The organism is Flavobacterium sp., from assembly GCF_031537875.1.
Classification (GTDB): domain Bacteria; phylum Bacteroidota; class Bacteroidia; order Flavobacteriales; family Flavobacteriaceae; genus Flavobacterium.
Genome location: NZ_JAVKNB010000005.1, coordinates 1 through 213055, shown reverse-complemented (window position 1 = coordinate 213055; position 213055 = coordinate 1). Strand labels below are relative to the sequence as shown.

The 213055-nt window shown below is 36.3% G+C and carries 158 protein-coding genes, 2 tRNA genes and 2 pseudogenes; 76 read left to right on the top strand and 86 right to left on the bottom strand.

Going from position 1 to position 213055, the window contains the following annotated elements; translation table 11 throughout:
* Positions 1–477 precede the first annotated feature (477 nt).
* The 4 genes from RMR09_RS02395 to RMR09_RS02380 all read left to right on the top strand — a co-directional run bounded on the left by RMR09_RS02395 (position 478) and on the right by RMR09_RS02380 (position 3227).
* Positions 478–1170 carry a hypothetical protein gene (locus RMR09_RS02395; protein WP_310594243.1) on the top strand — a complete coding sequence of 231 codons (693 nt, stop codon included), beginning with the start codon at positions 478–480 and terminating at the stop codon, positions 1168–1170.
* 4 nt (positions 1171–1174) lie between these two features.
* Entirely contained in the window at positions 1175–1636 is a 462-nt protein-coding gene (locus RMR09_RS02390) for a hypothetical protein (protein WP_310594242.1), read from the top strand.
* Between the two features lie 522 nt (positions 1637–2158).
* Positions 2159–2797 carry a hypothetical protein gene (locus RMR09_RS02385; protein WP_310594241.1) on the top strand — a complete coding sequence of 213 codons (639 nt, stop codon included), beginning with the start codon at positions 2159–2161 and terminating at the stop codon, positions 2795–2797.
* A gap of 22 nt (positions 2798–2819) precedes the next feature.
* Positions 2820–3227, top strand: a complete 408-nt coding sequence (locus RMR09_RS02380; RefSeq protein WP_310594240.1) for a hypothetical protein — start codon at positions 2820–2822, stop codon at positions 3225–3227.
* A 171-nt stretch (positions 3228–3398) separates the two neighbouring features.
* Here the strand turns inward: RMR09_RS02380 and RMR09_RS02375 are convergent, their stop codons facing one another.
* The 10 genes from RMR09_RS02375 to hemA form a co-directional block, all read right to left on the bottom strand.
* Positions 3399–5000, bottom strand: a complete 1602-nt coding sequence (locus RMR09_RS02375; protein ID WP_310594239.1) for a fumarate hydratase — start codon at positions 4998–5000, stop codon at positions 3399–3401.
* Positions 5001–5281: 281 nt separating this feature from the next.
* The gene (locus RMR09_RS02370; protein ID WP_310594238.1) at positions 5282–6721 is read right to left on the bottom strand and encodes a nucleoside recognition domain-containing protein; all 1440 of its coding nucleotides are present in this window, start codon (positions 6719–6721) and stop codon (positions 5282–5284) included.
* Positions 6722–6829: 108 nt separating this feature from the next.
* Complete coding sequence (locus RMR09_RS02365) at positions 6830–7543, bottom strand: 3'-5' exonuclease (RefSeq protein ID WP_310594237.1); 714 nt, start codon at positions 7541–7543, stop codon at positions 6830–6832.
* A 194-nt stretch (positions 7544–7737) separates the two neighbouring features.
* Positions 7738–8208, bottom strand: coding sequence for a methylated-DNA--[protein]-cysteine S-methyltransferase (locus RMR09_RS02360; protein ID WP_310594236.1), 471 nt, complete (start codon positions 8206–8208; stop codon positions 7738–7740).
* 141 nt (positions 8209–8349) lie between these two features.
* Entirely contained in the window at positions 8350–9345 is a 996-nt protein-coding gene (gene hemB / locus RMR09_RS02355) for a porphobilinogen synthase (RefSeq protein WP_310594235.1), read from the bottom strand.
* An 83-nt stretch (positions 9346–9428) separates the two neighbouring features.
* Complete coding sequence (hemF, locus tag RMR09_RS02350) at positions 9429–10331, bottom strand: oxygen-dependent coproporphyrinogen oxidase (RefSeq protein ID WP_310594234.1); 903 nt, start codon at positions 10329–10331, stop codon at positions 9429–9431.
* 38 nt (positions 10332–10369) lie between these two features.
* Positions 10370–11395: a uroporphyrinogen decarboxylase gene (hemE, locus tag RMR09_RS02345; RefSeq protein ID WP_310594233.1), complete on the bottom strand. Its 1026-nt coding sequence runs from the start codon at positions 11393–11395 to the stop codon at positions 10370–10372.
* 31 nt (positions 11396–11426) lie between these two features.
* Positions 11427–12107 (bottom strand): uroporphyrinogen-III synthase, encoded by a 681-nt coding sequence (locus RMR09_RS02340; protein WP_310594232.1) that lies wholly within the window; start codon positions 12105–12107, stop codon positions 11427–11429.
* Positions 12108–12182: 75 nt separating this feature from the next.
* Positions 12183–13106: a hydroxymethylbilane synthase gene (gene hemC, locus RMR09_RS02335; protein WP_310594231.1), complete on the bottom strand. Its 924-nt coding sequence runs from the start codon at positions 13104–13106 to the stop codon at positions 12183–12185.
* Positions 13106–14362: a glutamyl-tRNA reductase gene (gene hemA, locus RMR09_RS02330; RefSeq protein ID WP_310594230.1), complete on the bottom strand. Its 1257-nt coding sequence runs from the start codon at positions 14360–14362 to the stop codon at positions 13106–13108. Before hemA ends, hemC begins: the two co-directional genes overlap by 1 nt.
* Before the next feature lie 230 nt (positions 14363–14592).
* Between hemA and RMR09_RS02325 the strand changes: the two genes are divergently transcribed.
* From RMR09_RS02325 to RMR09_RS02300, 6 genes and pseudogenes are all read left to right on the top strand, one after another.
* Positions 14593–15465, top strand: coding sequence for an AraC family transcriptional regulator (locus tag RMR09_RS02325; RefSeq protein WP_310594229.1), 873 nt, complete (start codon positions 14593–14595; stop codon positions 15463–15465).
* Positions 15466–15476: 11 nt separating this feature from the next.
* Entirely contained in the window at positions 15477–16496 is a 1020-nt protein-coding gene (gene hemH / locus RMR09_RS02320) for a ferrochelatase (protein WP_310594228.1), read from the top strand.
* 21 nt (positions 16497–16517) lie between these two features.
* Entirely contained in the window at positions 16518–17060 is a 543-nt protein-coding gene (locus RMR09_RS02315) for a CopD family protein (protein ID WP_310594227.1), read from the top strand.
* 73 nt (positions 17061–17133) lie between these two features.
* Positions 17134–18548, top strand: a pseudogene (locus RMR09_RS02310) (sensor histidine kinase).
* Between the two features lie 12 nt (positions 18549–18560).
* Positions 18561–19343 (top strand): enoyl-CoA hydratase-related protein, encoded by a 783-nt coding sequence (locus RMR09_RS02305; protein WP_310594226.1) that lies wholly within the window; start codon positions 18561–18563, stop codon positions 19341–19343.
* Positions 19344–19365: 22 nt separating this feature from the next.
* A complete protein-coding gene (locus tag RMR09_RS02300) occupies positions 19366–19770 on the top strand; it encodes a hypothetical protein (protein ID WP_310594225.1) in 405 nt (134 codons plus the stop codon).
* A 102-nt stretch (positions 19771–19872) separates the two neighbouring features.
* Here the strand turns inward: RMR09_RS02300 and RMR09_RS02295 are convergent, their stop codons facing one another.
* The 3 genes from RMR09_RS02295 to RMR09_RS02285 form a co-directional block, all read right to left on the bottom strand.
* Entirely contained in the window at positions 19873–20526 is a 654-nt protein-coding gene (locus tag RMR09_RS02295; RefSeq protein WP_310594224.1) for an HD domain-containing protein, read from the bottom strand.
* A gap of 73 nt (positions 20527–20599) precedes the next feature.
* The gene (locus RMR09_RS02290; protein WP_310594223.1) at positions 20600–21586 is read right to left on the bottom strand and encodes an acyl-ACP desaturase; all 987 of its coding nucleotides are present in this window, start codon (positions 21584–21586) and stop codon (positions 20600–20602) included.
* 11 nt (positions 21587–21597) lie between these two features.
* On the bottom strand, positions 21598–22332 hold the full coding sequence (locus RMR09_RS02285; RefSeq protein WP_310594222.1) for a lysophospholipid acyltransferase family protein: 735 nt from the start codon (positions 22330–22332) through the stop codon (positions 21598–21600).
* A gap of 125 nt (positions 22333–22457) precedes the next feature.
* Here RMR09_RS02285 and rnpA point away from each other — a divergent pair, with 125 nt between their 5' ends.
* The 5 genes from rnpA (at position 22458) to RMR09_RS02260 (ending at position 25931) form a co-directional block, all read left to right on the top strand.
* Positions 22458–22853, top strand: a complete 396-nt coding sequence (gene rnpA, locus RMR09_RS02280) for a ribonuclease P protein component (RefSeq protein WP_310594221.1) — start codon at positions 22458–22460, stop codon at positions 22851–22853.
* A gap of 71 nt (positions 22854–22924) precedes the next feature.
* Positions 22925–24565, top strand: coding sequence for a S41 family peptidase (locus RMR09_RS02275; protein ID WP_310594220.1), 1641 nt, complete (start codon positions 22925–22927; stop codon positions 24563–24565).
* Positions 24562–25383, top strand: a complete 822-nt coding sequence (locus RMR09_RS02270) for an OmpA family protein (RefSeq protein WP_310594219.1) — start codon at positions 24562–24564, stop codon at positions 25381–25383. Before RMR09_RS02275 ends, RMR09_RS02270 begins: the two co-directional genes overlap by 4 nt.
* 33 nt (positions 25384–25416) lie before the next feature.
* On the top strand, positions 25417–25680 hold the full coding sequence (locus RMR09_RS02265; protein WP_310594218.1) for a DUF2683 family protein: 264 nt from the start codon (positions 25417–25419) through the stop codon (positions 25678–25680).
* Positions 25671–25931, top strand: a complete 261-nt coding sequence (locus RMR09_RS02260; RefSeq protein WP_310594217.1) for a Txe/YoeB family addiction module toxin — start codon at positions 25671–25673, stop codon at positions 25929–25931. Before RMR09_RS02265 ends, RMR09_RS02260 begins: the two co-directional genes overlap by 10 nt.
* 21 nt (positions 25932–25952) lie before the next feature.
* Here RMR09_RS02260 and RMR09_RS02255 read toward each other — a convergent pair whose 3' ends face one another.
* The 10 genes from RMR09_RS02255 to RMR09_RS02210 form a co-directional block, all read right to left on the bottom strand.
* Positions 25953–26402 carry a GNAT family N-acetyltransferase gene (locus tag RMR09_RS02255; RefSeq protein WP_310594216.1) on the bottom strand — a complete coding sequence of 150 codons (450 nt, stop codon included), beginning with the start codon at positions 26400–26402 and terminating at the stop codon, positions 25953–25955.
* Between the two features lie 5 nt (positions 26403–26407).
* Positions 26408–27406, bottom strand: coding sequence for a DUF4837 family protein (locus RMR09_RS02250; protein WP_310594215.1), 999 nt, complete (start codon positions 27404–27406; stop codon positions 26408–26410).
* A gap of 48 nt (positions 27407–27454) precedes the next feature.
* Positions 27455–29434, bottom strand: a complete 1980-nt coding sequence (locus tag RMR09_RS02245) for a LysM peptidoglycan-binding domain-containing protein (protein WP_310594214.1) — start codon at positions 29432–29434, stop codon at positions 27455–27457.
* Between the two features lie 300 nt (positions 29435–29734).
* Complete coding sequence (locus tag RMR09_RS02240) at positions 29735–30922, bottom strand: phosphoglycerate kinase (RefSeq protein WP_310594213.1); 1188 nt, start codon at positions 30920–30922, stop codon at positions 29735–29737.
* A gap of 160 nt (positions 30923–31082) precedes the next feature.
* Positions 31083–32057, bottom strand: a complete 975-nt coding sequence (locus RMR09_RS02235; RefSeq protein ID WP_310594212.1) for a type IX secretion system membrane protein PorP/SprF — start codon at positions 32055–32057, stop codon at positions 31083–31085.
* A 16-nt stretch (positions 32058–32073) separates the two neighbouring features.
* The gene (locus RMR09_RS02230) at positions 32074–40836 is read right to left on the bottom strand and encodes a T9SS type B sorting domain-containing protein (protein ID WP_310594211.1); all 8763 of its coding nucleotides are present in this window, start codon (positions 40834–40836) and stop codon (positions 32074–32076) included.
* A gap of 86 nt (positions 40837–40922) precedes the next feature.
* On the bottom strand, positions 40923–42995 hold the full coding sequence (locus RMR09_RS02225) for a PorP/SprF family type IX secretion system membrane protein (protein WP_310594210.1): 2073 nt from the start codon (positions 42993–42995) through the stop codon (positions 40923–40925).
* Position 42996: 1 nt separating this feature from the next.
* Entirely contained in the window at positions 42997–44439 is a 1443-nt protein-coding gene (locus RMR09_RS02220) for a gliding motility-associated C-terminal domain-containing protein (RefSeq protein WP_310594209.1), read from the bottom strand.
* 91 nt (positions 44440–44530) lie between these two features.
* Positions 44531–45820, bottom strand: coding sequence for a hypothetical protein (locus tag RMR09_RS02215; RefSeq protein WP_310594208.1), 1290 nt, complete (start codon positions 45818–45820; stop codon positions 44531–44533).
* A 71-nt stretch (positions 45821–45891) separates the two neighbouring features.
* Positions 45892–46335: a hypothetical protein gene (locus tag RMR09_RS02210; RefSeq protein WP_310594207.1), complete on the bottom strand. Its 444-nt coding sequence runs from the start codon at positions 46333–46335 to the stop codon at positions 45892–45894.
* A gap of 309 nt (positions 46336–46644) precedes the next feature.
* Here RMR09_RS02210 and RMR09_RS02205 point away from each other — a divergent pair, with 309 nt between their 5' ends.
* From RMR09_RS02205 to RMR09_RS02195, 3 genes are read left to right on the top strand one after another with little or no spacing between them, the layout of a single operon-like run.
* Complete coding sequence (locus tag RMR09_RS02205) at positions 46645–47793, top strand: DNA polymerase III subunit delta' (RefSeq protein WP_310594206.1); 1149 nt, start codon at positions 46645–46647, stop codon at positions 47791–47793.
* A 5-nt stretch (positions 47794–47798) separates the two neighbouring features.
* Entirely contained in the window at positions 47799–48182 is a 384-nt protein-coding gene (locus RMR09_RS02200; protein ID WP_310594205.1) for a DoxX family protein, read from the top strand.
* Positions 48183–48191: 9 nt separating this feature from the next.
* A complete protein-coding gene (locus RMR09_RS02195; RefSeq protein ID WP_310594244.1) occupies positions 48192–48704 on the top strand; it encodes an acyl-CoA thioesterase in 513 nt (170 codons plus the stop codon).
* 56 nt (positions 48705–48760) lie between these two features.
* On the opposite strand, the gene RMR09_RS02190 is transcribed toward RMR09_RS02195, so the two are convergent.
* The gene (locus tag RMR09_RS02190; protein ID WP_310594204.1) at positions 48761–49651 is read right to left on the bottom strand and encodes a type IX secretion system membrane protein PorP/SprF; all 891 of its coding nucleotides are present in this window, start codon (positions 49649–49651) and stop codon (positions 48761–48763) included.
* A gap of 26 nt (positions 49652–49677) precedes the next feature.
* A complete protein-coding gene (locus tag RMR09_RS02185) occupies positions 49678–60762 on the bottom strand; it encodes a LamG-like jellyroll fold domain-containing protein (protein ID WP_310594203.1) in 11085 nt (3694 codons plus the stop codon).
* 209 nt (positions 60763–60971) lie between these two features.
* Between RMR09_RS02185 and RMR09_RS02180 the strand changes: the two genes are divergently transcribed.
* Both RMR09_RS02180 and RMR09_RS02175 read left to right on the top strand, forming a co-directional pair.
* A complete protein-coding gene (locus tag RMR09_RS02180; protein WP_310594202.1) occupies positions 60972–62171 on the top strand; it encodes a helix-turn-helix domain-containing protein in 1200 nt (399 codons plus the stop codon).
* A 207-nt stretch (positions 62172–62378) separates the two neighbouring features.
* Positions 62379–63365 (top strand): helix-turn-helix domain-containing protein, encoded by a 987-nt coding sequence (locus tag RMR09_RS02175; protein WP_310594201.1) that lies wholly within the window; start codon positions 62379–62381, stop codon positions 63363–63365.
* A 72-nt stretch (positions 63366–63437) separates the two neighbouring features.
* On the opposite strand, the gene RMR09_RS02170 is transcribed toward RMR09_RS02175, so the two are convergent.
* Positions 63438–64319, bottom strand: a complete 882-nt coding sequence (locus tag RMR09_RS02170; protein WP_310594200.1) for a type IX secretion system membrane protein PorP/SprF — start codon at positions 64317–64319, stop codon at positions 63438–63440.
* 26 nt (positions 64320–64345) lie between these two features.
* Positions 64346–68824: a gliding motility-associated C-terminal domain-containing protein gene (locus RMR09_RS02165; protein ID WP_310594199.1), complete on the bottom strand. Its 4479-nt coding sequence runs from the start codon at positions 68822–68824 to the stop codon at positions 64346–64348.
* A gap of 267 nt (positions 68825–69091) precedes the next feature.
* Between RMR09_RS02165 and RMR09_RS02160 the strand changes: the two genes are divergently transcribed.
* The 3 genes from RMR09_RS02160 (at position 69092) to recA (ending at position 72757) form a co-directional block, all read left to right on the top strand.
* Complete coding sequence (locus tag RMR09_RS02160) at positions 69092–70267, top strand: AraC family transcriptional regulator (protein ID WP_310594198.1); 1176 nt, start codon at positions 69092–69094, stop codon at positions 70265–70267.
* 148 nt (positions 70268–70415) lie between these two features.
* Entirely contained in the window at positions 70416–71564 is a 1149-nt protein-coding gene (locus tag RMR09_RS02155) for a helix-turn-helix domain-containing protein (protein ID WP_310594197.1), read from the top strand.
* A gap of 185 nt (positions 71565–71749) precedes the next feature.
* The gene (gene recA, locus RMR09_RS02150) at positions 71750–72757 is read left to right on the top strand and encodes a recombinase RecA (RefSeq protein WP_310594196.1); all 1008 of its coding nucleotides are present in this window, start codon (positions 71750–71752) and stop codon (positions 72755–72757) included.
* 57 nt (positions 72758–72814) lie between these two features.
* On the opposite strand, the gene RMR09_RS02145 is transcribed toward recA, so the two are convergent.
* Complete coding sequence (locus RMR09_RS02145; RefSeq protein ID WP_310594195.1) at positions 72815–73555, bottom strand: lysophospholipid acyltransferase family protein; 741 nt, start codon at positions 73553–73555, stop codon at positions 72815–72817.
* A gap of 302 nt (positions 73556–73857) precedes the next feature.
* Here RMR09_RS02145 and RMR09_RS02140 point away from each other — a divergent pair, with 302 nt between their 5' ends.
* The 3 genes from RMR09_RS02140 to RMR09_RS02130 are packed head-to-tail and all read left to right on the top strand — an operon-like array spanning position 73858 to position 77236.
* Positions 73858–75294, top strand: a complete 1437-nt coding sequence (locus RMR09_RS02140; protein ID WP_310594194.1) for a circularly permuted type 2 ATP-grasp protein — start codon at positions 73858–73860, stop codon at positions 75292–75294.
* Between the two features lie 22 nt (positions 75295–75316).
* Positions 75317–76270 (top strand): alpha-E domain-containing protein, encoded by a 954-nt coding sequence (locus RMR09_RS02135; RefSeq protein WP_310594193.1) that lies wholly within the window; start codon positions 75317–75319, stop codon positions 76268–76270.
* A 6-nt stretch (positions 76271–76276) separates the two neighbouring features.
* Positions 76277–77236 carry a transglutaminase family protein gene (locus RMR09_RS02130; RefSeq protein ID WP_310594192.1) on the top strand — a complete coding sequence of 320 codons (960 nt, stop codon included), beginning with the start codon at positions 76277–76279 and terminating at the stop codon, positions 77234–77236.
* Positions 77237–77271: 35 nt separating this feature from the next.
* Here RMR09_RS02130 and RMR09_RS02125 read toward each other — a convergent pair whose 3' ends face one another.
* The 19 genes from RMR09_RS02125 to RMR09_RS02035 form a co-directional block, all read right to left on the bottom strand.
* Positions 77272–78654 (bottom strand): peptidoglycan DD-metalloendopeptidase family protein, encoded by a 1383-nt coding sequence (locus RMR09_RS02125; RefSeq protein WP_310594191.1) that lies wholly within the window; start codon positions 78652–78654, stop codon positions 77272–77274.
* 20 nt (positions 78655–78674) lie between these two features.
* Complete coding sequence (locus RMR09_RS02120) at positions 78675–79454, bottom strand: DUF4292 domain-containing protein (RefSeq protein WP_310594190.1); 780 nt, start codon at positions 79452–79454, stop codon at positions 78675–78677.
* Positions 79451–80653, bottom strand: a complete 1203-nt coding sequence (locus tag RMR09_RS02115; protein ID WP_310594189.1) for a tetratricopeptide repeat protein — start codon at positions 80651–80653, stop codon at positions 79451–79453. The genes RMR09_RS02120 and RMR09_RS02115 overlap by 4 nt, the downstream gene beginning before the upstream one ends.
* A 6-nt stretch (positions 80654–80659) precedes the next feature.
* Entirely contained in the window at positions 80660–81670 is a 1011-nt protein-coding gene (locus RMR09_RS02110; RefSeq protein WP_310594188.1) for a sugar phosphate nucleotidyltransferase, read from the bottom strand.
* Between the two features lie 110 nt (positions 81671–81780).
* Complete coding sequence (gene dut, locus RMR09_RS02105; RefSeq protein WP_310594187.1) at positions 81781–82215, bottom strand: dUTP diphosphatase; 435 nt, start codon at positions 82213–82215, stop codon at positions 81781–81783.
* Between the two features lies 1 nt (position 82216).
* Positions 82217–83680, bottom strand: a complete 1464-nt coding sequence (locus tag RMR09_RS02100) for an oligosaccharide flippase family protein (protein ID WP_310594186.1) — start codon at positions 83678–83680, stop codon at positions 82217–82219.
* 100 nt (positions 83681–83780) lie between these two features.
* On the bottom strand, positions 83781–84221 hold the full coding sequence (locus RMR09_RS02095; protein ID WP_310594185.1) for a GNAT family N-acetyltransferase: 441 nt from the start codon (positions 84219–84221) through the stop codon (positions 83781–83783).
* Between the two features lie 77 nt (positions 84222–84298).
* Entirely contained in the window at positions 84299–85159 is an 861-nt protein-coding gene (gene atpG / locus RMR09_RS02090; RefSeq protein WP_310594184.1) for an ATP synthase F1 subunit gamma, read from the bottom strand.
* A gap of 73 nt (positions 85160–85232) precedes the next feature.
* Entirely contained in the window at positions 85233–86810 is a 1578-nt protein-coding gene (gene atpA / locus RMR09_RS02085; protein WP_310594183.1) for a F0F1 ATP synthase subunit alpha, read from the bottom strand.
* 36 nt (positions 86811–86846) lie between these two features.
* Positions 86847–87380 (bottom strand): ATP synthase F1 subunit delta, encoded by a 534-nt coding sequence (gene atpH, locus RMR09_RS02080; RefSeq protein ID WP_310594182.1) that lies wholly within the window; start codon positions 87378–87380, stop codon positions 86847–86849.
* A gap of 2 nt (positions 87381–87382) precedes the next feature.
* The gene (locus tag RMR09_RS02075) at positions 87383–87883 is read right to left on the bottom strand and encodes a F0F1 ATP synthase subunit B (RefSeq protein WP_310594181.1); all 501 of its coding nucleotides are present in this window, start codon (positions 87881–87883) and stop codon (positions 87383–87385) included.
* Positions 87884–87999: 116 nt separating this feature from the next.
* Complete coding sequence (gene atpE, locus RMR09_RS02070; RefSeq protein ID WP_008255642.1) at positions 88000–88191, bottom strand: ATP synthase F0 subunit C; 192 nt, start codon at positions 88189–88191, stop codon at positions 88000–88002.
* Between the two features lie 95 nt (positions 88192–88286).
* A complete protein-coding gene (gene atpB / locus RMR09_RS02065) occupies positions 88287–89390 on the bottom strand; it encodes a F0F1 ATP synthase subunit A (protein ID WP_310594180.1) in 1104 nt (367 codons plus the stop codon).
* 122 nt (positions 89391–89512) lie between these two features.
* On the bottom strand, positions 89513–89926 hold the full coding sequence (locus tag RMR09_RS02060) for a hypothetical protein (RefSeq protein ID WP_310594179.1): 414 nt from the start codon (positions 89924–89926) through the stop codon (positions 89513–89515).
* Complete coding sequence (locus tag RMR09_RS02055; protein ID WP_310594178.1) at positions 89923–90156, bottom strand: AtpZ/AtpI family protein; 234 nt, start codon at positions 90154–90156, stop codon at positions 89923–89925. The genes RMR09_RS02060 and RMR09_RS02055 overlap by 4 nt, the downstream gene beginning before the upstream one ends.
* On the bottom strand, positions 90149–90529 hold the full coding sequence (locus RMR09_RS02050) for a polymer-forming cytoskeletal protein (RefSeq protein ID WP_310594177.1): 381 nt from the start codon (positions 90527–90529) through the stop codon (positions 90149–90151). The genes RMR09_RS02055 and RMR09_RS02050 overlap by 8 nt, the downstream gene beginning before the upstream one ends.
* A gap of 3 nt (positions 90530–90532) precedes the next feature.
* Positions 90533–93121 carry a tetratricopeptide repeat protein gene (locus tag RMR09_RS02045; protein WP_310594176.1) on the bottom strand — a complete coding sequence of 863 codons (2589 nt, stop codon included), beginning with the start codon at positions 93119–93121 and terminating at the stop codon, positions 90533–90535.
* A gap of 87 nt (positions 93122–93208) precedes the next feature.
* A complete protein-coding gene (locus RMR09_RS02040) occupies positions 93209–93904 on the bottom strand; it encodes an ABC transporter ATP-binding protein (protein ID WP_310594175.1) in 696 nt (231 codons plus the stop codon).
* Between the two features lie 50 nt (positions 93905–93954).
* Positions 93955–95445: a DUF5687 family protein gene (locus RMR09_RS02035; protein ID WP_310594174.1), complete on the bottom strand. Its 1491-nt coding sequence runs from the start codon at positions 95443–95445 to the stop codon at positions 93955–93957.
* 239 nt (positions 95446–95684) lie between these two features.
* Between RMR09_RS02035 and RMR09_RS02030 the strand changes: the two genes are divergently transcribed.
* A complete protein-coding gene (locus RMR09_RS02030; protein ID WP_310594173.1) occupies positions 95685–96737 on the top strand; it encodes a ferredoxin--NADP reductase in 1053 nt (350 codons plus the stop codon).
* A 92-nt stretch (positions 96738–96829) separates the two neighbouring features.
* On the opposite strand, the gene RMR09_RS02025 is transcribed toward RMR09_RS02030, so the two are convergent.
* Both RMR09_RS02025 and RMR09_RS02020 read right to left on the bottom strand, forming a co-directional pair.
* On the bottom strand, positions 96830–97849 hold the full coding sequence (locus RMR09_RS02025; RefSeq protein WP_310594172.1) for a glycosyltransferase family 9 protein: 1020 nt from the start codon (positions 97847–97849) through the stop codon (positions 96830–96832).
* Between the two features lie 117 nt (positions 97850–97966).
* Positions 97967–98572: a DUF4254 domain-containing protein gene (locus RMR09_RS02020; RefSeq protein WP_310594171.1), complete on the bottom strand. Its 606-nt coding sequence runs from the start codon at positions 98570–98572 to the stop codon at positions 97967–97969.
* A gap of 93 nt (positions 98573–98665) precedes the next feature.
* On the opposite strand from RMR09_RS02020, the gene upp reads away from it, so the two are divergent.
* On the top strand, positions 98666–99319 hold the full coding sequence (gene upp, locus RMR09_RS02015; protein WP_310594170.1) for a uracil phosphoribosyltransferase: 654 nt from the start codon (positions 98666–98668) through the stop codon (positions 99317–99319).
* Here upp and RMR09_RS02010 read toward each other — a convergent pair.
* The gene (locus RMR09_RS02010) at positions 99314–100243 is read right to left on the bottom strand and encodes a DUF6427 family protein (RefSeq protein ID WP_310594169.1); all 930 of its coding nucleotides are present in this window, start codon (positions 100241–100243) and stop codon (positions 99314–99316) included. The genes upp and RMR09_RS02010 overlap by 6 nt on opposite strands.
* Before the next feature lie 137 nt (positions 100244–100380).
* Here RMR09_RS02010 and RMR09_RS02005 point away from each other — a divergent pair, with 137 nt between their 5' ends.
* On the top strand, positions 100381–100611 hold the full coding sequence (locus tag RMR09_RS02005; protein WP_310594168.1) for a DUF6341 family protein: 231 nt from the start codon (positions 100381–100383) through the stop codon (positions 100609–100611).
* A 25-nt stretch (positions 100612–100636) separates the two neighbouring features.
* Here the strand turns inward: RMR09_RS02005 and purD are convergent, their stop codons facing one another.
* The 5 genes from purD to RMR09_RS01980 all read right to left on the bottom strand — a co-directional run bounded on the left by purD (position 100637) and on the right by RMR09_RS01980 (position 106725).
* Positions 100637–101911, bottom strand: a complete 1275-nt coding sequence (gene purD / locus RMR09_RS02000) for a phosphoribosylamine--glycine ligase (protein ID WP_310594167.1) — start codon at positions 101909–101911, stop codon at positions 100637–100639.
* 99 nt (positions 101912–102010) lie between these two features.
* Entirely contained in the window at positions 102011–102994 is a 984-nt protein-coding gene (locus RMR09_RS01995) for an SDR family oxidoreductase (RefSeq protein WP_310594166.1), read from the bottom strand.
* A 17-nt stretch (positions 102995–103011) separates the two neighbouring features.
* Entirely contained in the window at positions 103012–104688 is a 1677-nt protein-coding gene (locus tag RMR09_RS01990) for a DUF6909 family protein (protein WP_310594165.1), read from the bottom strand.
* A 38-nt stretch (positions 104689–104726) separates the two neighbouring features.
* Positions 104727–106226, bottom strand: a complete 1500-nt coding sequence (locus RMR09_RS01985) for a GH3 auxin-responsive promoter family protein (RefSeq protein ID WP_310594164.1) — start codon at positions 106224–106226, stop codon at positions 104727–104729.
* Between the two features lie 10 nt (positions 106227–106236).
* A complete protein-coding gene (locus RMR09_RS01980; RefSeq protein WP_310594163.1) occupies positions 106237–106725 on the bottom strand; it encodes a peptidase in 489 nt (162 codons plus the stop codon).
* 214 nt (positions 106726–106939) lie between these two features.
* On the opposite strand from RMR09_RS01980, the gene RMR09_RS01975 reads away from it, so the two are divergent.
* Complete coding sequence (locus tag RMR09_RS01975; RefSeq protein ID WP_310594162.1) at positions 106940–107110, top strand: twin-arginine translocase TatA/TatE family subunit; 171 nt, start codon at positions 106940–106942, stop codon at positions 107108–107110.
* Between the two features lie 56 nt (positions 107111–107166).
* Here the strand turns inward: RMR09_RS01975 and RMR09_RS01970 are convergent, their stop codons facing one another.
* Positions 107167–109290, bottom strand: coding sequence for a Tex family protein (locus RMR09_RS01970; RefSeq protein ID WP_310594161.1), 2124 nt, complete (start codon positions 109288–109290; stop codon positions 107167–107169).
* Between the two features lie 124 nt (positions 109291–109414).
* Between RMR09_RS01970 and RMR09_RS01965 the strand changes: the two genes are divergently transcribed.
* The 7 genes from RMR09_RS01965 to RMR09_RS01935 all read left to right on the top strand — a co-directional run bounded on the left by RMR09_RS01965 (position 109415) and on the right by RMR09_RS01935 (position 115827).
* A complete protein-coding gene (locus RMR09_RS01965; protein ID WP_310594160.1) occupies positions 109415–110317 on the top strand; it encodes a WYL domain-containing protein in 903 nt (300 codons plus the stop codon).
* A gap of 35 nt (positions 110318–110352) precedes the next feature.
* Positions 110353–110982, top strand: coding sequence for a metallophosphatase domain-containing protein (locus tag RMR09_RS01960; protein WP_310594159.1), 630 nt, complete (start codon positions 110353–110355; stop codon positions 110980–110982).
* 141 nt (positions 110983–111123) lie between these two features.
* Positions 111124–112032 (top strand): hypothetical protein, encoded by a 909-nt coding sequence (locus RMR09_RS01955; protein ID WP_310594158.1) that lies wholly within the window; start codon positions 111124–111126, stop codon positions 112030–112032.
* A gap of 2 nt (positions 112033–112034) precedes the next feature.
* Positions 112035–114074 carry a DUF262 domain-containing protein gene (locus RMR09_RS01950; protein WP_310594157.1) on the top strand — a complete coding sequence of 680 codons (2040 nt, stop codon included), beginning with the start codon at positions 112035–112037 and terminating at the stop codon, positions 114072–114074.
* Between the two features lie 95 nt (positions 114075–114169).
* Positions 114170–115249 carry an AAA family ATPase gene (locus RMR09_RS01945; protein WP_310594156.1) on the top strand — a complete coding sequence of 360 codons (1080 nt, stop codon included), beginning with the start codon at positions 114170–114172 and terminating at the stop codon, positions 115247–115249.
* A gap of 29 nt (positions 115250–115278) precedes the next feature.
* Positions 115279–115497 (top strand): hypothetical protein, encoded by a 219-nt coding sequence (locus RMR09_RS01940; RefSeq protein ID WP_310594155.1) that lies wholly within the window; start codon positions 115279–115281, stop codon positions 115495–115497.
* A gap of 48 nt (positions 115498–115545) precedes the next feature.
* On the top strand, positions 115546–115827 hold the full coding sequence (locus RMR09_RS01935) for a DUF1294 domain-containing protein (RefSeq protein WP_310594154.1): 282 nt from the start codon (positions 115546–115548) through the stop codon (positions 115825–115827).
* Here RMR09_RS01935 and rpiB read toward each other — a convergent pair.
* Entirely contained in the window at positions 115821–116252 is a 432-nt protein-coding gene (rpiB, locus tag RMR09_RS01930; RefSeq protein WP_310594153.1) for a ribose 5-phosphate isomerase B, read from the bottom strand. The genes RMR09_RS01935 and rpiB overlap by 7 nt on opposite strands.
* An 815-nt stretch (positions 116253–117067) precedes the next feature.
* Here rpiB and rnr point away from each other — a divergent pair.
* Genes rnr through RMR09_RS01915 form a run of 3 tightly spaced genes read left to right on the top strand, consistent with a single transcriptional unit; the run spans position 117068 to position 120641 of the window.
* Positions 117068–119248, top strand: coding sequence for a ribonuclease R (gene rnr / locus RMR09_RS01925; protein ID WP_310594152.1), 2181 nt, complete (start codon positions 117068–117070; stop codon positions 119246–119248).
* A gap of 21 nt (positions 119249–119269) precedes the next feature.
* Positions 119270–119935 carry a head GIN domain-containing protein gene (locus tag RMR09_RS01920; RefSeq protein ID WP_310594151.1) on the top strand — a complete coding sequence of 222 codons (666 nt, stop codon included), beginning with the start codon at positions 119270–119272 and terminating at the stop codon, positions 119933–119935.
* 28 nt (positions 119936–119963) lie between these two features.
* The gene (locus tag RMR09_RS01915; RefSeq protein ID WP_310594150.1) at positions 119964–120641 is read left to right on the top strand and encodes a LysE family transporter; all 678 of its coding nucleotides are present in this window, start codon (positions 119964–119966) and stop codon (positions 120639–120641) included.
* A 214-nt stretch (positions 120642–120855) separates the two neighbouring features.
* Here RMR09_RS01915 and RMR09_RS01910 read toward each other — a convergent pair.
* A tRNA-Cys gene (locus RMR09_RS01910) sits at positions 120856–120926 on the bottom strand.
* Positions 120927–120989: 63 nt separating this feature from the next.
* The gene (folB, locus tag RMR09_RS01905) at positions 120990–121349 is read right to left on the bottom strand and encodes a dihydroneopterin aldolase (RefSeq protein WP_310594149.1); all 360 of its coding nucleotides are present in this window, start codon (positions 121347–121349) and stop codon (positions 120990–120992) included.
* Positions 121350–121498: 149 nt separating this feature from the next.
* Here folB and RMR09_RS01900 point away from each other — a divergent pair, with 149 nt between their 5' ends.
* The 4 genes from RMR09_RS01900 (at position 121499) to RMR09_RS01885 (ending at position 124856) form a co-directional block, all read left to right on the top strand.
* Positions 121499–123595 (top strand): glutamine--tRNA ligase/YqeY domain fusion protein, encoded by a 2097-nt coding sequence (locus RMR09_RS01900; protein ID WP_310594148.1) that lies wholly within the window; start codon positions 121499–121501, stop codon positions 123593–123595.
* A gap of 304 nt (positions 123596–123899) precedes the next feature.
* Positions 123900–124229, top strand: coding sequence for a YtxH domain-containing protein (locus RMR09_RS01895; protein WP_310594147.1), 330 nt, complete (start codon positions 123900–123902; stop codon positions 124227–124229).
* A 22-nt stretch (positions 124230–124251) separates the two neighbouring features.
* Positions 124252–124602 carry a competence protein gene (locus RMR09_RS01890; protein WP_310594146.1) on the top strand — a complete coding sequence of 117 codons (351 nt, stop codon included), beginning with the start codon at positions 124252–124254 and terminating at the stop codon, positions 124600–124602.
* A 2-nt stretch (positions 124603–124604) separates the two neighbouring features.
* Positions 124605–124856: a DUF6327 family protein gene (locus RMR09_RS01885; protein ID WP_310594145.1), complete on the top strand. Its 252-nt coding sequence runs from the start codon at positions 124605–124607 to the stop codon at positions 124854–124856.
* A 30-nt stretch (positions 124857–124886) separates the two neighbouring features.
* Here RMR09_RS01885 and gltX read toward each other — a convergent pair whose 3' ends face one another.
* Positions 124887–126392, bottom strand: coding sequence for a glutamate--tRNA ligase (gene gltX, locus RMR09_RS01880; protein ID WP_310594144.1), 1506 nt, complete (start codon positions 126390–126392; stop codon positions 124887–124889).
* 131 nt (positions 126393–126523) lie between these two features.
* Between gltX and RMR09_RS01875 the strand changes: the two genes are divergently transcribed.
* The 6 genes from RMR09_RS01875 (at position 126524) to RMR09_RS01850 (ending at position 136315) form a co-directional block, all read left to right on the top strand.
* Positions 126524–129799, top strand: a complete 3276-nt coding sequence (locus RMR09_RS01875; protein WP_310594143.1) for a DUF4175 family protein — start codon at positions 126524–126526, stop codon at positions 129797–129799.
* A complete protein-coding gene (ybeY, locus tag RMR09_RS01870; protein ID WP_310594142.1) occupies positions 129796–130215 on the top strand; it encodes an rRNA maturation RNase YbeY in 420 nt (139 codons plus the stop codon). Before RMR09_RS01875 ends, ybeY begins: the two co-directional genes overlap by 4 nt.
* Positions 130216–130321: 106 nt before the next feature.
* Positions 130322–132193 (top strand): tRNA uridine-5-carboxymethylaminomethyl(34) synthesis enzyme MnmG, encoded by a 1872-nt coding sequence (gene mnmG, locus RMR09_RS01865; RefSeq protein WP_310594141.1) that lies wholly within the window; start codon positions 130322–130324, stop codon positions 132191–132193.
* A 72-nt stretch (positions 132194–132265) separates the two neighbouring features.
* The gene (locus RMR09_RS01860) at positions 132266–133114 is read left to right on the top strand and encodes a class I SAM-dependent methyltransferase (protein ID WP_310594140.1); all 849 of its coding nucleotides are present in this window, start codon (positions 132266–132268) and stop codon (positions 133112–133114) included.
* Between the two features lie 245 nt (positions 133115–133359).
* Positions 133360–133923: an OmpH family outer membrane protein gene (locus RMR09_RS01855; protein ID WP_310594139.1), complete on the top strand. Its 564-nt coding sequence runs from the start codon at positions 133360–133362 to the stop codon at positions 133921–133923.
* Positions 133924–134044: 121 nt separating this feature from the next.
* On the top strand, positions 134045–136315 hold the full coding sequence (locus RMR09_RS01850) for a helix-turn-helix domain-containing protein (protein WP_310594138.1): 2271 nt from the start codon (positions 134045–134047) through the stop codon (positions 136313–136315).
* Between the two features lie 35 nt (positions 136316–136350).
* On the opposite strand, the gene RMR09_RS01845 is transcribed toward RMR09_RS01850, so the two are convergent.
* Positions 136351–137286 carry an SPOR domain-containing protein gene (locus RMR09_RS01845; RefSeq protein ID WP_310594137.1) on the bottom strand — a complete coding sequence of 312 codons (936 nt, stop codon included), beginning with the start codon at positions 137284–137286 and terminating at the stop codon, positions 136351–136353.
* A gap of 218 nt (positions 137287–137504) precedes the next feature.
* On the opposite strand from RMR09_RS01845, the gene dprA reads away from it, so the two are divergent.
* On the top strand, positions 137505–138605 hold the full coding sequence (gene dprA / locus RMR09_RS01840) for a DNA-processing protein DprA (protein WP_310594136.1): 1101 nt from the start codon (positions 137505–137507) through the stop codon (positions 138603–138605).
* 94 nt (positions 138606–138699) lie between these two features.
* Here the strand turns inward: dprA and trpS are convergent, their stop codons facing one another.
* The 7 genes from trpS to RMR09_RS01805 all read right to left on the bottom strand — a co-directional run bounded on the left by trpS (position 138700) and on the right by RMR09_RS01805 (position 146523).
* Positions 138700–139680, bottom strand: coding sequence for a tryptophan--tRNA ligase (gene trpS / locus RMR09_RS01835; RefSeq protein WP_310594135.1), 981 nt, complete (start codon positions 139678–139680; stop codon positions 138700–138702).
* An 88-nt stretch (positions 139681–139768) separates the two neighbouring features.
* Positions 139769–140527, bottom strand: a complete 759-nt coding sequence (locus RMR09_RS01830; RefSeq protein ID WP_310594134.1) for a polysaccharide deacetylase family protein — start codon at positions 140525–140527, stop codon at positions 139769–139771.
* A 2-nt stretch (positions 140528–140529) separates the two neighbouring features.
* Positions 140530–141549: a hypothetical protein gene (locus RMR09_RS01825; protein ID WP_310594133.1), complete on the bottom strand. Its 1020-nt coding sequence runs from the start codon at positions 141547–141549 to the stop codon at positions 140530–140532.
* 153 nt (positions 141550–141702) lie between these two features.
* Positions 141703–142074, bottom strand: a complete 372-nt coding sequence (locus RMR09_RS01820; RefSeq protein ID WP_310594132.1) for a DoxX family protein — start codon at positions 142072–142074, stop codon at positions 141703–141705.
* Positions 142075–142085: 11 nt separating this feature from the next.
* Positions 142086–143957 (bottom strand): M1 family metallopeptidase, encoded by a 1872-nt coding sequence (locus RMR09_RS01815; RefSeq protein WP_310594131.1) that lies wholly within the window; start codon positions 143955–143957, stop codon positions 142086–142088.
* A gap of 57 nt (positions 143958–144014) precedes the next feature.
* Positions 144015–145595 carry a S8 family peptidase gene (locus RMR09_RS01810; protein WP_310594130.1) on the bottom strand — a complete coding sequence of 527 codons (1581 nt, stop codon included), beginning with the start codon at positions 145593–145595 and terminating at the stop codon, positions 144015–144017.
* Between the two features lie 67 nt (positions 145596–145662).
* Entirely contained in the window at positions 145663–146523 is an 861-nt protein-coding gene (locus tag RMR09_RS01805; RefSeq protein WP_310594129.1) for an MBL fold metallo-hydrolase, read from the bottom strand.
* A 174-nt stretch (positions 146524–146697) separates the two neighbouring features.
* On the opposite strand from RMR09_RS01805, the gene RMR09_RS01800 reads away from it, so the two are divergent.
* From RMR09_RS01800 to sufD, 4 genes are all read left to right on the top strand, one after another.
* Positions 146698–147027, top strand: a complete 330-nt coding sequence (locus RMR09_RS01800; RefSeq protein ID WP_310594128.1) for an iron-sulfur cluster assembly accessory protein — start codon at positions 146698–146700, stop codon at positions 147025–147027.
* Positions 147028–147144: 117 nt separating this feature from the next.
* The gene (gene sufB / locus RMR09_RS01795; protein WP_310594127.1) at positions 147145–148593 is read left to right on the top strand and encodes a Fe-S cluster assembly protein SufB; all 1449 of its coding nucleotides are present in this window, start codon (positions 147145–147147) and stop codon (positions 148591–148593) included.
* Positions 148594–148639: 46 nt separating this feature from the next.
* Positions 148640–149389 (top strand): Fe-S cluster assembly ATPase SufC, encoded by a 750-nt coding sequence (gene sufC, locus RMR09_RS01790; RefSeq protein WP_310594126.1) that lies wholly within the window; start codon positions 148640–148642, stop codon positions 149387–149389.
* A gap of 77 nt (positions 149390–149466) precedes the next feature.
* Entirely contained in the window at positions 149467–150783 is a 1317-nt protein-coding gene (gene sufD / locus RMR09_RS01785) for a Fe-S cluster assembly protein SufD (RefSeq protein WP_310594125.1), read from the top strand.
* A gap of 62 nt (positions 150784–150845) precedes the next feature.
* Here sufD and RMR09_RS01780 read toward each other — a convergent pair whose 3' ends face one another.
* Both RMR09_RS01780 and RMR09_RS01775 read right to left on the bottom strand, forming a co-directional pair.
* Complete coding sequence (locus tag RMR09_RS01780) at positions 150846–151352, bottom strand: hypothetical protein (RefSeq protein WP_310594124.1); 507 nt, start codon at positions 151350–151352, stop codon at positions 150846–150848.
* 4 nt (positions 151353–151356) lie between these two features.
* On the bottom strand, positions 151357–152703 hold the full coding sequence (locus RMR09_RS01775; RefSeq protein ID WP_310594123.1) for a serine hydrolase: 1347 nt from the start codon (positions 152701–152703) through the stop codon (positions 151357–151359).
* 247 nt (positions 152704–152950) lie between these two features.
* Here RMR09_RS01775 and RMR09_RS01770 point away from each other — a divergent pair, with 247 nt between their 5' ends.
* Genes RMR09_RS01770 through RMR09_RS01745 form a run of 6 tightly spaced genes read left to right on the top strand, consistent with a single transcriptional unit; the run spans position 152951 to position 156779 of the window.
* On the top strand, positions 152951–154165 hold the full coding sequence (locus RMR09_RS01770) for a cysteine desulfurase (RefSeq protein ID WP_310594122.1): 1215 nt from the start codon (positions 152951–152953) through the stop codon (positions 154163–154165).
* 13 nt (positions 154166–154178) lie between these two features.
* Positions 154179–154601 carry a hypothetical protein gene (locus tag RMR09_RS01765; protein ID WP_310594121.1) on the top strand — a complete coding sequence of 141 codons (423 nt, stop codon included), beginning with the start codon at positions 154179–154181 and terminating at the stop codon, positions 154599–154601.
* 16 nt (positions 154602–154617) lie between these two features.
* Positions 154618–155037 carry a SufE family protein gene (locus tag RMR09_RS01760; RefSeq protein WP_310594120.1) on the top strand — a complete coding sequence of 140 codons (420 nt, stop codon included), beginning with the start codon at positions 154618–154620 and terminating at the stop codon, positions 155035–155037.
* Between the two features lie 6 nt (positions 155038–155043).
* Positions 155044–155367 carry an SUF system Fe-S cluster assembly protein gene (locus tag RMR09_RS01755; protein ID WP_229318030.1) on the top strand — a complete coding sequence of 108 codons (324 nt, stop codon included), beginning with the start codon at positions 155044–155046 and terminating at the stop codon, positions 155365–155367.
* A 1-nt stretch (position 155368) separates the two neighbouring features.
* Entirely contained in the window at positions 155369–155884 is a 516-nt protein-coding gene (locus RMR09_RS01750) for a DUF2480 family protein (protein WP_310594119.1), read from the top strand.
* Positions 155885–155930: 46 nt separating this feature from the next.
* The gene (locus RMR09_RS01745; protein WP_310594118.1) at positions 155931–156779 is read left to right on the top strand and encodes a DUF3078 domain-containing protein; all 849 of its coding nucleotides are present in this window, start codon (positions 155931–155933) and stop codon (positions 156777–156779) included.
* A 40-nt stretch (positions 156780–156819) separates the two neighbouring features.
* Here the strand turns inward: RMR09_RS01745 and hflX are convergent, their stop codons facing one another.
* The 7 genes from hflX to RMR09_RS01710 form a co-directional block, all read right to left on the bottom strand.
* Entirely contained in the window at positions 156820–158046 is a 1227-nt protein-coding gene (gene hflX, locus RMR09_RS01740; RefSeq protein WP_310594117.1) for a GTPase HflX, read from the bottom strand.
* A gap of 104 nt (positions 158047–158150) precedes the next feature.
* On the bottom strand, positions 158151–158582 hold the full coding sequence (locus tag RMR09_RS01735) for a VOC family protein (protein ID WP_310594116.1): 432 nt from the start codon (positions 158580–158582) through the stop codon (positions 158151–158153).
* 78 nt (positions 158583–158660) lie between these two features.
* Positions 158661–159077, bottom strand: coding sequence for a hypothetical protein (locus tag RMR09_RS01730; protein ID WP_310594115.1), 417 nt, complete (start codon positions 159075–159077; stop codon positions 158661–158663).
* Positions 159078–159132: 55 nt separating this feature from the next.
* On the bottom strand, positions 159133–160488 hold the full coding sequence (locus RMR09_RS01725) for a DUF5689 domain-containing protein (protein WP_310594114.1): 1356 nt from the start codon (positions 160486–160488) through the stop codon (positions 159133–159135).
* Between the two features lie 13 nt (positions 160489–160501).
* Positions 160502–163264 carry a carboxypeptidase-like regulatory domain-containing protein gene (locus RMR09_RS01720; RefSeq protein WP_310594113.1) on the bottom strand — a complete coding sequence of 921 codons (2763 nt, stop codon included), beginning with the start codon at positions 163262–163264 and terminating at the stop codon, positions 160502–160504.
* A 537-nt stretch (positions 163265–163801) separates the two neighbouring features.
* Positions 163802–165016, bottom strand: coding sequence for an MFS transporter (locus RMR09_RS01715; protein ID WP_409070949.1), 1215 nt, complete (start codon positions 165014–165016; stop codon positions 163802–163804).
* Positions 165017–165281: 265 nt separating this feature from the next.
* The gene (locus RMR09_RS01710; protein WP_310594111.1) at positions 165282–166325 is read right to left on the bottom strand and encodes a Gfo/Idh/MocA family oxidoreductase; all 1044 of its coding nucleotides are present in this window, start codon (positions 166323–166325) and stop codon (positions 165282–165284) included.
* 264 nt (positions 166326–166589) lie between these two features.
* Here RMR09_RS01710 and rseP point away from each other — a divergent pair, with 264 nt between their 5' ends.
* Together rseP and RMR09_RS01700 are read left to right on the top strand one after the other, a co-directional pair.
* Complete coding sequence (gene rseP / locus RMR09_RS01705; RefSeq protein WP_310594110.1) at positions 166590–167933, top strand: RIP metalloprotease RseP; 1344 nt, start codon at positions 166590–166592, stop codon at positions 167931–167933.
* 256 nt (positions 167934–168189) lie between these two features.
* Positions 168190–168263: transfer RNA gene (locus RMR09_RS01700), tRNA-Asn, on the top strand.
* Here RMR09_RS01700 and RMR09_RS01695 read toward each other — a convergent pair.
* Together RMR09_RS01695 and RMR09_RS01690 are read right to left on the bottom strand one after the other, a co-directional pair.
* A complete protein-coding gene (locus RMR09_RS01695) occupies positions 168229–169776 on the bottom strand; it encodes a recombinase family protein (protein WP_310594109.1) in 1548 nt (515 codons plus the stop codon). The two genes, RMR09_RS01700 and RMR09_RS01695, sit on opposite strands and share 35 nt — an antisense overlap.
* A gap of 244 nt (positions 169777–170020) precedes the next feature.
* Positions 170021–170629, bottom strand: a complete 609-nt coding sequence (locus RMR09_RS01690) for a hypothetical protein (RefSeq protein WP_310594108.1) — start codon at positions 170627–170629, stop codon at positions 170021–170023.
* Between the two features lie 420 nt (positions 170630–171049).
* Between RMR09_RS01690 and RMR09_RS01685 the strand changes: the two genes are divergently transcribed.
* From RMR09_RS01685 to RMR09_RS01665, 6 genes and pseudogenes are all read left to right on the top strand, one after another.
* Positions 171050–171940 (top strand): hypothetical protein, encoded by an 891-nt coding sequence (locus tag RMR09_RS01685; RefSeq protein ID WP_310594107.1) that lies wholly within the window; start codon positions 171050–171052, stop codon positions 171938–171940.
* A gap of 103 nt (positions 171941–172043) precedes the next feature.
* The gene (locus RMR09_RS11355) at positions 172044–172238 is read left to right on the top strand and encodes a helix-turn-helix transcriptional regulator (protein WP_409070948.1); all 195 of its coding nucleotides are present in this window, start codon (positions 172044–172046) and stop codon (positions 172236–172238) included.
* 63 nt (positions 172239–172301) lie between these two features.
* A pseudogene (locus RMR09_RS01680) lies at positions 172302–172490 on the top strand (hypothetical protein); the annotation flags it as partial.
* 6 nt (positions 172491–172496) lie between these two features.
* Positions 172497–174362: a site-specific DNA-methyltransferase gene (locus RMR09_RS01675; RefSeq protein WP_310594105.1), complete on the top strand. Its 1866-nt coding sequence runs from the start codon at positions 172497–172499 to the stop codon at positions 174360–174362.
* Positions 174363–174374: 12 nt separating this feature from the next.
* On the top strand, positions 174375–176027 hold the full coding sequence (locus tag RMR09_RS01670; protein WP_310594104.1) for an RNA-binding domain-containing protein: 1653 nt from the start codon (positions 174375–174377) through the stop codon (positions 176025–176027).
* Between the two features lie 154 nt (positions 176028–176181).
* Positions 176182–179202 (top strand): DEAD/DEAH box helicase family protein, encoded by a 3021-nt coding sequence (locus RMR09_RS01665; protein WP_310594103.1) that lies wholly within the window; start codon positions 176182–176184, stop codon positions 179200–179202.
* 168 nt (positions 179203–179370) lie between these two features.
* Here RMR09_RS01665 and RMR09_RS01660 read toward each other — a convergent pair whose 3' ends face one another.
* Positions 179371–179949, bottom strand: a complete 579-nt coding sequence (locus tag RMR09_RS01660; RefSeq protein ID WP_310594102.1) for a hypothetical protein — start codon at positions 179947–179949, stop codon at positions 179371–179373.
* A 5-nt stretch (positions 179950–179954) separates the two neighbouring features.
* Positions 179955–180623: a recombinase family protein gene (locus tag RMR09_RS01655; RefSeq protein ID WP_310594101.1), complete on the bottom strand. Its 669-nt coding sequence runs from the start codon at positions 180621–180623 to the stop codon at positions 179955–179957.
* A gap of 229 nt (positions 180624–180852) precedes the next feature.
* Between RMR09_RS01655 and RMR09_RS01650 the strand changes: the two genes are divergently transcribed.
* A complete protein-coding gene (locus RMR09_RS01650) occupies positions 180853–181227 on the top strand; it encodes a GIY-YIG nuclease family protein (RefSeq protein WP_310594100.1) in 375 nt (124 codons plus the stop codon).
* Between the two features lie 266 nt (positions 181228–181493).
* Positions 181494–183404, top strand: a complete 1911-nt coding sequence (gene gndA, locus RMR09_RS01645; protein ID WP_310594099.1) for an NADP-dependent phosphogluconate dehydrogenase — start codon at positions 181494–181496, stop codon at positions 183402–183404.
* Positions 183405–183408: 4 nt separating this feature from the next.
* On the opposite strand, the gene RMR09_RS01640 is transcribed toward gndA, so the two are convergent.
* Both RMR09_RS01640 and RMR09_RS01635 read right to left on the bottom strand, forming a co-directional pair.
* Entirely contained in the window at positions 183409–184740 is a 1332-nt protein-coding gene (locus RMR09_RS01640) for a gluconate:H+ symporter (protein WP_310594098.1), read from the bottom strand.
* 51 nt (positions 184741–184791) lie between these two features.
* Positions 184792–185316, bottom strand: coding sequence for a GNAT family N-acetyltransferase (locus tag RMR09_RS01635; RefSeq protein ID WP_310594097.1), 525 nt, complete (start codon positions 185314–185316; stop codon positions 184792–184794).
* Positions 185317–185379: 63 nt separating this feature from the next.
* Here RMR09_RS01635 and RMR09_RS01630 point away from each other — a divergent pair, with 63 nt between their 5' ends.
* The 3 genes from RMR09_RS01630 to RMR09_RS01620 all read left to right on the top strand — a co-directional run bounded on the left by RMR09_RS01630 (position 185380) and on the right by RMR09_RS01620 (position 186810).
* A complete protein-coding gene (locus RMR09_RS01630; RefSeq protein ID WP_310594096.1) occupies positions 185380–185664 on the top strand; it encodes a hypothetical protein in 285 nt (94 codons plus the stop codon).
* 64 nt (positions 185665–185728) lie between these two features.
* Positions 185729–186376 carry a GNAT family N-acetyltransferase gene (locus RMR09_RS01625; RefSeq protein ID WP_310594095.1) on the top strand — a complete coding sequence of 216 codons (648 nt, stop codon included), beginning with the start codon at positions 185729–185731 and terminating at the stop codon, positions 186374–186376.
* Positions 186373–186810, top strand: coding sequence for a hypothetical protein (locus RMR09_RS01620; protein ID WP_310594094.1), 438 nt, complete (start codon positions 186373–186375; stop codon positions 186808–186810). Before RMR09_RS01625 ends, RMR09_RS01620 begins: the two co-directional genes overlap by 4 nt.
* A 24-nt stretch (positions 186811–186834) precedes the next feature.
* On the opposite strand, the gene RMR09_RS01615 is transcribed toward RMR09_RS01620, so the two are convergent.
* Together RMR09_RS01615 and mgtA are read right to left on the bottom strand one after the other, a co-directional pair.
* Complete coding sequence (locus RMR09_RS01615; protein WP_310594093.1) at positions 186835–187464, bottom strand: MgtC/SapB family protein; 630 nt, start codon at positions 187462–187464, stop codon at positions 186835–186837.
* Between the two features lie 120 nt (positions 187465–187584).
* Positions 187585–190101, bottom strand: a complete 2517-nt coding sequence (gene mgtA / locus RMR09_RS01610; RefSeq protein WP_310594092.1) for a magnesium-translocating P-type ATPase — start codon at positions 190099–190101, stop codon at positions 187585–187587.
* A 219-nt stretch (positions 190102–190320) separates the two neighbouring features.
* On the opposite strand from mgtA, the gene RMR09_RS01605 reads away from it, so the two are divergent.
* Positions 190321–191439, top strand: coding sequence for an acyltransferase (locus RMR09_RS01605; protein WP_310594091.1), 1119 nt, complete (start codon positions 190321–190323; stop codon positions 191437–191439).
* Positions 191440–191605: 166 nt separating this feature from the next.
* On the opposite strand, the gene RMR09_RS01600 is transcribed toward RMR09_RS01605, so the two are convergent.
* Positions 191606–191842 carry a hypothetical protein gene (locus tag RMR09_RS01600; protein WP_310594090.1) on the bottom strand — a complete coding sequence of 79 codons (237 nt, stop codon included), beginning with the start codon at positions 191840–191842 and terminating at the stop codon, positions 191606–191608.
* Positions 191843–192758: 916 nt separating this feature from the next.
* Between RMR09_RS01600 and RMR09_RS01595 the strand changes: the two genes are divergently transcribed.
* Positions 192759–213055: Ig-like domain-containing protein (locus RMR09_RS01595; protein ID WP_310594089.1), on the top strand; the 20297-nt coding region annotated here is incomplete at its 3' end.

Here is a 213055-nt window from a genome sequence, read left to right as displayed (position 1 = left end):
TTTTCTCCCGACGCTTCGGGAAGAAAATTGTATCGAGAACAAGAAAAATTTCATTAAAAACGGTTCTCGATACATTTTTTGTTCCGTTTTACTACACAAAAAACACTCGAACTGACGTTTTTAATAATTACACCCAACGGGTTCCTTATACTACTAACCTACATACTCTAGTCCTTTAGAGTGTGTAGGTTTTTTTATGATTCCATTTTGAGATTTAGCACTACATTATATTTTTTTATAAATACACACACAATATTTAAAATACCACTTGCGTTAATACAGTAATTTTTCTTACATTTGAAAGGCCCCTGTAACTGCATTTGACCCCAAATCAAATTCCCTTTACAGACAAACGAATAATTAACCACATGGTATTACGAATAAATCGCTTTTGGAGTTGGTTTGACGCAACTTTATTGCGTGAAATTAATTTTAACGGTAATTTAACGGACGACACACAACCAATAACGACAAAAAATGAGCAGAAAAACGGACATCGAAGCACTCTTAAAAAGGGCTGAAACAACACTACAAAAAATTAGTAGCGAATATGACAATTCACTTCACAGCAAAACAGTATCAGCAGACCTGCGTATTGACATTAAAGATTATTTTAGTAATCTGCGTTCAATACTCGACTACCTTGCGCACGACATAGTTGACAAATATTGCCCAAACGCAAATCCTAAAAACAGACTATATTTCCCAATTCGTGCAGACCAAAATGCATTTACAATTGAAATAACGAAATCATATCCTGACTTAATTGGAAATAATAAAACTGTTTACGATATTTTAGAAAATCTACAACCTTTCAAAAAAGACGAAAACAAATGGTTAACATTTTTCAATAAACTTAACAACGAAAATAAACACGAAAGACTTGTTGCACAAACAAGAACAGAAACAAAAAATATTACTGTTACTGGGCAAGGAGGAGGTTCTGTTTCTTGGGGTTCGGGTGTGACATTTGGAAGTGGAGTAAGTGTTATGGGAGTTGCTATTGACCCTAATACCCAATTACCATTTCCAAACAATATTGTAAAAACCGAAATAGTTACTTGGGTTGACTTCCAATTTGAGGATATCAATGTCTCAGCTTTATGGTTGACAAAAGAAAGTTTGATACAAATAACTAAAATATATAATGATTTAAAATCCGAAATTTAAATTAATGAAAAATGACTTAAATAATGAATTAAGTGAAGAAATTTTTAATAAAATTCTATTAGAAGGTAATTTTTGTCTTGAACTTAAGAGATATACAGAATTTAAAAAAACTGCAATAATTTTAAAAAGTTTAGGTTATTTAGAAACTTCTCATGTAAATCCTGATATTTTTTCACCAACAGAATTAGGAAAGTTAGTACTTCAATCTGGTGGATGGAAAGATTACAATAAAAATAAAAAGCAACAAAAAGAAAAAGATGATAAAAAAGAACATTATGAACTTCAAAACATAAAATTTAAATACTATAGTTTTTGGCCAGTACTCGTGTTGTCACTAATAGGAGGGGTCTATAGTATTATTCAAATCGCAAAATCTTTGAAAGAAGAAAACAAAAACAAAACGGAACAAACCAAATCGGATATTTCATCTCAAGTCCAAAAAAAATTGACGATAAGGATAAAATAGAATAATAAATTCATAGTATAACTTTTAATATTTAACTTTCATTCACTTTAAAGTGACGGAATGATTAACTACATAATTTATGAGTAAATCTTGGCTTAAATTCTTTACGCTATCTTATGGCTTTGTTGAACTGATATTTAATTTGTTTCAACTCGTCATTGGAAGAATGGTTTATTTGTTAATTAAGCCAAATTCGCTATTATCAATAATCGTATTTATCGGAGTTTTATTAATGTCTTGTGTGTTGTATTACATAATTGTAAAATTTTTAGTGAAACAAATTCGCATGCAATTCAAATCATTTGATAAATTTTTAATAACTATCGAAAAACACAACGAAGAATATCAACGAAAAAATAAAAACTACTAATAAAACCGTCGACTAACAGCGGTTTCAAGAAATGGCGAAATTTGAGGTGAATTCACATTTAATTTCCGTAAGAAATTTTATCCACAGCTCTCCGAAGTCTCCTGACTTCGACACAACAACATATTTTATATCAATTTTACAACTTAAAAAACATGAAGAAAATTTATTCTATATTAATTACCTTTATATTATCCAATATTTCATCTGCTCAAATTGAGAATAGTGGAAACACTCATATAACATTAGAAACTTCAATAAATTATTCCATAATCAATTATTTGCCACCAAGTACAACTGAAATTAAGAAAATTGCAAAACAAATTTCTCAATTTAGGTCTAAAGAATTTATAATCAATAATATTATTGGGCCAACAAATGGTAAAGAAATTAAATTTGAAACGGAAAGTTTAGCTTCCGACGATAGCGGCGGGTTAATCACTGTTGCTTTCAATTGTGATACTACTGGAAAGAATGGTTTACTTCTTGCTTTTTTTGGAGATAATAGAAATCCATCTGGGCAAATTTCTCAAGCTTTTGCATTTAGAGCAATCCCTTTAAAAGAAGCTCAAGCATTATTAAAAAGAATTGATGATGTTAGAGAAAAAAATGACAAATATCTAAGTGATGATAACAATGTAAACAATGTATATATTGAATTTGAAGATATTAAATTTGTAATTTATAGAGATTTCAATTCCTTAATCAGAGTTTTTTGGAATGGTTTTGAAGTTGTTTGGGAAGATACTGCCTTCAAACGTTCAAAAAGACGATTAGATAAATGGTTTAAATAATTGAACCCAAATCCTTAAAGCTATGTCTTGTCAACTCCTTATCTCAGTGGTTATTGTAAGTTGTCTCTTGTTCTCCTGCAAGTCCAAAACCAACCAAATGGTCAATCACCAACGTGAGGGCAAATGGATTACTGTAGACACCCTAGATGAAATCTATACTATCAAAGGGCGTTATCGTAATGGGAACGAGGTAGGCATTTGGAAACACTACCGCAAGGATAGGTTAGTTAAAAAAGAAAAATACCATAACGATAGTTCCCGTTTGACTTTCTATTATCCTAATGGAAAAATCATGAAAAAAGGACATACTCAAACCGACCGTAATGAGAAAGAAGACCATTGGTATTATGTAGGAGATTGGTATTTTTATAATGAAATGGGACAACTTGATTCTATAAAAACCTATAAAAAAGAGGAGTATAAAAAATAGTGTCATTTGATTTGTCATTCCGTCCCGAATCGTTAGGATGTTAGGAATCTAAATTAGATGCTGAAACGAGTTCAGCATAACAAAGACATAAAAAAACCTGCAAAACAATTATACTTTGCAGGTTTTTTTTATACTTACAAGGTCAAAAAAGACCTTACGGGAAATCTAATTTTACAAATTCTCGAAAAAATCATTTCCTTTATCATCGGTAATAATGAAAGCAGGGAAATCTTTTACGGTAATCTTGCGTACGGCTTCCATGCCTAGTTCTTCAAAATCGACTACTTCTACTTTTAAGATGTTTTCTTGTGCTAGGATAGCGGCTGGACCTCCAATAGAACCTAAATAGAATCCGCCATAGGTTTTACAGGCATCCATTACTTGTTTGGTACGGTTTCCTTTGGCTAGCATAATCATGCTTCCGCCTGCCTTTTGGAATTCTTCTACATATACATCCATACGTCCTGCAGTAGTAGGTCCAAAACTTCCTGACGGCATTCCCTCCGGGGTTTTGGCTGGCCCTGCGTAATAAATAGGGTGGTTTTTAAAATAGTCTGGCATCGGTTTACCCGCATCCAATAACTCTTTGATTTTAGCATGGGCGATGTCGCGTGCTACAATCAAAGTTCCGTTTAATTTTAAACGGGTTTTGATTGGGTATTGCGATAAATCAGCTAAAATATCCTTCATTGGTCGGTTCAAATCTACCTCAACTGGCGCTTCCAAATGCGGTGGCGTAGCCGGTAAAAATTGCTTTGGATTGGTTTCCAATTGCTCTAAAAAAATACCGTCTTTGGTGATTTTCCCTTTGATGTTTCTATCTGCCGAACACGACACTCCTAACCCAACCGGACAAGAAGCGGCATGACGCGGCAAACGAATCACACGCACATCATGTGCAAAATATTTTCCTCCAAATTGGGCTCCAATATGGCTTTCTTGACAAAATTCTAATACTTTTTTCTCCCATTCTAAATCACGGAAAGCTTGACCCGCCATGTTTCCAGAAGTGGGTAAATTATCGAAATAACCTGCTGAGGCTTTTTTCACGGCAGCCAAATTCGCTTCGGCAGAAGTACCTCCAATCACTAACGCCAAATGGTATGGTGGACAAGCCGAAGTACCTAAATCTTTGATTTTTTGACGAATGAAGGTCTCCATCGATTTGTCATTTAGCAGTGATTTTGTTTGTTGGTACAAAAAGGTTTTGTTCGCTGAACCTCCCCCTTTTGCTAAAAATAGAAACTCATACGAAGCGCCTTTTTTAGCATAAATATCGATTTGAGCTGGCAAATTCGATCCTGAATTTTTCTCTTCAAACATCGAAATCGGAACAATCTGTGAGTAACGTAAGTTCTTGTTTTGGTAGGTGTTGAAAATTCCTTTCGACAACCATTCGGCATCATCGGCTCCGGTGTATACATTTTCGCCTTTTTTAGCCATTACAATTGCCGTTCCGGTATCTTGACAAGAAGGCAGTTGCCCTTCTACGGCTACCACGGCATTTTGCAATAAGTTGTATGCCACAAAACGATCGTTATCTGTCGCTTCAGGATCGTTCAATATGTTATTTAGTTTTTGTAAATGTGCTGTGCGCAACATAAACGAAACGTCGTTCATGGCTTCTTGCGCCAACAATTCCAATCCTTTTGGATCAACGGTTAGAATTTCTCTATTGCCTAGTTGTTCTACTTGTACAAAGTCGGAACTGATTTTTTTGTATTGCGTATCGTCTTTTAAAATTGGATACGGGTCTTGATATATAAAGTCCATTGTTGAATTTTTTAGAGAAGTAAATTTACGGAATGTTTGCCATTTACAATCCAATTTATTTGCTAAATTACTATACTTATAATTGTCTTGTGTTTGTTCCTTCGCCAAGGGATTGAAATTAATTGTTTTAATTGGACCATTGCCAACGGATTGAAATCCGTTGCAACAAAAGGGGTCGTTCCTACGGAACTTGTACAAGTAAAAGAGCCATCGGCTCGGCTCATTTTGTAAGACTGGACTTTAGTCCAGTCGAACCAACGAAACGAGTATGTATCATAAAGTTAAAAAAACCAACTTGCTACCAAAATCGCTGTAATCACACAAACTAAATCCACCAAAAGCATGGTGCTTAGCGCATATCGTGTGTTTTTAATGTTGATAGAACCAAAGTACACCGCAATCACATAAAAAGTACTTTCAGCACTACATTGAAAAATACTACTCAATCTGCCGGTTAACGAGTCGGCACCAAAAGTATTCATAGAATCAATTAAAAACCCTCTTGAACCAGCGGAACTAAAAGGTCGTAGCAACGCAACGGGTAAAGCATCTGTAATTTCTTTGCTTACTCCCAAATTAGAGAAACCAAAGGCAATCCAATCACTAATAATTTCAAACAAACCACTATTTCTGAAAAACGAAATAGCCACTAACATTCCAAGAACATAAGGAAAAAGAGAAACACCTGTTTTGATTCCGTTATTGGCTCCCGTTACAAAAGCTTCAAAAACCGTAGTGTTAGCCTCGGTAAATTGCTTTTCTTTAACAAAAGATAAAATCAAAGTAAAGGCAATTATTACCGCCAAAATCAAGGCAGAAAGATTAGAAGTGAAATAATTTTTACCAATTAAATCCAATGAATTTACATACATCAACAACCCAATAATTGCAGCGATCAAGCTCATTAACCCTATAACCAAAGAAGCGCTTTTGAAGTTGATTTTTTGTCTAATGCCAACAATAAGAAAGGCAGCAATAGTCCCAATAAATGATGTGATAATACAAGGCAACATCACATCGGCTGGATTGGTCGCTCCAGCTGCTGCACGATAACCAATAATAGACGTTGCTATTAATGTCAGTCCCGATGCGTGCAAACACATAAACATAATTTGAGCATCGCTGGCTTTGTCTTTTTCAGGGTTTATTTCTTGCAAACTTTCCATGGCTTTCAAACCAAATGGCGTTGCGGCCGAATCCAATCCTAAGAAATTAGCAGCAAAATTTAAGGTCATATAGGAAATGGATGGGTGGTCTTTTGGGATGCTTGGAAATACTTTTACAAAAACTGGGCTCAACAATTTAGCTAGTTTTGCAGATGCTCCCGAAATAATTAATAGTTCCATCAAGCCACAGAAAAAGGCTAAATACGCAATCAACGGAATAATTAAATCCAATAAACTGTTTTTACAGGTTGGTAGTAATCCATCTGATTTTTGGACTCCACTATAGATTTTTATGGTTTTATTTTGGTACACATACGTGGTGTCGGCATTGATAGTATCGCGATTAACAATCATCGTTTGCTCTGGTGCATTTTTAATACTGTCTTTGACAAAAGCTGGAACTTGTTCGATGTAATTTTCTGAAATTAAAATCGGGTCGTCTTTTTTGCCATTCAACACATGGTCAATAGTATAACTCCCCCCAGAAAACAAACTAAAAACTACAAAGGCAATGGAGGAAATAAAAATAGCCAACCAAAATCTACTTAATACCATAATTTATATTTTTTGTAAAAATATAGATTTAAACCCAATGGATTTAAAAAAAATACAACACGAAATACACAAATCAATCTGTGTTAATCTGTGAAATCTGTGTTTCAATTAAACATGAATAATTTCGTCTTCAATCAACAAATCTTCTCTGCGTAAACGAAGGAAAATCTGAGCAACAGCAATTGTGTCTTTTTCACAATAGGTCACGATGCGGTCAATGTCTTTTTCTACATAATACACATGCCCTACCTGACTGCCGTCGATATCACCTTTTGACGAAGGAATTCCCAATACTTTACACATCAGTTTCAACGAAGTAAAATGTTTGTAATCGCCAAATTTCCATAACTCCAAGGTGTCTAAATGCGGGATTTCCCAAGGTTTTTTGCCAAATAAATTCAACTTATTCGGAATCGGAATTTGATTGATAATCATGCGGCGCGCCAAAAACGGAATGTCAAATTCCTTGGCATTGTGTCCGCACAAAATATGTTGGGCTTGATTAAAATGATTGTTCAACAAATTATTAAAATCACGCAGTATTTTCTTTTCGTCGCCAAAAAAAGAAGTCACTCTAAAATTACGTACATCCCCTTTAATGACAAAGTAACCTACAGAAACACAAACTATTTTACCAAATTCGGCCCAAATTCCAGCACGATCGTAAAACTCTTCGGGGCTGAAATCATCTTTGCGTTGGTATTGGGTTTTGTTTTCCCAAAGACCCTTCATTTCGTCGTCTAGCGAATTAAAATGTTCTTCTTCTGGAACGGTTTCAATATCTAAAAAGAGAATATGATTGAGGTTGATTTTTTCGATCATTCGGCAGATGGGATTAGATTGTTAGACAGGTTAGATTTATAGATTTTATGTCTTTAGACTATTCGATTTTAAGAAAATAAATATAGTAAAATACTCGTATTTTAAGATTAAAATCTATCTAAATTTATCTTTCTAAATAAAACCATTCTAAGTTTCTAAAAATCTAACCATCTAAGAAGTCTAGCCTCGTCTCTCTAAAATAGACTTTGTTGTGTACTTGGGTTTTCGTGTTCGAGCAGCCATTTTTTTCGCCACAAACCTCCCGCATAACCCGTAAGCGAACCATCAGTTCCAATGACCCGGTGGCAAGGTACCACAATCCACAAAGGGTTTTTACCATTTGCCGATGCCACGGCACGAATCGCTTTTACATCGCCGAGTTGTTTGGCTAATTCTAAATAACTCATCGTTTTTCCAAAAGGAATTTCGCACAACCCTTTCCATACTTTTTGTTGAAATTCGGTTCCTGAAGGGTTTAATTTAAAACTAAAATGCGTCAGTTGACCTTCAAAATAAGCTTGCAATTGCATTACAGCCTCCTGCAAAACAGGCGGAATAACTTCTGAAACAATGCCTTCGTCAGTAATAGCGATTGCCGAAATACCATTTTCGTCGCCTTTGATAGTGGCTATTCCTAAAGGGGTTTTGATGCAAGCTGTTTCCATTGGATAAAGATACTTGATTTTGGTTCAAAACAAAAAAACCACCCGAGAGTCGAATGGTTTGTCTTTTAGCCCTGATAGAAGCGACATCCTTTACTGCCGGAGTTCGGCAGGAAAGATACAGCGAATAGCAGGATAAGCTCCTTATTTTTGTAATAAAATTGCTGCTTCTTTCGCAAAATAGGTAGAAATCAAACTAGCACCTGCTCTTTTAATACACATTAATTGCTCCATCATGATTTTGTCGTGGTCAAGCCAACCTCTTTCGGCTGCGGCTTTGATCATCGCATATTCACCAGATACATGAAAAACCGTTACGGGAACATTCACGGCATTTTTTACTTCGCGAACGATATCCAAATAGGCGATTCCTGGTTTTACCATCACCATATCGGCCCCTTCTTCAACGTCCCAAAGGGCTTCTTTGATGGCTTCAATACGATTCGCATAATCCATTTGGTAGGTTTTCTTGTCTTTTGGCACTACAACATCGGCTTCTCTTGGCGCACTGTCTAAAGCATCGCGAAACGGACCGTAAAATGCCGAAGCATATTTAGCCGAATAACTCATAATGCCCACATTTTGGAAACCTGCTGCATCTAATCCTTGGCGTAAACGCAATACACGTCCATCCATCATATCACTTGGCGCTACAAAATCGGCACCCGCTTGTGCATGAGAAACTGCCATTTTTACTAAGGCATCGTTAGTGGCATCATTAGCTACATCACCATTTTCAATAATTCCGTCGTGACCATAAATAGAATACGGATCCAAAGCCACATCAGGCATCACAATCATTTCTGGACAAGCCGCTTTGATGGCACGAATAGCTTGTTGCATCAAACCGTTTGGATTCCACGCTTCTTTACCGGTATTGTCTTTTAAATCTTCGCTTACTTTTACATAAATATTCACGGCTCGAATCCCTAAATCGAATAATTCTTGGACTTCTTTCACGGTTAGATCAATCGAACGGCGAAAAATTCCTGGCATCGATGGAATTTCGACTTGGATATTTTCTCCTTCTGCAATAAACATCGGAAACATAAAATCGGCCGGACTTAATGTGGTTTCTCTAACTAATGAACGAATGCTTTCGTTTACTCGTAATCTTCTACCTCTTTGTAATGGGAACATACTATTTTATTTTTTTGAACCATTAAGAGATTCCGTTTATTAAGGGTTTGACTTAATTTTTCTTACTCTCTTAATGGTTTAATTTATACCCAATTTATGGGTTTTTCTAATACTTTCAATACTTTTTCTTCTTCGCTACCTGCCGCAGGATGGTAGTCATAATGCCACTGTACATGAGGTGGTAAGCTCATCAAAATTGACTCAATTCTTCCGTTGGTTTTTAAGCCAAATAAGGTGCCTTTGTCGTGTACCAAATTAAATTCGACATAACGACCACGACGTATTTCCTGCCAAGTTCTTTGCTCGGCTGAATAAGGCAAGTCTTTTCTTTTTGTTACAATTGGCAAATAGGCCTCAAGGAATGAATTCCCGACTTCGGTAACAAAGTTGTACCAATCTTCCATCGATTGTTCCTCGGTTGCTTTTAGATAATCAAAAAACAATCCGCCCACGCCTCTGGCTTCGTTTCTATGCGCGTTCCAAAAATAGTCATCGCATTGTTTTTTGTATTTTGGATAAAACGCTGCATTATGTTTGTCGCAAGCGGTTTTACACGTTTGATGAAAATGAATGGCATCTTCTTCAAACAAATAATACGGCGTTAAATCTTGTCCGCCACCAAACCAACTATTAATTACATTGCCGTTATCGTCATACATTTCAAAATAGCGCCAATTGGCATGAACCGTTGGTACCATTGGATTTTTGGGATGAATCACCAAACTCAATCCGCAAGCAAAAAAATCCGCTTCGCCTACGTTGAATAATTTTTGCATTGAATCAGGTAATTTCCCGTGAACCGCTGAAATGTTTACACCTCCTTTTTCAAAAACTTGGCCGTTTTCAATTACGCGCGTTCTTCCGCCACCGCCTTCAGGTCTGTCCCATAGGTCTTGACGAAATTTCGCAACACCATCTATATCTTCTAATCCTTTACAGATTTGATCTTGTAGGTTTTGTATGTATTGGTAGAATTTATCTTTCATTGTAAATAGCGTTTAGCTAAAAGCTGTCAGCTGTCAGCTTATTTATTGTACTCTTTCACCGCTTCCACAAACGCTTTAGCGTGATCTACAGGAATATTCGGTAAAATACCGTGTCCTAGATTAACGATGTAATTGTCCTTGCCAAATTCGTCAATCATTTCGTGCACCATTTTTTTGATAGTTGGAATAGGCGACAACAAACGACTTGGGTCAAAATTTCCTTGTAAGGTGATGTTTCCACCCGTTAAATAACGAGCGTTTCTTGGTGAACACGTCCAATCTACTCCCAAAGCAGATGCTTTAGATTTCGCCATTTCGCCTAAAGCAAACCAACACCCTTTTCCGAAAACAATCACTTTCGTGTCTTCCGCAAGTGCTTCTACAATTTGGTTGATGTACTGCCAAGAAAATTCTTGATAATCTACCGGAGACAACATGCCTCCCCAAGAATCAAAAATTTGAATGGCATTACAACCTGCTTTTACTTTCTCTTTCAAATACAAAATTGTGGTATCGGTAATTTTTTGCAATAAGGTATGCGCTGCCACTGGATTGGAGAAACAAAATCCTTTTGCAGTATCAAAACTTTTAGACCCTTTCCCTTCCACAGCATAACAAAAAATTGTCCATGGCGAACCTGCGAAACCAATCAATGGCACCTCATCGTTCAGCATTTCTTTGGTCAATTTGATAGCATCAAAAACGTATCCCAAGGTTTCGTTTACATCTGGAACAAATACTTGGTTCACTTGTTCCATCGTGCGAATTGGATTCGGAATTATCGGACCTAAATTGTCTTTTAATTCCACGTGGATTCCCATTGCTCTTGGCACGACCAAAATATCAGAAAACAAAATCGCCGCATCTGGTTTAACAATACGTATCGGTTGCACGGTGATTTCGGCTGCTAACTCTGGAGTTTCGCAACGCGTAAAGAAATCGTATTTGTCACGCAAAGCTCTAAATTCAGGCAAATATCGTCCCGCTTGACGCATCATCCAAACCGGTGGACGTTCTACTTTTTCGTTATTTAAGGCTCTTAAAAAAAGGTCGTTTTTAATCATTTTTATTTGTTTTGCCACAAAGGCACTAAGTTTAATTATAATATTCTTTAACTTCTGTAATTACATTTTCAACCGAAGGATATTCAGCAATTACGATATTTTTTATGTGTTTGTTTTCCAAGGCTTCGGCGGTAGTTTCGCCAATGCAAAAGCACATTTCTTTTTTAATGGTATTCTCTTTCAAATAACTTGCTACTCCTGACGGGCTGAAAAATAAAATCGCATCTACAGCCTCCTTAATCTTATGTGGTTTCAACTGCGTTTCGTACACTTCAATTTCGTTGAACTCAATTCCAGCTTCTTGTAACGCCAACGGCAACGTCTCTTTTCTCAAATTTCCGCTAAAAAAAGTATAGCTTTCATTGGAATATATCAAACAAATAATCTCGGTTAAATCCGACGCATAATCCGCATAAGCTACCACTTCAAAACCCGCATCGGTCAAAATGGTTTTACTTTTAACACCTACGCAAAATGCTTTTTTCGACTGAAGATCTGATTTATTTTCCTCAAATTTTGGATGTGTTAAAAAACTTCGCACCGCATTCTGACTCGTAAAAATCAAATTATTTTTAATTCCTTTCAATTCAAAATTCTTGATTCCAACTTCTATGAAATTGGACTCCAAAACCTCCAAACCAATATCCGTCAACGCTTGTTTTTGATGACCTAAAAGCACTTTTGTCGATAAAATTCGGGTTGGAGTTGCCATTATTTTATTTTTATTAAACCATTAAGGCTGATTAAGTTTTGCTGTTAATTTTCTTAATCTCTTAATGGTTAAAATTTATTTTTTTAATTGTTTTTTAATTTCAGTCATTAATTCAGTACCGCCAGTATTCAAAATTTCTTGTGCAGAATGGAACCCTAATTTCTTCCACTCCGATATATCAACTGATTTTTCAATTTCAATTTTTTGTTTGCCGTCAATAGAAAACAAAACACCTTTAAATTCAATCGTATCTTTTTCTTCGTCGTATCGCGCTAAAGCTCCAATTGGTGCTGTGCAACCGCCCTCTAAAGTTTTCAGAAATTGACGTTCAATATAAGTGCAAATTTCTGTTTCAATATCGTTCAGTTGGCTCACCGCATCTTTGGTAAATTCATCATTTGCCAAGGCTACCACTACCATTGCACCTTGTGCAGGAGCAGGAATCATCCAATCTAAATTGATATAATTTTCAGGTTTGAGATTAATTCGTTCCAAACCTGCTGCGGCAAAAACAGCTCCGTTCCAATCGCTTTCGGCTAATTTTTGCATGCGCGTATTTACATTGCCACGCAAATCCACCACTTGGTGATTCGGGTATTTGTGCCACCATTGCGCTTGACGTCTCAAACTGCCTGTAGCAATCGTTCCTGATGTGGTTAAGAAATCTAGATTGCCTTTATGAACCAAAATATCAAGGGTGTTAGCGCGTTCTAAAACTGCCGCTTGAACTATTCCTTGTGGCAAGGCAGTAGGCACATCTTTCATGGAATGCACCGCAATATCCACCTGCCCATTAATCATGGCAATGTCTAGGGTTTTAGTAAAAATTCCTGTAATACCTAACTCATATAAAGGTTTATCAAGAATAATATCCCCTTGAGATTTTACCGCTACTATTTCGGTGGTATAGCCCAAATCATTCAGTTTTTTCTGAACGGTATGTGCCTGCCAAAGAGCGAGTTCGCTATCCCGAGTTCCTATGCGTATTGTTTTATTCATTATTTTGTGTTGGCGCCAATATTAAATACTTTTTCAATCCACTCAATACTTTCGTCCACCGTAGTCTCTTCGTCTTTGAGATGATTGGCAAAATGATTCGTAATTTTTTGAATGATTCTATTGCTAATAATTTCGGCCTGCTCTTCGTTAAAGTCGGCTAATTTTTTACGCTGAAAATTCAATTCTCCGTCTTTTATCGAATGTAGTTTCTCTTTTAAAGCATGAATGGTTGGTGCAAATTTTCGTCCTTTAGACCAAGTCAAAAACTCGTCTTTGATTTCCTCAATAATAGCCTCAGCTGCTGGAATATGTTTTTTTCTATTCTCTAAAGTCTCATCGGTAATTTGCGACAAATAATCCATGTGAATCAAAGTAACACCTTCAACATCCTCTACATTTTCATTCACATTTTTAGGAATGGATAAATCCAAAATCAACAAGGGTTTTTTCAAATTCAGAATAGTCTTGTCCACCGTTGGATTCTGAGCACCTGTAGCAACTACTAAAACATCTGCTTTTTGAATTTCCAATTGCAAATCAGCATAATCCTTCACCACCACGTCTAATTTTTGTGCCAATTTTTCAGCCTTATCTTTAGTTCGGTTGATTAAAGTGATTTGTTCGTGCTTGGAGTGTTTTACCAAATTTTCACAGGTATTTCTCCCAATTTTTCCGGTGCCAAAAAGCAAAATATTTTTGTTGCTAATATCGTCTACATTATTTAAAATGTACTGCACAGAAGCAAATGAAACCGAAGTGGCTCCCGATGAAATCTCGGTATCTGTTTTGATTTTTTTACTGGCTTGAATCACCGCATTAATTAAACGCTCTTGAAACGCATTCACTAAATCGACCGATTTGGCTTGAAAAAAACTGGTTTTGATTTGTGAAATGATTTCGAAATCCCCCAAAATCTGACTGTCTAAACCGGTTCCCACTCTAAAAAGGTGACCTACCGCTTCTTTATTTTTATATACAAAACCGTATTTTTGAAACGCTTCAACTGATCCATGACTGTTTTCACAAATCAATTTAATCAATTGAAAAGGGTGTTCTGCAAAACCATAAATTTCGGTTCTATTGCAGGTTGAAGTCACAATCAAACTTTCAATTCCTTCGTTTTTTGCTTGTTCAAGCAAGCGGGTTTTTGCAACCGCATCCAAACTAAATTTTCCTCTTATCTCCGCATCGGCTTTCTTATAGCTCAAGCCAACGGCATAAAAAGAATGAGGTTTTGATGTATGATGGTTCTCCATAAAGTATACTTTTCTAAAAAGTGGAACAAAAATATCACTATGCTACTGATAAAAATAACGCTACAAGGTCTATTTGTGTCGCTAAATGTTTTTTTGGATTGAAATCGTACTTTTATAGTAAAAAAATCTATTTTTGTACTAAAATCAAGTTGTTTTAAATTCGGTTTTGAACGTATTTTAAATACTAAACTTGGAATTAAATGGATTTTTATTGCTAAAAAAATATCGCTATGGGTTCTCAAGAAGTTATAAAAATTGAAGACGACTTTACTTTAATACGTTTTCAAAACGATAGTGCCGAACCTTTTCATGCCCAACGCGAAGTGGGCAGTGGACTGATTCAGTTTCATTTTGGCATCAAGGGAAATGCTAAATTCATTTTCAATCAAGGGAATTACGCCTTGGAATTAAAGGAAGAAAAATCGTTGCTTTTGTACAATCCACAAAAAGAATTGCCTTTAAACTTAGAATTGGCTCCTAATTCTTGGGCCATCTCGGTGATTATTTCTATCAAAAAATTTCACGCGTTGTTTTCTACTGAAGCCAATTACATTACGTTTTTGAGTCCTGACAACAAAGACAAAAAATACTATAACGAAGGCAATATCAGTCCGTCTATGGCAATTGTGTTAAGTCAATTGTTTCATTACAGTTTGCACCCTTCTATCAAAAACTTGTATTACAAAGGCAAAGGCTACGAACTATTAAGTTTGTATTTCAATAAAAGCGAAGACCCTAATGCTGAACAATGTCCGTTTTTAATTGACGAAGACAATGTTTTTAAAATCAAAAAAGCCAAAGAAATTATTATTGCCAACATGGCTGAACCGCCAGGTTTGCAAGAATTAGCCGACCAAGTAGGACTCAATTTAAAAAAATTAAAAATGGGTTTCAAACAAATTTATGGCGATACGGTGTATGGCTTCCTTTTTGATTACAAAATGGACTATGCCCGAAAATTGCTCGATAGCGGCTCCTACAATGTCAACGAAGTAGGACTGAAAATTGGGTACAGCACCGGAAGCCATTTTATTGCGGCTTTCAAAAAAAAATTTGCCACTACCCCAAAAAAATATTTAATGTCAATTAACACAACAGTATAAAAACACAAAAAATGAAAGGAGTATTATTAGTAAATCTTGGTTCGCCAGAAAGTCCAACTGCTAAAGATGTAAAGCCGTATTTAGATGAATTTTTAATGGATAAATACGTTATTGACGTTCCGTTTTTATTGCGTGCTTTGTTAGTTCGAGGTATCATTTTGCAAACTAGACCGAAAAAATCAGCTGAAGCATACGCTAGAATTTGGACCAGTGAAGGCTCGCCTTTGATTGTGCTTTCTAAAAAAATGCACGAAAAGGTAAAAGGGTTGGTGGACATTCCCGTAGCATTATCGATGCGTTATGGAACGATGACTATTTTAAAAGGGCTACAAGAATTACACGACAAAGGTGTAACAGAAGTAATGCTTTTTCCTTTATATCCGCAACATGCTATGGCTTCTACTACAACCATTTTGGTGTTGGCAGAAGAGCTTCGCGCCAAGCATTTTCCTAACATGAAATTTACCAATGTTCCGGCTTTTTACAATAAACCGGGATATATTGAAGCCTTATCTAATTCTATTAAAAAACACTTGGAAGGTTTTGAATACGATCACTTATTGTTTTCGTACCACGGAATTCCGAAACGCCATATTCGCAAAACCGATATTACCAAATCACATTGTACTATTGATGGTTCGTGTTGTAACACGCCTTCGCCAGCACACGAATTTTGTTACCGTCACCAATGTTATGAAACTACCAAACAAGTAGTGAAATTACTAGGTATTCCAGAAGGGAAATACAGTCAAACGTTCCAATCTCGTTTAGCGGGTGACAAATGGTTAACTCCTTATACTGATGTCGAAGTGAACAAAATGCCTGAAAAAGGAATTAAAAAATTAGCCGTTGTAACTCCCGCATTTGTTGCTGATTGTTTAGAAACTTTAGAAGAAATTGCAATGGAAGCCAACGAACAATTTTTACATCACGGTGGAGAAGAATTTATGGCTATTCCGTGTATGAATGACGAAGACGAATGGTGTGGTGTAGTGGCACAATGGATTAATGAATTCAAGAATAGTAATTAGTGATTATTTAAAAATGTAATAATGTACGACTATCTAAAATCTTTACACTTAATTTTTGTCATCACTTGGTTTGCGGGATTATTCTATATCGTGCGCCTTTTTGTGTATCAAATTGAAGCTTCGGAAAAACCTTCTCCTGAAAAAGAAATTTTGCAAAATCAATTCAAAATTATGAGTTACCGTTTGTGGTACATCATCACTTGGCCTTCGGCAATTTTGGCGAGTTTCTTTGCTTTTTGGATGTTATTTTTCACCGAAATGGGCAATGCTTGGCTTCAAATGCCTTGGATGCACGTCAAATTAGGATTTGTATTCTTATTGTATTTGTACCATTTGAAATGCCACCAAATATTCAAACAATTACAAAATAACGAAGTAAAACACACAGGGAATTTCATGCGTATCTGGAACGAAGGCGCCACTATCATTTTATTTGCAGTGGTGTTTTTGGTGATTCTAAAAAATGCAATCAATTGGATTTACGGTGTTATTGGCATTGTTTTGTTTTCAGTTTTAATAATGTTAGGATTCAAATTTTATAAACGAATAAGAGAAAAAAAGTAATTAGTAATCATTCAATATGTCCAAAAGCTTTAAAATAGCAATGCTTTCTCTTCGAACTAGGATTTTCCTTTCGATGATTGTATTGATTATTATGGCTTCGATCATTTTAGCTTCGATTTCAATTATTCAGTTTAAAAATGAAGCGCGAGAATACCATCAAGAACGTTTAGAACGAAAAGAAAACGAAGTCAAAGAACATATCAATTACGTGCTTTCGACTACAACCTATCCGTTGACAACGGCCAATTTGCCTTTGATTTTTAAGGATAAAATTCACGAATTGGCACAAATTCACGCCATCGAAATCAACATCTACAGCCTTGACGGAAAATTGCTGAAATCCTCCAAAGAATCATTTTCAGTGGATAAAGTAGCACCTCCTATTCCTAAATATATCCTGAAGTTAGTGCGGTCTTCTATCGAAAAGCGATTTGTTGATATCAAAACAATTGACGGGATAAAAAACCGTTCTTCGTATAGCCAAATCAAAGACGATAAATTCAAACCACTCGGTATTTTAAATTTACCCTATGTCGAGGACGATGGTTTTTACGAAAAAGAATTGAACGGATTCCTGATTCGTCTGGGGCAGGTATATTCGTTTATGCTGCTGGTCGCTTTTGGCTTGGCCTATTTTCTTTCGACCTATATTACCAAGTCCTTAAAAACGATTTCCGATAAATTGAGTGAAACCAGTTTGAATCAGAAAAACGAAAAAATTGGGGTTGAAGCCACTAGCAAGGAAATCAATTTGTTGATTAAATCGTACAATGCTATGGTTGTGAGTTGGAAATTAGCGCCGTGAAACTGGCCCAAAGTGAGCGTGAAGAAGCCTGGCGCGAAATGGCAAAACAGGTCGCCCACGAAATTAAAAATCCGCTGACGCCAATGCGTTTGACTGTACAAAGTTTTCAACGAAAATTTGATCCTAAGGAACAAGACATCCAACAAAAAATGAAGGACTACTCAGATACCTTGATTCAACAAATTGACACAATGAGTGCGGTGGCTTCGGCCTTTTCGAACTTTGCTTCGATGCCTGCTCAACAAAACGAAACGCTGAATGTGGTTGAAGTAGTCGAATTGGCGTTGGATATTTTCAACGAAGACTATTTGGTTTTCGAAAAAGAAGAAGAAGAAATTATTGCTAAAATTGACCGCACACAACTCATTCGAATCATTACGAATTTGGTCAAAAATGCCATTCAAGCCATTCCTGAACAACAAAAATCGAAGTCCATTGTAGTTACCGTGGCCAAAACTTTCGATACAGTTTTAATTGCTGTGAAAGACAATGGAATTGGTATCAAAGAAGACGATCAACATCGAATATTTGAGCCTAAATTCACCACTAAAAATAGCGGAATGGGATTGGGGTTAAGTATCATTAAAAATATCATCGAAAATTACAAAGGAAGCATTACATTTGAAACTCAATTCGGTCAAGGCACTACTTTTACGGTACGTTTACCTATTCTAAATTCTTAAAAAATGGATTCTATGAACTACGAAAATCTTTTGATTGCTATAGAAAATAAAATCGCAGTGGTTACTTTAAACCGTCCTGCCAAGTTGAATGCTTTGAACAAGGACACGCTTGCCGAATTACACTCGGCGTTTACTGATTTAGAAAACAACGAAGCCGTTCAAGTGATCATCTTGACTGGAAGTGGCGAAAAAGCCTTTGTGGCTGGTGCTGATATTGCTGAATTTGCTGATTTCTCAGCTGCCGAAGGAACGCAACTCGCTGCCGACGGACACCAAAAAGTATTCGACCATATAGAAAATCTTAAAAAACCTGTTATTGCTGCGGTTAACGGATTTGCCTTAGGAGGCGGATTGGAATTAGCCATGGCGTGTCATTTTAGAGTAGCCTCAGATAATGCCAAAATGGGTTTGCCGGAAGTGACTTTGGGACTAATTCCGGGTTATGGTGGTACACAACGTTTACCTCAACTGGTAGGCAAAGGACGTGCTATGGAAATGATTCTGACTGCAACCATGATTACTGCTGCTGAAGCCAAAGAATATGGTTTAGTAAATCATGTGGTACCTCAAGCCGAACTTATTGAATTTTGTCAAGGCTTAGCGCAAAAAATAATTAAAAATGCTCCTATTGCTCTTAGTGAAGCTATTCAGGCGATCAACGCTAGTGTTGACAAAACCAAAAACGGCTACGAACAAGAGATACATGCTTTTGGTAGGTTATTTGGCACTGCCGATTTCAAAGAAGGAACAACTGCCTTTTTAGAAAAAAGAAAAGGTAATTTCAGCGGAAAATAATTCGAAAATCTAAATCAAACAAATGTCTTTTCAAACCGAATTTGCCCAGTTTTGGGAAAGTGTAAAAGAAAGTATGACCAACTATACTTTTGCTAAATTAACTTTGGCAAAAACCATTGGCGATACCGAATTAAAAAATATTTATATGCGTCCCGTTTTAGTGAATGACAAAGTGCAAATTTCACTTATTGCCCGTTACAAAACAGAAGAAATAGAAAGTTTTCATACTCTAGACGAAGCGTTCTTTGTACTGTCGTCTTATATGAACAATCCCTTTTTGACCGCTTTATTATTTACAACAGAAAATGACTTGACTTTCAAGTTGAATAAGAAAAGAGTCGGTAGTATTGTGGAACAAGCCCCTACTTTCAAAAGTGCTTCGGATGTAGTTTTAGAAATGCAGGAGAAAAAGATAATTATAAATTAATAATAAAGATGTCATCCCTACGGGACTTCTATATTATTCAGTTGTTATTACCAATATTGTACTCCTAACGGAGTAAAAACAGTATCCGAAAGTTAAACTAATTTATTTTCTTCCCTCCCATTCGGCATAAAATTGTTCCAAAAAGTCTTCCATATAACGGTGGCGTTCTTGGGCAATTTGCTTCCCCGTTTCAGTATTCATTTTGTCTTTCAATAATAATAGTTTTTCGTAAAAATGATTGATGGTGGGTGCTTCATTGTTCTTGTATTCTTCCTTAGTCATGGTTAAGTTCGGAGCAATTTCAGGATGGTAAAGCGCTCTGTTTTTGAATCCTCCATAATTAAATGTTCGAGCAATGCCAATGGCGCCAATAGCGTCTAAACGATCGGCATCTTGAACAATATCCAATTCAATAGACGAAAATTTTCTTTTTACATTGCCGCCTTTGAACGAAATATTTTCAATAATTGCGATTACGTGGTCAATAGTTTCGGGAGTAACATTTTCAGCTTCCAAAAAAATGCGTGCGGTTTTAGGACCAATGGTTTCGTCTCCGTCATGAAATTTACTATCAGCAATATCATGAAGCAAGGCAGCTAACTGAACAATCGCTACGTTACACGTTTCCGTTGCGGCAATTAGCAAGGCATTTTTATGAACGCGTTCAATGTGAAACCAATCGTGGCCACCTTCGGCTTGTGCTAAAGTTGTTTTTACAAAGACAATCGTTTTATCAATCAAGGTTGTAGATTCCATTCTAAGATTTGTTTTATAAAAAAAGCTGAATTAAATAATTCAGCTTTTTATTTTATTTAAAAATACTACTATTTTACAAAGTAGCAGGCTCAACCCATTTAAAAATATACGACTCTTGAGGAATCACTAATCTTTCTGAAATTTTAGCCATTCTGGCTGGTAATTTCATTAAGTAATCTCTTGCTTTCTCAGCCTCATCAGTCAAACCCGAAATTTTATCAATTTGCCATTTGTCGATTAATTTCTGCATAATTTCTACATAATCGTTGGCAGTATACACTCCAATACGTTGTGCTGAATCAGAGAAATTTTCAAACGCAGAACTGATTTGTTGACCTGATTCTCTCAAGAAATGGGCTGGCATTACGATTTTTTGTTTCATCATGTATTGAAACGCTAACATCATTTCGCTTGGATCTACTTGGAAAATTCGATTGACAAATTCGCTATACGCATGATGGTGACGCATCTCATCTCCTGCAATCATTTTACACATTTTAGACAATTTATTATCTCCGTATTTTTTAGCAATTTGAGAAACTCTATTGTGTGAGACATAAGTCGCTAATTCTTGAAAACTAGTGTACACAAAGTTTTTATACGGGTCTCTTCCTGTGCCTATATCGAATCCGTCATTAATCAAATGTTGCGTTGTAATTTCTACTTCACGCATGTTGATTCGACCAGACAAATACAAGTATTTATTCAATACATCACCGTGGCGATTTTCTTCTCCTGTCCATTGACGAATCCAGCTTGACCAACCGTTTCTTTCCAAATTATTTACTCCTTCTACTTCCATTAACCAAGACTCATACGTTGGTAACGCCTCCTCAGTAATGGTATCTCCTACCATGGCTACCCAGAAATCATACGGTAAATCTTTAGCAATTTCTCTTAGTTCTTTTACTTCTTCAAAAAAGTTGTCACTTTGTGAATCTGGTAAAAAATCAGTTGGTTGCCAAATGTTTTCTACTGGAATTAAGTACTGTTCTACGAAGCTATCCACGTTTTTTTCCAAAAACTGCATCACTTCTAAACGAATGTTTTTAATTGACATTTTATCTATTATTAAATTTGTATTCCTTGTACTACTGCGCTTTCCGTTTGTTCAATCAATTCCTCAAACGAATACTCACTTACCTTTAACGGTTTGTGAATTGTAAATTTGAGCGAATTGCCTAAACCCATTGGGAAAGCACCAAATCGAACCATTTTCCATGAATTGTTAATGGTAATTGGGACTACATAAGCAGAAGGGGCGTACTTACATAATATTTTCAATCCGCTTTGTGCGAAAGGTTTTGGTTTTCCAGTTTTACTACGCGTTCCTTCTGGAAAAATAACTGCAGAACGGGTATTTTTTTCGATATATTCAGACAATCCTTTGATCACTGGAATCGCTTGTTTTGGGTCTTTTCTGTCAATTAATACAGAGCCTCCGTGGTTCAAATTGTACGACACACTTGGAATCCCTTTTCCTAATTCTTTTTTACTCACAAACTTGCAGTGAAATTCACGCAAGTACCATATAATTGCCACAATATCATACAAACTTTGATGATTGGCAACAAAAATTACCGGTACATTTTTAGGAATATTTTCTGTGTGTTCAAACTGATAGCTTGTTCCCAAAAGATTGGTACAACGTACTAAAAACAGGTTCAAATAATCGACACTTTTCTTATGGGCTTGGTAACCAAAAACGTTGAAACATACCCATTGAATTGGATGAAAAACAACCAAACAAAGTCCAAAACACAAATAGTAAATGATGGAGATGGGGTACGAAATTAGTTTCTGCATGCGTTAATAATGAACTACAAAAATACGAAATTAATTTTTAGGGCTATTTAAATACTAAAGAATAACACCTATTTAGGGTTTAATTGTACCTTTGGCAACTAAAATTAGCGGTATTTTTCTCTGAAATGAACTTCAATTATCCAAAAAACGAAAAACTAAAAAGCAAAATCACCATCGGATTATTATTTTCCGAAGGAAAATCGGTGTCGAAATACCCTTTGCGTTTAGTGTATCATTCTGGAGCATTGGGAGATGACCAACAACTAAAAGTTGGCGTTTCAGTTTCTAAAAAATATTTCAAAAAAGCAGTAGATCGCAATTATTTTAAACGTGTTTTGCGCGAGACGTACCGTCTGAATCAACATTTGCTAAAAGACCACTTACAACAGCCGTATGCGATAATGCTTTTTTACCAAAGCAAAGACCGACTATCGTTTGAAGAAATCAATACTAAAACCATTCAGTTGTTTGAAAAATTTTTGGCACAAATCAATCCTTCTTTAAAAGAAGAGGAAAAATAAACGATTTAAAGACCGTTCTGAATTGCCAATTTATTCTTATTTTAGACCTTTCAATCTAAGCTTCCATCACTATGATTACCTCATTTAAGAAAAGATATATTATTCCTGTTGTGGCTTGTGCTTTGCTATATGTTGGAGCTAGTTTCAAGGAAGATTTTTTTGAGGTAGCCAAGCAAATTGAAATCTTCACCACACTGTTCAAGGAATTGAATAAGAATTATGTGGATGAGACCAATCCTGGCGAATTAATGGACAAAGCCATCAAAGGAATGTTGGCCAGTCTTGACCCGTATACTGTTTTCTTCAACGAGCAAGATGTTGTAAAATTTAAAATAAACAATACCGGTGAATACACTGGAATTGGGGTTTTAATTACCCGAAAAGAAGATCGATTAATCATCAAAGAACCCTACAAAAATTTCCCTGCCGACAAAGCGGGATTAAAAGCGGGAGATGAGATTATCCAAATTGGCGATGTCCTTTTAGCCGACTTCAAAGACGATGCTTCACAATTATTAAAAGGGGCGAAAAACACCAAAATTGACATCAAATACATTCGTCAAGGGAAAACCAATACTACCCAAATTGTATTGGACGAAGTCGAAATCAAATCGGTGCCATTTTTCGGAAAAATAGACGACAAAACAGGTTATATCGTATTGGCTCACTTCAATAAAAAAGCAGGATTAGAAACTAAAAACGCTTTGGAACAACTCAAAAAAGAAGGGGCTGAACGCATCGTTTTGGACTTGCGCGATAATCCCGGTGGATTGTTGAATGAGGCGGTAACGATTTGCAATTTATTTGTGCCAAAAAACGAAATTATTGTGACCACAAAATCGAAAATCGAGAAACACAATGCGATTTATAAAACGACGAGAGAACCCGTGGATACTGAAATTCCGCTAGCGATTATTGTCAATGGAAGGAGTGCATCAGCTTCCGAAATTGTTTCGGGTGCATTACAGGATTTAGACCGAGCGGTGATTATTGGTAGTCGCAGTTTTGGGAAAGGTTTGGTGCAAAGACCCGTTGATTTGACCTATGGAACACAACTAAAAGTGACTATTTCTCGATACTACACCCCTTCAGGTCGTTGTATTCAAGCCTTGGATTATGCCCATAAAGACAAAAACGGAATTGCCACAAAACGGGACGAGAAAAATTATACTGCGTTCAAAACCAAAAAAGGAAGAACTGTGTATGATGGTGGGGGAATTCAGCCTGACATTGCGCTTGAAGAAACGCATTTGAGTCCTATTGCTGAAGCATTAGAAAAAAATGAGGCTATCTTCAACTTTGCCACTCTGTATTATTTTAAAAATCCAAATCTAGGCAACACCATTCCAACTATTTCAGAATCCGATTTTCAAGATTTTAAACAATTTTTGAAATCGTCTAAATTCTCCTTTGACACCGAAACTGAACTGGCGTTGAAAAATACTTTGGCAGCTGCCAAAAAAGAAAAAATAGACGAAGCAATCACGATAGAATACCAACAATTATTGACTGCTCTTCAAAAAAGTGAAAGTGTTTTGTTAGACAAAAATCAAAAGGAAATCAAGAATTTGATCCAAGAAGAACTAATCAAACGCTACCAATACCAAGAAGGTTTGTACCAATATTACCTCAAAAATAATATTGAAATCAAACGTGCTGTTCAAGTATTGATCTCCCCTTCTGAATACAAAGCGATACTAAAAATGCTATGAGAAGGCTCTTCAAAATAGGATTTTTGCTACTCACCTTGAGTAGTTTTGCTCAAGAAAAAAGTACGCAAAATGTCTATTTTGACTTTGACGTGGACCAACTTAAAGAAAATCAAAAAAATGTGCTTTGTGATTTTTTTCAAAAGTTAGATAGCACACAAATCCAATCCGTTCGTGTTTTTGGTTATTGTGACGACCGCGGTACAGCACCTTACAACTACGATTTGTCGGACAGAAGGGTGAGTGCCGTTGAAAAAATTTTACTTAACCTTGGATTAAATCCTAAAAAATTACTCACTTTAGAAGGCAGGGGAAGAGTTTTAGTCAACAAAGACACGATTCCTGACCTAGACCAAACTCGCTCTACCAATCGGCGCGTGGAAGTCTTGGTAGAGCAATTAGCCCGGCCTAAATTTTTTATGGGGATTCCGCGTTTATTTTCTGATTTTCATTTACCCCATAAAAAAGGCGATCGCATCTATTTAGAGAACGTTCGTTTTGAGGTGGGAAGTAGTTATTTGGACTTAAAATCCAGAGCCATTTTAGACAAAATTGTGGTGTTTTTAAAAAATAACCCCTATATCGAATTTGAAGTTCAAGGTCATGTTTGTTGCACCCCAAAATACTTCTCAGACGCCATTGATAAAGACACTAAAGAACGGAAATTATCCTACAACAGAGCCAAAGCCGTGTACCGCTATTTAGTGATGCGAAAAATCAATCCGGCACGAATGACATTCAAGGGTTACGGTAATCAATTTCCTATTGGCAAAGAACCCGAATTAGACCGAAGAGTGGAATTAGTGATTACAAAATGTTAAAATGTTTTTTGCTATGTACAGAATTATGTACATTTGAAAAAAGAAATTGAAATGAAAACTATTAGCGTTTCTGAATTTAGAGGGAATATAAAAAAATATCTTGATATTGCACAAGATGAAAAAGTGATAATTCATAGAGGAAAAGATAAATCCTATGCGATTGTTCCTATTGATGAAATAGAAGACAGTCCTTACGATCCAAAATTTGTAAAAAAGATTTTGGAAGGAAAAGAGGATTCCAAACAAGGTAAAGGCAGAGTAGTTTCTATTGATGAACTAGACTCACTATGGAAATAGTTTTTTTGCCAAAAGCCGATCAAGATTTAACATTTTGGATAAAGAGCGGAAATAAAACTATTTTAAAGAAAATTGCAGCTCTTATTGCAGATATTTCAAAAAATCCTACGACTGGAATTGGAAAACCAGAACAACTAAAACATGAACTACAGGGGTTTTGGTCGAGAAGAATAAACCAAGAACATCGTATTGTTTATGAAATTAAAAACAATACCACTATTGAAATCTTTTCTCTAAAAGGACATTACTAATCTATCTTTTAACCATAAGAATCAGTAGCTTTTCTCCATTTGAATATGCGGAATATCGTCTTCTAGATACATTTCGCTAGTTTGAACAAATCCATGACTTTCGTAGAATTTTTTCAGATACAATTGCGCTCCAATTGTAATTTCGGTCTCTCCAAAATGAGCCAAAACCCCCGCAATAGCTTGGCGCATTAACTCGTGTCCCCATTTTTTTTCTCTATGTTTCGCATCGACTGTTACCCGACCGATTGAAGCGTGAACAAACGAAATTCCAGGTTTAAAAAGTCGGGCGTGTGCCACAATTTTTCCTTCAAATGTTCCAAAAAGATGCAGTGCTTTTTGGTCTTTATTGTCCATATCAAGATAAACACAATTTTGTTCTACAACAAAGATTTCACTTCTCAAACGAAGAATATCATATAATTCGGTAACGGATAGTGTTTCAAAAGATTTAATTTGCCATTCTAATGCCATTAATTTTATTTTTTATGTGGGGTAAATGTATTGTTTTTCAGTATATGAACCGAATGCATAATGGCTTCTAACTCGTGCATCTCGTCTCTTTTCTCTTTAGATGGCGAATAACAAAATCCTTCTACAACCAGTAATCGATTGTTGAGCTTGTCTACAATGGCATAATTGATAAAAGGACCCGACATATAATCGTTTTGAAGTTGCCAAGTGCCTCTGGTTTCATACGCCAATCTGTGGTCTATTTTTGATTTGAAAAAATAAGGAGTATACCCTGTCTCGCTAATCATATAAGTATGGGGTTCAGTTCCTTGAATGTACTTCCCTATGGAATCTCTCATTTTAAGGATAGTAACCGCAATAGCTGATTGGGTTTTAATCGTATTTAGTGGTACCTGATAAACTAATAAACTACTGCTCCCGCTAATTATTTTTTTCTTTAGCCAAACGAAATTGGGTTTTCGAAGCACATATTCAAAATTCGACGGTACTTGAATTCCAATTTTAAATTGTTTTCCAATTGCCTTTGTATTGAGTAATGATTGTTTGTTTATTCGCTGGCTTTCGGCAATTTCACCTTGTTCAATTAATTGGATTATTTCTGGGGTGTGCTGCTCAAGTTGTTCCAAAACTTCTTCGGCGGTTTTACCTGAAATATGAAACACATTTTGAGGTGTGGCGTATTGATTTTTCTGTATCTCAAACTTATTTTCGTCTTCTTTTTTGATGACAATAATCGCCCGACTATCCGTAGCAAAACCTTCTAATAATTTAACTGGATATTGATTGATGGTAAAAAGAGGTTCTTCTTCAGGGAGACCAATTACTGGTGAGGCAAATTTGTTTCGGATGCTATCGCCAATTTCCCCATTCCATAATTGATCGTCAATAACTACTGCAATCGTATTGATCTTTCCCGTTGTTTTACGAGGCATATCAGACTCTTTCTTAAAGCAAGAAAATAGTACAACTGAAAATAATAGGCATAAAAAATGGGTTTTATTCATGATTCTTACATTATGAAATAAAACCCAAATTTAAATCGATTCATTGAATTATCCGTTAATTTTTAATTTCATTCCCGGTTTTAATTCTTCGTCTTTGATGTTGTTCCATTTCTTTAAATCAGAAATAGTTACACCAGGATATTTTTTTGAAATGCTATATAAAGAATCTCCTTTTTTTACATAATATTCTGCTTCTTTTTTAGCAGGCGTGGTAAAATCGTCTTTCTTTTTAAAACTAGCTACTGTTGCTTTATTGGTAACAATAGCGATCTCATTTTTGGCAACAATCAAAGTGCTTCCCAAAGCAATTGAATTCGACACTAAATTATTCCATTGTTTTAAATCGTCTAATGACGCTCCAAATTTCTTCGCAATATTCCCTAAATTATCCCCTTTTTGAACAACATATTGAATATCTTTTCTTTCAGGAACAACCGCTACTTCTTCTTTATTAGTAGCATTTTTTACCACTTGAAGTGATGCACCTAACTGAACGTTATTATTGGCCAACTTGTTCCACTCTTGGATATCAGCCACTGTAATATTAAACTTTTTGGCAATATTACTTAAGTTATCTCCTTTTTGAACGACATAAAACGATGCCGTTGTAGCTGCAACACTGTCCTTTTGGATTCCTTTTTTGTCAACTTCAACTTTGGCTACAGCAGTCGATTTCTGTTCGGCTTCTGTTCCGTTGATTTTTAAATTCTTTCCGTAAACAACTTCGTTTCCTCTAATGTTATTCCATTTTTTAAGATCCTCAACGGCTACGTCATATTTTTTAGCAATGGTGCTTAAATTATCACCACGCTTGACACGATAGTAGCGCACTTTGGCTTGTGCCAATCTTTGGAATGTATTAACCGAATCCTGAGGAACAATTGGTCGAACAATTTGAAATGGTTTTTCTCTTAAATTTGCCTCTCTATCTACATAGGCATAAATCTTCGATTCATTGGATGTAAAAACCGCCATTTTATCTTGAGGTAATCTTAAATAATGGCTTTGATCTCTATAAGACGGCACCACATTTAATTTATACGACGGATTCAAAATTTGTAACTGAGCCACTGGAATATCAATCAAATCTGAAATCTGTTTGAACGACATTTGTCTTTTAATCATTACCGTATCAGTAGCAAAATGCTTGATTGGTGCGCGCTCAGGTTTAATTCCGTGTTCTTTATGGTATTCATAAATGTACATTGTCGCCAAAAATGCGGGTACATATCCTTGTGTTTCCTGTGGTAAATTTTTACGAATGTTCCAATAGTTTTGTTGTCCTCCAGAACGTCGAATTGCTTTTGCTACGTTTCCTGGCCCTGAGTTATATGACGCTAAAACCAAATCCCAATCGCCAAAAATCGCATACATGTTTTTCATGTACTGAGCGGCAGCCTCACTCGCTTTTAGTGGATCACTTCGTTCATCTACATACGAGTCAATTTTTAATCCGTACTGTTTTCCAGTTTGGTACATGAACTGCCAAAGTCCCGTTGCACCAACTCTCGAAACGGCTTTCGGATTTAATGCCGACTCAACAACCGCTAAATATTTGATTTCAAGTGGTACGTTTTGTTTGTCAAATGCCTCTTCAAATAATGGAAAATAATATTCTGAAACAGCCATTAATCGTTCAAAAGAACGTTTTCTGTTTTTCAAGAATGACTTAATAATGTTTTCTAAACCCTGGTTGTATTCAATATGAAAAGGTGACTTTTCATCCATTTCTTGCAACCTTGTTTTTAGCAATTCAGTAGGCAATTCATAATCGACTTTTTCGTCAATATTAATTGTTTGAATATCTTCTGTAAGGTTATTGTAAATATCCAAGTTCGTTAATTCCTTTAACCACAAACTATCTACGCAAGAAGCTAAATCGTCTTTAACAAAGGTTTTTTTGATAGAATCTAAGTAGGTGAGCTTGATTTCTGGTTTTAGGCTCGCGTTTTTTTCAGTAATTTCCTGAGAAAAAATCGACAAAGACAGTAACAGAAAAAAAGGAAGTATAAGGTGTTTTATATTCATAGTCTAAGTAATCAAGGGGCTAAATTCCAAACGATTATAAAATCATTTTTACAAACTTACTAGGTTCTAACTAAAAAATTACATAAATATTGTTAAAAAATCATTTCTATGGGCTTTTTTAGGCTTTTTCGATTGATTTGACACGAAAATCCTTCTTAAAAACTACATAAGTCTATACAAGTCTATTTTAGAAAATAGTTAAAATAAAGAAAACCTTAGCTCAAAATTATATCGCTAAGGTTTTCCTATTTGTATTCTGTTTCAAGTCCATTTGACTTGATTGAATCGTATTGTAAATGGTTATTCTAAAATCGCAGCGATTCCAGGCAACACTCTTCCTTCTAACATTTCTAGCATCGCTCCTCCTCCAGTTGAAACGTAACTTACTTTGTCTTCAAAACCAAATTGTTTTACAGCAGCCACTGAATCTCCTCCACCTACAAGTGAGAAAGCTCCGTTAGCTGTAGACTCAGCAATAAATTCTCCTAAAGCGATAGTTCCTTTTGCGAAAGTTGGCATTTCAAAAACTCCCAAAGGTCCATTCCAAAGAATAGTTTTAGACTCTAAAATTACTTTTTTGAAGTTTTCTAATGATTTTGGTCCAGCGTCCATTCCTTCCCATCCGTCAGGAATTGCTCTTACATCAACCACTTGAGTATTCGCATCGTTGGAGAATTTATCTCCTGCTACCACATCAACTGGAATATGAATTTGAACTCCTTTTTCTTTTGCTAAACGCAAAATTTCTAATGCCAATTCTTGTTTGTCGTCTTCACAAATAGAATCTCCAATTTTTCCGCCTAAAGCTTTTACGAAAGTAAAAGTCATTCCGCCACCAATAATCATGTGGTCTACTTTGTCTAAAATATTTTCGATAACGGTAATTTTTGAAGATACTTTTGAACCTCCAAGAACTGCAGTTACTGGTTTTACACTATTATTCAAAACTTTATTCAAGCTTTCGATTTCTTTAGCAAGCAAAGTTCCAAAACATTTATCGTTTGGAAAGAATTGCGCAATGATGGTAGTTGAAGCGTGTGCTCTGTGCGCCGTTCCAAAAGCATCGTTTACGTAAATATCACCCAATGAAGCTAATTCTTTAGCGAAAGCCACATCTCCAGCTTCTTCTTCTGCATGAAAACGTAAATTTTCTAATAACAAAACTTCACCTGCTTGCAATTTTTCTGAAGCGGCTTTTGCTTCCGCTCCTATACAATTAGCAGCGAATTGAACTGGAACTCCTAAAATAGCCGAAGCCGTTTTTAAGATATGTTTCAACGAATATTTGTCTTCAGCTCCTTTTGGACGACCTAAATGTGACATTAAAATTACACTTCCGCCATCAGCCAAAATTTTATCAATTGTTGGTTTTGCAGCGTCAATACGTGTAGCATCTGTTACATTAAAATTTTCATCCAAAGGCACGTTAAAATCAACGCGGATGATTGCTTTTTTATTTTTAAAATTAAAATCGTTTACCGTTTTCATTGTATGTGTTTTTTAGTTTTTTCGAAAGAGAAACAAAGATAGAACTTTTAGCGCAGTGACAAATTCAGAAAACAAATAAAAATTCAGATTTTCTTAACGAAATCGTTGTAAATTAATTAATCTGTTATTTTTTGTTCTCTTTTTTTCAAAAAACTGGACTTTAATCGTGAACCGGACTTTGTGTACAAGGACAATCACTTATGCCTTGGAGAAAATCAAACCCTAAAGTAACTACATGTGTTCCTGAATTATACGCTGCTAATTGATTCAAAGTAATTTGGTAGGAATATCCAAAATAAAAATTGGATTTTTTAAATCCCGCCATTGGCCCAATATTCAATGGTTTAAAAACTTGGTCGTTAACACCCCGATACGAAATCCCTGCCCAATAGTAATCGTCATAGCTGTTGTATCGACGGTATTTCAGGTTAATATCGGTAGTCGAACGTTGGTCTCCAGCAAAATATTGATAATACACTGAAGGTTCAATTTCGACATTTCTATTGTAACTATTTTTAATTACATAGCCCGAATACAATTGGTAGTTCAGCACCAAACTCGGTTCGATACCTAAATAATTATCTTTCGTTTTAGGTAAAATATTTGACGCATTGAAACTCATGTAAAACCCTTTATTTCGGTACAAAAGACCTACATCAAAATTGTTGTTAGAAATGGCTCTATTGTTTGTAATACTAGGGTCTAAAATTGGTATTTCATAGGTAGTGTTGAATTTGCTGATGTCTATTTTAAAACTATTGATGTTGTACGAAAGCCCAAATGATAGGTATTGCTTCGAATAATAGTCCAAAATGATATGGTGGGCAAACGAGAATTTGGCACCCGTTTGAAAAGTGTTCCCATTACTATCATTGTATAACGAAAGTCCAATTCCTGATCGATTGGCTAGTCTAAAATCAGCATACAGTGATTGGTTTTGTGGCGCGTCTTTGATGCCCACCCATTGGGTTAATCCGTTGGCTCGTATTCTCAAATTATCGCCAATTCCAGCAAAAGTAGGTGATAAAACAAAATTATTGTCGGCTAAATATTGCGTAAAAACGGGTAGGTGCAATTCTTGGCTAGAGCCAAAAAAACTGCACAATAACAGTATATAGGTGAGTGTATTTTTCATTCCTTTTCTTATTTAATTATCTGTAGAGTGTAAAATGACCTACAAATTCCCGATCGTCTTTTGAATTATTTAGTTTCAACACATACCAATAATCTCCCGAAGGCAATTCAACCCCTTGGTATTTACCATCCCAAGATTCGCCCAAATGATAATTCCCTAATTCTCTTCCATAACGGTCTAAAACTGAGAAAGTCAAATTCTTATAATTAATAGTACAGCCTGGCGCCCAAGTATCGTTGAGTCCATCACCATTAGGAGTGAAATAATTCGGCGTACAAATATCAATGTAATCGAAACGTTGAGTAACCGAAACATTACATCCATTAGCATCTTGAACGGTTACTAAATAATCTTGAGTTTTATAATAAATATAACTCGGATTAGCATCATTCGGCTCTCCATTAAACATGAATGTGTAATTACCAAATCCACCATTAGGTAAAGCAATTATTTCATTTAATCCTTCTTGTTTTAGACTTAGTACCAAGGGGTCTACTTTCTTAATGTTGAAAACGGGACTGTCTTTAACACAACCATTATTATGTTTCACTCTTATAAAATGATCTCCTGGGGTTAGATTAGAAAACACATTCGTCGGCTGGTAAGTTCCACCATCCAAAGCAAATTGTACTAGAGAAAAATCAGAAATGCTAGAATCTAGATTTACTGTAACCAAATTATGTTGCGAATTATTCACACAGTCGTAATTTACAATGGTAGATGGATTCAATTTCACTGCTTCGTTGAGTTGAACTATAAAGTCGATAACACACTTATTAGCATCTTGAACAAACACTTTGTGTGTCCCGCCTTTAAGATTAGTAAAATCAAATTGGGTTTGAGTCGTAGACCCTATTTCAAATGGACCAGCAGGGTTATCTAATGCAACACTATATGGCAAGGTTCCACCTAAAACTGAAATACTAAACTGAGCATTTTTATCATCAAAACAAAGCTCTTGAACAACCGATGAAGTAATTATTTTTGCTTCTAGGAAAGCGGGTTCGTTAACAGCAAGTGTTTTTTTGTCATAACAACCTAAAGCGTCTTGAACGATAATTTCATAGTTTCCAATAGTTAAATTGTCAAAGAGACTTGTCTCTGTAAACTGACTCAGATTAGGAGAAATCGCTTGCTTAATCGTGGTGGTACCTCCTGAAATATCTACTTTAATTTTACCTGTATTGGAACCCGTACACAAAACATCTGTCACCGAATATTTGGCAACTAATCTTTCTAGAGGTTCAACAATTGTGATTGTTGGAGATACCGCAGGAACACAGCTCGTACTTTCTACTTTTACCTTATATTTCCCTGCAGGAAGATTAGAAAACACCCCTGTTGGTTGGGCAGGTCTAACTGTATTTTCTAAATCATCCAGCAAACTGTAATTGTAATTACCTGTCCCACCTTCTGCTTTTGCTGTTAAAATAGCTGTAGCATCTCCTTTGCAATTAATTTTTGCAAGGGTTTCGTCTATACTAACCTTTAATCCTTGTAAAGGAGCAATTACAATATCATTGGATAGGCTCGTACAGCCATTCTTGTCTTTTATATAATAATGAAATGTTCCGGTGGCAACATTCATTAGTTGTGAAATACCAAATGTAGAACTCGAATACACATTCCCGTCCTCACTTAGCGTATACGGTGCTGTTCCTCCCGAAACTACTAATTCTAATTCAGGTTGTACACTACAACTTAATACTGTTTTTAGCATTAAATTAGCCTCTAGAGTGTCAGGTTCGGCAATTGAAATGCCAGTTACAGTACTTGTACATTCCCAGGGATCAGTTACTGTTACAGTGTAATTTCCTGCTCCCAAACCTTCAAATTTCGTAGTTTTTTGTGGACCTATTACTATTGGATCGGTTCCTGTTTTAGTCAAAGTGTATTGGTAGTCTGATCCTTGACCTCCTATTACATTCGTTACTGTAAGGGTGACATCTTGAGTGTTCTTACACTGTGTTCTATTTTTACTCAACTCGTGGGTGAAAGTTATGGGTAATGGGTCATTCAAAACAATTTGTACCGATCTTTGACAATTTTTATAATCGCGAACACGAAGGGTGTAATCTCCTTGGATTAAATTCGAAAAATCAGCGATTTCACTCCACGGAAAAATAACTGTTCCGTTTTTTTCTAATTGGTATTCGTAAGATAGCCAACCTCCTGAAGCGACTGCGCTAATGCTACCATCATTATTTCCTGATTTACAAGAAATAGCAGCATGACTTTCTTTTAAAATCAATTCAGAAGTAGGTTCACTTATGGTGAAATTTTTAGTAGCGCTACAATACGGATTGCTAATTAAGGTTCCCTTGACGGTATAAATTCCTGTGGATAATCCCTGAATCGAAACAGGTCCAGCGTCATTACTATTGGTAACAGCGCCCACAATAGTTCCAGCACTGTTTTTAATTTCGTAACTAAAAGCACCGGCTCTACTTGGGCTGTTTTTGTCAATAAAAGTAATCATTGCAGTACCATCATTTCCTCCATAACAACTCACATCTTCAATAGCATCGATTTTGATATCAAAAGTATTTGGATCATTTACATAATAAACATCTTGAAGACTACAACCTGTTTCGGTATTTTCGACCGTCATAATATAATCGCCAGCTGAAAGTCCTGTAAAAATTCCTGTGTTATTTGATTGCAAAGGATATACGCCTTCTGCTATACCCGTTTCGGGATTAATATCTGTTAAAGTATACCGTAAATCAGTGGGTGTTCCTCCTGAGGTTACTACTGTTATTTGAATATCCTCAGCAGATGTACAACTAATTTTAGCAGTAGGAATAACACTAATTTTTTCCATTGCAACAAATGGTTTAATAGTAGCTACCGTGCTACCCATACAGCCTTTATCATCATAAACATGTATTGCATAGTCTCCTCCCAACAGTTCTGTTTCGATGTACTTTGGGCTAGGCCCTGATTGAATACGGATGCCGTTTTTTATAAATTCATAAACCACATATTTTCCCGAACCTCCAGTTACAGCTGGAACTTCAATGGTAGCATACTGCAAATCATTGGTGGTAGTACAACCAAATTTTTGGACAATTGGTTTTGAAACCTCAATAACTGAAGGTGCTGTAATTTCGATTGAAGATCGATCTGTACAACCCTTATTTGAAATAACTTCAACCGAATAGGTTCCTGCTTTAAGACCCGAAAAAATAGTTGCTTCTTGAGGAGTTTCGCCATTCAAACTATATTTGTATTTAGGGTTGTCATTTACTCCTGTGGCTGGAGTTGCTATACTTGCTTTAATCGTTCCATCCGAGCCATCATTACAACTTACATTGGTGCTCTCCAATTTTAAACCCGTAATGGGTGTTGTTGCGTCAAAGTTTACTGAAATCTCTTTTTTACAAGAAGTCGAAGTATCAGTAATCCCTAATTGATGAGCTCCTGGCGCTATTCCTGAAAAAATGGAATTAGTACTACTTACACCATCTAGTTCGTACTCAAAATTTCCTGAACCACCAATACTTACCAATTCAATACTTCCCGAATTGTTACTACAACTCGGTTGCTTAACTCCTTTTTTAGTCAGTCCGAGAGGAGCATAAATAGTAGTTTCTTTCCTATCAGCACAACCATTCACATCTTGAACGGCAATCGTAATTTTTCCTGAATTTTGATTGGTTAAAACAATAGGAAATCCAACAATTCGTTCAAAAACACTTCCGTTTATACTGCTGTAATGAGGCGAAATTCCTTTAGTGATTGTGTCTATTTTGATTTCGAAAAGACCTTCGTTCACACAAACATCTGAGACATCCAAACTAATTTTTGGAGCTGAATCTTCTATTACGGTTCTTGTTTTATCTTTTTGACAACCGTACTTGTCTTTGACATAAACAGTATATTCGCCAGCATCAACTTGGAACGTGTTGGTTGTAACCCAATTATTTGACACAATTGGAGGTGGAGGTGGTATTCCTCCTGATGAACCCGAGCTACCAGTTGAAGGATTTTTTAATACAACCTGATACAAATAAGGGGCGGCACCATCTTTAGCCTGAACCGTAATAGTACCTTTTTCTTTGCAATTAGCCGTTTTTAAAACTGTAGCATCCATTGTTAGTTCTTTGGCTGCTTCGGTAATCGTAAATGAAGTTGAAGCAATACTACAACCTGAATTTGTAGCACTACTCCCTTCTGTAATCAACACAAAATAATTCCCAAAAGGCAATGCGCCAAAATTAATAACGTTTTGTGTGCTATTTGCGGGAATTGTTGTAGTCCCTGAAGCATTGGGGACAGGAACTAGTGATAACGAATTATATATTTGGTAAGAAATAGGCGTTGGAGTATTATATTTACTCGAAATTTCGAAAGAAACCTTCCCGTTTGCTTCGCCAGTGCAACTGATATTTTGAGAAACTAAATTACCTATTGTTAAAGTAGAATTAGTAGGTATAGCGGTATCTGCGATTTCATAATAAAAACAACCTGTACTTGAATCATACACTACAAATGTGTATTTGACTCCTGGAAGTAAATGGTCTAGAGTTGCTTTTTTGGAACCCCCAGCATCTTCTGATGTCCAATCTCCCGAAGGATACGAAGGAACCATTCCTTTATAAGTCGAAAAATAAAAGGGACCCGCAGTAGTAATCTTACTATTGGGGCCAATAGTCACTATCGCTTGTCCACCCATAGTACAATCGGCTGTGGGGAGAGATACCGAAATGTCTAAATCATCAGGCGGAGAAGCTACCAAAACATCTGAAATGAGGAAAGAACAGCCATTAGCATCAACGACATTAACTTCGTATAAACCAAAATCGATTACATCAAATTTGATTGATTTAGACCCATCTTGATTGTCTTCTTTCTCTTTAAAATCATTTACGCCTTTTACTAAATAATTAAATGGCGCCTTTCCTCCTGTAACTTTATCTATAACAATAGAGCCTTTGGATACTCCAAATCCATTACATGTTATGGGTACCGTATGATAATCCACTTGTATTTTAGCGGGTTCGATTATCGTAATTGGATTGCTTACGGAACAATTCCTACTATCTGTAACAGTCACGGTATAATCTCCTGCTGGCAAACCAGAAAATTGATTGCCATAACTAACCGCTGTTGTGTTGTTTTTGACCTCATAGGTAAAAGGCGCAATTCCTTTGGAAGTATCTACTGTGATTTCGAGAGCAGCGGTTGTATCTCCTTGACACAAAATGGATTGAATCTCATTAAGTTGTATAATAGCCGGAGAAGTTTTAGGTTTAATTTCGATGGTATTAGTCGTTTTGAAGCAACCATTTGCATCGGTAATTATAAAGCTATAGGCGCCTGAATCTGTAGCTGGAATAGTATAATTAAACGAAGAATCTGTAGCTGGAATATTGGTGTCAGCGACAGAAAAAACGCTTCCATCTTTGATTACTTTATATCGCAACGGAAGAATTCCTCCCTCTAAACTAACTTTAATACTTGCATCCGGATGAGTAGAACAATCTTGTGCTTTAATTAAAGTTGCCGTAACTTTAAAAGGATTTCCTATTTGTACTCGTTGGGATTTGACTGTACAATTATTGCTATCTGTAATCGTTATTTCATAATCGCCAGGGCCTACATTGGTGAAAATTGGGCTTTTTTGAGCATCTTCGTCATTTAGACTAAAGGTAAATGGAGCCGTTCCTGAGCTCACCTCAACCACTAAAGTAGCTTGATTAATTGCATCATAACACAAATTAGATTTTGATAATACTACATCTGCTTTTAATTCCAAAGGGGCAAGAATTGAAATTGGTGCCGAATTACCATTCACACACCCATTAGCATCTTTTACGAGAACTGAATATTCTCCCGGTGGGATATTGTCAAATCTTCCTGAATTTTGACTTGATTTAAATGGACTAACGGTGTTGTTTTTCTCCCATAATTCATATACATAAAATGGAGTTCCTCCTGTTGATTGTGCCTCTATGGCAGCACCTTGTCCACACCTAGCTGGTGATAAGATACTAGCTGAAGTTTGTAATGCAATAGGTTCGTTTATCTCAAATGAACCTAGTGATTTTAGACAAGATCCTGAATTATCATAGCGAACTTTTATTGGGTAGGTGCCTTTTTTTAAGCCTGAAATAATTAATGGAGAAGTCTTACTTGAAAGCCAACTTACTCCATTATCTATAGAATATTCATACCCTTTTACAGTGTCATAATTTTGTACTCCGACAGTTATAGTCCCATCTGTCTGACCAAAGCAACTGATGCTTTTCGTGGCTGTTACAGCAGCAGAAAAAGATTTTCCTGTTGGAACAGTAAATGTTATGGATTTAGAAGTTGTACAAAGTTTTGGAATTTGATAGGCTGAAATATCGTCTATGGCAACATCGTTTCCTCCGGTTTGACTACTATTAGATTGTATAATAAAAGTAAGACTCGTTCTATTTCCTGGGTCTAACGTAATATTGTATTTTATCCAGCTATTAGTACTATTAATTGCTCCTGTACTTTTGAAAGAAATTATATTGTTTGGGTTAGTCACATCAACTAATGCAATTTTTAAATCGGGTGGTGATCCAGGTTGTCCAATTTTTAATAGATTGATGGCATACAGCTCCACGTTAATGGTTTGGTTAGGGATTACATCATTTATTGTTTTTTGATACAAAATAGCTTTCGGATCAATCGCTCCTACATTTACTGCTAAAAATCGACCTTGTGACACAGATGAATTAGTATGATCTTTCACATTATACCATGTGCCAAATGGATATTTTATTTGAGACGTAACCGCATACTCTCCGTCATTAATATTAGGTCCCCAACCTTTATTTGCATTACATGTGACAGGATTAACTTGCTTTTCAAAACAATACAAGGAATTCATTCCTGGAGAAGTCGTGTCTGGTCCATACCCAAAATCTTCTTTTAACAAATTACTATAATCCGGAAAAATCAAAGGAGTGTATTCTACTTTTAAAGTATGATTTCCAGAGGGAACATTAGAAAAAGCAACAGTAGTTTGAGCCACACCATCAAGGTAATACTTATAGCTAAATTTAGTGGAGGTGCTATTAGATATTTCAACGGTGCTAGTAGCCGAACCATCACAATTGAAGGTGTTGTTTTTAATGATTATCTCTGGAACCCCTATATTATCAATCACTAGCTTTGGGAGTGCAGAAGTACATCCATTGACATCTTTAATATAAAAAACATAGTCGCCAGGAGTTTTAAAAGCAAAATTTTGATCCACCCAATTCAATTTATTGTCAAAACTGTATTGATACGGGGCTGTCCCCCCTTGTGGATTGGTAATACGTACTTTCGCTTTGTCTTCATTGGGAGAAGGAAGACATCCAATTAGTTCAGATATTCCAGCCACAGCAGACAAACCAAATTGAGGCTGAACAATCGTAACATCCTCTTTTTTGGTACATTTTACCGTTCCAAAAGAATATTCTACCACTGTTTTATAAACTCCTGCTGTTAAATTTTGAAAAAGCGGATTATTAGTGAAAGTTTGTCCGTTATCAATACTATACTTCAATCCATAGCCGTTAGTATTCGTAACATTAAATTTAATTTGCCAAGCATTCGGATAGTAACAATTTTCATTTACTTTTTCAATTGTATATACTGGCGCTGGTTGGCTGGGCACAGCAACAGATATCGTTTCGGATTGATTATTACTATCAACAACTTTTATCGAATAAGTCCCAGCAACAGGCACATTGATGCTATTAGATGATTCAGCGGTGGCATTTCCATTAAAATAATATTTGTACGGTGCCGTTCCGCCAGTAACAAAAACGGTAACACTTCCTGGAACACAACTAACGGGCTGGATGGTTTTGGTGATTTGAAACAGAGCAATAGAGTTGATCGTAACTTGCCCTGATTTCCAATCACAATCAGCCGTCTTTACTGACCAAGTATAGGTTCCTGAATTCAAATTAGGAAATGTATGTTCACTTTCCGTAACTGGTCCAACTTGATTTATAAGTGTAGCACCTTGAGTTATTTTATAAAAATATTGTTCTCTAACATTCGCAGTTGTGAGTTTGATTATGCCTTTGTCACCAGAAACAATCGGTTGGGTAACTGTTGGGGTAACTGCTAAATCATGCTTTGCAATGGTAACTGGAATTTCAAAAACACAGTCTGTGGTGACTGCTCCCACTCTTCTTACATATACCGTATAATTTCCCTCTTGAGTGATTGTAAAAACATTTGAGGTTTGATAATTACTACTTTTTTGCAAACTATATTCATAACCAGTTAATTGTGCAATAGTAATTTCGCCCGTTTTCCCACAATAGATATCCGTTTTAATAATAGGAATATCTAATCCGTTTTGATACACATTAAAATAAAAAGTGTTTTTACTGCTATCTGAGAAAATAACCCTGATTCTATATTGCCCCGCATCGGAAACAGTAAAGCTAGAACCCGTTCCTACTTGACTCCATGAGCAAAGTGTATTGGTGTTAGGACAGTTTGTATTAGTAACCGCTGCACACGAACTTTCATTTAATTTTTCCCAATTTACTGAAGCAACATTAGTGAAACTTATTGATATCTGTCTGCTTGCCAACGCACCACACAAAAATATTTTGGGCATTTGATATCCTGTATCGGGACATTCTGAAACTAAATCGCCTGTTACGGGATTAGAGATTGTAGTTTTTTCCGCTAACGTTACTTTTTTTGTTTGCGAAAAACCCTCATTACAAAATAATATTGCTACAGTTACTAAAAATAAAAAAGTGTTTTTAAATCGGTTTACAAAACTCATTTGGGATTCTATTTATATCAAATTTTATTTAATTTACTGATTTCCTGTAGGGCTTTAAAACAGTTGATACTTATTACCTCTTCTATTTATTCGTTTTCAATTTTAACAATAGACATCTTGCCATTATACGGCAAACTTCCTTTTGAATTTAATGCTTTTTTAGCCGCTTCAATCGTTTCAAATGAATCGTAGTAAATAAAATATTTACTTGAATTCGCATCATAAAAGAAATTCACATTCGGCTGACCCGAAGCTACTGTTTTGGTTAAGAAATCGTCTCTTTTGGTCACTTCGTTATGCACCGCAATCACTACATAATATCCGCCAGGAACATTTTTAACCGCTTTAACAATTTGAACCTCTGGCTGTTCTTCTCCCGAATCAAAATCTTTTGGTTCTAACGGAAGTGTGCTTAAAACAGTTGTTTCCTTAATTCGTTTTAAGGTGGCTCTATCTTGTGCAAAACGATCGTCCACATTCATAAAAGAAGCGCGTTTAATGCGGCGTTTTTTCTCTATTTCGGTGGCCTCTTGAATTTGATTCAATGACTGATTTAAAGTTGTATTTGTCTGAACAGATGTCAAATATTGTTCTTTCAAATTTTGAATGGTTTCAGAATAGGTTTTCAAAAGAGATTCATCTTGTGTATTTGCTTTTTTTACTTTTTCGGCATACGCGTTTTCTAATTCTCTAATTTTATCCTTTTGGGATTTTGTGATTTCAGCAAATTCTGTTTTTAAAAATTCCAATTCGGCATTTTCTGCCGCACTGCTTTTAAATGGTTTGGGTTCTGTATAAATTCCTTTTTCGCTCAAATCATTTTCTTCTTTCATAGCTATAAGGTCTTTTTCCTTTTTAGCAATGGTAACCGTTAAACGACTCAACACCTCTTGTTGTTTTGCTTTAGTCACCTCTACTGCGGCAGCCAAATTATCAATAGCAACAAACTCTCTGTCCTTTGGCTGAGGTGTTTTAACATCAACGGAATCTTTTTTAATTTGGACTTCTGCCAAAGGTTGAACTTTGGCAATAGAATCCATTTTTATCGGAATTTCGACTAAAGGTGGACTTGGAATAATGGAATCTTTAATTGGTTTGGCTTCCGCCAAAGTGGTTGAAGCTGGAATAATCGGTTTTTGTTCCGTTTTGACCTCTTGATTCGCTGGTTTTTGAACCTCTTTTGGTTTTACATACACTACGTCTCTATCTGCTGCCGATGGAATAATAGATCCTTGCTCATCTTCATCGTAATTGTAATTTCTGTTAGTGAATTTATACGCGAACCCTATTTCGTGTGAGGCGCCAAAATTGGTAAAATTTCCCAAGCCTCTTTCATAATTATACTCTAAAGCAATAGACTGACTGATATTAACCCCAAGACCTCCTGAAATTCCATACAAGGTATTGTACCCCAATTGCGCCCAAACTCCGTTTGGAATACTCAAAATAGCCAAGCCAGAAAGTATCGTTTTGTCTTTTCTAAAATCCGATTTTAGTAGCGCCGAAAATTTACTTTTATCAAAAAAACCATCCACCTCTAAATAACCCGTGTGCATCAAATGAGCCGAAATACTTTTTTCAGCATCATTAGTAATAAGTTGGGACGTGCTTAAATTGTAGACCAAAAAATTAGTTAGTGTCACACCAAAATCAAGAAAGGTAGTGCCGTAATTAATTCCTGGATTGAGAACAAAAAAAGAAGTAGAGGGAATGGTTTCAAGAATAGGATCGGGAAAATTAGTTACAATTTTAGAGCGATTTAAACCGCTTTTATAAAAACCAAGATTCATTCCGAAGGTTAGATTACTGTCTGTTTGTAAAACGATGTTGTGCGCAAAATTAGCTACTGCTCCAAAGGTGGTCAATACCCCTTGATTTTGTTGGAACAGTCCTAAAGCCACCCCTTCATTTTCTCTAAATCTACCTGAATAACTTACCAAATAGGTTTGAGGTGGATTATCGACTGAAGTCCATTGGCGTTTATTGTAAAACGTTAAAACTGAACCTTGCTCCCTAACAAAAGAAAAGGTTGGATTAACGAGGTATCTATTGAATTTTAACGAATTCCGAATGGGCAATGCAAAAGAAGTCTCCACTTCCGACTGGGAAAAAAGCGGCTGCCAAATACAAAAGACGAGAAGTAGAACGTAATTTTTCATTTTATCGAATTAGTGTAATTGATCCTCTTTTAACTGTTTCATTTGGGGAACTAATACTATAATAATACACCGAACTTCCCCCTTTTAAACTAGATGGGTTCTCAGGCCAATTATTTAAATACTCCTTCGTTTTTAGCACTTCTTCTCCATTAGAACTCACAATACTAACTTCGACATCATTCCCAGCGGTGTATTGTTGTGGTATTGCCCAAGTGTCATTGATACCATCATTATTCGGGCTAATGAAATTTGGAATATCCGTAATAGCAGGATCTATAGACTGTTTAATTTCAAAGGGGATTTCATAAGAAACGGGACAGCTTGAATGAGTCAATTTTACTTTGTATTTTCCTTCTTCATTTACTTCTAAACTAGTAGTGGTTGCATTCGGTATTAGCACCTCGTTTTTATACCAAGTGTAGACCGGATTTATCGCATCAGTAGTTACTGTTACGGTCTTCGTCACTCCTTGTGAAATGGAAATGGGACTAACTTCATTTAAAGTGCCTTTAATAGTAATGGATTGTAAAGTAATAGCCGCTTTAGATTCGCAACCGCCAAAATTTACTACAACAGCATAATTCCCTGCTTGATTGGTGCTATAGGTCTGATTAGTAGCTCCAGAAATAAGCACATTGTCTTTATACCATTGGTACGAATTTCCTTTTTCGGTGCTTAAAAGAGTACTGCTGTTTGCTGAACAAAAAGGATTGCCTAAACTTGACGAAATAGAAGCTGTTACTGTAGAAGCGGGACTTACCGTAACTCGATTCGAACTAAAATCAGAATCTGAACAAGAGCCGTAATCAAGTTCTGAATAATAAACTCCTGCAGCATTAATCGTTACAGTAGCAGTAGTTGCTCCAGGAATAAGCACATTGTCCTTGTACCATTTGTACTTTAATTCGGGATAATTAACCGGAGAGGAAGTCTTAATATCAGGAGTTGGATTGTCTACTGCCAAAAAAATAGTGCCTCCTGCACACAAACTAACTGTATTTTCTTTTTTATTAATGAAAAAAGAGTTTTCAAACGATTTAAAATAAACCGCAAAAGAAGAGTTGGAAGCAGCATTAATAAAAGGCGCACTAACAATTCCTGTAGCGCTCTTTACTCTCAATTTATAGTTTTCAGAACCGATGAGTGTTGGTGGTACTGCAAATCGAATCTTTTTTTGTCCTACTGAAACATCTGTAGTGGATAGTATTGTAGTTCCAATTGGAGTGGCAAAACTTCCTGAACTATCCGAAAGTTGTACTTCAAAAGTGGTTCCCAAAGGAAATCCTGCGTAATTAAACGTGGCATCAAAACCATTGAAACTACCTGCGCAAATTTTAGAAAAAACTAGTTTTTGAGGTGTTATACTTTGCGCACAAACAGTTGCTGTTAATGGCAAAGCCAAAAACAACAGGTACAAAACATGCTTTTTTAGAATTGAAATCATAGATTGGGGGCTTTACGAATCAATTTATAAAGAAGCGTTTTTGAAAGAAGGGGTGGTATTTATTGTACTTTCAAATGGCATATAAAACTATCTAATCATTTTTCGAGGCGGTTATTTTACCTATGTTAAGTCTATAATCAGGTCTTTTATCATTAAATGGATCGATGAAGGTTTCTATGTTTTCTCCTTGAGAATAGACGTTGAAAAAAGAGGCATTGCCATACCAACTTTCTAAATCCTCATTGTTGGTATTGTTCTCAACAAAAATGTTCCCTTTGCAAAGGTTGAAGTACATTTCTTGAAATTTTAGCTTTTTCAAACTTTCATCATTCACCGAAATTTTCTCGTCTAATACAACTGCCGGATTAAACCCCGAAATTACAGATCGTTTAAAATCAACAGAGGCATTTTCAGCTACATAAACCGCTTCGCGAACCAATCCTTGCTCAATATCTGATTTAAAATTTTGACTGTTGTTGACAAAAGTCAAATTAGTTGCTGTAACCGAAGTGAGTTTCTTAGTAAAATCCACTTCTTCTTTTTTGTCATACGAACGAGCATACAAGCATCGAGAGCCTGAACTACTTAACAAATAAGAGGCTCGAATGGCTAATGAATTTTTAATATTTACTTGGGTCCCATAATTGAATTTGAAATCATTGCTACTCGATTTAAACGAAACCAATTTGTTTAAATTCAATTCGCCCCCAAATGCCGCTACTGAATTTCCTCCAGAGTAGCTAATCATAACATTGTCAATTACAGTTTGGTTACCCACTCCGCCTAAAAACAAGGCGTCAAAATTGCCCATCCCTTTTACTTTGGCTCCAGCAAATTCTATTCTAACATACCTTAAAATTCCTGAATTACTATTGGCATTTACCCCTCCAAAAGAAGCAAACGCAACATCTAAATCCAGATTCACAGAGGAAGTGCTGCCAAATTTATTCGTTGGTGCATCACCTAGTAATAATATCCCTCCCCAATCTCCAGCCTTGCGAACACTTTTGTTAGATGTGAAAATAATCGGATCTGTTTCTGTGCCTTCGGCAATTATAGAAGCGCCTTTGGCTACAATAAGTGCGGCTTTCGATTCAGAATCGCCAATAATTACCGTACCGGGTTCGATAGTTAATTTGGCTTTATTCGTAACATATACGTTACCCAAAAGCAAATACACATTTTTTTTATACAGCTTAGAATCAACGGAGATGGTTCCCGTTATTATTTGATTCGGCTCATTGTATTCGGTTTTATTCGGTTTAAATTCTGTCCAGTTATTGAGCCAACTATTAAATCCGATAATGCCTTTTTCTTGCTGGGCATTAGCACTCAAAAAAGACAATAGGACAAACACTATTGTTAGTACAAATTTTTTCATAGGAATCGATGGTATTTAATGGGACTATTCTATTTCTTGAAGAAAACGAAGGGATAAAAAAGCAGCCTTTTTTAATTCTCTTCAAACTCGTGGAGCGATTTCAAGATATTCTCATAAAACAAAATCGCCGCAATTAATCGATTCTTGTCGGCATAAGGGAGAATTTTTCTTTGAAAATTGGTAGTGAGTTCGAGATAGGTAGTCGTTCCTTCTTCCTGGTCGTCTAGCAGTTTTCGATAATCTGATTCGTCAGGAATTCCAAGGTCGATCATGGTCACTCCAGGTTTGGTTGCTAAAGCAACATAAGGAAGGGTTTTGGTAATTACAGAAGCCCGTTCAATGCACAATTCCAAAAGTTCTTTTTTGGGCATTGACGACAATTCTTTACTGTCATGGTACTTGCTGATTAATGCACTACGTTGGATAATGCTTTTAGGAATTACTTTTTTTTGTCCAATAGCAACTGCTGATAAGAACAAAAAAAGCGTACAGATAAGGGATACTTTTGCTTTCATTATTTAATTTTTATGTTTCAAAATAATCTTGAAATAGGTGGGGTAACTATTTTCAAGGGAATAAAAGTATACTTTTTTTTGAAATTGTGATTGTTATTTTAAAAAAATATTTGTGGTTATAATATAAATATATGGGGATAAAACACTAAAAGAATGACATCTACATAGCATTTATGTGAATTGATTGCGATTTAAGTAGTTCAAAATTAGCCTTAAAGCTTTGTTGTATAAGCAGTCCCTCCTATCGCTTGTACTAAAACTTTACAAGCTAAAATTTTTGACTCCGTCATTTTCTGCTATCTTTGCTTTATGCAATTCTCAGAAATTTTAGGTCAAGAATATATCAAAAGTCATTTGACAAAAAGTGCCGACTCAGGTCGAATTCCGCACGCACAATTGTTTGTGGGGCCTGAAGGAAGCGGTACACTGCCTATGGCTATTGCTTATGCACAATATATTTTGTGTAGCAATGCCAATGGAGAGAATGACGGGCAAAACGAATCCTGCAATATCAAATTTGATAAATTGTCGCATCCCGATTTGCATTTTGTATATCCAACAGTGTCTACAGAGGATGTAAAAACCAAACCTAAAAGTATTGACTTTATTGCGGATTGGAGAGCATTTGTTACCCACAATCCGTACGGAAGTTTGTTTGATTGGTACGCCGTTTTGGGTGTGAACAACAAACAAGGCGAAATCCGAGTGGATGATGCCCAAGAAATACTAAAATCACTCTCATTAAAGTCCTATGAAGGCGGTTATAAAATTATGATTGTTTGGATGGCTGATAAAATGAATACTGCTGCCTCCAATAAATTACTGAAATTATTAGAAGAACCGCCCGAAAAAACCGTTTTCATTCTTATTTCAGAACAAGAAGAAGATATCATTCAAACCATTCGTTCGCGTTGTCAAGTAGTGCATTTTGGGGGATTGCCAGAAAGTTGTATTGCTGAAACTTTGGTAACCAAAAAACAAATCGAACCTCAAATAGCCGCTACTATTGCTCATCAAGCACAAGGCAACTATAACAAAGCCCTGCATTTATTGCAACATGACGAAGACGATTATCCATTTGATGAATGGTTTGTGACTTGGGTGCGCGCTGCTTTCAAGGCCAAAGGAAATGCATCTGCCATTGAGGATTTAATTCAATGGAGCGAAAGAATTGCCAGTTTGGGTCGAGAAACTCAAAAGAAATTCTTGGAGTTTTGCATCGAAATGTTTCGCCAAGCGTTGTTGCTCAACTACGAAAGCCCGAGTTTAGTGTATTTGGAACCAAAGGTCGAAAAATTCCAATTGAAAAATTTTGCTCCTTTTGTCAATGGCAATAACATTCATGAAATTTTCAAGGAATTATCTGACGCAATGTACCACATCGAACGCAATGGGAATGCTAAAATCATCCTAACCGATTTATCTATAAAATTAACCCGTTTAATCCATAAAAAATAAAGACTATGAATAATGTTGCATCCATCTTGATTTTAGTTTTTTTAGGCATTACTTTTCTTCAATCAGGTTACGACAAACTCTTTTATTGGAAAGACAATGTAGATTGGTTGAAAGGTCATTTTGCCAAGACCCAATTGAAAAACCACGTTCCTTTAGCATTATTGCATGTTTTGATTTTAGAATTAATCTCAACTGTTTTATGTATCGTAGGAGCTATTGAATTGCTATTGAATAGCGGAAGAATATTTGGGTATTACGGAGCCGTATTTTCTTGCATTACCTTATTGATGCTTTTAGTTGGGCAACGTTTGGCTAAAGATTATGATGGCGCAAGAACTATCGTGATTTATTTTATCCCTGCTGTAATGGCGGTATACTGGCTTAATTAAATTGTTATGATGACACCTAAACATCCTTCAGAATCGTTGACGGTTTTGACCGACTTAGTTTTGCCTAGCGAAACCAACCATTTGAATAATCTTTTTGGTGGTGAATTGCTCGCGCGAATGGACAGAGCGGCAAGTATTGCTGCGCAAAGACATTCTAGAAACATTTGCGTAACGGCTTCTGTCAATCATGTGGCATTTACTAAAGCCATTCCCTTAGGGAGTGTGGTAACGGTGGAAGCCAAAGTGTCGCGTTCGTTTAACAGTTCAATGGAAATTTATATTGACGTTTGGATTGAAGATCGCTCCTCTGGCGACAGAACCAAAACAATGGAAGCGATTTATACTTTTGTAGCCGTTAATGCCACAGGAAAACCCGTTGAGGTCCCACCAATAATTCCTCAAACCGAATTGGAACAACAACGTTATGATGCTGCTTTACGCCGAAAACAATTGAGTTTAGTTTTAGCAGGAAAAATGAAACCCAATGAGGCCACTGAATTAAAAGCCTTGTTTACTTCATAAAAAAATCCCCTTTAATGAGGGGATTTTTATTTTTATTTGTACTACACTTGGCAGTTTTAAAACTTAAACTGCAATAGGATTTCATTCGTGTTTCTAGCTGCAGCTAGTGTCGGTTGTGTACTCATCTCATAAGCAAAACCAAACAATAATCGGTTACTGATTAAAACTGTTGCCATAGCTGCATAGGCTTTATCTGTTCGATACATTCCTCCTAGTTCGAAGGTCTTGTCAATTTGTAGCATTGTTGTTAGGTCTAACGATACTGGTGCACCTGCTACATACCGTAACATGGCCGATGGTTTTAAGATTAAAGTAGAGAATTCCCCTTGTAAAGGCACATCATAGCCTCCGCTTAAATAGATATGGGGACTGTCTGTTGCCACACTGGCATAACCTGCTTCGTTAGTAGCTCTCTTAGTGTTAAGTAAGCGTGGTATCGATAAGGAAATATACATTGGACCTTCTTTGTATATTGCTCCTACTCCTACATTAGGATTAAAGGTACTGATGGAAGCTAAAGCTGGGTCGGCTTGAACGTTGTAAGTTTCCAGTCCTGAGGTATTCACACTGTAGGAATTACCTCCCGCTTTGATTCCAAAGTACACATCGGCGGTTTCGCTCATTTTTAACTTGTATGAGAAGTCCACACTAAAATAGGTTTGTTTCTCAACAAAAGTTTTATCGCTAATTACCGTCATTCCAAAACCTACTTTCTTGCCTAAAGTAGTTCCAAAAGATACCGCTTGGGTTTCAGGTGCATTAGCCACTCCTGTCCATTGTTTTCTTAAGGTAGTTGTGGCTACTGTTATGCTATCTATACCTACTGAAGCCGGATTAACTAAGTTCATGTGTTGGCGGTAAAACGAATAGGCGGTCTCTTGTTGTGCCATCACTGCACTACTAACTAATAGTAGTGCGATGGCTAGTATGTTTTTTATATTCTTCATCTTTTATTTTGATTTGTTGATAGGTATTATTTTGTAATGTATAACCAACCTTGTTCGTCAATACTTCCGTCTCCTCCTAAATCAATTTGGTATAAGTAAGAACCTACTGGTAGCATTTCGCTACTGCCTTGGTAATTACCCGTCCAATTGTTTTGATAATTCGCTGAATAGAATACTTGAGTCCCATTGGCATTGAATACACGAACTGTTGAGCCTGGATGATTTGACAAGTTGTAAATTACCCAAGTATCATTGATTCCATCGCCATTTGGAGTAAAAGCTTGTGCGGTATTTAATTCAATCGTATCACAAGCATCTCCTATACCATCGTGGTCTCTATCGGCTTGGTTTGTGTTTGGTGAACTTGGACAGTTGTCATTTACATTAAGAACGCCATCGCCATCTTTATCTTGATCACAATCGTCAGTAATACCATCAGCATCCATATCTGTTCCGTTATCCGGAATTCCATCGCCATTGACATCCACATCACAAGTGTCTAAAATCCCATCATTGTCATCGTCTGTGTCAGCGTTATTACCTGTTCCGTCACGATCAGAGTCGGTCCACTCATTTTTGTCTAGTGGAAAGGCATCATTAGTGTCTAATACACCATCCCCATCATCATCAGTATCAATAGAGTTGAGTATGCCGTCTCTATCGGTATCTTGGTCAATGAACAAATTAAAAGTTACTATTCCTGTTCCGTCTGAATTAGTTCCTGAAATAGTATACGTTCGACTTGCCATTGCTGCCGTTGGTGTCCCAGATATTGCACCGGTTGTTGCGTTAAATATAAGACCTGCTGACAAAGCTGGCGCGATCGCAAACGAAGTTGCTGGACCTCCAGAGTTAGTTACCGTGATTGTTGTTATTGGAACATTTACGATTCCTATAATTGCATTTTGAGACACAGTTAATACCGGAGTCTCATTTACATTGGTTATCGTTATTGTAAATACTTTCTCGTAACTTAATCCGCCTGCATCAGTAGTTTTAACTCGTATGCTATAACTAGATTTAGCCTCGAAGTCAAAAGCAATTCCTGCTTTGATTTGATTTCCTACTATACTGAAACTTGCATTATCTGTAGCGCCTACTCCGCTTACTAAAGCGTAAGTAGGGTCAAAAGTATCGACAAGATCAGTACTTGAAAAACTTCCTATAATTGTACCAATACTATTGTTTTCAGTAATTGTACTAGTAGTTATGCTAATATCTGTTGGTGCGAGGTTGTTAGTTTCATAATAATCTGATAATCCATCACCATCCGTATCTCTTGCATCATCTGATTGGGTTGGATTTGTCCCTTGTTGCACTTCTATATAATCTGGAACACCATCACCATCTGTATCTCTAGCTCCTGGTGTGGTTGGATTCGTTCCTTGTTGTACTTCTATATAATCTGGAACACCATCACCATCTGTATCTCTAGCTCCTGGTGTGGTTGGATTCGTCCCTTGTTGTACTTCGATATAATCTGGTACTCCGTCTCCATCAGTATCTCTAGCTCCTGGTGAAGTTGGATTCGTCCCTTGTTGTACTTCTATATAATCTGGAACACCATCGCCATCAGTATCTTGAGCTCCTGGTGTAGTTGGATTCGTTCCTTGTTGTACTTCTATATAATCTGGAACACCATCACCATCTGTATCTCTAGCTCCTGGTGTAGTTGGGTTCGTTCCTTGTTGTACTTCAATATAATCTGGCACTCCGTCTCCATCAGTATCTCTAGCTCCCGGTGTAGTTGGATTCGTTCCTTGTTGTACTTCAATATAATCTGGCACTCCGTCTCCATCAGTATCTTGAGCTCCTGGTGTAGTTGGGTTCGTTCCCTGTTGTACTTCAATATAATCTGGTACTCCGTCTCCATCAGTATCTCTAGCTCCTGGTGTAGTTGGGTTCGTTCCCTGTTGTACTTCAATATAATCTGGCACTCCGTCTCCATCAGTATCTAAAGCTCCTGGTGTAGTTGGGTTCGTTCCTTGTTGTACTTCAATATAATCTGGTACTCCGTCTCCATCAGTATCTAAAGCATCACCTGATTGATTTGGATTCGTTCCTTGTTGTACTTCAACTGAATCAGGAACTCCATCACCATCAGTATCTGCACCAATTGATAAACTGAACGTTACCGATGAAGTGCCTGCTGGGTTTGTAGCCGTTATAGTAAAGATTGTACTTGCTAAGGCTGCTGTAGGAGTGCCTGAAATGGCTCCTGTTGTTGTATTTAATGATAATCCGGCAGGTAAACTTGGGCTAATTGCAAATGAGCTAACTGCTCCACCTGTACTAGTAACACTAATTGTAGTAAGTGTAGTATTTACAAATCCCGTATAACTGTTATTGGCAATGGTAATACTTGGCGGTGCCAAGGTTTGAATATTTGTAGCTGTGGCTGTTGCAACAGGGCTACTATACACATCTTGATAACTTAAAGTAACATTGTATGTTCCGTAGCTTAAAGCAGCACCAGTTGCAACATAGGTAGCGTTTGGTTGTGCCGTTACAGTATAATTGAAATCAACTATTGTGGCATTGCTCATGGTCCAAATCACTGGACTACCTCCTGAAGTAGGTACAAATGTTAAACGAACTGAACCTGCTCGTGGCGCTTCAGGTAAGGTATAATTAATTCTAAAAGTAGTAGCACCTGTAAGGTTAGATGCAGAATGAGTCAGTACTGGACTTTGAGTAGTTCCTACCGCTACTGTTAGAGTAGTTGAAGTAGAGCCTGCAAGATAATTAGCATCTGTAGCTTGAGTCGCTGTAATTGTTGCTGTTCCAGCACCAACTATAGTAACAGTATTTCCAGAAATTGTAGCAACTGCAGTATTACTAGACGTAAACGTAAAGGCTCCTGTAGCATTTGATGTAGGTGCCGTTAATGTAAACGCTGGATCCTCTGCTGTTTTAGTAATGGCTGTCATTGCTCCTATAGTTGGAGTTGCTTTATTGACCGTTAATGTAGTCGAAATTGTTGCTGAAAGGTAGTTGCCATTAGCAGCTTGACTTGCTGTTATAGTTGCCGTACCTGCCCCAACAATTGTAACCGTATTTCCACTAATTGTGGCTACCGATGTATTACTTGACGTAAATGTTATGGCTCCTACTGAATTACTCGTTGGAGCTGTTAGTGTAAAACTAGCAGCGCCAAAAGTTTTAGTAATTGCAGCCATTGCAGTTAATGTTGGAGTTGTAAGCGGGGCTGAAATTTGTATATTAGTATTGGTAACTAATGCTACAGGGCTCCCATACACATCTTGATAACTCAAAGTCACATCATAGTTACCAAAAGCTAAAGCTGTACCTGAAACAATATTTGAGTTACTAGGAGTGGTTCCTACTGCATATGCAAAGCTTACTGATGTAACATTGGACATGGTCCAAATAATTGGCGTTCCTCCTCCTACAGGAGTAAACATTAATCGAACAGAACCAGCTAATGGTGCCTCTGGTAAAGTATAACTTATTTGCAATGTTGATGCTCCTGAAGTATTTGTTGCAGGAGATGTTAACACTGGAGTCAGAGTAGTTCCTAAGTTCACTGTAACCGTTTTGGTGTCAGTACAGCCATTAGTGTTGGTAAAAGTAATTGTTGCGGTTCCTACTGAAACCCCAGTTACTAGTCCATTAGGTGTAACTGTAGCCACATTGGTATTAGACGATACCCAAGCATTTGAAGTTGCTGCATTAGTAGTTGCTGTAAGCGTAGTAGTTGCTCCTACTTCGACTGTAGTGGTTCCAGAAATTACTGGTAGTACATTAACATTTATAGTATAAGTAGTTGTGAATGAACATCCGTTATACGTATACGCATAACTAATTACCGAAGTTCCTACGGCAACTCCTGTTACTACACCTGTACTTGGGTCAATTGTTGCTACACTTAGGGTCGCTGATGACCAAGTTCCTCCTGTAATTGTGTGAGATAAAGTAGTAGTTGCTCCTATACACACTTTTGAATTACCAGTAATTACAACAGGATCTTGGAAACTTGAAGAAACCCAATTTGAAGTTGAACCAGTAAGTGCAAAATTAGACAATGTACCATTGTTACCATTAGTAGATTTATCATTAACTAATGCTGCCATACCCTCATTAAACTTATAGTATAAAGCTAAATTAGGTGAACCGGTCACATCCAAATTTTTATTATTGTTAAGTTCAGCTGCTGACTTAGCTACATTCCATATTCTAACTTCGTCCATAGATCCATTAAAATAGAAATACCCATTATTTCCAAAGGCTCCTACATTAATTGAGTTAGAATTAGATGGGATTGTAACAGTACCTGTTCCACTAGCCACACCATTAATATAAATAGTAGCCGCACCACCACTTGCCACTGAAACAGCAACATGAGTCCATGTATTATTTGGAATTGATGTAGTAGATATAAATGTTCCACCTGTCGCTTCAAAAACAACTTTTCTATCGCTTGATCCCCAAGAGTTAATATAAAAAGCATATCCCGAAGTACCTCCTCCCGGAGCTTTCTTTCCAACAATGGTGTTAATTGATGATGCTGAAGTATTAATTTTTACCCAAGCTTCTATAGTAAACGCACTTGATGTTGTATAATCATAAGTAGCTGAATTAGGTATAGTAATAATATCATTGCTTCCATCAAAATCCAATCCAAACCCTGGAGCTAATGGAGGAGCAGTTAATGTGATATTGATTGTATTTGAATACGCAACACTACAGCTTCCATTAGTTACTTTGGCTCTAAAAGAAGTTGCGGCTGTTAATGATGGGGTGGTTAAAGTAGCACTAGTTTCTCCTGAAATATCTGTCCAAGTAGATCCAATTAACCGTTGCCATTGAATAGTTCCTGTATTTCCAGACAAAGTCAAACTTGCTGTTGATCCAGAACAAACTGATGCAGTGGCTGCCGTTACTGTACCTCCAACTGATGCTGGAGTAATAATAATAGCTGCTGAAGCATCACTAGTAGTGGAAAGTGAACATGTCCCACTTACCACACAATAGTAATACGTAGTTCCTGCCACAGTTGTAAGTGGCGTGTACGTTGCAGCAGTTGCCCCAGCCAAAATGGTTCCTCCTGTGTTTGCTGCTGTCGTATTTTTATACCATTGATAGGTCAACCCGCTTCCCGAAGCTGTAACTGATAGTGTCGTAGCCGTTCCATTAATACAGATGGTTTGCGATGTTGTTGATGGTTGATTGGTTATAGTTGGCGAACCTGTAATTACCAATGCTTTAGTAACTGAAAATGGACAGCCATTAAGAGTATAACTATAAGTCAATGTAATATTTTCAGCTGTCGAAGCCGTAAGAAGCCCCGAAGTACTGATAGTAGCCGTAGCTCCATTAGAAACAGACCAAGTTCCTCCCACAATTGGATGCGTATACTGTGATGTACCATTAGCACAAATGGTAGCAGCTCCAACAATATCAAGATTAGTAATTGTACTTCCTACAAAATTAGAAGTAGTTCCTGTTCTAGTGAAATTAGTTAAGGTTCCGTTTAACGCACTATTTGCTTTATTGGTTACCGTTGTAATTCCAGTATTTGTACCACCAGCAACCCCTTGATTGAAATCAAAATACGCTAGTAATCCTGTTTCATTTCCAGCTAATTCAGTATTCATAGTAGACTGAATTTGTGATTGCGTTCTGGCTGTTGACCAAAAACGAACTTCGTCTAATGAACCACTAAATTGTTGATCCGATTTTCCTAACCAATAGGCATTATCTGGAAGATCTAAATTAGCCAAACAAGTAACGGTAGTAAGTTGTATTCCATCAACATAAACGCGCATAGTTGTACCCTCTTTCACTAAAGCAACATGCGTCCATTTGTTTGCCGTAAATGTAGTAGGACTACTTGCAGAAACTGCTGAACCAACAAACGAGTATCCTTCAGTCCATGAAACATGTAATACTCCGTTATTAGTTATGTACATTGAAGGGCTTCTTTTTGTTCCCGAATAGCCTAAAAAGGACAACCAAGTATTACCCGGAGTTCCAGCAATAATATCTGAAGTAGCTGGTTTCACCCAGGTTTCAATAGTAAAATTAGTAACGGATTGACTTGGGAAAATTCTAGAATTGATTTGCACATAATCGGCATTGGCTGCCGTAGTTCCAACACCAAAACTCAAAGCATTACTAAAAGGAGCTGCACAATCTCTAACAGCTATTGAAACTGTTGTGGAACAACCTAAATCATTAGTATAGGTAATAGTTGTGGAACCCAACGACACTGGAGTTACAACTCCAGTAGAAGAAATTGTAGCTACCGAAGGAGAAGATGACACCCAAGGATTAGAAGAGGATGGATTACCTGAACCCGTTAATTGTAAATTACTACCCCCGACTGTTAATGGCTGAGTACCTGAAATTGTTGGCAATGCGTTCACATTAACCGTAATTGCTGTACGTGGGCTTTCACAAGGGTTTACATTTAGTGCTGCATCAATTTTAAAAGCAAAATCCTGTGCGATTGCGCTACCACTAACGTATCCAGTTCCTACTCCAGCATAAGCGGATGTATACTGAGGATACATTGTAGACGTAGCAATTATTTCAAAATAATACGTTTGTCCAGTAACCAAACTAACATTCTGATTGGCAAAAGAAAATGAAATATCAGTTGTCCAACCTGAAGCACCATTTACAAAAGGGGCATTTGCAGTGGCTAACAAAGTACCTCCAAATCCATTGTATATTTTTAAAACTGAGCTCGTATTAGCGGAATTGAAATAGGCATATTTTAGAATAATACTGTTAATCTTAACATTATTTGCCACTTGGAAAGTTTGTCCAATGTTAGCAACATTATTAGCATATGATCCGTTTTGAACATTGTCCATAACATAAGAACCAGATAGTGCTTTTTGACTCACATAATAAATTGTAGAACCAGCAGTTGTGGTAATTGGCGTTGGTGATGTTGTACTTGCTGTACCGCCTGTGGCTGCAGAATACCACTGTAATACAGCCCCATTGGTAGGAGTAGCTGTCAATGCGGTTGCGGTTGAGCCCACACAATAGTTAACTGTTTGCGTAGCCGTTGGTGCAGCTGGTGAAGCGTTTACTTGTACAGTAAATTCAGCAGTTGTTGAGCTTGAACAAGCACCATTGGTAACCACAGCTCTATATATTCTATTTTGAGTTAGTGTTTGAGTGGTATACGTAGTGTTTGTTTCTCCATTTAAGTCCGACCAAATAGGACTATCGAAACGTTGCCATTGAATACTACCTGTAGATCCTGCTAGCGTTAAGTTTGCAGTCCCTGAATCACAAATACTAGCTACAGAGGATGAAATAGTTCCTACCACAGAAGGAACGTCTACTTTAATTAAACCAGAAATAGAGCTTGTAGCTACAGGTGAACAAGTTCCACTTACTACACAGTAATAATAGGCATTACCAGCAGTAGTAGTTAATGGTGTATATGTAGCGCTAGTTGCTCCTGCTATTAAAGTACCTCCTGTATTCGCCGCAGTAGTGCTTTTATACCATTGGTATGTCAATCCTGCTCCCGTAGCCGTTACAGACAAAGCCGTAGCCGAACCATTAATACAAATTGTTTGAGCTGTAGAAGCTGGCTGAACAGAAATTGCAGGTAAAGTATTTACCGTAAATAATTTGGTACTTGTGTAAGTACATCCACTTACTGTAAATGTATAAGTAATTGTAGCTGTTCCAACTGCATTAGCAGTTGCCGCTCCAGTGTTAGAGTCTATTGAAATTACTGTAGCATCCGAAGTGGTCCAAATTCCTCCTGAAATAGAATGAGTTGCAGTAAAAGTTGTATTCAAACACACAGACGGATCATTTAATATTAGTGGTCCTCCAGCAATCCAGTTTGAAGTAGCACCAGTTAATGTAAACGTATTTAATGTTCCATTTAATGCATTTGATGTTTTATCAATGGCTGTTGTTATGGTAGTGTTGTTACTACTAGGTGTTCCCTGATTTAAATCATAATAAGCAACCAAACCAGACTCTGAACCATTCAACTCTACATCTTTATATTGAGCAATTTGAGAAGCAGACCTAGTTACATTCCAAACGCGTACTTCGTCTATTTCTCCTTTAAAAAACTTATTCTCAGCTGACCAAGACCCAATCGTAAATGGTTGGGTATTATTTGACACTCCCGTTGCACTAGCCTGTGTATTAACCAATTGTCCATCCACATATAGTCTAAAATTTGAACCATCATATGTTCCTGCTAAGTGAACCCAAGTGTTTGTAGAAATAGTATTAATCGCCGACGTTCCAGACCAGTTGCTATATCCTTGCCCTGAAAATACTCTAGGTTTTCCTCCATCGATGTCTAAACCATATCCCATACCACTAGCTGTCCATTGAACTTTTGTAGCGATTCCCATATAAGATGAAGCTACGGTTACGCTAGGGTCTACTTTTACCCAAGCCTCTATTGTAAATGTATTAGGCAATTGTAATGATGTTGTATTAGCAACTGTAACTTTATCTGATGCTCCGTCAAGATTTAAAGCCTGTTTGAAAGGTCTTGGGGCAACTGGTACAGTAATAGTAACTAGATTACTATTTGCAGCCGTACAAGCGCCACTTGTTACAACCGCTTTGTAATAAGTAGTTTTTGTTAGTGCAGGAGTTGTGTAACTAGCCGTTGTTGCACCTGTTCCTCCTGTTACATTTGCCCAGCCTGTAGTTCCATCGGCAGATTGTTGCCATTGAATACTTCCTGTACTCCCAGACAATGTTAATGTCTGAGTATTTCCCGAACATAGCGTTACACTGCTTGGAGTAGCAGTTCCTGCAACCGGTGTTGTACTAACGGTTCTCAAAGCTGAAATATTTGACGTTACAGTGCCACATGTTCCTGTAACTACACAATAATAATACAAATCCGAAGGCGTTGAATTAACTGGAGTATATGATGCACTTGTAGCGCCGGTAATCAAAGTACTGCCTGATATAGAAGCTGTTGTATTTGAATACCATTGATAAGTTAAGCTAGTTCCGCTTGCAGTTACACTCAAAGCTGTCAAAGCGGTACCTTGACATACCGATTGAGCAGTAGTAGAAGGATGAGCTGAAATTGCTGTTACCGTATTTACAGTACCTGTTACAGCAACTGTTTGAGTAGTAGCGCCAGTTGAAGTAAGTGAAATATTACCTGATTGTGTTCCTGAACTCACTCCTGTTAAACGTACATAAACCGTTGTAGTATTTACTGTTCCCGATATGGGAACAATTGACAATGTTGAAGAAAAAGTAACATCATCTAAAGAATATTGATAACCCGTTAGTGCAGCAATAGAAATGTTAGCTGTTAAATTACTTCCTGAAACCGTAACTGTTTGACTTGCTGATGGTGTTCCAATACACGTTGAGAAATTTGTTAGTGTAGCGTTTCTTGTAATACTCGGCGTGTATGTAAAATTTGAACCACTTGTAGCAGTACCACCTGGTGTAATAACTTGAACCGTACCAGTTGTACCTGCCGGAGCAACTGCCGTTATTGAGGTTGAACTATTAACTGTAAATGATGTTGCTGAAACACCATTAAATTTCACATCGGTTGTGTCAGTAAAATATGTTCCTGTAATTGTAACTGAAGTTCCTCCACTTCCTGAAGTCGGAGTGAATGAAGAAATAGTTGGAACTCCAATAATATTTTGAATAACTGTAAAATTAGTATTATAATATTGTGGAGAAATAATATCCGGCCTACCATCACCATTAATATCAGCAGCTTTTAATCCCATTGGGTTAGATGCTGAATATGCATTTGTAGAATTAGCATAACTTAATGTATTGCTTGAAGTTGTATTATTAAATATAGCAATATATGCACCTGAGTTTGCATTTGAACCAAATACATCAGGATACGAGTCCCCATTAATATTTGCTAATTCAAACCCATTAAAAATACCTGAAGCATTACCTACAGATGCTGTACCGCTTGTAAAAGTACCAGAGCCATTGTTGGTAAAATAATTTATCGCATTAGTTGATGATTTAACAACAAAATCAACATCTCCGTCATTATCTAAATCACCACTAATTAAATCACCGTAGTAAGAAAATGAGGCAGTAGTTGAATTAAATGCTCCAAATGCAAAACCTGTTCCTAAAGAAATAGAATAATTACCAGATGAAGTATAGAAAATATCTAATTTATTATCATTATTAATATCTATTACATCGAAATCTGAAGGAGAATTTGGAGTAGTAACAGATATAACTGTTCCAAAACTAATTGTTCCCGAGCCAATTGTTGAGGAATTCAAAAAATATTTTACTGATGCTCCAGAATAACTAAAAACATCTAATAAACCATCCGAATTAAAATCCACAAATCGCAATCTGTTTGAACAAGGGAAAGTAATTGTTTGTTTTGCTGCAAAACTAATAGTTCCAACAGTAGATGTATTAATAAAAATATCAATTGATGAACCAGTTGGTACAATAATATCCATTTTTCCATCTGCATTTATATCTTCTGAGTAAAGTGCAGAAGGTTGGGCACTTGTAGTTAAAACAGTTGAAGTAGAGGAAAAAGAACTTGTATTAATTAAATCACCTTGATTAACAATATTATTTTTAAAAACATTTATTGTTGTTGATGCATTTGACATTGAAGCATAATCAGGAAATCCATTATTATCATAATCTATAATTTGATTTATTGATTTCCAATCAGCTGTTGTTTGCCAGTTACTAACTCCTGGATAAACTACTGCACTTTTAAATGTATTTGTGCTATAATTATAATCACCATTTCCAAATCCTCCATTAGAAAAGGTTGTTGAAAATGATTTTTTAGAATAGACTATCCCTGAAGTTGTATTTAATACTTTAATTTTTGAGAAACCTGTTGAACCAGAAGGTACAGTAACGGTTAGGCTTGTTGCTGTTGCTGAAGTAACTACTGCTTTAACTCCGTCAAAATAAACAACATTATTACTAGCAGTAGTATTAAATCCAGTACCAGTAATAGTAACAGCGGTTCCTACGGCCCCACTTGTTGGAGAAAAAGAAGTGATTGTAGGTGCTTGCGCATTCGCCAATCCAGCAATTAATAAAAAAACAGCAGCAACGAACTGCTTGAAACGTGTTGAAAAAAGTAGATTTTTCATCATAATAGGTTGTTTTGTGGGGTAAACATAAATAGAACCTAAGGGTTCTTTTTTAAACATTGCGCACAAAATTATTATATAAGAGAAGTCTGATACGGGTGAAATTACTGTATATTTGTCCTAACCAATCCCAAAAAGGACAAATTATATCCCCTCTATTGTGCTTAAAAAACACCTTTTTTATTAGTTTTGCGAAGCAAAAGTCCAAAAACATGTTGTTGTACCTCACACTTTCTACCTTAGCACTTGCTTTGTTATTATTGGCTAATAATTTCAAGAAAAACAAGACCGCCGTGTATGTGGCTTTGTTTTTAATAATTGTTTCGTTGTATGGAATTACCCATTATTTTGTCCTATTTGGACAATCTCCTTTTTGGTTAGCCTTGTTTTACAATCATTTCACACCCTTGTATTTATTGTTAGGCCCCTTACTACTTTTTTATGTGAGAGGCACCTTAGCCGACAGATCGGGCCTCACAAAAGTAGACTGCCTTCATTTTATTCCCGCTTTAATTCAAGCCGTTGGAATTACACCTTATCTATTTACATCTTTTGAACTTAAAGTGCAAAATGCTAAACGTATTATTGATAACATTGACAATTTGCTGAATTTAAACCTTAATTTATTTTATAATGCCGATGTGAGTTTTTTAATCCGAGTGGGGTTGTTTCTAATTTACATTATGTACTGCGGCTATTTGTTAATTTCTTACGCACCAAAAATCCGAAAAGAAAACGCCATTCCGAACAAACAGTTTAAAGTATCGTTGAAGTGGTTGAGTCTTTTAGTAATCTGCTCATTAATAATTACACTCTACTTATTAATTGTTACTATCTTCTCGTTTTATAGTTCGCCAAAAGAGGCTTTTGCTAACAGCTATATACTCCATGTTATTTCTGGCATCTCCTATTTTATTTTATCCTTCTCTTTGCTGCTATTCCCATACATATTGTACGGAATGCCTCGTAAAATTATAGCCAATGACAGAAAATTTAATAAAGAGCCTAAAAACATTCCAGCTGATGTGGTGAATGAAATCATCCCAGAAGAAGATCCGCTATTTGAATTATCAGAAAAAATCACAACTTACTTGCATGACAAGAAACCGTATTTAGATCCTGAGTTTTCGATTTCAACCATCGCTATCAATATGCAAGTTCCACAAAACCATGTGTCCTATTGTATCAATACATTACAAAGCACGACTTTTTATAAATTGCGCTCTGATTTACGTGTGAAACATGCTATATCGTTGTTACAAAGCGAAACTAAAGAACGGCTTACTATTGAGGCCATAGGAGAACAATCCGGCTTTAAAACGCGTTCTAATTTTTATATGGCATTTAAAGAATGTACAGGAATGACTCCTACAGAATACCCGACAAAAAGCAACGAAGAATATGCACTATAATTCTAATCTATGCTATTATACTTATGCCTTTTAACAATACTGCTTTCACTTGTATTATTGTTTTACAATAGAAACTCAAAATCAAATACATTATTTTTAGCATTATTTTTTATAACCTCTTCTGGTTTTGGTTTAGCGCATCATTTTGTGTTTCAAACGAAGTCTTTGTTTTGGATTGCTTTATTTTTTAACCATTGGGTTCCTTTTATGTTTTTAATTGGGCCGTTCTTGTTTTTTTATGTTAGAGGAGCTATAACTGAACGTAGTGGGTTAACAAAGTGGGATTTCGTCCATTTTGCACCTGCAATTCTAAGTGGTATCGGTACTATTCCGTATTATTTAGAATCATTTGAGGTAAAAAAAAACATTGCCAAACAATTAATATATAATGTCAATTCCATTAGAGATATTGAAGTCAATTTTTTTTATGATGCAGGCGAAAGTTTTGTATTGCGATCAGTTTTGTGTTTAGGCTACCTTTTGTATTCTATTTATTTGGTATTTCGGTATTACAAAAACGAAATGAGCTATAGCCTAAAACTGTCTTCGCAAAAACTTCTAGTACTTCGTTGGTTAAGTATTTTATTAGGAGCCATATTGCTTATCGTTACCATTTTTATCGGCTTGGCTTTCAATGCTGCCTATGTTAGAATAAGCGATAGCATAACAGAGGGTTATGTGTATTATATTGGAACGGGAGTAATTTATTTAATCATGGCTTTGGCTCTTTTGCAATTTCCCAATGTATTGTATGGAATTTCACGAAATCCCGACGCAATAGCAACTATAGAAGTAAAAAATAACCCCATAAACAAATCGCAAGATTCATTTATAGAAAATGGATCAGTTACAGAATTAGGAGAAAAAATTAACACCTATTTAAAGGAGAAAAAACCATATTTAGACACCTTTTTCTCTGTTTCTAGTATTGCCATTGCATTAGGCGTTTCTGAAGATCAGATCTCATTTTGTATTAAACACTATTTAAATACTAATTTTATTAAATTACGATCAGAACTACGTGTGGCTCATGCTATTAATCTATTACAAAGTGAAGCTAAAGACCGTCTTACTATTGAAGCTATAGGAGAACAATCTGGTTTTAAAACACGTTCTAATTTTTATATGGCATTTAAAGAATGTACAGGGATGACTCCTACAGAATTTATTTCCTTGAAACCAAGTACATCTTAGCCACAAAAAAACCCACTAGAGTTTAGTGGGTTTTTTGCTAAATCGCTTCCGGTTTATAATGAATTGCATTTTCTAAAACTTAAACTGCAATAGGATTTCGTTTGTGTTTCTTGCAGCAGCTAGTGTTGGTTGTGTACTCATCTCATAGGCAAACCCAAACACAAAACGTTTGCTCAATTGGATAGTACTCATCGCTGCATACGCTTTATCGGTTCTGTACATTCCTCCAATTTCAAAATTGTTCTCTATTTGTAACATCGTAGTTAGATCTATCGATGTAGGCGCACCATTGACATAACGCAACATCACCGATGGTTTCAATACTAACGATGGACTTAAATAAAAGTCATAGCCTCCACTTAAATACACATGAGGCCTATCAGTAGCTGTCATAGCATAGCCTGATTGATTCACCGCTTTGCTTGTGTTGAATAATCTTGGGACAGATAACGATGCGTACCATTTGTCTTGCTTTAGTACTGCACCTACCCCAAAATTGGGATTGAATGTATTAATAGATCCAAGAGCTTGATCTGATCGTACATTATACGTTTCTAACCCTGTGGTGTTGACATCGTAAAAATTACCACCTGCTTTGATTCCCAGATACAAATCGGTTGTTGCATTCATTTGGACCTTATACGAGAAATCAACCCCCAAATAGGTCTCTTTTTCTATAAAGGTTTTATCGTTCACCACCGACACTCCTATGCCCATGTTTTTGCCAACTGGAGTACTGTAGGAGACGGTTTGGGTTTCGGGTGCTTCAGGAACACCTGTCCATTGTTTTCTAAGTGAACTCGTCCACAAAGTCGCATTGTTATATCCCGCATAAGCTGGATTCACCAAAATCATGTGGGATTTATAAAAAGCAAAAACGCTTTCTTGTTGGGCGAATAAAGCACTACTTACTAAAAGTAGTGCTAAAGTTGCCATAAGGTTTATTTTTTTCATTGTCTTGTTTTTTTGATGTGGGGGGTTTAGTTTGTGATGTATAACCAACCTTGAGCGTCGATAGTTCCATCTCCGTTTAAATCAATTTGGTACATATAAGCTCCTGAAGAAGGTAAGCCTTCTTTCAAATTTTTATAATGCCCATCCCAATCATTATGATAGTTATTAGAGTAATATACTTCGTTACCCCATCTGTTAAATACTCTAACGATACTGCCAGGATGATTTTCTATATTATAAATTACCCAAGTATCATTTACACCGTCTCCATTTGGAGTGATGGCTTGTGCAATATTCAATTCTACCAAGTCACAAACATCTCCCCTTCCATCATGATCTCTATCGGCTTGATTCGCATTAGCTGTAATTGGACAGTTGTCATTGGTATCTAAAATCCCGTCGTTATCATCATCTGTATCACAAACATCTCCTTGACCATCATGATCATTGTCGGCTTGATTCGTATTAGCTGTGATTGGGCAGTTGTCTAGATTGTCCGCTATACCGTCGCCGTCGGTGTCTTGAATTAATGGACTAGTTCCCATTGTTAATTCAACCGCATCTGACAAGCCGTCGCCGTCTGTATCGGCTAATAACGGATTTAAACCTAATGTTTTTTCTCTCAAATTAGTCAAGCCATCACCATCACAGTCTGCATTGTTCCATGCTGTACTAGGTGTTAGTGTTTGATGAGACAACACAAATTGACATGCATCTTTACCATCTGTTCTGTCTGTTTTCTCTATTCCGTCTTTTACGCCATCGCCATCAGTATCCGCTTTCAATGGATCTGTGCCGTCAATTTTCTCTTGGGCATTGGTTACACCGTCTGCATCACAATCAGCCGTATTCCAAGCTGTGCTTGGCGTAAGCGTTTGGTGAGCTAGTACAAATTGACATGCGTCTTTTGAATCAGTACCGTCTGTTTTCTCAGTTCCGTCTTTTACTCCGTCGCCATCAGTATCTGCTTTCAATGGATCAGTACCATCAACAACTTCTTGAGCATTGGTTACGCCATCTGCATCACAATCAGCCGTATTCCACGCTGTACTTGGTGTTAGCGTTTGGTGGGCCAACACAAATTGGCAAGAGTTTGTAGCTGAAGTTCCGTCTGTTTTCTCAGTTCCGTCTTTTACTCCGTCGCCATCAGTATCTGCTTTCAATGGGTCAGTACCATCAACAACTTCTTGAGCATTGGTTACACCGTCTGCATCACAATCAGCTGTATTCCAAGCTGTACTTGGCGTAAGCGTTTGGTGAGCTAGTACAAATTGACATGCATCAGTTCGACTAGTTCCATCCAAAAGTTCTTGAGGATCTAATACTCCATCACCATCGGTGTCTCCTACTAGTGGATCTGTATGGTTTAGTATTTCTTGTCTATTTGACGTTCCGTCTCCATCACAATCTGCTGTGTTCCAAGTCGTACTTGTTGTTACTGTTTGGTGAGCTAGTACAAACTTACATCCGTCTTTAGCATCAGTACCATCCACCTTTTCAGTACCATCTATAACTCCATCTCCATCTGAATCTGGATTCAAAGGATTCGTGCCATCTAATAACTCCTGAGCATTGGTTACCCCGTCATTATCACAATCAGCCGTGTTCCATACTGTGATTGTAGTCATCGTTTGGTGTGCTAAAACTAATTGACACAAGTCTTTTTCATCAGTGGCATCTGCTTTTTCAGTGGCATCTAATACTCCATCTCCGTCACTTTCTAAATCCAATCTGTTAGGTATTCCATCGCCATCAGTGTCAATGTCTACACAGGCACTTGCGTCTACTAAACCTGCTATTCCTAGTGAGAAGTTACAATAGAACTCATATTCACGACCTGTAAACGAAATCTCGGAAATATTTCCAGAAAAAGAAATTGTTCCTGTACCTTCATTTCCAACCAAAACCTGAGTGGTAGTTCCTACTGGAGCACCCGTGAAATTTCCATTTGAATTCAATACTTTACCTGGTAAAGAAAGATCTAACGTCTTATTTAAAGAATTGATAAAGAATCGAGGATTATTAACTGGTTGATCAAAAACAAACTTGTGTTCTCCCAAAGTTGAACTTCTGAAAGTACTTAAATTAGGATTTCCACTTGGTTGAGGAGACCAATTTGAAATTCCGCCGTAAGGCGCGTCATTTTGAAGTAAAATAGAATTACTTGTGTTGGTCACCGTCACATTTACAGGATTTCCCGGAACATTGATTACTCCTCTTAAAACACCATTTGTATAGGAATTCCATTGTACAAAATAGAATGTACTTGGAATAAGTGATTGACTCACTGAGGTACTAGCTGAACAATCTTGTTCTTGGTAATCTAACAAACCGTCATTGTCATCATCTGGATCATTTACATCTGTTAAATTATCTCCATCTGAATCTAATCCAGAATCAATAGTTGTTGTAATAGTATTTGATGCAGGGCCTGGTCCTATTGCATTTACTGCTCTTAATTGAAATGGATAACTTATGCCATTTACCAAACCGCTTACGGTCACTGGTGAACTTGTTACAGCTGGTGATAAAGCAGTCCAAGTTGTTCCTCCGTCTGTAGTATATTCATAATTAGTAATTGCAGATCCCCCATTAGAGGTAGGGGCTGTAAAATTAATTGTGGCCGTTCCGCCAGTATTGGTAATTGTAGTAATTGTAGGTGCCGAAGGGGTAGTCGCAGATGCTGCTCCATAACCTGTGCCTGTAGTAATATTATCTACTTCAAAACCTCCTCCTCCGCTACTTTGAGTAAATTCTAAACGAGTGAAAGTAATATTAGGATTGTCTAATTGTAAATTAATGTAGGCAAATGGTTCAGTAGGCCTTTTATAAGCCGACGAATTATACACATTACCATCCACCGCAGTAATAGTTGCGCCACTCAAAAGTGAAGTTACTGTATTTGTGGTAAATTGTGCTAGTTGAATCTCTACACCATTACACATTCCAAATATTGTAACACGATTAGCTGCATCGCCTCCTGCCCACCAAAACCCTAAATAACGTGAAGGGTCAGTTAAGGTAACGTTTACTACTCCTCCCGTAAAAAGCCCTAAATAGTTAGATGAAGTTGTCGAATTAGGTAATGGTGCTCCGTAAGTAGTATTATATACATATTGTGAAGTAGTTGCACTACCCGTCTTGATAAAGGTTCCTATTGCAAATGTCCCACTAGCGGGAACATTCCCAACAGTAAATGAATTAAAATTTTCTGTTTTTGTACCTGCTTGGCCTTGAATGGCAGATGTAGTAACGTTAGGAGGCGATAATTTAAATTGAACATTAGGTAATGAATTAACTGTACCCGTTACAGCAACATTTTGAGAAGCGGCTCCTGAAACTACAGTTACGTCTCCACTTGGAGCTCCTGTTGCCGAGGTTGTCATTCTCACATAAACCGTAGTTGCGCCAAGAGTTCCTGAAGCCGGAATTGTAACACTTGAAGCAAAGCCCGATCCACTTGTTAGAGATACTTCAAAACCTGTTGGTGCGGTAACTACTGCATTTGCTGACAAACTTGTTCCTGAAACTGAAAAACTTTGTTCAGTTGAAACTGATCCTGCACAACTAGTAAAGGCACTCAATTGTGATGATGACAAACCTATAGTTGGTACTCCAGCCTGTGTAATAATTAGTTCATTTGAAGTACTATCACTTAAAGTATATCCCGCTGTATTTGTAATTGTAGCCACAACAGAATAAGTCCCTGTAGCTAAAGTAGGTAAAGGCAACGACCAGTTATTACCACTAACTACTAAACCATTAGTTGTGGTATACAATATCCCATTAACCATTACTGATAATGTCTGGCCGTTTTGTAGCGTTGCTGTTCCAGTAATTGTAGGGGATGTGTTTGAGGTAGTTAAAGCAGTTACTGTTACAGGCCCAGTAGGGCGCAATCCCTGAGTAGTCGTTAAATAAGCATTTAAATCACTTAACAAACCTGAAGTTGCTGCATTTCCAGAAACGCTTGAACCATCTGTTAATGTTAGTGTAGCCCCTATTTTTTTAAACCCTAAATCACTTGTCGTGTTAATTGTATAAGTTGAAGAACCTCCATAAGTGAAATTGATTGGGCTAATGGAAGTGTTTGGAAGTATCCCAAACATATTGACTGTGGACCCATTCGTATTTCTCCAAACAATAGCTCCTGGGAATTCTATAATCTGACCCGAAGTTAATTGCAAACGAATCGTTCCTGGAATATCATTCCCTTGATATCCCGAAGGTATTTGAAAGATCCCTGAGGTAGATTGTTGAACAAAAAAAGCTTTGGCAATTCCTAACGTTGTGAAAGTTTTAATATTAGTAGCGTCTTGTGGATTAGATCCTTTTAGACCGATAAATCCCTCCGAAAAAGGAACGCTAACTTCAATTGTTTGAGCAAACCCTTGAATTCCTATGAACAAAAGAAAAACAACTAATGAATACATCAATTGCTTAAGTTCATTAATCCTTGGCACAAACTGAAAAACCGAAAACTGAAAATTTGTTAGTTTTTTCATAAAATAATAAATATATTTAATAAATTCTTAGGACGTTAATTTGGTCTTGGTGTAGTATATTTACAATTAAAACCGTATAAAAAAGTGAACAAACTTATGTTCAAAAAATAATTAACACACAGCTTTATCTTATAACTTTGTCCTGTAAATCAGCATAGTGGATAACTAGTTGTCCTCGAAAATTAAAAATCGGACAATTTGAAGCAATAGTAATTTAGACCCGAAAGAGGTTAATGCGTACTTTTGTATTATGTAAACCCCACATTAATGTTATTATATCTTTCGATTTTTACCATCTTGATTTCATTTGTGCTTTTATATCACAATTGGGGCTTAAATAAAAATGCAATCTATTTAACATTTGTATTCATACTTACTTCTATATTTGGAATTGCTCACTACTTAATAACTTCAGGAGGGTCGCGTTTTTGGTTAGCCATATTTTACAATAATTTTGCAGCATTAATGTTTTTAATTGGTCCGTTTTTGTATTTTTATATACGAAACACTTTGACCGATCGCTATTCATTATCCAAAAAAGACTGGCTACACTTTATTCCAACTTTGATTGCGTTTATTGGATCTGTACCCTACATTTTTCAATCATTTGATAAAAAATTGGAGATTGCGGATAAAATCATACAAAATCCAGATATAATAGAAGAAATTGATGTGAATATTTTTTATACAATGGGACAGAGTTTCGTATTCCGTTGTAGCATTGCCTTTTTGTATTTAATAGGCTGTATCTATTTACTTTGGAAATTATATCCTTCAGAAACCAAGGAAAAACAAATTCCTAAAAACCAACTTATCATCACATACCGTTGGCTTATTATTTTAATTACAAACCTGTCGTTTATTTTTGTGAGTTTTATACTGCTTGCCATAAGCTCTGAACACTCTGTTCCCAGCAAAACCATAAACGACGGACAGGTTTTATACATCATTGCTGGACTAGCCTATAGCATAATGTCTTTTTCTTTGATTTTATTTCCTGAGATTCTATATGGAATTCCTAGACGAAATGAAGCTGTAACTCCTAAAAAGAAAAAAGTTAAAAATAAAATCGCACCCGAAGAGGACCCTTTCTTCGATATGTATAAAGCCATATTGAAATATCTAGAAGAAGAAAAACCATTTTTAAATCCTGATTTTTCGGTTAGCGATATTGCACTTTACCTTAAAGCGCCTCAAAATCACGTTTCATATTGCATCACCTATTTAATGGAAACTAAATTTTCAAAATTAAAATCGGCGTTGAGAATAAAGCACGCCTTAGAATTACTGAAAAAAGGATCCAATTCTCTTCTAACCATAGAAGCTATCGGAAAACAATCGGGATTTAAAACGCGCTCCAATTTTTATGCTGCGTTTAAAGAAGAAACTGGATTTACTCCAACCGAATATATTAATAATGAAATTTCGGAAACTATACGGTAAAAGTTCTATTGTTACAATAGATTGAATGCTTTTGCGTTTCATTTGTAGTTTTGTACTTGTCTTAAAAAAGAAAAACTGGACAACAATTCGCTTTTTGAATCGCTTTTTTTTGCCTTTTTAATTAACTTTGTCGTTATATCCCCATATCATGTTATTATACATTTCAGTTGCAACAATAATCCTTTCCTGTGTGTTTTTTATCTTCAATTGGAAATCAAATCCTAACGCTTTATATTTAGCGTTGTTTTTTGTCTTGGCTTCTAGTTTTGGTCTAGCACATTATTTTATGCTATATGGCCATTCTGCCTTTTGGTTGGCCGTTTTTTACAATCATTTTGCCCCTTTCATGTTTCTTTTAGGGCCTTTTTTGCTTTTTTATGTAAGAGGTACAATTGAAAACAAACAAAATCTATACAAAAAAGACTGGGTTCATTTCATACCCGCCATCATTGCGCTAATTGGAACAATTCCCTACTTTTTACAACCCTTTGAAAATAAATTAAATATTGCAAACGCTATCCTAAAAAGTGCTAACGCAGTAGCAACTATTGATGTTAATCTATTTTATAATGCTGGTATGAGTTTTGCATTACGTTGTGGACTTTCGTTTGCATATTTACTCTATTGCATTTATTTAGTAATTGGATTATATCAAAAAAAGAAAGAAAAACAATTGATTAACACCCATTTGTGGTTGGTAGTCTTGTTATCCAATTTATTATTTATCAATACTAGTTTCTTATTCCTAGCACTACAATCAGCCTACGAGACCACTCATGAAAATATAGCAGACGGGCATGTGTTTTATGTTTTGGCGGGTGTTGGATATAGTTTTCTATCTATTTCTTTAATTCTTTTTCCCAATATTTTATATGGAGTACCCATGGCCACTGTTGTTACGGTTCCCCTAAAGGAAAAAGGAAAAAAAACCATTGCGCCTGAAGAAGATCCTTTCTTTGAAATGTCTAATGCAATTAAATTGTATTTAGAAAAAGAAAAACCGTTTTTAAATCCGGAATGCAAAAAAAATGATGTTGCTAACGCTTTGAATATTTCACAAACCCACCTAGACTATTGTATTACCTATTTATTAGAAACTAAGTTCTCTAAATTACTGGCTCAATTACGTGTTGCTTATGCTAAAAACCTTATAGACAACAATACTGATTCAAATATTGCTATTGAATCAATCAGTCAACAATCTGGTTTTAAAAAAGAATCCAAATTCATATCAAGTTTTGAAAAGCAAATGGGATTGTCACTTAGTGAATACCTTGCATCTCGCAAAAAAACCTAGTATTGCCATGCAATTGATTTAAAAAAATAGATACTAGCCAATATGTGCTTTTTTATTTAGATCATAAAAAATTGCCTGAAAAGAACTCTTGTACTTCGAAAAAAAAAACTATTTTTACGAAACTATAAAGAGAAAATAAATTCCTTATTTTTCTCAAAATTGACAACTAATTAGACACTTAAAAGATGAGTTCAGAGAAAGAAGCTAAATTAAAAGCGCTACAACTTACGCTTGACAAACTAGACAAAACCTACGGAAAAGGCACAGTGATGAAAATGGGCGACAAAGCCATTGAAGAAGTAGAAGTAATTTCTTCGGGTTCGCTAGGAGTAGATTTAGCTTTAGGAGTAGGTGGTTATCCAAAAGGAAGAATTATCGAAATCTACGGCCCTGAATCGTCTGGTAAAACAACTTTAACACTGCACGCTATTGCCGAAGCGCAAAAAGCGGGTGGAATTGCTGCTTTTATCGATGCTGAACATGCGTTCGACAGAAATTATGCAGAGAAATTAGGTGTGGATATCGAAAACTTAATCATATCACAACCAGATAACGGAGAACAAGCATTAGAAATTGCTGAAAACTTAATTCGTTCAGGAGCTATTGATATTGTGGTGATTGACTCGGTAGCTGCCTTGACGCCAAAAAGCGAAATTGAAGGTGAAATGGGGGATTCTAAAATGGGTCTTCACGCGCGTTTGATGTCACAAGCCTTGCGTAAATTAACTGGAACTATCAGTAAAACACATTGTACTGTATTCTTTATCAATCAGTTGAGAGAGAAAATCGGAGTGATGTTTGGAAATCCAGAAACAACAACAGGTGGAAATGCATTGAAATTTTATGCTTCAGTTCGTTTGGATATTCGTCGTTCATCACAAATTAAAGATGGTGATAACGTAATTGGAAACCGTACTAAGGTTAAAGTGGTAAAAAATAAAGTAGCGCCACCTTTCAAAACAGCCGAATTCGACATTATGTATGGTGAAGGGGTTTCAAAAACAGGTGAAATATTAGACCTAGCGGTAGAATTTGAAATTATCAAAAAATCAGGTTCTTGGTTCAGTTACGGAGATACTAAATTAGGTCAAGGTCGTGATGCTGTAAAAGCATTAATTAAAGACAACCCTGAATTGGCCGAAGAATTAGAAGAAAAAATCAAGTCGCAAATCAAAGAACTAGCTGCTGAATAAAATTATCCTTCTTATAAAATAAAAACCGCAAGTAATACTACTTGCGGTTTTTTTATGTTAGCACTCAAAAGCCACTAATTGATTATAAATGATCTGATAAACCTCTTCTTTAATCGCTCTTCGGTCATTTAATGTTTTGCCTTCTGTGGCAACATGAGTGTGGATTTTTACACGCATCAATCCGGGACTACCGCTGAAAAAGGTGTAAGAGAGTCGCTTTTTATTGTCTCCAAACGAAATGGGAACAATTGGAATTTGATGTTCAATAGCTAAGCGAAATGCCCCATCCTTAAAGGTATCTAAAACAACAGACTCGTCGTAAGGCACACCCCCTTCTGGAAAAATACAAACGCTCAGACCACGATTCAGCCTGTTTTGAGCGCTTTCAAAAACCGCTCTTCGGCTTTGTGCATTATTTCGATCTACTAAAATACAGGTTCTTTTGTAGAAAAAGCCAAACAACGGAATCGAAGCCAATTCTTTCTTCCCCACAAATACAAAAGGTCGATCCACTACGGCCAACATCAACATAATATCAGTCATAGAGGTATGATTGGCCACAATCATATAACTTTTGTTGGGTTCCAATCCTTGAATTGATTCTACCTTATAATAAAACCCCATTCCGAAAAGAATGACTTTAGCCCAAATTCTAGCCATAGCAAAAAAATAAGGGTAGCCACGCTCTGAAACTATGGATAAAAGTAAAAATGGCAACATCACAAGAATAGGAATAGCCATTAAGACATAAAACCATACGCGCCAAAGCAACCAAAGAATCATTTTTATTCCTCTCATAATGCCAAATGTATGAAATGGAACGTCATTTTGAAAAAATATTTTAAATTTTAGAATTGAACCCTTTAAAAACAGCTGTTTAATAATAAATAACACTTTGCTGATTTCTAAATCAAAAAAAATAAGGACGAAAAAAAAACGAAATATCAAAATATATTTCTCAAAAAAAGAATATGATATAAATTATCAAATATTCATTACAATTGATTTTTAACAGAAAATAATTAGGTAATTTAGCTCAAAACAAGGATTTTTTTCAATAAAAACCTTGAAATGTTTAACTTTTTTAAATAAAATTAAATATGTCAAATTTACTGCCTGAATTGAACCCAAAAGGTTGGGACGAAATGTTTTCTGATGAAGGCGTAAGACATTCGTATCGTCAAGTGTTGCACACCTTAGAAAACCTAAACCTACAAAGTCTGAAAGACAAACAGAAACAAGCCTCTGATTTTTTTATGAACCAAGGGATTACGTTTACTGTGTATAGCGACGATAATCAAGGGATTGAACGTATTTTCCCTTTTGATATTATTCCGAGAATCATTACCAAAAGTGATTGGCTAGAAGTAGAAACCGGAATCAAACAACGCTTATTGGCTTTGAATTTATTTTTAGAAGACATTTATAACGAACAAAACATCATTAAAGATGGTGTTGTTCCAGCGTCATTAATTGCGTCTTGTCCGCACTACATTCAAGAAGTACAAGGCATCAAAGTGCCACATAATATTCATGTTCATATTGCAGGAATCGACTTGATTCGCGGTGCTAAAGGCGAATTCTATGTGCTTGAAGACAACTTAAGATGTCCAAGCGGGGTGAGTTATATGCTAGAAAATAGAGAAATTACCAAACGTATTTTCCCAGATATGCTGACCTCAAATCATGTAAGCATGGTGAGTAATTATCCCATGATTTTTCATAATATTTTGGTTTCGCTTTCGCCAAGAAGCATCTCTAATCCTAATGTGGTGTTGCTAACTCCGGGTATTTACAATTCGGCTTATTACGAACATACTTTTTTGGCACGCCAAATGGGAATTCCCTTAGTTGAAGGTCGGGACTTAGTGGTCAACAACAACAAAGTGTACATGAAAACCACCTCGGGCTTACAGCAAGTGGATGTAATTTACCGTCGTTTAGACGACGAATATTTAGATCCATTGGTCTTTAAACCCGATAGCGCATTAGGTGTTCCTGGCCTTATGAGTGCCTACAAACAAGGCAATATTGCCATTGTTAATGCCGTAGGAAATGGCGTTGCAGATGATAAAGCCGTATATGCCTTTGTTCCTGATATGATTAAATATTACTTGAACGAAGAACCTATTCTTAAAAACGTGCCGACCTACCAAATGGAAAACCAAGACGAGCGCGAACTGGTTTTTGCCGACATGGAAAATATGGTAATTAAAGAAACCAATCAAAGTGGTGGCTACGGAATGATTATGGGAAATAAAGCGACTCAAGAGGAGCTCGATGCTACTAAAATTGCCATTTTGGACAATCCAAGGAACTTTATTGCACAACCCATTATTCAATTAAGTACCGTGCCGTGTTTGATTGATGGCCAACTCAAATTGCGCCATGTCGATTTAAGACCGTATGCTTTATGTGGTCCAAATGGCGTGGAAATCGTTCCTGGCGGCTTAACCCGCGTGGCGCTAACCGAAGGGTCTCTAGTGGTAAATTCGTCCCAAGGAGGCGGCAGTAAAGACACCTGGATAGTAGAATAAATAACCTAAAGAAACATACCCAATGAAAGTAGATATGCTTAGCCGAGTGGCGGACGGAATGTTCTGGCTCAACCGATACATGGAAAGAACAGATGGAATGTTGCTGACCTTAAACACCTTTTATATTCTGTCTTTCGACAAAGAATTGAATGATACTCAAGGCTACAAACCCTTGTTAGAACATTATACTGATTTGCCTATCGAGACCATCAATGAGATGCAATACGACACTAATTTTGTGTTGAAATACATTATTTGCGACAATCACAATCAAAATTCGGTCAAGAATTTAGTAATTAAAGCGCGTGAAAATGCACGAGGTTCCCAAGACAAAATCACCAAAGAGCTTTGGGAACACATCAATTCGTTATATCATTTTATGAATTCCCCTAGCCTGCCGCATCAATTGGAAACCCAAGATGCTTTGGCTATTATTACCAAATTGAACAAAGACTTTTTGCTGTACAACGGAATTCTGCAAGTAACCATGCCGAGAGGATTGGGATGGTGTTTTTCGAGCATTGGCAAACACATTGAACGCTGCTTACAAACTATTTCGCTTACACAAGCGTATTTTGCGCCCATTGATTACAATCTAGAAGGCGAAGAAGATTTATTGTACTGGAGAAGGCTGTTGCTATCCCTATCAGGCTACGAAATGTATTTGAAAAGTTACAGTAATATTCCGCACAATAGAAAAGTGGTGCAACAAGTTGTTTTCAATCGCGATTTTGCGCACTCGGTGATTTATACTTTGGACTTGATTAATGTGTACATTAATTATTTATTCAAAGACAATGTAATAAGCGAAGCCCGAACCTTACACAATCAATTTGGAAGGCTAAAAAGCTATGTCGAATACACCGATTACCACCACTTAAGCAACCAACAATTAGAAGAAGTGCTTCATAACACCAAAGTGCAACTGAACCAATTCTCTACAGATTTTTCTAAATTATTCTTTTCTTATACCTAAATCGGCATGGCTCTATTTAAAATCGTCCATATTACCAAATACCAATACAATTGGCCTATCAAAGAAAGCATCAACGAGATTCGCTTATTCCCGCATAATTTTGAAAACCAAGATGTCTTGCAATACGAATTGTTGATTACCAACAATCCTGAAGTTAGTTTTTCTACTGATTATCACGGAAATCGTGTGGGAAATTTCAACACTTTAGATGCTCATACCGAAATGACTATCGAATCTAGAATGTTAGTTCGGGTAAATCATTCCTTGAAAATTCCTGATTTTGAACATTCGTACATAAAGGATTTAGCATCCGAAAAAGAAAAAAACATCAACCTCTTGCGCCTTTGCTATCCTGAAACCATTACAAAACAAGAGACCATTCTGGATATTCTCAACGAAATTGGATGTGAAAACAAAACCATTATTGAGATTGCGCAACAATGCAATAATTATATTTTTAACCACTTCACCTATACCAAAGGGATCACCAATATTGAAACCACTGTAGACGAAATTTTAGACCATAAAAAGGGAGTGTGCCAAGATTTTGCCCACGTACTTTTGCAATTGGTTCGTACCGCAGGAATTCCGGCACGCTATGTCAGTGGTTACATCTGCCCTAACGAAAGTGGGCTAAGAGGAGAAGGTGCCACCCACGCTTGGGTCGAAATTTATACGCCAAATCAAGGTTGGTTAGGATTAGATCCCACTAATAATATTTGGACCATGGATAACCATGTTAAACTAGCTGTGGGGCGCAATTTTATCGATTGTACGCCAGTTAAAGGAACTTTTAAAGGATTGGCTAAACAAACACTTTCTGTTTGTGTATCAATTGGCTATGAAGACGGTAGGCATTTTGAAGAAATCAACGATGTAGCTCTGGAAGAAGTCTCCTCAGAAGTACAAGAACAATTGGATTACATCGAACTCTTACATCACCAACAAGAACAGCAACAGCAATAAAAAAAGCACTACTCACGTAGTGCTTTTTTTATTATTTAATTCGATAACCAACCTGATGGGTTAATATAAGAGGTGTTCTGAAGTATCAAGAACTTGATTACCGTTTTTCCAGTTTCTCCATTAGAACGTACTTTACCTATTGATTGTTTTCGGCTAACTTTTTCTCCTTTACTCACATTCACCGAGCTTAGGTTTTGATATACCGTGAAATAGTCCCCGTGTTGTATCATTACCGCTTTATTCACTGGAGATAATGCAATAACACTACTTACCACTCCGTCAAAAACTGCTCTGGCATTCGCCCCTTGGTCGGTAGTAATCTCTACACCACTGTTGTGAACCATTAACGATTTGTACACTGGGTGCGGCTGATCTCCATAGCCTAATGAAATATGTCCGCGCTCTACAGGATAAGGCAACCTTCCTTTATTCGCTCTAAAATTATCAGCAATAATTTTAGCTTCAGGGGTCAAATCAATTTTAGTTGATGATACCGGCTCGTTAGACGCTACTGGCTCTTCTACAACTTCTTTTTCAACAGGTTTAACTGTTGTTTTAGGCGCTTTACCATTAATTTTCTTGGCGTTTGCCAATTCTTTTGCAGCAGCTTCAGCAGCCGCTTTCTTTTCTTTGGCAGCAGCAGTGGCGGCAGCCTTCGTTTTCGCTCTTTCTGCAGCGGCTTTTCTATTGGCTTCAGCAATGGCTTGACGAATCAAACGATCAATTTGTTTGTCAATAGCTCTCGCTTCTTGTTGTTTTTTCTTAATGTCGTTGGCAATTTTATTCTTGTCTTTTTTAATTGCGTTAACCAACTTCTCTTGCTCTTGTTTCTCTTTTTCTAAAGACAAACGCTCTTTCTCTTTTTCTTCAATTAATTTTTGTTTGGCTGATTTTTGAACATCCAATTTTTCATTGTACACTTCTAATTCTTTGGATTTATCTTTAATCTCTTCGCCTTGCATTTTTCTGAAATTCGTGTACTGTTTCATGTATTGGGCGCGCTTGTATGCCTGCAAAAAATTCTCTGACGACAAGATAAACATGGCTCTACTTTGTTCTGAACGACTCTTATACGATTTCACAATCATCTTAGCATAGTCTTCCTTTAAGACAACCAACTCTTTTTTAAGCTTGTTAATTTGCACTTGATTGATGTACATGTCATTGCTCAATAGCTTTGCTTGTTTTTCAGTAGTGTTGATCAATTTTTCTTTCAATGCGATTTTTTTCTCTTGGATAACCACAACATTAACCGCTGTTTTTTCCTTGTTTTTAACCGATTGCAAGAGTTTTTCATTCTCTTTTATTTCTTGCTGAATTTGAGCTTTTCGTTGTTCTAACTTTTCTTGTTGCGAGTCTTGGCTCCAAACCAATGAAGTAGCGCAAATAAAAAGTAGACTAAGGAGAAATTTTGGCATGGTAAAATATTTTTGCAAATTTACTTAATTAAAATTCTTTTATACCCATTTGGAATACTATAAGGAAAAGAAAGTTCTTCGTTAAAAGATACCGTATTGTAATTGAAACTAATTTCTGTCTTGCCTTTCGGCTGAAAAGCACTAATTACAACACTCATGGACATAGTTGCTTCGTTAAACGTATTTCTTTCTGAATAACCCACATCAATTCTTCTGTCTTGTTCTGGCTGGCTTATTTCTTGTTTTTGAATTTGAAATTTTTCTGCATCCAAAAAGAACGTTTTCTTCGTATTTCCTGATTTTAAATCGGCTAACTCAAAGCCTTGTTCGCCTTTTGATAAGGCATATTTTCCTTGTTGTAAATTGTCAAAAGCTTCACCCAACAACATATTTTGAATTTTAGAAAAATCCAAATCGGTTCCTAACCACTGACTCAATCCGCTAAAATCCCCTTCAAAATAAGTGCTATTCATCTTTTCGTAATAACTCACCGATGTGGGAGTAATTAACGCTTTAGCCATCGTAATTCCTAGAAAACGAACGCTAATCAAAATTTGTTCGTCTTTCTTAATTTTAATTTCTGCTGTTACATTTTGAGTTTGCTTATCGTCAGAAAAACGCACATTCGATTTGATATAAACGGTACTAAAGTTGGTTTTGTTGTTGTAATGATTCGCTATTATGTCTTCCGCCGAAATCCCTTTCGCCGTTGGAGCTACCGGTGTGGTTACCACAATCGCTTGTTTGGTTTTGCAAGACACCAAAACCGACAGGAACAGCAATAGTATTATCTTTTTCATTTCTTTTTATTTTGTATTAATTGATCGGCTTTCGCAAAAAAGCGGTCTTTCATCTTAAAATCGCCCAAACCGTTATAGGCTTCCGCCAATTGTAAATTAAAATTGATTTCTAAATCCAAATCGTCTATTACAAAATCTATACCCGTTTCTAGTGCTTCTTTCGCCTTATTAAATTGGTGCAATTGATTATTAGCTAATCCAAAATAATAATAAAAATACCCCTGAGCCGGATACAACTCCATCCCTTCAGCCGATTTTTGAGCTAGTTTTTGAAACTGCTGATCCGTTGTATACGCTTGAAGCAAAAGTAAATTTGTTGCTACCGACCCTGCTTCTTTTTGAAGTGCCAATTCGTAATAATGAATGGCCTTTTCCAATTGTTTTTTATTCTGATAGAACTTCCCTATTTCTTGAGCAACGTTAATTTCTTTGTCAGCATCAAAAAACGGAATCGCCGTTTCTAAGTCCGTTTCGTATTGCGGATTTTTGTAGGCAAATAGTAAAAACTCATTAACTACTCGGTGTTTGATACTGTTGGGTATTTGCCCATTGCCCAAAATACTTTTCATAGTTTGAGCCGCTTGCAATCCGTTATTGGTTTCCAAATAATTTTTAAAATCTCCCAACTCTTTCCAGTCCGAAGATTGGTTTTTGGTAGCCAAAAGAATTTGGTTTTTAAACTGCGTTCGTTCTTGCGACTTGCCAAATTTAGCATTCATCTCATTAATCAAAGCCAATGCTTTTTCTAACTGATTCGTCGCCATATACAGCGGAATCAAATCGTCTTTGTAGCGCTCGTCAAAACCGATTAATTGTTGTACCGCAGTCATCGCGCGTTCGTAATTCTTGGTTTGAAAACTCAGATCGTAAAGCCCTACCCAAAACCATCTGTTTTTAGGTTCAATTTGTGTGGCTTTTTGAAACGACTGATACGCGTTTTCATATTGTTTTAAGGCCAAATAATTTTTACCTAATTCAAAATGAACCGTCGCATTATTGGGTTGGCTTACCAAACATTTTTCCAAAGCCACAATCGCTTTGTCATAGTTTTCAATGCCTTTTTGCAAAAGCGATTCATAAAAAGAATCCTGAAATGCATCCGAAACCATAGCAATATCTTCTGGTTCTGTTTGCGACCATCCTGAAAATGGAAATGCAAACAGACTTAAAAAGAAAAAAACTATAGTTTTAGTGTTCATGATTTTTTATTCCAAAACCGAATAATCTCCGATGCTGATGCTGGTAAAATTCCCGTCAAAACTCGCGTGATTTCCAATCATCGCATTGTCTAAATTGGCGTTTTTAATATGCGAATGCGTTTGTACCAAACTGTTTTTAATCGTACTATTAGTAACATGACATCCTTTGCCTAAAGAAACATTAGGTCCAACAGTTGCGTTAATTAACACCACATCTTCACCAATATAACACGGCGGAATAATCGTCGAATTCTCTGATTTTACGCCATAATCTACTAAATGTTCCCCATCATTATGTAAAAATCCTAACATTCTAGAATTGGTTTCTACCGTCACGTCTTTGTTTCCGCAATCCATCCACTCCGCTACTTCTCCTGGAACAAATTTCATGCCCTTGGCCATCATTTGCTTAATGCCGTCGTTGATTTGGTATTCGCCTCCGTGAATGATATTATTGTCTAACACCAATTGCAATTCGTTTTTCAATACCGCCACATCTTTGAAATAGTAAATTCCAATTACGGCTAGGTCTGAAACAAATTCTTTTGGTTTCTCTACCAATTCCACAATTTCATTGGCGTCATTCAGGTTGATTACCCCAAAAGCTTCTGGTTGGTCTACTTGTTTTACCCAAATCACACTATCAGCATTTTGATCCAAATCAAAATCGGCACGAATTAAGGTATCCGCATACGCAATAACCGCTGGTCCGCTCAAGGAATCTTTGGCACACATAATAGCGTGACCCGTTCCCAAAGCCTCGTTTTGGTAATAAATGGTTCCTTTAGACCCTAATTTTTGAGCAATGGCAATTAAATCGGCTTCGACTTGTTTACCAAAACTTTCATGGATAATAAAAGCAATTTCTTCAATATCTTGATTCAACACTCCCGCAATATCTTCCACCAAACGATGAACGATAGGTTTTCCTGCTACAGGAATTAACGGTTTAGGAATGGTTAATGTGTGTGGGCGAAGACGTGAACCACGTCCGGCCATTGGTACTATTATTTTCATGTTAGCCCCCTAACCCCCGAAGGGGGAATTCCTATTAGGGGTCAATAGGATTTTATAAATTAATTATTTTTAAATTTTATTATTATTTCCCCCTTTGGGGGTTAGGGGGCTTACTTCACCCCCGTACTACCAAAGCCGCCTTCTCCTCTGGATGTTTCAGAAAGTTCTTGAACTTCAATCCATTCAGCACGTTCGTGTTTGGCAATGATTAATTGAGCAATGCGTTCGCCGTTTTCAATTACAAAGTCTTCATTGGATAAATTCACTAAAATCACCCCAATTTCTCCTCTATAATCGGCATCGACTGTTCCTGGCGAATTGAGTACTGTGATTCCTTTTTTGATAGCCAATCCACTTCTTGGACGAACTTGGGCTTCATATCCAATGGGTAACTCGATAAACAAGCCTGTTTTTACAATAACTCGCCCTAAAGGAGCCAATGTGATTGGAGCGGATAAATCGGCTCTTAAATCCATTCCTGCCGAAGCTATAGTTTCATAGTTAGGCAACGGATGTTGCGATTTATTAATGATTTTTATAGTCATTTTATTTTTTTCGTTTAATGATCGTTTGGATTGTAGCTTTTTCGTTATGGTACACAAAATACATAAACAACAATAATAACGGAATTCCAACAAAATAATTTTCTCTAAATCCGTAAAAAGAAATAGCTGAGAATACAATAGACAAACCTAGATAACCCCCTATTTTTTCCATATCGTACGGAATAGGATAATACTTATTTCCCATAACGTAAGAAATAAACATCATACTTCCATAAGCCGCAATAGTAGCAATAGCCGATCCGTAATAACTGAATTTTGGAATTAACAGGTAATTCAACACTAAGGTCAACACTGCACCAACAATTGAAATATAAGCGCCCATTTTAGTTCTGTCTGTTAATTTGTACCAAACGGAAAGGTTATTATAAATACCTAGGAAGAAATTAGCCAAAATAATCAACGGCACCACTTTCATTGCCTCCCAATACGATTTGTCATGCAAAAGCAAGAACTTTAATACATCGGCAAAAACAATAACTCCTAACAAAATTAAGGATCCAAAAATCACAAAATATTTGGTAATCATGGCATAGGTTTGGGGCGCTTTTTCGTGATTGGAATGGCTAAAAAAGAAGGGTTCAATTCCCAAACGGAATGCTGTGGCAAACAAGACCATAAACAAGCCTAATTTATAACAAGCTGAATACGCTCCTACTTCGGACTTGGCTACATTTTCGGGTAACCAATACCCTAAAAGGATTTTATCAAAATGTTCGTTTACGGCAAAAGCAATTCCGGCAACCAAGATAGGCAAACCATACTGCATCATTTTTTTCCAAAGTGCCTTGTCAAATTTTCTAGTTAAAGAAAGATAATTAGGCGAAAGTACTAATAAGGTTAGTAAGCTTGCCGCTAAATTAGAAACGAAAATGTATCCAATTTCGTAATTTTCAACATATAAATTGCCAATAAATGAATTTGGGTTTGAGGCTGCAATTTTGGGAAGCCACAATAAAAAGAATAGATTCAATAACAAGTTTACCGCGACATTACCTATCTTAATAATGGCATACAACATTGGGCGTTGGTTGGCTCGCAACTTTGAAAATGGCACAATAACCAATGCGTCCAAGACCAAGATCCAAATGGCATACGTGATGTACTGCACTTCTACATTGGCCAACGAGGCCAAAGTGCCTCTGAAAATTAAAGCTCCGAAAAGGAAAATAATAGACGACCAAAAAATAGAAATGGTAGACGTAGCAATGACATTTTCTTTGTCGGTTTCTGAATTATAAAAACGAAAAAATGCGGTTTCCATTCCGTAAGACAAGACCACATTGAAAAAAACCATCCAAGATAACACTATAGAAACCTCGCCATACTCGCCTGTAGGTAAAATTCCCGTATACAAACGCACGAGTAAAAAACTCAACATTCGAGGCAAAACCGTCGCTAATCCATAGATTGCAGTTTGTTTGAAAAGACTTTTATATAATCCCAAGTTGGTTTAGTTTAGGCATTGATAGAAACAAAAATAACGAATTCTTTGGATTAATACCGGTTTTGAAATCGGAATAGCCTGGAATTTGTTAACAGCTTTTTTAAGATAATCCGGCTTCGTTCAAGGTTTTAATAAAGTGAAACCCTCTTGGATAATACCCTTGATTATAATAAAACCGGTGGGCGGTAAAATTACCTGTAAAAGCATCTAATACAATCATTGTGCAACCCGCTTCTTCTGCTTTTGTGTTGATATAGTCCGTCATTAATTTTGCTGCACCTTTAGATCGATGGTCCGGATGCACAATAAAATTGTCTATTTCGAAATAACGCCCAGACCAGAGTTTAATCCCCGACCATAAGCCCGAAAGTCCAATACACTTATTTTCTTCGTATACTGCGATTTGTATGTAGTTGTGAGGCAACATTTCAGTAAGATAGGCTTCGTACTTCTCTAATGTGAAATTATTGCTGTACAAATGTTGCATCAACTCAAATTGAGCTAACATTTCTTCTAAAGTAGTAAGTTCTTTTATTTCCAAGGTGTAATTTTTTATAAAAATAATCAAAAAAAAGAGCCCCGCAATGCGAGGCCCTTATAGTATCTTTCGAATAGTTATTATCCATTCAACGCTTCAGCACCACCAACAATCTCTAAGATTTCGTTAGTAATCGCTGCTTGACGCGCTTTGTTGTAAGTCAATTTCAATTGATCTCTCAATTCAGTTGCGTTGTCTGTTGCTTTGTGCATAGCAGTCATACGCGCTCCGTGTTCAGAAGCAAATGAATCTCTAATTCCTTTGTACAATTGTGTTTTCAATGATTTTGGAATCAAAGTCAATACAATCTCTTCTTTAGAAGGTTCAAAAATATAATCTCCTGTTGAAGCAGGTTGGTCTGATTGAATTGGCGCTAAAGGCAAGAATTGTTCTGTTTGAATAATTTGAGTCGCAGCATTTTTAAATTGGTTGTATACCAATTCGATACGATCGTATTCGCCAGCCACAAATTTTTGAGTCAGTACTTCAGCTATTTGAGCTACATTATCAAAAGTCAAATCGTCAAAAACAGCGCTTTGATTATCGATAACGGTTAACGTTTTGCTCAAAATATCATTCCCTTTTTTACCAATTGCAAAAACATCTACTTGTTTCCCTGCGTAGTAATCAGAACGATTTTTAACTTCTTTAATTACATTCGTATTAAAAGCACCGCACAAACCTCTGTTAGAGGTAATCGCTACTACTAATACTTTTTTGATTTCACGTTGAGACGTGTAATCTCCCCCTACATCTCCATCTAAGGTGGCAGAAAGATTTTGTAATAATTCCGTTAATTTTTCGGCATAAGGGCGCATCGCTGTAATCGCATCTTGTGCTTTTTTAAGCTTTGCAGCAGAAACCATTTTCATTGCCGATGTGATTTGCATCGTCGATGAAATGGAAGTAATTCTATTACGGATTTCCTTTAAATTTGCCATTCTAAATGTGAAAATTTATCAATTTATCAATGTGCAAATGAGTCATTTACACATTGACATATTGTTATATTGATTAATTATACTTAGCTGAAACTTCTTTTGCTACTTTTTCGATAACATCTGTAATGTTGTCATCTAATTTACCCGCTTTCAAAGCATCAAGAGTGTCTCTGTGTTTGTTGTTCAAGAATTCTAAGAAATCTTTTTCAAATTCTTTCACTTTGTTTACAGGAACATTTCTCAATAAGTTTTTAGAACCAGCGTAGATAATCGCTACTTGATCTTCAACAGTATAAGGTTCGTTCAAACCTTGTTTCAAGATTTCAACGTTTCTTTTTCCTTTTTCAATTACGTTCAAAGTAACGGCATCCAAATCAGAACCAAATTTAGCAAACGCTTCCAATTCACGGAATTGAGCTTGGTCTAATTTTAAAGTACCAGATACTTTTTTCATTGATTTGATTTGTGCATTACCTCCAACACGAGATACTGAGATACCTACGTTAATTGCAGGACGAACCCCAGAGTTAAACAAGTCTCCATCTAAGAAGATTTGTCCGTCAGTAATCGAAATTACGTTAGTTGGGATATAAGCAGATACGTCACCCGCTTGTGTTTCGATAATTGGTAAAGCCGTTAATGAACCTCCTCCTTTTACGATTCCTTTTAAAGAATCTGGTAAGTCATTCATGTTTTTTGCAATATCATCATCCGCAATCACTTTACAAGCACGCTCTAATAAACGAGAGTGTAAGTAGAAAACGTCTCCAGGATATGCCTCACGTCCTGGTGGTCTTCTTAATAAAAGAGATACCTCACGATACGCCACCGCTTGTTTAGACAAATCATCATAAACAATCAAAGCTGGACGTCCAGAGTCTCTGAAATACTCCCCAATTGCAGCACCTGCCATTGGAGCATATACTTGCATTGGAGCTGGATCAGAAGCATTAGCTGCTACGATAATCGTATAGGCCATTGCACCTTTTTCTTCTAACATTTTTGCAATTCCTGCAACAGTTGAAGCTTTTTGTCCAATAGCAACATAGATACAAAATACAGGTTTTCCTGCATCGTAAAATTCTTTTTGATTTAAGATTGTGTCAATACAAACAGTTGATTTTCCTGTTTGACGGTCACCAATAACCAACTCACGTTGTCCACGACCTACAGGGATCATTGCATCTACTGCTTTTACTCCTGTTTGTAATGGTTCAGTTACTGGTTGACGGAATACAACTCCTGGCGCTTTTCTTTCCAAAGGCATTTCGTATAATTCCCCACCGATTGGTCCTTTACCATCGATTGGTTGACCTAATGTATTTACAACACGTCCTAACATTTGCTCTCCTACTTTAAGAGAAGCGATACGTTGTGTTCTTTTTACAGTTGAACCTTCTTTGATTCCTGTTGAAGCACCTAAAAGTACTACCCCAACATTGTCTTCTTCCAAGTTCAATACAATAGCCTCAAGACCATTTTCGAATTCTACTAATTCTCCGTATTGAACATTAGAAAGCCCGTAAACACGAGCAATACCATCTCCAACATTAAGTACTGTTCCTACTTCTTCTAGTGTAGCACCAGATTCAAAACCTTCTACTTGCTTTCTTAATATTGCTGAAATTTCAGCAGGTTTGATTTCCGCCATCTTACTTTATAATTTAGACACTTTTATGTGTAATAACTAATTACTAAACTCTCTTTTTAATACTTGTAATCTGTTAGCAACAGAAGCATTGTATTGCTTGTCGCCTATTCTTAAAATAAATCCTCCAATGATAGAAGCATCTACGTTATTTTCAATTGTGATTTTCTTATCTGATAAGGTGGCGATTTTAGCTAACACTTTGGCTTCTAAAGCTGCATCCATAGGAATAGCAGTAGTTACTTTAGCCACTTCGATTCCGTTCGTCTCATCTGATAATTTATTGTATTCCAAAGCAATTGCTTCAAGAATTTCGAATCTTTTGTTTTCAAATAACAAATGAAACAATCCTTGAGTTACTCCATTTACTCCAGAAAAAACTTCTAATAACGCTTTCTCTTTTACCTCAACAGTTGTGGTTGGGCTTTGAATAAATGTATTCAATTCTTCGTTTCCGTTGATTGTAGAAGCAATCAATTTCATATCGTTATTCACTACCTCAGCTACCCCTTTTGAATTGGATAAATCTAAGATTGCTTTTGCATAACGAATTGCTGCTCTTGTACCTGCCATAGTTAGTTCAGTTTTACGTCACCTAACATTTTCTCTACTAATTTAGTTTGAGATTCTTTGTTAGACAATTCGTCTTTCAATACTTTTTCTGCAATACTTAATGATAAAGTAGCTACTTGTAATTTCAATTCAGCCATAGCTGCATTTTTTTCACTTTCGATAGCTGCTTTAGCTTGATCAATCATTTTTTGACCTTGCTCTTGTGCTTCACTTTTAGCATCAGCTACCATTTTCTCTTTCATTTCACGAGCGTCTTTCAACATAGCATCACGTTCTGCTCTTGCTTCTTGAAGAATACGTTGGTTGTCTGCTTGCAAGTTTTGCATTTCATTTCTAGCGCTTTCTGCTGATTCCAAGGCATTTTTAATTCCTTGCTCTCTTTCGTTTACCGCATCCAAAATGGGTTTCCAAGCGAATTTTTTTAATAAGAATATTAATCCAACAAAGATTACTACTTGCCAAATAAATAAACCAAACGAAAAATCATTAATTAACTTCTCCATTATATGTAATTATAAAATTGTAAACCTTTTTAAATTGCTTTACGCAATTGTTTCTGTTTTAATTTTTAAAAACAATAGTTACAACCAACCGTTGTAACTATTGTTTTGTGTTTTAATTAAGCAGCGAATAACGCAGCGAAACCAATACCTTCAATAAGCGCAGCTGCAATAAGCATAGCTGTTTGGATTTTTCCTGAAGCTTCTGGTTGACGAGCAATAGCGTCCATTGCTGAACCACCAATTTTACCAATACCTAAACCTGCTCCGATTACAATTAATCCTGCTCCTACAATAGTTGGAATTTGCATAATATATATATTAAAAATTAAACATTCATTTTGCGGTTTAACTGGTTAATTATTTATTAGGTTATAAACTATTAAACAATCAACTAGTAAACTTTTTAGTGATGCGCCTCCTCGTGGTGGTGCTCTTCATTTCCAGCACCAAAATACAAAGCAGATAACATCGTGAAAATATACGCTTGTAAAAACGCTACTAATATTTCAAGGATAGAAAGTGCAAATGCCAATCCAAATGACAATGAACTTCCAATCCAACTTTTAAAAATAAACATCAAACCAATGATACTCATTAATACCACGTGTCCTGCCAAGATATTAGCATACAAACGAATCATTAATGAAAATGGTTTAATAATGGTTCCCAATAATTCAATTGGTGCCAAAATAAATTTCATTGGTGTTGGCACGCCTGGCATCCAGAAAATGTGTCCCCAATAATTTTTATTAGCAGAAAATGTAGTGATTAAATAGGTCAATAAAGCTAAAGAAGCTGTAATGGCAATATTTCCTGTTACATTAAATCCTAGCGGTGTTAATCCTAAAATATTCAAGAAAAACACGAAGAAAAATATCGTAAGCAAGTAGCTCATGTATTTTTTGTAGTTTTTCTCTCCAATGTTTGGAATCGCAATTTCGTCTCTTACATATAAAACCAACGGCTCGAAGAAACGCCCTGCTCCTGATGCAATTCCACCATTTTTAGCATACGATTTAGCCAAGCTTCTAAATAAGAAAAACATTAAAAACGCAACAAACAAAATTCCAACTACACTTTTAGTAATAGATAAATCTAAAGGTTGAACGTTAGTTGGGTGTCCTGTTTTCTCATCTTCAGTTAAAGTTCCTGAAGCATCTGTTTTGTATATTTTTTCGTGATGAATCACGTAATAATTTCCATTGTGTTCCGCTACTTTTTCTCCGTGGTGAAATTCGCCAGAAGAAAAAACTTGCAATCCATTATCCCATAAAATAATAGGCAAAGAAAAACCATTGTGCTCACCCGTTTCTTTATCTGCATTAAACGTAAAGTCGTGAGCGTCAAGTAAGTGGTGATTGATAAACTCTTTTATTTCAGATTTAACATCTGTAGATTCTGTTGGAGCTGCTTCTTTTTCTTCAGTTGGGTTAGCAAAGCTTACAAAAGGAAGAATTGCTACTAAAGCTATAAGTATAAATTTAAGTGGTTTGTTTGAAATCACCATAACAGTTAAATATCTTAGTTTATTTTGGTTTCTAAAATTTAGGTGCAAAGGTACATTTTTTATTAATATTCAAAAGAATATAAAAATTATTTTTTGCCTTATTTGACACTTTTAGAGGTGTTTTATTGTTTTTCGTTTAATATCAGTATCGTAACACCGGTTTCGATTGCTAAAAACACAATAAACATCACAAAAAAATTAGTTTTTTCTATAGCTGCTGTTGCGGAAATACTTTTTAAAATTGGGCGTAAAAACAAGGAGCAAATCATCATTTTTACACTCGTTGCAATCAAGAAAGACATCCCTACGGAATCGAAATTACGCTTGCGGACTTGGAACACAGTCAATACCACTCCGATAGAAAGGATTCCAAATAAAAGATATAAAGTTAAAAGGGAATACGTGAAGGCATTAAGAGCAATTCCTGCCGATGTGAATGCCGCTTGGTGAACACAATAAGCCAATGTCACAAAAGCAATCCATAGCGCCAATAGCGCTTTTTGTTGTTTGGGCGTTTGGAATAAATTAAAACTCAATTTGAATCGGATTTATTGATTTCATTAACTTGTCGAATGGTATTGTATAATGCTAAAAAAACACCTATTAATAAGACTACTTTATGATAATAAAAGACCGTATTGGGATGCGCTTCGTCTAGCCAACTTCCTAAATACGAAAACAGAAAAATGATCACTCCCATCTGAATGGGAATATTAATTAATACCAACCATTTGTTGAATGGTTTTTTATTGGGCAATTTAGCCATTTCCTTGCGCGTCTTTAGTCGTTGTTTTCATCGTGCAACTGGCACTAAAATCAGCTCCTGGTTCTACCGATAATTTTCCGACGGTCACTTCTCCATAAATGTTTGCTGTAGATTTGACATTTAGCAATTCGACCACTTGGATTTTTCCGCTGAATCGTCCTTCGATATCGGCACTTTTACAATCAATATCGCCAATAACAATTCCGGCTGGACCAATAACAATTTTTCCTTCGCATTGAAAATTCCCTGTTAGTTCGCCGTCCAATCTAAAATCAGCAACAGAATAAATATTTCCTTTTATTCTTGTTCCTTCCACAATTCGGTTCGTTTTTCCTAAAAGGTCGGTATAGGATTTGGTTTTTTTATCAAACATAATTTACTGCTTTTTTGAGGCTAAATAGCTGTCTAAGTTTTTCTTGATCTGGACTACTCTATAATTATCACTTGAAATGATAATTGCGGGTTGGTTAATAGTATATTGTTTGTTTACCGTCATGTAATTAATTATATCATTGGCATAGGCCTCTGATTTAATATGATGAATCACAATAAAATTTTCTTTGTCGGTATACACATCATACGAATACGAACGTTGTTCAATTTTTTCGTCAGCGATGAATTGTTTTATTTTTTCTTCGATTTCTTTGGTTTGAGGTTCTGATCTCAAGCCAACTTTAAATAAAATTTTCCAACTCTTAGCGGTGGTGGTAAACTCCATTTTTTCCAAAGCGGGAACTTGAGTACTCAAAATATCCTGTGCTTGCTTGCCTTCTTCGGTATTCGGATATTGAGCGACTACTTCTTCTAATGCTTTTTTATAGGCCGTAACCCCAAATAATTTGGCTTGAGTATTCGCCCGCAATAGTTCTAGTTTAGGTGCAATTTCATCTCCTGAAAACTGAATAATTGCTGTATTCAATTTGTCCAAAACGTCCACAAATTGTTCTTCCTGAAACAATTTATAATATTGATTGTATGCTTTTTCAGGTGTTTCGGCGTTGGAATTATTAGCATCCGTATTGCTAATAATTTGCGCGTAACGAGAACTAGGAAATTCCGACACAATGCGGTTTTTCATAGCAAGTGCTTTGTTGGCATCTGTAATTTGATACAATTTGTACAAATTATATAGTGTTGGCAAGACTAATTTTTCCTCTGGATTTTGTTCGAGTACTTTTTCCAATTTGGCTGTGGCCAAAGCATATTCTTTGAATTTTTCTTTATAAATAACTCCCAACTGGTAATAAGCAAAATTGCGCTCTTTATTAATACTGTCTACTACTTTTTTATCTGTTGGAATCTGATTCAAATAATACGCAACTGAATATTTATCACTTACCTTATCTGTGATTTTCGGACTTTCAACTCCCGCCGGCAAGTCGTCTGATATAGTTGCAATAGTAACATCTCCAGAAGTAGTTGACGTCCTCCAATAACCATTGGCGTTGCGTTTTCCCCAGATTTTTTGAAACTCTAATTGCCCAAAAGCTACGGTAGTTGGATTGTAAAAATAGAACGTCGTGGTACCTGAGCCTGTATCTAATTTTGGCACAGAACGCAAGGGCATATTGGGTTGTAAAAGCAAGTCGTTTGGAGCTCCTTTTCCTGATTTTTCGAAATTAGCCAAGGCTTCTTTTTGTTTTTTAATCAAGGCTTCTTGCGCTTCTTTCTTTTTTAAAGCTTCTATGTGGTTGCCAAAATAGACTATCCGGTCAGTATCAGAAAGAGCGGCCACTTTCAATATACTGTCGTTTGTATGTGCCAAAGCATCGTATTTGATTACATCATCCAAGTTTTTGCGCACCTTTTCTATTTGTGCAAACTCTCTGGTGTTTTTGTCTAACTTCACCAGGGTGCTGTCGTAATATTTAGCTGCCAAAGGAAATTCGGCGCTTTTAAAATACATATTTCCTAAATTTCTATAATTAGACGCGGCCAAATAGGTGTTGTCTTTTGCCTTTTTTAAGGATAAATTGTAATGTTTTAGTGCTGCAACAGGTTCGTTACTTTTGTCATAATACACTCCCATTTGATGGTAAATCACGTCCAAAAAAGGTCGGTTTTCACGATTTTCAACTAGCTGGGCAAACATTTTAGCCATCTGCTCTTTGTCACCATTTTGAAAATCAAATAATTGGGCTTTTCTAGCATATGCCTGAATGACGTATTCTCGATCAGCTTTTCGATTCATGTCTATGACAGACTGATAACTCGACAATGCTTGTTGGTTTTTGCCTAACTCCTCATACAGCTGACCTAAAATAAAACGGTAACGCGCTTTTTCGGTATTGACTTTAGTATTCTTTTGGGCAATTTGCAATTTTGCTACGGCGCTATCTTTTTCTTCTAAATTCAAAAAGGCTTCCGCCAAAACAGCATTCGCATTCGCTAAAGCTTGGTTTTTTAATCTATATTCTTTCAGGAGCTTCGACAAGTTTTTAATCACCAACGCATCATTTCCGAGTCGCATATTGGTTTTTTCGCGCCAAATTTTAGCTTCATGAATCGTACTGCTATTGGGGTATTTGTACAAAATGTAATTGAATGCATCTAAAGCCGGGACAAATCGTTGGTCGTAATATCTTGCTTTTCCTAGCATTAGGTACGCCTCATCTGTTTGGTAATTGCGTTCTTTTCCACCAATGTTCATGGAGTGTTTTTGGATAGCTTTGGTTGCTTTCGTTTCAGCCAAATCAAAGTTGGCATTGTGAACCGTATCTGAAATGGAGCCGTCTGACAATTGCATTTTTTCTACTGGCAAACGCTTCCAAAAGTTGTTTTTACTTTTGTTTTGGATATCCGCAACTCCTTTGTCAAAACCAACGCCACCATTGTACAATATGTTGTATTGGGTAGTCATCGCGTGGTAATTTCGCGACACAAAAGAATCTTTCTTAGTAGAACAAGCTACTAAAAAGGCAAAAACAAAAACAGTGCAAATAGGTTGGTATCTATTGATTTTCAAACGGAAACTATTTATAGCTTAAACTTCTATACACTACTTTTAGTATATAGAAGGGTAAAATTACGTTTCTTTTTGAAATATCGAAACTTAAACCGCGAAAAACGCCTCGAGTTCTTGTAACGTTTCGGCTGATGTTACAATATCTTTGACCACTTCGCCTTTGTTCAAAGCTACAATTCGATCGCAAACTTCCACCGTATGTTGTAAATCATGACTAGAAACCAAAATAGTTACCTGAGGATCGTCAGCTAATTCTTTGATGATTTTTTTCAAACGATTCACCGTTGTGGGATCTAAATTGGCAAAAGGTTCGTCTAAAATAATCACTTCAGGATTCCCAATTAAAGTAGCAATAATACCTACTTTCTTTTGATTCCCTTTGGACAAATCGCGTAAATATTTCTTGTTATTTAAGATTTCACCATTAAAAAACTCCTGGTGTTTGGCTAATAATGCATCTACGTCGGCTTTATTTTGTCCGCGTAAATCGCCTATGAAATAGAAATATTCTTCAGGAGTTAAGTAACCAATTAAAAAACTTTCGTCCAAAAAAGAGGCGGTAAATGGTTTCCAGTTTTCGCTCGTGTGCACTGGAATTTCGTTATTCACGATTTCGCCTGTTGTAGGTTGGATTAAATCCAAAAGCAAACTGAAAAAAGTGGTTTTCCCTGCGCCATTATTCCCCACAAGTCCAAAACTTTGTCCCTTTGGAATGCTTAAATTATCGATATGTAAAACGGTAGTCCCGTTGTATTGTTTTGAAAGTTGGTTGACTTGGATCATTGTTGAAAGTTTATGAGTTGATATGTGTTTAATTCGTGTCGTTAATTATTTTAATTTTCTTGTTGTTTGAAACCATCAATGGCATCGTATTTTCTTTTACGATACCCTTCGGCTATTTTATCAATAAGGAAATTTCGCATCAAAATTCCTATAATACCAAACAATCCTAAAATAACAATTGCTGCTTCTGAATAGAAAATTGTTGACACTCCATAAAAAAGTAATGCGGGAATTAACAATAGAGGTAGACCTACAATAAATTGTGTGGCGCCTGATCCTTGATAATTCATAAACGGACTTTTTTCTAAGTCAATTTTCTTTTTATTAAACGAACCTGCAAATAATAGTACTGGAATATTTATACCCAAGTTATATACCGCACAGGCTAAATTGATAGCCAAAATTTTCCATCCAAAATAAAGATATGGTGTTGTCAAAACAGCTAAAATTACTACAGAAACAGACATCAATCCTGCTTTTGAATTGAGGTATTGTTTCATAGGGATGTTTTGCGCCATCAACATTCCGTAATAATTGCTATCCCAAGAAGGTATAAATTGTCCGAAATTGAGCATAAAGATTCCTGTCATCATAATTCCAACAAAAACAAAGAAAGCTGGTGTGCCTTTATAATGTGGGTTGGTATAAATTAACAATCCGTAAGCGAGAAAAATAAAAGACATAAAAACAGTTGTTCTTGGTCGTTTATTTCGCCAAATTAATTTTAAATCCAATTGTAAAAACGGGGCAATTTCGCCAAACCGTTTTGTCCATCCCAAATCTGTTGTGGTCGCTTCTTTTGATTTAGTTTGTAAACTATTATCTAAATAAAAATTGTTTTTCAAATACTTAAAATTCAAAAAATACATCCCTGCTAAAAGCGAAATTGGAAACAAAACCAAAATAGGCTGGTCAATCAATAAATTTAAAACAAAACCTATTGCTGTACTAATTTTGAAAACATTAGTATATTCTAAAAACACTAAAAACAAGATAATACACACAAAAGCAGCAAATGCCTTTATGTTTTCAGCAAACTTCTTTTTAATGATGAAATTGGTGTAGTTTACAATCAATGTCAAAGATACCATTGTCAACATCCAAGCCATCATAGAAATTGCTGTATATTTCCCTTTCAAAATGCAGTTTATACCAAAAGGAATAATGGTCATTAAAGGAAAAATATTGTAAATCGAGGTCAAACTTTTTAACAATACAAAGTGAATCACGTTTTGTTTTTTTATGGGCAGCACCAACAATGGTTTACTATTTATAACCGGCAAACTTTGCATAAAAAAACGAAGAATTAAATCAATAGCCATCCAAAAAAGTACAAAATTGTTGACTATTGTTACTGGCTTTTGACTAGGGAAACTTTCTTCTAAAATAGAATAAAGCGCAATCCCCAAAACCAAAAAAGACAGTAAAAAATAAGCTGCTAAAAATGCCTTTAAAATTTTAAGAGCCATATTAGCTCCAAAAGAGGCCGAACGGGAAAACGATTTCCATTCCAGACTGAGGAAGTGCTGAATTAATTTCATTGGGTAAAGATTTGGTTAATTAGAAGCTAAAAGTAAGAAAAAGTTACAAGTTTTGATTTTTGTTAATGATAATTTTTCAATAGGGCTTAGAATATAAAAATCAGACTGGTCCTTTAATTCGTCGTGAAAAATTATTTGCGCTTTGTGCGGCAGGTAGGTTTGTGGCAAATCCTACAAACCTGATTTTTATCATTTTCTAAAAACCCTATGGTTTAGTATATTTGTCAAAAATTTATATTATGCCTTCATTTTTAAAATTAATTATTAAAGAAGTGAAACGCGAAACCAAAGACGCTGTTTCCATCCTTTTTGCTGTACCTGAAGAATTACAATCCCACTATACTTTTATTGCTGGTCAATACATTAACTTACGATTGACGCTAGACAACCAAGAAATTCGTCGTGCGTATTCGATTTGCTCTGCACCCAATAGTGGCGAATTACGCATTGCTGTCAAAGCGGTTCCTAACGGACTTTTCTCGCAGTTTGCCAATACCAAACTAAAAGCGGGGGATGTACTTGAAGTAGGAAAACCTGAAGGAAAATTCACTTTTGAACCGCAAGCCGATCGCCAACGCAATTATGCTGCTTTTGTGGCAGGAAGCGGAATCACTCCTGCTCTTTCTATTTTAAAATCCGTCTTGCAAAGTGAGCCTAAAAGCACTTTTGTATTGGTATACGGAAATAAATCGCCTGAAGAAACGATTTTCCACCAAGAATTACACGATTTACAATCGCAATATGTAGGACGCTTATTTGTTCAGTATGTGTATAGCCAATCCAAAGTAGATGGGGCTTTGTCGGGACGAATTGACAAATCAACGGTGAATTATATCTTGAAAGAAAAACACGCGAGTTTGGATTTTGACAAATTCTATTTGTGTGGGCCTGAAGAAATGATAAACACCGTTTCTGATGCCTTGAAAGAAAAAAACATTAAAGAATCAGCTATCAAGTTTGAATTGTTTTCGGCTTCCGCCAAAGAAAATACTATCGAACAATCTTTAGAAGGACACGCTCAAATTACGGTAATGGTGGACGATGAAGAAACCACTTTTGAAATGTCGGCCAAACAAACCATTTTGGACGCTGCCCTAAAACAAGGGATTGACGCTCCGTATTCGTGCCAAGGCGGAATTTGCAGCAGTTGTTTAGCTCGTGTTACAGAGGGTTCTGCTGAAATGACTAAAAACTCTATCCTAACCGAAAAAGAAGTAGCTAGCGGATTGATCTTGACTTGTCAAGCGCATCCTACCTCAGCTACGATTCGTGTGGATTTTGATGATGTTTAATTTTTGCCACGAACCTTTGCCGCTAAGACACAAAGGCGCTAGGTTTATAATTGATTTATATAAAAAACGAGAAGCAATCACTTCTCGTTTTTTTATTTTTTACTCTTAAGAACTTCCTCAATTCTTGCCACAACCTGCTCAGGAAGAATGGTGCGCATGGCATTTTCATATCCCGCTACTTTTTTATTGCCATACACCGAAGTCGGCAATTGTGGGTATTGATTTCTATCAGAAACTAAGGCGTTATCCAGCGTTTGATTAAAAGGTAAAAAACCCGCAAACGGATGCGTCGCGCCCCAAAGGGTCACTACAGGCACGCCCAACATCGCCGCAATGTGCGCATTCCCCGAATCCATAGACAGCATCACGTTTAAATTGCTTATCAAATTTAACTCTTCTTGGAATGGAATTTTACCTGCCATATTCAAAACATTGGTTTTATTGCCAACAAGCGTTTGCAATTGTTCTTTCTCTTTTTGGCCTCCGCCAAATAGAAAAATAGTCTGGTTTTTATTGGTTGCCAAAGCATCAATCACTTCCTGCATCAAATCCAAAGGATAGACTTTAGAATCGTATTGAGCAAAAGGCGCAATCCCAATTATTTTTTCAGATTGAGCAACAATTGCTGCTACTTCAGGTGGGCCAATCGATGCTTTTTCGGAAAATTGAGGCTGAGCCAAATCTACAGGAAAACCCAAGGTTTCAAATACCAATTGGTGTCTTTGAAACATCGACGGCAAGGGTTGGAAAATTTTATTTTCAGCGCGTGTTAACGCTTTTTTCTCCACGCGACCTTTGTCTACAAAAGCTGCTTTTTTTCCGCTCAACGCGAATAAAGTACGAACTACTTTGGAACGCAACACATTGTGTAAGTCGGCAAAAGCATCAATTTGTAACGCTTTCAAATCTTGGTACAATCGCCACAAACCTTTGATTCCTTTGTGTCTTTCTTTTTCGTCAAAAGCAAAAAAATGTAGATTCGGAATTTCCTTGAAAAAGGGTTGGAAAAACGGACGTGAAATTACGGTGATTTTCAGCTCAGGATATTGGTTTGCCAAAGCCCGTAAAACAGGAACCGTCATGGCGACATCTCCCATTGCGGAAAGTCTCATGACGGCTATATGTTGTGTTTTTTTGGACAATTGCTATTTGTAAAAAACCATTAAGAGATTAAGGCTCATTAAGTTTTACTTCATTTTCTTAATCCCTTAATGGTTAAATATAGTTTCTTACTTTTTGTTTTGGTACAAAACCGGATTCAAATCGTCGTCGTTGTACATTTTCATTTGTTTGTACACTTTCATGAATTTATTTCCGCTTTCAATGTCGGTTAACAAATCGTCAATTGCAGTCGATAAATCGGTTCTTTGTTCCAATAAAACGTTTAGTTTTTCTTGGCATTTGTCTTTATGCTCTTGCGAAGCATCTGGACGACTTACCTCTTCTTGCATGTGGTAAATTTTCAAAGCCAAAATAGACAATCTATCAAAAGCCCAAGCTGGACTTTCAGAATTGATTTTAGCGTCTGCTTTTGCTTGTACGTGGCTGTATTTTTGCAAAAAATAGCTGTCAATATATTCTACCATATCCGTACGTTCTTGATTGGAAGCATCAATTCTTCTTTTCAAAGTCAAAGCCGCAACTGGGTCAATATTCGGGTCGCGAATAATGTCTTCAAAATGCCATTGTACTGTGTCAATCCAATTTTTTAGATACAATAAATGTTCGAATTGATCTTTTGGAAAAGGATTGTTAATGGGTTGATCCACGTTATCAAATTGATGATAATCTTGGATGCTTTTTTCGAATACTGAATAGGCTAATTTTGAAAACATATCTTAATAAATTAAAAGACAAAGATACTTTTTTATACATTTATAGTGTGGAAAAACAACTAAAGTTTTGCCAATACATACAATATTCAAATCATGCAAATTCATCATCTCTCTGAAAACAATAGTATTCTGAATCATTTTTTAGGTCAAATTCGCGATGTTAACATTCACAACGATAGCCTACGTTTTAGAAAAAACATGGAACGCATTGGCGAAATTATGGCGTATGAATTGAGTAAAAATCTAGACTACCAAGATGCGGCTGTTACAACACCACTAGGAACAAAAGCGACGCATTACATTAAAAATCCATTGGTAATTTGTTCCATTCTTCGGGCGGGTTTAACGCTACATAATGGATTTCTCAACTATTTTGATACCGCAGAAAATGGATTTATTTCAGCCTATCGTCACCACCCCAACAACGATGATTTTTTCGAAATTATAGTACAGTACCAAGCTGTTGCTGATATTAACAACAAAACCGTAGTGGTAGTAGACCCCATGTTAGCCACAGGTCAATCTATTGTAGCGGTTTATAATCGTCTTATGGAAAGAGGTGCTCCTGCTGAAATTCACATCGCGGTGGTCATTGCTGCTCCTGAAGGAATTGCACATTTGGAAGCTGAATTACCGGACACTTGCCATCTTTGGATAGCCTCAATCGATGACCATCTCAACGAACACAGTTATATCGTTCCGGGATTAGGTGATGCGGGAGATTTGGCTTACGGACAAAAATTATAATTGGCTCACAAACAAAAACAAACTACACAACAGCACCGCTATAAACACGATTTCTTGTTTGAATTTAGTTTGCGAATACTCGATATGTGCGCTAGCCAAAATAGCCAACGGCGCTGTAGTTAACAATAAAAAATCGCTGCTTTTATTTGCTGAAAGCACAAAAACAAAAACTCCGATAAAAAAGGAGGCCACAATTTTTTTGTATGACGTTTGGGTCATCGATAAACGATGTGACAAGGTGATGAACATCGAAAAAACGAAAAACAACGCCACCGAAACATAAATTGAAAAGGCAAGGTTTTGAGTAAGATTGGTAAAATAATCTATTGCTAAATTGATTTGGGTGCTTTTTTGCAAATAATCTATCGTATTAATTCCGAAAAAGGATGTGAAAAACGTAAAGAAAATCGCTACTGCTATAAAGGCTATAAAGGGTAAAACCCAATTGGTGTAATCTCTCGAAACATGAAAAATGATGGAGATAAATACTAAAATCAGGAACAAAATACACCAAAAATGAAATAATGAAGCTACAAAAATCCACAACGAAGCATCAAATATTTTTTCTTTGGACGCTTTCATCGACTGTAACGAAATCAAACGACGTAAGGCCAATAGAATAAAAAAATTAGCTAGAAGAATATTTAAGTTGTTGAAAATACTTGGAAAAAACAGGGAGAATAATAAATAAAAAACAGCCGTATAACCGCTGTCTTTAGTCAATCCGTTGCGTTTTCCAATAAAACTAGTCAAGAAAATTGACGCCAGCACAACAATGAATGTAAGTCCCTTTTTTAACAATCCAACAACCGAAGAAATCCAAGATAAATCTTGAAATTGGTAGATAAAAAAGAAAAACAACACTAAAAATACGACTAAAGCGTAATTTAATGGTGTAGATTTTTTAAAAACACTTGCAATCATAAGGATATTTTATACTTTTGTGTCTGTAAATATACTACTTGTTTAAAACAAGTTCAAAAAAGATTCGTTTTATATCAACCGGTTTCTTTTTAAAATACTTACTCAAACGCTAAATAACAATATAATTTTATATCATTATGAAATCATTTTTCGAAGGAATTCAATTTTTATTTGTAGATGTATTATTTAAACCTTTAGATTTTTTAAGATCTTTAGAACTATCTACTTGGTTTGGAGCTAATACAATCAACTGGATTTTCATGATTATTTGTGCTTCTGCTATTGTATATTGGATCAAACAATTGCAAATTTTTGATGCAGCAGGTACAGAGAATCAAGATACTACTGCACACTCTTTCTTGAAATAATAAAGAAATCAAAAAATATTGGAAACTACTTTAAGTCGTTTCCAATATCTCTTCTAAAATACATCTTATCAAAATTAAGCTTAGCTATGTTTTGGTAAGATTTTTTTACGGCCTCTTCAAAGTTGTCACCATACGAAGTAACTGTCAATACACGTCCTCCGTTAGACAACACTTGATTGTTTTCTAATTTAGTTCCAGCGTGAAAAACAATCGAATCAGTTATGTTTTCTAATCCTGAAATTACTTTTCCTTTTTCAAATTCTTCTGGATAACCGCCCGAAACGACCATAATGGTTGTGGCACTTCTTTCGTCTATTTCCAAAGCGATTTGATCTAGTTTTTCATTGGCTACTGACAAAAACAATTCCACTAAATCGGTTTTTAATCTTGGAATTACCACTTCGGTTTCTGGATCACCCATTCGAACATTGTATTCAATCACGATAGGTTCGCCTTTTACATTGATTAATCCAATAAAAACAAATCCTTTGTACGGGATTCCGTCTTTTTGAAAACCATCAATGGTTGGTTTTACGATGCGCGTTTCGATTTTTTCCATCAAAACAGCGTCAACATAAGAAACTGGTGAAACAGCTCCCATACCGCCTGTATTTAGTCCAGTATCGCCTTCGCCAATGCGTTTGTAATCTTTGGCTGTAGGTAAAATTTTATAGCTCTTTCCGTCAGTTAAAACGAAACAACTCAATTCGATTCCGTCCAAAAATTCTTCGATTACCACTTTAGCGCTTGCGGTTCCAAATTTTTGGTGTACCAACATATTGCGTAATTCTTCTTTGGCTTCAGCCAAATCTTGAATAATCAATACGCCTTTTCCTGCAGCCAATCCGTCTGCTTTCAATACATACGGCGGTTGTAGTGTTTCTAAAAATTGACATCCTTGTTCTACGGTTTCAGCAGTAAAACTATCATAAGCAGCTGTTGGAATGTTATGTCTGAATAAGAATTCTTTGGCAAATTCTTTACTTCCTTCTAATTGTGCTCCAATCGTAGAGGGCCCAATTACAGGAATATGTTGCAAAGCGGCATCGTTCAAGAAAAAATCGTATATTCCTTTTACCAATGGATCTTCTGGTCCTACGACAACCATTTCCACTTTTTCTTTCAAGACAAAGTCTTTGATAGCAGGGAAGTCGGTTGGGTTGATGTTAATATTATTCGCTATTGCTGCGGTTCCCGCGTTTCCTGGAGCCACAAAAAGGGTATCGCAAAGTGGACTTTGAATCATTTTCCATGCAAAGGCATGCTCTCTTCCGCCTGAACCCAATAGTAAAATAGTCATGTTGTTGTTGTATTAGTTGTGGTGCAAAAATAATGGCTTTTGAATGGAAATTATAATTAATTATTAAAAATTATTTCCGTTCAAAAGCCAATACAATAGTTATTTAATGTAATTCGAAAAGTCTTTGTGTTCCTCTTTCGAAAGTTCTTCTGGAGAGAGGGATTTAAAATACTCGTAAGTGATTTTCATTCCTTTGGCACGGCCTACTTTAGCTTCCCAACCCAATAATTCTTTGGCTTTAGTAATATCCGGTTGGCGCTGTAAAGGGTCATTTATGGGTAACGGATGGTACACCACTTTCTGATTCGTACCGGTTAATTTGATAATTTCTTCAGCAAAATCCTTGATGGTAATTTCGTCTGGATTCCCTATATTCACTGGATACACATAATCCGAATGTAGCAACCTAAAAATTCCTTCCACCTGATCGTCTACATAACAAAACGAACGTGTTTGCATCCCGTCGCCAAAAATAGTTAAATCCTCACCGCGGATGGCTTGCCCTATAAAAGCAGGGATTACGCGTCCGTCGTTGAGGCGCATTCTTGGTCCGTAGGTGTTGAAAATTCGAACAATTCGAGTTTCTACACCATGAAAAGTATGGTACGCCATAGTAATCGATTCTTGGAAACGTTTGGCTTCGTCATAGACTCCTCTTGTTCCTATCGTATTTACGTTGCCATAGTATTCTTCGGTTTGAGGATGTACTAATGGATCACCATAGACTTCAGAAGTCGAAGCAATTAAAATTCGCGCTTTTTTTACACGTGCCAAACCTAATAAATTATGTGTTCCTAACGAACCTACTTTCAAGGTTTGAATTGGAATTTTTAAATAATCAATCGGGCTTGCTGGCGATGCAAAATGCAAAATATAATCTAACTTTCCTGGAACGTGAACAAATTTAGTAATGTCATGGTGGTAAAATTCGAAGTTTTCAAGCTTGAATAAATGCTCGATATTTTTCAAATCGCCCGTAATCAAATTGTCCATCCCTATAACAAAATAGCCTTCTTTGATGAATCGATCACAAAGATGCGACCCTAAAAATCCTGCTGCTCCTGTTATAAGTATTCGTTTCATAGTAAATTGATATTGACTTATTTTACATTAAAAATTTGTTCCAAAATTTTGATGGTAATCAAATAGGTTGGTTTTACTCCTGTTGTTCCCAATCCTCCAGAGGCTAATGTGCTTCCTGTTTCCAAAGGGTTATCAGAAGCGTAATACGCATAGCGCACTTTGATATCTTTTGGTACACTTTTTCTAATTCTAGAAGCCGATTGAATGGCTTTTTGATAATAAGCACCCTCCATTTCTAATCCGATAGCTCTCCAAGTTGATTCGTGGAAAAATTGCAATAAATCTCTGTTTTGTAATGAGGTTCCTAAAACAGTTACCATTGGCCCATCAAATACAGCAATATCATTGCCTTTAAACATTTCGGCAGTTAATTCATTTTCGAAAAAGTAATTATCAGCAGTTCCTTCGTTGATATGCGCATTCGGAATCATAATGTCTCCCTTACCTCCTTCTAAAATTCCCGCTTTTCCCATAATTGATATGGATTGAGCATTTAAGAAAGTTTCTTTTTTGTAGGGTTTAAACAACTCATCAATGGTTTCGTAAGCTTGCTCTCCAAACGCATAGTCCATTACAATAATAACCGGTTTTTCAGCTCCTAAATTCGCTTTAGGAAATGCCGTTTTGCTCCAATCAATTTTGGCGGTGTCAAAAATCTGAACATCAATGTTGGTTCCTGAAGTATCTGGCAAAGAAATCATTCCTTGTTTCAAAGCTACCGCCTCTACTACATTGCGCACCTCATTCGCTCCTGACTTACTCAACTCTTCGTAAATAAAGAAATCGGATTGATTTTTAAATTTGGTTTTCAAAGCCGGAACTGCAAAAATGGAGTTCATCACCGAGTGCATATTAGCACTAATCACATGGATTGGTCGGTCTAATAAATTATTTTCTTTTAAAACTTCTTTGATATTAGTCGCCCAAATCTCACCGTGAATGTGGTGACCCAAACGTTCTCTCAAAACTGGGCTGAAAGTAATCGTTCGTTTATTATTTTCTACAATTTCTTCAATGGCAAGTTTTCCTAACCAATAGATTACGTGTAAAAATCGATCTGGCGTAGTAGCTGAACCAAAGGCATCATAAATATCTAAGATTTCCTCAAAGGTTCTGCCTAAAATATTGGCGGTATGAGAAATTGCTTTCTCTTTCTCTATCTGAGTTAATTTTTTGTTTTGCTTAACAGCAATTTCTAATTTTTTCCAATCGTGTGACACTTCGCCACCTTCATCTAATAACACTCGGTTTTTAATCTTGTGTGATTCAATGAAAATGAAAGTTAAGTGGGTCAAGATATCGTAAATATCCGAACGCCCTCTAGTGATCACAACGTTCATTTGCTCCTCGTCAATTCGGTAACAATTGCGGCGTCTTTTGGGAGGAACAATTGCTTTAAAATGAGATTTTGAATAGCCTTCGTCTGAAGTTAAATTGATAAATCGGCATTCTTCAATTCCTATTGGAAGTCGTTCAATAACGTACAAAAGTCCGTTTAATTCTACTTTTTCATTGGCAATGTTTCCATAAATTTCTGGTCGTAACGCTAATAAAGCTTCGCGTAAAGTGTCTCCAGAAACTCCCATCGGCTTGTAAAAACCGCGGTTAAATAAGTGCCTCATGGTAATGTACAGTCGTTCAATAGCTGCTGACGACTCTTGCGCTCGTGAGCGCGAAATGTTTTTAGTATCCATACTTTTTCTATTTTATTTAACCTGCAAAGATAGTGGATTTATTTTGTGTTTAACACATCCGCTATTTTTCTGTCGTTAGAGAGGCGTGGGATTTTGTTTTGACCACCCAATTTTCCTATGGATTTCATATAGTCTTGAAAACCGTTTTTAGGGACTTTGGTAATTACCAATGGACGCAATACGTTACCCACAATCAGGTCGTCATAATATACATTTTGCTTGCGCATCGCATCGTCTATTTTTAATGCAAATGCTTCAAAATTATCCGGTTCTCCCGAGGCTTCAGAATCAAATTCAATCAACCATTCGTGGTACGGCAATCCCTCTGCTGGATTGATTTGTGGCGCTACTGTAAATTCATTGACGCGAATTGTAGTTCCTTCCACGGCTTCTTGCAAAGCACTTTCTACTTCTTTGCCAATGACATGTTCTCCAAATGCGGAAATGTAATGTTTGATTCTACCTGAAACAATCACTCGGTAGGGTGCTAAACTCGTAAACTGAACGGTATCGCCAATATTGTAACCCCAAAGTCCTGCATTGGTGGAAATAATTAAAACATAATTCACGCCCAATTCCACCTCGCCAATAGTGTAGCGACGTGGGTTTTCATTTAAAAATTCATCGCTTTTAATGAATTCGTAGAAAATTCCTGAATTCAACAACAGCAACATTCCTTTTTCCTTTTGTGAATCTTGGTAAGCGAAAAATCCTTCCGAAGCGGGAAAAAGCTCAATACTATCAACTTTTCGGCCAATTAAATTTTCAAATTTAGCGCGATACGGTTCGTAGTTCACACCGCCGTAAATAAACAAATTGAAATTTTTAAAGATTTCGCCCACAGACCTCCCTCCTTTTTGCTGTAGTTTTTCAAAATACATTTGAACCCAAGACGGAATTCCTGAAATGACCGACATGTTTTCGTGGAATGTTTCCTCAACAATAGCGTTGACTTTGGTTTCCCAATCTTCAATGCAATTGGTTTCCCAACTTGGCATGCGGTTTTTTTGTAAATATTTCGGAACAAAATGCGCCACAATTCCAGACAAACGTCCTAATTTGATACCGTTTTTTTCTTCCAAAATTGGGCTTCCTTGAAGGAAAATCATTTTCCCGTCTACAAAATTGGCATTACCTGTTTCATGGATATAATGCAAAATGGCATTTCGAGCCGCTTCAATATGATACGGCATCGATGCTGCGGTCAAAGGAATGTATTTAGCCCCCGAAGTCGTTCCTGAAGTTTTGGCAAAATAAAGCGGCTTGCCTTTCCAAAGAACATTCTCCTCTCCTTTTACCACCTGATCTACATAGTTTTTTAACCCTTCGTAATCGCGAACAGGTACCTGTTTCGCAAAATCAGCTGGGGTTTGTATTTGGTCAAAATGGTGATCCAATCCAAATTGGGTGTTTTTCGCCTGACGAATTAATTCTTGGAAAACTTTATTCTGAGTTGCCACAGGACGAGTCGCCCAAGCTTGTGTTTTTTTAACCACTTGACGTGCAAATAATCGAGCCGCAATAGATTTTATGGACATTGTGTTGGTTTTATTTGTTCTTTGGGTGTGATTGTTGCTCTTCTTTGGCAACTTGTTTTCTTAATTCTAATTCTTCTTTTGAAGCCGATAAATTACCTTCTACTGGTTCTTTCTCAATCGAAGAAAGAATAGAATCTTTGTTGAATTTGGCAAATTCCAATTCGCCTGTCAATACTTTTTTTAAAGACTGGATATAGGCTTCATTGTATTCTAAAGCCTGAGTCAACGAATCTGATTTTAAAGCTAATTCCGTGGCATCGCGTTTTAATTTGGAAGACGAATACCCAGGAATAAATTCGCGTAATGGAGTAAAAGCGATAATAAAGGTAGTCACAAAAATAATGAATATGGCGCTCAAACTCACTACCACAAAAACATTCATCAACGTCAATTTTAAAGAAAATGTTTCCTCAAAAGTATCTTCGTTTAAAATAATTAAACGCCTTTTGTTGAATAAGTTTTCTTTTAATTGTTGTCTTTTAAGTCCTTTTTTAGACATTGTTTTTGGTTTATTGAACAAATATAAACAATTAATTAGTATTGGTGGTGTGGCTTGTTTTTAGACTTATATAACCTACAAAATCACATTTTAATACAATTTTAACGCTTTTAAAACCAAATAAATGATGAAAAAAGAATTGCTATTCACTAATTCTATATACATTTGTACTTCATTATTAAACAAATTTGCTTCGGCATTAAAATAGTAAATCATGGGAAGATTAGGTGTTACAGAAATCCTTGTTATTTTAGCAGTTGTATTATTGCTTTTTGGAGGTAAAAAAATTCCAGAACTAATGAAAGGTTTAGGAAGCGGAATTAAAGAATTTAAAAACGCTGCTAAAGACGATTCATCTGACAAAAAAGAAGACACTAAAGAGTAATTCTTTGTCAATTCTAATAACAAAAACCCAAGTTGATAACTTGGGTTTTTTGTTTTTTATACTATCATGGTTAATTGGATTCGTTTACGATCTTCGTCGACTTCAGTCACTTTAACATCAACATGTTGATGTAATTTTACCACCTCATTGACATCACTCACAAAACCCGCTTTGAGTTGGGAAATATGAACCAAACCACTTTCCTTAATTCCAATATCCACAAAACAACCAAAGTTGGTAATATTGTTGACAATTCCAGGTAAAATCATACCTGATTTCAGGTCTTTTATCGATTTTACATTCGGGTCGAATTCAAATACTTTAGCTGATTTTCTAGGATCTAAACCGGGTTTTTCGAGCTCTTTGATAATGTCTTTCAAACCAAGTAAACCGATTTCGGGTGTAATGTAATGCTCTGGTTTAATTAAGGCTGTTTTTTCTTTGTTGCCAATTAATTCGCGCACCGAAAGTTTCAAATCTTTAGCCATTTTTTCTACTATAGAATAAGCTTCGGGATGTACCGCCGAGTTGTCCAAAGGGTTTTTACCTTCTTTAATTCGGATAAAAGCAACTCCTTGTTGAAATGCTTTGTCGCCCAAACGAGGCACTTTTTTTAATTGTTTGCGATCTTCAAATGGTCCGTTTTCTGAACGATATTGCACAATGTTTTCGGCTAGCTTCTCTCCTATTCCACTCACATAACTCAACAAATGCTTGCTCGCCGTATTAATGTTAATTCCCACCGAGTTTACACAACGAATTACGGTAGCGTCCAACTCTTCTTTCAGTTTGTTTTGATCCACATCGTGCTGGTATTGGCCTACGCCAATGGCTTTGGGATCAATTTTTACCAACTCCGCCAACGGATCGCTTAATCTACGTCCGATAGAAACCGAACCTCGAACAGTTACATCATAATTAGGGAATTCTTCACGGGCAATTTTAGACGCTGAATAGACCGAAGCACCCGCCTCGGAAACCACAAAAACCTGTACCGGCTTGTCAAATGCAATTTTTTTAATAAAAAATTCTGTTTCGCGAGAAGCTGTTCCGTTCCCAATAGAAATAGCATCGATTTTATAGGAATTGGCCATGGAACGGATTTTTTTCATTGCCATTGCCTCTTCATTTTGAGGCGCGTGCGGGTAAATGGTTTCGTTATATAACAAATCTCCTTTTTCATCCAAACATACCACTTTACATCCCGAACGATAGCCCGGATCAATGGCTAAAATGCTCTTTTCACCTAAAGGTGGTGCCAATAAAAGTTGTCCTAAATTAGTTGCAAAAACTTGAATGGAATTGGCGTCTGCTTTGGCTTTAGCCTCTTGCAAAGTTTCATTAGAAATAGCTGGATTTAATAATCGTTTGTAACTGTCTTCGATGGCTAATTGAATGTGTGGCGTGGTATCGTTTTGACGTTTTAAAATCAGTTCGTCAATGATATCATAAGCCTCGTCAATATCGACCTCTATTTTTAGTTTTACAAAACCTTCGTTTTCAGCACGCAACATCGCTAATAATCGGTGAGGTGGTGTTTTACTTAACGGCTCGGACCAATCAAAATATTGAGAGAATTTTTGAGCACCTTCCTCCTCTTTTTTGGTTTTCACCACTTTGGTGGTAATCGTAGCTTTTCGTTGAAACAAACGTCGCAACTGTTGGCGAACGTGAATATTTTCGTTAATCCATTCGGCAATAATCTCACGAGCGCCATGTAAAGCAGCTTCTTCGTTGATTACATTTTCATTAATGTATTGTGTCGAAATAAAATCGATGTCATCATTGTTTTGTGCCATGATGATTTTTGCCAATGGTTCCAAACCATTTTCGCGTGCGACATCCGCCTTGGTTTTTTTCTTCTTCTTGAACGGCAAGTACAAATCTTCCAACTCCTGCAAATCAAAACTGTCTTGGATTTTTTTGGCTAATTCAGGCGAAAGTTGCCCTTGCTCCTCAATGGTTTTGAGAATGCTTTCTTTGCGTTTTACAATCTCATCGTATTGTTTGTTCAATTTAGCAATTTGCTCAATCACCACCTCGTCTAAATTTCCGGTTTGGTCTTTTCGATACCGAGAAATAAAAGGAATTGTACAATCTTCGTTTAGCAATTGAACCGTTTTTTGAATATTGATTGCGGCCGTTGGTACCGATTTTGCGATGAATTGAATGTTGGTCATTGTAGGTAATTTGAGGTGCAAAGAAAGAAAAAATACCCTGAGTTTTATTCGAATGAAAAAGAAAATTTTATGTCATGGTTTGTCGTTATTGGGTTTTATATTTGTAATTCCTAAATCTTACCCAATGTCTAAAAAACAATTTATAAAACGTCACTTATTAATCATCGAAAAGTTGAGAAAAAACCCTTGTGATTTTAAAGAATTACAAGGATTTTTAAAATCACAAACTTTGGACGATGAAGAAAATTATGATATTTCGAAGCGTACTTTTGAACGTGATGTAAAGGAAATTAGCGGTATTTACAATATTGAAATTGAATACAACCGAAAGGAAAAAGTATATGAAATAACCTATGACGTTGACGAAAATAAAACGAATCGATTGATGGAGTCTTTCCAGATGTATAACGCCTTGAGTATGTCGGAATCAATCGCTAAACACCTGATTTTGGAAAAAAGAAAATCATTAGGTGTCGAAAATTTACACGGCTTACTTCACGCTATTCAACATCGGGTGTCGGTTAGCTTTCAATATGAAAAGTTTTGGGATTTTGCTAACGAAAAAAACAGCCGAACTGTTTATCCTTTAGCGTTGAAAGAAGCTCGTTTTCGTTGGTATTTGATTGCACAAGACTCCAAAGACGGAGGTATCAAAAGCTTTGGTTTAGATCGAATTTCTCGTTTAGAAATTAGCGCTAGGCACTTTGAATATCCGTCAACATTTGATGCTGAGGAAAAGTTCAAACACACTTTTGGAATTATTAGCGGAGAAGAAGCGCCAGAAAAAATACAATTATGGCTCACTCGCGAACAAGGCAATTATATCAAATCCTTGCCCCTCCACCATTCTCAAAAAATCATTTCAGAAACCAATACCGAAGTAGTGCTAGAACTCTATGTTTGTCCAAGTCACGATTTTATGATGGAGCTCCTCTCAATGGGTGCTAATGTGAAGGTACTTGAACCCGAAAGTTTGAAGGAAAAAATACATGTGAAATTGTTAGATGCAGCAAAGTTGTATAAATAATTTTTTAAAAGTTTATCCCAAATTGAGTAAATACAATGAAAATAACCACAATATCCGATACACACGGTTTGCACCACCAAATCCATTTGCCTGGAGGCGATATCCTTATTCATGCCGGCGATGTTTGCAATCGAGGCACTGCTGCTGAAGCATTAGATTTTATGAATTGGTTTTCAAGTCAAAATTATACCTACAAAATTTTTATTGCGGGCAACCACGATTTTTATTTTGAAAACGAGCAAAATGATACAATACAATCGCTGCTCCCTATTTCTGTCTATTATTTAAACGATTCTGGAATAACTATAGAAGGAATTTCTTTTTGGGGCTCGCCTATAACTCCCGAATTTCATAATATGGCTTTTAACAGAAAAAGAGGTGTTGATATTGCAAAACATTGGAAATTAATTCCGTCTGATACCGACGTTCTAATCACACATGGTCCAGCTTATGGAATTTTAGATACAACATTTCAAAATTTGAATGCGGGCTGTACCCATTTGCGAACAAAAATAGAGCAAATTAATCCCCTGTACCATATTTTCGGACACATCCATGAAGGTTTTGGACTTGCTGAAAGAGAAGGAACCACATTCATTAACACCTCATCGGTTGATTTTCATTACAAATTAAGAAAATCCTCATTTTTTGATTTTGAGGTTTAGAAAGACATGGTTTGGCGTATGTGTTTTTTTATTTTACTAAAAATACAATAGCCTATCAATTTAAAAAACTTTCACTCTTGTAAAATCACAACTTTTTATAAGAAAATTATAGGGAGTTTTGTAGGAAATAAATGAAATGAAATGAATAAAAAAAAACCGCATACTGAAGAAGAATTAAAAGATTTTTTTTCTAATGAAAATCTTAATGATAAATATTTCCAAAAATTTCTATCCTTCTATAAATTATGTTTTAACGAGCTATACCAAGAATATAAGGATTGGGAAGATAATGAATTTGAAGAAGAAGATTCTATTCAAGTCATGACGTTAAACGTTGCTTTGGAAAGAATTAAAAAGATGTCTGAAGAAATAGAAAAAGGACATGGTGAAAAATGGGCTGAAATAATTTCTTCTTCTTCAGAAGAAGGTGAGTCTCTATTATCACACACTTATATGGAGTTAATGAAAATTGATCCTCAATTAGCAAAAAATGAAATCCAAATCTTAGCAAAATCCTTTTTAGAAGATGAATATTTTGAAAAACATTATTTATTTCTATTTGAAGTAGTTGCTGACATTGAGGGGAGAATAGAAACAGCTAAAGAATATTCTAAAATATATAAAGAACAAATTAAGGATGGAAAAAGCGATGTTTTTTCACATGAATACGCAGATTTAATGTCTGAAAATGAAGAATCGGATATTTATTGTATTGCTTATGCTCTAGGATATGAGTATAGTCATTATAAAAAAAATAATGAAGAATGTTCTCAAAAATTCGCTTATGGTTTTGCTGATTATGTGGATAAAAACTATTGTACTTTTTCTGATTTCAACCATGAAAATGATTTAGAATTTATCTGGACAAAAGGCTGTTTAAACGCATGGAATTATTCGAAAGAAAACAATATAGCGCCCATACGGTTTATTAATAATTATGTGAGTTTATATGTTAATTTATATTATTCCAACAAAGGGAAAAAAGAAAATTCAAACATCAATTTTGATGATTTAGTATTAAATAAAACATTAGCAATATTAAAAAAATGAAAATGAAAAATTACACCTTAAAAGAAATTTCACAATGGCAAATAGAAGTTTCGACAAAAATTACTACGATTAGCTTACCCTCGCTTCAAAGGGGTTTTGTTTGGAAACCCAACCAAATCGAAGAATTGTGGGATTCCATATTTAGAGGTTACCCGATAGGTGCAATTATGATGTCGGTTGATGAAGATGAAAATCGATTTTTATTGGATGGTCAGCAACGATGTACTTCTGTAGCCCTGGGTCATTTTAATCCCTTTGTCGAAAATAATAAAACATTTCTTTCATTAAAAAATTATAAACCAAGTATCTGGATTGACTTAGCGCCAAAAGAAAAAACGAATGGTCAAGAATTTGTTTTTCGTTGCCTGACCCAAAGCCATCCTTGGGGTTATCAATTGAAAGAAAACACCTCAACTTTGAGTATGTCAAACAGAAGAAAAGCCTTAGATTATTTTGAACCTAAATCCGAAAGTTATTTAGATTTATCATCTAAAGATATTAGTCCTTGGGACAGTTATTTCCCTATTCCACTTGCGTTTGTTTTAGAGATTGAATGTGATGATTTCGAAAACTTTAGAACTATTTTGCTAAAAAAAACAGTTAATCTAAGTTTAAAAACACAACATTCAAATAATGAAATTGTGGATTACAATACTATTAAAGACTCTGATTTGGAACTAATTTATAAAGGTTTTTGTAATTATAAAAAACTAACCATCCCTGAAATTTGTGTTGATGCTATTGTTTTAAAAGAAGATAGAGGCGGTGAAAAAGAAGGACAAGATCCAAGTTTGTTTGTGCGATTAAATTCGGCAGGAACTCGTATTTCTGGAGAGGAATTGATTTATTCCATCTATAAGGCTAAGTTTCCTGAAATTAAAAATTTAGTAGAATCTGTAGGAGCGTCTTACATTGCCCCAAGTAAAATAATAAACTTGTTTTCTCGATTAATTATTATAGAGCAAAATGGGTTTTCATCTTTTCAAAAAGACATTTCAATTCAAAATTTTAAAAACAAAATTAAAGAATCTGATTTTCAAGAAAAACTACAAAGCTATATTGGAGACGAAAACAAAAGTGTTGCTAAAAGCCTAATTGAAAATGCTTTAAAAATAATAGAAAGAGGTCAATCCAATTTTCCTAAAATCTTATTGAAACAATTAATTGTCACAAATTTTGAATTGTTTTTGGTGCTTTTGACTTATATTAAAAAAGTAGGATTTGAAAATTTAAATGAAATAGAAAAAAAACAAATTGCTTCATCATATTGCTGGATTTTATGGTTTAGTAAAGATTCTAAAAAAATACCGGTTGAATTATTCAACTTGTTATTTTCAAATGAAACACAAATTGGATGGGAAGAATCCACAAAGAGATTAATTACTTCGCAAAAAGTATTACCAAAAGTTAATCCTGAAATAATACAAGACCAATTAAATACTATTGTCATTAAAAATAACTTAAAACATGCCGATTTTACGAATATTCATAAACATAATCTTTTTACAGATTCTATCAAAAATTTATTGTTTTATGATGAAAACAATCTAAGTGTATTTAATGAAAATTGGGATTTAATAATTTCTAAAATTTATTGGAACAAGTCGCTATTAATCTATGCTCAAAAAGAATATATGAATTCAAAATTTAAAGAATTCAATCAATTTGATAGTATTGAAGATACTAATAGACCTTGGGACTGGGATCATATATATCCTGATAGTTGGGTATATAGAAAGGAGGGTATTAATAAATTGGTTCGCGCTTGGGTAAACTGTATTGGAAACTTTAGAGCGCTTTCTTATGATGATAATAGAAGTGAAAACAACCACTTTTCGCCAAAAGAACGTTTTGAAAATGATGAAAAAATATATGATAGTTTTATAAAAGACAATGACAAAATATTTTGGGACAAAATTGATAAAAATTTTGGTAGAATTAAGGATAATGAACCCGAAAAAACAGAAATATTTCTCAATGCGGTGATTTCAAGAATGGTTAATATTTATGAAGAATGGCTTACTAATTATATTAACGCTTAATATTAAAAAGAGGCTCTCAAGCCTCTTTTTTTTTCACCGACATTCTTTGTCGTTATTGGTGGCTACTTTTGAAATAAATAAAAAAACAAAAGTATATGATCCCAACAATTAAAGAAAAAAAGAGCCTAGAACTACAACAAAATTCACCCAATATTATTGATGGAGGGGGATATTATATCTGTTTTAAAAGGATGTTTTTAAGTTATTACAATGCGCTGCCTAATGTGTATTGTATTAAAAATTTAGATTATAAAAAAGCGCAAGAATGGATTGAAATAAAATTTGCTGAGGAGATTGTTAAAAAACATTTTTATTTGAATTACAATGGGTCAGAAACAATTGGAGAATATGAAAATGTGCTTTATTTGTTTAATGATGGTTTTATGGTTAATATAGAGGATAAACTAATTTCTATTTCGTTTCTGCCAGAATCAGAAAACCGAGCTATTGAACTAAAGAATGAATTAAATCAATTTAAAATAAATGAAAAATTAACTACTGAAATTAACTTAATTGTTTCGGGACCAAGAGGGTTAACTTTAGAAAAGATCGAATTAAAAAAACCTAAATTAAACCTAGATTTACACTATAATTCTGATTTTAAAACAATTCATCAATCGATTGTTCAAAATCTTAGAAAAAAACAAACCAAGGGATTATTCCTTTTTCACGGAGCACCAGGAACGGGTAAGAGTACGTATATCCGTTTTTTAATTCACCAACAAAAAAAGAAAGTGATTTTTTTATCACCAAACATGGCAGGAAATTTAGACAATTTTTCATTTACAGATCTACTCCTTGATAATAGAAACAGTGTTTTGGTTATTGAAGATGCTGAAGATTTAATACTTTCCAGAGAGGATAAAAGTAATTCAAAACTCTCTTTTTTATTAAACCTAACCGATGGTTTATTAGCTGATAGTTTAGGAATTCAAATAATTGCTACGTTTAACACCGATATTGTTAATATTGATTCCGCACTTTTGCGCAAGGGAAGGTTAACTTGTATTTATGAATTCAAACCGCTAGAATTGGACCGTACAAATAGACTTTTAAAACAATTGGGGCATAACTATGAGGCGCAAAATCCGATGGCCATATCCGATATATTTAACTTTGAGGAAACTGTTGAATACAAGCCGAAGTTGAAAAAAGTCATTGGCTTTGGAAATTAATATACAATTAAACTAAAAATTACAATAAAATGAAAATTATCGCCTCAATTATCTCCACACTTTGGCTTTTAGGAATGGTATTGGCTTTTTTACCGCTATTAGGTTGGTTAAACTGGCTTGTAATACCACTAGCTTTTATTGGTTTTATATTAAGCAGTATTGCTGAATCTCCAAAATCAAAATCGCTATGTACTTTAGTAATTATTTTTGGAATATTACGACTTATTTTAGGTGGAGGACTTTTCTAATTAATAGTAAAAAACAAATCTTATATTTGAGTCCTATTCCCTACTCTCATGCTGATTTTATATTGTTATTTTTTAGTAGTTACTGTTGTAAGCTTCGTTTTAGTGGGTTACGACAAATATCTGGCTCGAAATAAAAAAAGAAGAATTGCCGAAAACCGTTTATTGCTCTGGGCTTTATTTGGAGGAAGTATAGGAACTGGTTTCGGGATGTGGGTATTTAAACACAAAACTTCCAAAAGAAGTTTCCTTTGGAAGTTTTGGAGTATTGTATTATTTCAGCTTTTAGTAGTACTAGCACTCTTTTATGCCGATACTATTTGTATTTATTGACAAGCAATTTTATTGACACGGTTTTGGTGTCTTCCGCCTTCAAATTCAGTGTTTAAAAAGATTTCAACCATTTCTACCGCCTGTGGAATAGAGGTATAACGAGCTGGAATACTAATCACATTGGCATCGTTATGTAAACGTGCTAAGGCAGCAATTTCTTTCATCCAACACAAAGCGGCTCGCACTTTTTGATGTTTATTTACTGTCATCGCAATTCCATTCCCACTACCACAAATCACAATACCAAAATCAGCTTTTCCCTCTTCCACATCTTTTGCAACAGGATGCGCAAAATCAGCATAATCAACAGCTTCAGGGGTGTCGGTACCATAGTTAGTTATTTGATGACCTTTTGCTTCAAGCATAGCCACAATCGCTTTTTTATATTCTGGACCGGCATGGTCGTTTCCAATAGAAATGTTCATTGTTAGTAGTGTGTTTAATTCGTGTTCAAAAATAAGGAAAGATTTTGAGTTAGAATTCATGAATTGATTGGTTTCTTTGCTTCTTTATTAACCAATGCAAATGTAAATCTTAAATAAAAGGTAAGAATCAGATAAACAATGCATTACTAAAAAAATAGGGTTTAAAAAGACTTTAAACAATTATAAATCAATTGGTTTTTTCTAACAAAAGTGTTAAAAAATTGAATTGTTAATAGCAAAACGCAATTAGTTGATTTTCAGCTAACATTAAATTAACATAGTTTGTTAATAACTCAAGATAGAATATAAGAAGTTTTTTGTGGTGGTAAAAGAAAAAAATGTAATCCAAAACCTAGATTAAAAATCCAAATATAGTTTGTTGAATTTTTATAAAAGTTATGAATAGAAAAATGAGGTTTATTAACAGATTTTGAAAATTTACTTATCTACAAAAAGACTAAGTTTTAGGTTATGAACAGCTGTTAATTAAAAACAAGAATAGCTTTGTTTTTAATTCTTTAGCTATAAAAAACCATGTTAATAACTAAAAATAACTAGTTGTAACTTCATTTCAAATCCATTTTAAAAAAATTTATACTAACTATTAACACGCTATAATAACCATTAAAAAATTAATTTAAATTTTCTTTTCTTTTTGTTGTTTTAAATAGATGTTGACAACTTTGAAGATTTTAAAAAAACATTTTTTTAGAAAAAATGAAGTTGTAGTAAAAGTTATATTTTTAATAAATCTGAGTCTTTAAAAGAATATTCTGATTTCTTATTTGTAATTTTAGACTTTTAAGAAAAGAAATATGGGAAAGCGTTTAAGAAAACCGCTCAAAAAAGAGAAGACATACTCTGAAAAAATTGTAAAAATACTATCTCAAAGTGCTAATAAAGTATTTAATTACAAACAAATAGCTGCTAAATTAGATTTAGACGATACTCAAAGTAGAAATCAAATTATAAAAGATTTAAAAATACTAGCGGCTCAAAAAACAATTATCGAATCAGAACCTGGAAAATATTTAATTAAAGCGGTTAGTCAAGATTATTACGAAGGTAAAATTGATATGACAGGTCGGAAAACAGCTTATTTTGTTTGTCCAGATTTAGAAGAAGATGTTTTTATTCCAACCAATAATTTGAATCGAGCTTTAGATAAAGATACAGTAAAAGTGTATGTGTACAACCGTAGAAAAGGTCGTCGTCCAGAAGGCGAAGTGATTGAAGTAATCGAACGAAATAAAACAGATTTTGTGGGTGTTATTGATATTCAAAAGAATTTTTCTTTTGTTTCAACAGCCAACCCTAAAATGTACACCGATATTTTTATTCCAAAAGATAAAATAGGAGAGGCAGAGCAAGGAGATGTGGTATTAGTTCATATTGAAGATTGGCCTAAAAGAGCGGATAGTCCTTTTGGAAAAGTGATTAAAGTATTAGGAAAACCAGGAGAACATGATACTGAAATTCATGCTATTTTAGCTGAATATGGTTTACCTTCTGAATTTCCTATTGAAGTAGAAACCTATGCACAAAAAATTGATACTACTATTCACGAAAGTGAAATAGCCAAGCGTCGTGATATGCGCGATACGTTGACTTTTACTATTGATCCAAAAGATGCGAAAGATTTTGATGATGCCTTGTCTTTCAAAAAGTTAGCCAATGGAAATTATGAAATTGGAATCCATATTGCTGATGTTTCTTTTTATTTAGAAGAAGGAACTATTTTAGATGATGAAGCCTATCAAAGAGCCACTTCTGTGTATTTAGTAGATAGAGTAGTACCTATGTTACCTGAAGTGTTGTCTAATTACGCTTGTTCTTTACGACCTCATGAAGAAAAATATACTTTCTCTGCTGTATTTGAAATTAATGAAAAAGCACAAGTTGTTAATCAATGGTTTGGAAGAACAGTAATTTTCTCTGACCAACGTTTTGCTTATGAAGAAGCGCAATATATTATAGAAACTAAGGATGATACCATTCCGAAAGAAGTTTCTATTACAGGTGCTCCGTATCAAGTTTCACCAGAGATTGTTAATGCTACTTTAAAATTAGATGAATTAGCAAAGATTTTACGTAGAAACCGAATGAATGAAGGTGCTATTTCATTTGATAAAGTAGAAGTAAAATTCAATTTAGATCAAGAAGGAGAACCTGCCGGAGTGTACTTTAAAATATCGAAAGATGCGAATCATTTGATTGAAGAATTCATGCTTTTAGCGAATAGAAAAGTAGCTGAATTTATTGGTAAACAAAAGAAAACATTTATCTATCGTATTCACGATGAGCCTAATGAAGATAAATTAATTGCGATGCAAACGGTTATTGCTAAGTTTGGTTATAAAATCGACTTTAGAAACAAAGGAGATATATCAAAATCGTTGAATAATTTACTAAGCGAAGTTGTTGGTACTAAAGAGCAAAATCTAATTGATACGCTAACTATTCGAAGTATGAGTAAAGCTAAATATTCTACGGATAATATTGGTCATTACGGATTAGCTTTTGATTATTATTCACATTTTACTTCACCTATTCGTCGTTATCCTGATGTGATGGTGCATCGTTTATTACAGTATTATTTAGACGGTGGAAAATCAGTAGATGAAGAAACCTATGAAACTAAATGTTTACATTCGTCCACTATGGAAGGTTTAGCCACGAATGCAGAACGGGATTCTATCAAATACATGCAGGTAAAATACATGCAAAATCACCAAGATCAGGAGTTTTTAGGAGTGATTTCTGGAGTAACAGAATGGGGTATTTATGTAGAAATTATCGAAAATAAATGCGAAGGAATGGTCCGAATTAGAGATATTAAAGAGGATTATTATACTTTTGACGAAAAACAATATGCTTTAGTTGGCGCTACTTCGCACGGTTTATTACAACTAGGTGATGAAATTTTTGTAAAAGTAAAAAACGCTGATTTAGTTAAAAAACAATTGGATTTTCACTTTATTAGAAGAAACGAATAAGTATATTTAAATTTTAAAATAATGAAAAAAATAGTATTTAGTTTATTATTAATCAGTTCATTAACCTATTCTCAAACCGAGAAAAAAGTAGGTGATTTTCATAAAGTAACTGCTTTTGATCAAATCGAAGTACAATTAATTCCTTCTGAAGAAAACAAGGTAATTCTTTCTGGAACTAATGCTGATCAAGCTGAAGTTGTAAATAGAAATGGAGAATTAAAATTACGAATGCCATTAACAAAATTATTAAAAGGCAATACTATTCACGCCAAAGTATATTACATAGATTTAGATGCTGTGGAAGCTAATGAAGGATCTCAAATTTCAAGTGAAGCTGTTTTTAAAGGAACGGATTTTAATATTATTGCAAAAGAAGGAGCTAAAATTGATATTCATTTAGAAGTATCAAAATTAAATACAAAAATTCTAAGTGGAGGTATTGTTGCTGTTGAAGGAACTGCTAAAAATCAAGAGATTGTTATTTCTACAGGTGGAATGTATGAAGGAAAAGAATTAACCACTGAACAAACTGTAATTAGTATCAATGCAGGTGGCGAAGCTACTGTTTTTACTACTGAATTAGTAGATGCTAAAGTTAGAGTAGGTGGAGATATTTCGATTTATGGTAAACCAAAACAAGTCAACCAAAAAACAGTTGCCGGAGGGCATATAGAAATAGTAAAGTAATTAGTTTAAAAACCCAAATCTTACACTAATGATAAACGATATTTTAACTGGATTACCTTGGGGAATTTTCCTCAGTTTTATGATAGGTCCTGTATTTTTTATTTTAATAGAAACCAGTATAACCAAAGGATTTAGAGCGGCTTTAGCTTTTGATTTAGGGGTTGTTTTAGGTGATATTTTCTTTATTGGAGTAGCTTATTTAGGAAGTTATCGTTTGATTGCAAGTTTAAAAGACAAACCAGCTTTATTTATTTTTGGTGGTATTGTAATGGTGGCTTATGGTATAATTTCATTTGTTAAATTAAAAAAACAAGCTAAAATTCAGTACGAAGCTATTGATGATGAAATCATTAAAAAAAATTACGGAAGTCTTCTAGCAAAAGGGTTTTTCTTAAACGTAATTAATATTGGAGTATTAGGATTTTGGTTGGCTATTATCATTTCAGTAGGACCAAAATTAGACATGCAAACCCCTAGAATGTTGACTTTTTTTACCTCAGTAATTGTATCGTATTTGTTAGTAGACTGTTTAAAAATCGTCTTAGCGAAACAATTAAAATCAAAATTAACACCCACTAATATTCTAAAAATTAAAAAAGGAATTAGCATTGTTTTAATCGTATTTGGAGTCGCTTTAATGGCTCAAGGTTGGTTTCCAAAAGAGAAAGAAATGGTTAAAAATGCTTTGGAGAAGATTGAAAAGTAGGTTGAAAATTAAATCTTCTTCTTTTACTTAAATTTTTTTTACCCAGTACTATTACACAAAACCTCCAATTTTTATAAGTATATACTTGTATTTTAGTGCGTTCCGACGTTTAGGGAGAACCGGAGTAGGAGCGTTGAATTTATTTAATTTTCAGATTGCTTCGTACCTCGCAATAAACATAAAAAAAACCTCCAAGTTTCCTTGAAGGTTTTTGAGGCATCGTCCGGATTCGAACCGGAGTAGGAGCTTTTGCAGAGCCCAGCCTAGCCGCTCGGCCACGACGCCAATTGTTTATTGGGTGGCAAAGATAACAAAAAGTTTATACTTTACAACAGTCCCTTTTACAAATTAAGTTCTGTACTCTTCCATTTCAATGGTAACTGCTTCAACGTCACCACCAATAGGAGGATTTAATTTTGAAACTCCAATTTTAATTCTAGAAACAGAAGGTGCTTCAGCAAAAATGCGAACAATGATTCGACGGGCTACATGTTCTAATAAATCAGATCGAATCGCCATTTCTTCTACCACAATTTGATTTAATAGCACATAATCTACCGTGTCAGCTAAATCATCCGAAATACTAGATTTACGTAAATCTGTTTTTATTTCTAAATCCACACTGTAATCCGACCCTATTTTTCCTTCTTCAACTAAACAACCGTGGTAGGAGAAAGTGCGAATATTTTTTAGCTTAATGGTTCCCATTTTTATGATTTTAGAGATAAATTTTAATCGGTATGCCGGGATAAAAGTACAAAATCTTTTGTTTTTTTAGATTCAAACCCGAATAAACCACTTGATAAATCGACGAATCACCAACAAATTTGATAACTTTGCTTTTCAAAATTTTTAAAATGGCATCAGAAGAAAAATCATTGCATTTCATTGAACAAATTATAGAAGATAGTGTAGCGTCGGGTTTTCCTCAAGAAAAACTACGTTTTCGTTTTCCGCCAGAGCCTAATGGGTATTTACACATTGGTCATGCTAAATCGATTTGTTTGAATTTTGGTTTAGGATTAAAGTACAATGCGCCTGTAAATTTGCGTTTTGACGACACTAATCCAGCCAAAGAGGAGCAAGAATATGTGGATGCTATTAAAGAAGATTTGAAATGGTTGGGATTTAATTGGACCGAAGAATTGTATTCGTCTGATTATTTCCAACAGCTATACGACTGGGCAGTTCAAATGATTAAAAACGGAAAAGCCTATGTAGATAGCCAAACTTCAGAAGAAATGGCGGCTCAAAAAGGAACACCAACTCAACCTGGAGTTGATGGACCATACAGAAATCGTTCTATAGAAGAAAATTTAGCTCTGTTTGAAGCGATGAAAAATGGTGATTTTCCAGAAGGAACTCACGTTTTACGTGCTAAAATTGATATGGCTTCGACCAATATGTTGATGCGTGATCCTTTGATGTATCGTATTTTACATCGTCATCATCACAGAACCGCTAACGAATGGAAAATTTATCCGATGTACGATTATGCACACGGAGAAAGTGATTATATCGAACAAATTTCACATTCTATTTGTACCTTAGAATTTGTGATGCACCGTGAATTATATAATTGGTTTTTAGACCAAATTTATGATACAAACAAGGTAAGACCTAACCAATACGAATTTGCTCGTTTGAACTTGAATTACACTGTGATGAGTAAGAGAAAACTCTTGCAATTGGTTCAAGAAAATTTTGTAGATGGTTGGGACGACCCAAGAATGCCAACGATTTCTGGTTTACGAAGAAGAGGGTATACCCCAAATTCTATTCGTAAGTTTTGCGATATTATTGGCGTTGCCAAAAGAGAAAATGTAATTGATTATTCACTTTTAGAGTTTTGCTTGCGCGAAGATTTGAATAAAACGGCCCCTCGTGTTATGGCGGTTTTAGACCCTGTAAAAGTGGTAATTACGAATTATCCTGAAGGAAAAGAGGAGTGGTTGGACGCCGAAAATAACCAAGAAGATGAAAGTGCTGGTTATAGAAAAGTGCCTTTTTCAAGAGAATTGTATATCGAAAGAGAAGACTTTTTAGAAGAAGCGCCAGCCAAATTTTTCCGTTTGAGTTTAGGAAAAGAAGTGCGTCTAAAAAATGCCTACATCATTAAAGGCGAATCCGTTGTAAAAGACGCTAATGGAAACATTACCGAAATCCATGTTTCTTATGATCAAGATAGCCGAAGCGGAAGTGGAAGCGAAGCCAGTCAAAGAAAAGTGTCAGGAACCTTACATTGGGTATCTATTACACACGCCATTGAGGCCGAAGTTCGTTTGTACGATCGTTTGTTTATTGATGAAGCACCAGATAGTCATAAAGAGAAGAATTTCTTGGATTTTATGAATCCCAATTCGTTGCAAATTAGCACTGGATTTGTAGAACCAAGTTTACAAACTGTTCAAGCCGGAGATAAATTTCAGTTCCAACGTTTGGGTTATTTCAATGTGGATAAAGATTCAACCGCTGAAAAGTTGGTTTTCAATAAAACCGTAGGTTTAAAAGACGCTTGGGAAGAAAAAGGAAAGAAAGAAGAAAATTTATTGATGAATACTCAAAAAGAAATCAATAAATACGTTAAAGAAAAAGATCCTTCAGCAGCGGAATTGGTATTAAAAACGATTATTGAAAACATCAAAAATATTGACAACTACAGTTTGGTCAACCAAACGATTGTAAAAAACATCAAGAACGACAACAATTCATTGTTGTTTGCTAATTTGATTTTAGAACATTCGGATAAAGTAAACCCATCTGATATCGAATCCGAAGCATTATCAAAATTATACACCATGTCTTTAAAAAGTCAATTGGCTTTAGTTCGAATTTCGGTTTTACAAAATTTAATTCACGACACGGTTAATTTAGAAAATTTTAAACCAGCGTTATTGGAATTAAAAGCAACTGAAAAAAATGAAACCGTTTTGTCTCTTTTAAACCAAATTTAAAAAAACTCTATTCATAGATTTTACAAATTAAAAACCCACTCTAAAGTGGGTTTTTGTTATTATAATTATTTCTTATTGTTTTGTATTTTACTATTGATTTACATAATTAAAAATAGCTTTAATAAATCAATTTTAAAGCGTTTTTTTCTTTTTTACAACCCAACACATCATTTTTTAAAACAAAGCTTATTCACGGTCTTTAAAAGCGTTTTATCTTATAAAAAAGCACTTTAACGAGTTCTTAACTCACAAAAGAATAAATTTGTTGTATCTTTAATGGTGTAATCCTTAAATAATGGAAATTATGTCAAATACTTCAGGAAATTCTTTTTTGGCACTTTTAACAGGTGCATTGGTTGGAGTCGGAATTGGAATTTTGTATGCACCAGATAAAGGAACAAAAACTAGAGAAAAAATTAAAGATGGTTTTAAAGATGCAAAAGATGATTTGAAACAAAAATTAGATGAAGTTTCAGAACAATTAAAAAGTAAGCTGACTCATTCAAAAGATAATTTAGAAGATTCGTTTGAGGATATGGTTTCTAATGCAAGTCATAAAACCGAAGACCTTATTTCATTTTTAGAACAAAAGTTAGCGGAGCTAAAAGAGCAAAACGCCAAGCTTCAAAAATAAGTTTCACCACAAACACTAAATTATGGCTTTTGAAGATATAAAAAACCAAACCGAACAAATTCAAGAACACGCAAAAGGCTATCTTGAAACTAATATGGAGTATTACAAACTCCGTGGTTTTAAAGTATTGATGCAATCCACTACAATGATTGTTAAATTCCTTTTAATTGCGATTTGCTTGAGTATGGTAATTTTGTTTGGTTCTATTGCTGCGGCATTTGCAATTGGTGCCTATTTAGACAATATTGTTATGGGATTTTTGTCCGTTGGAGGGTTTTATTTAATCCTATCGTTATTGTTGTTTTTGGTAAAAGACAAAATTGTTGAAGGTCCAATTTTAGAGAAATTTTCTACCATCTTTTTTAACGATTAATTATGGCTAAAAAATATTCATCTTACGACCAAATCAATTCCGACTTAGAAATGCTAAAGTTGGAAAAAGAAATCCATGTCCAACACATTTTGTTGAACATAGATAAAACTAAAGAATCGCTTCAGCCTGAAAATTTGTTTCAGGAAGCGCTAGCATCTTTACAATTAAAGCTATCTAATTCTTACGGAATGATTTTACAAATCGCCATTCCGTATCTTATCAATTGGCTTATCAATAAAAAAAGAGGCGATTAAGCCTCTTTTCTTTTTATATCAAATCTAAAATTATAAACTAGTTATTGCTTTTTGAATTCGTTGAATTGTTTCTTGTTTGCCAATTAATTCAGCAATATCAAACAGGTGAGGACCTTTTAACGCACCTACTAGACTCAAACGGAACGGCTGCATTACTTTCCCCATTCCAATTTCGTTTGCAGTCATCCATTCCTTTACAATACTTTCAATATTTGCAGCAGTATAGTCTTGAATTCCTTCTAAAACCTTAATTAAATTTTCCATTAATCCAGGGGTTTCTTCTTTCCAGTTTTTGGTTGCCTTTTCGTCATAAGTAGTCGGTGATTCAAAAAAGTAATCGCTCAATTCCCAAAATTCAGACACAAAATGTGCACGTTCTTTTATTAAAGAAACAATGGAAATCAATTTGTTTTCTTCAACAGTAATTCCTTTTTCATTCAAAATAGGAGAGAAGGTTTTCGCCAAATCACCGTCTGATTGTTGCATCAAATACTGGTGATTGAACCATTTGTTTTTTTCAGGATCAAATTTAGCACCCGCTTTATGTACTCTGTTTAAATCGAAATTTTTAACTAATTCTTCTAAAGAAAACAATTCTTTTTCAGTTCCGTCGTTCCATCCCAATAGCGCTAAAAAGTTAACTACAGCCTCTGGAAAAAATCCTTTTTCTCTGTAACCAGACGAAACCCCTTCTTCGGTTTTCCATTCTAATGGAAACACCGGAAATCCCATTTTGTCGCCATCTCTTTTGGATAATTTTCCGTTTCCAATTGGTTTTAGAATCAAAGGTAAATGCGCAAATTCTGGTGCATCCCAACCAAAGGCGCGGTACAACAAAACGTGTAACGGCATAGATGGCAACCATTCTTCGCCACGAATTACGTGTGAGGTTTCCATTAAATGATCGTCTACAATATTTGCTAAGTGATAGGTGGGCATTCCGTCACTTTTAAACAACACTTTATCGTCTAATAAATTCGTTTCAAATTTTACGTCGCCACGAATGATATCATTAAGATGCAAAGTTTCATTTACCGGAGTTTTAAAACGGATTACATAATCTTCTCCCGCAGCAATTCTTTGTTCAGTTGCTTCTTTGGAAAGAACTAACGAAGTATCTAGTTTTTCTCTGTTGTGGTGGTTATAAATGAATGTTTTACCTTGTTCTTCGTGTTGTTTTCTATGCGCGTCTAACGCTTCGGCTGTATCAAAAGCATAATACGCATTTCCGGAATGGATCAATTGATCAGCATAGTTTTGGTACAAATGCTTTCTTTCGCTTTGACGATAGGGACCAAATTTTTCATTTTTTCCTACTGTTTCATCAGGAGCAATTCCTAGCCATTCTAAGGCTTCCATAATATAGGCTTCGGCACCAGGAACAAAACGATTTTGGTCGGTATCTTCGATTCGTAAAAAGAAAGTTCCGTTATTTTTCTTGGCAAACAAATAATTAAATAAGGCGGTACGAACCCCACCGATATGTAAAGGTCCTGTTGGACTGGGTGCAAAACGCACACGAATTGGCTTTGACATGATAGCTGTTTTATCTTTTTTATTCTGTTGCAAATATAGCTTCAAAAATCGTGATATTTTGATTGATTTTTTAACAGTGGTGTATTCTTATAAATTGTTACTTTTATTGGTTAAAAATAAAGCAGACCCATTTGTCAACAGAAGGAGTAATATATCAAAAATTAGAAGCTTTCATTCGGAAGTTTTATACCAATGAACTGATTAAGGGAATCATCTTCTTTTTCGGTTTGGGATTGTTGTATTTTCTATTCACTTTGTCTGTTGAGTTTTTTCTTTGGCTACAGCCAATAGGACGAACATTTTTGTTTTGGTTGTTTATTTTAGTCGAGTTGTTTTTATTAGTCCGACTGATTTTATTCCCGATTTTTAAGTTGGTCAAATTGCAAAAAGGAATTGATTATACTCAAGCCGCATCGATAATTGGAAATCATTTCAATGAAGTAGAGGACAGGCTAACCAACTTTCTTCAGCTGACACAAAACAAAGCGCAATCGGAATTATTGTTGGCTTCAATTGAACAAAAATCAATAGAATTGCAACCCATTCCATTTAGTAATGCGGTTAATTTTAAGGCGAATAAAAAGTATTTGCCTTGGGCTGTACTTCCAATATTTTTGATCTTGATTTTTTACATTACAGGAAACGGCTCAGTTATTTTTCAAAGTTTTAATCGCGTAGTACATTTTAATACGGCATTTGCTCCACCGGCACCGTTCGAATTTAAAATTTTGAATTCGTCTTTGGTTACCGAACAAAATAAAGATTTTATTATCAGTGTTCGAACCGAAGGAAAAGTAGTTCCGGAGAAAACCATGATTTTCTTCAATAACGAAAGTTACTATATGGAATCCGTTCGCCCTGGTGAGTTTGAATTTAAAATAGCACATCCTGAACAAAATACTAGATTTCATTTAGAAGCGAATGAACTGAGTTCAAACGAATATGAGTTGCAAGTTGTTGCGGTTCCTTCTATTTCAAATTTCGAGATGCAATTGCGTTTCCCATCGTATTTGAACAAGAAGTCCGAAACGATTCAAGGCACAGGAAACGCCAGTATTCCCGAAGGAACAAAAGTAACTTGGAAAATTACTACACAAGCTACCCAAAATATGAATTGGAAAACTGCTGGAAATTCACTTTTGTTTGCCAAGAAAGAGAATCGATTTATTTTATCAAAAAACATCTTTCAAAACACAGATTATCAAATCAGTAGCTCTAATTCGAATTCAAAACAGCATGAACAATTGAATTATCAGCTCGCAGTAGTTAAAGATCAGTTTCCTACTATACAAGTGAGAACTGCACCGGATAGTTTAAAGTTGGGTAACAGTTATATTTTAGGTCAAATAGCAGACGATTATGGATTGTCTCAATTGCAAGTAGTCTATTATCCTAAAGACAAACCCGCCGCCGCTAAACGTGGAACAATTGCCATTAAGAAGGCAGCTTTTGATCAGTTTGTTTTTTCGTTTCCAAGTAATCTACCTGTGCAGCAAGGTGTTTCTTATGAGTATTACTTTGAGGTTCTTGACAACGATGCCATTCATCATTTTAAGCGAACTAAATCTGCAGTTTTTTCTTCTCGTTTGGCAACTGCTGAAGAAAAGGAAGCACAATCCTTACAACAGCAAAATGAAAACAGCACTGGATTAGAAAAGTCTTTAAAGGCTCAAGATATGCAAATGTCTGCACTTGATCAATTGAAAAAACTAGGCAAGGAGAAAAACGAGTTTGAATTCAAAGATCAGCAAAAGGTATCTGATTTTTTAAAGCGTCAAAAAACGCAGGAACAAATGATGCAGGAATTTGCCGAGAAGATGAAAGCCAATTTAGAGAACTTTAAATCAGAACAAAAAGACGAGTTAAAAGACAACTTAGTCAAGCGTCTTGAAAAAGCCACTCAAGAATCGGATAAAAACAAAAAATTGTTGGACGAACTTCAAAAGCTAAACGATAAAATAGGAGCGGAGGAGTTGCTTCAAAAATTAGACAATTACAAACAGCAAAGTAAAAATCAAACTAAGAATTTGGCTCAATTAGTTGAATTAACGAAGAAGTTTTATGTAGAGAAAAAAGCCCAACAATTAGCTAATAAATTAGACCAACTTTCAGACCAACAAGAGCAATTAGCCAATAAAGGAAAAGAGAACAATTCCCAAAAACAAGCAGATGTGAATGCGGCTTTTGATAAGATTCAGAAAGAGTTGAAGGAACTACAAAAAGACAATAAGGAATTAAAGTCACCTTTGGATTTGCCAAATGAAGAGGCAAAAGAAAAAAGCATTGACGATGATTTGAAAAAAGCGCTAGATGAATTAGAGAAAAATAACTCTCAAAAAGCACAACCCAAGCAAAAATCTGCCGCTAAGAAAATGAAGGAATTATCTCAAAAAATGCAAGAAAGCATGGAGTCTTCGGAAATGGAACAATTGAATGAAGATGTTAAAACTTTGCGTCAAATTACCGATAATCTTTTAGCCTTTTCTAATGGACAAGAGGACGTGATGAAGCAATTTAAATCGACTAGATCTGCTTCGCCTTCGTTTAACAAAAACATTAAAATCCAACAGAATTTGAAACAGCAATTCAAACATGTTGATGACAGTTTGTTTGCGATGTCTTTGCGCAATCCTCAGATTACAGAAGAGTTTACCAAACAAGTAGGTAATGTAGAATACAGTATAAATAGTGCTATTGAAACCTTAACCAATTCACAATTTGCAAAAGGAGTTTCGCACCAGCAATATGCCGTTTCTGAAGCCAACAAACTAGCTGACCGATTGAGCGATATGTTGTTTAATATGCAAATGTCTTTGTCTGGAATGAGTAGCGGAAAACCCAAACCAGGGCAAGGCCAAGGTCAAGGAATGCAATTGCCAGACATCATCAAAAAGCAACAAGGTTTAGGCGAACAAATGAAGCAAGGATTGAAAGACAATGGCCAAGATGGCAAATCGGGTAACCCACAGAAGAAGGGTCAAAGTGGCGAAGAAGGCGAAGGCGATGCTGAAGCTATTATGCAAATTTATAAAGAGCAACGCAAGCTGAGAGAAGCTTTAGAGAACGAATTAGAAAAGCAAGGTTTGGGTTCTAAGGGACAAGCCGCATTAGACCAAATGAAACAGCTAGAAAAACAATTGCTGAATAAAGGATTTAAAAATGAAACGATTCAAAAAGCATCTAACATCCAACAAGAATTATTGAAATTAAAGACCGCTTTGCAGCAACAAGGGGAAGAAAATAAACGCGAATCGCAAACCAACAAAAAACAATTTTCTAATCAAGCAAATGCGTTACCTAAGCCCTTGTTAGAATATTTAAACAGCATAGAGATATTAAATAGACAATCCTTACCTTTGCGCTCGAATTTTAACGAAAAGGTTCAAAATTATTTCAATAAAAAATGATCGATTTTAACTACGAAACTAACTTTGCTCTAGATAATGAAGAAGCTATTTCTTCTTGGTTATCTAAGGTAATTGTTTCTGAAGACAAGAAGGAAGGTGAGATTAATTATATCTTTTGTGATGACGAATATCTTTTAAAAATCAATTTAGAATATTTAAATCACGACACATTGACCGACATCATTAGCTTTGATTATTCTATGGGTAACGAACTTAATGGAGATATTTTTGTGTCTGTTGAAAGAGTTCAAGATAACGCAAATGATTTCAACGTTTCGTTTGAAGAAGAGTTAAAAAGAGTGTTGGTTCATGGTGTTTTGCATTACTGCGGATATAAGGACAAAACAGAAGCCGATGAGCAATTAATGCGCTCTAAAGAGGATGAAAAACTAGCTATGTTTCACGTGGAACAATAGTTGTTTATTTTACATTTGAAATTATGATGTTCCACGTGGAACATTAAACAGTAAAAACAGAATTCAATTCACAAATCCAATTTAAAAAGGATTAAACAATAAGAAAATGTTTCTAAACGAGTATGATGTAATTGTTGTAGGTGCGGGTCACGCTGGTTGTGAAGCCGCTGCCGCTGCTGCTAATTTAGGCTCAACAACACTGTTGGTAACGATGAGCTTGCAAAACATTGCGCAAATGTCTTGTAATCCTGCTATGGGCGGAATTGCAAAAGGGCAGATTGTACGTGAGATTGATGCGCTTGGAGGGTATTCCGGAATTGTTTCAGATAGAACCGCCATTCAGTTTAAAATGTTGAACAAATCCAAAGGTCCGGCCATGTGGTCACCTCGTGTTCAAAGTGATAGAATGCGTTTTTCGGAAGAATGGAGAATGATGTTAGAAGCAACTCCAAATCTTGATTTTTATCAAGAAATGGTTAGTGGTTTGATTATTGAAAACGGAAAAATTCAAGGGATTCGAACAGCTCTTGGAATAGAAATTAAATCCAAATCAGTAGTCTTAACCAACGGTACTTTTTTAAATGGATTGATTCATATTGGAGAAAAACAATTTGGAGGAGGTAGAGCAGGAGAAAGTGCTTCTTACGGCATTACGGAGGACTTAGTAAAGGCAGGTTTTCAAGCTGGAAGAATGAAAACAGGTACGCCTCCACGTGTGGACGGACGCTCATTGGATTATTCTAAAATGAACGAAGAAAAAGGAGATGCTAAACCGGATAAATTTTCATACTCTGATGTAACAGCTCCGTTGATTCACCAAAGATCGTGTCACATGACCTATACTTCTTTAGACGTTCATGATATCTTAAGAGAAGGATTTGATCGTTCGCCGATGTTTAATGGTCGAATTAAAAGTTTAGGACCTAGATATTGTCCTTCTATCGAAGATAAAATCAATCGTTTTGCTGATAAAGAAAGACACCAATTGTTTGTTGAACCTGAAGGGTGGAAAACCTGCGAAGTATACGTAAATGGTTTCTCTACTTCTTTGCCAGAAGATATACAATTTAAAGCATTAAGTTCGGTGGTGGGATTTGAAAAAGTGAAATTTTTACGTCCTGGTTACGCTATTGAATACGATTATTTTCCTCCAACGCAGTTGAGACATACTTTGGAAACCAAGTTGGTTGAGGGCTTGTATTTTGCTGGACAAATTAACGGAACGACAGGATATGAAGAAGCTGCTTCTCAAGGGTTGATGGCGGGTATCAATGCACATTTAAAAGTCCATGAAAAAGCACCGTTGATTTTAAAAAGAGATGAAGCTTATATTGGAGTTTTGATTGACGATTTAATCACAAAAGGAACAGAAGAACCTTATAGAATGTTTACTTCTCGTGCCGAATACAGAACCTTATTGCGCCAAGATAATGCCGATTTTAGATTGACGCCAATGTCGTACGAAATTGGTTTGGCTTCTGAGTCACGTTTGCGTCGTATGGAATTTAAGCTAAAAGAATCGGAAAAGATGGTCAATTTCTTTAAAGAAACAAGTGTTTCTGTTGCCGAAACCAACCCTATTTTAGAAGCGAAAGCTACAGCGCCGATTACACAAGGCGATAAGATGTTTAAGATATTTTCTCGACCTCAAATCGACTTAGAGGATATGTTGCAGTTTGAAAAAGTAACGACTTACATAGAAGAAAACAACTTAGATCAAGAAATTATTGAGCAAGCCGAAATCCAAGTGAAGTATTCGGGCTATATTGAAAAAGAAAGAAACAACGCAGATAAACTAACTCGTTTAGAAGAAGTAAAAATCCCAGAAGATTTTGATTATAACAAAATCAAATCGATGTCGATTGAAGCGAAACAAAAGCTTAGTAAGATTAAACCAGCCACGATTGCGCAGGCGTCAAGAATTAGCGGTGTGTCGCCAAGCGATGTTTCGGTCTTGTTGATTTATATGGGAAGATAGATTGTTCCACGTGAAACTACTTTGCGAGGCCTTTGTTTTAAAAGGATGTAAACTAAAAGAATAAAATTTAAAATGGATATTTCAAACAAAAAGCATTTTCTTACCGTTACCGATTATTCTGTTTCTAAAGAAGTTTTCGATTTGTATCATGACGAAGAATTGGACATGTTGATTACGCATCCGCAACCGAGTTTGGATGTGTTGGGAAAGTATTACGAAAGCGCTGATTATATTTCGCATACCGACAGCAAACGATCTTTGTTTGAAAAAGCCTATCACTTTGTAAAAGGCATTGCTTTAAAAAACAAACTAAATTTAATTAATTCATTACAACCAAACAAAGGAAAAATTTTAGACATTGGAGCGGGAACAGGTGAATTTCTTTCGGTGGCTCAACAAGATGGTTGGCAAACAACAGGAGTAGAACCAAGCGATAAAGCAAAACAAATTGCCATTAACAAAGGCGTTTCTTTTGTAGAAGCCATTGCCCAATTAGAAGACCGTTCTTTTGATGTGATTACAATGTGGCATGTTTTAGAACACGTTCCGGATTTGGATCACCAAATAAAAGAATTGAAACGTTTATTGAAACCAACAGGTTCTTTAATTATTGCGGTCCCAAATTTCAAATCTTTCGACGCTCAGCATTACGGAAAATTTTGGGCAGCTTATGATGTGCCGATTCACTTTTGGCATTTTTCGAAAACAGCTATTCAAAAATTATTTCAAAAAGAACAAATGGAATTAGTCAAAATACTACCCATGAAATTTGATTCGTTTTATGTGAGTTTGCTTTCTGAAAAATACAAAACAGGTAGAATGAATTTTGTAAAGGCATTTTTCATTGGATTATGGTCAAATATCAAAGGCAAGTCCGATTTAGAGTATTCTTCTCATATTTACATCTTAAAAAACTGGTAAAAATCAATTTAAGCGCATTTAAGGCGTTTTTTTGATTTAAAACAAGGCTTTTGTTGTCTTTTTTAAGAATGCGCCTTACGGCGTTTAATATAAAGCCGGTTTTAATAGCTTTGACTTATAACTATTATAACGTTTATAATAAAAATTGATATAACAAATAGTATAGCATTTTTCGAAGTTTTTGTTGAGGCTATCTATTTTTTTATATTTTTGTCTCATACACTTAAAATTTACAAATTCACAAAATGAAAAAAGTATTAGTAATTATTGCACTTTCAATTTCAGTTATTGCTTGTGACAAAAAAGCAGAGGTTAAAGAAGTTAAAACAGCTTATGTAGACACTTCAGAATTAATGAAAGAATATACAGAGGCAAAAGACCTTGAAGCCAAATACAAAGCACAAGCAGACGAAAAAGGAAGACAATTAGAAGCTGAAATTAATCGTTTCAAACAAGAGGCTGCTAATTTTCAATCGCAAGCACAGGCTAACGGACAAGCTTGGGCGCAACAAAAAGGTGCTGAATTACAAAAAAGAGAACAACAATTGGGTTATGCTCAACAACAATTGTCTCAACAATTGCAACAAGAAAGCGGAAAAGAAATGGATTCTTTGGTTTCGGGTGTGAAAAAATTCATCAAAGCTTACGGAAAAGAAAAAGGATATTCTTATATCTTCGGAACAGGTGATGTAGCCTCTGTTTTATATGCTGAAGAAAAATACGATATCACAAAAGATTTAATCAAAGCATTAAACGAAAAATATAAAGCAGGTGGAGCTAAAGAAGAAAAAGCACCAGCAAAAAAATAATTGAAGTTAACATCTTTAAAATGCCTTCGTCTAGAACTAGACCGAAGGCATTTTTTTTACATCTAATTCACTAAGGAATCTTTATTTTCAATATTTTAGCATTCTCAAATCTATCCGCCTGATGCAAACTATTTCTGAAGCCGCCACCTATACTTTACGATTCATCAACCAGACGCAACGTTCCGTTTTTCTTACTGGAAAAGCCGGAACGGGAAAAACCACTTTGCTTCGCGAAATCATTGAAACTACCCACAAAAACACGGTTGTAGTTGCGCCCACAGGAATCGCTGCCTTAAACGCGGGTGGGGTAACCATTCACTCCATGTTTCAATTGCCTTTTGGCGGATTTATTCCAGATAATTCAGCTCCCGATTTTTCTGAAAGCACCAAGTTTGAAACCAAAGCTACGCTGCGTCGCCATTTTAAAATGAGTGGCTTGAAGCAATCGGTAATTCGAAATATGGAACTGCTGATTATTGACGAAGTGAGTATGCTCCGTGCCGATTTACTGGATGCCATGGATTTTATGATGCAAACAGTCCGCAAAAAAAATAGTCCGTTTGGTGGAGTTCAGGTTTTATTTATTGGCGATTTATTGCAATTACCTCCTGTAATTCGAGATGATGAATGGCGTACTTTGAAGAATCATTACAAAGGAAAATTCTTTTTCCATTCGCATGTGGTCCAACAAAATCCACCTCTGTATATTGAGTTGGATAAAATCTTCCGTCAGACTGACGATGCGTTTATTTCGGTCTTGAATAACTTGCGCAATAATCAAATTTCGAAAGAAGACATTGTCGCTCTAAATCAATATGTCCAACCTAATTTCGATTTGAAAGCTAATAAGGGTTATATTACTTTAACGACCCATAATGCCAAAGCAGACGCCATGAATACCGATGCTTTGGAAGCTTTAGAGGGAAAAGAATGGTCGTATTTACCTGAAATAACAGGCGATTTTCCTGATAAAATTTACCCAGTTGATGAAGTTTTGCGCTTGAAAGAAGGCGCGCAAATTATGTTCGTTAAAAATGATTTGTCTTTTGACAAAAAATACTTCAACGGAAAAATGGGTGTGGTTAAATCGCTTTCGGCTAAAGAAATTTTAGTGCATTTTCCTGAAGAAAATAAAACCATAGAGGTTGAAAAATACGAATGGCAAAACATTCGCTACAAAGTAAACGGCACAACCAAAGAAATCGAAGAAGAAACTTTAGGCACTTTTGTGCATTATCCGATAAAGTTGGCTTGGGCTATTACGGTTCATAAAAGTCAAGGATTGACTTTTGACAAAGCAGCGCTTGATGTATCGCAGGTTTTTCTTCCCGGACAAGCATACGTAGCATTATCGCGCTTACGTTCGTTAAAAGGGCTTATTTTGCTTTCTCCGCTGCAAATGAATGGTATTTCAAACGATCAGGACGTCATGGATTATTCGTTAAATAAAGCATCTGAAACGCATTTGGAAAATGCTTTGCATTTTGAAACTAAAAATTTCATTCATCAGTATTTAGTTCAAACCTTCGAATGGGCCGAATTAGTTCAAGAATGGCGCAACCATGAGTATAGTTATAATGATAAATCAGAAATATCCTCCAAAGCCAAATATTCGTTTTGGGCCAAAGAACAAACCGAACGAATTGAAAAAGTGGTCGAACCTGCTAAAAAATTCATTCAGCAATTGAATGTGCTTTTTAGTCAGGAGACGGTCGATTTGAACCATATTTCAGAGCGAATGCAAGCAGCATTTACCTATTTTATGGTTCCAATGGACGAGTTGGTTTTTGAAATTTTATGGAAATTAGAAGAAGTGAAGCGACTTAAAAAAGCTAAGGCGTATTTTGACGAATTAGTGCTTTTAGAAGAGCTTCAAACCAAAGCGGTTATCCGTTTAATGAAGGCCAAACTACTGATAGAAACGGTTGTGGCAGGAGAAACCATTTCGAAAGAAAAGCTAACTTCACCTGAAATAAAAATGTATGTCAGTAGAAAAGTTGCTGCGATTCAGGCGACATTTAAAAAAGTAAATGCCAATTTAATTGACGACGATTTAGACGAAGAGCGCTATCTTCCTAAAAAGAAAACCAAATCATCTACTAAGAAAACTACGGTGGAAGAAACCTACGATTTGTGGAAACAAAACAATTCGATAGCCGAAATAGCAGCTATTAGATTGTTGACTAAACAAACGATTTATAGTCATTTCGTTCGTTTGATTCAAACCGAAGTGGTGGCTATCGAAGATATTATTCCGGCGGATAAATTAGACGAACTTGCAACAGCGTTTAAAGGCTATAAGGAAGAGTCGCTAAATGCTTTAATGGAGAAACATGGCGATAAATTCAGTTGGGAAGAAGCGCGAATGTTTAAAGCAAGTTTAAACATATAGTAAATAAAAAACCGCCCTGAAAGGCGGTTTTTTATTTATAATGATTCAATTAAAATCCAAGCTTCAGGATTTTCTTTGGCTCTGATTTCGTTTTTTAATTTTTCAGCCTCAGCATAGGTAGAAAAACTTCCATAAAGTACTGGATATAAACCGTGTTTGTTTCGTTCAATGCGTTTGGCTTTGTACCCTTTTCTACTTAAATCTTCAAAAATACGTTGTGCATTGTCTTCGTCTCTAAACGCTCCTGCCATAATGTGATAAGGTAATTTCCCCTCTTTAACAGTAAGCGTAACAGCAGGAATTGGACTTTCAATAAAGAAAGTAGCTTCTTGTATTTTGTTTTGAACCTGTCTTTGAACTGCGGTTTCAACAATTATTTTTTGAGTTTCTATCTCATTTTGATAAATAGGATAGCCTACTGTAGCGGTTAATCCTAATCCTAAAACAAAAATAGCAGCATATTTTAAAACCGTATATTTATTTCTTGTTTCAGGAACCAATTGAATTGTATCGTTTTCTTCTATTGCTTCCAATTGTTGTTCAAAAATTGCTCTTTTAACCAAAGGAGAAACAAATGGACTTAAACCAAAAGAACTACTTAAGTAATTGGTTTGATCGTAAGGTGTAAAAATTAAATTTCTATCTGCATTCAAACAAAAATCACCTACATTTTTAATAGAGAAAACGCCTGTTTCTTGCAAGGTTTTTTTCCAATTGAACACTTCGTATTGAATAGCGCTTACCGCATATTCGTAAGAAGTTTTCTCAGTCTGTGCAATATGATTAGCCAACAGCCCATCATTATTTTTTAAATAAGCATTGAAAGAAATTAGTTTTTTTGGAGGAAAAAACGAGTTGGAACTTTCCACTAATTGAGCGGATTGGATTTCAGTTAAAAATGCACCAAAACCAGGTACTGTTACACATTGGTAACGGTACAAAAGTTGCGCGATATAAGTTTCGATTTTCATAGTAACAAAGTTATACAACGAAAATAGTTATCAAAATTTTATTCACAATTTTTATTAACAATCGACAAATTTTTTATAGCGGTTTCTATTTCAGTGAGTTAATAATTTTGCCTTGTTTCAAAAATAAGAATAAAAAAGAGTTAGCCACTATTTTTTATTTCAAAATCGCAGACAAATCGCCATTTTTAATTACATTTAGATTCCAAATTTGCCCCCAAATGAATGACCAAGAATTATTTTACTTGCTAGCCTTACAACGCGTCGAGGGCGTTGGCGATATTATAGCCAAAAAATTACTAACCCATTTTGGCCATGCCGAAGCTGTTTTTAAAGCGAAATCATCGCAATTAGCTGCCATTGACGGAATAGGTAATGTGTTGTTGCAAAACTTCAAAGATCAATCGGTTTTTGCGAAAGCAGAAAGCGAATTGGAATTTATTGCTTCCCATCAAATTACTGCAACCTCTTTTCAAGACGGCGATTATCCAGAGCGTCTGAAACATTGTTTAGATAGTCCGTTAGTGTTATTTAGTTCAGGCACCATTGATTTGAGAAATAGAAAAACGATAAGTATTGTAGGGACACGTCAAATCACCTCCTACGGCATCGAATTCTGTAAAAAACTCATCGAAGACTTGGCGCCTTTAAACCCGGTTATTGTAAGCGGTTTTGCTTATGGCGTTGACATTGTAGCACATCAATTGGCTATGGAAAACAATCTCCAAACTATTGGAGTTGTGGCGCATGGATTGAATCAAATTTACCCCAAAGTTCATAAAAAATATGTCGCTAAAATGGAAGAAAATGGCGGATTTATGACTGAGTTTTGGAGTTCTTCGAATCCGGATAAAGAGAATTTTGTCCGACGAAATCGGATTGTGGCGGGCATGACCGAGGCGACAATTGTAATCGAATCGGCAGAGCGCGGAGGTAGTTTAATCACGGCTAATATAGCGAATGATTACAATCGGGATGTGTTTGCGGTTCCAGGACGCGTGACAGATAAATACAGTCAAGGCTGTAATACATTGATTAAAACCCAAAAAGCACATGTGCTGACTAGTGCTGCTGATTTGATTTATATGCTGAATTGGGATTTGGAAAAAGCGGTGAAACCGGTGCAAAAGCAATTGTTTGTTGCTTTGGATGAAGACGAACAAAAAATCTATGATTACCTGCTACAATCAGGGAAAGAACTATTGGATATCATAGCTCTAGAATGTGATTTTCCAATTTTTAAAATTTCAGGCATCTTGTTGAATATGGAGCTGAAAGGCGTGATTAGACCTTTGCCGGGAAAGTTGTTTGAAGCGATTTAATATACGATATTGCGATATTGGATTTACGATATTGCAACACAGATTGGAGAAATTTTAGAAATAATAAAATTTGTGAAATTCCGTGAAATTGGTGTTATCCCATTTTTTCAAATCCCAACTTTTCTCTCACTTTTGCTAAAACACCATTCGCTACAGCGCTTGCTTTTTGCGCGCCTTTTTGAAGTAGTTCATCTACCTCGGCTAGGTTGTTCATGTAGTAATTGTATTGTTCTCTTTCGGTTTTGAATTTTGCTACAATCAGTTCAAACAAGGCTTGCTTGGCATGACCATAACCGTAATTACCACCTAAATAATTGGCTTTCATAGTTTCGATTTCCGTTTCAGAGGCCAATAGTTTATAAATAGCAAAAGCATTACAAGTATCAGGGTTTTTTGGGTCTTCTAGTGGCGTACTATCCGTTTCAATACTCATAATTTGCTTGCGCAAGGCTTTGTCATCTAAGAAGATGTTGATTACATTATTCGCCGATTTACTCATTTTTCCGCCGTTAGTTCCCGGAATCAACATACTGTCTTCTTGAATTTTAGCTTCAGGAATAACAAAAGTTTCACCCATTTGGTGATTGAAACGAGAAGCGACATCACGCGTGATTTCTAAGTGTTGTAATTGGTCTTTTCCCACAGGAACAAACTCTGCATCATACAATAAAATATCAGCAGCCATTAACATTGGATAGGAAAATAATCCTGCATTCACATCTTCTAAACGATCTGATTTATCCTTGAACGAATGTGCTAAAGTCAATCTTTGGAACGGAAAAAAACAACTCAAGTACCAAGACAATTCGGCCGTTTGAGGCACATCGGATTGACGGTAAAAAACCACTTTGTCCACATTTAGTCCACAAGCCAACCAAGCCGCTGCCGTACTGTAGGTATTGGCACGTAAGGTCTCGCCATTTTTTATTTGGGTGACCGAATGCAAATCAGCAATGAAAAGAAAGGATTCGTTTGCTGGGTTATTGGATAATTCAATTGCAGGAATGATTGCGCCTAATAAGTTCCCTAAATGGGGAGTTCCTGTACTTTGAACTCCTGTAAGTATTTTTGCCATTGTTGTTTTTTCTTGTGTACAAAGTTCGCAAAGTTTGCTTCATTTTCACAAGCTTTCCCGTGATTTTTTAAGTCTGTTGGATTTTTGTTTAATGAAAAGTAGTCTGAAGCACTTTTAACATGGTGGGAGTAGACCAAGTTCCGGCTATGGTTTTTCTTCTGACGGTAAATTCGGGATGTGTCTTATCTTTTTGGGAAGAAAGTATAAAAGCCAGTTTAAAATTTTCTGATTTAAGTTTTAAAATGGCATTTTGATTCCACAATCCAAAAGGGTACGAAAAATAATTAACCGGTTTACCAATCAAGTTTTCCAATTGTTTCCGAGGGCCAATTAATTGCTTATTCCAATCAGATTCAGTATAGTGTGTAACAGCAGAGTGATCCCAAGTATGTAAGCCAATAGTGTGACCAGTTTGGGATAGTTTTTTGATTTGGGTTTTAGTCATATAGCCTGGTTTTCCTATTGTAACGGTCATAATAAAAAACACCCCTTTAAAATGGTATTTGTTCATTTCGGCTACTGCTAAAGTAAATTGTTCTGCCCGAGTATCGTCAAATGTGAGCAGTATAGGTTTTGGCGGTAACGGTGTGTTGTGAGTTAAATAATTATACAATTCTTCGGGCGAAATGGTTTGGTATCCACTATCAAATAATGCTTTCATTTGTTCTGCAAATCGTGTTGGAGTAGTGGTGTAGGCTTTGATATTGGGACTGGCTTTGGCACTAAAATTTTTAATATTGTGGTAGCATAAAATAGGCACTTCTTTTTTGTTATTTGGTACGGCAGGACAAGACCAGTCGACTGTAAAAAAGGAAAAAACAATATATAAAATAAGACTATTTCTCATAATTATTGGTATTGAATGTAAATGGGTTTTGGTTTGAATCGGAGTAGTTCTTCAGGCGAATAAAGCCCAGCACCATTGCCTTTGGTATCGTTTTTATAAAACAATTTGAACCCTGTAAATTGAACGGGTTCTTTAAAAATGTAGTCGTGATAGGTTGATTTTTTCAAGGTTTTGTTGCCAAAACCATCCATATTCATCACGACTTGAACTTCTGGAAGCGGTTTTATTTTTTGATAATCAGTAACCATATTTTGAGTAAATCGATGCACAATTAGAACTTTTGGAGGGAGATGATTTTCGCGAACAATTTTGGCTAAAAACCGAATCGTATAGTTAACGTCCTCTGCCGAATACGTTCCAATTTTTGATCCTGGAGACTCATCATTTTTCATTGAAAACTCAGGGTCAATGCCCAAATGAACAAAAGGTAGCTGCAAATATTTAGTTAACGTAGGCAATTCATTTTCCAGTGTACTGTGTCCCACCTGAACATCTAAAAAAACCAATCCATTGATTTCTTTTGCCCAATCCACCACAATATCTATTTGATGATAAGGCATTCGTAATCGGTGCAAATTGTTTTTGCCATGCGTGTTTTGTGCAGTAATAGCGATGTAATGTAGCGCTGGAATTGTGATTACAGAAGCGTCGGCTTTGCGCCATCGATTTACTTCTAACTGAAGTTTTTGCAGCATTTGTTGTTTGGGGAGTTCGCCCAAAATCCCCATGCGTTTAGAATATAAATTCCCGTAAAATGCCACAATACGGTGATAGGGTAAGACAGCTCCAGCTAATGGATAAACTGTTTTTACAGGCCAACGCCCAGAAGCGTCTTTGTTGCTCAATGCTTCAACACGCCGATTGTAATCGACAGTATCAATGGGGGTAGTGACAGGTTCTTTTGAGACAGAATCAGTTACGGTTTCTTTTTTAACTAACGCAGGTGCTGTGCGTGCTTTTTCACAACTGCCTACTAATAGTACAACAGCCAAAAACAACAGCATAACCAGCACCTGTTTCATTAGTTCATTTTCCTTTTAACCAAAAGTACAATTGGTTTTTTACACCCGAATGTATTTCAGACCAACGTCGTTTATTTTCGTTAAAAGGCATAAAAAAAGACCTAAGTAATTAGGTCTTTTTGTTTTTATAGAGTTTAAATTCTTTAGCAAAGTTTAGTTCTTGCTCATATTTAATTTATGGTAGTACATATAGGAAACGGTTAAAATTCCTAAAAAAACCAAAGGGAAAAAGGTTTGTACATTGACCCCATCAACAGCGCCATGACTGATTGATGCAAAAATAAAGTCAAAAGCAAAACCAGCATACGCCCATTCTGTTATTCGTTTCGGGACTTGCGGAATTACTAAGGCAAGTACTCCCAAAACTTTAAAAACAACTAAGACGTTTCCAAAATACTCAGGATAACCTAAATGTCGGATGCCTTCTTTAGCCAATTCAGTTTGTGAGGTCAAGGCGGGCATCACTCCTTCAAACAAAGCAATTAGGGTGGTTGCGGTCCAAAAAATTATTTTTTCTTTTTTCATTCTTCGTATCGTTATTTCGTTAAATAACTATTGTTTTCTAGTTTCACATCTGCCATTAAACCACTAGGATCAATAGTTATTTTTTTGATGTTTGATTTAGGTTGAGCTATAGTAAATTCAAAAGAAGGATATGCCCATGCCCAGTCGTTTAAAACGGTTCTTTTGATAGTTGGCATTGGATTTTCTTTTTCAAAACTCATCATACGCAATGGAATATAAAAACTTTCTGAAGTACCATCAGCATATTCCACTAATACATCGATTGGCATTGGCATTCTTCCGATTCGTTCTAAGGTTATAGTAGTTGCCCCAGCATTGTCTTTTACGTCTTTAATGCCGTAATCGATAGTGTTGGTTGTTTCAGTCCAGTCTAACAAATACCAATCCAAATTAGCTCCTGTAACACGTTCTGCAGAGCGTTTCACGTCATTCGGTGTTGGGTGTTTGAATTTAAAGTCGTTAAAATAGCGTTTCAAAGTTTCTTTTAATTTTTCTTCCCCAATCACATAGCCCAATTGCGACAAAAAAATACCTCCCTTAACATAGGAAGCTATGCTATAAGAACGGTTTTCATCAAAACGATCACCGTGGGTACTTTGTGGTTGCTCTTTGCCCGATTCGACTAATTTGGCATAAGTTATATAACTCCCTTTGAATGGGTTAGTCACTTTCTTTTCAGCAAATTCGTTGAGTGCTAAGTCTTCAATAAACGAAGTAAAACCTTCGTCCATCCAAGGATGTTTAGACTCATTAGAGGCTAAAATATGTTGGAACCAAGAATGCCCTAACTCGTGAGCGGCAGTTCCCGAAATACCTTCAAATGTTCCGTTTCCAAGCATTAAAGTACACATCGCATATTCCATTCCGCCATCGCCACCTTGAATAAAAGAATATTGTTTGTACGGATAGTTCCCCACAGTAGTATTGTAAAATCCCATTACTTTGACCATTAACGGCTCTAGTTTTTTCCAATTCTCGATAATAGCAGGATTGTTTTTGTATAAAAAGTGAATCGCCACATCGTTTGGTCCTTGTACCACATCGTGAAGGTAGTTTTTGTCGGCAGCCCATGTAAAATCGTGTACATTTGGCGCTATAAAATGCCAAGTAAGTGTTTTGGTTTTCTTGGGTTGCACTACGGTAACTCCGGCTTCTTGATAACCGTATCCAATTTCGTTTTTGTTTTGCAAATAGCCAGAACCGCCTAAAATATAGTTGGAATCGATGGTAATGTTTACATCAAAATTCCCCCAAACACCGTGAAATTCTCTAGCGATGTACGGATCGGCGTGCCAACCTTCAAAATCAAATTCGGCTAATTTAGGATACCACTGCGCCATGGATAATTCCACACCCTCAGCATTATTTCTTCCAGAACGGCGAATTTGAACTGGCACTTGACCATCAAAATCCAAGCTGAAAGTGGTTTTAGAATTGGGTAAAATTGGCTTTGCCAAAGTCACTTCCAAAACAGTTCCCACTTCTTTTGCCAAAGCATTTTGTCCGTCTTGTTTGAAATTAGAAATGTGTAAATACCCAATTTCATTTGGTTTCAAGGTTTTGATTCGGCTTTCTTTTGCCTCTGTATCGCCTATTTTTATTTTGCGAACCATTCTTGCGTCTGGATCTTTGATACTTTGAATTCGCGCATCCATTTCGCTTCCCGGTTGGAATGCATTATTGTATAAATGATAGTATACCTTACGAAGGGTGTCCGGTGAATTATTGGTATACACTAATTCTTGTTTTCCTTTGTATTGATAGGTTTTCACGTCCATTTTCACGTCCATTTTATAATCAACGTGTTGTTGCCAATAGGAAGTGTTTTGTGCTATTCCAGTAATTCCGAAAGAAAAAGCAGCGATTAAAAAGAGGTTTTTCATGCTATAAAATAAAAAAGGAAGGGCATAAGCCCTTCCAAGTTAAAGTTCCTTTTTCAATTATTTTTTAGATAATTTTTCAGCCATTTGTAATGCATTGTATGCATTAACCATTTTCCCAGATTTAGAAAGAGCCGAAAATGGTCGAGAATCAGCAGGTTTTCCACCCACAATCACATCACTTTCTATACCCACTCCTGAATCCATCAAAATGTGCTTTACTTGCTTAGCAGATAATTTTGGATAGTACGAACGAATCAAAGCAGCTACTCCAGCTACGTTTGGCGATGCCATAGAAGTTCCTTGTAATAATTTGTAAGTGTTGTTAGGTGTACTAGCGTAAATTTTTACTCCAGGAGCAAAAACGTCCACATTGATTTTTCCAATGTTAGAAAAACGAGCCACTACTTTGTTTCCGTATTCATAGTTTAAAGCACCTACTGTGATTAAATTATCAGCAAATTCAGTTACTTTATCGTCAGAATCATTTGGATAATTGTCATTGTAATCAATGTCTTTTGCGTCGTTTCCTGCTGCATGAACAATCAAAACGTCTTTCTTTTCAGCGTATTTAATCGCGTCATATACCCATTGTTTGTGAGGAGAAAAAGGTTTTCCAAAACTTCCATTGATGACTTTGGCACCATTGTCTACTGCATAGCGAATTCCTAATGCAATGTCTTTATCGTATTCGTCTCCATCAGGCACGGCACGCACTGTTAAAATTTGAACATTATTGGCAATTCCGTCTCCTCCAATGTTGTTGTTTCTCACTTGAGCTACAATTCCAGCTACGTGAGTTCCGTGAAGAATTTCGGTTTTGTCTGGCCCCATCACGTTGTTATTACCGTATTTAGTGTTGGTGATGTCTTCTGGATTGTCTCCTAACACTTTTCGATAATCTGTTTTAAGGTTGTCTCCGTTTAGCAAAGCAACAAAACCGTCTAATTGTTTTTGAATGGCCTCTTTTAATTCTGAAATTGGCATTCCATAAGACAGCATTTTTTGCATATCAGCTTTACTTTTTTGTATTGCCGGAACTTCGGAGTTAATAGCATTTACTTCTTCAGCAGTGTAGGTTGTTTTGCCTAAATGTTTGCTTAAAGTAGCATCTCCTTCAGCAATGGTAGCTAACATTTGTTCTAAACGTGTTTTTCCTTGTGTCGCTTCGGCTACTTTTTTGTCATTCATAGCTTTGGCAGCCAAGTAGGTTTTTTCGTCAACTAATGATTTGTCTTTGATGATGCGTTCATATTCTACGTTTTCTTTAGTGATGTCGCCAAGGAAGTTCCATCCGTGAATATCGTCGATGTATCCATTTTTATCATCGTCAATTCCGTTTCCGGGGATTTCTTTTTTATTGGTCCAAACCACTGATTTTAAATCTTCGTGTTCAATATCCACCCCAGAGTCTACAATTCCAACAATAACGGAAACTCCTTTTTTGCCTTTCAATAATTCGGCATAGGCTTTATCAACACTCATTCCTGGAATGGTGTCTTTGGCTAAATCCAAATGACTCCATCGGTTCAATTCGGCTTCTGTTAGTTTTGCTTTTTTAGTAACAGTTTGTGCATTTGTCGAAAGTGACAAACCAACCATCACAAGAAGTGATAAAAGAGGTACGTTTATTTTTTTCATCGGGTTTGGTTTTTAATGATTATTCAAAAATACTTTTATTTCGGTAAATTAATCGCAACGATTAACTTTATTTTAATATTTCGTCAGCAGAAAACACATCTTTTAAACGAACACCTCTTTCGGTTTTTTCTACCGTGATGATCTCATTATGGGCATCGTGTTGCAAGAATAAATAATAGTTGTTTTCAGCAGCCAAGTTCATAAATTTAGTTTTTTCAGGCATTGTCAACAGCGGACGTGTGTCATAACCCATCACGTACGGAATCGGAATATGACCTGCTGTCGCCAATAAATCAGCACAAAAAACGATCGTTTTATCTTGGTATTGCAAGTGCGGAATCATTTGTTTTTCGGTGTGACCATCAACAAATAAAATACCAAAACCCAGTTCTGATTTGACTAAATAATCTTCTTCGGGTCTTTGAATAAAACGCAGCTGCCCACTTTCTTGCATCGGGATAATATTTTCTTTCAAGAACGAAGCTTTTTCTCTTACGTTGGGTTCAGTAGCCCATTGCCAATGGTTTTCGTTGCTCCAAAAAGTAGCATTTTTAAAGGCAGGTTCGTAACCAGTTCGATCTTTATTCCATTGAATGCTTCCGCCGCAGTGATCAAAATGCAAATGCGTCATAAACACATCAGTAATATCATCGCGATGAAAACCGTATTTTGCCAAGCTTTTATCTAAAGAATGGCTTCCCCAAAGGGAATAATATCCAAAAAATTTGTCTGATTGTTTATCTCCCATTCCAGTGTCAATCAAGATCAATCGACTTCCATCTTCAATCAGTAAACAACGTGCTGCAATATCAATCAAGTTGTTGTCGTCGGCAGGATTGGTTTTGTTCCAAATGGTTTTTGGCACCACGCCAAACATAGCACCTCCATCGAGTTTAAAATTTCCGGTTTCAATAGGGTATAATTTCATCGCTTTTTCAATTAAAATCTTTGCAAATTACTAAATTGTTTGTTTCTAATTCTTGAAATCAATTTTTTCTATGCTAACATTAGTTATAAAAATCTTATTAGCTATGGCAATTCCTTTAAAAGGTATTATCTTTGTCCTTTATTTAGAAAAAATAAAAATAACAATATTCAGCATATGATAAAAGTTTCAGATACTGCCAGCAAAAAGATCATCGATATGATGCAAGAAGACGGTTTTGATGCTACCCAAGATTACGTTCGTGTGGGCGTAAAAAGTGGTGGTTGTTCGGGCTTGTCTTATGAATTGAAATTCGACAAAGAATTAACCGAAAACGACAAAGTTTTTGAAGATAACAATGTGAAAATTGCCGTGGAGAAAAAATCATTTTTGTACTTAGCAGGAACGGTTTTGGAATTTTCAGGAGGTTTAAACGGAAAAGGATTTGTATTCAACAACCCTAACGCAAGTAGAACTTGTGGATGCGGGGAATCTTTTTCTTTATAAAAAGCCCCCCACCCCCAAAAGGGGGAGTTGTTGGAGCACGGAATTATTTGGCACAAAAATTATAAAATCCTATTTACCCCTAATAGGAGTTCCCCCTTCGGGGGTTAGGGGGCTGATATGAGTAAATATACTGAAGACGATTTAAAAATTGAACTCGAAAACAAGGAGTACGAATACGGGTTTTATACCGAACTTGATTCGGAGACCTTTCCTATTGGATTGAATGAGGATATTGTGCGTGCTATTTCTAAGAAAAAAGAAGAACCGCAATGGATGACGGATTGGCGTATTGAGGCGTTTCGTGCTTGGGAGCAAATGGTAGAACCAGAATGGGCCAATGTTCATTATGAGAAACCTGATTTCCAAGCCATTTCGTATTACTCAGCACCTAAAAAAGCCGACCCAAATAAAACGCTAGACGATGTAGACCCAGAACTTTTGGCGATGTACAAAAAATTAGGAATCTCTGTCGACGAGCAAAAAAAATTGAATAATGTAGCGATGGACATTGTAGTAGATTCGGTTTCAGTAGCGACTACATTCAAGAAAACATTGGCCGAAAAAGGGATTATTTTCATGAGTATTTCGGAAGCGATTCGCGAATATCCAGAATTGGTTCAAAAATATTTAGGAACCGTTGTTCCACAAAAAGACAACTTCTACGCGGCTTTAAATTCAGCGGTGTTTTCAGACGGTTCGTTCTGTTATATTCCAAAAGGGGTAAGATGCCCAATGGAATTATCTACTTATTTTAGAATTAACCAAGCAGGAACAGGTCAATTTGAAAGAACACTTTTAATTGCTGACGAAGGTAGTTATGTGAGTTATTTGGAAGGATGTACGGCGCCAAGCCGTGATGAAAATCAATTGCACGCTGCCGTTGTAGAATTAATTGCCATGGAAGATGCTGAAATTAAATATTCTACAGTTCAGAACTGGTATCCAGGGAACAAGGAAGGAAAAGGAGGGGTTTTTAACTTTGTAACCAAAAGAGGTTTGTGCGAGAAAAACGCTAAAATTTCTTGGACTCAAGTTGAAACCGGTTCTGCCGTAACTTGGAAATATCCTTCGGTAGTTTTGAAAGGAGACAATTCGGTAGGTGAATTTTATTCGATTGCTGTAACTAATAATTTCCAACAAGCCGATACAGGAACGAAAATGATTCACTTGGGTAAAAACACCAAATCAACGATTATTTCGAAAGGAATCTCGGCAGGAAAATCACAAAACAGTTACCGTGGATTGGTTCAAATTAGCGCTAGAGCAGATAATGCTCGTAACTTTTCGCAATGCGATTCGTTGTTAATGGGTAACAGTTGCGGCGCACATACGTTTCCGTACATCGAAAGTAAAAATCCATCTGCTAAAATAGAACACGAAGCGACCACAAGTAAAATTGGCGAAGACCAAGTGTTTTATTGTAACCAACGAGGAATTCCAACAGAGAAAGCCATTGCCTTAATCGTAAACGGATTTAGTAAAGATGTCTTGAATAAATTGCCAATGGAATTTGCCGTTGAAGCACAAAAATTACTAGAAATTTCGCTAGAAGGAAGCGTCGGGTAAACGCAAAGAATCGTAACACTTTAATGGTTTAAAATAAAAGAATAAAATGTTAAAAATAAGCAATCTACACGCTTCAATTGGCGATAAAGAAATATTAAAAGGAATCAATCTTGAGGTAAAAGCAGGAGAAGTTCACGCCATTATGGGGCCAAACGGCGCTGGTAAAAGCACCTTGTCTTCCATTATTGCTGGAAACGAAAATTACGAAGTTACGGATGGAGAAATCTTTTTGGAAAACGAAGATATTTCTGAATTAGCTCCAGAAGAAAGAGCACACAAAGGCGTGTTTTTGTCGTTTCAATATCCGGTAGAAATTCCAGGAGTTTCGGTAACTAATTTCATCAAAACAGCCATTAACGAAAAACGTAAAGCCAATGGTCAAGACGAAATGCCAGCTAACGAAATGCTGAAATTGATTCGTGAAAAATCGGAATTATTAGAAATGGACAGAAAATTCTTGTCACGTTCTTTAAACGAAGGTTTTTCGGGTGGAGAAAAGAAACGTAACGAGATTTTTCAAATGGCAATGTTAGAGCCTAAAATCGCTATTTTGGACGAAACAGATTCTGGTTTGGATATCGATGCGTTACGAATTGTAGCTAACGGTGTAAATAAATTAAAAAACTCAAACAATGCCGTTTTAGTAATTACGCACTACCAACGTTTGTTAGACTATATTGTTCCTGACTTTGTCCATGTTTTGATGGACGGAAAAATCGTAAAATCAGGCACTAAGGAATTGGCTTTAGAGCTAGAAGAAAGAGGTTACGACTGGATTAAGGAAGAGTTGGTTTAAAATGTTCTCCGTTTTCTGTTTTCCGTTTTTGAACGGACAACCAACAACCAACAACGGACAACCGATAACTTTAAAAAATGGAATTAAAAGAAAAATTACTATCGTCTTTTATGGCTTTTGAGGAGAGCATTGATGTTCAAAGCGAACTTCATGATGTGCGCACTGCTGCTATAAAAAACTTTGAAAATAAAGGTTTCCCTACGAAGAAAGATGAGGCTTGGAAATACACTTCTTTGAACGCAATTCTAAAGAAAGATTTTAGTGTATTCCCAAAGAATGAAGTGACGATTGAGTTCAAGGATGTAAAAAAATACTTTTTACATGAAATAGACACGTACAAAGTGGTGTTTATTGATGGAGTTTTCAGTTCGCATTTGTCTTCTACTACTCATGACGGGATTGATGTTTGTTTGATGTCTTCGGCATTAACAAAACCCAAATATAAAATGGTAATTGACACCTATTTTAACCAAATTGCCAGCAAGGATGAAAGTTTAACTTCTTTAAATACGGCTTTCGCCAATGAAGGAGCTTATATTAATATTCCAAAAAGCAAAGTGGCCGACAAACCAATTGAGATTATGTATTTCTCTACGGGTTCAGAAGCAGCTCTTTTGGTGCAGCCAAGAAATTTGGTTATTATAGGAGAAAATTCGCATGTTCAAATTATTGAGAGACACCAATGCTTGAATGAAAATGCAGTTTTGACGAATTCAGTTACTGAGATTTTTGCTCAAAAAAGAGCGATTGTGGACTACTATAAAATCCAAAACGACGAGTTAGAAGCGAATCTAATTGACAATACCTACGTGTCTCAAAAACAAGAAAGCCATGTGTCGGTTCATACTTTCTCTTTTGGAGGAAATTTGACGCGAAACAACTTGAATTTCTATCATTTTGGTGAGCGGTTGACGAGTACTTTGAACGGAATCACGATTATTGGCGACAAGCAACATGTGGATCATTATACTTTGGTACACCATGCGCAGCCGAATTGCGAAAGTTTCCAAGATTATAAAGGAATCTTTTCAGATCGTTCGACAGGGGTTTTCAATGGAAAAGTATATGTAGAAAAAGAAGCGCAAAAGACGAATGCTTTTCAAAAAAGCAATAACATCTTGTTAAGCGATAAGGCGACAATCAATGCCAAACCGCAATTGGAAATTTTTGCAGATGATGTAAAATGTTCACATGGATGTACGGTAGGCCAACTAGACGAAACGGCTTTGTTTTATATGCAACAACGCGGTATTCCAAAGAAAGAAGCCAAAGCGTTATTGATGTATGCGTTTTCGAATGCGGTTATCGAAAGCATCAAAATACCCGAATTAAAGAAACGAATCACAGCAATTATTGCTAATAAATTGGGCGTGAAATTAGGGTTCGATTTGTAAAAAAGAATAAATTAAAGAATAAAAAAAGAGCGCAAGGGTTTTAAACTTTGCGCTCTTTTTTATTAAATATCTCTTTCTTTTTTTATTTCTAATAATGCCTTTTTAGCTTCAGGAGTTAAATCATAAGTTAATCTTTTTTCTAATTCATTGTTAGATAAATTTTTAAATTCTTTTTTAATTTTTTCAAACTTTAATTGACTTTCATTTATTTTTTCTTCTTCAGTATTAGAATTGAAACTCAGAATTATATCTAGAATTCTACTTTTATTATTGTAAATAAATACAATTAAAAAGAACAAAGGAATTAGTTCAAATTTGATGTAACCAATACTAAAAACTATTGAAAAAGGGACAAAAGAAATGAGATTCAATATGCCTAAAAATAGAATTAGACCCAAAGCATAATTTAAATATTTGCTTGAAATAAAGTATAAAATATAGCACAAAACAATAAAAGATAACCCCGTATATAATTTGTAATTAAAAACTAATTTTTCACAATAACCCATTATTAAAAAAACAATAGATGTTATTGATAGTGTTATTAACAGGTATAAATTTCTTTTCATATAGTTACTTTTTGATACTGCGAATAATTCCGCCTAGCAATCCATTAAAATTAAATTCAGGATCTTCTTTGAGTCCCATTCGAACGACAACCAATTCGTGACTTGGGAAAATGGCCACCATTTGCCCTTGAATACCACTGGCGAAATACAAATCCTTTGGTGCATCAGGAAAACGGCCACCAGCATTGAGCCAGAATTGTCCTCCGTATTGCCCGTTTGAAGTGTTGGTAGGCGTTGCCACATATTTTGCCCAACTTGGTTTGAAAAGTTGCTCTCCGTTCCAATTGCCTTGGTGTAAATACAACAACCCAAACTTTGCCCAATCGCGTGTGGTTGCCCATCCGTAAGACGATCCTACGTAATTGCCTGCCATATCGGTTTCTACTAACATCGAGTGCATCCCGATTTTATCAATCAATGCCGAATACCAAAAATCGAGATATTCTTGATGCGTTTTGAATTGTTTTCTCAAGATACCCGAAAGTAAATTAGTAGTTCCAGACGAATAATACCAATGGGTATTGGGTTGAAAAGCTAGCGGTTTTTCGAGTTGTGAACGGGTCATATCTTCCGCTTGAAAAAGCATTTTAGTTACATCTGAAATCGCCCCATAATTCTCTTCCCATTCTAAACCTGAATTCATGTGCAATAAATCATTAGTCGTAATTTTTTTGCGCTCATCATTGGCCCATTCCGGAATAGGAGATGGGAGATAAATGTTGTATTTTCCTTGTTTTTCTAGAATTCCAAATAAAGTTGCCGTAATACTTTTGGTCATGGACCAACCTAGTATTTTACTGTTTTTTGTAAATCCTGTATCGTATTTCTCTGCAATGATTTTGTCTTTATAAATCACAATTACAGAACGGGTGCGTTTGTTTTTTTGCCCTTTTTTGTCAAAAGCGTTGTCCACTGTTCGGTTCAATTGATCGTAATCAATGTTTGAAAAAACCGTGTCTTTTTGTTCTGCATCGCCATACGGATAGATTAAGTTAGCGTTTGATGAAGTTCTTTTAGGAACTAAATAGGGTTTAGTACTATCAAAATTATCGTTGATTAAAGTAACACCTAGTCCTTCTCGATAAATGGCTTTGCGCTCTTTTAAACCGTTGACCGAAGCGGTGGCAAATTGACCTGCTTCGTCGATTGTATTTTGTGCTAAATCGATGAGGTTGATGTCGTTGTCGCCTTTTTCGATGAGTTCTTGCGAACGATGATCAATAAAATGTCCCGAAGCGATGCTTTTGGCAGAGAAACCCGAGATTAAATCAAGTTTTGGATAGGTGGTAAATCCAAAATACAACAGCCCAATAACAGCTGTAATACCAATCAATTGGAGTAATTTTTTCATTTGGAGTGATTTGAAATTGATGCAATGTAAAGAAAAATTGGGAACTATTTTCAACTGAAAAAACAGGGATGTATTCTAGCCCCGATGGGAGCGGCATCCTTTTTAGGCTTTTAGCCAAAAAGATAGAGCGTACAGCGGGACAAAACGCCTTTGAAACACAAAATAAATGCTCCTAAAAACAAGCAAAATTATTTTGAAAAATCCACTGCAATTTTACTACTTTTGTATTTAGAAAAATTCTAAATAAATGTTTGATATTCAAAAAATAAGAGCCGATTTTCCGATACTTTCTCGACAAGTGAATGGAAAACCTTTGGTGTATTTTGACAACGGAGCGACTTCGCAAAAACCCCAAGTGGTGATTGATGCGATTGCGACTTATTATCAGGAAATCAATGCGAATATTCATCGCGGGGTGCATACGTTAAGTCAGTTAGCCACCGATGCCTACGAAGTGTCTCGAGCTAAAATCCAAAACCATATCAACGCAAAGTTTCCTCACGAAGTACTTTTTACTTCGGGTACTACACATGGTGTAAATTTGGTAGCCAATGGATTTGTATCGCTTTTGAAGGCGGGTGATGAGGTGCTGGTTTCGGCTTTGGAACACCACAGTAATATTGTGCCTTGGCAAATGTTGTGCGAAAAAACAGGTGCTGTTTTGAAAGTCATTCCGATGAATGAAAAGGGCGAATTGGTTATGGCAGAATTTGACCAATTGCTTTCGAATAAAACGAAAATCGTAACGGTGAATCATATTTCGAATGCGTTGGGAACCATCAACCCCATTAAATATATCATTGACCGCGCGCATCAATTTGGCGCCGCTGTTTTTATTGATGGCGCGCAAGCAGTTCCGCATTTAAAACCGAATGTACAGGAATTAGATTGTGATTTTTATGCTTTTTCTGGACACAAAATGTGTGGGCCAACAGGAACTGGAATTTTGTACGGAAAAGAAGTGTGGTTAAATCAATTACCGCCTTATCAAGGAGGAGGCGAGATGATTAAAGAAGTTACTTTTGAGAAAACCACCTATGCTGATTTGCCACATAAATTTGAAGCCGGAACGCCTAACATTGCAGGCGGAATTGTATTAGGAACGGCAGTTGATTATATGAATTCAATTGGTTTTGAGAACATTCAAGAACAAGAACTAGAATTGTTAGCCTATGCTACAGAACAATTATCGAAAATAGAAGGTCTAAAAATTTACGGAACTGCCGAAGCAAAAACCTCGGTGATTTCATTTAATATTGACGGGATTCATCCGTATGATATTGGAACTATTGTGGATAAATTAGGCATTGCAGTTCGTACGGGACACCACTGCGCCCAACCAATTATGAATTTCTTTGAAATTCCGGGAACGATTCGTGCTTCGTTTGCTTTTTACAATACCAAAGAAGAAATTGACGTTATGGTGGAGGCGGTGAAGAAAGCTAAAATGATGCTGTCTTAAAACTGACTTAGAAATGAAAAAAGGGATTGTTTTGTTGTTGAGTATTTTGGTTTTTGCAGGATGTTCTGGGCAAAAAAAAGCAACAGACAGCACAATAAAAGTCGAATACAAAGCCTATTCGAGAGGTTTTTATCAAGTGGTTACAATAGAAAATCAAATGGTTTTTATAACCAAAACCAGAGATGAAAAACCAGTTGCCTTTAAAATACCAATTGCGGATTGGAAAAGTTTAAATATGGCCATTCAGGAGTTGGATTTAGAATTACTTTCCCAATTGAAAGCGCCAACGGAAAAACGATTGTTTGACGGAGCAGCGATTGCTAATTTGAAAATAACAAAACAAGGAAAAACATACGAATCCCAAAGTTTTGATCATGGGTATCCCCCCGCAGAAACAGAAAAAATAGTGAATAAAATACTTTCTTTTGTAAAGTAAAAAGTAAAATTTGAGTATGACAATTAAGGAAATACAAGATGAAATTGTAGAGGAGTTCTCTCTATTTGACGATTGGATGCAACGGTACGAATACATCATTGAATTGGGTAAAAACTTACCCTTAATCAAAGAAGAGTTCAAAACGGAAGAGAACATCATCAAAGGTTGTCAATCCAAGGTATGGTTGCAAGGCGAACAAAAAGGAGATACAGTCGTTTTTACAGCAGATAGCGATGCAATATTAACTAAAGGAATTATTGCTATTTTAATTCGGGTTTTTTCCAATCAAAAACCAGCGGATATCTTGGAAGCCGATATGGATTTTATAGATCAGATTGGATTAAAAGAACATTTGTCGCCAACTCGTGCTAATGGACTCGTTTCAATGATTAAAAACATAAAAATGTATGCTTTGGCATTTAATTCAAAAAAATAAAATAGTATGACACAAGAAATAGACACTAATGAATTAGGAGAAGCGATTGTAAAAAAATTAAAAACGATTTACGATCCTGAGATTCCGGTTGACATCTATGAATTAGGATTGATTTATGACGTAATGGTGAATACCGATTACGAAGTAAAAATCTTAATGACATTAACCTCCCCTAACTGTCCCGTTGCAGAGAGTTTACCAAGAGAAGTGGAAGAAAAAGTAAAGTCAATTGAAAACGTTAAATCGGCCGATGTAGAGATTACGTTTGACCCGCCGTGGAGCAAAGATTTGATGAGTGAAGAAGCCAAATTAGAGTTGGGAATGCTGTAAAATGGAAGACGAAATTATTAATAAAGTAGCACAAAGTTCCTTGATGGTTTTCGATTTAGAAGATTACTATCCAGACGAGCATGTGGTTGATTTAGACGTTTCGCAGTGGTTAGCGGAAGGATTTATTTTGAGAGAAGCCGACTTTAGATCACAATTAAAAAATTACGACTGGTCTAATTTTCAAGATAAATACGTGGCTATGTATTGTTCCACCGATGCGATTTTACCTGCCTGGACATTTGCTTTAGTGGCGGTTCATTTAGCGCCATTTGCTTTAAAAACCATTCATGGCAATAAGGAATTAGCCATAATTGAATGGTATCAAGACATTTTAAACAAACTCGATTACACCGATTATTTTGAAAACCCAGTTATTTTGAAAGGATGTTCCAAAAAAGCAGTTCCTAATCAAGTGTATACCTTGGCAATTCAAAAATTAATTAAAGTTTCGAAAAGCGTTATGTTTGGCGAAGCGTGTTCAGCAGTTCCTTTATACAAATCAGCGAAAAAGGAATAACAATACCCTTTTATTTTTGTATCTTACTGATTCCAAATACCCATTTATGAAAAAGAAAATCTTTTCAGTACTAGTATTTTGTTTTTTTGTTGCCGTTCAGGCGCAAGAAATCACCAATGATACTCTCGAACATTGGACCCAAAAAGGCACCATTTCTTTACTGTTCAATCAGTCGTCTTTTAATAAAGAATGGCAGGCCGGAGGTAGTTCTAATTATGCAGGAAATTTTGCTTTGAATTATGATATTAATTATAAAAAAGGCAAGGTAGTTTGGGACAATAAATTCATCGTAGCGTATGGTCTAACGAAGATCAAAGATGCGCCTAGAATCTCTAAAACAGATGACCGATTAGAGTTGAATTCGCTTTGGGGTAAAAAAGCGGATAGCGACTGGTATTACTCTGCCTTTTTTAATTTTAAAACTCAAATAGATGCGGGTTATAATGCAGATGGGATTCGTTTGTCTCATTTCTTTTCGCCTGCGTATTTTCAACTTGGACCTGGAATGTTGTGGAAAAAAAGCAACAATTTTAGTGTCAATTTAGCACCGGCAACAATGAAGTTAATTGTTGTAGATCCCTATTTTACTGCTACAACTTCCTCTTTCGGGGTCTTGCAAGGCAATCAATCGCGACTAGAGTTTGGAGCGAGTATTTCGGGCTATTATAAATTCAATTTGATAACTAATGTGTCTATTGAAAACCGCATTAATTTATATTCCAATTATTTGGATCACCCCAAAAATGTTGACGTTGATTATCAAATGAGCGTGTATATGAAAATCAATCAATTCCTTTCGGCAAATATTGCATTACAAACCATTTATGATGATAATTCCATTCAGGCATTACAAACGAGAGAAGTCTTTGGTCTAGGAATTAATTACGGATTTTAATTTTAATAAAAAACCCTCTTGATTCAAGAGGGTTTTGTTTTTATTCTTCTTTTTCGATAGCGTCTTTATAATCAGGATACAAGAATTTATTGTACGGAAAACGGGTAATGTGTATTTGTCGTACCGCTTCGTACACGCGCTCTCTAAATTCTTCGAAGTTCTCTTTTTGGGTAGCCGAAATAAACAAGGCGTTTTGTTCTCCCACACGATTCATCCAAGTCGATTTCCACTCGTTAAGTGTGTAATGGCGCGTGGTTCTTTCGGTCATTAAATCATCTTCGTCAATGGTCAAATGTTGATAGGAATCAATTTTATTGAATACCATAATCACAGGTTTATCATTGGCTTTGATGTCTTGTAAAATTTGGTTTACCGCCACAATATGATCTTCAAAATCAGGATGAGAAATATCCACCACGTGCAACAATAAATCGGCTTCACGAACCTCATCAAGGGTACTCTTGAACGAATCCACTAATTGCGTAGGCAATTTTCTGATGAACCCTACGGTATCCGAAAGTAAAAATGGCAAGTTTTTGATGACTACTTTACGAACGGTAGTATCTAAAGTGGCAAATAATTTATTTTCCACAAAAACTTCGCTTTTACCCACGGTATTCATCAAAGTTGATTTTCCTACATTGGTATAACCCACTAAAGCCACACGAACCATTGCGCCACGGTTGCTGCGCTGAACACCCATTTGTTTGTCAATCGTTCTGATTTTGTCTTTCAAAAGGGAAATACGATCACGAACAATACGACGGTCAGTTTCAATCTCGGTTTCTCCTGGACCACGCATTCCAATACCTCCTTTTTGACGTTCCAAGTGCGTCCAAAGGCCAGACAAACGAGGTAATAAATAAATACATTGTGCCAATTCTACTTGAGTTCTGGCGTATGAAGTTTCGGCTCTTTGAGCAAAAATATCTAAGATTAAATTGGTGCGGTCTAGAATTTTACAATCAATAATTCTAGAGATATTTTTTTGTTGCGAGGGTGTTAATTCGTCGTCAAAAATTACGGTTGAAATTTCATTTTCTTTGACATACAGATTGATTTCGTCTATTTTTCCTGTCCCTAAAAAAGTTTTAGGATTTGGCTTGTCCATTTTTTGCCAAAAGCGTTTCACCACCTGTCCTCCAGCGGTAAAAGTCAAAAACTCCAATTCGTCCAAATATTCCGTTAGTTTTTCCTCGGATTGATTCTGAGTAACAATACCTACGATGGCGGTTTTTTCGAAATTTAATACTTCTTTTTCTAGCATAACATTGAATAAGCTACAAATTTAATCATTTGCTTTTACTTATTCCGATAAATCTGAATTGCTATGATTTTCAAACGAAACAAATATTTGAGATACTTAGGCGCTTAGCTATTGTATTTTGGATCATAATCAACCATCCATTCAATGCCGTATTTGTCTCTAAACATCCCGAAATAAGACCCCCAAGGACTATCTCCTATAGGCATTTCAACAGTTCCATCTTTTGAAAGGCCGTTGAAAAGTTGGTCCGCTTCTTCTTTGCTTTCGGCACTAATTGCAATTTTGCTTCTATTCTCGTTTTCATTGGTCTTTCCCAATATTTCAGGAACATCATTTCCCATTAAAACAGAGCTGCCAATGGGTAATGCAATGTGCATAATTTTGTTGGCTTCGTGTTCGGCAACAGGAAATTCAGGACTTGATAAGGCCGAGAAACGCATGACCATGGCGAATTCTCCTCCAAAAACGGATTTGTAAAAAGTAAAGGCTTCTTCGGCATTGCCATTGAAGTTGATATGAGGATTTATTTTTGCCATGTTTTATTGATTTGTGGTTTGACATTAATAGAATCGATAAAGCTACACTTAACTATTTCAAATTCTATGTTTAATTTTTTAATCATCATTAACTATTTCATATTCTATGTTTAATTTTTTTCTCATCCAGTCCTCATCTGTTACTTTGTTATAATCCGTTTTCCCATATTTGAGATAAATAGTTGTTTTAACGTCTCCATTTACAATAAATCTTTTTTTGAAGGGCTTACATTTCATCCCATAAATCTTCATAACAATTTTATTATCTACAATGTCATTTACATTAAGAGTAAACCTTTCCAAACCGTCAAAATCGGTACAACATTTTGCTAATATTCTTTTATTTCCCGAAAAAACCTCAGTAAAAGCACCAATTAAAGTATCCTTGGTGTTTTTTTCAACTGCTAAATAACGGAAATGAATATCTTTTTTTTCGCCATTGTTTTGGGCAACTACATTTAAACTAATAATTAAAAAGGCTATTAATTTTTTCATTTGTTTTATGTTTAATTGTGGTATTTCAAAAATATAAAAATGACGCTGTATTTCATTACTTCTCCCCATAAATCTGAACATCGTCAATTTGAAAAGCGCCGTCCAAGGTGAGTGTTTTCCCTGAACCCGTGTATCTAAAGGCAACATTGACCTTTCCTTTGTAGGAAGACAAATCAATGCCGCCCGAACCCACAAATTGATACCAAGGTGTGGCTTGAGTGGGTAAATTTGCCTTTAATGGAATCCAAGTTGCTGACGAAATGTTCACACCATCAAAATTATTCGAAATAAAGACGTCTAAAGCATTCAAAGACGAATCGATCTCTAAATGATGCTGCGCTGCGCGAAAAGTTAAAATTTCGCATGTATGGGTGTCTAAATCGATTTTAGGAGAGATTAACCAACCCACATTCGAAGCAACTTTGGTACCGCTAATAGCATATTCGGCACAACCATTTCCAGAATAAACCGAGCCTTTCCAATATAAACTCCCTTTTTGAACGATATTCGACCAACCGGCTAAGTTAATGTTGGTATTGGCAACGATAGTTTCAAAATTCTCTGCAAAAAAGGGTGCATTACGTTTGCCGGCAAGGGAAACGTCCTTTTCAGAACGCGCCACTAATTGATAATCGGTGCCGAATTTGGTTAAAACACCTTTCACTTTTCCACTGCCGGAAGGCACAATTCCTGAAGCAAAATCAGCATAACTGCTGGTTCTAAAAAACAGTTTGTTTCCCAATTTGTCTTCCAAATTCCAATTGGTGCCACTACCAACATCGTTACTGCTTTCGTAGAAATGCCTCCCAATCGCTTCTGCCGAAAACTGGACGTCAGACAATTCAACCAATGTATTAAGATATTTGTCGTTCAGCACATCACTAAGCGCAATCGACTTGGTTAAAACCGCTTCGCTCACCGTAGTGCAAGAAGCATTAAGTACCTTTTTATAGTCGTTTTGCGAAAGCCGTCCTACACCTCCTTCGTTAAACGAATTGACAAAAATGTTTCCAATGCGTAAACCGCCATAAAAAATATCAGTGTATTGATCCTTGAGTTTTAAGTAGACTTTGTTGCCCAATCGATAATCGATGTAGGTGTTGCTCACGTCAACGGGAACACTGAAACCAATAGCGGGTTGTGTGGCTGTTGCCAAAGTTTGAAACGAAATGCTTTTGAAAAAGTTGCCATGTTCATCAGACGAAACCACATAGGCTTCGATAATATCGTCAAATTTATACTGAGCCACAATCGCATCGGCAGAGGCACGCACGTCCTTCACCGTTCGATTTACAGTCCAATTGGGTTGGGTGCATTCTAGCGAAGGGATAGCGACTTCGTCTTTGACACAATTTGTAGTTGATAAAGCAATTACAAAACAAAACACACGAATTAAAATTTGGAATTTCATAGTAATTTGGGATTTATAAGTTAATAGAAAGGCTCACAAAATAGGTTCTTCCGTAGCCGTAGAAATATTTGTTGCCAAAGTTGGGTGTGCCGCTTGAAACATCTTGATTCCGTTGCCTAAAGTTGGCATTTCGTGCTTGTTCATAACCACCCGTTTTGAAGGAGGTATCCAACAAATTGCTGATGCTACAAAATAAATTTAGGTTCTTTTTGAAAATGCGCCATGATTTTCCACCAACCAGATTCAATAACAAAAAGGGTGCTAATTCTTCCTGCTTAAGGAGTTCTCGGCCTCGTTCTGCGGTGGCTTCTGGAAAAGGGAAACCGCTGGCCGGGTTGATAAAAAAGATGGAAGTTCGAGCAATAGGGGAGATGTCGATATAGTTTTTTGCCAAATAATTCAGATTAGTACTTATCCACCAATATTTTGGATTTCGATATTCCAATCCAAAAGAATACGCTTGTTGAGGTGTTCCTGCTTGTTTGTAATTTTTTAGTAAAGCGGAACCAAAATTAAAAACCGGATTCGTGTTTTCAACAGAAGCTTTGGCGTCATTGGTAATGGTTACGTTGGGGTTGCTTGAATAGGTATATTCGCCAAAACCCGCTGCTAAAGTGGTTTTCAAGGTGGGGTCGATTTGGTATTCGAAACTCCATTCGGTTCCCCAATTCTTTTTGTCTAAATGAGTTAAAGTTTGGCTCACAAAGGCATTGGTACTGCTGTTGCCTGCACCGTTGTCAAAAATTCCTTCAGCATAGAAAAATGAAGTTTCAGTCGTGTTTTTAATTTGGCTGAAATAGCTTGTGAATCGTATTTTTAGTTTGGGCGAACGATAGACATAACTCGCATCTAAACTGCTGTTGTTCTCGATTTCAATTCCGTCCACAACGGAATTATTGAGACGTGAATTTGGAAAAACGGCTTTCAAATTAGGTGCTTTGGATGCGTGAGAACCATTGAAAAGCAGCAATTGCTTACCCGACAATTTCCAAGTCAGTCCCCCTTTGAAACCAAAATTTTCAAAATGGAGAATTGGGCTTTCGCCAAAAGAAATGGTTGGGTAAACCCCGTTTTTGTATACTCCTTCGCGTTGGTAAGTGGAACTTGAAAATTCTTGCGCCAAGTAAAAATCTACTTTTTTGTACCGAAATTGGAATTGGGTAAACCCTTCCAGTCGTGTCGCCATTAAATTATAATTGTACCCATACGCATCGCCCACTTTTACTTGCCGGTTCGGGTTATTCAAATCGGATTGTGCTTGATCGCCTTTGTAAAACACATCAATATCTTGAAAATACAATCCACCGAGTAAATCCAAGACATTCTGATAATTATGGGAATGTAATCTATTAAAAGAAGCCCCTGCATTGAAACGAATATTTTCAGCAATTTCGGCATTTAAAAGCGCATTGAAAGCCAAAGTCTTGTCATCCGTTCGGTCTTCGTAAAGTAGGTATTTACTCTGTGCCGGTTCAAAACCTATAATTTTACCATTGGCATCCAGGATTGGGTTTTGATTGGCTTGATACATTGCCGCCCAATCGATTTGTCGTTGTCCCAAAAATAGGGTTTTACTGTGTTCGGCATTCACCAAATCAGGCGTAAAAGCACCCGAAAACTCCCCTTCATCTTTGGCGTATAGCGAACTAAAGTAACTGGGCATTTTTCTGTAATAAGAGGGGTCGGGGCTGTTGGCGTGTTGGTAGTCAATGTTACTATTGCTAATTTTTCCAAATTGATATAAAGCGCCCAAGTTGAGCTTGGTTTTTGCATTGATTTGAAAATAATCGTTCAGCATTAGCGTGGGTTCTTCAATGGTTTTGACTCTAGAATTGCGTTGTTGTCCTTTCTGAAAACCCCAATACGAATTGTATTTTGTAGAGGTTAATGCGGTTACTTCATCGGTATTGGGAGAGTTTTTACCACGAGAGTTTGGGGTGTAAAATGCTGTGAAGTTGAGTGAATTCCGATTAGTAAGTTTCTTTTCGATACTGGTAAAAATGGAATTGGCATCATAGGTTGTGCCTTCAAAATACCCTTCGTTAGCATAGCGTTTTCCAGCTGAAACTACAAAAGCCCATCCTTTCTCATTCATTCCCGAAGCATAAGTGACCATCATCCGACCTCGATAATTGGCATTGGTTCCCGAGAAGGAAATCCGAGTTCCTTTTCGATAGGCTGAAGCTTGAGTGTTGATTTCTTGCACTCCTAAAATTCCACCAAAAGCATAGTCGGAAGGGCTGGTGCCAATCGAGTTTTCTTGATTGCGCAATACATCGTTGATGCCTCCCCAATCACCCCATTGCGGTCTGCCATCGTATACTTTGTTCAGGCTTATTCCATTAAACATCAGCTTAGCATATTGGTTGTCCAATCCCCGTATTCTAAACCGAGCTTGTCCCCAATTGAAAGCTGCCGCTTGTTGAAAAGCATCTTTGGACGCTTGTAATAAGCCGGAAGTATTTTCGGAACCGCTGTTTTCTTCTCCTAAATCAGAGTCTAAAATCGAGATTGCGTCTGAACGCTCGTTAGTTTCATCGTCTACTTCCAGTGGAATTGTGCCTAAGTCAAGGGTCTTTTCTTTAGCAATATGAACGGAAATCAGCTTGTCTTTGTAGTCTTGACTGTGAAATAGCAACAGTTGATCGCCTTGAAGTGTTGTTTTAAAAAGGAATTTTCCATCAGCCGAACTGAGCTGCATTTCGTTGGTGTTTTGAATACTAACAACAACTGACACTAATGGTTTTTGCGATTTGGAATCGATGATTTTTCCCAAAATGACAGTTTCTTTTTGGGCAAATAGCAAGGAAATTTGAAATAGAAATAGCAGACTTGGGTAGCGGGCTTTCATATTAATTTGGGATAAAATAAAAATAACTCTACAAAACTTCAGGGGGTCTAAGGTTTTGAAAAGGAAATACTAAAAGGGTTGTTTTTGGAAAAGAATTGGCAGTGTGGTATCGAGTCCCAATTCTAAAGTTAAAAGTAGTAATTTTTATTATTGATTGATTCTTTGCACGTGTTTTTTTCTTTTTTACCGCAAAGGCACTAAGGCGCAAAGTTTTCGAACCATTAAGAAATATAAGATTTCTTGAATTTCTTGAATCTGTATTCCAAAGCTTGGCACGGGATTAATTTTTAAACATATAAGATATATAAGAAGGTGTCCTTTGTGTATTCTTTGTGCCCTTTGCGGTTAAATTTTTTGCCACGGATTACACGGATTTTCAAAACCAATAAGACATTAAGGGAGTATAAGATTTCTTGAATTTCTCAAATTTCCCCAATCTATGTTTCCTCTCGTACTTAGAAATTATTCTGCTGTTTTGATTTTTGACACCATAAACGAGATGAATACTCCAAAAATTCCAATAAAAGCAAAAGAAAATTGTAAGCCAAAAGCTTCAGCGATGTAGCCAATAATAGGTGGCCCCATCAAGAAACCTAAGAAACTAACGCTTGAAACTGCAGTTAAGGCTTCGCCTGTTGGAATTTCAGGATGCTTACCTGCAATGCTGTATAAAGTAGGGATGATAGTCGAAACCCCCAACCCAACAAACATAAATGCAATTGTACACGGAACTAAATACGGAAAAAAGACTGCTGTGAAAAGACCACTAGAAATAACTACTCCGCTGATTTGCATGACTTTTTTTCTTCCGAATTTTTGAATAAAACGATCGCCTAAAAATCGCCCACTTGCCATCATAATCATAAACGAAGTGTAGCCTAAAATCACCAAAGGTCCAGGCGCTTTTACCACATCTTTGAAATACACTCCGCTCCAATCAAACATAACTCCTTCGCTTGCCATACAACAAAAGCCAATGATACCTAGCCACAACAACATTTTGTCTGGTTTTCTGAATCCTTTTTCTTTTTTGGGCTGCGGTTTTTCCACGGCTTTGATAAGGTATTTGATGTTGAATGAAATCAGAGACAAAACGATAACACCAACAATCGCGAAGTGCTGTAATGGGCTTAGATGTAAAGCCAACATTCCCAATCCTACAAAAGCTCCTGTAAAACCTGCCAAACTCCACATGCCGTGGAAAGAGGACATGATGGTTCTTTTGAATAGTCCTTCGGTATAAACGCCTTGTGTATTTACAGAAATGTTGGATAGATTTCCAAAAACCCCAAAAAAGAACAATCCTAAAGCTAGCATCCAAGGATTGGAAGCCAAACCCAGGTTGGTTAAACTAATGGCGTACATAATTATGGCAAAAAGAAGGGTGCGGTGACTTCCAAAACGAGTGACTAGTTTACCCGAAAAAGGCATCATTATCAACTGACCTACAGGAACTGCAAACAATATAGAACCTAAAGTGGCTTCGCTGAGTTGCAAGGTGGTTTTGATGTCTGGAATACGACTTGCCCAAGAGGCAAAACACAATCCCATCCCAAAATAGAATGACCCCACTCCTAACCGAATACGATTCAAGTAAGAAGCTTTGGCTTCACGGTAGCTTTTTTTGTATTTTCCCTTGCCTTTGAATCGGCCTAAAAAGTTTAAATCTATCAAAATGAAGTCTTTAGGTTTTTGTGTTGCAAAAATACAAAAACGGACCATTCGAAAGTGATAAATCTCTTATGGCAATGAATTACAACGTTATTGTTTATAAAAATTTTGCCACTAAGGCGCTAAGGCGCAAAGTTTTTCGAACCATTAAGGAGATAAGCTAATTAAGATTTTACCATATAAGGCATATAAGTGAATATAAGATTTTGAATTTCTCCGATTTCTCCAATCTGCGTTCTACTTCCAAAATCGTAAATCGTACCCCGTAAATCTAAACTATCGTTATTGCTTTTTGCTGCGCATTACTTTCAAGGGCAGCTTCGATAATTTGCATTACGTTAGTGCCTTCTTGTGCGGTTACAGGTTCGGGTTTGTTTTCTAGTATCGAATGGTATACACCATCAAAAAAGGCGTAATAATTACCCTGAAGTGTTGGTACTTTTTCTCGAATAATGGCGCCATTGATTTCGGTGTGTAAAAGACCTTCTTTTTCTTTAGGTTCTGTTCCCCAGCTGGTTAAATTAGGTTTTTTACCCAATTTTAATTCGTCTTCTTGAACGTCGCCACGAGGTTTTAAGAACGAACCTTTTTTGCCATGCAGTACAAAAGAAGGATTTGCTTCTCGAACAAAAAATCCGGCTTTCAAACGCACTCTTTTATCTGAATAGAATAGTAAAATATCAATGTAATCGTCCACGATGGAATGTTCGCGTGTGATACGAATATCAGCAAAAACGCTCTTTGGCATTCCAAATAAACATAAGGCTTGATCAATCAAATGCGGTCCTAAATCCTTTAGGATTCCGGCACCAGCATTCGCTGTTTCTTTGTGAGTTTTCGGACTCAAAAGAGGATTGTAACGATCAAAATGGAATTCCGCTTCCACGATTTCGCCCAGGGCATTATCTACCAGTATTTTTTGAACCGTTTTAAAGTCACTATCCCATCTTCTATTTTGGAATACGGCTAGTTTTAGTCCTTTGGCTTTTGCCAAATCGGTTAATTCTTTGGCTTCGGCAACGGTCGTGGTAAATGCTTTTTCGACCAAAGCATGTTTGCCAGCAAGCAACACTTGTTTGGCATAGTCGAAATGCGTTCCCACAGGAGTGTTTACCACAATTAGTTCAGCATCTGACTTCAAAACGGCTTCCAGACTTGGAAAACTAGTTACAGTTGGATAATCTTCTTGGATTAATTTTTTGCTTCTTTCCCAAGAGCCTAATAGTTTAAACCCAGGGTGAAGGTCTAAAAAAGGAGCGTGAAAGACTTTTCCTGACATGCCGTAAGAAAGTAAGGCGGTTTTGATTTGTTGCATGATGCCGTTTTTTTGATGCGTATGCAAAGTAAAGTTTTTTTTTCTTTGCCACTAAGATGCAAAGGCGCAAAGTTTTTGAACCGTTAAGAAATTAAGTTAATTAGGATTTCCCCAATTTCTCTAATCTACGTTCCAAATTGCACCTCGTATATCGAACCTTGCACATTAATTAACAAACTTTTAGCAGCCTACGATTTTTAAAGTATTTGTTATACAAAAGAAAACCCTATTTTTGTGCATCAAAATACGAATTAAAACTACAACATGGATATTGTTATCAAGCTAGCTCAATTTTTATTGAGTTTATCATTACTAATTATTTTGCACGAATTAGGACATTTTATACCTGCCAAATTATTCAAAACGAGGGTAGAGAAATTCTACTTGTTTTTTGATTTGAAGTATTCGCTTTTGAAAAAGAAAATTGGCGAAACCGAGTATGGAATTGGATGGTTGCCTCTAGGTGGTTATGTGAAAATTTCGGGGATGATCGACGAAAGTATGGACAAGGAACAAATGGCTTTGCCTGCGCAACCTTGGGAGTTTCGTTCTAAACCAGCTTGGCAGCGCTTGATTATTATGTTAGGTGGTGTGACGGTCAATTTTATTTTGGCTTTTGTTATTTATATTGGGATGGCATTTGCTTATGGTGATATGTTTGTAGCAACTGCGGATTTAAAAGACGGATTGTTAATTGAGAACCCTGTGATGCAGAAAGCAGGTTTTAAAACCGGAGATAAAATCCTTGCGATTGACGGAGAAAAAGTAGCCAAATTTGACAACCAAATCAATGCCAACATCGTAATGGCAAAACACGTTTTAATTGATCGTAACGGAGACACACAAACGATTACAATGCCGATTCAATTTGTAGACGAATTGTCTAAACAGGCTAAATCGCCTTTGGTTTCTCTTCGTATGCCATTTGTTGTAGGAGGAGTTGATGACGATTCAAAAAACAAGGATTTACAACCTAAAGATATTGTGTTGCGTTTGAACGAAGAACCTGCGAAATACTTTGACCAAGCAAAAGCTATCTTGGAAAAAAATAAAGGCAAGCTAATTGTAGCGGGTATTTTGAGAAATGACAAAGAAATGCAAGTGCCTGTTCAAGTGGATGCCGATGGAAAATTAGGCATACATACTGCTGCTTTGGATTTACAGTCCTTAGAAAAATTAGGCTATTACAAAGTAAGTAAACAAGAGTATGGTTTTGTAGAATCGTTCCCAGTGGGGATTCAAAAAGGAGCGGATCAATTAGTAGGTTACGGCAAGCAATTGAAAATGATTTTTAATCCAGAAACGAAGGCGTACAAACAAGTAGGAGGCTTTGCTGCTATTTTTAATATTTTCCCGAGTTCATGGAGTTGGGAAGTGTTTTGGAACATTACTGCTTTGTTATCTATTATGCTTGGGGTAATGAACTTATTGCCTATTCCAGCTTTGGACGGTGGACACGTAATCTTCTTGTTGTACGAAATCATTAGCGGTAAGAAACCGAGTGATAAATTCTTAGAGAATGCTCAAATGGTTGGTTTTGTTTTACTTATCAGTTTGTTGTTATTTGCTAACGGAAATGATATTTACAAAGCGATTGTAGGCAAGTAAAAAAAATTAAAAATTTAAGGCAAATTATTTGCGAAAAACAAATTTAGCCCTATATTTGCACCGCTTTAAAAGTGAAATGCAATTTACTTCTTAAAGTAGCTGATTAGCGCATTTGTCTGTTAATCAGAGTCCCGATAGCTATCGGGATTGGTTCAAGAAAACAAAGTTTATTTGTAATAAAAATAGAATTTATTGAAGTTTTTACTTTATGTAATTAAAATAAACTTCATTTAAAATACGGTAACCTTTAGGTTATTCCTCCTTAGCTCAGCTGGTTAGAGCATCTGACTGTTAATCAGAGGGTCCTTGGTTCGAGCCCAAGAGGGGGAGCATTGTTAGAAAAACCGGTATTATTACCGGTTTTTTTATTTTCCAAACTCTCGAACTCCTTGTCCAGATTGAACAAACCCACAATCGTCTCTTTCCACGGAGCGGTTCGAACTTCTTTTTTTTCCACGTCTAGTTTTCCGGTAAACATCGAACCAAGAATTTTTTGTTTTGTCATACCATCTACTTGATCATAATATTCACCGATATTTGGTAGTACATGAAGTCCGGTTTTTAATAGTTTTTTAAAGGGTACTTTTTCCGACTTATGATTGTTCAAATTTCTTTCATAATCCGATAATTCACCGGATAGTTTTCTAGCTAATTTAGAATAAAGGTCATCATCAAGCTTACCATCCAAAAATTTATTGTCAAGGTCATCTATCTTGATTTTAATATCAGTTATTGCTTTTTCAATTACTCTCAAATCAGAGGTGTACATTCCTTGTTTCTGTATGAAAACATCTTCTAATATTTTTTGATATAATGCTACCACTTCATCATTAACGTTTAATTTTGATAGCATTTGTTTTACTTTATTATCTAACAGCTCTATACTGAAGCGGTTTTTGCATTTATTAACGGTACAATGGTAATAACTGTGATAATTACTTCTTCCTTTTGAAGTGCTTGCAGTAAATGTTCTTTGGTGCTCTAAACAACAAAAGAAGCGCTTCAAGGGGAATTGATTTTCATTGTTTTCTTTAAAGACCATCTTTGGGGCTCTTCTATCAATAACATTTTGAACCCTATTAAATAGCTCTTCTGAGATAAGTGCCGGGTGTTTTGCATATACAATTTTTACGGGCTCATCCTTATAAGCATTAATTTGGATTCGTCCAGTATAAACAACTTTTCTACATAGATTTAAAAAACTTTGTTTTGACAGGCCTTTGTATTTAGTGCAATACTGTCTTCTTACCTCTTCTACTGAATATATCCCTGTTGCAAGCTTTTCGAATACTTCTTTAACAACAATCGATTTTTCAGGATGAGGTGCTAATGTCGATTTTTCATTGTTATCTCGCACATTTATATATCCGAAAGGAGCTTGATGCATCCAGTAGCCTTCTTTGTAACCCTGTCTAACCCCGTCTTTTGTGCGAAGAGAATTCCTTTTGGACTCCATAGTGGCCATGTGAAGGTGTATCGAGTTTATAAAATCACCTTCAACAGCTTCAATGGGAGTGAAATTTTCAATTGGAAAAATTTCAATAGACTTCTTTCTAAATTCTGCTATTTTAGGTAAGGCTAATGCGTGGTTTCTACTAAACCTATCCCACCTAACAAATGTAATTCCATCTACTTCTTTTTTGTTTTTTTTACAAAACTCTTCAATTTTCTTCCATTCCGGCCGATTGAAACCTTTGAAAGCAGTGTAGTCTTCTTTAAAAATTTTGATAACTGTGTGCCCGTTTTGTTTTGCAAATCGTATGATCGTTTCTTCTTGTGCTTGAAGACTAAATCCCAGTGCTTGGTCATCGGAACTAACCCTAGCATACCCTATAATTTTCATATTAACTGTTATTTGTTATTATTTGTCTTTTTGAACCACGATTCACCTAGGCGAGAAACTTCAATTTCTGCTAATAGGTATAGAAAGTCTCTCAACAGTTCGACTTCTGCATATTGATATCTTTTTGACTTTGAATTTGATTGCAATTCAGATTGACAATTAATGATGGAGATCATAGCTATAATATTTAATGGTTAATAATGTTTGACTTTTTAAAATTCCACACTTTTTAAGCAAAAAAAAGTTAAGGGTATTCTTCAGCATAAAGAGCCTTAATTTTTTGAGCAAGTTTTTCTTTTTCTACCTTTATAAGATTTGGATCAATATTTTCAATACTTCCAAATGTTTCTATGTTTCCTAAGCTAGTAGAAAATTTCCTTACCTTTTTTAAATTATTGTCAATCCATAAAATTCTCAGTATGGCATATTGGTGTTTAGTAACGTTATGTGTATGTGTGTTTATCAGGAATTCGGGTTTCAGTACCATCTTTAGCTTAATTGTTTGTATAACTTTTAAGTCTACATAATGATTAATCATTAGCATATTAACATCGTCTATATTATCATCATAGTCTCTTTTGTAGCTGAAACCAGTTTCATTCGAGGTTAATATTTTAGTATATTTTTTTACTTCATTTGAAAGCTCATCAATAGGCTTCTGTAATAGAGATACTATGTCATTAATTAATTCAGTTATTGTTGCTGCGGTATACTTTTCTTTCTGGGTTAGAGTTCTCCAGTCTATGTCCTTACCATCTCCTAAAAGTTCGAGTAAACGCTTATTGTTCCCGAAATAAGAATGTTCTTTGATCAGTTTTCTAAAGCTTTCGAAAAAAGGGAGGTTGTAAATCATGGCGCAAAGATAGTTATGTTTTTTTAAATTCCAAACATTTTTATAAAAAAACAGTTAAGTACATTACTCCCTTCTGGAACGGCTGGCGGTACTTCCGCCGTATTTTCGCTTAAATAGCCATATTGAACGTTCTAGCACCTCCTTCGATACCCCTTAAAAAATTTTTGGGGTTTGAGACCTAAAATTGTAAAAACATGATTTGTTGACTTGACTTATCAAAAAAAAATATTTATAGTAATCATATTGAGGGTTGAAATTTCGTAATGCACCGAAGCAATTTTGATATATAATTTTTAAAATTTTTTCAAATATTGGGCGCGTTTCGTAATCAACCGCATATTTATTAGGAGTTGGGGCTTTGCTACCAAGAGGATCTCCTATGCCTCAAATAATAATAAAACAATAACAAAACATTACAACATGAAAAAACTATTAACTAAGAAACAGTATCCAAAATTAAAACAAGGGTTAACGTATAATCAGAAAACTAAAATGAATGAGTTCATTACAACAGGAGCAACCATGAATGATGAGTTGTTTCTTTCTACTCCTTACATTTTATCAAACTATAAAGTTTCAGATACTACTCTCAGAAAGAAGTTTAAAGAACGAGGAGTTGAGTTTCAAGATTACTTTACTTCTGATAATAAGATCTTCATTAAAGAAAAGTTTTTAGTTGATTCTAAAATACAATTAATACCACACGATAAAACATTTATTAATAGTAATACCAGAAAAAAGCAGGTTGGTAGAAGATTTCCCTATCCACTACCGGGTTCAACCATGCCAGAAAAAGAAAAAAATATTTTAATACAGAAGAATCTTTCACTTGATCACACAAATCCAAAATTATATTTAAAAAGCAGAATAATTCAAGAGATAAAGCGAATGCACTGGGACTTTTTCATAACGATCAATATCCCTAAGTTCACAACCCAAGACGGTTGGGATAATGTGATGTTAAAACTAATGGATAATATAGGTACTGCTAATTCAAATAAGAATATGAAATGTGCATATTCGACTGAACTTTCAATTAATATCAAAGACAAAAGAGTATCAAAATATGATAAAAACCACCGACATATACATCTTCTATTCGATCTTGCAGGAACTGGATCTGACCCTAAAATAATTGAAAATCACTTTCTGGAAATATTAGGCTATGCTAGTTTTAAACGTTACACCTACCATTGCGATCCTTACAAACTAAAAATGTTTGCAACTAATTATATTTTAAAAACATACAATGCGAAAAACGACTGTTTTTCATTTGTGGTTCCCAACCCTGAAATCTTCAAATCAATGTAATTCTTCAATCAGGTAGGGATTTAAGGTCGGGAGTCATCTCGGCCTTTTTTATTGTCAATAATTCAAATTTTACTTTAACTTTGGTATCTTACTTTTATGCAATATGAACAAGAATATTCTTCGACTAGACCAAGTATTAAAGGAAAAGAATGTAAAGCAGAAGGATTTAGCTTTTAGGTTGAATATATCTAAACAATCTATCTGTTACTGGGTCAATAATAGGAATTTGCCAAGTGTAGAAACTTTAAGCCTTATTGCCAAGGAGTTAAATGTGAATATTAAAGATCTATTTGTCTAATTCAATAGTAAAATGAGTTAATTGATAATAAAGATATAATGTATGTAAGGTGATTTTACTACTCAAAATCAATATAAAACGGTACAGGACGTCCATAATTTATCCCAAATAAATCAATTGAAAAAAGAAGTTGAGAAGCTTATAAAAATGGCACAAAAAGAGCCACAAATGAATAATAGGGTCAAAATTAACCAACAAATTCAATTAAAAAGAAATCAGATTAATACCTTTGAAAACTCAATAAGAAAGTAGACCAATATGGAAAAAATTACACAAGATCACCCATTGGCCAAAAGCCCAGACATAGTTCAACAAAATATAGATGTTTTGAAGGGTTTGTTTCCTACGATTGTAAAGGATGGGAAGATTGACCTTGAAGAATTTAAGGCTCTGATTGGAGACGATATTGAAACGGACGAAGAATATTATCGATTCACTTGGGCGGGAAAGTCAATCGCAAGAAAAGAATCGAATAAACCTTCAACAGCTACCTTAAGGCCATGTAAATCTGAAAGCAAGGATTGGGACACAACGAATAATATTTTCATAGAAGGAGATAATCTGGAAGTTTTAAAATTACTTGCAAAAAGCTATAATAACCGTGTAAAGGTTGTTTACATAGATGTCCCATACAATACAGGGAAGGATTTTGTATATAAAGACAATTATACTGATAATTTATCAAATTATTTTTCTTTAACCGGTCAGATTGACGAGATGGGTAATAAGAAATCAACTAATTCCGAAAGTGATGGAAGGTTTCATAGCAACTGGCTCAATATGATGTATCCCAGAATTAAGTTGGCTAGAAATCTATTAACAGAAGATGGTTTGATTTTTATTTCTATAGATGATAATGAGATTACAAATTTGAAGAAAATTTGTGATGAGATATATGGTGAAGAAAATTTTTTAGCACAGTTAATTTGGAAAAAAAAGCAAGGAGGAGGGAATGATAGTAAAAATTTTGTCATAGAACATGAATATATTTTATGCTATGCAAAATCAATTAACAATGTTTCGATCAGCCTTGACAAAAAGTATGTTCTTGATGACGCGTTATATCCATTTAATGATGTAAATGGAGATTATGGACTTGTAACTTTAGACAAGTCGTCAATTCAATTTAGTCAAAGTCTAGTTTATGAGATTACTGATACTGATGGCAACAAATATTTGCCGAGAGTTGTAAATGGGAAACAGTCATGCTGGAGATGGGGAAAAGATAAAGTTGAAAATGAATTTGATAAATTAGTTTTCAAGAACGGGAAGGTATACACAAAGTATTATCGACCTTTAGGTGTGACGCCTAAAAGTTTGTTAATAGATACTAGATTTGGTAGAACAGAGTCAGGCCAAGATGACATTAAATCATTGTTTGGCAATGCGCCTTTTTCTTATCCCAAACCAGTTAGTTTAATCAGTCATTTATTAGCAATTTCAACGAATGAAGACGATTTAATTTTAGATTTTTTTGCTGGATCCGGAACAACAGGACAAGCAGTATTGCAATTAAACTCTGAAGATGGTGGAGAACGAAAGTATATTTGTGTTCAATTACCTGAAAAAACTGATGAGTCAAGCGAGGCATTTAATTCAGGGTATTTCTCGCTTTCCGAAATAACAAAAGAAAGAATTCGCAGAGCAGGAGAAAAAATAAAATCTGAAATTAATAATGACTTATTTTCAAAGACTGATAGAAGATTAGATATTGGTTTTAAAGTTTTCAAATTGGATAGTTCTAATATCAATTCGTGGGATTCAGATCCAGCTAATTTAGCAAGCACATTATTTAATGCCAGTGACAACATCAAATCAGACAGAACAGAAGAAGACGTGTTGTTTGAAATCCTGCTTAAAAATGGGCTAGATTTAAGCATTCCAATTGAAGAGAGAGACATTGAAGGTTGCCGAGTTTATAATGTTGGTTTTGGGACTCTTTTTATTTGCTTATCTAATTCAGTTTCAACAAAGGTTGCAGAAGGAATAGGGGCATGGAAAAAAGAGCTACAACCTGCAACCTGCCGTGTAATTTTCAAAGACAGTGGATTCTCTGATGTCGAAAAAACAAATTCAATGCAAATATTAAAACGTTTTGGCATTGAAGAAGTAAATACAATTTAATTCGATTGACCTATGAACGAAGAGCAATTAATTAAACTTCTAGATCATTTTGTCGCTTTGACTAGTGAGAATGAATGTGTCGAATTTAAAGAAGCTAAAACAACTTATGATTTTACAAAGTTAGGTAAGTATTTCTCAGCTCTAAGTAATGAAGCAAATCTTAAAAATAAAGATTATGCATGGTTGATCTTTGGGATTGAGGATAAGAAAAAAGAGATCGTTGGGTCTGAGTTTAGGATTTCAGAGAGTTATCTTCAATCACTAAAAAAAGAAATAGCAGACAAGACTACTAACAGAATTTCTTTTAGAGAAATTTATACCGTTTCATATCATGGGAAACGCATTGTCCTATTTCAAATCCCATCTGCTCTAAAAGGTATCCCAGTTGCTTTTGAAGGTCATTTTTACGGTCGTGACCACGAAAGTCTTGTTGCGCTTAATATTGATAAGATAGAACTTATACGCAGTCAAGTCGTACAAGATGATTGGTCAGCTCAAATTATAACAGACGCATCAATTGACGACTTAGATCCTAACGCTGTTTTAAAAGCCCGTACAGAGTACTTTAATAAATATCCCAGCCAAGCATCAGAAGGAGAGAACTGGAGCAATGAAACCTTCTTAAATAAAGCCAGAATTACTATTCAAAGTAAAGTTACTAATTCGGCGATGTTATTACTTGGCAAGGAAGAAAATGCTCATTTCTTATTACCAGCTGAAGCAAAAATAAGCTGGATATATAAGGAAGATAATGTTGAAATGGATTACGAGCATTTTTCTATTCCGTTTATACTTAATTCAGAACGAATTCTAGGTAAGATTAGAAACTTAACGTATCGTTATTTACCAGAATCAACTCTTTTCCCAACAGAGATTAAAACCTATGATCCTTATGTAATTCGAGAGGCGCTACATAACTGTATTGCACATCAAGATTACTTATTGAAAGGTAGAATTAGTGTTGTTGAAAAGCACAACGAGGAATTGGTTTTTTCAAATGAAGGTGGGTTTTTACCGGGTTCTGTTTCTAAAGTGATAGAGCAAGATGCGCCTCAAAGTGTCTACAGAAATAGGTTTTTAGCAAATGCCATGGTAAATCTCAATATGATAGATACCATTGGTAGTGGAATAAAGAAGATGTTTCTAACTCAAAAGAAAAGGTTTTTTCCTTTACCAGAGTTTGATTTATCTATACCTAATCAAGTTGTGGTTAAGATTGCAGGTCGTATTTGGGATATCAACTATACGAAAATGTTAATGGATCGATCAAATTTAGACCTAAAAACTGTGATCTTACTTGACAATGTTCAGAAAGGGAAACCACTTGATGATACCGAGTTGCAGTATTTGAAAAAATTGAAATTAATTGAGGGAAGAAAACCTAATATTTACATTGCTAAGGAACTTGCGGCCAAAGCCGGAGCAAAAGCTAGTTATATCAAAAATAAAGGCTTAAATGACAAGTATTATGAAGATATGGTTTTGAAGTTGATTGAGCAATATAAGAGTTGTACTAGAGCCGAGATTGATGATCTTCTTCTTGATAAATTACCAGAATCTTTGTCAGTAGAAAGTAAAAATAATAAGATCAAAAATTTGATTCAACAATTAAAACGAAATAGTAAAATTAAACTATTACCGGGTAAAAAATGGGGGCTCGTTTAGACGAACTTTAGACGAACTTTAGACGAAATCAGACAGCTAAAATAAAATAAATCACTGTAAAACAATGGTTTATGCATATATAAATACCGATTTTAGGATCTTAATTTAGACGAACTTTGATCCTGAATCTAGACGAACTTTAAGAATTTAGTAAATGAAAATAAAATTTGACAGTAGCTTATCATACCAACATGATGCCATAGGAGCAGTAGTTGATGTATTCAAAGGCCAAGAAACTTGTTCGTCTAACTTTACCGTGTATTCTCCTGAATATTTGGCTAAGCAAACAGTATTGGAATACAATCAAATTGGATTTGCTAATAAACTTCAGTTGACGGAGGGTCAAATTTTAGAAAACGTTCAAAAAACACAATTAAGGAATGGCCTAAAACCTTCAACAAGAGAAGAAATCAAAGCGATGGATTTTAGTGTTGAAATGGAGACAGGTACCGGGAAAACGTATGTTTATCTCCGTAGTATTTTAGAAATGAATCGGCAATACGGGTTTACTAAGTTCATAATTGTTGTACCATCAATACCAATTAAAGAGGGTGTGTTTAAGAGCTTGCAGATCACTGAAAGCCATTTTAAGGAGTATTTTAATAATGTAAATTACAAATTCTTTATCTATGATAGTAGTAAATTAAATGAAATCAGAGACTTTGCTACTAATGATCAGCTTCAGATAATGGTCATTAACATTCAAGCTTTTAATAAAGATGTTGATAACGAGAACACCGGCACGAACCGGATTCTTTTGAATTATAATGATAAGTTAGGGTATAAGCCTATTTCACTAATCCAAGATACAAGACCGGTTGTGATCGTTGATGAACCGCAACGTGTTCTTAACAGTGAATTAGGGAAGCGTTCAATAAAGAATCTTAAACCATTATCTGTATTTCGATTTTCTGCTACTCATAGGGAGAAATTAAATCAATTGTATAAACTTGATGCAGTTGATGCTTATAACTTAGAATTAGTAAAACAAATTGAGGTAGCGTCATTAAAAATAGAAGGAGAAGCTAACACTCAAGCCTACCTGAAACTAATTTCAGTATCTAATAAGAATGGGATATCTGCCAAGGTTGAATTGGATATTAGAGCAAAAAATGGCAGTATTTCGAGAACCAAAAAAGATGTAAAATCTGGTCAGGATTTATTACAGTTGACCAAACTTGATCAATATGATAATTTGATCGTCCGAGATATATATACCGAGGCTTCTAACCAGTATATTGATTTCACTAATGATGTAGAACTCAAAGTTGGAAGTGCAATGGGTGCTGTTGACGACTTATTGGTTAAACGAATTCAAATTCAGAAGACTATTCAAGAGCATTTCGATAAAGAATTACTGCTAAATCCAAGAGGAATTAAGGTAATTAGTTTGTTTTTTCTTGATAGGGTAAGTAACTACAGAATGTATGATCTTGACGGAAACGCTACTAATGGTATTTATGCTCAGATTTTTGAAGAAGAGTATGTCCAAATTAGTAAACGCAGTAAATATAGAACTTTGTTTGAGGGAATTAGGGATATTGATTCTGAAGCAAACGAGGTACACAATGGGTATTTTTCCATTGATAAAAAATCAAAAGTAAGCAACAGTAAAGAGAAATACGAATATTATAAAGATTCTTCCGGAAATACTAAAAATGATGAGGAGACGTATAATCTTATCATGAAAGACAAGGAAAAGTTATTGAGTTTTGATTCAAAACTTAGATTTATTTTCTCCCATACTGCTTTGCGAGAAGGTTGGGATAACCCAAATGTTTTTCAGATATGTACATTGAAAGATACTGGTGGAACAGAAATTTCAAGACGACAAGAAATAGGGAGAGGTTTGCGTCTTTGTGTTAATCAAGAAGGAGATAGAGTTCATGGTTTCGATGTAAATACTTTAACAGTAATGGCTAACGAGTCTTACGAAGATTTTGTTAAGAACCTACAAGTTGAAATGGAACAGGAAACAGGAGTAGTATTCGGATTGGTTGAATTGCATTCTTTTAGTTCGATTGTGGTGGATATGGATGGACAAGAACCTGTGCTGTTTGGCCAAGAGAATTCAGAAAAAATATATCACTTCTTGAGAGCTAATGAATTTATTGATACTCACGGTAAGGCTCAAGATAAGCTAAGAGATGAGCTAAGAGCAGGAAGTATGGAATTACCAGAAGAACTTGATTCTACGGTTAAGGCACAGATTGTTTCAGCACTCAAACAGGTGACAGGGAAACTTGAAATCAAGAGAAATGATGAAAAACAGGTTGTTCGTGTAAAAGAAAAGATCTTGTTAAGTTCGGAATTCAAGGAATTATGGGATAAGGTTAAATATAAGTCAACTTATTCTGTTGATTTTGATTCAAGTAAATTAATCGATGCCTGTGTTCAGAATATTAATAATCGGGTTGTGATAAGCCGGGGGAGAATAACTTATAAAACAAATGCTATTGATATAACACGCGGGGGGATTACTAGCGTAGGGGAGGGCGAATCATCATATGGTGTTATAGAAAATGATGTAGTTGCGTTACCGGATATTGTGACTTATCTACAAAATGAAACTAATCTGACCAGAAAATCAATTGTTAAAATTTTGACTAGTTGTACCAACTTGAAATATTTTAAAGTTAACCCTCAGAAGTACATAGAGGCTTGTATTGATATAATCAACGAGCAAATGAGACTTCATATTATTGACGGAATAGTTTATAAAAAAATGGGGGATCATGAGTTTTATTCCCAAGAGCTTTTCCAGAATGAGGAGCTTATAGGTTATCTCAAAACCAATATGTTGGAAAGTACTAAATCACCATTCGAATACGTGGTTTACGATAGCGGAATTGAATCACAATTAGCAAAAGAATTTGAGAAAAACACTAATATCAAGGTATATGTAAAATTGCCGGGTTGGTTCAAAATCGAAACCCCTTTAGGTAATTATAACCCGGATTGGGCTGTTTTATTTGAAAAGGAAAATGAAGAGAAATTGTTTTTCGTTGTAGAAAGTAAAGGTTCAATGGGATTAGAATTTTTAAGACCCGCTGAAGCAGGTAAAATATTATGCGGTAAAAAACACTTTGAAGAGATCTCACGTCATGGCAAGATGGATGTAAGTTTAGAGTATGTAAGCTCAATTGACGACTTTCTTGAGCATGCGTTAAAATAGCTTTTATAAGATCTCTTATGTCGTATTTCGTATGACATAAAAAATATGTATAACTATTTGATTTTTAGTTAAATATTTCGATACAAATATCATTAACCCAATTATAAATCAATCCAGACTCACTTCAAAGTTAGTCTGGAATTGACTCTTTTGTGTTGTACACAGTAATTATTCAAAAATAATACGATCCCTTCTATGAAATAATTGGTCTTGAGTGAAATCGGCATGAATCCTTGGTGATCGAACTTCTCTTTCTAAGTTTCTTTTATTGCGAGGATTGTTAATAAACGCTTGGATTAATTCTTCTGCTTTTCCATTGAAATCGTTGAAATGGCCGGTTATGTCCCCTTGTTTTTTTAGGTAATTTATCGCCAATTCATTACATCTATTCATTAGACTTAGAGACCCAATATCACTTGTGTCATTTAAGTAAAGTGCTATATCCCATTCTGATACCGCTTTATATATTACGGTACCGGCCTCGTCAATGTCAAGTTTTAGCATTATTTTCTCTTTATCCTTTTCGTCTATATACTTTATTATTTCTACCTTAGGAATGTTCCCTTCATTGAAATGGTTTAAGACAGAAGTGTTGATAGCTTGATATGCATTTTCTTGAGTTTCTAATTTTTCATCTAATTCATTTAGAAATGTTCTAGCATTATCTCTTCTTGATTCTAATTTAGTGATATTTTCTTTCATTAGAAATCGTAAATATGCAAGTTCGTGGAGTTGATCGTTAGTCATGGTCTTTATATTTCGGTTAATAGTTGTTTAATCTGATTTGGTTGCCATTTACTTCCCCGTAAGGTTTTAATTCCTTGTATATTTAGGTTTCTAGCAATTTCGTTTAGTGATGGCTTACCATGAGAAGATAGAAGGAGAATGATTTGTTTTGCTTTCGCAATCTCATTTGAATCTAACCATGCTTTTCTTTTTTCTAGTTTTGTGTTAAGGGCTTTCTGTCTGTTTTTCGACCACCCTAAGGGATTGCCTAGCGTTTTAGTTAGCCGAACTACTGCTAAAGTATTCTTAGTTCGAGTACTAATTAACTCTCTTTCATACTCCGCTATGGATGCAAAAATGCCGAAGGAAAGAGTGTTTAACTCTGGCATATCAAGACATTTTAATTCTATACCGGATGATTTAATGTCGTGTAAAAAAGAGGCTCTTCGCGATAGTCTATCCAATTTGGTAAATCCAAGAACTGACCCGTTGTCTTGACAATATTTGATTGCTTTTGTTAATTCAATTCGATTGTCGTTTTTACCAGACTGGTGTTCTTCGAATTCAGCGATGATTTCAAATTCATTTTTACTTGCTTCAACGAATTCACGCATCTGATTTTTTTGAACTTGAATCCCGTAGTGTTGATCCTTAGTAGAACAACGGTAATACGCGACGATTTGCTTTGTTTTCATGGTTGTTAAATTTGGAAACGTTCGTTTGGTAAATTAATAGATGATTTTAATGGTTGTTTTTAATACCTAAAGCACCCCTTTTTGCGATGTGTTGAGGGCTTAAATTTTAAATAGATTTATTTGTTTTTGCTTTTTGAAAGTGGTCGCCAGAAGTAATAAAAACGTTAATGTCGTAATTACTTGACAAGTAAATACTTAGGTTGTAAAACACTTCCAAATCATCGATGATTTGATTCAGATTATTGATGTTAGCGGGAGCAAAAGTCCAGCAGCAATGCTGGACTTTTTTGTTTTTAGTACAATGGAAAATGTTGTTTATATTCTACACTCCCAAAAATTAGGTAAATACTACATTGGATTTACCCAAAACATTGATTTGCGTTTGGATTTTCATCAAAACGATGTCCAAACAAGAAAATTCACCTACAAAGCGGATGATTGGGAATTGATTTTCACCATTGAATGTAAATCAAAAAGGCAAGGCTTGTCTATTGAGAAGCATATAAAAGCAATGAAAAGTAGAGTTTACATTCAAAATTTGATGAAATATCCCGAAATGACAACGAAACTTTTAGAAAAATATAGCGACACATCGGACAGTTAATCATAGTTCCGATAGCTATCGGAATTGGTTCGAGCCCATTGCTTGTACCGATAGTTATCGGTAGAGGGGGAGCAAAAAGCAGAAAGCCATCAGAAATGATGGCTTTTTTATTTTTTATCCTTTGTATTCTTGAAAACTTTAATTTGTTTGTCTATTTTTCATCAACGATTTTCAAGAATAATAAAATTGCAATACATTTACTTCGATCTACAAGCCTAGAAGTCTGTCAAAAAAGGCAAGAAGCTTAAAGTAAATCGCCACTACAAATGAAAGCAATCAACACCAATAAAGTGATAGTCATTATGGGAGTTTCGGGCTCTGGTAAAACTACTATAGGTAAACTATTAGCAGAAAAAACCCAATTGCCCTTTTTTGACGGAGATGATTTTCATTCGACAGAAAACATTAAAAAAATGGCTTCTGGAAATCCGCTTACTGATGAAGACCGCCAAGAATGGCTTTTTCGATTGAATCATTTGATACAAGAAAATAGCAATCTGAAAGGCTGTGTGATTGCTTGTTCTAGTTTAAAAAAAGCCTACCGAGATATTCTTAGTCATTCAGCCTCCACAGCGGTTAAATTTATTTTTTTACAAGGAAGTTACGAAACGATTTTATCGCGAATGGAGTCTAGAGAACATCATTTTATACCATCTTCGTTATTACAATCGCAGTTTGAAACCTTAGAAATTCCACAAAATGCTTATTCTGTTTCCATTATGCAAACACCTGAAACCATAGTAGATTCTATTTACAACGAAATTTTTAATAAATCCGAAATAGGATTAATAGGATTAGGAGTAATGGGTAAAAGCCTGTCTAGAAATATAGTTTCCAAAGGATTTAGCTTGTCGATGTTCAACAGACATATTCCTACCATAGAAGAAAACATAGCGGTTAATTTTAAAGCTAGTTATAAAGAATTAGCCACTACACAAGCATTTGATCATCTGGAGAAGTTTATAGACTCTTTACAAAGTCCTAAAAAAATAGTGTTGATGATACCGGCAGGAACAGCAACAGACCAAATGATTCAAGAGTTGGCACCCTTATTGAATCCCAATGATGTTATAATTGACGCGGGGAATTCATTTTATCAAGACACTAATGCAAGAAATCGGGATTTGGATTCAAAAGGGATTCATTTTATTGGTTGTGGTATCTCTGGAGGAGAAGAAGGGGCTTTACACGGACCTTCTCTGATGCCAAGCGGTTCCCGAGAAGCGTACGAAATGACAGCTCCTTTTCTTACAGCCATTGCCGCAAAAGATACCGAAGGCAACCCGTGTTGTTCTTATATTGGAAATGAAGGAAGTGGTCATTTTGTGAAAATGGTACATAACGGAATTGAATATGCCGAAATGCAGCTTTTGGCCGAAATCTACAAAATAGGAAGTTCAACAGGCAAAAATCCGGAAGCAATTGCAACCCAATTATCTGCTTGGAAAGACAGTCAAGTGGGGAGTTATTTGCTAGATATTACCATTGAAATTTTAAAAGAAAAAGAACAAAACAACTGGATAATAGACGCTATTTTGGATAAAGCCGATAGTAAAGGAACGGGAAATTGGACCACTGTTGAAATCACCAAAGAAGGAATTCCAGCCACAATGATTGCAACGGCCTTGTACGCTCGTTATTTATCATCTTTTAAAGAGCTTAGAATCGAAATAAGCAATCTCTATACCACTCAAAATAAAGCAGAAACCACTTCAGAAATAGATTGGGAAGAATTGAGATCCGCCTATGAATTAGCCAGAATCATCAATCATTTTCAAGGATTTTGGCTGATAGAAGGAATGTCTAAAAAATACAATTGGGATATCAATTTGAGCGAGATAGCAAGGATCTGGACTAATGGATGTATTATTCGCTCTCAATTAATGCAAGACTTTGTTTCTATTTTAAAAGAAGAAAAAAACCTATTGTTTTCAAAGAATCTAATCCCTAAAATTACTCAAATGAGACCCGCCTTAGCTTCTGTCGTCGCGAAAGCTATTCAAGCAGGAATTGCGGTACCTTGTTTGAGTGAATCGATTAATTTCTGGAATGGATTAACCACTGAAAAGTCAGGGGCAAATCTTATTCAGGCTCAAAGAGATTATTTTGGCGCACATACTTTTCAGCGTGTGGATGCCGATTCAGGTCAGTTTTTTCACCATCAATGGGTAAAGTAATGTTTTATAATTGTAGTAATGGCAGTAGGTAACTCAAGATCATTACCGCCATAATTCCCACAACAGACAATAGAGATTCCATTAAAGTCCATGTTCTAAAAGTGTCTTTTATGGACAACTGGAAATATTCTTTAAAAAGCCAAAACCCAGAATCATTCACGTGAGAACACATAATGCTTCCAGCTCCAATTGCTAAAACCATTAAACTGGGATCAACTTGAATGTGAGCCATCATGGGAGCTACTATTCCCGCAGTAGTTAGGCCGGCAACTGTGGCAGAACCCAAACACACTCGAATTGTGGCTGCAATTAACCAGGCTAATAGCAACGGATGAATGGCAACATGATCAAAAAACAAAGCAATTTGCTCTCCAGCGCCGCTTTGTATTAAGACTTCTTTCAAAGCCCCTGAACCGCCTATGATTAATAAAATCATAACAATTTCTTTCACGGCATTTTCATAAATCACCATCAATTCTTTCACTGATTTTCCTAATCGAATTCCTAACAAATACGTACTTAACAGTAAGGACAAAAGCATTACAATGGCAGGGTCGCCCAAGGCAGAGCAGATCGTTATAATTTTCGCATCTTTTGAAAATAAAAAGGGCAGAATCTGAGCCAAAGATATAATTCCAACTGGCAATAATGCAGCAACAAAACTGAGGATTACCGAGGGAGTAGGGAGCGAAGAATCTTCGGGGACATATAAGTTGATTTGGTTGTCATTTCCAACTCGTTTTATGGTTTTTGAAAACAAAGGACCGGCAATGATAATGGCAGGGATAGCGCATAAAACACCTAACAATAAGGTTCTGCCCATATTGGCATTAAAAATAGCTACGAGTGCTACCGGAGAGGGGTGTGGAGGTAAAAATGCATGTGCCGCTGATAATGAGGCTAGTATAGGAAGTCCAACTAACATTGGCGAAATTTTGTATTGGTACACCAATGAGAAAATGATTGGAATTACAAGCACAAATCCGATGTTATAAAATAATGGAATTCCAATAATAAATCCTGTAAAAACCATTCCCCATTGAATATAACTCCTTCCAAAAAGCTGAATGATTCGATCAGCAATAACCTTTGCTGCACCACTTTCGGCTACTAATTTCCCCATCATTGCCCCCATACAAATGACTATTAAAATAGACGACATCATGTCTCCAATTCCTTTTTGTACGGCAGCGGTAATTTCAGAGAAAGGGATGCCTAGAGCAAGTCCGGCAAGGATAGAAATGATTAAAAAAGAGATAAATGGGTTGATTTTGAATATGGAAATCAAGCAGATTAACGCAATAACCACTACTAATAAAGTTAAAAATAACGCCATAAGACTATGTAATAAGTTGTGTACTGCTAAGGTATTATAATTATTGAATGATTATTCTTTAATTTCTAATTTCATCATAATATCCGTTTGTTCGTCATCACCTAAAACAAAAATATGTTGGTCAAATTCAACAAATCCATTTTTGGTATAAAATTGAATCGCCCGATGATTTTTTTCCCAGACGCCTAACCAAACATAGTCTGCTTTTTTCTCTTTAGCCAAAAGAATAGCTTGGTCGTAGAGCAATTGCCCTACCTTTTTTCCGTGAAAATCCTGTAGCACATAAATGCGTTCTATTTCTAGGGCTTTGTCGTCTTTTAACTCCGTTTGGGCTAAACCAAAGTTAATTTTTAAGTAGCCAATTACCGTATTATTAAGGGTTGCAAAATAAAATTCAGAATTGGGATTGTCGAGTTCTGCACTCAATTTTGCGTTAGAAAAACCTTCTTCTAAATAGGCTTTCATATTCTCTTCAGTATTGGTTGAGGAGAAAGTTTCTGCAAAAGTTTGTCGGCCTATTTCTTGTAATTGAACGATGTCGGCGAGAGTTACTTTTTTGATTTTGATAGCTGTCATAGAAACAAATATATAATTAAATCGGAATAAATAATGTATATTTAGCACTCTAAATAGAGAAAGATGGAATTATCCAAAATGACTTTTATTAATTGGGTTTTTGGTCTATTGTTTTCTGCAATCGGACTAGTCAATCTGTTTTGGGGTAATGACCCTGAATTTGGTGTGTTTATTATTCTGATTTCTTTGATCTATTACCCTCCATTACAACAATTAATTCAAAAACGAACACCGTTTAGTATTCCAAAATGGATTTTAATAGGCCTAGGTTTGTTTGTTCTTTGGGCTAGTTTAGGAGTAGGTGAATTGTTGAATAAAATTCAAATAATGAGTCATTCATTATTTTGAAAATAACACATAATAAATAATAACAGGAAACTCCCTCAGTCCTAATTATAGATACCCGAATACTTTGAACTTATTTACTACTTTTATAGAAAGCACCCAAAGTCATTACTTTAGTCAGGCAATGATGATTTATCAAGAAGCATTTCCTTCTAACGAACGACAAACGTTAAGCAAAATTGCAGAACGGGTTGAGGGCGGAAAATCACAATTGCTTGTTGGAATACTTAGTGATGAGGTTGTTGTGATGGCCTTATTGTGGAATTTTATGGATTCCCCTTTTGAATTACTGGATTATTTAGCAGTAAAAGAAGGATTTAGAGGAAAGCAATTAGGTGCTAAAATGTTTCGGTTTTTACTTGAAAAAGCAACCCAAAACAATCGATTTTTAATCCTAGAAGTGGAACATCCGCAAAAGGGTTTTAATACCGCTCAACGCCAAAAAAGAGTTCAGTTTTATTTAAATAACGGAGCTTATTTATTGTCTAATGTTCCTTACATTCTGCCTTCTTTGGATGGTACAGCACCTACAGAGATGCAATTAATGATGGCTCCACAACCTACTCCACAAGTAATTGAACCGGAAACAATTAAAAATCTAATTGCACGATTGTATCTTGAAATATATGAAAAACCTCAAGGCGACTCTGGTTTAGTATCCCTTATTGAAACAATACCTTCAAAAATTTTAGTAACAAATACCCTATCATTATGACAACAATTGAATTTTGGAATTTAATAGTGGACTCTGTAGCTACGTTATTGGCTGCTGCTGCCATTTTAATCTATGTTATTTTTTGGTTTAGAGATAAAACCACTAATTCGTATGATGTTTTTGATGCGACCTATATGGAATTGTTAAAAATTGCGATGGACAATCCCTCTTTCAGAAATCCCGAAATGACCCAAAATTACGAAACAGCTTTTAGTGGGGATCAAAAAATAAGGTATGAGCTGTATGCCTTTATGTGTTGGAATTTTTGCGAAACTATTTTTGATAAACAGGACAAAGAATTAATGAAAACGTGGTCAGTTATTATTGAATCTGAAAGTAAATTACACCTTGTTTGGTTTACTAATCCTGAAAATAATAATAAGTTCAAACGTTCATTTAAGGAATACATTCTAAAGTTACTCGACAATAATTAAGAGGCTAGTAAAGCTCTAATTTTATTAGCAAGTAAACTCTATAATTTTAGTGTCTTTCATTAAAACTTCAGAGAGTTTGGAATGTACTTTTTTATGTGCTTGAATATCCCATTCGTAATTTATTTTGTCTCCCATTTTATGAATGCGAACGAGCCTGTAATTTACTTTGAAATCACGAAATAAATCTTCTATGTTTTCAAAAGAACCTTCTTGATAAACCGTTAAAATAGAGTATTTTTTAGCTTGGTTTAAGGTGTCTATGTATTGCTCTAAATACGGAAGTATCGCTAAGATTAAAATCATAAAAACACTACTACAAGCAGAGGCAAAATAGTAGCCCGAACCAATACCCATACCTACGGCAGCAACTACCCAAATAGTCGCCGCGGTGGTTATCCCATTAATTCTATTATCTCCTCTAAAAATCACGCCCGCTCCTAAGAATCCTATTCCCGAAACGATATTTGAGGCAATTCGGTCGGCATTGCTAGGCGCACCAATTGCTTTGGAAATAATTGTAAAAAAACAAGCCCCAAGCGAAATCATAATCATAGTACGAAACCCTGCCGATTTACTTCTATATTCTCTCTCGGCACCAATAATTCCACCCCAAAGGATTGCAAGTAAAAATTGAATAATTAATTCGTTATCCATATATATTTTATTTTCTTGTGACTAAAGTGCTTCAAAGATAACTATTTTTGAAAGTGCGGTCATCTAATTGTAAAGACTCTTTAAACGTAATACAAGAAAGACCGACATTTTTGGCAATAGCTATGCATTGTGTTTTTTAAAGAACCACACCTTTAGAACATCAGCAGTAATAATGTAACAACTTACAATAAAAAGCATTACACCAAGATTGATTATTGGCAAAGGCGTTAATCCAATGTCTTTTGCAAAAGGCAAATAAGGCAATCCGACAGTTAAAATAAAAGCGATGATGCTAAATATAAAAAGGTATTTTCCGGGTCTGCTTTTAAAAATATTTTTATGTGTTCGGATGATAAAAACGATGAACAGTTCAGAAAGAACAGATTCTATAAACCAACCCGTTTGAAACCCGTGTTCTTTTACTTTTAAGAAATAGTAAAGCGTTATAAAAGTAATTAAGTCAAATACCGAACTATGAATACCAAATAGAATCATATAATTCCGGATATGTTTTAAATTCCATTTTCCTGGTTTCTCTAGTTGTTCTTTGTCAACATTATCTGTTGTAACGGCTAGAAACGGAAAATCAGTAAGGAAATTTGTGAGTAAAATTTGTTTTGGGAGCATGGGTAAAAAAGGCAAAGCAATCGATGCCGCAGCCACACTAAACATATTTCCAAAAGTAGAACCTGTATTGATGTATAAATATTTCAGGGTATTGGCAAATGTTTTTCTTCCTTCTCGAATACCATCCACCACTACCATTAAGTTTTTTTCCATTAGAACAAAGTCAGCTGCTTCTCGAGCCACATCCACTGCATTTTCGACAGAAATACCCACATCAGCCGCGCTAATTGCTGATACATCATTGATGCCGTCTCCCATATAAGCAACAGTGTAAGTTTGTTTTAATGCCAATATGATTCGTTCTTTTTGTTGAGGTTCAACTTCAGCAAAAATATGTGTTTTCTTCACGAGTTGTTTTAGGGCCTCAGGACTGGTGTTAAACAACTCTTTACCCGTCATTATCACAGGCTGTTTGATGCCAATAGTCAATGCGATTGATTCAGCTACGTTTTTATTATCCCCGGTAATTATTTTCAGGCTTACTTTTAGCTTAGACAATTCGGTCAAGGCTTCAACAATACCTGATTTTACGGGGTCATTTAATAAAATAAAACCCGCAAAAATCATTTCAGTTTCTAGTTCTTTTGTTATCGTTACAGCTTCCATATTTTTATAACACACTCCAATTGCACGCAAACCAGCATTCCCAAATTGAGCAAATGTATTGTCTAAATTGTCGCGATGGGAAGCTATTGATTCAATACGTCCATCACTCAATTTAATTTGGGTACAAATGCTAATTATTTGAGAAAAAGCCCCTTTACTAATCAATAAGGTTTCAGTCTCGGTTTGAACCCCAATACTCAATCTTTTTCGAATAAAATCATAGGGGATTTCACCTGTTTTTTGAGCAGATAGAACGGTGTTTAAAGGAAGTTTTTTTAACGCTTCATCAATAGCATTTGTATAGCCAGTTTCAAAAGTAGCGTTCCAAAAGGCCAATTGTTTGACCCACTCACTTTCTTTTTCTTCCCCATCTATACAACCAGCTACTTCGATTGTCCCCTCTGTAATGGTTCCCGTTTTATCGGTACACAATAAATTTACCTCGCCTAGATTTTGAATTGAATTTAGTTTTTTTACAATTACTTTTTTTGCCAAAAGTCTTTTGGCTCCAGCACTCATCGCAATAGTTGTAATAGCAGGCAAGAGTTCGGGAGCTATTCCTACGGCTAATGCTAAAGCAAAAAGCGCAGACTCCATTATACCTTTGTGATTTAATAAATTAACGATGAGAATAAATACTGCTAGGACTAGTGTTATTTTCATTAAGAAAAAGCCAAAGTCTTTTATACCTTTTTCAAAAGAGGTTTCTATTGTGCCAGAGGCGCTAAGTGAAATTGCCCCAAAAATAGTTTGGTCACCAGTTTGAATAACTAATGCTTTGGCGTTGCCGCTTACCACATTCGTTCCTTCCCAGAGGCAGTTTGTTCTTTTGGCTAATTCGGTTTCTGGGTCTAGAATCCCCGTAGTTTTTCTCACAGGATAAGATTCGCCTGTCAAACTAGATTCGTTTGCGTGAAGTTCATTAGCGTCAATAATAAGACAATCAGCAGGAATCATATCTCCTGCTTTTAACAGAATGAGGTCGCCTTCTACAATGTTTTTAGAAATAATTTCTTGAGGAACCCCATCTCTTATAACGGTTGATTTCAATGAAATCATTGATTGAAGTTTTTCTACTACTCGACTGGCATTTCGCTCTTGAAAAAAACTAAGTAATCCTGTAGATAAAACGATAAACAAAATGATAAACACATCCGACGCATCGCCTAAAAAAGCCGATATAATCACAGCTCCAATTAATAACAACATGAGCGGATTCTTGAATTGGCTCAAAAACAGCAATATTTCTTTTCTAAACCCCGATTTGGTTTTAGCGTGTACGCCTCTTTTTTTTAGTAAGCGAATCGCTTCTTTATGCGATAATCCTTGTGATGAACTATTGAGTTGTTGTAGCCAATAGTCGGATGGAGATGCCCAAAATTTATTTTCCGAAGTTGTTTGCATAACCATTCAATTAAGGTATACGTGATCAGAATTTTCACTTTTATATAAAGGTAATGTTATTCTTTTAAAAGACTAGATTTAAACTAGTTAAAATAACATAAAGGTATTTTACGACTAATAAGAATAGATTTCACTTTAATTTAGAATAAGCCAAACAATTGCCCAATAGTTTTTTATTTATATTTGTTTCCGTACAAAAAAAATTAAACGAATATACCAATGAATACCCCTTCTATCCAATCCAAACCTCATTATCCAATTTTAGACGGATTACGTGGAGTTGCTGCCCTAATGGTTGTTATTTTTCACGTTTTCGAGGCGCATGCCAAAAGCCATCTAAGTCAATTGATTAATCACGGGTATTTAGCGGTTGATTTTTTCTTCTTGTTGTCGGGTTTTGTGATTGGTTATGCTTATGATGATCGTTGGGAAAAAATGACGATTGGGAATTTTTTCAAACGTCGTTTAGTTCGCTTACAACCCATGGTCGTGATGGGAATGATTATAGGTGCTGGTTTGTTTTATTTCCAAGCGTCTAATTTGTTTCCAATGATTGCCGATGTTCCAGTTTGGAAAATGCTATTAATCATGGTGATTGGGTTTACTTTAATTCCTGTGCCAGTCTCAATGGACATTCGCGGTTGGCAAGAAATGCATCCACTAAATGGGCCAGGGTGGTCTTTATTTTTTGAATATGTGGCTAATATTTTATACGCGCTTTTTATACGTAAATTTTCTAAGACCTTGTTGACTATTTTAGTTGTTTTGTCGGGTGCCGCTTTGATTCATTTGTCGGCAACTACCCCTAATGGTGACCTTACAGGAGGTTGGTCATTAGATCCTACACAGCTGCATATTGGAATTGTTCGTTTGATGTATCCTTTTTTTGCGGGCTTATTGTTATTCCGCTTAGGAAAATTAATCCAAGTGAAAAATGCCTTTTTATGGTGTAGTTTGTTACTAGTTGTTTTGCTTTCTCTACCAAGAATAGGAGGAGAAGATCATTTCTGGATGAATGGTTTGTACGAGTCGTTGACTATTATTTTCTTTTTTCCTTTAGTAGTCTTTTTAGGCGCAAGTGGGGAAGTTACGGGTAAATGGGCAAATAAAGTATGTCAATTTTTTGGTGATATTTCTTATCCGATATACATTACCCATTATCCTATTATTTATATCTACACTGCATGGGCGGTAGACAACAAATTATCAATTATTGAAGCCTATCCTATCAGTATTCTAACTGTAGCGGCTTGTGTGGCTTTAGGATATGCGTGTTTAAAATGGTATGATGAACCAGTACGTAAGTGGTTAGGGAAGCGAGTGTTTGGCAATAAGTAACCTGCCGAAACAATTTGTGCTCTTTGCGGTTCAATTTTTTTTGCCACAGATTATTTAACCATATAAGGCATATAAGTAAATACCCGTTGGGTGTAATTATTAAAAACGTCAGTTCGAGTGTTTTTTGTGCAATGAAATGGAACAAAAAATGTATCGAGAAGCGTTTTTAATGAAATTTCACTTGTTCTCGATACGATTTTCTTTCGAAAATCACTCGAACTGACGTAAAATTATCATTAAAAACTAATTTCAACCAACGGGTTAAGTAAATATAAGATTGTGTCTTTGTGCTTGCTTTGCGCTCTTTGTGGTTTAATTTTTCTTTGCCACAGATTGTTTCACCATATAAGTCATATAAGATTTTTCTAATTTCTCGAATTTTCTTAATCAGCGTTCCCGCCATTGCGAGGAGTCACGACGGCACCATCTTTTCTTGCCACAGATTATTTAACCATATAAGTCATATAAGTAAATATAAGATTGCGTCCTTTGTGCTTGCTTTGCGCTCTTTGTGGTTTAATTTTTCTTTGCCACGGATTACACAGATGAAACGGATTTTCCAAACAGTTTAAAAGAAGTCAATTTATCGGTTTGTCATTTCTATGAAAGATGAATTTTATACCTATATATATATAGGTAGGATTTTCAATAAGCAATTTCAAAAATCAATATCAAAAATCAATATCAAAAATCAATATCAAAATTCAACTTCGTAAATCGTATATCGTAAATCGTATATCGTAAATCGCGCATCGTAAATTTCTAAACCATATAAGTCATATAAGGCAACATAAGAAAGTCGCTTCGCTCAATTGAAGTATATTTAAATAAATCATACTTGAATGGTGAATTCTAACATACAGGATATTCAAATTGTTACATTGATCAATCGATACATATTCAAATTACACTTCGCACATCGTATTTCGTACATCGTATATCGTAACTCGTATATCGTAACTCGTATATCGTAAATCGTAACTCGTATATCGTAACTCCTAAACCCCCTGTTTTTACCCCATCAAACCCATTAAAACCCCTGATTAGTACTATAAAAAAGCATGATTGGGTGTGATAAGTACTACAAATCACTTTTTTTTGAGTTTTTTCATAATCAATAGAGTTTAATTATAAAACATTGAAAAACAATTGTTTAAGTTCAAAAAAACCAGTTTAAAAACACTTTTTGTTAGTTCAGAAATGAAAAAGTAGTTCGGAAAATTCAAAACCGAACTCATTTGCAGTTGGATAATTAGAAAAAAAATAATAACGAAAGTAATTTTGTCGCACATATAATTTATACAATAACCCCACACTGTATGAAAAATTTTTCTACAACTTCGTTTAAGAAGTATTGTGCTTATGTTGCAGTACTTAGTTTCTATTTGTTTGCCATGGTGTTCAACACTACTACTGCAAACGCACAAATGACCAACCTTAGGTTTAAAAGTGAAGCGGCGGCTTACACGCCTATCACAGGAGGAACATTAATTGTTCAACCGGGAACTGCATTGGGTGCTGCTTCAGCAGTAACCGATATTGGTTTTACGTTCAACTTCCAAGGTGTGAACTATACCCAGTTCTCGATGAACGCTGCGGGTATTTTAAAACTGGGTAGTGTAGCCGTAAGTACCAATAGTAATAATACGGTGCCTACTGCTGCAGACTCGCCTAAGCTATTTGCTTGGTGGGATGCTACCTACACAGGTTCATCTGCTAATGGTGGAGGGATTCGTTACCTATTAGAAGGTAGTGCTCCCAACCGTGTGATGACCGTACAGTTCAATGGAAGCTATGCTTTAAATGCTGGAGGTGCTACTACTTACCAAATCAAGTTGTATGAAACCTCTAATAAAATAGAATTCTTATATGGACCAGGTCCTACTGCAGCAGGACAGTCTGCTTCTACGGGGGTGGCTAACTTAAGCCATGGTAGAGAATATATCTATGTACAAACGGCCAATCATATTCCATCTTATGAACAAGCCTACCAAACGAATGCTGCTTGGCCAGGTGGAGCTGCAAACGGTGGAATTAAATATACCTTTACACCCTACCTTCCTGCTATTTCACCAGCGTGTGCTACCAGCACACCAATGATGTGGTTGAAAGCGGACGGACAACAAAATGTAACCCGTACTTTATTAAATGTACCTGCAGCATCAAGAACAGCGTCAAGTTTTTTGGATGCGAACTGGGTTGTAGGGAATTCTGTTTTAACAGGAACCAACGGTTGGCTGCCAAGTGCGGCCGAGGGGTCAAACTCTAACCCCACCACCGGGCCTATCGGTTCTTTGACTTTAGACTTAGGCTCAATTAAAACCGTTGATGGTGTTGCTACTTTGGGAGCAAGTGCGGGTACAGGATATGTAACCGATTATGCGGTTCGTGTATCTTCGGACAATGTAACTTGGACCGACTTAGGTTTGTTTAAAGGAAACGAAGCGTATAACATAATCAACTATGCTGATTTTGACGCACCAGTAACGTGTCGTTATGTGCGCATCATTCCTTCAGACTTTGTGACCTACCGTGCTATGCGTGCCGATGTGTATACTAAAACAAGTACTGCCTTAGCTAATAATACTAAGGTAGCACTTTGGGAAGATGCTTCAGGAAATGAAAATGATGCTTTCCAGGTTACAGCTGCAAATCAAGCAACTTATGCCACCAATCAAATCAACTTTAACCCAGCAATGTTATTTTCTAATGCAGCAAATACTGCGTTAGGAATTCCAGATCAAACCAATATACGTTCTGCTTTTTGGGTTACTCAATATACAGGTGATGGTGCCGATTACGATCACGTATTAAATGGTAGTAGTGTGGGAACTGCTCCATTTTTTCATGGGGGTGTAGGAGGGGCATTCTCCTATTCAGGCGGAATGACGGATGCACAAAGCGCTTGGTGGAAAGATGGTACTTTAGGAACTATTGCCTCTACTTATGATTTTGGTGCCAATGGACAACCAAATATCGTAAGTACAACTACAAAAGATGTATTGAATCCCTTTATTGCTACGAATTTATCCTATCAAGCTGGACAAACGCGTTCATGGAATGGACCTATTGGTGAAATCTTGACGTACCAAAACGTACCAACTGCTGCTGAACAAAATGTCATTGAATCCTATTTAGGTATTAAATATGGTATTCAACTGGGACACGATTATGTAGCAGCTAACGGTACTACAAAAGTATGGGACAAAACAGCTAATGCAACTTACCATAATAATGTATTCGGTATTGGACGTTCAGACTGTCAAGGGTTACACCAGCGTCAATCTACTTCTGTAAAAAAATCAGGACAATTATTGACCTTGGGTAATAATTCGAAAATTGGAACAGAAAATACAAGTGCAACAGGAAATGACATTGCAACGGATAATACCTATTTAATGATAGGGGATGATAATGGAAGTTTGGCATTATCCAGCACTAAAGTAGGAAACTATTTTCATATAGGAAGAAAATGGAAAGCCAGTAACATAGGCATTACGCAAGCCACTAAGGTTTCTGCCCCAGCTTTTGGAAATACAGCAACAAATGTGTTGCCATCTACCGCAGCAGAAAAATACGATGCTAATATCATGTACTTAGTTGTGGATGCTGATGGTGATGGTAACTTTAGTAATGCAACTTATACCGCTATGACTTTAGTAGGAACGGGAGCGGCAGCTACATGGGAAGCTTCTTCAGTGATTCCTAACAATGCCATTATTACATTTGCTACAAAAGAAAACACCACGGACACGGATTCTGACTCTGTCTATAATTATGTAGACCTAGACGATGACAACGATGGTGTAGTAGACTGGATGGAGCAAACAGATTGTGTTTTTCCAGCTGCAGATTTGACACAATTAACCTTTAATGGAGCTGCAGTATTTTCAGTAACTAATGCTACTACTATTGCATCTGGAACCACAGGCGCTTGGGCTTCTTCTTATTCAGATCAAGCCTTTAAATTGCCAATTCATTTAGAATTTAATACCAATACTGATGCCAATCAGGTGATGCTAGGATTAATGCCGGTAGCAGCAACCAAAGTAACCAACAACTGGACTGATGCTTCTTCGTATAAATTCTATTTTACAGGTGCAAATTATTATGGTAAGTTCCCGGCAACCACTTGGAACATTGCCGCAACCGCATTTACTGCAAACCAATTATTTGAAATTGACATTAACGAAACAGGTTATGTAACGGTAAAAGTAGGTGGCGTTCAAAAATTAGCCTACCAAGGAGTTGCGTCAGATTATAACCTAACTCTTTCTTCTTTACAACCCAAAACCTTATCTAATATAAAATTACGTTCGTACTCAGTATATAAAGAATGTACTAATATTGACACCGATGGTGACGGAATTCCAAATCATTTAGATTTAGACTCAGACGGCGATGGATGTTCTGATGCTAAAGAAGCTGGGGTAACGGGAACATTATCCTCTGGAACCGCAACCAATTTTGCAAACGGCACCACAACAACCATTACGTTAAACAATGCTATTGCAACAGGGCCTTATGGCACTAATGGTTTAGCTGACGGACTAGAGGCTACCACAGAGTCGGGAACCACTTCATATCCTTCTACTTACGCCAAGTATGCCGTAGCGGCCAACCTTAACGCTTGTATAGACACAGACAACGACGGCATTGTAGATGTAATAGACATCGACGATGACAATGATGGTATTGTAGATACTATGGAGAGCACAAATTGTGTGTATCCAGAGGTCAACTTAGGAGGCGTAACTTACAACGGCAGTACAACTACAGTAACATTATCTGGCACAACCTTAACTTTATCAGGAAATAACGCAAGCTGGACGTCTAAATATTCGGACCAAGCGTTTAAACTTCCTATCCATATCGAATACAACACGGGCACAACTGCAAGTTATGCCATGGTGGGGCTATTGCCTGTTGGTGCCACCAAAACCCCTACCAACTGGACGGATGGAGCGTACAAAATATACAATGATGCCGCTGTAATTAGAGGTAAATTGCCTAATACCACTTGGGATATTGACAATGTTCCTTATACCGCAGGCACCAAAGTAGAAATGGACATTTCTGAAACGGGTTGGGTTGTGGTTAAAAACAATGGTACAATTATTAGACAATTTCAAGGTGTAGTTTCTGATTACAACTTAGCCTTCTCTGCTTATAATGCCAGAGGATATAATAATTTTAAAGTAACCCAATTTTCTTTAGATGTAGCTTGTACCGATATTGATACCGATGGGGATGGTACGCCAAACCGATTAGATTTGGATTCGGATAACGATGGTTGTTCAGACGCGAAAGAAGCAGGAACGACAACATCGAGTACTGCGAACTTTAAACACACTACCGCCGTAGGAACCAATGGTTTGGCCGATGCTTTAGAAGCCACCGCCGACAACAATCGTTACAACGGCACTTATACCTATACTTATGCAACCTTTAACGGATTAACTGCTTGTATAGATACCGATAACGACGGATATAGTGACCTTATTGATTTAGATGACGACAATGATGGTATTTTAGACGCCGTTGAAAATCCATCTTGTCAAAAAATTACCAATGGAAACGGACAAAATAATTTTGGCAGCTGGATGGTTTCGGGCAACGTTATTTCTAACGGTAGCGCAATACTTTTTAACTCTGCCAATACCGCTCCAAATGGAGTTTTAAGCCAAGTAATCACCACAGCACCTAACTTCCTATATCAATTAACTTTTGAGGCCTTGGGTTCTGCGCCTGCTTCTGCTAATACAAGTGGTAGTGCAGCAATAAGGGTTGATGTATTAAACGGAACTAACGTAATTGCAACCAAAACCATCACAAGAACATTAAGTACAGCTTGGACAGGCGAAAGCCTTGATTTTGCTACAACTGGCTCAACGGCTACAGTCCGTTTTACAGATGTTTCAGCTAACACCGCAGCAATCAACAATTTCGATTTTTATCTCCGAGCGGTTGCCGTAACAGGAGCTTGTGGAATAGATACCGACGGCGATGGCACTTTAGATCAATACGATTTAGATTCGGATAACGATGGTTGTAACGATGCTACCGAAGGTGGAGCTAGTTTTACCGTGGCTTCTGGGCAAGTAAACCCAACAACCAAGATGCTTACCGGAAATGTTGGCACCAATGGTGTTCCATTAGTTGCTGGTGCTGGTCAGGCTGTTGGTTTTTCAACTGATAGTTCGTTAAACGAATGTACAGACTCTGACAACGATGGTGTTCCTGACGTATATGATTTAGACAACGACAATGATGGCGTGCTCGACGAGGTTGAAAATGAATGTCAAAACCTATTCTGGGAAACATTTGGAACAGCGTCTTCAGTGCCTACAATTCCAAACGCCAGAATGTTACTAACTACTAGCGAAGGTGGCATTTATAGTGCTGTGCCAACACACCAAGCAGGATATTGGACCGCGGGTAGATTAGACAATACGCCAAATGACGTAAATGGAAACATGTACATGGGCTTTAACATGGCTACCACTAAAGTAGTCTATACTACAACAGTTACAGGACTAACAGTAGGTAAGCAATATGAACTATCTGCATTTATTGCAAATCCATTAACCTCTTTAGGAGAGTTTTCAAACCTTACGCTCCGCGCTAAAGACGCTTCTAATCAAGTTATAAGCACTATCAGTACTGGTAATATATTACAAGGTAACTTTGCTTGGAAAAAATACAGCATGCTTATTACTGCTGCCACTACATCCGTTACTTTCGAAATACAAAACAATTCGTTAGGGAATAACGCAACAGGCGAAGACTTTGTTTTAGACGACGTTAGGGTAAGACAAGTTGAGCCTTGCGATTTTGATAATGATGGAATTCCGAACTATTTAGATTTAGATTCAGATAACGACGGCTGTTCGGATGCGAAAGAAGCAGGTACTACACAAAATGCTACGGCCAATTATGCTCATCCTGCGCCTTATGGAGCAAATGGTTTTGTAGATGCCAAAGAAGCGGCAACTGAAAGCGGTGTTTACAATGGCACATATACCTATGCAAGAGCACTCAATGCTACCCTTACATCTTGTGCTGATTTAGACCAAGATGGTATCCAAGATGATTTAGACATCGACGATGACAACGACGGTATTTTGGATGCAGTAGAGTGTCCGGCAATGGCACCATACAAAGTATATACTTACAACCGTCCTGATGCAGGTTGGTCTTCAATTGCGCCTGTCATTATATCTGGCCAAACCACACAAAATGTGGTTTTAGATCAAAGAACAAATGGAACAGTAGGAACGGCAAATGCTTTAACAGCAGATGGACTTACCAATTGGAAACTAGTAGCTACTGATGTATATCCTAGTGCCACAAATACTATTTCAGTAAAAATAGCACCTACAAGCGCCACTACAGGAACTTATATCGTAGCAGATGCTATGTTAATTACCAATGGCGTTACTACACTTACTATAGACAATAATCCAACAAACACTGCAAATTTTGCGGTAACTGGGTCTTGGACATCACAAAATGTAGCAGGATCTTATGGCGGAGCCAATCAATACATTCAAGCTCCATTTACAACGGCGACTACAGCTACATGGACTTTTACAACTCCAACTGTGGTATGTACAGATACCGACGGAGATGGAACGCCTGATTTTAGAGATTTAGATGCTGATGGTGACGGATGTTCGGATGCTTACGAGGCAGGAACAACCACCGACAAAACAGCCAACTACAAACATACGACTACTGTTGGCACCAACGGTTTGGCCGATGTTTTGGAAACCACCGCGGACAATGGTATTTATAAAGGTACCTATGCTATGGATCGAGCTACTGATGCTTCAGTAAATAAATGTATAGACACCGATAACGATGGCGTTTCTGATTTAGACGATTTAGACGATGACAACGACGGTGTTTTAGACGCAGTAGAATGCCCTGAGTCGGCTGCTGTGAGCAAATACAAAGTCTATACCTATAATAGAAGAGACGATGCTAACGTTCCTACTAACCTTCCTGTTAAAATTACAGGAGCGGGTGTGACGAATGTGGTATTGAATCAAAAAGCGGCAGGAACCTTCAATTACAATGGAGTAGCCTGGACGCTATTGGCTTCGAATGTTTCTGCCGATGCCAACAAACAAATTAAAATCCAAACCCTTCCGGCTGCGGGAGTAAATGGATCGTACTATTTTGCCGATGCGATGTTGATTACCAATGGTACCACTACCTATGTAATTAACGATCGTGATGCAGGATTTAGCAAAGCAGGTACTTGGACAGATCAAGCGAGTTACACAGGTAACTATTTGAGCAACATGTTCTATGCCAACATCAACGCAGCCAATACCGCTACTTGGACACTTAATAACATTGCCAATCCAGCTTTCCAATGTGATGTTGATGGGGATGGAATCTTAAACCATTTGGACCTTGATTCGGATGGAGATGGCTGTTCTGATGCGCTTGAGGCAGGTACAGTAACCACGCCATCAAGCACTACGGTTGCGGGGCCTTATGGCAACAACGGTTTTGCAGACAGCAAAGAAACCGCTGCCGAAAGTGGTTTATATACAGGAACCTACGTGTACCGTTATGCAGTTAATACCATTATCAATGCGTGTCTAGATTCTGACAACGACGGCATCAGAGATGTAATTGATGTGGATGATGACAATGATGGGGTAACTGATGTTGTAGAATGTGGATGTGCTTTAGCTAACTCAACGGCTGAAATTATTGCACCAATTAGTGTACAAACGTATCCAAATAACCTTACTGCTACTGGATATACTACTCCAAAATATTCATATGATGGATCAGGATTATCAGCAGTACCAACAACTGAAGCTTCTTTAGCTACTATCTCACATAGTTCACCAACTTTAATTACAAATGCATTATACGTGTCTTCTTCTACAGGTATTGGTAATGCTTGGAGATTTACTTTACCTGCTCCTAAAGATGTTAAAGGTATTGCGATGTGGATTCCAGGATCTAATGCTTACGGTGGTGGAGATGCACCAATGAAAAAATTCAAGGTTTCTTGGACGGATTGTTCAGGAACTGCTAAATCACAAACTTTTGATTTAGGTACGCCTTCTCCAAATGCTAAACAATTGTACTTTGACGAGCCAATTGCTTCGATTAGTTCATTTGATTTTGAAGTATTGGAAGTTTGGTATGATGAAGAAATGGATCAAGGAGTTTCAGATGGTTGGGAAATTGCTGCAGTAGGTAGTATTCCCGCAGCCTTTGATATTACCTTAGGTGAAATCCGTTTCATTGGTCAAGTAGGAGCGTTCTCATCTAACTGTACAACAGATACAGATGGAGACGGTAAACCAAACCGATTAGATACAGACTCAGACGGCGACGGTTGTGGTGATGCTTTTGAATCGGGCACAACTACCACCAAAACAATGACTACCCTAGCGGGTCCTTATGGAGCTAACGGTATGGCCGATAGCAAAGAAACAACAGTTGATAATGGCATTTATAATGGAACTTATACTTACGGTTATGCTACCAATGAATTCCAAAATGCTTGTACCGACTCAGATAATGACGGGGTGCCTGATTTTATTGATTTAGATGATGATAATGACGGAGTAACTGATGCTGTTGAATGTGGATTCAATTGTGTTGGAGTAGCTCCAATTATTAATGAAAGTTTTGAATTACCTGCTACAGGAACTTTCCAAACCGCCGCAACTATGCCTGGTTGGAGAACAACAGCTGCTGACGGTCAAATGGAAATGTGGACTAGTAGTGGTTCTGTTCCAGCGGCAGATGGTAATCGTTTTATGGAATTGAATGCATATCTTCCAGGTTCATTATACCAAGTATTATGTTTGGATGCAGGTGCTAAAATTTCTTGGTCTATCAAACACAGAGGTAGAAGCGGTGTAGATGTAGCAGCGCTTCGTTTAGGAAGTGGATTAAACTCATTAACAACAGTTGCGACTATGTCTGATGGTACATCAGCTTGGGGTACTTACACAGGTACTTACACGGTTCCAGCAGGTCAAGCTCAAACTTATTTTGTAATTTCATCTGTATCTTCTTCAGTAGCCGATCCTGCTTGGGGTAATTTCATTGACGATGTCAAAGTAACTATAATTTCACCAGCAGTATGTATTGATACCGATGGAGACGGTGTTATCAACTCATTAGATTTAGACTCTGATGGTGACGGTTGTGGGGATGCTTCTGAAGCAGGAACAACCACAACTAAAACACAAACAGTAATTCCGGGTCCTTATGGTACCAACGGTATGGCCGATAGCAAAGAAACTACGGCTGATAGTGGGGTATACAATAGCACTTACACCTACAACCAATATGCATTATACAACACTATTAATATGTGTGCTGATAATGATAATGATGGGATAGCAGATTATATCGATTTAGATGATGATAACGATGGTGTATTAGACACAGTAGAGTCGCCAGGATGTAACTATGTTGCTTTTGCTTCAGATAATTTTGGTAATGTTGGTATTAGTACGGCTGTGGCTTCGGTGGTGGGTACCGCCGATTTTACAGGCCCTTATGCTTTAAATGCTGGTGATGGCCCTCAATTGAGCGCAGCCAAAGTACCCGGTTATGCTTGGGCATGGTCAGACGGTAACCGTTATGCACAAGACGGGCAGTATGCTATTGTATCTAACCCACGTTTGGGTGGCTACGGTTGGTACAACATTAACAAAGACCATACTACCGAGAATACCGGTGGTGGTGGCGCCATGTTATTGATCAACGGTGCTAGCCCAGGCCAGGTGGCCTATACCAATACGGTAATGGGCTTAACCATTGGTAAAAAATACCGTTTCTCTGCTTGGGTTGCCAATGTTTTTGACAACACAACGACGATTAAACCGAACCTTATCTTGCGTATCAAAAACGCTTCAGGTACAGTGGTAAGTAGTGTTTCTACAGGCGACGTGGCTTCTAGCGCAGGTGCGATATTATGGACTAAATACGACTTAGAATTTGTGGCTTCAACCTCTACCATGTCGTATGACTTGGTAAGTAATGCAGCAGCAGGAGGAGGAAACGACTTTGCTTTAGATGATATTACTTTAAGCGAATGTTTTACGCCAAATGTGGATACAGACGGAGACGGAATTCCAAACCATTTGGATTTAGATTCAGACGGTGACGGATGTAACGATGCGGTTGAGGCAGGTACTGTAAGTAATTTAACAGATGCTACCGTAGCGGGTCCTTATGGAACAAACGGATTAGCAAATAGTAAAGAAACAGCTACTGATAATGGTACGCCAAACGTGAACTATACCTATCCACGTGCAATCAATACAACTTTAAACGGATGTACTGATACCGATAACGACGGTGTATCTGACTTGAACGATGTGGATGATGACAACGATGGAATTTTAGACAGCGTGGAAGCACCTGGTTGTAATTTCATTACTATGAATAGTGAAACCTTTGGCAACGTGGGTATCAGTACCGCTGTTGCTGGGGTAACAGGCGATTTCTCTGGTGCACAGAAATTGAATTTAGGAGATGGAGATCGTATTTCTGCGGCTACAGTACCAGGCTATACTTGGACTTGGCAAGACGGAGTTCGTGGCGCCAATGACGGTCAATATGCCGTGGTTTCTAACGCAAGATTAGGAGGTTTTGCGGCATGGATAAATGAAAATAAAGACCATACTACCTACTCTACTGGTGGTGGTGGCGCCATGTTGTTGATCAATGGTGCTAATCCTGGTCAAGTAGCTTACACTAACACATTAAATTACTTAACCGTAGGTAAGAAGTTTAAATTCTCTGCTTGGATTGCGAATGTTTGTAATTCATGTCCAGTAAAACCAAACATCCTATTGCGTATCAAAAACGCTTCAGGCACTGTAGTGGCTAGTGTGTCTACAGGAGACATTAGCGACTCTAATACTACATTGAACTGGGCTCAATTCCAATTAGAGTTTACAGCTACTACATCAACTATGACGTACGAGCTGGTAAGTAACGCCATCTCTGGCGGAGGAAATGATTTTGCTATTGACGATGTTATTTTAGCAGAATGTTATACTCCAGTAGTAGATACAGATGGTGATGGAATTGCAGATAATTTAGACTCAGATTCAGATAATGATGGATGTTCAGATGCGAATGAAGCCTACGGAAACACTACGGCTCAAGGAACTGACAACAATCAATATTATGGAACAGGTAATCCACCAGCGGTAGATGCAACAGGTAAAGTGACGGGAGCAAGTTATCCAGGTACGAATACTAATGTGACTACTGCGGGTAGAGCTAGTGTTGTAACGACACAACCAGCCAACCAAATTGTACAAGTAGCAGAAACAGCTACCTTCACGGCAGCAGTAACGCCAGGATCTGGTGTAACAAGCTACCAATGGGAGCAAAGTACAGATGGTGGAGCTACATGGGCTAATGTAACCAATAATACAACATTTGCGGGGGCTACAACGACTACTTTGGTAGTGAGTAATGTAACCATGGCAATGAACCAATACAAATACCGTTTACAAATTAAAGAGTCGAACTATACTTGTGGTAATGTAACTACAAACCCAGCTCGATTATTAATTGGTAACGTTCCAAGTATTGTTGATGATACTAAAGCGGTAGCTGAGGACACTCCTGCTACAGGAAATGTATTGTCTAACGATAAAGGTTCAGGAAATACTGCTTTAACAGTAAATAGTTTTACAGTAAACGGAACAACGTATACAGCAGGACAAACCGCTACTATTCCAGGAGTTGGAACAGTAGTAGTAAACGCCAATGGAACCTACACTTTCACTCCGGTGGCAAATTATAACGGTACGGTACCAACTATTGAGTACACTGCTACTGATGCTAATGGAGGAACAGATACAGGTAAATTAGATATTACGGTAACTGCCGTGAACGATGTACCAGTGGCGACTAACGAAACCACTTCTACACCTCAAGACACACCAAAATCAGGTAATGTCTTGGCTAATGACACTGACGCCGATGGAGATACACTAAGCATCACTACGTTTACGGTAGGTGGAGTAACCTATAATGCAGGCGAAACCGCTACTATTCCTGGTAAAGGAACGATTGTAGTGAATGCTGATGGTAGTTATACCTTCACGCCAGCCTTTGGTTATGTAGGATCAATTCCTGCAATAGGGTACACGATTAGTGATGGAAATGGTGGCAACACTACAGGAACTTTGACACTTTCTGTAGCCAATACAAATGATGCTCCGCTACCTGCTACTGATGTAGTAACAACACCAGCGGGATCAACTAAAACAGGTAATGTTTTAACTAATGATACCGATGTGGATAGTGCCACTTTAACGGTAACCAAAATAACAATAGGTGGTACAGATTATCCTGTTGGAACACCAGTTACCTTGACAGAAGGAACAATTACAGTAAACGCTGATGGTTCGTTCACTTTTGTACCAGCAACGGGTTACTCAGGAGATGTACCAATGATTACGTATACAGTTTCTGATGGTAGTTTAACAAGCACAGCTAATTTAGACTTGTTTGTTTCACCAGTAAATGCAGCTCCAGTGGCTACAGACGATACTGTAACTGTGGCTGAAGATGGTACGGCAACAGGTAACGTATTGACTAATGATACAGATGCTGATGCAGGAACAACCCTAGCTATTACGGAATACTCATTTACTGTGGGAGGGGTTACTTATACCTATCCAGCAGGAAGTAAATCAGTAATCCCAGGAGTGGGAACCATTCAAGTGAATGCTAATGGAACATACGAATTTATTCCAAACGCAAACTATAATGGGGCGGTGCCAGCCATTACCTACACAGTAAGTGATGGAGACGGTGGAAAAGACACAGGAAGCCTTGCCATTACAATTACGGCGGCTAACGATACACCAATGGCGGTTAACGATGACAATATCGCTACACCAGAAGACACACCTGCTACAGGAAATGTATTGGCTAACGATAGTGATATAGATGGAGATACCATTACTGTAAAAGAATTTACAGTAGGAGGAGTAACCTATCCAGCAGGAACAACGGCTACAATTCCAGGTGTGGGAACACTAGTGATTAATGCTAACGGAACATTTACGTTCACTCCAGCAGCAAACTATAACGGAGATGTACCAACAATTGTGTACACTACTCAAGATAGTACAGGAGCAACGGATTCAGCTAATTTAAATCTTAGTGTGACGCCTGTAAATGATGCACCGGTAGCTACAAATGACACTAAAACTGTAGGTCAAGGCGAAACCGCTTCAGGAAATGTACTAGCGAATGATACTGATGCTGAAAACAATACGTTAACAGTAACTGATTTCACAATTAATGGACAAACGTATCCTGCAGGTAGTATCGTAGATATTCCAGGAGTAGGTACCTTGAAAGTGAATGCAGATGGAGGTTACACGTTCACACCAGCAGATGGTTATTCAGGTGCAGTGCCAGCAATTACGTATACAGTAAGTGATGGTCAAGGCGCAACAAGTACAGGAACTTTAGCAATAACAGCTGCCGAAGACCTAGACGATGATAATGACGGAATCTTAGATTCAGTTGAAAATGCAGCTTGTTCACCAGCTAATCCAAATTGTGATTCAGACGGAGACGGAATTCCAAACCGTTTGGACATTGATTCAGATAACGATGGCATCAATGATGTAATCGAAGCAGGAGGAACAGATGCAGATAATGACGGTAGAGCCGATGGTGCAGTAGATGCGAATGGAGTGCCACAATCAGCAAATGGCGGATTGACTCCACTAGATACTGATTCAGATGGTAAAGCCAATCCGTATGACGTAGATTCTGATGGAGATGGTATCCCTGACTCTATTGAGAAAGGAACAGGAACAACACCAGTAGATTCTGATGGAGATAACATCCCAGACTATTTAGACACTGATTCAGATAACGATGGTATCTTAGATGCAGTAGAAAAAGGAACAGGAGCTACTCCAGTAGATACAGATGGAGATGGAATCCCTGATTACAGAGATACAGATTCTGATGGAGACGGTATTTTAGATAGCGTTGAAAAAGGAACAGGAACAACTCCACTGGACACAGATGGAGATGGTATTCCAGATTTCCAAGATACAGACTCGGATAATGACGGAATTAAAGACGCTATCGAGAAAGGAACAGGAACAACACCGCTTGATACAGATGGTGACGGAACTCCTGATTACAGAGATACAGATTCTGATGGAGATGGTATTTCAGATGCTATCGAAAAAGGAACAGGAACCACTCCAAAAGATACGGATGGAGATGGAATCCCTGACTTCCAAGATACAGATTCTGATAACGACGGTATCTTAGATTCAGTTGAAAAAGGAACAGGAACTACTCCAAAAGATACAGATGGAGATGGAACACCAGACTTCCAAGATACAGATTCGGATAACGATGGTATTTTAGATAGCGTTGAAAAAGGAACAGGAACAACTCCACTTGACACAGATGGAGATGGTATTCCAAACTTCCAAGATACAGACTCTGATGGAGACGGTATACCAGACGCAGTAGAAAAAGGAACAGGAACAACACCGCTTGATACAGATGGTGACGGAATCCCTGATTACTTAGATACGGATTCAGATAACGATGGTATTCCAGACGCTACTGAAGATGCAGGTTGTACAGGAACAGCTCCATGTACTCCTACTGATACAGATCATGATGGAATCCCAGATTATAGAGATTTGGATTCAGATGGAGACGGTATCTTAGATTCAGTAGAAAAAGGAACAGGAACTACTCCAAAAGATACAGATGGAGATGGTATTCCAGATTTCCAAGATACTGATTCAGATAATGATGGTATTCCAGACTCAGTAGAGAAAGGAACAGGAACGACTCCAAAAGATACAGATGGAGATGGTATTCCAGATTTCCAAGACACGGATTCTGACAATGACGGTATTCCAGATGCAGTAGAAAAAGGAACAGGAACAACACCTCTTGATACAGATGGAGACGGAATTCCTGACTTCCAAGACACAGATTCTGATAATGACGGTATTCCAGACGCGGTAGAAAAAGGAAATGGACCTACACCTATCGATACAGATGGAGACGGTATTCCGGATTATAGAGATCCAGATTCTGATAATGATGGTATTCCAGATGCAACGGAAGATGCAGGATGTACAGGAACAGCTCCATGTACTCCTACTGATACAGATGGAGACGGAATTCCTGATTACAGAGATTTAGACTCTGATGGCGATTTGAAACCAGACAACCAAGAAGGTGCTGCAGATACGGATGGAGACGGTATTCCGAACTTCCAAGATACAGACTCTGATGGTGATGGTGTGCCAGATAGTATTGATCAATGTCCATTAGTAGTAGGAACCGCCGCTACAAACGGTTGTCCAGATGACTTTGATGGTGATGGTATAATTGATGCTATTGACTTAGATGATGATAACGACGGAATCTTAGATTCAGTTGAGAATGCAGCGTGTAACCCAGCCGCAACAAATTGTGATTCAGATGGAGACGGTATTCCAAATCGTTTGGACCCAGATTCTGATAATGATGGAATTTCTGATGTGAAAGAAGCAGGTGGAACAGATGCAAATAATGATGGTAAAGTTGACGGAGCAGTAGATGCTAATGGAGTGCCACAATCAGCTAACGGCGGATTAACAGCTCCAGATACAGACGGCGATGGAAAATTGAACCCGTATGACTTAGATTCAGACGGTGACGGAATCCCAGATGCTGTAGAAAAAGGACCTGATGGAAACAATCCATTAGATTCTGATAATGACGGTACCCCAGATTATAAAGATTTAGATTCTGATAATGATGGAATTTTAGATGCTGTTGAAAAAGGTACTAATGGAAATGTACCATTGGATACAGATAAAGACGGAATCCCTGATTATAGAGATTTAGATTCTGATGGTGATGGTATTCCTGACTCAGTAGAAAAAGGAACAGGAACAACCCCTCTTGATACAGATGGAGATGGTATTCCAGATTTCCAAGATACCGATTCTGATAACGACGGAATTCCAGATGCAACTGAAGATAGAGGATGTACAGGAACAGCTCCATGTACGCCAACAGATACAGATGGTGATGGAACGCCAGATTATAGAGATTTGGATTCAGACGGAGACGGTATTCCAGATGCAGTTGAAAAAGGAACAGGAACAACCCCTCTTGATACAGATGGAGATGGAACACCTGACTTCCAAGATACAGACTCTGATGGAGATGGTATTCCAGATGCAGTAGAAAAAGGAACAGGAACGACTCCAAAAGATACTGATGGAGATGGAATCCCTGACTTCCAAGATACTGATTCTGATAACGACGGTATTCCAGACGCAGTAGAAAAAGGAACAGGAACAACACCTCTTGATACAGATGGAGACGGAATCCCAGATTTCCAAGATACTGATTCTGATAACGATGGTATTCCAGATGCAGTAGAAAAAGGAACAGGAACAACACCTGCCGATACAGATGGAGATGGAATCCCAGATTATAGAGACCCAGATTCTGATAATGATGGTCTTCCAGATAGTCAAGAAGGAACTGTAGATACAGACGGAGACGGAACACCAGATTATAAAGACGCTGATTCAGACGGAGATGGTGTGCCAGATGCAACTGATATCTGTCCTACAGTAGCCGGTACAGTGAGCAACAATGGTTGTCCTGCTGACTTTGATGGAGACGGTATTGATGATGTGGTTGATTTAGATGATGATAACGATGGTATCTTAGATACTGTAGAGAATGCAGCATGCAACCCAGCTAGTCCAAATTGCGATTCAGACGGTGATGGTATTCCAAACCGTTATGACGCAGATTCAGACAACGATGGTATTAAAGATACAATCGAGGCAGGAGTAGTAGATGCGAATAACGATGGTAAAGCTGATGGAGCAGTAGATGCTAACGGTGTACCAGTCTCTACAAATGGTGGTAAAACACCTGCGGATACTGACGGTGACGGAAGTGCTAATCCGTATGATGTAGATTCTGATGGAGATGGTATTTCTGATGCTATCGAAAAAGGACCAAACGGAGCAACACCTCTTGATACAGATGGTGATGGAACACCAGATTATTTAGATTTGGATTCTGATAATGATGGTATTCCAGACTCAGTAGAAAAAGGACCAGGAACGGCTATTCGCGATACAGATGGCGATGGTATTCCAGACTATAGAGATACTGACACTGACGGTGACGGTATTCCAGATAGCGTTGAAGATGCAGGTTGTACAGGTACAGCGCCATGTACGCCTACAGATACTGACGGAGATGGAACACCTGATTATAGAGATGTAGACTCTGACGGAGACGGAATTTCTGATGCAGCCGAAAAAGGAGCCGATCCATTACATCCATTGGATACAGATGGAGATGGTATTCCAGATTTCCAAGATACTGATTCAGACAATGATGGTATTTTAGATTCAGCTGAAAAAGGAACAGGAACAACTCCGGTTGATACTGATGGTGATGGAACTCCAGATTATAGAGATTTAGACTCTGACGGAGACGGTATTCCAGATGCTGTAGAAAAAGGAACAGGAACAACTCCTCTTGATTCAGATGGAGACGGTATTCCAGACTTCCAAGATACCGATTCTGATAACGACGGAATCCCAGATGCAGTAGAGAAAGGTACTGACCCATTACATCCATTGGATACAGATGGTGATGGTATCCCAGACTATAGAGATACCGATTCTGATAACGACGGTATTCCAGATGCAGTAGAGAAAGGTACTGACCCATTACATCCATTGGATACAGATGGTGATGGTATTCCAGATTTCCAAGATACCGATTCAGATAATGACGGAATCTTAGATGCGACTGAAGATTTGGGTTGTACAGGTACAACACCATGTACACCAACAGATACAGACGGTGATGGTATTCCAGATTATAGAGATTTGGATTCTGATAACGACGGTATTCCAGATGCAGTAGAAAAAGGAACAGGAACTACACCGCTTGATACAGATGGCGATGGTATTCCAGACTTCCAAGACACGGATTCTGATAACGATGGAAAACCAGACAACCAAGAAGGGGTTACCGATACAGATGGAGATGGAATTCCAAATTATTTGGATACAGATTCTGATGGTGATGGTGTTGCGGATAGTGTAGACCAATGTCCTTATGTAGATGGATTTGGAAGCACAACAGGTTGTCCTGTGGATTCTGATGGTGACGGAATTGTAGATGGACTTGATGCAGATGATGACAATGACGGTATCTTAGATACAGTGGAAGGAGCAGTTTGTAATCCAGCAGCGGCAGATTGTGATACAGATGGAGACGGTATTCCAAACCGTTTAGATCCAGACTCTGATAACGACGGAATCTCTGATGTTAGAGAAACTAACGGAACAGATGCTAACGGTGACGGAATGGTAGATGGTGCAGTAGATGCTAATGGTGTACCTCAGTCATCAAATGGTGGAGTAACTCCTCCTAATACTGATGGAACAGGAAACGCTAATCCGTATGACCTAGATTCAGATGGAGATGGTATTTCAGATGCTATCGAAAAAGGTGCTAATGGGAATGCTCCGTTAGATACTGATGGAGATGGAACACCAGATTATTTAGATACGGATTCTGATAATGATGGAATTCCAGATACTCTTGAAAAAGGAGCAGGACCAGGTCTTGCCGATACAGATGGAGATGGAACCCCAGATTATAGAGACACAGACTCTGATAACGATGGAATAACTGACGCTGTGGAAAAAGGTGAGAATGGTAACAATCCTATCGATACAGATGGTGATGGTATCCCAGACTTCCAAGACCCAGACTCTGACAATGATGGAATTACAGATAAAGTAGAAAAAGGAACTGGAGCTACTCCAGCAGATACTGATAATGACGGTACCCCTGATTACAGAGATGTGGATTCAGATGGAGACGGAGTATTAGATATAGTAGATGATTGTCCTTTGGTTGTTGGATCACCTTATATGAATGGATGTCCAGGAACTGATACGGATGGAGACGGTATTCCAGATGCAGTTGATTTAGATGATGATAATGATGGAATTACGGATGTTGTTGAAAATGCGGCTTGCTCGCCAACATCAACTACCTGTGATTCAGATGGAGATGGAATTATCAATAGCTTAGATACGGATTCAGATAACGATGGTATTACCGATGCAAGAGAATCAAATGGTTTAGATGTAAACGGTGACGGAAGAATTGATGGTCCAGTTGATGCTAATGGTGTGCCTCAAGCAGTAAACGGAGGAACAACACCTGCAGATACAGATGGTGACGGTAAACGTAACCCGTATGATGCAGATTCTGATGGAGATGGTATTTCTGATGCTATCGAAAAAGGAACGAATCCAAATGCACCAATTGATACAGATGGAGACGGAACACCAGATTATTTGGATACAGATTCGGATAATGACGGAATTCAAGATGCTATTGAAATGGGATCAGGTACGACACCAGTAGATACGGATAACGATGGTGTTCCAGACTACAGAGATGTAGATTCTGATGGTGACGGTATCTCTGATGCAATCGAAAATGGTTCGGGAACAACCCCATTGAATACAGATGGAGATAGTCAACCAAATTACAGAGACATTGATTCTGATGGAGATGGAATTCCTGATGCGGTAGAACGTGTAAATGCTGGAATTCCAGTAGATACAGATGGAGACGGAACACCAGATTATATCGATCTTGATTCTGATAACGATGGTATCTCAGATGTAATTGAGAAAGGTGCTGATCCATTGCATCCAACAGATACTGATGGTGATGGTATCCCTGATTACAGAGATGTAGATTCTGATAATGATGGAATTTTAGATGCAATCGAGAAAGGTACAGGCGCTACACCAGTAGATACTGACGGCGATGGTACACCAGATTACATGGATACAGATTCAGATAATGACGGAATCACAGATGCAATCGAGAAAGGTACAGGCGCTACACCAGTAGACACTGACGGTGATGGTACACCAGATTACATGGATACAGATTCTGATAACGACGGAATCACAGATGCAATCGAGAAAGGTACAGGCGCTACACCAGTAGACACTGACGGTGATGGTACACCAGATTACATGGATACAGATTCTGATAACGACGGAATCTCAGATGCAATCGAGAAAGGTACAGGAGCTACACCAGTAGACACTGATGGCGATGGTACACCAGATTACAGAGATGCAGATTCAGATAATGACGGAATCACAGATGCAATCGAGAGAGGTACAGGAACTACACCAGTAGACACTGACGGTGATGGTACACCAGATTACAGAGATGCAGATTCAGATAATGACGGAATCACAGATGCAATCGAGAGAGGTACAGGAACTACACCAGTAGACACTGACGGCGATGGTACACCAGATTACAAAGATTTGGATTCTGATAATGATGGAATCTCAGATGCAATCGAGAGAGGTACAGGCGCTACACCAGTAGACACTGACGGTGATGGTACACCAGATTACAGAGATGCAGATTCAGATAATGATGGAATCACAGATGCAATCGAGAGAGGTACAGGAACTACACCAGTAGACACTGACGGCGATGGTACACCAGATTACAG

What these genes read in the sequence shown, in the direction of transcription:
- RMR09_RS02395 (WP_310594243.1), top strand. Translation starts at nt 478, where the DNA reads ATGAGCAGAAAAACGGACATCGAAGCACTCTTAAAAAGGGCTGAAACA.
- RMR09_RS02390 (WP_310594242.1), top strand. Translation starts at nt 1,175, where the DNA reads ATGAAAAATGACTTAAATAATGAATTAAGTGAAGAAATTTTTAATAAA.
- RMR09_RS02385 (WP_310594241.1), top strand. Translation starts at nt 2,159, where the DNA reads ATGAAGAAAATTTATTCTATATTAATTACCTTTATATTATCCAATATT.
- RMR09_RS02380 (WP_310594240.1), top strand. Translation starts at nt 2,820, where the DNA reads ATGTCTTGTCAACTCCTTATCTCAGTGGTTATTGTAAGTTGTCTCTTG.
- RMR09_RS02375 (WP_310594239.1), bottom strand. Translation starts at nt 5,000, where the DNA reads ATGGACTTTATATATCAAGACCCGTATCCAATTTTAAAAGACGATACG.
- RMR09_RS02370 (WP_310594238.1), bottom strand. Translation starts at nt 6,721, where the DNA reads ATGGTATTAAGTAGATTTTGGTTGGCTATTTTTATTTCCTCCATTGCC.
- RMR09_RS02365 (WP_310594237.1), bottom strand. Translation starts at nt 7,543, where the DNA reads ATGATCGAAAAAATCAACCTCAATCATATTCTCTTTTTAGATATTGAA.
- RMR09_RS02360 (WP_310594236.1), bottom strand. Translation starts at nt 8,208, where the DNA reads ATGGAAACAGCTTGCATCAAAACCCCTTTAGGAATAGCCACTATCAAA.
- hemB (WP_310594235.1), bottom strand. Translation starts at nt 9,345, where the DNA reads ATGTTCCCATTACAAAGAGGTAGAAGATTACGAGTAAACGAAAGCATT.
- hemF (WP_310594234.1), bottom strand. Translation starts at nt 10,331, where the DNA reads ATGAAAGATAAATTCTACCAATACATACAAAACCTACAAGATCAAATC.
- hemE (WP_310594233.1), bottom strand. Translation starts at nt 11,395, where the DNA reads ATGATTAAAAACGACCTTTTTTTAAGAGCCTTAAATAACGAAAAAGTA.
- RMR09_RS02340 (WP_310594232.1), bottom strand. Translation starts at nt 12,107, where the DNA reads ATGGCAACTCCAACCCGAATTTTATCGACAAAAGTGCTTTTAGGTCAT.
- hemC (WP_310594231.1), bottom strand. Translation starts at nt 13,106, where the DNA reads ATGAATAAAACAATACGCATAGGAACTCGGGATAGCGAACTCGCTCTT.
- hemA (WP_310594230.1), bottom strand. Translation starts at nt 14,362, where the DNA reads ATGGAGAACCATCATACATCAAAACCTCATTCTTTTTATGCCGTTGGC.
- RMR09_RS02325 (WP_310594229.1), top strand. Translation starts at nt 14,593, where the DNA reads ATGGGTTCTCAAGAAGTTATAAAAATTGAAGACGACTTTACTTTAATA.
- hemH (WP_310594228.1), top strand. Translation starts at nt 15,477, where the DNA reads ATGAAAGGAGTATTATTAGTAAATCTTGGTTCGCCAGAAAGTCCAACT.
- RMR09_RS02315 (WP_310594227.1), top strand. Translation starts at nt 16,518, where the DNA reads ATGTACGACTATCTAAAATCTTTACACTTAATTTTTGTCATCACTTGG.
- RMR09_RS02305 (WP_310594226.1), top strand. Translation starts at nt 18,561, where the DNA reads ATGAACTACGAAAATCTTTTGATTGCTATAGAAAATAAAATCGCAGTG.
- RMR09_RS02300 (WP_310594225.1), top strand. Translation starts at nt 19,366, where the DNA reads ATGTCTTTTCAAACCGAATTTGCCCAGTTTTGGGAAAGTGTAAAAGAA.
- RMR09_RS02295 (WP_310594224.1), bottom strand. Translation starts at nt 20,526, where the DNA reads ATGGAATCTACAACCTTGATTGATAAAACGATTGTCTTTGTAAAAACA.
- RMR09_RS02290 (WP_310594223.1), bottom strand. Translation starts at nt 21,586, where the DNA reads ATGTCAATTAAAAACATTCGTTTAGAAGTGATGCAGTTTTTGGAAAAA.
- RMR09_RS02285 (WP_310594222.1), bottom strand. Translation starts at nt 22,332, where the DNA reads ATGCAGAAACTAATTTCGTACCCCATCTCCATCATTTACTATTTGTGT.
- rnpA (WP_310594221.1), top strand. Translation starts at nt 22,458, where the DNA reads ATGAACTTCAATTATCCAAAAAACGAAAAACTAAAAAGCAAAATCACC.
- RMR09_RS02275 (WP_310594220.1), top strand. Translation starts at nt 22,925, where the DNA reads ATGATTACCTCATTTAAGAAAAGATATATTATTCCTGTTGTGGCTTGT.
- RMR09_RS02270 (WP_310594219.1), top strand. Translation starts at nt 24,562, where the DNA reads ATGAGAAGGCTCTTCAAAATAGGATTTTTGCTACTCACCTTGAGTAGT.
- RMR09_RS02260 (WP_310594217.1), top strand. Translation starts at nt 25,671, where the DNA reads ATGGAAATAGTTTTTTTGCCAAAAGCCGATCAAGATTTAACATTTTGG.
- RMR09_RS02255 (WP_310594216.1), bottom strand. Translation starts at nt 26,402, where the DNA reads ATGGCATTAGAATGGCAAATTAAATCTTTTGAAACACTATCCGTTACC.
- RMR09_RS02250 (WP_310594215.1), bottom strand. Translation starts at nt 27,406, where the DNA reads ATGAATAAAACCCATTTTTTATGCCTATTATTTTCAGTTGTACTATTT.
- RMR09_RS02245 (WP_310594214.1), bottom strand. Translation starts at nt 29,434, where the DNA reads ATGAATATAAAACACCTTATACTTCCTTTTTTTCTGTTACTGTCTTTG.
- RMR09_RS02240 (WP_310594213.1), bottom strand. Translation starts at nt 30,922, where the DNA reads ATGAAAACGGTAAACGATTTTAATTTTAAAAATAAAAAAGCAATCATC.
- RMR09_RS02235 (WP_310594212.1), bottom strand. Translation starts at nt 32,057, where the DNA reads ATGAAAAATACACTCACCTATATACTGTTATTGTGCAGTTTTTTTGGC.
- RMR09_RS02230 (WP_310594211.1), bottom strand. Translation starts at nt 40,836, where the DNA reads ATGAGTTTTGTAAACCGATTTAAAAACACTTTTTTATTTTTAGTAACT.
- RMR09_RS02225 (WP_310594210.1), bottom strand. Translation starts at nt 42,995, where the DNA reads ATGAAAAATTACGTTCTACTTCTCGTCTTTTGTATTTGGCAGCCGCTT.
- RMR09_RS02220 (WP_310594209.1), bottom strand. Translation starts at nt 44,439, where the DNA reads ATGATTTCAATTCTAAAAAAGCATGTTTTGTACCTGTTGTTTTTGGCT.
- RMR09_RS02215 (WP_310594208.1), bottom strand. Translation starts at nt 45,820, where the DNA reads ATGAAAAAATTTGTACTAACAATAGTGTTTGTCCTATTGTCTTTTTTG.
- RMR09_RS02210 (WP_310594207.1), bottom strand. Translation starts at nt 46,335, where the DNA reads ATGAAAGCAAAAGTATCCCTTATCTGTACGCTTTTTTTGTTCTTATCA.
- RMR09_RS02205 (WP_310594206.1), top strand. Translation starts at nt 46,645, where the DNA reads ATGCAATTCTCAGAAATTTTAGGTCAAGAATATATCAAAAGTCATTTG.
- RMR09_RS02200 (WP_310594205.1), top strand. Translation starts at nt 47,799, where the DNA reads ATGAATAATGTTGCATCCATCTTGATTTTAGTTTTTTTAGGCATTACT.
- RMR09_RS02195 (WP_310594244.1), top strand. Translation starts at nt 48,192, where the DNA reads ATGACACCTAAACATCCTTCAGAATCGTTGACGGTTTTGACCGACTTA.
- RMR09_RS02190 (WP_310594204.1), bottom strand. Translation starts at nt 49,651, where the DNA reads ATGAAGAATATAAAAAACATACTAGCCATCGCACTACTATTAGTTAGT.
- RMR09_RS02185 (WP_310594203.1), bottom strand. Translation starts at nt 60,762, where the DNA reads ATGATGAAAAATCTACTTTTTTCAACACGTTTCAAGCAGTTCGTTGCT.
- RMR09_RS02180 (WP_310594202.1), top strand. Translation starts at nt 60,972, where the DNA reads ATGTTGTTGTACCTCACACTTTCTACCTTAGCACTTGCTTTGTTATTA.
- RMR09_RS02175 (WP_310594201.1), top strand. Translation starts at nt 62,379, where the DNA reads ATGTTTTTAATTGGGCCGTTCTTGTTTTTTTATGTTAGAGGAGCTATA.
- RMR09_RS02170 (WP_310594200.1), bottom strand. Translation starts at nt 64,319, where the DNA reads ATGAAAAAAATAAACCTTATGGCAACTTTAGCACTACTTTTAGTAAGT.
- RMR09_RS02165 (WP_310594199.1), bottom strand. Translation starts at nt 68,824, where the DNA reads ATGAAAAAACTAACAAATTTTCAGTTTTCGGTTTTTCAGTTTGTGCCA.
- RMR09_RS02160 (WP_310594198.1), top strand. Translation starts at nt 69,092, where the DNA reads ATGTTATTATATCTTTCGATTTTTACCATCTTGATTTCATTTGTGCTT.
- RMR09_RS02155 (WP_310594197.1), top strand. Translation starts at nt 70,416, where the DNA reads ATGTTATTATACATTTCAGTTGCAACAATAATCCTTTCCTGTGTGTTT.
- recA (WP_310594196.1), top strand. Translation starts at nt 71,750, where the DNA reads ATGAGTTCAGAGAAAGAAGCTAAATTAAAAGCGCTACAACTTACGCTT.
- RMR09_RS02145 (WP_310594195.1), bottom strand. Translation starts at nt 73,555, where the DNA reads ATGAGAGGAATAAAAATGATTCTTTGGTTGCTTTGGCGCGTATGGTTT.
- RMR09_RS02140 (WP_310594194.1), top strand. Translation starts at nt 73,858, where the DNA reads ATGTCAAATTTACTGCCTGAATTGAACCCAAAAGGTTGGGACGAAATG.
- RMR09_RS02135 (WP_310594193.1), top strand. Translation starts at nt 75,317, where the DNA reads ATGAAAGTAGATATGCTTAGCCGAGTGGCGGACGGAATGTTCTGGCTC.
- RMR09_RS02130 (WP_310594192.1), top strand. Translation starts at nt 76,277, where the DNA reads ATGGCTCTATTTAAAATCGTCCATATTACCAAATACCAATACAATTGG.
- RMR09_RS02125 (WP_310594191.1), bottom strand. Translation starts at nt 78,654, where the DNA reads ATGCCAAAATTTCTCCTTAGTCTACTTTTTATTTGCGCTACTTCATTG.
- RMR09_RS02120 (WP_310594190.1), bottom strand. Translation starts at nt 79,454, where the DNA reads ATGAAAAAGATAATACTATTGCTGTTCCTGTCGGTTTTGGTGTCTTGC.
- RMR09_RS02115 (WP_310594189.1), bottom strand. Translation starts at nt 80,653, where the DNA reads ATGAACACTAAAACTATAGTTTTTTTCTTTTTAAGTCTGTTTGCATTT.
- RMR09_RS02110 (WP_310594188.1), bottom strand. Translation starts at nt 81,670, where the DNA reads ATGAAAATAATAGTACCAATGGCCGGACGTGGTTCACGTCTTCGCCCA.
- dut (WP_310594187.1), bottom strand. Translation starts at nt 82,215, where the DNA reads ATGACTATAAAAATCATTAATAAATCGCAACATCCGTTGCCTAACTAT.
- atpG (WP_310594184.1), bottom strand. Translation starts at nt 85,159, where the DNA reads ATGGCAAATTTAAAGGAAATCCGTAATAGAATTACTTCCATTTCATCG.
- atpA (WP_310594183.1), bottom strand. Translation starts at nt 86,810, where the DNA reads ATGGCGGAAATCAAACCTGCTGAAATTTCAGCAATATTAAGAAAGCAA.
- atpH (WP_310594182.1), bottom strand. Translation starts at nt 87,380, where the DNA reads ATGGCAGGTACAAGAGCAGCAATTCGTTATGCAAAAGCAATCTTAGAT.
- RMR09_RS02075 (WP_310594181.1), bottom strand. Translation starts at nt 87,883, where the DNA reads ATGGAGAAGTTAATTAATGATTTTTCGTTTGGTTTATTTATTTGGCAA.
- atpE (WP_008255642.1), bottom strand. Translation starts at nt 88,191, where the DNA reads ATGCAAATTCCAACTATTGTAGGAGCAGGATTAATTGTAATCGGAGCA.
- atpB (WP_310594180.1), bottom strand. Translation starts at nt 89,390, where the DNA reads ATGGTGATTTCAAACAAACCACTTAAATTTATACTTATAGCTTTAGTA.
- RMR09_RS02055 (WP_310594178.1), bottom strand. Translation starts at nt 90,156, where the DNA reads ATGGCTAAATTGCCCAATAAAAAACCATTCAACAAATGGTTGGTATTA.
- RMR09_RS02050 (WP_310594177.1), bottom strand. Translation starts at nt 90,529, where the DNA reads ATGTTTGATAAAAAAACCAAATCCTATACCGACCTTTTAGGAAAAACG.
- RMR09_RS02040 (WP_310594175.1), bottom strand. Translation starts at nt 93,904, where the DNA reads ATGATCCAAGTCAACCAACTTTCAAAACAATACAACGGGACTACCGTT.
- RMR09_RS02035 (WP_310594174.1), bottom strand. Translation starts at nt 95,445, where the DNA reads ATGAAATTAATTCAGCACTTCCTCAGTCTGGAATGGAAATCGTTTTCC.
- RMR09_RS02030 (WP_310594173.1), top strand. Translation starts at nt 95,685, where the DNA reads ATGCCTTCATTTTTAAAATTAATTATTAAAGAAGTGAAACGCGAAACC.
- RMR09_RS02025 (WP_310594172.1), bottom strand. Translation starts at nt 97,849, where the DNA reads ATGAGACTTTCCGCAATGGGAGATGTCGCCATGACGGTTCCTGTTTTA.
- RMR09_RS02020 (WP_310594171.1), bottom strand. Translation starts at nt 98,572, where the DNA reads ATGTTTTCAAAATTAGCCTATTCAGTATTCGAAAAAAGCATCCAAGAT.
- upp (WP_310594170.1), top strand. Translation starts at nt 98,666, where the DNA reads ATGCAAATTCATCATCTCTCTGAAAACAATAGTATTCTGAATCATTTT.
- RMR09_RS02010 (WP_310594169.1), bottom strand. Translation starts at nt 100,243, where the DNA reads ATGATTGCAAGTGTTTTTAAAAAATCTACACCATTAAATTACGCTTTA.
- RMR09_RS02005 (WP_310594168.1), top strand. Translation starts at nt 100,381, where the DNA reads ATGAAATCATTTTTCGAAGGAATTCAATTTTTATTTGTAGATGTATTA.
- purD (WP_310594167.1), bottom strand. Translation starts at nt 101,911, where the DNA reads ATGACTATTTTACTATTGGGTTCAGGCGGAAGAGAGCATGCCTTTGCA.
- RMR09_RS01995 (WP_310594166.1), bottom strand. Translation starts at nt 102,994, where the DNA reads ATGAAACGAATACTTATAACAGGAGCAGCAGGATTTTTAGGGTCGCAT.
- RMR09_RS01990 (WP_310594165.1), bottom strand. Translation starts at nt 104,688, where the DNA reads ATGGATACTAAAAACATTTCGCGCTCACGAGCGCAAGAGTCGTCAGCA.
- RMR09_RS01985 (WP_310594164.1), bottom strand. Translation starts at nt 106,226, where the DNA reads ATGTCCATAAAATCTATTGCGGCTCGATTATTTGCACGTCAAGTGGTT.
- RMR09_RS01980 (WP_310594163.1), bottom strand. Translation starts at nt 106,725, where the DNA reads ATGTCTAAAAAAGGACTTAAAAGACAACAATTAAAAGAAAACTTATTC.
- RMR09_RS01975 (WP_310594162.1), top strand. Translation starts at nt 106,940, where the DNA reads ATGGGAAGATTAGGTGTTACAGAAATCCTTGTTATTTTAGCAGTTGTA.
- RMR09_RS01970 (WP_310594161.1), bottom strand. Translation starts at nt 109,290, where the DNA reads ATGACCAACATTCAATTCATCGCAAAATCGGTACCAACGGCCGCAATC.
- RMR09_RS01965 (WP_310594160.1), top strand. Translation starts at nt 109,415, where the DNA reads ATGTCTAAAAAACAATTTATAAAACGTCACTTATTAATCATCGAAAAG.
- RMR09_RS01960 (WP_310594159.1), top strand. Translation starts at nt 110,353, where the DNA reads ATGAAAATAACCACAATATCCGATACACACGGTTTGCACCACCAAATC.
- RMR09_RS01955 (WP_310594158.1), top strand. Translation starts at nt 111,124, where the DNA reads ATGAATAAAAAAAAACCGCATACTGAAGAAGAATTAAAAGATTTTTTT.
- RMR09_RS01950 (WP_310594157.1), top strand. Translation starts at nt 112,035, where the DNA reads ATGAAAAATTACACCTTAAAAGAAATTTCACAATGGCAAATAGAAGTT.
- RMR09_RS01945 (WP_310594156.1), top strand. Translation starts at nt 114,170, where the DNA reads ATGATCCCAACAATTAAAGAAAAAAAGAGCCTAGAACTACAACAAAAT.
- RMR09_RS01940 (WP_310594155.1), top strand. Translation starts at nt 115,279, where the DNA reads ATGAAAATTATCGCCTCAATTATCTCCACACTTTGGCTTTTAGGAATG.
- RMR09_RS01935 (WP_310594154.1), top strand. Translation starts at nt 115,546, where the DNA reads ATGCTGATTTTATATTGTTATTTTTTAGTAGTTACTGTTGTAAGCTTC.
- rpiB (WP_310594153.1), bottom strand. Translation starts at nt 116,252, where the DNA reads ATGAACATTTCTATTGGAAACGACCATGCCGGTCCAGAATATAAAAAA.
- rnr (WP_310594152.1), top strand. Translation starts at nt 117,068, where the DNA reads ATGGGAAAGCGTTTAAGAAAACCGCTCAAAAAAGAGAAGACATACTCT.
- RMR09_RS01920 (WP_310594151.1), top strand. Translation starts at nt 119,270, where the DNA reads ATGAAAAAAATAGTATTTAGTTTATTATTAATCAGTTCATTAACCTAT.
- RMR09_RS01915 (WP_310594150.1), top strand. Translation starts at nt 119,964, where the DNA reads ATGATAAACGATATTTTAACTGGATTACCTTGGGGAATTTTCCTCAGT.
- folB (WP_310594149.1), bottom strand. Translation starts at nt 121,349, where the DNA reads ATGGGAACCATTAAGCTAAAAAATATTCGCACTTTCTCCTACCACGGT.
- RMR09_RS01900 (WP_310594148.1), top strand. Translation starts at nt 121,499, where the DNA reads ATGGCATCAGAAGAAAAATCATTGCATTTCATTGAACAAATTATAGAA.
- RMR09_RS01895 (WP_310594147.1), top strand. Translation starts at nt 123,900, where the DNA reads ATGTCAAATACTTCAGGAAATTCTTTTTTGGCACTTTTAACAGGTGCA.
- RMR09_RS01890 (WP_310594146.1), top strand. Translation starts at nt 124,252, where the DNA reads ATGGCTTTTGAAGATATAAAAAACCAAACCGAACAAATTCAAGAACAC.
- RMR09_RS01885 (WP_310594145.1), top strand. Translation starts at nt 124,605, where the DNA reads ATGGCTAAAAAATATTCATCTTACGACCAAATCAATTCCGACTTAGAA.
- gltX (WP_310594144.1), bottom strand. Translation starts at nt 126,392, where the DNA reads ATGTCAAAGCCAATTCGTGTGCGTTTTGCACCCAGTCCAACAGGACCT.
- ybeY (WP_310594142.1), top strand. Translation starts at nt 129,796, where the DNA reads ATGATCGATTTTAACTACGAAACTAACTTTGCTCTAGATAATGAAGAA.
- mnmG (WP_310594141.1), top strand. Translation starts at nt 130,322, where the DNA reads ATGTTTCTAAACGAGTATGATGTAATTGTTGTAGGTGCGGGTCACGCT.
- RMR09_RS01860 (WP_310594140.1), top strand. Translation starts at nt 132,266, where the DNA reads ATGGATATTTCAAACAAAAAGCATTTTCTTACCGTTACCGATTATTCT.
- RMR09_RS01855 (WP_310594139.1), top strand. Translation starts at nt 133,360, where the DNA reads ATGAAAAAAGTATTAGTAATTATTGCACTTTCAATTTCAGTTATTGCT.
- RMR09_RS01850 (WP_310594138.1), top strand. Translation starts at nt 134,045, where the DNA reads ATGCAAACTATTTCTGAAGCCGCCACCTATACTTTACGATTCATCAAC.
- RMR09_RS01845 (WP_310594137.1), bottom strand. Translation starts at nt 137,286, where the DNA reads ATGAAAATCGAAACTTATATCGCGCAACTTTTGTACCGTTACCAATGT.
- dprA (WP_310594136.1), top strand. Translation starts at nt 137,505, where the DNA reads ATGAATGACCAAGAATTATTTTACTTGCTAGCCTTACAACGCGTCGAG.
- trpS (WP_310594135.1), bottom strand. Translation starts at nt 139,680, where the DNA reads ATGGCAAAAATACTTACAGGAGTTCAAAGTACAGGAACTCCCCATTTA.
- RMR09_RS01830 (WP_310594134.1), bottom strand. Translation starts at nt 140,527, where the DNA reads ATGAGAAATAGTCTTATTTTATATATTGTTTTTTCCTTTTTTACAGTC.
- RMR09_RS01825 (WP_310594133.1), bottom strand. Translation starts at nt 141,549, where the DNA reads ATGAAACAGGTGCTGGTTATGCTGTTGTTTTTGGCTGTTGTACTATTA.
- RMR09_RS01820 (WP_310594132.1), bottom strand. Translation starts at nt 142,074, where the DNA reads ATGAAAAAAGAAAAAATAATTTTTTGGACCGCAACCACCCTAATTGCT.
- RMR09_RS01815 (WP_310594131.1), bottom strand. Translation starts at nt 143,957, where the DNA reads ATGAAAAACCTCTTTTTAATCGCTGCTTTTTCTTTCGGAATTACTGGA.
- RMR09_RS01810 (WP_310594130.1), bottom strand. Translation starts at nt 145,595, where the DNA reads ATGAAAAAAATAAACGTACCTCTTTTATCACTTCTTGTGATGGTTGGT.
- RMR09_RS01805 (WP_310594129.1), bottom strand. Translation starts at nt 146,523, where the DNA reads ATGAAATTATACCCTATTGAAACCGGAAATTTTAAACTCGATGGAGGT.
- RMR09_RS01800 (WP_310594128.1), top strand. Translation starts at nt 146,698, where the DNA reads ATGATAAAAGTTTCAGATACTGCCAGCAAAAAGATCATCGATATGATG.
- sufB (WP_310594127.1), top strand. Translation starts at nt 147,145, where the DNA reads ATGAGTAAATATACTGAAGACGATTTAAAAATTGAACTCGAAAACAAG.
- sufC (WP_310594126.1), top strand. Translation starts at nt 148,640, where the DNA reads ATGTTAAAAATAAGCAATCTACACGCTTCAATTGGCGATAAAGAAATA.
- sufD (WP_310594125.1), top strand. Translation starts at nt 149,467, where the DNA reads ATGGAATTAAAAGAAAAATTACTATCGTCTTTTATGGCTTTTGAGGAG.
- RMR09_RS01780 (WP_310594124.1), bottom strand. Translation starts at nt 151,352, where the DNA reads ATGAAAAGAAATTTATACCTGTTAATAACACTATCAATAACATCTATT.
- RMR09_RS01775 (WP_310594123.1), bottom strand. Translation starts at nt 152,703, where the DNA reads ATGAAAAAATTACTCCAATTGATTGGTATTACAGCTGTTATTGGGCTG.
- RMR09_RS01770 (WP_310594122.1), top strand. Translation starts at nt 152,951, where the DNA reads ATGTTTGATATTCAAAAAATAAGAGCCGATTTTCCGATACTTTCTCGA.
- RMR09_RS01765 (WP_310594121.1), top strand. Translation starts at nt 154,179, where the DNA reads ATGAAAAAAGGGATTGTTTTGTTGTTGAGTATTTTGGTTTTTGCAGGA.
- RMR09_RS01760 (WP_310594120.1), top strand. Translation starts at nt 154,618, where the DNA reads ATGACAATTAAGGAAATACAAGATGAAATTGTAGAGGAGTTCTCTCTA.
- RMR09_RS01755 (WP_229318030.1), top strand. Translation starts at nt 155,044, where the DNA reads ATGACACAAGAAATAGACACTAATGAATTAGGAGAAGCGATTGTAAAA.
- RMR09_RS01750 (WP_310594119.1), top strand. Translation starts at nt 155,369, where the DNA reads ATGGAAGACGAAATTATTAATAAAGTAGCACAAAGTTCCTTGATGGTT.
- RMR09_RS01745 (WP_310594118.1), top strand. Translation starts at nt 155,931, where the DNA reads ATGAAAAAGAAAATCTTTTCAGTACTAGTATTTTGTTTTTTTGTTGCC.
- hflX (WP_310594117.1), bottom strand. Translation starts at nt 158,046, where the DNA reads ATGCTAGAAAAAGAAGTATTAAATTTCGAAAAAACCGCCATCGTAGGT.
- RMR09_RS01735 (WP_310594116.1), bottom strand. Translation starts at nt 158,582, where the DNA reads ATGGCAAAAATAAATCCTCATATCAACTTCAATGGCAATGCCGAAGAA.
- RMR09_RS01730 (WP_310594115.1), bottom strand. Translation starts at nt 159,077, where the DNA reads ATGAAAAAATTAATAGCCTTTTTAATTATTAGTTTAAATGTAGTTGCC.
- RMR09_RS01725 (WP_310594114.1), bottom strand. Translation starts at nt 160,488, where the DNA reads ATGAAATTCCAAATTTTAATTCGTGTGTTTTGTTTTGTAATTGCTTTA.
- RMR09_RS01710 (WP_310594111.1), bottom strand. Translation starts at nt 166,325, where the DNA reads ATGCAACAAATCAAAACCGCCTTACTTTCTTACGGCATGTCAGGAAAA.
- rseP (WP_310594110.1), top strand. Translation starts at nt 166,590, where the DNA reads ATGGATATTGTTATCAAGCTAGCTCAATTTTTATTGAGTTTATCATTA.
- RMR09_RS01695 (WP_310594109.1), bottom strand. Translation starts at nt 169,776, where the DNA reads ATGAAAATTATAGGGTATGCTAGGGTTAGTTCCGATGACCAAGCACTG.
- RMR09_RS01690 (WP_310594108.1), bottom strand. Translation starts at nt 170,629, where the DNA reads ATGATTTACAACCTCCCTTTTTTCGAAAGCTTTAGAAAACTGATCAAA.
- RMR09_RS01685 (WP_310594107.1), top strand. Translation starts at nt 171,050, where the DNA reads ATGAAAAAACTATTAACTAAGAAACAGTATCCAAAATTAAAACAAGGG.
- RMR09_RS11355 (WP_409070948.1), top strand. Translation starts at nt 172,044, where the DNA reads ATGAACAAGAATATTCTTCGACTAGACCAAGTATTAAAGGAAAAGAAT.
- RMR09_RS01675 (WP_310594105.1), top strand. Translation starts at nt 172,497, where the DNA reads ATGGAAAAAATTACACAAGATCACCCATTGGCCAAAAGCCCAGACATA.
- RMR09_RS01670 (WP_310594104.1), top strand. Translation starts at nt 174,375, where the DNA reads ATGAACGAAGAGCAATTAATTAAACTTCTAGATCATTTTGTCGCTTTG.
- RMR09_RS01665 (WP_310594103.1), top strand. Translation starts at nt 176,182, where the DNA reads ATGAAAATAAAATTTGACAGTAGCTTATCATACCAACATGATGCCATA.
- RMR09_RS01660 (WP_310594102.1), bottom strand. Translation starts at nt 179,949, where the DNA reads ATGACTAACGATCAACTCCACGAACTTGCATATTTACGATTTCTAATG.
- RMR09_RS01655 (WP_310594101.1), bottom strand. Translation starts at nt 180,623, where the DNA reads ATGAAAACAAAGCAAATCGTCGCGTATTACCGTTGTTCTACTAAGGAT.
- gndA (WP_310594099.1), top strand. Translation starts at nt 181,494, where the DNA reads ATGAAAGCAATCAACACCAATAAAGTGATAGTCATTATGGGAGTTTCG.
- RMR09_RS01640 (WP_310594098.1), bottom strand. Translation starts at nt 184,740, where the DNA reads ATGGCGTTATTTTTAACTTTATTAGTAGTGGTTATTGCGTTAATCTGC.
- RMR09_RS01635 (WP_310594097.1), bottom strand. Translation starts at nt 185,316, where the DNA reads ATGACAGCTATCAAAATCAAAAAAGTAACTCTCGCCGACATCGTTCAA.
- RMR09_RS01630 (WP_310594096.1), top strand. Translation starts at nt 185,380, where the DNA reads ATGGAATTATCCAAAATGACTTTTATTAATTGGGTTTTTGGTCTATTG.
- RMR09_RS01620 (WP_310594094.1), top strand. Translation starts at nt 186,373, where the DNA reads ATGACAACAATTGAATTTTGGAATTTAATAGTGGACTCTGTAGCTACG.
- RMR09_RS01615 (WP_310594093.1), bottom strand. Translation starts at nt 187,464, where the DNA reads ATGGATAACGAATTAATTATTCAATTTTTACTTGCAATCCTTTGGGGT.
- mgtA (WP_310594092.1), bottom strand. Translation starts at nt 190,101, where the DNA reads ATGCAAACAACTTCGGAAAATAAATTTTGGGCATCTCCATCCGACTAT.
- RMR09_RS01605 (WP_310594091.1), top strand. Translation starts at nt 190,321, where the DNA reads ATGAATACCCCTTCTATCCAATCCAAACCTCATTATCCAATTTTAGAC.
- RMR09_RS01600 (WP_310594090.1), bottom strand. Translation starts at nt 191,842, where the DNA reads ATGGCGGGAACGCTGATTAAGAAAATTCGAGAAATTAGAAAAATCTTA.